The sequence below is a fragment of the Nesterenkonia marinintestina genome, assembly GCF_025420485.1.
GTDB lineage: Bacteria > Actinomycetota > Actinomycetes > Actinomycetales > Micrococcaceae > Nesterenkonia > Nesterenkonia marinintestina.
Map to the genome: position 1 here is coordinate 346029 of NZ_JAOEFD010000001.1, position 165610 is coordinate 511638.

The following is a 165610-nucleotide window of genomic DNA, read 5'->3' on the forward strand; positions in this document are numbered from 1 at the left end:
ACGCTTGAAGAGCGAATTCTGCGGATCGGATTCGACCTGCCGCTCCAGGAGGTCGGTGATGTTCAGCTCATCCGGCACTCGTGTGGCCTTGGGTGCGGCGGTGTCCTTCACGCGGCGACTCCTAGTCGATCGGGCTCGTCAGGCTTGTCTGTGGCTCTCCTCACACTATTACTCGCAGGTACGGTTGTCACGCCGGCGCACCGCCGTGCTCACACCTGCGCGCCGTCACCGCCGCCGGTGCGGTTCTGCGGCATCTGCAGGAACAGCACCACGAGACCGACCAGGGCGAGGCCGACGAGACCCGGCCCGACGAACCCGGGAAGCGTGAGCGGCAGCCAGATCAGCAGCAGGAGCACGACCAGAGAGCCGACGAACATCGTCACTCCCAGGACCACTCCCGGCCTGGCGCCGGCCAAGGGGTTCCGCGGGTTCGGAGGGTGGAAGTCGTCGAGATCGTCCGAGGTGTGGTCGTCGACGCGGTGGTCGCGCGGCCCGCGCGCCGCGGAGTCACCCGACGGGCCTCCCGGGCGCCGACGCGGCCGACCGTCACGACCGAACAGGGCGCTGGGGTCGTCGTCGCGGTGTGGGCTCATGGTCTGCTCCGGGTCGGTCGGGGTCTCGGGCGGGGTCTCGGGCGGGGGTCGTGACCGCGTGCGGCACGATCGAGCGCAGCGCGATCGATGTGTCCGACCGCGCGACGGGCCAGCAGCTCGGCGTCGTGGTCGAGCGTGGCCACGTGGCGCGAACGGGGCAGCAGCAGCTGTTCCATCGGTGCCCGTCGGGCTCGGGTCACCAGGGTATCGGCCGCGGAGGCGGGGAGCACGGAGTCGCTCGCCGACCGGGCCAACAGGATCGGACAGGTGATGAGCGGCAGCTCGCGGCGGACCGTGCGTGCCAGGCGATCCAGCTCGACCACGCCGCGCACCGGGGTCCGGGGGTAGGCGACCTCCTCGACCTCCTCCCGGGCGATGTCCCCGGCGACTCCTGCGACGCTGGCGACCACGGGGTGCAGCAGCCGCGCCGCCGCCGCGGTCCCCGGCTTCAGCCTCAGCCCCGGATTGATCGCCACGACGGCCAGCACGTCGCGGCGTGCGGCCACATGCAGGGCCAGTGCACCGCCCATCGACAGCCCGACCACTGCGACGGCCCGGTGCCTTGCCGCCGTCCGGTCCCAGGAGGCGAGCGCGGCGCGCAGGATGCGTCGGTGCGGGGTGCCCGCCAGGTCTCGCCAGTCTGTGCCGTGGCCCGGCAGGAGCGGGAGGTCCACACCGTATCCGGCGGCGGCGAGCGCGTCGGCGAGAGGGGCGACGGACTGGGTCGTGGAGGTGAAGCCGTGGAGCACGCAGACGCCGATCGCGGAGCGGTCGAGAACTCCGTCCGACTCCTCTCTCGGGGCTTCCCGGGTGCGGTCCATGGATCCCACCCTAGCTGCGGCGGAGCGCGTAGAGTTGACTCCGGATCTGCCCCGCCCTCCCGGAAGGACATCCGCGCAGCCGTGTTCTACTACGTCGCCAAGACCTTCGTCGTCGGACCCGTGGTCAACACAGCCTTCCGCCCCTGGGTCAAAGGGCTCGGCAACGTGCCCCAGGAGGGCGGCGCGATCTTGGCGTCGAACCACCTCTCCTTCTCCGACTCCGTGTTCCTGCCGGTGAAGGTGCCCCGCCCGGTGCGCTTCCTGGCGAAGAAGGACTACTTCGACAAGCAGGGGCCGACGGGATGGGTGCAGAAGGCCTTCTTCGACATCACAGGCCAGATCCCCATGGACCGCTCCGGGGGGAAGGCCAGCCAGGACTCGCTCGACGCCGGCGAGCAGGCGCTGCGCGACGGCGAGGTCCTCGGCATCTACCCCGAAGGCACCCGCTCCCCCGACGGCCGGCTGTATCGGGGCAAGCTCGGAGTCGCCCGGCTGGCGCTGCGGACCCGAGTTCCGGTGATCCCCGTGGCCATGATCGGCACCGACAAGGTGCAGCCCATCGGCAAGAAGGTGCCGAACATCCGCCGCGTCGGCGTGATCTTCGGCGAGCCGATGACCTTCGAGGGCTACTACGACAACTCTGAGGACCGATTCGCCCAGCGCGCGGTGACGGACGAGATCATGTATCAGATCATGCGGCTCTCCGGTCAGGAGTATGTGGACACCTACGCCGCCGACGAGAAGCGCAGACTCGAGCGGGAGACCGCCGAACGACGGATCAGCGACCGGGACGCGGGGAACCGTGGACGCGGTGAACGGAATAGCTGAGCAGGCCCAGGGCCAACAGGCCTGAGAGCATCAGCGTGACGGCGGTGGTCCAACCGCCGGGCAACCACCAGGCGTCGTCCAGCGGCCACCAGGAGGGCACGTCTCGCCACAGCCCCCAGGTGATCCCCCACGCGATGAGTGCCAGTCCTCCGAGCGCGCTGAGCGCGATACGCGGTGGGGTCCGGACTCCGTGGACGGCTCCACGGATGGCCTTCAGCTTGACCGGCTCCATCATCCGGCGTGCCCAGGCGTAGCGGAGGCCGAGGAGCGCCAGTCCTGCGGCCAGCATCAGCAGCCCCGGGCCCGGCAGCACCAGGGCCGCCGCCCCGATCACGAGCAGCAGCCATCCGACGAACTCGAGGAGCCTGGCGCGCACCCATAGGGGGATCAGGCGCCGGTGTTCTCCGGTCTCCGAGTCTGCTCCGACTCCGCGCCCGGCGCCGGAGTGCGTCCCGGAGGGGCCTCCACCGCTGACCTGCGACGACGTCGCCCTCGTCCCTGCTTCCATGGCCCCGAGCGTCTCACCGGAACCTGGGAGTTCGGTGGAGGGCGTCGGTCGATCCCGCACCCCGGTCCGGTCCCCGGTCCGAGGAGGGGGATCCCTACCGAGCGGTGCGCGTGAAGGAGGAGATCCCGGTGATGTCGCGCCCCACGATGAGCGCCTGCATCGAATCGGTCCCTTCGTAGGTCGAGACGACCTCCATGTCGGTGAGATGCCTCGCCACATGGTTCTCCAGCAGCAGGCCGTTGCCGGCCATGATGTCGCGCGCCGTCCGGCACATCGACAGCGCCTTCCGGGAGGTCGTCATCTTCACCAGTGATGCCATGGCGGTGGTGAATTCGCCGCGCTCCTGCAGTTCGGCCATACGGGTGCACAGCAGCTGCATGGAGGTCAGGTCGGAGAGCATGCCGGCGAGGCGCTCCTGGACCAGCTGGTAGGAGGCGATGGGGGCGCCGAACTGCTCCCGCTCCGAGGCGTAGCGGGACGCCAGCTCGAACGCCGCCATGCCATGACCGACCGCCTCCCAGGATGCTCCTCCGCGCGTGGCCGACAGCACCTTGTTGACGCCGGCGAAGCTCTCACACCCGGCGAGTCTGTTCTCCAGGGGAAGCCGCACGTCCTCGATGACGATGTCCGCCTGATGGATGGACCGTTTGGCCATCTTGCCGCGGATGATCTCCGGGCGGAATCCGTCGGGGTACGTGCCGTCGTCCTCCTTCTCGACCACGAAGGCCTTGACCTGGGAGTCGGCCTCGTCGCGTGCGAAGACGACGATGACGTCGGCGGCATGGCCGTTGCCGATCCACCGCTTGCGGCCGCGCAGGATCCACGAGTCGCCCACTCTGCGGGCCGACGTCTCCAAGGAGACCGAGTCTGAGCCGTGATCAGGTTCGGTGAGGCCGAACGCCCCCGTCTTCTCCAGGGCCGCCAATGCGGGCAGCCAGCGACTCCGCTGGTCCTCGTCCCCCAGCATGTAGATGCTCCCCATGCACAGGCTCGAATGGACTCCGACGAATGTGTTGATGGACCCGTCGATCCGCCCCATCTCACGTGCTGCGATGCCCGCCGCCTGACGCGACAGGCCCGGGCAGCCGTAGCCCTCGATGAAGCCCCCGATGATGCCGAGGTTGCCGAGGCCGGGCAGCACGGGATCCGGAAACTCGGCTCGTTCCCAGTAGGAATTGATGATGGGCTCGACCTCGGTCAGGCCGAACTCGCGGACCCGATCGCGGAGGCGTCGGACGTCGTCGTCCAGGTCACTGTCTAGAAGGAAGTAGTCGGGATGTTCGATGACCGATGTCATGAGTGTTCTCCACCTTCTGGTGTGTCAGCGTCGGAGTTCGGGGCAGGAACGGCATGGGCCTCGAGGACCGCTCTCAGGGAGTCCGTCATAGGTGTGGGACGACCGTCATCGGCAGAGAGGTTGACGATGACGGCATCCGAGCGCAGGCAAAGAACTCCTCCTTGGAGCAGTTCGTGCCTGACGGTGAAGGAGGTGCGACCGATGGAGGTGATCCACGCGCGCCCGAGGACGTCCTCGCCGAAGTGCACCTCCCGGTCGAAGGTCACGTCCAGGGCGCGGACCACCCGTGGCCCCGAGGGCCCCGGAGGCTCTGCGCCCCAGGCCACCATGGCTCGCAGGCGGACCTCCTCGATCAGGGTCATCAGACGCGCGTTGTTGACGTGTCCGTTGAGGTCCTGGTCAGACCATCGGACCTGGAGACCACAGGTGAATTCGGGCGATGTCGTCACGAGATCCCCATCTTCTGCTGCCCGATCCAACGGAGGACGTCCTCCCTGTCCTGATCGAGTGCGGGGGGAGCCTTGTCATAGTGGACGGGCGTCCGACTGAACTCCACCGGGTGACGGATGAGGGGGACCTCCTCCTCGCCACGTCCCACCTGGACGACTGGATTGAGTCCGATGCTGTCAGCGAAGTCGACGCCTTCGTCGACTCCGAGGATCGGTGCACAGGGGATGCCCTCCGCCTGGAGGCGGCGGAACCATTCCTGTGCAGTCCCTCGAGTCAGGGCCTCCGTCATCTCTCGCCTCAGGAAGTCCCTGTGGGCATTCCGGTCGGCCATCGTTCGGAACCTCGGGTCCGCTCCGAGCCATGACCGGTCGATCACCTGTGCGAGCCGTCGGAACTGCCCGTCGTTTCCGCAGCAGATCACGATCTCGCGGTCCGATGCGGCGAACGGCCCGTAGGGGAACAGGCTCGGGTGGTCGTTCCCCAGCCGCATCGGCACGTTTCCGCAGGCCGCATAGCCCGTGCTCTGGTTGACCAGACCTGAGAGCGCAGACGTCAGAAGATTGAGCTCAACACCCTGACCGAGTCCCGATGCTCGGCGTTCTATCAGGGCCCCGAGGATTCCGACCGCGGCGTGCAGGCCCGTGATGACGTCGAACATCGCGACACCCGCGCGCTGCGGGGGCCCCTCGGAGGACCCGGTCACCACCATGAGCCCGGACATGGCCTGTGCGAGCAGGTCATACCCCGGCATATCGTGCCCGCCCTGGGTGCCGAACCCGGTGATCGAGACATGGATCAGTTCCGGCCATCGGGTCTCCGTCGACGATCGGTCCAGACCGAAGCGGGCCAGTCCCCCAGGCTTGAAGTTCTCGACCAGCACGTCAGAGCAGTCGATGATGTCGTACGCGGCCGCACGATCGGCATCGTCCTTCAGGTCGAGCACTATCGACTGCTTGTTCCGATTGCAGGAGAGGTAATAGGTGCTCACACCGTCCCTGTGCGGAGGCACCCACTGCCTCGAGTCATCACCGCTCGGGGCTTCCACCTTGATGACGGTCGCTCCCATGTCTGCCAACAGCATGGTGGCGTAGGGCCCAGCGAGCACACGTGTGAAATCCGCGATGACGAGACCCGCGAGCGGTCCGTCACCACCGTTCGTCGTCTGAGGCGGCTCGGCGTCTGACATCTCCAGCCCTCCGGTGCTGACCTGTGGGTTGACACAGATCACATAACCACCTGAATTATGCCCTGTCCAATACCTAATCAGATGTATATTGATGACGAGATCGACACAGTCAGTAGGGAGTTCCATGGAGGTCCGCGAGGCGGAAGCCTTCCTCATGGTGGCCGATGAGCTGCACTTCGGGCGTGCGGCCGCGCGTCTCAATATGGCGCAGCCCCCATTGAGCCGGCTCATCCGCCAGCTGGAGAGGAAGCTGCGCACGAGGCTCTTCGACCGCAGCACGAGGAGCGTAGAGATGACGCCGGCCGGTTCGGCCCTCGTCGATCCTGCTAGGCGCCTGGTCGCCGTGTCACGCGAAGCGCAGGAGGCCGTATCGAGTGCCATGAACGGTGAGACCGGCACCGTGCACATCGGATTCGCCGGCGCTTCGATCAATCGGACGATCGGACAGCTGGCCCGAACGCTGCGTCGGACGCACCCCCGAGTGCTGCTCGAGTTCCACGGATCACAGTTCTCACCTGCAGGACTCGACCGTGTCTTGGACGGCACACTGGACCTCGCGTTCGGTCGGTGGGACTTCATCCCCGCCACGCTCGAGTCACACGTCATCGCGCTCGAAACTACCCTGGTCGTTCTGCCGGCTCGCCATCCCCTGGCCGACCAGCCAGAGGTGCGCGTCTCCGACCTCGCCCACGAGAACTGGATCACGCTTCCCGGGGGATTCGGCTCCGCCCTGTACAACAGGCTGACCACCCTCACCCGGGGTGCCGGATTCGTTCCGAAGATCACCCAGACTGCGCCGGACTCGTGGACCCTGGTCATCCTCGTCGCCGCTGAGATGGGCTGCGCGCTGACATTGGACTCCGTCCGAGACAACGTCACCACTCCCGGAGTCGTCTTCCGGCCGGTCGCGGACCCCCAGGAGCCGCTCGAAGTGCGCATGATCTGGCGACGGGACGATCCGAGCATCGCACTCCGGAACGTCACCGAGGCGGCGAAGGCCCTGCTGCCGGACCCCCGCATTCAGGAATCGTCGTAGGTGTACCACCCTCGCCCGGTCTTCCGGCCGAAATGACCGGCCTCATAGAGTCGTCGGACGGCCGGGTGCGGCAGGGCGCCTTCATCGCCGGTCTGTTCGAACTCGGCGAGACGGATCAAATGTACGACGTCGATGCCGACGAGGTCCATCAGTTCGAACGGGCCCATAGGATGCCGGAGGGCGGTGCGAGCCGCCCTGTCGATGTCCTCCACGTCGGCGACCCCGGCGTCGTGGAGTTCGAGTGCTTCTCGACGGATCGCCCCGAGGATTCGGTTCGCGACGAATCCTGGGATCTCTCGGCGGAGCCGCACCCCCGACTTGCCCAATGACCGCACCAGCTCCATCGACGTATCGACGACGGTCTCCGCAGTGCCGTCATGCGGCACCACTTCGACACACTCCATCACCAGAGCAGGATTGAAGAAGTGCAGGTTCAGCACCCGATCGGGTCGGGTCGTGCTGTCTGCGAGCTGCGACGAGACGATGTTCGACGAATTGGTCGCCAGGATCGTCCTCCGGGGCGTCTCCCGATCGAGGTCCTCGAAGATCCGCCGCTTCACCTCCAACGACTCCGCCGCCGCTTCGATGACGAAGTCGCACTCCGACACCGCGGTCGCGCGGTCCGTCGAGAGTCGCAGCCGCTCCATGGCCCGATCAACATCATCACGAGCTCTCCGGCCTCGGGAGACGTCTCGATCCATCCGTGACTGCAAGGCATCTCGGGCGCCGTCCAGCAGCTCGTCCGACAGGTCGACGAGCGAGGTGCTGTATCCGGCCAGCGCACACACCATGGCGATCTGAGAGCCCATGACTCCGGCTCCCACGACAGCGATCTCTCGCACTTCTCCTGCCGGCCCTGAACGATGTTCTTCAGCGTGTTTCCGACCTGTCGATGTCATGGCAACTCACTCCCCCGAACGGTCATGGTGGACGGACAGGAAGTCTGCTCGTCGCCCCTCCAGGAACGCGCTCGTCCCCTCAGACTTCTCGTCGGTGCTGTAGATCACCGACTGAGCCAACCGCTCCAGCAGCAGGCCCGTCTCCTGGTCGACGTCGAACCCGCGTCTGATGACTTCGGACGCGAGCTTCACGGCCAGGGGCCCCTTCGCCAGGATCCGAGTCGCTGCGGACTCGGCCGCTGTGATCAGGTCGTCGGAGGACACGATTTCGGTGACCAGCCCATAGGTGAGGGCCTCCTCACCGGAGACCCGCCTCCCCGTGAGGATCATGTCGGTCGCACGACCGATTCCGACCATGCGGGCGAGCCGCTGTGTACCCCCTGCAGCGGGAATGATTCCGAGCCCGGTCTCCAGCAGCCCGAAGACCGCGTCCGTCGAAGCGATCCGCACGTCACACGCCAGAGCAAGTTCACATCCGCCCCCGAACGCATAGCCGTTGACGGCCGCGATCGTCGGCTTCGGGAAGGCCTCGATCCTCGAATACAGCCTCTGCATCCTCGCCGTGAGCCCGTCGACGGGTCGACGGCGCTCCAGCTCCCGGATGTCCGCACCGGCGACGAAAGCCTTGCTCCCGGCTCCCGTGAAGATCAGGAGCCGGACTGAGTCATCGTGCTCGAATGCGTCCAACAGCTCTGCCAGACGTGAGAGCACCTCCGCATTCATGGCGTTGTGAACCTGCGGGCGGTTGATCGTCACCACCACGATGCCGTCTCGGTTCGCTGTGAGGACCGGGTCCTCAGACTGCTGCACGTCCGCGTCAGCGATTCCGGTCATGGGTCGCTCCTCTCGATAGTCCGTCGACTGTCACGATGATGTGTCGGCAGCCTGGGCCGCGGTGCGTCCGCGGAAGAGACTGATCGCGGCCGTCGCGAGGACGACGCCCAGACCGATCAGCGTCCACGTGGTGCTGGGGAGGAACATGACGAATCCGCCCACGGCCAACGGAACCCGGAGGACAAGCGTCAGGCGCACCTCGGCCAGGCTCAACCACCCGCTGAACGCACAGGCGAGGGCGAAGACCGCCACGATGCTCGCCAGACCGTTGACGAGGACCTCCCCCGCAGGCGCCTGAGCCACCAGGGCGGGATTGAGCGCGAACCCGAACGGGACGACGTACTTGACCAGCCCAAGACGCATGGCCTCAACACATGTCGCCATCGCCGGCGCCTTGGAGATCCCGGCGGCTGCGAACGCGGCCAGTCCGACGGGAGGCGTGATGTAGGAGACGGAGGCCCAATAGATGACGAACAGGTGCGCGGCGATGGGATCGACCCCGAGCTCGATCACGGCTGGAGCCATCACGATCGCAAGGAAGACGTAGGCCGCCGAGATGGTGAGTCCCATGCCGAGGACGAAGCAGGCGAACGCTCCGGCGATGAGCATCAGCACCACGTTCTCCCCGACCAGGGCGACGAGATCGCGAGACAGGGAGAGCGCGACGCCGGTCGCAGACAAGCCTCCCAGAATCAGGCCGACACCGGCGATGATGCCGATGATCTGAGCCAGGGTCTTTCCCACGTCGAGGGTCATCTCGGTCCATTCCTTCGGTCCGAATCTGACGCTCGGTCGGACCAGAGCGATGACGAGGAGGACCGCGACCACCCAGAACGGCACCTGAGACTCATTCCCCGTGGTGAAGAGCATGAGAGTCAGAAGGACCAAGCAGCTGAGATAGGGCCAACCGGCGAGGAGTGCAGAGCCGACCCGGGGCAGCAGGTCCCGTGGCGACCCCCTGAGCCCTCTCATCGCGGCGTAGCCGTCGATCTGGATGAAGATCCCCAGGAAGTACAGGATGGCAGGAATTGTGGCCGCGATCAGAATCTCGGTGTAGGAGACACCGACGAATGACACCATGAGGAACGCGGCCGTCCCCATGATCGGTGGGGTGATCGAACCCCCGGACGAGGCCGTCGCTTCAACCGCCCCGGCCGTCTTTCGGCTGAAGCCGCTCTTGATCATGGCTGGAATGGTCATCGGACCGGTCGTCAGGACATTGGAGACCGCCGATCCGCTCATCATGCCCATAGTGGCCGAGCTCGCCACGGAGACCTTGGCCGACCCCCCACGAAACCGTCCGAACAGGGCGGTCGAGAGTTCATGGAAGAATTGGGCTCCACCCGTGTGCTGGAGCACGACGCCGAAGAGGAGGAAGCCGACGAGGATGCTTCCTGCGGTCTGCAGGGGCAGACCCAGGATCGACTCGTTGCCCATGGCATGCACCTGGGCCAGCGTGGCGACGTCGTACTGGATACCCTCGAGGAATCCGACGGGCAGCTGTCCGGCGGTCACAGGATAGATCGACACCAGGAAGGCCAGCACTGCGACGATCCAGCCCGCACCGCGGCGCAGCACCTCGATGATGAGGCCCCAGAGGACGAAGCTCACGACTGTGGCGAAGGTCGGAGCGACGAAGGCCCAACCGTACTCGTGGATGTCGACGCCGTGGAAGGCGAAGTACGCGGCACACGACACGAACAGAACGATGAGCACCACGTCGTACCAGGGGAGGCCTCTCCGCACGCCTCCTGTCGCCGCTGTCGCAGATCGTCTGGCCGGCATCACGATGAAGAGGATCGGGATGAAGAGCATGATGAGCAGATAGAGGAACGTGTTCGTCAGCAGTGCGATGCCGAAGAGGTTCCAGAAGAAGACCTGATTCATCGTCAGGAGCAGTCCCAGCAGCGTGAGACCGATCACCGCCCATCGCCAGAACATCGTGAGCCTGGGATTCTCCGACTCCTCCGCCATCAGAGACTGGTCCGGGACGGTGTCGGACGTGTCGGTGCCGTCGGGAGCGTCGGGCCGCAGTCCGTCGGTCAGGGGCGTGGTACTCATCGGTCGCTCTCCCCACCATTCGATCCGTCATCATCGTCGTCTACTTCGGGCAGGTCGGGCAGATTGTCCTGCTTCCACGAATACCACTGTCGGGCGACGTCGTCGTCGGTCGCATGATCATCCCAGAAGTCCGGCCAGGCTGATCTCATCAGCTGCTCACGCTCCAGCAGAGCATCCTGACGCGCCTGGAGGCTCTCCGACCACCGGTCCGCACGTTCGAAGAACCGCACGGCGCCTTCGTGGAATGGCACGACCATAGGTGTCATGAGCACTTCGTCCCGATGGAAGTTGTGCGCATCAGGGGTCGCGTCCTTGAAGCTCCCGTAGTTCTCATCGATGTGCTCGAGAAGCGTGAGCACCTCATCGGCGGAGCGCTCTTCGAGAGTCGTGAGAGGGATCGAGTACTGCATGTTGACCACGGACTCACCCTCGTCCAGACCTGCGCCGTCGGTGAACGAACCGGGTCTGACCATCGGGGCCAGCGTCTCCCAGGTCTCGTAGCGGGACTCGTCGTCGCCGCCGAGGTCGAGCCAGCGGACAGGATACTGACTTGCGAGCTCCTCGATGTTCGCCCCTACGACGTTCTGATAGAGCGCATCGAGCTGCCCCGATCTCAGTGCATCGATCTGTTCGGCGTAGCTGATGTCGACGAGGTCGACGTCGTCAGACGTCAGCCCTCCATAGTTGAGGATCGCTTCGAGCTTGCGGTTCATGGACGTGCTGGCGACGAGTCGGGGATACCGTCGTCCCTCCAGATCCTCGACCGTCTCGATTCCGCTGTCTTCGAGGACGAGCACCCCATAGTTGCCGGGAGGGGCGAAGATCTGACGGATCGGCTGGGGTCCCCACTGTCCAGAGGCGAACTCATCATCACCCTCGAATGCATAGAAGTACTCGTCACCTGCCCTCGCGTACTGGGCCGTCTGACTCATGACGGGAGCCAGTCTTCCTATTCCAGTGTCGCTGGTCATCAGCCGAACCTGCACACCGGACTGTTGGGTCATGGCATTGGCCACAGCCGCCAGGTCGTTGTAGGTGCCGGTCCCCACCCCGTACGTCGACCACACCATCTGCTCCGGGAGCCCATCCGACCGCACAGACGGCTGACCGCACCCAGCCAGCAGACCGGCCGCCGCCACCGAACCGACGCCGGCCAGGAATGATCGCCGGCTGCAGGGCAGGGTCATCGTCGCCTCCATCATCAGAACTCTCCTGTGCTGACTCCGAACGTGAGCCGCATCACAGGTTCGGATGGGAGTCAGTCAACCGGTCATACATTCACAGCACCAGCCCTCCGGGCCTTTGATACCTCCAACGCAATAATCCGACATCACCTGCACAATGGCCGACTGCCGTCGACCACGCCTGTTGCCTCTGGACATCCGCCCCTGCGACGCTGACCATCACTGCGTACCGACGGCGGCCCGTGCGGACCGGTCGGTCCCTTCGACGTGCAGAGGAGCGGCTCGGTGTTCAATCTCGCAATGGTGCTGACCGAATCTGCGGCGAGACACCCCGAGAGACCCGCCGTATTGGACGACGGGCGGGCGTGGACCTTCTCCGAGTTGGACAGGCGCGCAGACGCCTTCGCCGACTCCCTGCAGTCCGACGGGATTCGCCCGGGAGACGCCGTCGGCCTACAGATGGCGAACGGAGCTGCATTCGTCATCGCGTACTACGGGATCCTCAGAGCAGGATCGGTCGTCGTACCGGTGAACCCGTTGGCAGTGTCCCGCGAGATCTCACACATCATGAAGTCGGCCGAACTCCGATCGATGGTCACCGAATCCGAGAACCTCGAGACGGTCCTCCGAGCCGACCCTCAGGGACGCCTCCCCACCATGTTCGTCGCGGGACCGGCAGACCCACCGACCCGACGCATCAGGTCCTTCGACGAGGCTTCCGCGAAACCTGCCTCGTCCGAGCATCGCCTGCCCGTGATGCGGCCTCTGGACAGTACCGCGGCCATCATCTTCACCTCCGGCACGACAGGGGCGCCGAAGGCCGCGGAGCTCACTCACGGAAATCTCCTCAGCAGCTGCACGCATGTCACCAGGGACGCGGATGTGCGCGAGGCGGATGTCACGCTGGCCTGCATCCCCCTCTTCCACGTCTTCGGCATGACCGGACTTATGAACACCTCGGTGGCCCAAGGCCTCCCGCTCGTCACACTGCGTCGATTCTCCCCGGACGACGTGTTCCGACTGATCGAGGAGCATTCCGTCACCCGCACCTCATTCGTGCCGACGATGATCGCCGAGCTCATCTCTGCCGACCCGCCGGACCGCGACCTCTCCTCTCTGCGCCGAATCACATCGGGCGGCGCACCGCTGGACGTGCAGCACGTGGCAGGGACGGAGGAGCTGTTCCCTGCGGCCACCCTGCTGGAAGGCTACGGCGCCTCCGAGACGACCTCGTCGATATGCGTCAACCGGGATCGCGGCACTCGGCGTCTGGGGTCGGTCGGGACGGCGACCTGGGGAACCCAGATCCGCGTCGTCGACGACGACGGTCGTGCGGTCCCGAAGGGAGCCTCCGACATCGGTGAGGTGCAGGTGCGGGGTCTCACCGTCTTCAGCGGATACCGGGGCGACCCCGAAGCGACGGCCGCCGCCTTCGACGGGGACTGGCTCCGGACCGGCGACCTCGGTCACGTGGACTCCGACGGATACCTGTTCCTGTCCGGTCGCCGAAGTGAGCTGATCATCCGTGGCGGGTACAACGTCTATCCGGCAGAGGTGGAGGTCGTCCTGACCAGTCATCCATCCGTCGCCGAAGCGGCTGTGATCGGTGTCCCCGATGTGCGACTCGGTCAGGAGATAGTCGCCTTCATCGTCACCAGCGCTCAGGTGGAGGCTCAGGAGCTGGACGCGTTCGCGCGCGAACGTCTCTCCCGCTACAAGTGTCCGCGCGAGATCCGATTCGTCGACGACCTCCCCAAGACTGCGTCTGGAAAGATCCGACGTGCAGTTCTGTCGCGTGATGGGAACACCTCGTCTGAGGTCTGAACGAGGGGGCTGACACGGCCCCGGACGTCCCGGCAGAGATCGGACGGAGAGAAAGAAGCACCCCGGACCGTGGTCCGGGGTGCTTCTGAGGTCCTCAGGCAGGACAGCTGTGCGCGAGGGGGGACTTGAACCCCCACGCCCGTGAAGGCACTGGCACCTGAAGCCAGCGCGTCTACCTATTCCGCCACTCGCGCGGGCGTTTCCCGTCGGCCTGGCCGACGAACAACGGAGTCCATCTTAGCCACAGAACTCCGACCGCGCATAATCACGGAGGGGTGACCCCCGTCTCAGCCGGGTCAGTCGTCCGCCTCCTCCGGATCCTCCGGTTCGACGTCCTCGCCGACGACGACGTCGGCGGAGTCCATCAGCTCCTGGGGCACCTCCAAGCCCATCTGCTCCGCCGCGTCCGGATTGAGGTACAGCTGGATGTCGTCGAGCGTCTCCACCGGTGTCTGTCCCGGGTCCTCGTCGTCCTGCAGGATGCGCAGCGCCATCTCTCCGGCCTGGCGCCCCAAGGCCTCATAGTCCACAGCGTAGGAGCCGATGGTCCCCCGAGCCACCGAATCTCCGTCGGCGGAGAAGACCGGGATCTGCTGATCGCGCCCGAAGCTGATCACCGACTCGAGGCCGGAGACGACCACATTGTCCGTGGGGATCCAGATCGCGTCGACCCCGGAGAGCGACTCCACTCCCTGCTGGACTTCCGCGGAGTTGGTGATGGTCGAGGTCTCGATCTCCACGTCGAGCTCCTCGGCGGCTTCGCGCGCCATCTCCACCTGGACCTCCGAGTTCACCTCACCCGAGGCGTAGAGGACACCGATCGACTCCACGTCGGGATCCGCCTCGGTGATCAGCCCGAGCTGCTCCTCCACCGGATTCAGATCGGAGAGCCCGGTGACGTTCTCACCCGGCTCCTCCCAGGAGTCGACGAGCCCGGCCTCCTCAGGCTCGGTGACGGCCAAGAACACCACAGGAAGGTCTTCGCCCTGCGTCGCGGTGACGATCTGCTGCGACTGCGAGGTCGCGATCGTGGCCACCAGATCGTGGCCCCCTTCGGCCAGCTGCCCGGCCACCGTGGTCTCGGTGGCGGCGTCGCCCTGAGCGTTGCGCTCGGTCCACTCGACATCGACCTCCGCCTCCTCGAAGGCCTGCCGGAACCCCTCCCGTGCGGCGTCGAGCGACGGGTGCTCCACAGGCTGTGCGATGCCGATCGAATACGGGTCCTCCTCAGTACCCCGGTCATCACCCCCGGCGCCCTCCCCGCAGGACGTCAGCACGAGCGCGGCGAGCGCCGTCGGAACCAAGAATCGCAGGGCGGGCGGAACGAGACGGTCGGACACTGGGGTTCCCTTCCTCAGGCGGATGCGAGCGGCTCCGGGCGAGGCGCCGACGGAGTGTCGACCATTCTTCCACGCGGCCCCCGAGCTCCGAGGCCGCGCGGCGGGCGGCGACGCCGATAGAATCACCTCCGTCATGGATGAGACCTCCCCCGCCGCCTCCCGCCGCAGCTACACCGCCGCCGAGCTGAACTATCCGGCCGAGCTGCCGGTCGTCGCCGAACGGGAACGCCTGCTCGAGGCCCTCCGTGACCACCAGGTGGTCGTCGTCGCCGGCGAGACGGGCTCGGGAAAGACCACTCAGCTGCCCAAGATGCTGCTGGAGCTGGGAGTTCACCGGCACGGGACCGTCGGTCACACCCAGCCGCGGCGGCTGGCCGCGCGCACGGTGGCCGAACGGCTCGCCGAGGAGCTGGGCACCTCACTGGGCGACCAGGTGGGCTACCAGGTCCGCTTCACCTCGGAAGTCTCAGACTCCACCGATGTGAAGCTCATGACCGACGGCATCCTGCTCGCCGAGATCCGCCGGGATCCGCTGCTGAAGCGATACTCCGCCGTCATCATCGACGAGGCCCACGAACGCAGCCTCACCATCGACGTCATCCTGGGGTACCTGAAGTCGATCCTCCCCCGACGACCCGATCTGAAGGTCATCGTCACCTCGGCCACCATCGACCCCGAACGCTTCGCCGCGCACTTCGGGACCTCCTCCGACGACGACCCCCGAGAGACGGCCTCCGAGGTGCCCATCGTCGAGGTCTCGGGGCGCACCTACCCCGTCGAGATCCGCTATCGTCCGCTGCGCCCCGAGGACGCCGGGATCCACGACGAGACCCACGACTTCGACGACCCCGCGACCTCCCCCGCCGGCGAGCGGCCCCCGGCCGACGGCCGGGAGCGCGACATGATCGACGCCGTCGCCGACGCCGTCGTCGAGCTCGCCGAGGAGCCCTCCGGCGACATCCTGATCTTCTTCCCCGGCGAGCGCGAGATCCGCGACGCGGCCGACGCCCTGGCCGAGACGGTCCGTCGCCACCGTCGACTGGCCGACGCGGAGATCCTTCCGCTGTTCGGACGCCTGTCCATGGCCGAGCAGAAGCGGGTCTTCCACCCCGGCGGCCGGCGTCGGATCGTCTTGGCGACCAACGTGGCCGAGACCTCGCTGACCGTCCCCGGCATCCGCTACGTCATCGACACCGGCACCGCCCGCATCTCGCGCTACTCCACCCGGACCAAGGTCCAACGTCTCCCCATCGAGCCCATCTCGCAGGCCAGCGCGAACCAGCGCTCGGGCCGGTCGGGACGCACCTCGCCGGGCATCGCGATCCGCCTGTACTCCGAGGAGGACTTCGAGTCACGGCCGGAGTTCACAGACCCGGAGATCCTCCGCACATCCCTCGCCTCGGTGCTGCTGCAGATGTCCTCGATGGGCATCACGCGCACCCCGGAGGAGCTGCTCGACTTCCCCTTCGTCCAGCCTCCCGACGCCAAGGCGGTCAACGACGCCGTCCGGCTGCTCACCGAGCTCGGAGCCCTCCACGCCGGTCGGGGCAGGGCCCCGAAGGGCGCGATCACCCGGATCGGCCGACAGCTGGCCCAGCTGCCGGTCGACCCGCGCCTGGGACGCATGATGGTCGAAGCCGCACGTCGGGACTGCCTGGAGGAGGTCACCGTGCTGGTGGCCGCGCTGTCCATCCAGGACGTCCGGGAACGTCCCACCGAGCAGCGCCGACAGGCCGACGAGCTCCACGGCCGCTTCCGTGACACCGAGTCCGACTTCTCGGCGCTGCTGAACCTCTGGCGCCACCTGGTGGAGAAGCAGAAGGAGCTCTCCGGGAACCAGTTCCGACGCCTGTGCCGCCGGGAGTTCCTCAACTATCTGCGGGTGCGGGAATGGCAGGACCTGGTCGTCCAGCTCACCGACCTCGCCGCCGAGGCCGACCTGACCGAACATCGCTCAGGACGAGGCTCAGGACGCCGCTCAGGGCGTCGGCGCGGCTCCTCCCGACGCATGCCGGTGGACCCGGCCGGCCGTCACACGGCGGTCCACCAGTCGCTGCTGGCGGGACTGCTCAGCCACATCGGTCTCTTCGCCCCCCGGACCAAGGACTATCAGGGCGCCCGCGGCACCCGGTTCGCCGTGTTCCCCGGCTCGGGCCTCTTCAAGCGTCAGCACGACTGGGTGATGGCGGCCGAGCTCGTGGAGACCAGCCGACTGTGGGCCCGCACGGTCGCGGCGATCCGTCCCGAGTGGGTCGAGGAGCTCGCACCGCACCTGGTGAAGACCCAACACTCCGATCCCCGATGGTCGGCGTCGCGGGGCGCCGCGGTGGTCACCGAGAAGGTCACGCTCTACGGCGTGCCGATCGTCGCCGACCGTGCTGTGCTCTACGGCCGCGTGGACCGCGAGGGCGCGCGGGAGGAGTTCATCCGACGCGCGCTCATCGACGGCGAGTGGACCACCCGCCATCACTTCGACGCGCGCAACAGGAGGCGCTTCGAGGAGCTGGAGGAGCTGCAGAGCCGCACGCGCCGCCGTGACCTCCAGGCCTCCGACGACGACCTCTTCGCGTTCTTCGATGCCCGCGTGCCCGACGACGTCGTCTCGCAGCGCCACTTCGACTCCTGGTGGAAGCATGCGCGCCACGAGACGCCCGAGCTGCTCGACCTGACCGAGGAGCACCTCTACGCGCAGGACGCCGACGCCGTCGACGTGGAGGCCTTCCCCGAGCACCTGGACCTCGACGGGCTGCGGCTTCCCCTGCAGTACGAGTTCAACCCCACCGTGTCCGGGAACCGCTCCGGAGCCGCCTCGGACGGGGTGACCGTCCGGATTCCTGTGGTCTTCCTCAATCAGATCTCCTCGGACCAGCTCGACTGGCTGATCCCGGGGCTGCGCACCGAACTGATCACGGCGCTCATCCGCTCGATGCCCAAACAGCTGCGCCGGAACTTCGTGCCGGCGCCGGACGTCGCCGCCGAGGCGCGCACGGCCCTGGAGGAGGGGTCCGTCCCGTACGCGGACCCCTTCGTCGGCTCCCTCGCACGGGTGCTCAGAGGTCTGCGCGGGGTGCCGGTGGACCCCTCGGGGCTGCGTGTCGATGCCCTGCCGGCGCACCTGAGGTTCACCTTCGCAGTGGTCTCGGAGAAGGGCCGGGTGCTGGACAGCTCCACGGATCTCACCGAGCTGCAGCTGCGCTACGCCGAGCAGAACCGTCGGGCCATCGGTCGGTCGCTGGCCGAGCCGGACTCGGCAGACCGGGACGGGTCGGGACGGACCCGGGCACCGGATGCGGAGAGGGCAGCCGATCCGAGGAGCGGGGCGAGGGCCTCGTCATCCGGCGGGAAGGGCCCTCGGCCCGGGGCCGGCGCCCGACGCTCCGCCGTCCCCGAGCAGCGGCACCAGACCAGCTGGACCTTCGGTGATCTGCCCACAGAGCTGACCGCTCAGATCTCCGGCCGCGGCGTCGCAGGCTTCCCAGCCCTGGTTCCCGACGACGAGGAGGGGGGCCGCGGGGTGCGCTGCCTCATCGTCGACTCCGCAGAGGAGCAGGAGCGCCGGCACCGACGCGGTGTGGTCACCCTCCTCCGCGAGGTGCTGCCCTCTCCCCAGCGCTACGTGGTCGAACACCTCTCCCACCGGGAGCGTCTGGCCTTCAACCAGTCGCCGCACGGCACGGTGGAGTCGCTGGTCGTGGACTGCACCACCGCCGCCCTGGACCATCTCGTGCCGTCCGCACTGCCGTTCACGGCCGAAGCCTTCGAACGGGTCTCCCGCGAGGCCAGGGCCGAACTCATCGAGACGGTGCTGCGGCTGACCGGCACCGTTGCCGAGGTGCTCACCCTCGCCGGCGAGGTCACTGCGCGCCTGCAGTCGACGTCCTCGCCGGCGCTGGCACCGGCGGTCTCCGACATGGAGGCCCAGCTGGGTCAGCTGGTGCGTCCCGGGTTCGTCGCGGAGGCCGGGTTCGCGCAGGTCCGGCACCTCACCCGATACCTGCGCGGCATGCTCCTCCGACTGGACCGGCTGGAGGCCGGCCAGGGGGTCACCAGGGACGCCGCGGACATGGACTCCGTCCAGCGGCTCGAGGACGAGTTCGACGCCGCCGTCGAGGCGGTCCCGTCCCAGCTGCCGGTGCCCCGCGCCCTGGACGAGGTCCGGTGGATGCTGGAGGAGTACCGGATCAACCTGTTCGCCCAGCAGCTCGGGACGGCTCAGACCGTCTCCCCCAAACGCATCCGACGGGCGGTGAAGCAGGGAAGCCGCTGAGCCGTTCGGCGGCCCCCGCTGAGCCTCAGTCCTCCTCGGCGGGGACGTGCTCGGCGTCGCCCATCAGGCGCAGCGCGACCCGAAGCTTCTCTGCGGCGACGTCCATCCGTTCCGGATCGGGATCCGACTCGACCCGGCCGAAGTCAAAGTCCGCCATGGATTCGGAGGGCCACACGTGGATGTGCAGATGGTCGATCTCGTAGCCGGCGATGACGAGACCGGCGCGCGCGGAGCCGAAGGCCTCGACCTCGGCCTTCCCGATGCGATGGGCCACCCGCATCAGATGGGCCATGAGCTCCGGGTCGGCGTCGGTCCAGCGGTCGACCTCATGACGAGGCACCACCAGCGTGTGCCCGTAGGCCAGGGGCGCGATGGAGAGGAAGGCGACGCAGGTCTCGTCCTGCCACACGAACCGACCGGGCAGCTCGCCGTCGATGATCTTTGTGAACACCGTGCTCATGGGTGTGCTCCTTCCGGGTCCCGCGGGACCCTACGGGTGTGCGGTGGGCGGGGGCCCTGATGCGATCGTACGTCCCCAGCTCGGAGCACCGATACGTCGGGGGCGCTGATATTCTGGATCGGCCCGCCGCCGGGAACCACGCCCCGCAGGGAGGAGCGCCATGACCCAGGAGTCGACCTCGCAGCGGCCCGCCGCCCCGGCGACCCGCGCCCGCAGCACTCGCCAGAAGCGCGCCGTCTGGGCCGCGCTGAGCTCGCTCGAGGACTTCGTCAGCGCCCAGGACCTGCACCGCATCCTCACCGAGCGGGGCGAGAAGGTCTCTCTGGCCACCGTCTACCGCATCCTTCAGTCGCATCAGGAGGAGGGGACCGTCGACGTCCTCCGCCCCGACGACGGCGAGGCGGTGTTCCGGCTCTGCGAACGCGAGGAGCATCATCACCATCTGGTCTGCCGCAGCTGCGGACTGACCGTGGAGTTCGCGGCCGAAGACATCGAGGCCTGGGCCGCGCGGTTCGCCGAGGAGCAGGGCTTCACCGAACAGCATCACACCTTGGAGGTGTACGGGCTCTGCGCCGACTGCTCGGCCTGAGACCGACGACGGCGTCGCCGCCCCCGTCCGACCACCAGACAGATGAGATAGATCAGGAACGAGATCGTCGTGATGTAGGGGCTGATGGGTATCGTTCCGGTGATGGCGAGCATGATCCCGCCCACCGCGGAGATCAGCGAGAAGGCCATGGACAGCAGCACCGCGGACATGGGATGCACGGTGACGCGCAGCGAGGCGGCCGCGGGGACGACCAGCAGCGCCAGCACCAGCAGGGCCCCGATGATCTGCACGGACATCGCCACGGCGGCGCCGAGCAGGACCATGAAGCCGATGGACAGCGCGTTGACGCCCACACCCCGGGCGCGCGCAAGCTGCGGATCCACCGAGGCGAACATCAGCGGCCTCCAGATGACCACCAGGACGGCGCTGATCAGCACCGCACCGGTGACCAGGGTCCGGGTCTGGATGTCGTCGACCCCGATGATCTGTCCGGTCAGCAGCCCGAACTTGTTCGCCGAACGCCCTTGGTACAGGGACAGGAAGAGTATGCCGAGACCGAGCCCGAACGGCATCAGGACTCCGGTGACCGCACCGACGTCCTTGTCCCGCAGGCTCAGCACCCCGATCAGGGCGGCGGCGGCCACTGCTCCCACCGCTGAGCCGGCGACCACGTCGAGTCCGGCCAGCAGGGCGAGCGCCGCACCGGCGAAGGAGATCTCGGCGATGCCGTGGACCACCAGCGCGGTGCGCCGCAGCATGATGAACACCCCGATCATGCCGCCCATCAGGCCGAGCACTCCGGCGGCGATCACCGAGTTGGAGACGAGCTGGAAGAGGTCCCAGTAACCCTCCAGGGTGAACGACCCGCTGATCCTCTCGATCATGCCGACCTCCCGTGCTCGCCGTGGGACTGGTGGTCGTCGTCGTGGACGTGGGGGCCGACTCCCACACGGGGGTCTTCGGGCGCGAGAGGCTCCTCGGCCCGATGCCCGGGAGCGCAGTGGTGCCCCTCGAAGTGCTGGGACATGACCACCAGTCGTCCGCGGTGCTCGATGACGTCGATCGGAGCGCCATAGAGCTCGGAGAGCACCTCGGACCGCATGACGGCCTCCGTGGTCCCGATGCGGTGACCGCCGGGGGCCAGGTAGAGCACCCGGTCGACGTGCTCGACGACGGGGTTGATCTCATGGGTGACGAACACGACCGCCGTGCCGGATTCAGCCTGTTCGCGGATCAGCCGGGTGACGCCCTGCTGATGGTGGAGGTCGAGGGAGTGCAGCGGCTCGTCGCACAGCAGCACGGTCGGCTCGGAGGCCAGCGCCTGGGCGGCACGCAGGCGCTGCTGCTCGCCGCCGGAGAGCAGCCCCACCGGTTCGTCGGCGTAGTCCGAGGCGCCGACCTTCTCGAGCAGCTCGTCGACCCGGCGGCGCATCCGGCGTCGGTGCATCCGAATTCCGTAGCGGTGTCCGTCGAGGCCCAGGGCGACGACGTCCCGGGCGCGCAGCGGAGTCTCTGCGGGCATATCGGCCTGCTGGGGGATGTAGCCCACACGGCTGGATCCGCGTCGCGCGGGACGGCCGGCGATCTCCGCCGACCCCGAGTCCAGCCGCTGCAGCCCCAGAAGGACCTTCAGCAGAGTGGACTTCCCGGCACCGTTGGGGCCCAGAACGGCGAGGAACTCTCCGGGTGAGAGGTCCAGGTCCAGGCCGGACCAGAGGCTGCGGCCGTGGAAGCCGACGCCGGCGTTGCGCAGCGACAGGACGGACCGGGCCGCAGCGGGAGACTCAGCCGCCATGGGCGTCCTCCGCGAGCTCTTCGACGGCGTCGATGTTGGCCTCCATCCAGTCGAGGTAGCCCTCGTGCTCCTCCGGAACGGTCTCGCTGAACTCCAGGACCGGTACGCCGGCGTCCTCGGCCGCGGCGCGCACCGCCCGCGCCTGTGCGGTCTCGGTCTGGACGGTGAAGGCCAGCAGATCGATCTCACCGGCCGAGGCGGTGTCCAACGCCTGCCGGTGCAGCCTCGGGGAGACGTCGTCGCCGTGCTCGACGGCGGCCAGGAACTGCGGATCTGTCTCATCGGCGAACCCGGCGAGGTGCAGCAGGTGCTGGGAGGCCGGTTCGGTGGCCAGGTAGCTCAGACCTTCGGCGTCGACGGCCGCGGCACGGTCGCTCAGCGCCGCGATCTCCTCGGCCAGCGATTCGGCCTCCCCGCGGTACTGGTCGGCGTGGTCGCCGTCGAGCTCGGCCATGAGGTCTCCGAACTCCAGGACGAACTCCTCCATCCGGTCGAGGTCGTACCAGACGTGTTCGTCCTCGTACCCGTCGTCATGATCGTGCTCGTCGTGCTCGTCGCCGTCCTCGTGGTCGTGGTCGTGGTCGTGGTCGTGGTCGTGGTCATGGTCGCCCTCCCCCTCGACGAGTCGGACGACACGGTCCTCACGGTCGGCGGATGCCGCCAGATCGGTCAGGAAGGGGTCGTAGCCGCCGCCGTTGGCGATGATCACGTCGGCGCCCTCCACGGCCAGCCGGTCCTGCGGAGTGGCTTCGTAGGAGTGCGGATCGACCGCCGCGTCGTCGATCACGGCCTCCACCTCCGCCCGGTCGCCGACGACACCTGCTGTGAGGTCGGCGTAGACGTCGGTCGAGGCCACCACGACGATGTCCCCGTCGGCGTCCACGTCGTCCACACCGCCCCCGTCGGCCGCTCCCCCGCAGGCGGAGAGCACCAGCGCTGCGACTCCGAGGCCGCCGAGCGTCAGGACGGGGCGGGAGGTCGGCACGGGGGGTGCTGAGGCTGCGGGTGGTGTCACGGGGAACTTTCGGCGAAGGGGCGGCGATGTCGGTCCTCAGGCTACGCCGCACTCTTGTTGAGAACAAATCGCAACACGAGCTCCTCGTCGTCGCTCAGCGTCTGCGCTCCTCGACCGGCTCGTCCGCCTCCTCCTCGACCCGGTGCCGGCGCCGAGAGTCCCGCGACTGCGTCACGTCATGGATCTCGCCGATGAGCACCTCGAGGATGTCCTCGAGGAACAGGATGCCCAGCGTCCGCCCGTCGGCATGCAGGACCCTGGCCAGGTGGGACCCGGTGCGCTGCATCCGGGCCAGGCAGTCCTCGATCTCATCCTCAGGTGCCATGTTCACCAGGGAACGGACCGCGGTGTAGGGCAGCGGGTCCTCGTAGTGGGACTGCGGCAGCGTCATGATGTCCTTGAGGTGGACGTAGCCGTCGAAGTCGCCGTCGTCGTCGACCACCAGGAACCGGGAGAACCCGGTGCGACCCACAGCTTTCTCAACCTGCTTGGGGATGACGTCGTTGGGGAGCGAGACCACATCCTCGACCGGCACCATCACGGACTCGGCCGTGTAGTCGGAGAACTCCAGGGCTCCGGCGATGACGCCGGACTCGTCGGAGACGGTCCCCCCGCGGGTCGACTCGGCGACGATCGACTGCATCTCCTCCAGCGTGAACGTCGAGACCACCTCGTCGCGCGGAGTGATCCGGAACATGCGGAGCACGACGTTCGCGATGACGTTGAGCACCCAGATCAGCGGCATGAGCAGCCGATACAGCAGGACCAGCGGCGGAGCCAGCAGCAGCACCGCCCGGTCCGCCACCGAGACCGCGTAGTTCTTCGGCACCATCTCGCCGAGGGTGACGTGGAGGAAGGAGACGATCAGCAGTGCGACGACGAATGCGGTCACCGAGGCGACGGCCTGCGAGAGCCCGACCGCGGTGAGCGGATCGGTGAGCAGGTGGTGGATCGCCGGCTCCGACACCAGCAGGATCAGCAGCGAGCAGACGGTGATGCCCAGCTGGGCGATCGCGAGCATCTGTGACACGTGCTCCATCGCGTACAGCGCCGTCTTGGCCCGGGAGGAGCCGGCCTCGGCCTTGGGCTCGATCTGGCTGCGGCGCGCGCTCATCACGGCGAACTCGCCGCCGACGAAGAAGGCGTTGCCGACCAGGAGCACCACCAGCCAGACGATCCCCATCAGGTCGCCGCCCATCAGGCCTCACCTCCCTGCTTGGCGACGTGCTCGGCCCGCTCCTCGGCGGCCCTGCGGGCCCGCTCGCGGGCGGCGTCCACGGCCGCGCGCTGCGCCTCGGGGTCGGGGACGAACCGGACCCGGTCGATCCGGCGGCCGTCCACCGTCACGACCTCCAGGGTCCCGCCGGGGACCTCGACGACGTCGCCGACCGCCGCCATCCGTCCCAGGCGGTCCAGCACATAGCCGGCCACGGTCTCGTAGACGGAGTCGTCGGGGATCTCGAGCACCAGGATCTGCGCATTGATCTCATCCGGTCTGATCAGACCGGGGAAGTACCAGTCGCCGGCACGGGACTGCAGCACTCCTGGGGCGATGCGGTCGTGCTCGTCGGAGACCTCGCCGACGATCTCCTCGACCACGTCCTCCAGGGTCAGCACTCCGGCGGTCCCCCCGTACTCGTCCACGACCACGGCCATCTGCAGGGGCGCTTCGCGCAGGTCGGAGAGGAGCCCGTCGATGTGGATGGTCTCAGGGACCCGCACCACCTCGGACATCACCGTGGCCGCCACCAGGCCGTCGCGCTTGTCCCGAGGCACCGCCACCGCCTTCTTCACATGGGTGACGCCTCGGACGTCGTCCACCGACTCGCCCAGGACGGGGAAGCGGGAGTAGCCGGTGCGTCGGGCCAGATCGATCAGGTCGGTCAGCGGCGCGTCGGCCTCGATGCTTGCCATACGGGGGCGCGGTGTCATCACGTCGGCGGCGGTCTGTTCGGAGAAGCGCAGGGTCCGGTCGAGGAAGGTCGCCGTCCCCTCGTCGAGGGTGCCGAGCATCGCCGAGCGACGGACCATCGACGACAGCTCCTCGGGGGTCCTCGCTCCGGAGAGCTCTTCCTTGACCTCGAGCCCGAAGCGGTGCAGGACCTTGTTCGAGAAGCCGTTGAGGACCACGATGGCCGGCCGGAAGACCGCGGTGAAGAGCAGCTGAGGCCGGGCCAGCGCCCGGCCCAGCGGGAACGCGATGGCGATGGCCATGTTCTTGGGCACGAGCTCACCGATGATCATCGTCACCATCGTCGCGATCACCATCGCCGTGATCAGCGAGACGGCCCCGGCGGCGGCGTCGGGCACCCCCAGGGCCTCGATGGGGTCTGCCAGAAGGGCGCCGAGGGCCGGTTCGGCGACATAACCGGTGAGCAGGGTCGTCAGCGTGATGCCGAGCTGGCAGCTGGAGAGCTGGGTCGACAGCGACTTCAGACACTTCATCAGCGGCACGGAACCGGTGTCACCCTCATCGATGGAGCGCTGGACGGTGGGCTGGTCCAGCGCCACCAGGGAGAACTCGACGGCGACGAAGAAGCCGGTTCCCAGGATCAGCAGGAATCCGAGGCCGAGAAGGAGGAACTCCACCTAGGAACCGCACCTCCCGGAGCATGCCGACGGTCGGGCGGGGGCGGCGGGCTGTGCGGAACGGTCGAGGACCGGTTGTCGATACTCCATCAGAGCACCGATCCTAGCGTGCGCCGAGGTCAGCGCACCAGCAGGTCACCACGTGGTGGGCACCGGCTTGCCCTCCTCGTATCCGGCCGCCGACTGCAGCCCGACGACCGCACGCTCCCGGAAGCGCGCGAGGTCCTCGGCACCGGTGTAGGTCATCGCGGACCTCAGCCCGGCGGTGATCATGTCCAGCAGGTCCTCCACGCCGGGGCGGCGCGGGTCCAGGTACATCTTCGACGAGGAGATGCCCTCCTCGAACAGACCCTTGCGCGCCCTGGCGAAGGCGTCCTCCTGGGCGGTGCGGTTCTGCACGGCTCGCGCCGAGGCCATGCCGAAGCTCTCCTTGTACCGGCGTCCGTCGGACTCGAGGATCAGATCGCCGGGCGATTCGAAGGTTCCGGCGAACCACGAGCCGACCATCACCTGGCTCGCACCCGCGGCCAGAGCCAGGGCGACGTCACGGGGATGCCGGACCCCTCCGTCGGCCCAGATCCGCCCGCCCTGCTGACGGGCCGCCGCGGCGCACTCCATCACCGCGGAGAACTGCGGCCGGCCGACCGCCGTCATCATCCGCGTGGTGCACATCGCGCCGGGACCCACACCGACCTTGGCGATGTCCGCCCCGGCGGCCATCAGATCCCGGACGCCGTCGGCGGTGACCACGTTGCCGGCCACCACCGGCACGGTGCGGCCGTGGGCGTCGACCACCCGGCGCACTGCCTCCAGGGCGTCGAACATCTTCCGCTGATGGCCGTGGGCGGTGTCGACCACGAGCACATCGCTGCCGGACTCCAGCAGGGTCTCGGCACGTCCGGCGACGTCGCCGTTGATCCCGACCGCCGTGGCGACCCGCAGACGGCCCGCATCGTCGAGGGCCGGACGGTACATCGTCGAACGCAGCGCGCCTCGGGGCGTGAGCACTCCGGCCAGTCGACCGTCCGAGGCCGTGACCGGCGCGAAGTCGGCGCCGACCGCGTCCATCTGGGTGAAGGCCCGCTCCAGACCCTCGTGCAGCCGCTCCGCGTCGAAGGGCGAATCCTCGGTGAGCCCGAGCTCGTCCTCGGTGAATCGGACCTGCGGCATCCGCATGACCGAACCGGCGGTGGAGAAGCGGTCGAGCCCGACGCAGTCGGCCGCCGCCACGACGCCGGCCAGGCGCATCTCATCGTCGACGACGCACACCGCAGGGTGGCTCCGCCTGTCCAGCAGGTGCAGCACGTCGAGCAGAGTGTCGCGCGGGGCCACCCGCAGCGCGGTGTCGAAGACGGGGTGCGATGCCTTGACCCGGGAGACCACCTGGCGGACCACCTCGGACGGGACGTCCTGCGGGAGCACGCCGAGCCCCCCTCGGCGGGCCATCGTCTCGACCATGCGCCGACCGGTGACCGCCGTCATATTGGCGGAGACCAGCGGAATCCCCGCACCGGTGCCGTCGTCGGGAGCGATGTCCACCTCGGTGCGGGACATGGCCTCGGACCGCGACGGCACGAGGAAGACGTCGGAGTACGTGAGATCTGTGATGGGTTCGTTCAGCAGACGCATGGCGGGAGGGGAACCTCTTCGTCGTCGGGAGCATCAGACACGATACCCGGTGCAGTGGCGACCACGTCACCGAAGTCATTATGCTGGGACCGATGAGCGCTAGGGATCGTCAGGGTCGCCCTCGGCCCGCGACCGAGGAGCGACGAAGCTTCTCAGTCGCACCCCTGCGCCCGAAGGGTCCGCGTGGTCGTCCGGCGGGCCGACGGCCCGTACGTCCGGGATGCGGGTCCTTGGGAATCCGGAGAGAACACACCATGGAAGAGGCGTATCCAACGTGCCAGATCTAACGTCCAGCCGACTCGCGGAGGAGTTCCCCGGAAACGAATGGTTGGTCGCCGACCTGTACGACAGGTTCAAGGACGACCCCGGCTCCGTGGACCGCAAGTGGGCAGACATCTTCCGTCGGCTCGAGGATGAGTCGACGGAGGCCTCTGCGGACCGCGGGTCCGACTCGGACGGGAAGTCGGGGCAGGACGATGCGCGCTCCGGCTCATCGAGGTCGTCGTCCTCGGACTCGGAGTCTTCGCAGGGGGACTCCGGCACGGATCCGGCCGCGTCCGACGAGACCACGCCGAGCACGGCCACTCCGGCCGACCCCGACGCGGCCCAGCGCCCGGACTCCGAGAAGTCTGGGGGGAAGTCCGGGGGGAAGTCCGGGGGGAAGACCTCCGAGGACTCAGGGAAGGACTCGGCCAAGACGTCCTCCAAGAGTTCGTCCAAGAGTTCGTCGAAGAGCACGTCCAAGGGCTCGGACGAGCGCGACGACGAGGGCTCGGACAAGAGCTCTAAGTCGCACAAGGCGCCGAAGAAGCCCTCGACCCGCCGCTCAGGCGGCTCCGGATCGAAGCCCATCCCTTCCGAGCCCACGCCGGCATCCACCGAGCGGACCGAGGAGAAGCAGGACGAGGTCACCCAGCTCAAGGGGATCTCCAAGGCGATCGCCGCGAACATGGACGCCTCGCTCAGCGTCCCCACGGCCACCACCGTCCGTGCGGTGCCGGCCAAGCTGCTCATCGACAACCGCGTGGTGATCAACAATCACCTGCGGCGCACCCGCGGCGGCAAGGTCTCCTTCACCCATCTCATCGGCTACGCCATGCTCAAGGCGCTGCGGGCCCACCCGTCGATGAACGTCACCTATGACGTCCAGGATGATCGCCCCGTGGCCGTCCAGCCCGCCCACGTGAACTTCGGCCTCGCCATCGACATGCCCCGCCCCGACGGCACCCGGGCCCTGGTGGTCCCGAACATCAAGGCCGCCGAGGACATGAGCTTCACCGACTTCTGGGCCGGATACGACGACGTCGTCTCCCGCGCCCGGGACAACAAGCTCACCCCGAACGACTACGCGGGCACCACGGTCTCGCTGACCAATCCCGGCGGCATCGGCACCGTGCACTCGGTGCCGCGGCTGTCCAAGGGGCAGGCCTGCATCGTCGGAGTCGGAGCCCTCGAGTATCCCGCCGAGTTCCAGGGTGCGTCGGAGAAGACCCTGCACAAGCTGGCGGTCTCCAAGATCATCACCCTGACCTCGACCTACGACCACCGGGTCATCCAGGGCGCGGGCTCCGGCGAGTTCCTCAAGACCATCCACGAGCTGCTGCTGGGCAAGGACGGCTTCTACGAGGAGGTCTTCCAGTCCCTGCGCATCCCCCACCAGCCGGTGCGGTGGTCGGCCGACATCCAGGTCAACCCCGAAGAGCAGATCAACAAGGTGGCCCGGATCCAACAGCTCATCCACGCCTACCGCGAGCGGGGCCACCTGATGGCCTCCGCGGACCCGCTGGAGTACCGGATGCGCGACCATCCGGACCTCGAGATCGAGAGCCACGGTCTGACCCTCTGGGACCTCGACCGCGATTGGCCGACCGGCGGCTTCGGCGGAAAGCAGAGCCTGCCCCTGCGCAACATCCTCGGAGTGCTCCGCGACACCTACTGCCGGAACACCGGCATCGAATACATGCACATCCAGTCGCCCGAGGAGCGGCGCTGGTTCCAGGACGAGATCGAGCACCCCTACGAGAAGCCCTCCCGCGACGAGCAGTTCCGCATCCTGGGTCGGCTCAACGCCGCCGAGGCGTTCGAGACGTTCCTGCAGACCAAGTTCGTCGGACAGAAGCGGTTCTCCTTGGAGGGCGGCGAGTCCCTGATCCCGCTGCTCGACGTGATCCTCTCCGAAGCGGCCGACGAGGGACTCGACGAGGTCACCATCGGCATGGCCCACCGCGGTCGGCTCAACGTGCTGGCCAACATCGCCGGCAAGACCTACGCCCAGATCTTCCGCGAGTTCGAAGGCCGTGACTTCGGCACCGGCTCCGGAGACGTGAAGTACCACCTGGGCACCCGCGGAGAGTTCACCTCCGACCGGGGCAACTCCACGTCGGTGTATCTGGCGGCCAACCCCTCGCACCTGGAAGCGGTCAATCCCGTCCTCGAGGGAGTCACCCGGGCGATGCAGGACCGGCTGGACCGCGGGTCGAGCAGCCTGAACTCGTTCTCGGTGCTGCCGCTGCTGGTCCACGGCGACGCCGCCTTCGCCGGCCAGGGCGTGGTCATGGAGACGCTCAACCTCTCCCAGCTGCGCGGCTACCGCACCGGCGGCACCGTCCACGTGGTGGTCAACAACCAGGTCGGATTCACCACCGCGCCGCAGTCGGGCCGTTCGATGACCTACTGCACGGACATGGCCCTGGCCATCCAGGCCCCGGTCTTCCACGTCAACGGCGACGACCCCGAGTCCGTCGCCCGGGTGGCCGACCTGGCGTTCCGCTACCGGCAGCGGTTCAACAAGGACGTCGTCATCGACCTGGTGTGCTACCGCCGGCGCGGTCACAACGAGGGCGACGATCCGTCGATGACGCAGCCGAAGATGTACAACCTCATCGAGGCCAAGCGCTCCACCCGCAAGCTCTACACGGAGAACCTGGTCGGACGAGGTGACATCACCCAGGAGGAGGCCGACCAGGCGCTGCAGGACTTCCGTCAGCGGCTGGAGCGGGTCTTCACCGAGACCAACGCCGCCCAGACCCAGCCTGTACCCACCGTCGGTGAGGACGGCGGAGCCCTGGCGCCGACGGCGAGCGAGGTCGAGGACGAGGCCCCCGGCCGCGCGGAGGACGACACGGCGATCTCAGCCGAGACCCTGGCCCACATCGGTGAGGTCCACACGAACATCCCCGAAGGCTTCACTCCGCACCCGAAGCTGAAGTCGCTGCTCGAGAAGCGGGCCAAGATGGCCCGCGAAGGCGCGATCGATTGGGGCTTCGCCGAGATCGCCGCCTTCGGGTCGCTGCTCATGGAGGGCAACGAAGTGCGCATGTCGGGGCAGGACTCGCGCCGCGGCACGTTCGTCCAGCGTCACGCGGTCTTCCACGATCGGGAGAACGGCGACGAGTGGTACCCGCTGAAGAACCTCACCGAGGATCAGGGTCGGCTGTTCATCTATGACTCGCTGCTCTCCGAGTTCGCCGCACTCGGCTTCGAGTACGGCTACTCGGTGGAGAACCCGAACTCGCTGGTGCTGTGGGAGGCGCAGTTCGGCGACTTCGTCAACGGTGCCCAGACGATCATCGACGAGTTCGTCGCCACCGCCGAGCAGAAGTGGGGGCAGCGGTCCTCGGTGGTCATGCTGCTCCCCCACGGCTACGAGGGGCAGGGACCAGACCACTCGTCAGGCCGGCCCGAGCGGTTCCTCCAGCTCTGTGCCGAGGACAACATGACCGTGGTCATCCCCTCGACCGGGGCGAACTACTTCCACCTGCTGCGTCGTCAGGCGGTCGCCCGCCCGCGGCGTCCGCTGATCGTGTTCTCCCCCAAGCAGCTGCTGCGGCTGAAGGCGGCGGCGAACTCGGTGGAGGACTTCACCGAGGGGACGTTCCAGAAGGTCATCGGCGACACCACGGTGGAGAAGTCGAAGGTCCGGCGTGTGCTGATCGTCTCGGGTCGCCTCTACTACGACCTGGAGACCACCCGCAGCAAGCACGACGACGAGAGCACGGCCATCGTCCGACTGGAGCAGCTCTACCCGATGCCGGTCGAGGAGCTGCAGGCGGAGCTGGACTCCTACCCGGAGGACGCGGAGTTCGTGTACGTCCAGGATGAGCCGTTCAACCAGGGGCCGTGGCCGTTCATGTACGTGAACTTCCTTCCGCTGCTGACCAAGGAGCTCGACCTGATCTCCCGCTCGGAGTCGGCCGCGACGTCGGTGGGACAGGCAAAGCGCCACGCTCGGGAGCTCGACTCCCTGCTGGCCCAGGCCTTCCCGCACCTGGACCTGTGAGGCGCAGAGCCGCCTGACCGGGTAACGTCTAGGGGTGCGACGGCAGCACCGCATCTGCGGCACGCCGTCGCGCCCCTGCATCGCGAAGAGAGGATCGGACGAGGTGGATCGCAGCATCAGAATCGTCGCCGTCGGCAATGAGCTGCTCACCGGTGTGGGCGATCCGCGCGCCCTGGGCTGGTGGGGCCGGGTGCTCGCCAAGACCCCGCGTGAGACCGTCCACGTCGAGGACTACGTGCTGGCGATGCCCGGAGAAGGCGTGGAGGCGCTGTCCCACCGATGGCAGGCCGAGGCGGCGCCCCGGTTCTCGGCCGAGGCCGAGAACCACCTCGTCGTCGCCCTGAACGACACGGATCTCGACGGGCCCTCGAGCTCGGCCCGCTCCCGGCTGAACCTGGCCAATATCCTCGACCGCGCCTCGCAGGAGGGGATCCGGTGCCTGGCCGTCGGCCCCATCCCCACCCTCGACGCCGAGCGGAACCAGCGGATCTTTGAGCTCAACGCCGCCTACCAGGACGTCGCCATGCGCCGTTCCCACGTGTACGTGGACACCTACACACCGCTGGTGGACCACGAGCAGTGGCGTCACGACCTCGCGGCGAACGACGGCCGTCCGGGACAGGCTGGGTACGGGCTCGTCGCCTGGCTGGTGCTGCACCGCGGCTGGTACCAGTGGCTGAAGATGCACGAACCGACCTCCTGACTCGGCACCCAGTCTGCCGGCCCCAGTCTGCCGGCCCTAAGTCCGTCGGCATACGGTCCGAGTCGCCGAGGACCGGTGCCGCTCGGTATGCTGGACTGTGATCGACGAAAGGAGTCCCCATGGGAAAGCGCGGACGTAAGCGCCGGGACCGTCGGAAGAACAACGCGAACCACGGCAAGCGCCCCAACTCCTGAGGACCTGCCGGGCCGGTTCGCTCCGACCCCTGACGACGGTGCCCCTCGAGGCGCACACGAACGCTGAGCCCCCGCCGAGATCTCGGCGGGGGCTCAGCGGCGTCATGGGCCCGGGGACCCGGGACGGCAGACCTCAGTCCGTGCGGTGACCGGCTTCGACGCGGATCGCACTGATCCGCTCCATGATGGTGACCTTCAGTCCGTCCGGAGCCCGCTCCACGCAGGAGCGGCGGACCACGGTGCGGATGATGCACTCGAGGTCGTAGTCCTCCGCACAGTCGGGGCAGGCCTCCAGGTGGGACCGCACCTCGTCGATCTCGCTGCGGCTCAGCGCACCGTCGAGGTAGTGGTAGATCCGCTCCAGCCGCACCCCGGCCTCAGTGGAGTCGGTGTCCTCGGGGGCGCCGCAGCAGCGCTCGTCGGCCGTGCCGGCGCTCATGTCCTGCTCTGTCATGCGTCAGCCTCCTGCTTCCTGAAGCCTCGCTCACGGGCGTAGTCGGTCAGCAGCCCGCGCAGCAGCTTGCGGCCCCGATGCAGCCGGGACATCACCGTGCCGATGGGGATGTCGAGGATCTGGGCGATCTCCTTATAGGCGAAGCCCTCGACGTCGGAGAAGTACACCGCCAGACGGAACTCCTCCGGGATCTGCTGCAGCGCGTCCTTGATGTCGGAGTCCGGAAGGTGGTCCAGCGCCTCGGCCTCGGCGGACCGCAGCCCGGTGGAGGTGTGCTCGGCGGCCTGCGCCATCTGCCAGTCCTCGACCTGCTCCGTGTTGGCCTGCTGCGGCTGGCGCTGCCTCTTCCGGTAGATGTTGATGTAGGTGTTGGTCAGGATCCGGTACAGCCAGGCCTTCAGATTCGTGCCGGGCCTGTACTGGTGGAAGGCCGAGTAGGCCTTGGTGTACGCCTCCTGGACCAGGTCCTCGGCGTCCTGCGGATTGCGCGTCATCCGCAGCGCCGCCGAATACAGCTGGTCGACGTACTGCATCGCGTCACGCTCGAATCGGAGCCGACGCTGGGCGTCGGTCTCCGTCGCCACGTCGACGTGCGCTGAGTCTTCTCGGTCCTCTGCGTCTTCTGCGGTCACTTCGCGATCCTCCATCACAGGAGAGTCTACGCGCGTGCCCGTCGCGGCCTCCGCAGTGATCGTCATATCCTGGGCAACCACGCTCCGGGCGCGCTGATTCCCGTCGGCGGCAGGATTGGGTAGATTGTTCATCGGACGCCTGTCGAGCGGACTCCGCTCGCACGGATCCTGTCCGACGGGGAGACGTCCCACGTCAGCCCGTCGGCAGGTCGCACTTCAGGTCCGCCGGGCGGCATGGCCGTCGCACCGGAACCGCCACAGGAGGATGACATGTCTCTGACCCGCAAGATCGCCCGCCCGCTGCTCGGCGCCGCCTTCGTCGCCGAGGGGATCGGCCGCCTGCGTCACTCCGGAGAGGCCGGCGACAAGCTGGAGTCCTCGTTGCAGGAGCTCGAGTCGATGGTGCCGCAGGCCGAGCAGGTGACCGGCAATCCGCAGCGGACCGCTCAGGTGCTGGGCGGCGTCGAGGTCGCCGCCGGGGCGGCGCTGGCCATCGGCAGGTTCCCGCGCACCGCCGCCTGCGTGCTCTCCGGGGTCCAGCTGGTGAACACCTACGTCGAGTACCGGGGCGCCCAGCTCGACGACGTCGGAGATCTGCAGTCCCAGCGGGCCACGCTGCTGAAGAACCTCGCGATCCTCGGCGGACTGAAGATCGCCTCGGTGGACCTGGCCGGACGCCCGTCCCTGTCCTGGCGCGCTGAGCACCTGGCCAAGGACATGAAGAAGAACGGCACCGCGTTCCGCGACAAGACCATCAAGTGGGCCGAGGACCTCGGCGACGACGCCGTGAAGTCTGCCAAGGCCTTCGAGCGTGACGCGTCCAAGACCTTCAAGCGGGCCGAGCGCGACGCCAAGCGGTCGATCAAGCAGGCGGCCCGGGAGGCGGAGAAGAAGGTGGACTCCTGAGCCGCACCGTGCCGAGCACCTCTGCGACACCGGTGCCCCCGACCCCGTGGCCCTGCCCGCGGTCGGGGGCACCGGTGCGTGGACGGGTCGTCGTCCCGCCCTCGAAGTCCCTGACGAACCGACTCCTGCTGCTCGCGGCCCTGGCCGACGGCCCGTCGACGGTGGTGAACCCCCTCGACTCGCGGGACAGCCGCCTGATGCTCGAGGCCCTGCGCACCCTGGGCGCCGACGTGACGCACATCGACGACTGGGAGGCCACGGGCGAACCGGCCGTACGGATCACTCCCCTGCCCGCCCCGGCACTCGGCGCGGACCTGCCGCCCCTGACGATCGACTGCGGCCTGGCCGGCACAGTGATGCGCTTCCTGCCCGCCGTCGCCGCGCTGACCGGGCGCACGGTCCGCTTCGACGGCGACCCGGAGGCCCGGGTCAGGCCGATGGGCACCGTCCTCCGAGCCCTGGCCGACCTGGGAGCCGAGGTCACCGGGGAACCGATCGGAGACCCGCGGGCGACGGCTCCGTCGACGCTGCCGTTCACGCTCCGCGCCTCCGGCGGGCTGCCCGGCGGCGAGGTCCGCGTCGACGCCTCCGGATCCTCCCAGTTCGTCTCCGGACTGCTCCTGGCCGCACCGCTGATGCCTGAGGGACTGACCGTCCGCCACATAGGAGACGACGTCCCGTCGGCCGAACACGTGGCGATGACCGTCGATGTGCTGCGGGACCTCGGCGCGGCCGTCGACGACTCCGTCCCGCAGTGCTGGCGGGTCTCCCCCGGCCGGCCGCAGGCCTTCACCCGCAGGGTCGAGCCGGACCTCTCCAATGCGGGTCCGTTCCTCGCCGCGGCCGCCCTGACCGGCGGTGAGGTGTCGGTGCCGGGGTGGCCGGTCCGCTCCACACAGATCGGCCGCCGATGGACGGAGATCCTGCCCCGGTTCGGCGCCGAGGTCGACACCGCTCCCGAACCCTCGGCGGGACAGGGTGGGGCGACGGTGACCCTGACCGTCCGCGGAGCCCGCGACGCCGAGGGCGCACCGGTGGTCACCTCACCGGGGACCGTGGACGGCACCGCGGAGCTCACACCGACCGTCGCCGCCCTGGCTGCGCTGGCACAGGGCCCGACCACCTTCACCTCCGTGGCCCATCTGCGAGGCCATGAGACCGACAGGATCGCCGCCCTGGTGACCGAGCTGAGGCGGCTCGGCGCCCGCGCGGAGGAGACCCCCGACGGGCTGTCGGTGCTGTCCCCGGTCGACCGGGGCGGGACGGTCCGCTCCTACGCCGACCACCGCATGGCGACCTTCGGCGCCGTGGTCGGGCTGCGTCTCGACCACGTCTCGGTGGAGGACATCGGCTGCACGGCCAAGACGATGCCCACCTTCGCGCAGCTGTGGACCGATCTGGTGGACCCGACCCGGGGGACCGACGCATGAGTCGGCGCCGCACCCGCCGCGACTTCGACGAGTCCGACGTCCGCATCCGCCCCAACAAGCGCGGGTCTCGGCCCCGCACCAAGGAGTCCCCCTCCCACGACGACGCTGAGCTGGGACGTGTGGTCACCGTCGACCGGGGACGCTACACCGTCGTGCTCGATGTGCCCATCGAACCCACAGGGTCGGACCCGTCCGAGCCGGAGGCCCCTGCCCGGGTGGTCAGTGCGGTGCGCGCCAAGGCGCTGCGCCGCACACCGGTGGTCCCCGGGGACGTGGTGGCGCTGGTCGGCGACACCTCCGGCGAGGAGGGCACCCTGGCCCGTCTGGTCCGGATCGAGGACCGCTCCACCCTGCTGCGGCGCTCCGCCGACGACACCGACGACGCCGAACGCGTGGTGGTCGCCAACGCGGACCGGCTGCTGATCGTCGTCGCGGCGGCCGATCCGACGCCGCGCACCGGCTTCATCGACCGGGCGCTGGTCGCCGCCTACCACGCGGACATCGAACCGATCCTGCTGGTCACCAAGGCCGACCTCGCCCAGGACCCGGCCGATCCGGCGGGCCTGGTGACCCACTACGCCGAGCTGAGCCTGCAGACCGTGATCTCCGGACGGAGTGACGCACCGACGTCTCCGTCCTCCGACGACGACTCGCAGGAGCCGGTCCTGGACGCCGAGGCCGTCACCGAGCTGCGTCAGGTGCTGTCCGGGTCGGTGACCGCGATGATCGGCCACTCGGGCGTCGGCAAGTCCACCATGGTCAACGCACTGACCGGGGCGGATCGGGCCACCGGCGGAGTCAACGCCGTCACCGGTCGGGGACGCCACACCTCATCGTCGGCGGTGGCGCTGACGCTGGAGCCCGCCGCCGGCACGGCGCCCGAGCTCGCCCGCCGCTCCTGGGTCATCGACACCCCCGGAGTGCGGTCCTTCGGTCTGGCGCATGTGGGTCCCGACGACGTGCTCGCGGCCTTCGAGGATCTCGTCGAAGGCTCCGTCGACTGCGAGCCCGGCTGTCGGCACGAATCCCCACAGGGCGGCTGCGCACTCGACGAGTGGGTGGGCGAGGGCCGGGCCGGAGAGCACGGGCCGGCACGGCTGGCCTCTCTGCGAGGTCTGCTGAGCTCGCTGAGCGGCGCTGATGAGGGGCCGCAGACGAAGCGGCTAGGGTTGGGCACATGAGCCAGCACATGACCAGCGCATACACCGAGGATCTCCGGCTTGCGCACACGATCGCCGACGCCGTCGACGCTCAGACCATGGCGGCGTTCACCGCTATGGACTTCGAGGTGGAGACGAAGCCGGACCTGACGCCGGTCACCCAGGCCGACAGGAACGCCGAAGAGACCATACGCGGCCACCTGGCCCGCGCCCGCGGACGGGACGCCGTGCTGGGCGAGGAGTTCGGCTCCACCGGATCGGGCCCGCGTCGCTGGGTGATCGATCCGATCGACGGCACGAAGAACTTCGTCCGTGGGGTGCCCGTGTGGGCGACGCTGATCGCCCTGGTGGAGGACGGCCGGCCCGTCATGGGAGTGGTCAGCGCCCCGGCGCTGAACCGCCGGTGGTGGGCCGCCGAGAACGGCGGCGCCTACACCGGCAGGAACCTGATGAAGGCCAGGCAGCTGGAGGTCTCCCGGGTCTCGGAGCTCTCCGACGCCTCCTTCTCGTACTCGAGTCTGCACGGCTGGCGGGAACGGGGGCGCTCGCGGAACTTCCTCGAGTTCACCGATGCGGTCTGGCGCACCCGCGCCTACGGCGACTTCTGGTCCTACATGATGGTCGCCGAGGGAACCGTCGACGTCGCCGCCGAGCCGGCGCTGGAGCTCTACGACATGGCCGCCCTGGTGCCGATCGTCACCGAAGCGGGGGGCCGCTTCACCTCGCTCGACGGTGAGGAGGGCTGCACCGGTGCCGACGCGGTGGCCACCAACGGCATCCTGCATGAGCCGGTCCTCGCCGCCCTGGCGCCCGACGACCCCACGCCCTGGGCCCGCGAGGATGAGTCACGAAGCCCCGAGACACAGCACGACGACGCCTGAGGGTCGCTCGCACGCTCAGGCATGAGGGAACCATGAGCTCCGCATCCCACGCCGCACGGCACTCGGCCGCACCGCACTCCGTCTCACGGCAGACGCCGTTCGAGACGATCTCGCGGATCAGCTTCCTCGTCCTGGGTCTGGCCGCGAGCGCCGGCATCATCCTGTCGTTCGTCATCGGCTGGGGCAAGGACTCCGACCTTCCCCTGGGCTCGGGCTATCGGCACGTATTCTCCGCCGGCTGGTCCAATCTGCTCAACCAGCCGGCGTTCTTCACCTTCCTGTCCACCGCGCTGGTGGCGGTGACCTCCCTGATGCTCGCCGCGAAGCTGCACCGGACCTCGGAGATCTTCCGCGCACTTCGCCTGTGCGGGGTGATCTGCATGACCATCACCGGCGTCGTGTTCAACGTCCTGCTGCGCGAAGAGGCCCCTCTGCCGCCTCTGGAGCAGGTCAACGACGTCCTGCAGCACATCGTCCTGCCCGTGGCCGCACCGCTGCTCTGGCTGGTCTTCGGGCCCCGCGGACACGCCAAGCCCGCCCTGGTGTTCGTCTCGTCCTTCGTGCCGCTGTGCTGGTTGGCCTTCACCCTGGCCCGCGGGATGCTGATGGACTGGTATCCGTACACGATCCTGGACGTCCCGCGCCTGGGCTACGACGGCATCGGCATCTACATCGTCTCGATCCTGGGCTCCTACTATCTGATCGGACTTCTCATGTCCGGCTTCGACCGCCTCATGCCGGCGCCCCGATCCGAACTGCGCCACACCGGAGGGATGTCCAGCTCAGGTTGAGCTGGGACATGTAGGAATGAATGTCATGAACTCCTGGTCCCGCCCCTCCGCCGCCGTCGTCGCCGTCCTGCTCAGCGCCGGCCTGGTGAGCGCCTGCAGTCCGCAGGACGGCATCATCCCGGCCGACGACTCCGACGAGACCGCCGAGGAGGCCGTGCCGTCGAACGAGCCGACGGTGGAGAACGCGACCTCCGCCGACGACGTCGACACCTCGCTGGACGTGGCGCTGCAGGGGGTCGACACCGCCACCGAGTCCGAAGACGGGATGGCCGTGTCCTTCGACAAGGACGGCGGCGAAGAGGCCGGGATGCACACCGGGATACTGGTCGACGAGACGGAGCTGCGCACCGTGGTGACCAGCCAGGACGGCACCTCCGTGGTCGAGACCATCGACTCCGGCGAGGCCGAGGAGACGGTCCGCGACCTGGCTCCGGAGGTCGAGGTGCCCCTGCTGCGGGCCATGGCAGTCGCCCGAGGGGATTCGGCCGGCATGGTGCTCGAAGCACATCTGGAGGACCGTGAGGGGGAGCTGATCGTCTGGCACGTCACGATGCAGGGCCCGGACTCTGAGAACGTCGTCGTCATCGACGCGCGCAACGGCGCGATCGTCCCCGAGGGCGACAACCCCGTCGAGGAGCAGAACATCGGTGGGGACCCGGACGCCGAGGACTGACCGCGGTGCCGCCCACGACGATGACTTCTCATCGTCCTCTCATCGACGCGTCGGAGACTGGATACGTCACACACCGACGATCCCACTCAGGAGGACCCATGGACACGATCACTCGCCGCAGCGGACTCACCGCCCTCTCGACCGCCGCCGTCGCGGCCCTGATGCTCACCGCCTGCGACTCGGCCGACGAGGCGCTGGACGCGGGCGACGACAACGAGCCCGAGTCCAACGTGACCGTGGGGGCCGACGAGGGTGACGAGCAGGACGATGAGCAGGACGATGAGCAGACCGAAGAGTCCGACGATGAGGCCACCGACGAGGCCACCGGCGAGGAGGACGAGGACGGTGCCGGCGACGGTGCGGAGGACGTCGAGAACCACCCGGTCTACGGCGGGCTCTCGGCCGTCGAGGCGGAGTATCCCGACGGCATCGTCTTCGAGATCGACGACGAGGACTCCAGCTACGAGTGGCACGTCTACTCCGAGGGGACCGTGTACGAGGTGAAGGTCGACAAGCAGTCCCTGGAGATCGTCAGCACTGAGGAGGACGGCGCCCCCGGCGACGAGGAGCAGTCCGAACTCGACGCGATCGAGGTCGGACTGGAGGAGGCCCTGCGTTCGATCGAGGACCGGGCCGGTGATCCGTCGGGCGCCTTCGTCGATGAGGTCGAGCTGGACACCGAGGACGGCCTGGTCGTCTGGGAGATCGAGCTCGCCGACGGCACCGAGCTCGACGTCGACGTCTCCTCCGGCGACGTCGTCGGCGAAGAGTCCGACTGACCGGTCTCGGCCCCGTCACGACCGTCGACGGCCCGCATCGGTATCATGGTGGTCGCTGAGACCAGCACAGACGGACGAGGACGATGAGGTGAGGCGCCGTGACCAGCACGGACGGTATGGTGAGCGGCGCCGGGCCCACGGCTCCGGTCGCGGAGCAGCCGTGGCAGGTGCGCGGTCCGCACGACCGCACCGGCGCCTCGCCTCGGGCCCGCGCCTGGCGGACCTTCCTCGAGACCTCGGCCGTGGTGCGCAACAACCTGGAGAGGCACCTGCAGGAGCAGGTCGGACTCAGGCTCTCCGACTACAACTTCCTCCTGCTGCTCGCCGAGGCCGAGGACGGCTGTCTGCGCATGGGGGACCTCGCCGAACGCATGGTGTTCTCCCCCTCACGGCTGTCCTACCAGGCCAAGACCCTCGAACAGCGTGAGCTCATCAGCCGCTGTCCCGACACGCACGACCGCCGCGGGATGACGGCCCGCCTGACGCCGCAGGGCCATGACCTGTTCCGGCGGGCCTCCCATGTGCACGCCGCCCACATCCGGGAGCTGTTCCACGCAGTGGTCGACGAGGATGAGGCGCTGCAGCTGCAGAGGATCTGCCTGAAGATCCAGCGCAACGCCTCATGAGGTCGGCCCCGGACTGAGGACCGGCACACAGGCGCCCCGCCCCGGCGCCCGTCCTCAGTCCGGGTCGGTCAGGACGATCTCCACCGAGTCCGCCCGCCGTCGCAGCAGCTCCAGCTCCGCGACGCAGGTGCGCACGCTGGCCGCGGCGATCTTCCGATCGGTCTCGTCGAGACCCGGTTCGGGCACCACGGCGATCATCAGCTCCGGCCCGCTGCCCCCTCCGGCCACGGCGACGCCGTCGGAGGTGGTCGTGCCCACTCCCCGACCGGGCCGCACGATCAGACGCCGGACCCCCGGGCTCTGGTCGACGACCTCCTCGAGGGCTGAGGCCACCTCCCGGTCCTCATAGGAGGGAGTCCAGGGCGAGCCCTGCGCCAGCGCCGTCATCGCGGGTCGGCGCAGGACGAAGCTCAGACGGCTCCCCGGGTCCAGGACGGCCAGGTCGGCCCCCTCCCCCAGGGCCGCGAGCATGATCCGTCCGCTCTCGGCCGCCACCGGTCGTGCCTGCCGGTGCCATTCGGTGAGCGCCTCGACGCCGGTGAACACCGGCATCGTCCTGCGGCCCGATGCCGACGTGATCGAGACCAGGGCGATGTCGGCCTGCTTGTCGCCGCCCGAACCCGGCACGGAGTCCGCCCCGTCGGGGCGCTCCCCCTCGTCCGCGAGGGTCGCCATGACCGGGACGAAGAGACGCTGACCCCGCAGCGCGGCGACGAACCGAGCTTCGCTCAGCTCACCGGCGAGCAGCCGCTGTCGCGCACGGTCGACGGCGGGCGCGATCCTGCCGTCGTCGCCGTCGAAGGTGTGCAGGGGGTTGCCGTCCCCGGAGAGGTCGCGTCCGGACCAGGGGACGCCGGCCGAGTCCGCTGGTCGCCCCCGCTCGTCGGTGTTCGACCGCGCGAGCAGGGCGGCGATGTGGCCCGGCAGCTCGCGTGCGCCGGGTTCCTCGGTGTGCGCGGGCTCCTCCGTCATGCCGCTCAGGCGGACTCCGCGGCCACCCGCAGCGCCTGGGTGAGGTCGAACCGACCGGCGTAGAGCGCCTTGCCCATGATCGCGCCCTCGACTCCGGTGGAGACCAGTCGGGCCAGGGCGGCCACATCGTCGAGGGAGGAGATGCCTCCGGAGGCCACGACCGGTTTCTCGGTCCGCCGGCAGACCTCGGCGAGGAGCTCGGTGTTCGGTCCGCGCAGGGTACCGTCCTTGGTCACATCGGTGACCACGTAGCGCGGGCATCCCGCCTCCTCGAGGCGATCCAGGACCTCCCAGAGGTTCCCTCCCTCACGGGTCCACCCGCGGGCGGCGAGGGTCTCCCCGCGCACGTCGAGGCCGACCGCGATCGCCTCGCCGTGCCGCTCGATGGCCCGTGCGGTCCACGCCGGGTCCTCCAGCGCGGCGGTCCCCAGGTTCACACGCGTCGCTCCGAGGGCCAGCGCACGGTCCAGGGACTCGTCGTCGCGGATCCCGCCGGAGAGCTCGATGCGGATGTCCAGACGCTCCACCACGCTGGCCATGACCTCACGGTTGTGCCCCCGACCGAAGGCGGCGTCGAGGTCCACCAGGTGGATCCATTCAGCGCCCTGCTCCTGCCAGGTCAGAGCCGCCTCCACCGGGTCGCCGTAGCCGGTCTCCGAACCGGACTCGCCCTGAACCAGCCGCACAGCCTGGCCGTCGGCGACGTCGACGGCGGGAAGCAGCTCGAGCGCGGGGATGCTCGCCGGCCCCTCGGCGGACGCGGGTGCGGTCTCAGATCCGGTCTCGGTTCCGGTCTCTGGTGGGGTGTCGGTCATCTGTGGTCCGTTCGTCGTCGGTGTGGTCGGTGCGATCGGTGCGATCGGTGTCTCCTCGGTGCGGCGCCTCACAGGGCGGTGATCCAGTTCTGCAGCAGCTGCATGCCGGCGTCGCCGGACTTCTCCGGATGGAACTGGGTCGCCGACAGGGGTCCGTTCTCGACAGCGGCGACGAAGTCGGCTCCGTGATGGGCCCAGGTGACCTGCGGAGCGCGCATGGCCTCGGACAGCTGGTCGAACTCCCAGCTCTGCACCGCGTAGGAATGCACGAAGTAGAAGCGCTCGTCCCGGATCCCGGCGAACAGCTGCGAGTCCTGCGGTGGCCTGACCGTGTTCCAGCCCATGTGGGGGACGACCACATGGTCGGGAAGTGCGGTGACCTCACCGGGCCACTCCCCCATCCCCGTCGACGCCTCACCGTGCTCGACGCCGCGGTCGAAGAGGATCTGGTGGCCCACGCAGATTCCCAGCACGGGACGCCCCCCGGCGATGCGGCGTCCGATCCAGCGCGGTGCGTCGATCTCGCGCAGGGATCGGATCACGGCGCCGAACGCGCCCACTCCGGGGACCACCAGACCGTCGGCGGCGAGGACGGCCTCGGTGTCACGGGTGAGCTCCACGCGGGCCCCGGCGCGCTCGAGGGCCCGCACCGCGGAGTGGACGTTTCCGGAGCCGTAGTCCAGGACCACGACCTCGGGGCGGGCCATCAGAGGGACCCCTTGGTGGAGGGGACGGCGTCGGTGCGGGGATCGGATTCCACCGCCTGGCGCAGGGCGCGGGCGAAGGACTTGAACTGCGCCTCCACGATGTGGTGCGGATCCCGTCCGGAGAGCAGCCGCATGTGCAGGCAGATCCCGGCGTGGTAGGTGATCGATTCGAAGACGTGGCGGGTCATCGATCCCGTGAAGTGGCCGCCGATGAGGTGGTACTGCTGGCCCTCCGGCTCGCCGGAGTGCACCAGGTACGGTCGGCCCGAGACGTCGACGACCGCCTCGGCCAACGCCTCGTCCAGCGGGACGGTCGCCTGTCCGAACCGACGGATCCCGGCCTTGTCGCCCAGGGCCGTGCGCAGGACCTCACCGATCACGATGGCGGTGTCCTCGACCGTGTGGTGGACGTCGATGTGGGTGTCGCCGGCGGCCTCGACCGTGAGGTCGATCAGCGAGTGCTTCGACAGCGCGGTGAGCATGTGGTCGAAGAAGGGCACCGAGGTGGAGATCTCCGAGTGCCCCGTTCCGTCGAGGTCCATACGGACCGACACGGAGGATTCGCTGGTCCTGCGCTCCATCCGGGCGACGCGGTCGGCGATGAGTTCTGCTGCCATGGCTCCTGCTCAGGGGGACGACGGGTGTCCGTCCGAGGCCCGCGGCCTCCGACGGGGTGCGCAGTCGAGTCTACGCGGACTCAGCGACCCCCGGATGCGGCCAGGTGTCGGCCCAGGGACCCGAGGAACGCGCTCGTCTCCTCCTCCGTGCCCGCGGTGACCCGCAGGTGGCCTGCGATGCCGAGCTCGCGGACCAGCACCCCGTCGTCGAGGAGGTGCTGCCAGGCCGCGTGGGCGTCGGCGAGGCCGCCGAAGAGGACGAAGTTGGCGTCGGAGGGAACCGGTTGCAGACCCATCGCGGTCAGTTCGTCCACGATGCGGTCCCGCTGGGCCTTGATCCGCTCCACATTGGCCATCAGCGCCTCAGCGTGGTCCAGCGCCGCCTCGGCGGCGGCCTGGGTGATCGCCGAGAGGTGGTAGGGCAGCCGGACCAGCCGCAGGGCGTCGGTCACCTCCGGAGCGGCCGCCAGGTATCCGAGCCGCCCGCCGGCCAGCGCGAACGCCTTGCTCATGGTCCGAGAGACGATAAGTCGGGGACGGCCGTGCAGCAGCTCCAGCGCCGAGGGCGTCCCCGGCTGACGGAACTCGCCGTAGGCCTCATCGACCACCACCATGGTCTGCGAGTCGCCGGCGGCCTCATAGGCCGCTTCGACCACGTCGAGGCCCAGCGCGGTGCCGGTGGGGTTGTTCGGCGAGCACAGGATGACCACGTGCGGCCGGTGTCGGCGGATCTGGGCGACGACGTCGTCGGGCCTCTGGACGAAGTCCTCACCGCGGGTGCCGGCGACGTAGCGGCTGTTCGTCCCGCGCGCGTAGAGCGGGTACATGGAATAGGTCGGCGGGAAGGCCATCACCGTTCGGCCGGGTCCCGCGAAGGCCTGCAGGATGTGCTGCATGATCTCGTTGGAGCCGTTCGCCGCCCAGATCTGTTCGGCGGCGAGCCCATGGCCCAGGAAGTCCGCCAGCTTCTCCCGCAGCGCGGTGAACTCGCGGTCCGGGTAGCGGTTCAGACCGCGGGCGGCGGCACGGACGCGGTCCGTGATGGCCTCGACGACCTCCTCCGGCATGCCGTAGGTCGTCTCATTGACGTTGAGCATCGCGGCTACCGACAGCTGCGGCGCACCATAGGGCTCCTGGCCCCGCAGCTCGTCACGGATGGGCAGTGCGGCGAGCCTGTCGGCGGTGGATGAGGGAGAGTCGGCGGTCTGCTCGGTGGTCACCGCACCATCGTAGCGAGCGCGCCGGTCCTCCCGGGAATGCGTGCCCCACGGGGCCCGTACTCCAGGCCGTGACCGGGCACGATCAGCGGGAGACGGGGACATGCAGCCGCTGGCCCGGCTGGAGCTCCGAGGACTCGAGCCCGTTGAGCTCGGCGATCTGGGCGATCAGCGTCTGGACGTCCTCGTCCGCATCCACACGGGAGGCGACGCTCCACAGCGTGTCTCCGTGGCCGACGTCGACCATCTCAGCCTCGACTCCGACCGGAGCCTCTTCGGAGGCCTGCACCTGGTTGGCCGCCGCACCGGCCAGCAGCCCGAGCGCGAGGATGCCGAGGACGACGGCGGCCAGGACCGGCACACCGATGAGCAGGAACCGCCCCCGACGGGTCAGGGTGATGCCGGTCGGGGCGGAGGTATATGTGTGACGCATGGGGAAGCACCTCTCTCATGGGTCGGTGGACCGACCCGCTGTTCGAAGCTGTGTTCTAGTTCTAGCACATGTGTTCGAGTCATATCCAGACACACGTTCGAATATGTTGGTCCGGAAGTCGAAACTCCCGTAGCCTGAAGCCATCGTTCGAACCGATATTCGGATGACGTGTTCGACCACACCGTCCGCGGGGAGAGCCTCCTCGGCTCGGTCCCGCGTCCTGGTCAGAGTCCACCAGGCACCTCTGACACGTCCGGCGGCACGGCATCCGGTTCGGCTCACCAGCGTCCGACGAGAGGCACCGGCATGAGGCCCACCGAGCAGCCCGAGAAGTCGTCCAAGCCGCTGACCGATCGTCAGCGCAGCATCGTGGACATCATCCAGAGGTCCCTGGCCGAGCGGAGCTACCCGCCGTCCATGCGTGAGATCGGCGACGCCTGCGGCCTGGCCTCACTGTCCTCGGTGACCCATCAGCTGGCCCGGCTGCAGGAGCTGGGCTACCTCCGCCGCGTCCCGGGCAGGCCGCGCGCCATGGAGGTGCTCCGGGACTCCGACGGGCGTCTGCTCACCGAGGAGCTCACCCAGGAGGCTGGGGACGGCTCGGAGACCTCCGCGGAGCGCCGCGGCGGTGGGGACGACTCGATCGTCGACCTCGACGCCTACCGCGACGAGGCGGACTCCCGCCTCTCGGACATCCCCGTGGTCGGTCGGATCGCGGCCGGCGGACCCATCCTGGCCGAGCAGCACGTCGAGGACGTGATCCCGCTCCCCCGTCAGCTGACCGGCGAGGGGGAGCTATTCATGCTCCAGGTCCGCGGCGACTCGATGATCGAGGCCGGGATCTTCGAGGACGACTGGGTGGTGGTGCGACGCCAGCAGACCGCTGAGAACGGAGACATCGTCGCCGCGCTGCTCGAGGACGAGGCCACCGTGAAGACTCTGCGTCGTCGGGACGGCCATCAGTGGCTGCTGCCGCAGAACCGCGCCTACGAGCCGATCCTCGGGGACGAGGCGCTCATCATGGGGCGCGTCGTCACCGTGCTCCGCAGCCTGTGACCGACCGCGGCTGAACGGCCGCTCAGCGGACGGCCGTCCGCGGGACGCTCACTCAGAGGCGGCCAGGCGGCGCAGGGCACCCCGGACGACGTCGCCGTCGGTGGTCGGCCAGAAGTCCGGCATCGAGCGACGCAGGAACCCGCCGTACCGCGCCGTGGCCAGACGTGAGTCCAGTACGGCCAGCACCCCGCGATCCTCGGAGGTGCGGATCAGACGACCGGCCCCCTGTGCGAGCCGTGTGGCGGCATGGGTCGCCGAGACCTGCATGAATCCGTTGCCCCCGGAGCGGGAGACCTCCTGGGTGCGCGCGCTCATCAGCGGGTCGTCGGGACGGGGGAACGGTATCCGATCGATCGCCACCAGCCGACACGACCGGCCCGGGACGTCCACGCCCTGCCAGAGGCTCAGAGTGCCGAAGAGGCAGGTCTGCTCCTCCTCGGCGAAGCGACGCACCAGCGCCGACATGGTCCCTTCGCCCTGACAGAGGATGGGGACGTCCAGCCGCTCCCGCAGCTGCTCCGCCGCCTCCTCGGCCGCCCGGCGGGAGGAGAACAGGGCCAACGTCGCTCCTCCGGAGGCCTCGATCAGCTCGGCCAGCTCGTCGCGCTGCCGGTCTGCGCTCCTCGGCGACGGCGCCGGCAGATGGGAGGCGACGTAGAGCATGCCCTGGGACGGATAGTCGAAGGGACTGCCGACGTCGACTCCGTCCCACTGGGGCGCACGGTCTCCCACTAGCCCGACGGAGCCGGCCACCGGGTCGAAGCTGTCGCCGACGGTCAGGGTCGCCGAGGTCAGCACCACCGTCCGGTCGCCGAAGAGCCTCTCGCGCAGCCGTCCCGCCACCGTGGTCGGAGCGACGTACAGGGTCGGCGGCTCCTCCGTGTCCGCCTCGCGATATCCCACTCCGGGGGTGAACCCGCCGGGACGGGTCAGCCAGATGACGTCGGCGGTCTCGTCGACGGCGAGCATCCGTTCGGCGGTGTCGTGGACGGCCTGCACGCGGGAGCGGGCGGTGGTCCGCCCGGAGTCGGCCTCCCCGTCGGCGGACTGGCGGGTGTCGGAGAGCAGGGTCCGCGCGGCGTTCCTGGTCAGCTCCAGGGCCTGTCGCTGCTGCGCGTCCGGGCCGCGGACCAGCAGTCCGGAGTCCCGCCCGTGGAAGGCGGCGTCCACGGCGGTCGCACCGGAGACGAGGTCCTCCGGCTGGGCGTCGGTGTGGCGTCGGATCGACGATGCCGCGGCCCGGATGCTCTGGGCCGAGAGCTGCTCGGTCACCGCTGAGGTCACCCGGTCGGCGAGCTCGTGGGCTTCGTCGACGATGACCGCGTCATGCTCCGGCAGCACCTGCAGACCCTCGAAGGCGTCGATGGCCAGCATGGCGTGGTTGGTGACGACGACGTCGGCGTCCTGGGCACGCTCCCTCGCCAGCTCGGAGAAGCACTCGGCGGCCATCGGGCACCGCCGCGGCCCCACGCAGTCCACCGCGCTCACCGACACCTGACGCCACGCCCGGTCCGAGACGCCCTCGACCAGGTCGTCCCGGTCGCCGGTCTCGGTCTCCTCCGCCCACTCGCGCAGACGGGCGACCTCACGCCCCAGCGCGGTCCCCGGCCCTGCGGGCGCCGCCGAGTCCCCGGACTCGGAGGCGAGCGCGAACAGCGTCCGGCCGTCGTCCTCCTCGGGGAACCCTCCGTCGAGCTTGTGGCGGCACAGATAGTTGGCACGCCCCTTGACCAGTGCGACCTCCACGTCTCGGTCGAGCTCCTCATCGATGCTCTCCAGCAGGCGCGGCAGATCACGTCCCATGATCTGGGCCTGCAGGGCCAGCGTCGCCGTCGAGATGAGCACGGGGCGGTCGGCGTCGAGGGCGTGGACGACGGCCGGAACGAGGTAGGCCAGGGACTTCCCGGTGCCCGTGCCGGCCTGGACCAGCAGGTGTCGTCTTCGGCGCAGTGCGGAGGCGACGCGTCCGGCCATCTCCTGCTGACCCTCACGTCGGACTCCGCCCATAGCCCGGACGGCGTGGTCGAGCAGGCGGACGGACTCGAGATGGCCCGTCGAGGCTGTCGTGGTCACCGGGTCGTCACCTCACCGACGGTCCTGGTCGGCCGACGGCTCCACCCGGTGCCGTTCGAGCTCTGCGGCCAGTTCGGGACGCACCCGCACACTCATGCGCGTCCCTTCGGGCAGGTACTCGGAGGTCAGGATCTCCGCGTCCTCCCCGTGCAGGCGGGAGACGACGTCCCCTTCCGCGTAGGGCACCAGCAGCTCCATATCGATGTTCGGCCGGGGGATGGAGCTGCTGATCAGCTGGCGCAGCTCGTCGATCCCCTCCCCGGTTCGGGCCGAGACCAGCACGGTGTGCGGTTCGCGGCGACGGATCCGCTCGATCACATGGTCTTCGGCCGCATCCGCCTTGTTCAGGACGATGATCTCGTCGACCAGGTGGGAGTCCACCTCGGTCAGCACCTCACGGACCGCCCGGATCTGCGCCTCCGGTTCGGGGTGCGAGGCGTCGACCACGTGGAGGATCAGGTCCGACTCGGCGACCTCCTCCAAGGTGGAGCGGAAGGCCTCGACCAGCTGGGTGGGGAGCTGTCGGACGAATCCGACGGTGTCGGAGAGGGTGTACCCGATGCCGTCGGGAGTGGAGGCTCTGCGCACCGTCGGGTCCAGCGTGGCGAACAGGGCGTTCTCCACCAGGACGCCGGCGTCGGTGAGTCGGTTCAGCAGCGAGGACTTGCCGGCGTTGGTGTAGCCGGCGATGGCCACCGACGGTACGGCGCGGCGGCGGCGGTTGGCACGTTTGGCCTCCCGGGCCGGCTTCATCGCGGCGATGTCCCGGCGCAGCTTGGCCATCCGCTTGTGGATGCGACGACGGTCGAGTTCGATCTGCGTCTCACCGGGACCGCGGGAACCGATGCCGCCGCCGGAGGCGCCCACCTGACCGCCGGCCTGGCGGGAGAGCGATCCGCCCCAGCCGCGGAGACGCGGGAGCATGTACTCCATCTGGGCCAGCTCCACCTGGGCCTTGCCCTCGCGCGACTTCGCGTGCTGGGCGAAGATGTCGAGGATCAGACCGGTCCGATCGATCACCTTGACCTTGACGATGTCCTCCAGGGCACGTCGCTGCGAGGGGGCCAGTTCGGAGTCGACGACCACGGTGTCGGCGCCGAGCTCCGCGACCGCCTGTCGCATCTCTTCGGCCTTGCCGGAGCCGAAGTAGGTGCCCGGGTCCGGAAGGCTGCGCTTCTGGATGAATCCGTCGAGCACGGTGGAGCCGGCGGTCTCCGCCAGGGCCGAGAGCTCCCGCAGGGAGTGCTCGGCCTCCTCCGCCGGTCCGGACGTCCAGAGGCCGGCGAGCACGACCCGCTCCAGGCGGATCCTGCGGTACTCGACCTCGGTGACGTCCTCGAGCTCGGTGGACAGCCCCTCGACACGACGCAGCGAACGCCGCTCGAACAGGTCGAGCTGGTCGCCGTCGACCGCCGAATGGGCGCCGTCCTCCTGCAGCTCACGGGCCTGGGCGTCGAGGGGGTTCAGCCGGTCCGGTCCGTCGCTCACGAAGGGCGAGGCCTCATCCGCTGCGAGGATCCGGGCGATCGCCGCGTCGACCGCCTCGTCGCGCCCGGCGCCCGCTCCGCCGCTCGACGGGTCGGGATGGTCTGGGGTGTGCTGGTTCTTCGTCATGATCTCCTCGAGGGGACCTCGGTCGCATCCGCCGGGTCCCCGGTGTCGGGCGGCCCGCCCGACGGCCCCTCACCGGGGCGTCCTCCCATCCTACGACTCGGCACCGACACCCTCACGGCAGGAGGGGGTCGCTGTGGAGAGGTGGTGCTGGGTGCTCTGAGAGGCTGCCGGTGACCTCGCCGACGTCGACGGGCGATGGTCGGGCGCCGCGGGCCACGACCGCATGGACGGGCGCGTGGGGGCGCAGAACGGTTCAGATCCGGTACAGCCGCATGGGCGCCATCATAGCCGATACGATGCTCTGCGTGAGCTCCGAGCACTACTTCACCTCCGCCCCCGGGTCGCCGATGCGCCGCCGCGAGGTCGACGTCGTCCTGGACGACCGTCGCACCTCGGTCGTCACCGCCAACGGGATCTTCTCGCCCGACGGGATCGACCGGGGCACCGAGGTGCTCCTGCGCCGCTCCCCCGACCCTGCGTCGTCCGGCCATCTGCTCGACATCGGCTGCGGGTGGGGACCCGTGGCCCTGACGATGGCGGTGCGATCCCCCGCGGCGACGGTCTGGGCCGTGGACGTCAACGAGCGCGCACGGCTGCTGTGCCGGGAGAACGCCGACCGGCTGGGGCTCGAGAACCTCGAGGTCATGTCCCCGGAGGAGGTGCCCTCCGGCGTCCGGTTCGACACGATCTGGTCCAACCCTCCGATCCGGGTGGGCAAGCAGGTCCTCCATGAGCTCCTGCAGCTGTGGCTGCCTCGGCTCGCCGAGGACTCCGAGGCGTGGCTGGTGGTGGCGAAGAACCTCGGGGCAGATTCGCTGCTGACCTGGATCCGCTCCATGCTCGCCGCCGTCGGCGAGGACTTCACCGTCGACCGTCCCGACACCGAGAAGGGCTTCCGGCTGCTGCGCGTGGCACGGCATCCCTCCTGAGCCGGTCCCTCAGGACAGGGTCATCCGCGCGACGATCTCCGCCGGACCGGAGAGCTCCACGTCCTCCGCCCCGTCGTCGCGGGAGGAGAACCTCACCCGCACCACGCCGCCGAGGACGCTGACGTCCCAGGTGTCGACCCCGTCGCCGGAGGCCCACACGCGCACCGCCGCGGCCGCCGCGCAGGCGCCGGTGCCGCAGGACATCGTCTCGCCGACTCCGCGCTCGTGCACACGCATGCGCACCGCACCGACGCCCCGGTCGACCAGGGGTTCCGCGGGGACGACGAACTCGACGTTCGTCCCCCGGCGCGGAACGGGCTCCACACCCGGTGCTGTGGTCAGGTCGAGCTGTTCGAGGGCGTCGTCGTCGGGCAGGGCCACCACTGTGTGCGGGTTCCCCATGGAGATGGAAAGCGCCGGACGCGGGTCGGCGAGGCCGGCGGACATGACCAGTGCGTCGGACGCTTCGGCCCGAGCCAGCTCGGGATCGATGAACGACCAGATCCCCATGCCGACGGAGTATCCTTCGGGCACCCGCCGCATGGTGCGGACCCCTGCGCGGGTGAGGATGACCAGCTCCTGCCCCTGGTCGAGTTCGACCAGGGAGTCGCTGACCAGCAGGTGGGCGAAGGCGCGGACGCCGTTGCCGCACATCTCGGCCTCCGATCCGTCGCCGTTGCGGTAGTCCATGAACCACACCGTCGGCGCCTCCGTCTGCGGGGTGCCCTCCTGGGCCGCGGAGATCTCCTCCCGGTGCTGCTCGAGGAGCCGGCGCCCGTCGGGATCGTGGGCGGCGGGCACCGCTCGGATCAGACCGTCCCCGCCGATGCCCAGGCGCCGGTCGCACAGCGCGGCCACATGGTCCGGTCGCAGATCGTGGTCGCCGGCCGGGTCGACGAGCATGACGAAGTCGTTGCCGGTCGCGTGGGCCTTGACGACCTCGAGACCGGTGAGCTCGTCCAGTGCGGCCAGGTGGTGGGCCACGGGTCCTCCTCAGTGGTGGGGGTGCGTCGTCATGGGCTCATGCGACGGATCGGCGTCACCGACGGCCGTCGCGGTTCGGCGGATCCGTCCTGATGTGCAACAGCGCGGCCTCGGTGATCTGTTCCGTCGTGGTGTCCTCGTCGACGTCGATCCAGCTGATCCGGGGGTCGGCGCGGAACCAGGTCTCCTGCCGGCGCGCCAGACGCCGGGTGGCGACGATGATGTCCTCGACGGCCTCCTGCCGCGTCACGGCACCGTCGCGCACCGCCAGCATCTGCTGATAGCCGATGGCCGCCGAGGCCGTTCGTCCGCTCCTCAGACCGGCCCGGTCGAGATCGGCGACCTCTGCCTCCAGCCCCTCGTCGACCATCTCTCGGACGCGGGCGGCGATGCGACGATGCAGCAGCTCGCGGGGGACGCGCAGGCCGATCTGCACCACCGGTGTCATGGGCTCGTGGTGGATCCGCCGCGGCATGTAGGAGGCGAAGCTGCGTCCGGTGAGCGTGACGACCTCCAGGGCCCGGACCAGGCGCCGGTCGTCCCGGACGGTCTCCGCCGAGGTGGGATCGGCCGCGGCCAGCTCCTGCCTGAGGACGTGCGCCCCTTCGGAGTCCAGTCGACGGTGCAGCGCCGCCCGGAGGTCGGGGTCGGTGGGAGGAAAGTCGATCTCATCCACCGCGGCCCGCACGTAGAGCCCGGACCCACCCACGATCAGCGGGGTCCGTCCTCGGGAACGGATGTCTGCGCAGGCGCTGCGGGCCATCTGCTGGTAGGAGGCCACGGAGGCCTCCTGCGTGACGTCGAGGACGTCGAGCAGATGGTGCGGCACCGATCGGGACTCCTGCGCGGTGATCTTCGCGGTGCCGATGTCCATCCCCCGATACAGCTGCATGGAGTCGGCGCTGATGATCTCTCCGCCGAGTCGCCGGGCCAGCGCGACGCCGAGCGCGGACTTTCCGGACGCGGTGGGGCCGACGAGCACGACCACGGGGGCCCGTGCCGTCGGCGCCGCTCCTCCGAGGTCCTCTGCGGCGGTGCCTGAGTCGGGGTCCACGGGCTCAGAGCGCTCCCCGCAGCGAGGGCATACCCAGGGAGACGGCGCCCGGCTCGGCTCCGGCGACCTGAGTGGTGCCCACTCCGCAGGACTCCGCCTGCGACCGGTCCCAGGCCTCACCCGCCCGGGACCGGCGCAGTCGGTACTGGTCCGGGGTGGGGTCGGCCAGCAGGTGGAAGCCTCCGGCGCCGGTGATCGGGACGGTGACGAAGTCGCCCGGTCGGGGGCTCGGTGCTCCGTCGGGGACGGAGAAGTGCACGAGCCGGTGGTCCGGGGCCCTGCCGGAGAGCCGCCCGGTCTCTCGGCTCTTCGATCCGGCGTCGGCGGTGACCAGCAGCTCTCGGACGGCGCCGACCTGCGACCGGTTCTCCTCGGCGGTGATCCTGTCCTGCAGGGCGATGAGCCGTTCGAAGCGGCGCTGGACGACGTCCTTGGGGATCTGGTCCTCCATCGCGGCGGCCTCGGTCCCGGGCCGCGGGGAGTACTGGAAGGTGAAGGCTGAGGAGAAGCGGGAGGCCTCGACCACCCGCATGGTGTCCTCGAAGTCCTCGTCGGTCTCACCCGGGAATCCGACGATGATGTCGGTGGTGACGGCCGCTTCGGGCAGCCGCTCCCGGACTCTGTCCAGGATGCCCAGGAATCGCTTGGACCGGTAGGACCGACGCATGGCCTTCAGCACTGCGTCGGAGCCGGACTGCAGCGGCATGTGCAGCTGGGGCATCACGTTCGGCGTCTCCGCCATGGCGTCGATGACGTCGTCGGTGAAGGAGGCGGGGTGGGGGCTGGTGAAGCGCACCCGTTCGAGTCCCTCGATCTCGCCGCAGGCGCGCAGCAGCTTGGCGAAGGCTGCGCGGTCTCCGAACTCCACGCCGTAGGTGTTCACGTTCTGTCCCAGCAGGGTGACCTCGACGGCACCGTCGTCGACGAGGGCTTGCACCTCGGCGAGGATCTCGCCGGGACGACGGTCACGCTCCCTGCCTCGGAGGGCGGGCACGATGCAGAAGGTGCAGGTGTTGTTGCACCCCACGGAGATGGAGACCCACCCTGAGTAGACCGCGTCGCGCTTGGTGGGAAGCGTCGAGGGGAACGTCTCGAGGGCGTCGAGGATCTCGATCTCGGCGGCGTCGTTGTGGCGGGAGCGGTCCAGAAGCGTCGGCAGCGAACCGATGTTGTGGGTGCCGAACACGACGTCGACCCACGGCGCGCGTTCCTGCACGATGCGCTGGTCCTTCTGCGCCAGACACCCTCCGACGGCGATCTGCAGGTCCGGGTGCTCGTCCTTGACGGGTCGGAGCTGTCCGAGGTGTCCGTACAGCCTGTTGTCGGCGTTCTCACGGACCGCGCAGGTGTTGAACACGATGAGGTTCGGCGTCTGGGACTCCTCCTCGTGCCGGCTGTATCCGGCCTCTTCGAGGAGTCCTGCGATCCGTTCGGAGTCGTGGACGTTCATCTGGCAGCCGAAGGTGCGCACCTCGTAGGTGCGTGCGGGCACATCGGTCGCTGCGTCGGTCACAGGATTCTCGGTCACGGAGGCGTCGGTCATTGGATGGCTCGCTGATCTTCCGGCGGGCGGAGGTGGATGGCGCGTCGTCTGCGCAGACGATTCTACGCCTCCGGGCCCTCCTCACGCCGTCGGGCGATCTGCTCAGTCGGTGCGTTCGTCCAACGCCTCACGGACCAGGCGCATCGCCGCCGCCGGGCCGTGGCCGCGTCGACCGAGCATGGCGACGAGGCGGCGCATGTGCTTCTCCCGCTCCCGGCGCTCCTCGGCCCCGTTCCCGGCCGGGATCGTCGTCTCACCCAGCCGTCTGTCCAGCAGCTCACGCGCCGCGGAGTCTTCGTCCTCGGAGGTGAGCTGATCGAGTGCCGCCTCGACGTCGGCCTCCGGCACGCCGCGGTCCTGAAGCTCGCGACGCAGCGCCCGGGCGCCGAGCCCCTTGGTCTCGTGCCTCGTCCGGACCCATGTCTGAGCGAACGAGGCGTCGTCGACGAGCCCCACGTCCTGCATCCTGTCCAGGACCTCGGCGATCACCGGCTCCTCGAACTCCTTCTCACGCAGCGCCTCGGCGAGCTGATGGCGGCTCTTGGCCGAGCCGGTCAGCTTCCTCAGCACCAGCTGTCGGGCCGCGTCGACGTCGGACCGGGCCGTCTCGGCCGGACGGTCCTGTGCCTCCTCGACCGCGGCGGGGGCGGACTCTATGCGTTCCACCGCCCGCCGCAGGTCGGAGAGCGTCTGCTGCTGGGCCTGTTCCGTCATGGAGGGGATCAGGCCGGGCCGTCGACGGCGTGCAGCTCAGGACCATCGTCCTGCACGCCGGCCTGCGGGATGCCCATCTTCTGCTTGATGCGCCGCTCGATCTCGTCGGCCAGATCGGGGTTGTCCTTCAGGAACTGACGGGCCTTCTCCTTGCCCTGACCGAGCTGGTCTCCGTCGTAGGTGAACCAGGCCCCGGACTTCTTGACCAGGCCCTCCTCGACGCCGACGTCGATCAGCCCGCCCTCGCGGGAGATCCCCTCGCCGTAGAGGATGTCGAACTCCGCCTGCTTGAAGGGCGGAGCCATCTTGTTCTTGACGATCTTCGCGCGGGTGCGGTTGCCCACCGCGTTGGTGCCCTCCTTGAGGGTCTCGATGCGACGGACGTCCACCCGGACCGAGGAGTAGAACTTCAGCGCCTTGCCTCCGGAGGTCGTCTCCGGCGATCCGAAGAACACTCCGACCTTCTCACGCAGCTGGTTGATGAAGATCGCGGTGGTCTTCGACTGGGCGAGCCGTCCGGTGATCTTCCGCAGCGCCTGCGACATCAGACGCGCCTGGAGACCGACGTGGCTGTCCCCCATCTCCCCCTCGATCTCGGCGCGCGGCACCAGCGCGGCCACCGAGTCGATGACCACGATGTCCAGCGATCCCGAGGAGACCAGCATGTCCATGATCTCCAGGGCCTGCTCTCCGGTGTCGGGCTGGGAGACGAGCAGGGAGTCGGTGTCCACGCCCAGCTTCTCCGCATAGACCGGGTCCAGCGCGTGCTCGGCGTCGATGAACGCGGCGATCCCCCCGTTCTTCTGCGCGTTGGCCACCGCGTGCAGCGCCACGGTGGTCTTGCCGGAGGACTCCGGCCCGTAGATCTCCACCACGCGGCCGCGGGGGAAGCCGCCGATCCCGAGTGCCCCGTCCATGGCGATGGACGACGTCGAGATGGTCTCGATCGGCGCCCGGGTCTCATCGCCCAGACGCATCACCGATCCCTTGCCGTACTGCTTGTCGATCTGGGCCAGCGCCGCCTCGAGCGCCTTCTGCCGATCCTGGCTGACTGCCATCTTCACACCTCACGTGACGTCGTCGGTTGTCGAAGCGTCCCCGCACCGCACCGCGAACCGGCCCGCGAAGGGCCATGCTGCGGCGTGAGGATCGCTCTGCCTCCTGGCGTGCCCGACACTACGGGGAACCTCTGACATCACCGGAGTGCAGAGCGGCTTCTGTGGAGAACCCGCATCCGACGGGCGGACTGCGGGCGACCTGTGGAAGAGACTACCGCACGCATCGAACATAGCTTCGAAGATGCTCGGCGTGTCCGCACCTCGCTCAGCGGCGGGGCGGGACGTCCTCGCCCAGCCGGCGCTCCGCGGGAATCTCCTGCTGGTCGCACACGGCGTCCCAGACCTCACGGGGTGCCACACCGGACTCCAGCGCCTGCCGGGCCGTGAGCTGGTGGGCGCTCAGGACGAGCGTGTCGGCCAGGACATGGGCGTAGGAGGGGCCGAACTCGCCCTCCATGAGGTTCCAGAACCGGCTCAGCCGCACGCGTTCAGGCTCCGGCCGCGGGGGCCGCGGACACCGACCGGGTCTGCCGGGCGGCCTCCGCCTGGGCTGCGTCGAACTCGGTGTAGGTGCGGTTCAGGCGGGAGATCAGACCGTAGAGCTCGGTGACGTCCGCATCGTCCCAGGATTCGAGCATGGCCAGATACCGCTCGGTGCGGTCGGCCTGGGCCTCCTCGAGGCGGCGCCGCCCCTCGGTCGACAGGTCCAGGCGCTGGGCCCGGCCGTCGTCGGGATCGGCGGTCTTGGACACCCAGCCCCGCGCGGTCAGGGTGCTGAGCTGGCGGGAGAGGGTCGGCTTGCCGATGCCGAGGTGGCGGGACAGCGAGGTCATGCGCATCGGACCCTCCTGCTGGAGGGTCGCCAGAAGGCTGTACGAGGAGGGCTCGATCTCCGGATCGATGAGCCGGGTCAGCTGCAGGGCGTTGAACCGTCGTCGGATGAACAGCCGGTTGAACTCGCGCTCCAGTGCGCTGACCGTGTCTCGTCGTCCGTCGCCCATCCTTCTATCGTAGTGCCCCGGGTCAGCTGCTGCGGGCCAGCTCGCCGTTGGTCAGCTCATCCGGCACCCCGTCGGGCACGACGCCGGGTCCGAACTCACGCTGCAGCTCGGTGGGCACCGTGTCCGGGACCGTGTCCCGCACCCCTTCGGCGAACGCGATCCGCTCGGCGACCTGGCTGAGCATGGCCGACAGCGGGACGTCCAGGGCGGCGCAGATGGAGGCCAGCAGCTCGGAGGACGCCTCCTTCTGGCCGCGTTCGACCTCGGAGAGGTATCCCAGCGAGACGCGCGCGCGGTGCGAGACGTCGCGCAGAGTCCTGCCTTCGGACTGACGGATGCTGCGCAGGACGTCTCCGATCTCCTGCCGCAGCACCACACCCTTGGCCTCCGGGGATTCCACCGCGGCGACGGTCTCCTCGGCGACGTCCTTCCACCGGGTGACACCGTTGACGGTCACCGGCTGTCTCACCATGGCGTCTCCCTTTCGTGGAGTATGGGCACTTCTGTCTTCTCTGGTGTCCACAACGGACTCCCGGCCCGAATTGTTCCCGAGCCTATCCGTGGGGCCTGTGGTCGGGCGGCACAGATTCTGCGAGATCTCTGAGCAGGCCCACCGCGCCCTCGACCGATCCGGCCCGCACCGCGGCGCGGTCGCCCTCGAACAGTCGCAGCTCAGCCCGACAGCGGACCCTCACGGGACCGACCTCAGTGCTCAGGGTGCGCGGCTCCCAGTCCTCGGAGACCCGCAGTCCGGCGCGCCTCAGCGACGCGGTGCGGACGGCGACCGCCGTCCAGACGGTCCCGACCGGCTGACCCTGATGGGGCTCCGGTCCCGCCACGCCGGTGGTGGAGAGGCCGACGTCCGCCCCCGTCGTCAGCAGGGCGCCGCAGGCCATGCGGCGGGCGACCTCGTCGTCGACCGCACCGCGCGCCTCCAGCAGCTCGGCCTCCACGCCGAGGAGGTCGGTCTTGAGCGCATTCGTGTAGGACACGACTCCCCCGCGTAGCACCGAGGAGACCCCGGGCACCTCGGCCAGTCGGGAGCAGACGGCCCCGGCGGTCAGCGACTCGGCCGTCGCCACGGTGAGACCCAGCTCCGTCAGCCGAGCCACGAGCTCGGCGTCCTGGGACGGCCCGGTCATCGGAGATCGTCGTCGTGGGGGTGGCCGGCCGTCCCGTCCGGGGCCCCTCCACCGGCCGCCCGGGCGTCACGCCGCAGCCGGACGGCCTGCACCACGTAGTCGGCCCCGGTGATCAGGGTGACCACGAGGGCGGCCATCATGATCCAGAACGCCACGGCCGCGAGCCAGGTGGCGATCACCACCAGCGGCAGCAGCATCAGCTGGAGCCCGGCGCTCTGCAGGACCGTCTTGAGCTTCCCGCCGCGGGAGGCCGGCATGACCCCGTAGCGGATGACCACCATGCGCAGCACGGTGATCCCCAGTTCGCGGACCAGGATCAGCACCGTGACCCACCAGGGCAGCTCCCCGAGCAGCGAGAGCATGATGAGACCGGCGCCGATCAGCAGCTTGTCCGCGATGGGATCGGCGATCTTGCCGAAGTCGGTGATCAGGTTCCGCGACCGGGCCAGGTCGCCGTCGATCTTGTCGGTGATCATCGCCGCGGCGAAGACCCCGGCCGCCGCCCACCGCCACGGGCCGTTCTCCGCCTCGAGCACCCCGGCGGCGGAGGCGGAGGCGTCCAGCAGCAGGAGTGCGACGAACACCGGCACCAGGACGATCCGCACCATGGTGAGGACGTTGGCGATGTTCAGCAGCGGAACGTGATGCTCCGGAGTGGGCGAGCTCAAGGGTCGGTTCCTCTCAGCGGCCGGTCAGCTGCCAGGCGTCGTCGTCGCCGGTGCCGGCCCCGTCGTGCCCGTCATAGTAGCCGTCGACCTCGGGCAGCGCCTGGGTGCGCTCGGCGACGTCCCGTGCGATCAGGTCCGCACTCGACATCGCCGAGACGGTCGCTCCCCCCTGCGGCGGGGCGCCGCGTGCAGGCTCGGACTGCTCGGGCTCCTCCCAGGACTCGACCTCCACGACGTCCTGCTCGTACGCCTCGGGCGCGTCCTCGGACGGGGCCGCCGACGGCGGGTCCTCCCCCCGGATGGTCGCCAGCACACCGGGGAGCTCCTCGAGGGAGACCAGCACGTCGCGGGCCTTGGATCCTTCGGAGGGGCCGACCACGCCGCGGGACTCCATGAGGTCCATGAGCCGGCCGGCCTTGGCGAAGCCCACCCGGAGCTTGCGCTGGAGCATGGAGGTCGAGCCGAACTGCGTGGTGACGACGAGCTCGGTCGCCTGCAGGAGCAGGTCGAGGTCGTCGCCGATGTCCTCGTCGATCTCCTTCGTGGCCTTCTCCGGGATCACATCGTCGCGGTACTGGGCCTTGAGCTGCGACTTCACATGCTCCACGACCCCGTGGATCTCCGACTCGTTGACCCAGGCGCCCTGCACACGCATCGGCTTGGCCATGCCCATGGGCAGGAACAGCGCGTCACCCTGGCCGAGGAGCTTATCGGCCCCGGCCGAGTCCAGCACGACGCGCGAGTCGGTGACCGAGGAGACGGCGAAGGCCATGCGCGAGGGCACGTTGGCCTTGATCAGACCGGTGACCACGTTGACCGACGGACGCTGGGTCGCCAGCACCAGGTGGATGCCGGCCGCTCGGGCCAGCTGGGTGATGCGGACGATGGAGTCCTCGACGTCTCGGGGCGCGACCATCATCAGGTCGGCGAGCTCGTCGACGATCACCAGCAGGTACGGGTAGGGCCGCAGCTCCCGCTTCGAATCCGGTGGAAGCTGGATCTTCCCGGCGCGCACGGCCCTGTTGAAGTCGTCGACGTGCTTATAGCCGAAGTGGGCGAGGTCGTCGTAGCGGTTGTCCATCTCCTTGACGACCCACTGCAGCGCCTCGGCCGCCTTCTTGGGGTCGGTGATGATGGGGGTCACCAGGTGCGGGACGCCCTCGTAGGCGGTGAGCTCCACACGCTTGGGGTCGACCATCACCATGCGGACCTCGTCAGGGGTGGAACGCATGAGGATGGAGGTGACCATCGAGTTCACGAAGGCGGACTTGCCCGCACCGGTGGCGCCCGCGACGAGCAGGTGCGGCATCTTCGCGAGGTTGGCCACGACGTAGCCGCCCTCGACGTCCTTGCCCACACCCATGACCATGGGGTGCTCGGTCCTGCGGGCCGCGTTCGAGCGCAGCACGTCGCCGAGGGCCACGACCTCCTTGTCCGCGTTGGGGATCTCCACACCGATCGCGGACTTTCCGGGGATCGGCGAGAGGATGCGCACATCGGTGGAGGCCACCGCGTAGGCGATGTTCTTCTCCAGGCTGATGACCTTCTCGACCTTGGTGCCGGGAGCGACCTCGATCTCGTAGCGGGTCACGGTCGGTCCCCGGGAGAAGCCGGTCACCTCGGCATCGACCCCGAACTGCTTCAGGGTGTGGTTCAGGGAGGAGACGACCTCGTCGTTGGCGGAGGTGTGCTCCTTGGGCGGCGGGCCCGCCGGCAGCATGGTCTGGTCGGGCAGGGTGTAGGTGACCTCGCCGGAGAGCTCCAGCTGCTCGGACCTGACCGGCAGCTCAGCAGGCGCGGTCGGCCGCTCGGGCTGCCCGGTCGGCTGCGGGGACGGTCGGGCGGCGGCGTGCGCGGCGGTCGGCGGCGTCGCGCCGACCACCTCGGTGGCCGCGGTCTCGGAGGCACGGGCCCCCTCGGGCTGCGGGGCGGACTGGGCCCCGGCACGCTCGCGGGCACGCCGGACCGCGTCCTCCTGCGCCGTGGGACGTCGGACTCCGGGCGGCACCGCGGGGCCGCCCTCGGCCGCGGAGGCGGCGTCCGAATCCGGCTCCAGGACCTCGTCGAAGGGTCCGGCGGAGGCACGCTGGGCCTCCTCCGGCGAGGAGGTCCCACCCTCGGAGCCGAAGGTCTCCTCGGGAGCCTGTTCGGAGTCTCCGGAGCCGAAGATCCGGGACAGCAGGCCGCGCCGGGGCTTCTCGGTCGGCCGGGTCTCCCCGCGGTCGACGTCAGCGCGGTCGACCTCCGAGCGGTCGACTTCTGTGCGGCCACCCGCAGTGCGGGATGCCCGTCCCGGAGCGGCGCCCGCCCCGGAGCCGGGAGACGCCTCGTGCGCAGGCTCCGGCGTCTCGGGCGGCTCGCCCACCACGTAGTCCTGCGCCACGCGGATGCGGTCCGGGATGCTGCGCAGGGGGGTGTCGGTGAGCACCAGCAGACCTGCCAGCAGCAGCAGTCCGAAGAGCAGCCACAGCGGATATGCAGTGATCAGTGCGGCCGGGGGCACGGTGAGGAGGTAGCCGACGATGCCCCCGGAGTCGAGCATGTCTGCGAAGGCGGCGTGCAGCGTGGGAAGCCCGTGGGCCAGGTGCCCCAGTGCCGCGGCGGACAGCAGGATCAGACCCTGGCCGATGGCGATGCGGCCGTTGGACTCGTGGTCCTGCGGATGCCGGATGTAGCGCACCGCCGTGATCACCAGCATGACGGGGAGGAGCACCGCGGCCCAGCCGAAGGTTCCGGCGGTCGCCGAGTGGACGACGTCGACGACCACGTGGTCGAACTGGCGGGCGCCCCACCACTCGACCGCGGCGATCGCCGCGGCCAGCACGATGAGCATCAGGGCGGCGCCGTCGCGCCGGTCCTCCGGTGCGACCTCCGGTCGACGTCCGATCCCGCGCACGGCGGAGGCCACCGGCGCGGCCATGGCCGTCCACAGGCCGCGGACGGCCGCGACGAAGAGGTTGCCGCGCCGCGGTTCGGGTGCGGCCGAGCCGCGTGTGGACGTCGTCGCGCGGCCGCCGGAACTCTTCGACGAACCCTTCGAGGTTCCGTCGGCGGAGGCGGCGCGCGAGGGGGAAGTACGTGTCGCCATGAGGTACAACCTACCGCGCGTCGGCGCCCGAACCGGTCAGGGGCACACCTGTGCGCCCCAGGTCGGCGGAGGGATCAGGTCTCGACGACCACCGGCACGATCATGGGCTTGCGCCGCAGACGCCGGTTCACCCACGAGCCGATCGTGCGCCGCACGATCTGCTGCAGCTGGTGGGTGGTGTGCTCCTTGTTGTCCTGGATGGCCTCGGTCAGCGCACGGGCGATCTTCGGCCTGATGTCCTTGAAGACCTGATCCTCCTCGGCCACGCCGCGTGCGTGGATGTCCGGGCCGGACACGATCTGACCGGTCTGCCGGTTGACCACGGTGATCACGGAGATGAAGCCCTCCTCGCCGAGGACGCGGCGGTCCTTCAGGTCGGCGTCGGTGACCTCTCCGACCGAGGAGCCGTCGACGTAGACGTATCCGCATTCGATCTGCCCGGTGATCTCGGCGACTCCGTCGCGCAGGTCCACCACAGTGCCGTCCTCGCACTGCAGGACGCGGTCGGGGTCCACGCCGGTCTCCACGGCCAGACGCCCGTTGGCGATCAGGTGTCGGGTCTCGCCGTGTACGGGCATCACGTTCTTCGGGCGGATGATGTTGTAGCAGTACAGCAGCTCACCGGCCGAGGCGTGTCCGGAGACGTGGACCTTGGCGTTGCCCTTGTGGATGACCTCGCAGCCCAGCTTGAGCAGTCCGTTGATGACCCGGAAGACCGAGTTCTCGTTGCCGGGGATCAGGGAGGAGGCGAGGATGACCGTGTCCTCCTCGCCCACCTGGATCGGGTGGTCCCCGTTGGCCATCCGGGACAGCGCCGCCATCGGCTCGCCCTGGGAACCGGTCGACATCAGCACGATCTCGTGGTCGGGGAGGTCGTCGACCTTCTTCATGTCGATCAGGATGCCCTCTGGCACGTCCAGGTAGCCGAGCTTCGCCGCGATCGACATGTTGCGCACCATGGAGCGCCCCACGAAGGCCACGCGACGGCCGTGGGCCTCGGCGGCGTCGAGGACCTGCTGCACGCGGTGGATGTGGGACGAGAACGAGGCGACGATGATCCGTCGCGACGACCGGCCGAAGTACTGGTCGATGACCGGCCCGATCTCCTTCTCCGGAGTGGTGAAGCCGGGGACGTCGGCGTTGGTGGAGTCGGTCATGAACAGGTCGACGCCCTCTTCGCCGAGCTTGGCGAAGTGACGCAGATCGGTGATCCGTCCGTCGAGCGGCAGCTGGTCCATCTTGAAGTCCCCGGTGTGGAGCACGGACCCGGCGTCGGTGCGGATGTGCACCGCCAGCGCGTCGGGGATGGAGTGGTTGACCGCGACGAACTCGCACTCGAAGGGGCCGAACTGCTCCACGTCGCCCTCGGAGACCGACAGGGTGAAGGGCTTGATGCGGTGCTCGGCGAGCTTGGCCTCGATGAGGGCCAGCGTCAGCTGGGAGCCGATCAGGGGGATGTCCGGCTTCCGGCGCAGCAGGTAGGGCACCGCGCCGATGTGGTCCTCGTGGCCGTGGGTGAGCACCAGTCCGACGACGTCGTCGAGGCGGTCCTCGATGTAGCTGAAGTCCGGCAGGATCAGGTCGACGCCCGGCTGCTCCTCCTCCGGGAAGAGGACGCCGCAGTCGACGATCAGCAGCTTGCCGCCGATCTCGAAGACCGCCATGTTCCGGCCGACCTCACCGAGCCCTCCGAGCGGGACGACGCGCAGGGTGTCGTCCTTGAGCTTGGGCGGGGTCATCAGTCGGTGAGCTGCCACAGGGTCTCCTCAGGGGTGGGGTGGTGATCGGAGGCGTCCGATCGTCGGTGGTGCGGTGTCCGCGGTGCGGACCTCAGAGGTTCCAGCCGGCCTCGCGCAGATCGGCGAGCACCAGCTCCTTCTCCGCCTCGTTGGCCTGGACGAGGGGGAGGCGCACGTCGGTGCGGATGGGGAAGTCGAGCCAGTTGAGCACCAGCTTCGAGGAGACGGCCCCCTGGATGCGGGTCATCATCGCACGGATGACGGGGCCGAGCTCCGAGTGGTAGATGCGGGCCTCACGGAGGTCGTAGTTCAGCACCGCATCGATCATGCGGCGGAAGTGGCCCGAGGCGACGTGCGAGGTGACGGAGACCACGCCGGAGGCGCCCATCGCCATCCACGCCAGCACGTTCTGGTCGTCGCCGGAGTAGATCTCCAGGTCGGTCTTGGTCAGGACCTCCGTGGTCGCGGTGATGTCGTTCTTCGCGTCCTTGAGGCACTGGATGCGCGGATGCTCGGCCAGCCGGAGCATCGTCTCCGTGCTGACGGCGATTCCCGAGCGGCCCGGGATGTCATAGACCATCAGCGGCAGGTCGACGGCGTCGGCCACAGCGGTGAAGTGGGCGAGCACCCCGTCCTGACTGGGCTTGTTGTAGTAGGGGGTGACGGCGAGCTGTCCGTCGGCCCCGGCCCGCTCGGCACGTCGGGCCATCTCGAGGTCGTGGGAGGTGTGGTTGGTGGAGGTGCCGGCGATGACCTTCGCCCGGTCCCCCACGGCGGACTTCGCCGCGCGCACGAGCCCCTCCTTCTCGTGGTCCTCCAGTGTGGAGGTCTCACCGGTGGTGCCGGAGACCACGAGCGAGTCGCTGCCCTCCTCGACGAGCTTGTGGGCGAGGGCCTCGAAGGCCTGGTAGTCGACGCGGTCGTCGGCGGTGAACGGCGTGACCATCGCCGTGATCAGGTGCCCGAACTGAGGGTCCGTCTGGTCCGGGTGCTTGACCTCTCCCTCGGCCAGGTAGGGGTCGAAGTCCCGGGTGAGCTCGTTCTCGGTGGTCATAGGTCGTAGCCTACCGGTTGTGGACCGCACCAGCACCGTGGGAGGCGGCCTCGGCGCACGCGTGGTCGGGGTCGACGTCGCCCGCGCGCTGGCGCTGATCGGCATGATGCTCATCCATGTGCTCCCTCGGATCGACGAGTCCTCCGGCGAGGCCACGGTGCTGGGGCTGACCGCCGCCGGACGCTCGGCCGCACTCTTCGCGCTGCTCGCCGGCGTCGGTCTGGCTCTGCTGACGGGCGGGCACCGGCCCCACCGGGAGCGCGGGACCCGGAGCCGCGACCGTCGGCTGGTCGTGGTCCGGGCCCTGCTCATCGTCGTGATCGGGTTCGTGGTCGCCGCGTGGGAGTCGCAGGTGGCGATCATCCTCGTCCACTACGGGCTGCTGTTCCTGCTGGCCGTTCCCCTGCTGGGGCTCGGCGCCCGTGCCCTGGCGGCGATCGCCCTCGGGTGGGTGCTCCTGGCGCCTCCGCTCCTGCGGCTGGTGATCACCGGACTGATGACCGACCCGGACTACCCCGGTGAGATGCGCCTGTGGCACTCCCCCGGCCTGCCCGATCTGCTGACCCGGCCCGGACTGCTGGCTCTGGATCTGTCGGTGACCGGATACTACCCGCTGCTGATCTGGCCCGCCTATCTGATCGCCGGACTCGCCGTGGGCCGCTGCGACCTCAGCCGTCGGTCGGTCGCCTGGACGCTCCTCGGGCTGGGGGCGGGACTGGCGGCCCTCAGCGCGGCGGTGAGCTGGGCGACCCTGCTGGGCACCGACCTCGTCGCACGGCTCGACGTCTACGGCGACGGTCCGGAGGCCGTCCGCGCCGATCTGCTCACCGGGACCCTGCTGCCGGTGGAGGCGGACCCCCGATGGTTCCTGGTGGCCGCTCCGCACTCCGGTTCGACCGCAGACCTGGTCCACACCATCGGCTCCGCCCTGCTCGTCCTGGGGGCCTGCCTGCTGGTCGCCTCCGTCCTCACCGGACGGAGGCGACTGCTCCTCGCTCCGCTGATCGGCGCCGGCGCGATGCCGCTGACCCTGTACGTCGGCCACCTGGCCCTGCTGCATGCCTGGCACGTCGAGGGGTGGCCCCTCCACGGCGCGGACCCCGCGCCGATCGCCCTCGGCCTCGTCGTCGCGGCGCTGGCCGGAGGCGGGATCAAGGCCGCGCTGGGACGCCGGGGGCCGCTGGAGGCGGGGGTCCATGCGGCGGGGATCGCCGCGGCGGGACGGCATCCGTCCTAGGCGGTCTCCGGCAGGTGACCGGTCAGGCGTCCGGGCGGGACTCGGATCCGACCGCGGTGCGTGCCGCCCAGGCGTCGGCGATCATCGCTCGGACCCCGAGCCTCGGCACCCACCCCAGCAGCCGCTCCGCACGGGCGCCGGAGGCCACGAGGACCGGCGGATCGCCGGCGCGTCGGGGCGCCTCCTCCGCAGCGAGGTCGGTCTCGGTGACCTCCCTGACGGCCTCGACCACCTCACGGACCGTGGTGCCCGTCCCGGTGCCGAGGTTGAGGATCTCGTGGGTGCCGGGGCGTGCGTGCTCGAGCGCCAGGACGTGGGCCTCGGCGAGGTCCGAGACGTGGATGTAGTCCCGCACGGCGGTGCCGTCCCGGGTCGGGTAGTCGGTGCCGAAGATCCGCGCAGGCTGATAGTCGTCCCCCGACCGGTGCTGCTGAGCCGCGGTGAGCAGGTTCGGGATCAGGTGGGTCTCCGGGTCGTGCCGCTCTCCCAGGTGTCCGTGGGCTCCGGCGACGTTGAAGTACCTCAGACTCACGGCGGCCAGCCCATGGGCCCGCGCCTCGGCGGTGAGCATGTGGTCGATGGCCAGCTTGCTGGCGCCGTAGGGATTGGTGGGCCGCGTGGGGGTGTCCTCGACGAGGGGCTCGGAGCCGGCGTCGCCGTAGACCGCGGCGGTGGACGAGAAGACCAGTCGCGGCACCCCTGCGGCGCGCATCGCGTCGATCAGCGCGAGCGTCTCGACGATGTTGCCGTGCCAGTACCGCTCAGGGTGCTCCATCGATTCGCCCACCAGCGATCTGGCCGCGAGATGCACGACCGCCCCGAAGGTCGGATCCAGCACCTCCTCGACCCGGCGCAGCGGCAGTCGGTGGTGGGGCACGTCCGCCGCGACGGCGTCCGCATGTCCGGTCGAGAGGTCGTCGAGGACCTCCACGTCGTGACCGTCGGCTGCGAGCACGGCGGCGACGGCCCCTCCGATGTACCCGGCGCCCCCGGTGACCAGGATCCTCATAGTGCGCCATTCAACCACAGCCTCAGACGCCCGATACCCTGGTCCCATGACGCGACGAGACATCCGAGCCGCCGTGGTCGGCGCCTCCGGACGGATGGGTTCCGAGGCGGTCCGCGCCGTCGACGCGGCTGACGACATGGAGCTCGTCGCCGGCGTCCGACGCGGCGACGACCTGGCACAGATCATCGAGGCCGGAGCCACCCATCTGGTGGATCTGTCCGTGCCCGAGGCCACTGAGGACAACGTACGGTTCGCCGTGTCCCACGGCATCCACGCGGTGGTCGGCGCCACCGGGTGGGACGCCGAACGTCTCGAGAGACTCCGCGGCCTGCTCGACGAGAACCCGGGGGTCGGTGTGCTCATCGCCCCGAACTTCGCCCTGGGATCGGTGCTGGCCACCGCCTTCGCCGCGAAGGCCGCACGGTTCTTCGAGTCCGCCGAGATCGTCGAGCTGCACCACCCCGACAAGGTCGATGCGCCCTCCGGCACCGCGGTGCGCACCGCCGAACTCATGGGCAGGGCACGGCGCGAGGCTGACGTCGCCCCCTCCCCCGACGCCACGACCAGCGGCCTCGACGGCGCCCGCGGCGCGGTCGTCGACGACGTCCGCGTCCACTCGGTGCGCCTGCGCGGACTCGTCGCCCACCAGGAGGTCCTGCTGGGGTCGCCGGGCGAGCAGCTGACCCTGCGCCACGACTCCTTCGACCGCGCCAGCTTCATGCCCGGAGTTCTGCTGGGGCTGCGCACCGTCGCCGACCGTCCCGGTCTGACGCACGGACTCGACGGCTTCATGGATCTGGGGCTCTAGCGCGTGGTCTCCAAACTCTGGGCCTGGCTGTTCGCCGGTCTGCTGGTCATCTTCCTGGGCGGGGCCGTGGTCTCGGCCTGGCGCTTCCTGCGCGTCGACGACCTTGTGGCCCGAGTGATCGGGGCGGCCGTGCTGGTGATCGTCGGCGTCGGCGTCTGGTACCTCTGGCGCGAGCTGCAGCTGGCCTTCCGCTCGGAGCACCTGGGACGGATCCTGGAGTCGGAGGGAGGGCTCCCGGAGGACTCGGTGGAGCGCTCCCCCGGCGGGCGGCCGGACCGGGCTCAGGCCGACGAGCAGTTCTCCCGCTACGCCGCGGAGGCCGAATCGCGCCCTGAGGATTGGCGCAGCTGGTTCCGCCTGGCCATCGCCTACGACATCGCTTCGGACCGACGTCGTGCCCGGCATACGATGCGTCGCGCCATCCGGATGGAGAGGGGCGCGGACTCCTGACGGCGGCGGCTCGGCTCGGCTTCGTCTGCGTCCACGGGATCGGGACCGCCGAGGACGGGCGGACCGCGCAGGAGGTCGCCGGCTGCGTCGCCCTCGCCGCCGAGCAGTCGGGCTGGCACGCCGCCCGGGTGACGGCGCCCGCGGCGGACGAGCCGTCGCCTGGGGTCTCCCTCGACCTGCGCGCCCCGGACGGGCGCCGGGTGAGCGCCGAGTTCTTCGACGCCCGATGGCACGAGCTGCTGGACCCGCCGCGCTATGCGACGGTGTTCGGGTGGGCGCTGCGCGCGGTCCCCGTCGTCACCGGCACCGCTCTGGCGGCCTGGACCCTCGATGCCGTCCGGTCGCGTCGTGACCGGCAGTGGTCGATGCTGCTGCACCTGGGCCTCCTGCTGCTGGGGCACTGCCTGTCCGCCGCAGTGATGGCCGCGGCCCTGGTCGTCGTGCTGGTCGCCTCGGTGGCCCCTGGATTCCGGCTCAGGTTCCGGCGCTTCATGACCGAGACCGTCGGCGACGCCTGGCTCTACAGCGCCGACCACCTGACCGCTGAGGTCCTTCCGGTGCTCGACCGCGCCTTGGACGTCTCGCTCCGGCGGACCGACCGCACCGTGCTGGTCGGCCACTCCCTGGGAGCGGAGCTGTGCCGACGTCTTCTGGCCGAGCGGGGAGCCTCGGGGGCCTCCGACGGCGACGGCGACGGCGATGGCGACGGCGAGGGTGACGGCGAGGGTGACGGCGACCGGGCCGCAGACGTGAGCTCGCTGTGGGTGGGCTCCGGTCGGACGATGCTGCGCATGCTGCGCGGCTCGGCCCGTCGCCCCGGCTACGCCGTCGGAGTCCTCGTCCAGCAGGTCGCGGCGCTCATCGGCTCCTCGGCGCTGCTGGTCGGCGTCCTTCAGGCAGATCCGCGCCTCGCGGCGACGGCCGGCGCGGGACTCATCGGTGTGCTGCTCACCTTCTGGTGGACGGTGGTGCGCGGGGCGGACACCGTGGGGCCGGTCCCCGACGACGCCGGCGGCCGCGTGCTCGCAGTGAGCTCACCGTTGGACCCCATCGGCGCGGGCTTCACCGGGCTCTCCGGACTGCACCGCTACATCCCCGTCGGTCGTCCGTTCGAGCTGCTCCGCGAGCACGTGACGTACTGGCGGAAGCCTGAGACCGGGACGGCGGTGCTGCAGATCGCCGGAGTCGAGGGATTCGCCCTGCCGGAGGAGCCGGCCCGGTACCCGTGGTGGACGTTCCTCGCGGGTGGTCTGATCGCGGCGGCCTGGGCCGGAGCGGCTCAGGCGTTCATCACGCTCAGCGGCAGGTAGGCGGAGACCACCCAGTGGGGTTCGTCCACCGCTTCGCTGATCTTCAGGTCCACCACCACCGAGGCCAGGACGTAGGCGTCGAGCGGATCGAGGCGGTAGGTGCTGCTGATGTGGTCCACCATGTACCGCACCGCGTCGCGTGCGGCGAGCCGGACGTCGGGTCCGATGCCCATCGTCGCGTAGAAGCCGGCGTCCTCGATCCCCGGCCGCAGGGGCCCGGGGGTCCGGAACTGCGGGGTCGGAATGCTGCGACCCCGGTGCAGGGTGACGCGCAGCCGCCCGTCCAGGGGCGCTTCGATCGCGGAGACGCAGACCTCGCCGTCGCCCTGCGCGGCGTGCGGGTCGGCGAGGGTGAGCCGGCCACCGGGCGTCTGCACGGGGAGGAACACCCTGGTCCCGGCCACCAGGTCCCGGCAGTCGATGTTGCCGCCGAACGGCCCCGGCGGCATGACGTCTAGCGGTTCGTCGGTGTCGGGGGCGCAGGCCAGCACCCCGAGGAACGGCCGGACGGGGACCCGTGCGACGTCGAGGAAGTCCGCGGTCGCGGTGCCGTCGCCTTCGGCCGGGAACTCCCAGCGGTGCAGATGAGGATCGGGGAAGTCCTCCGGCAGCAGGCCCATACCGGGCAGGACGGCGGTCCAGCCCCATCCTTCGGGGGTGAAGTCCAGCAGCTCCAGCTCCAGGGTGTCCCCCGGTTCGGCGCCGTCCACCATGACGGGTCCGAGCATGGGATACAGCAGCTCCGGCTTCAGGGCGGGGACCGGATCACCGGGTCGGAAGTCGTCGAACTGGCCGCCTGCGGCCTCCGGCGCGGAGAACTCGAGGACGTCGCCGTCGGATATCTCCAGGGTCGGGGTGTGACGTGTGGTCCAGAGCCGATGATGCACATCGGGCACACGGTGGACGGTCATGACCTCATCCTTCCTGAGGGGTCTCCTGATGGTCGGTGCCGTCGCCCCAGTCGTTCTGCGGCCGCAGATCGGCGACCTGGTCGCACAGCCCCGGGAGGATGTCCACCAGCACCTCCATCCCCTCACGGACCGCCTGCGGCGAACCGGGGAGATTGATGATCACGGTGCCCTCGGCCACCCCGGCGACGCCCCGGCTGACCGCGGCCATCGGTCGGGTCCGACCGGCGTGGACGCGCACCGCCTCCATGAGGCCGGGGATGCGCTTGTCCAAGAGCGGCTCGGTGAACTCCGGGGTGAGGTCGTCGGGCGTCAGCCCGGTCCCGCCGGAGGTGATGATCACTTCGGGGGCGACCGCGCTGAGCAGCTCGGAGAGGGCGGCGAGCACCCCCTCCCCGTCGGGGATGATCACCGGGGGCCGACACCCGAATCCGATGCGCTCCGCGTACTCCGCGACGATGGGCGCGCTCATGTCCTCACGCTGTCCGGTGGCCGCACGGGTGGAGACGATGACGGGGGCGACCATCCGATCCGCGGGACGATCGGGGTCCCGCGGCCCCGTCGGCTCCCGGCCGTGCCGCCGGTCCTGCCCGTGAGCGTGCTCCTGATCCTGGGGGTGATCCACATCTCCACCCTACAGGTGGGGATCGGCGAGGGTCCCCCGGTCGGGCCGCGGCGCCCGCAGCTCGGCGGCGAGCGCCTCCGGGGTCGGCGTCGAGACCAGGTACTCGGCGTCGACGGTGGTCAGGCGGACCGCCGGTCCTGCTGTGAGGTAGAGGTGGACGCCCTCGCGGATCCCGTGCCCCAGCGGCGACGACCCGACGGGGTGCGGCTCCGGTCGGGCGTCGCTCACGTGCTCCCATCGGATGCGCGCGTCGGCGAGGAATCCGCCGCTGATCCGCACTCCGTCCCGGGAGAGGAGCACCAGCGGCCGGAGCCGGACGGCGGCGAAGAGCATGAGCACCAGCAGCGCCATGGACGCCAGGCCCGGATACGCCGATCCCGCGGTCAGGGAGAGCAGCAGCCCGGGGAGCAGGATCACGGCGGTGAGGATCCACAGCCCGACCCGTTGGACGGAGCTGAGTTCGGCACGTGAGACCAGCACCTCGGTCACGGTCTATCGACTCCTGCCCAACACGTGGCGCAGACCGGTCTCGAGGTCCCGATGACGGAACCGATAGCCCAGCTGTTCCGCCCGGTCCGCGCTGACCCGCTGGTCCGCCTCGGCCAGCGCCTCGGCGCCCTCCCGGCCCAGCAGCAGCTGCGGCCCGAAGGAGGGCACCGGGATCACGGCCGGGCGGCGCAGCACCCGGCCGAGGGTCTTCGCGTAGTCGGCCGCGCGGCAGGGCTCCGGGGCCGCCCCGTTGACCGGGCCCCGGGCCTCGGGGTCCAGCACCAGGTGGGCGATGAGGCCGGCGATGTCGTCGAGACTGATCCACGGCTGCCATTCGTCGCGTCCCAGCGGACCGCCCAGCCCGGCGGCGAAGATCGGCAGAAGCTGCTGCAGCACCCCTCCCGAGGGGCTCTGCACGATCCCGGTCCGGACCGTGGCCACCCGGAGGCCGGCCTCCTCGGCCGGCTCGGCGGCGGCCTCCCACTCCAGGCAGACCCTGGCGAGGAAGTCCTCCCCCACCGGGGCGTCCTCGGTCAGCGTCTCGGGAGCGTCGTCGATGCGGTGGGACGGGCCGGCGCCGTAGTACCCGACCGCGGAGCCGCTGATCAGCGCGCGGCCGCGGCCGTCTTCCCGCTCCAGCCCCGCCAGGGTCCGGGCGATCAGGTCCGTGCCGCGCACCCTGGAGTCCATGACGCGCCGCTTGTGCTCTTCGGTGAAGCGGGCGGCCAGGGGATGGCCGGCCAGATGGACGACGACGTCGACCTCGCGCAGGTCCTCCGGGTCCAGCTCGCCGCGGTCCGGATCCCACCGGATCTGGTCGGGCCGCTGAGGCTCGGAGCGGGTGAGGCGCCGCACCGCGGCGCCGGCGCCGGTGAGGATCGCGCAGACCTGCTCACCGATCATCCCCGTGGCCCCGGTGACCGCGACCGTGGGGCGGGACTCCCCTGAGGCCCCCGTCTGCTGCGAGGCCAGGGTGCCGTGGTCGCGGTGGAAGGTGAGCTCGTCGAGGGTCTGACGCTCGCGGTGGGAGAAGATGCGTCGCAGTTCGGACTCGAAGCGTCGGGTCACGAGCGCCTCGACGGGGTCGGGCAGTCGGGAGGCGGCCGGGAGCTGATACTCGACGGATTCGCGGATGACGGTGCCGCCGTCGTCGGCGTCCTCGAAGATCCTCTCGTGCCGCCAGCGGGAGGCGGCTCCCGAGACCATCTCATCGGTGAAGCGACGGTCCTGCTCGAACTCGGTGTGGGCGGAGACCCACCGCACCCAGGGACGGAGCCGGACCGGCAGCATGCCGTCGGCGAATCCGGCCGCCGCCGCAAGCGCGGTGCCCATGATCCCGGGAGGATTGATCCCGATCGTCGAGGACGCCCCGGCTTCGATCCCGGCTTCGGGCTCGGCGACGACGGGACCCGCGAAGGGCGGGTGGAGTCGGGTCAGCGCCCCGGGACGGGTGTACCAGGCGAAGACGTCCTGACGGGAGAACGGCAGCCGGGTGTCGTAGCGGAACGTGGCCATGGTCTCTCCCAGCGTCGTCGAGGTGCCTGTGTCGCGAAGCTACCACTGACCTGCGGCGATGACGAGGCCGGACGGGTTCCGCGGAGCGCTGCGGGCCGCACCGCGGCGGGGTCTCACGAGGGTGCGACGACGGTGACCGCCCGCGGGGAGGAGGCCAGCCGTCGGGCGATGCCGCGCACGTCCTCGGCGGTCACCGCGGCGATGGTCTCCAGGATCTCGGAGACGTCGACGAATTCGCCGCGCACGAGCTCCGCCGATCCCAGGCGGGACATGCGGGAGGAGGTGTCCTCCATGCCCAGGACGGTGGCGCCGCGCAGCTGACCCTTGGCCCGGGCGAGCTCCTGGTCGGAGACCGTGGCCTCTGTCAGCTTCTCCAGTTCGGCGGTCATCACGTCGACCACCGCATCGACCTTGTTCGGCAGGCACCCGGCGTAGAGGCCGTAGTAGCCGGCGTCGGTGTAGGCCCCGGAGAACGAGTAGGTGGCGTAGGCCAGGCCCCGGCGCTCGCGGACCTCTTGGAAGAGGCGGGAGGACATGCCTCCGCCGAGGATCGCGTGCAGCACGGAGAGGGCGAAGCGGTCCGGGTCCCCTGCGGCGAGGCCGCGTCCGCCGAGGATGACCTGCGCCTGTTCGATCGGCCGGGCGACGGTCTCACGACCTGATTGGATCGGGATCCCTCGGTCTCCGGCGACCCTCCGTCGGGCGGGCTCCGCGGCCGCGGCGGTGCGCCACGGCGATCCGTCGAGGGCCTCGGCGACCAGCCGGCAGAGCTCGTCGTGGTCCAGCCCGCCGGCGGCGGTGATGACCAGCTCCTCCGGGCGGTACCACCTGGAGTAGTGGGCGTGGACGTCGTCTCGGCGGGCGGCGCGGATGTCGTCGGGGGTGCCTCCGATGGGACGTCCCAAGGGGTGGCCGTCGAGGACCTGTCCGGCGAACCGCTCGTGGACGAGGTCGACCGGGTCGTCGAGGTCCATGGCCAGCTCCTCGAGGATGACGCCGCGCTCGGTCTCCATCTCCTCCGGATCCAGGACGGCTGAGGTGACCATGTCGGTCAGCACATCGACGGCCATGGGCAGATCGGCGTCGAGGACCCGTGCGTAGTAGCAGGTCGACTCCTTGCCGGTCATCGCGTTCGAGTCCCCGCCGACGCCGTCGAATGCCGCGGCGATGTCCAGGGCGCTGCGGCTCGAGGTGCCCTTGAACAGCAGATGTTCGAGGAAGTGGGTGGAGCCGTGCTGGTGGGCGGCCTCGTCGCGCGAGCCCACCGCGATCCAGAAGCCGACGGTGACCGACCTCTGACCGGGCATCTCTTCGCTGAGGATCCGCACCCCGGAGGGCAGGACGGTGCGTCGGACGGAGGATCCCTCATCGGAGTGGAGGGTCCCCTGAGTGTGCGGGTCGATGGTCACGCGCATGGCGGCCGAGGCGCTCCTGGGTCGGTGGTCGGGGCGCGGAACAGCCTACCTCCGAGGACGGACCTGTGGACGACGTCGGCCTCGCGTCACCGGTCTGTGGCAGTGTGAGGGGCCATGACACCCCACCCCAGCTCAGAGCTCGCCGCCTCCGACGTCGACGGGCCCGAGGACCTCCATGCCGAGGCCCTCGGTCTGCTCCGTACGCTGACCGGCAGGGAGGCGCCGTTCCGCCCCGGGCAGGTCGAGGCCGTCTCCGCCCTGGTGACGGAGCGACGTCGGGTGCTGGTCGTGCAGCGGACCGGGTGGGGGAAGTCGGCGGTGTACTTCCTCTCGGCGAGCCTGCTGCGCCGCCGCGGCCGCGGAGTCAGCCTGATCGTCTCCCCGCTGCTGGCGCTGATGCGTGATCAGATCGACGCCGCCCGGCGCGCCGGTGTCAGGGCGCAGGCGGTGCACTCGGCCAACGCGCACGAATGGGACTCGGTGCTCCAGGCGCTGCGCGGTGATGAGCTGGACGTGCTGCTGATCTCTCCGGAGCGGCTGGCGAACCCGCAGTTCCGCGACGAGGTCCTCCCCGGGCTCCTGGGGCACCTCGGGATGCTGGTGATCGATGAGGCCCACTGCATATCCGACTGGGGCCACGACTTCCGTCCGGACTACCGCCGCATCGCCGACGTGGTGCGGTCCCTGCCCCGGGAGGTCCCGGTGCTGGCCACGACCGCCACGGCGAACGCCCGCGTGGTCGACGACGTCGCCGTCCAGCTCGCCCCGGGGTCAGACGGGGGCCCCACATCAGGCGGCACCGCAGGCGGCACCGCTGGCCGCGCCGAGGACGGAGCCGACGGCGGTGATGAGGAGGTCATGGTGCTCCGCGGTGAGCTGGCCCGCGACTCGCTGCGCCTGGGGGTGCTCCGCCTGCCGGACGCGGCCCACCGCATCGCCTGGGTGAGCGAGCACCTGGCCTCGATGGCCGGAAGCGGGATCGTCTACTGCCTGACCGTCTCACAGGCGGAGGACCTCGCTGAGCACCTGACCACCCAGGGCTACGACGTCGCCGCCTACACCGGACGGACGGACCCGCAGGAGCGGGAGCAGCTCGAGGCGGCGCTGAAGGAGGATCGGGTGAAGGCCCTGATCGCGACCAGCGCCCTGGGCATGGGCTTCGACAAGCCGGATCTGGGGTTCGTCCTGCACCTGGGCGCGCCGTCGTCGCCGGTGTCGTACTACCAGCAGATCGGCCGTGCCGGCCGCGCGGTGGAGTCTGCGGAGGTGCTGCTGCTGCCGGGTGCCGAGGACGTCCGGATCTGGGAGCACTTCGCCCAGGCCTCGATGCCCACCCGCGCCCGGGCCGAAGCCGTGCTGGACGCCCTGGACGCCCATGCCGGAGCCTCCGAGGGCGAACCGCTCTCCACGGCGAAGCTCGAGGCCATGGTCGAGGTCCGTCGGAGTCCGTTGGAGCTGCTGCTGAAGGTGTTGGAGGTCGACGGGGCGGTGCGGCGCGTGCGCGGCGGGTGGGTGTCCGCCGGGCGGGGTTGGCACTACGACGCTGAGCGGTACGCCCGGATCCTGGATCTGCGCCGGGCCGAGCAGCGGGCGATGCTCGACTACGAACGGCTCTCCGCGGGCCGCTGCCGCATGCGGTTCCTGGCGGAGTCCCTCGACGATCCCGCGGCGGCGGACTGCCGACGGTGCGACACCTGCTCGGGGCCGTGGTATCCGGAGCAGGTGGGGTCCGAGGCCGTCGCCGAGGCCGAGGTCGGGCTGGACAGGGTCGGCGTGGCGGTTCCGCCCCGGAAGCAGTGGCCGACGGGGCTCGAGGCCGTGGGGCTGGACCTGCGGGGCCGGATCCCCGCCGAGGAGCAGGCCGAGGAGGGACGTGTGCTGACTCGGCTCAGCGACCTCGGATGGGGGCCGATCGTGCGAGAAGCCCTGTCGGGCGAGGATGCGGAGGTCAGCGGGAGGATCCTCGACGGTGCGGTCCGGGTGCTCGCCGCCTGGGACTGGGGTCGGCGCCCCGACGTCGTCGTCGCGGTCCCGTCGAGGAGTCGTCCGCTGCTGGTCGGATCCGCGGCCCAGGGCCTGGCACGGATCGGGCGCCTGCCCCTGGCCGGCACCTTGGACCTGGTCGACGGTGGGCCCACCGGCTCCCCGGAGTCGAACAGCGCCTACCGTCTGGCCGGCGTGCGGGGTGCGTTCGCCGTGTCTGCGGAGCTGGCCGCACAGGTGCGCGGACGCCGCGTACTCCTGGTCGACGACGAGGTCGTCTCCCGCTGGACGTCCACGGTGGCCGCCGGCCTGCTGCGGGACGCGGGAGCCGAATCGGTGCTGCCGTTCGCCCTCGGTCTGCGGGGCTGACCGGACCGGTCGGACGGCGTCTGGCCTGGTCACGGCCGATTTCGTATAGTCGGGAAGCAGAGTCCCGTACGTCGACGCACACCCCCGAGGAGGCCGGCCCCGTGACCGTCGGATCACCGAAGTTCCGCGTCAAGCCCACCCTGCGCGGGGACGGTGTGACGCTTCGGCCCATCAGCGCCGACGATGCACGGATCATCCGGCCCCTGCTCGTGGACCCCGAAGTGCTGCACCTGACGGGCAAGGTCCACTCCTCCACACCCACCGAGGACGACCTCGAGGAGTTCTCGCTGCACCGTCTGGAGGAGATCTACGAGTGGTGGGCCGAGGACGACCTGCGGCAGGTCTGGGTGATCATCGACCTCGAGCAGGACCAGATCATCGGAGAGGCGTTCCTCACCGATCTGGACGAAGGCTCGAACTCGTGCAGCTTCCGGATATGGATCTCACGGCGCAGGGACCAGGGTCTGGGGACCGAGGCCAGCCTGCTGGCCTTGGCCTACGCCTTCGAGGAGCAGCATGTCCACCGGGTGGACCTCGAGGTGTACGACTTCAACCACCGCGCCCGTCACCTCTACACCAAGCTCGGCTTCGTCCACGAAGGAACCCTCCGTGAGGCGATGTGGAGCGACGGACGCTGGTGGGACGCCCACGTGATGGCCATGCTCCGCCATGAGTGGGACGCCCTCTACGGGCGAGAGGGCGCGCGCCGGTCCCGGGACTGAGCACTCGGCTCAGGCCAGCCGCACGGGCTCTGCCGAGGTGTCCGCGGGAAGCTCGTCCGCCACCGCGGTGACGGCGATCTGGTTCAGGATCACCTCGGCACCCGCATTGGACAGGAACGCGGTGTCTGCGGCGTCGCGCCCGGTGGCGATACGCACCATCGACCGCCGCGGGGCCAGGTCGGTGGCGTCGAGCGCGTACCAGGCGCCGTCGACGTAGGCCTCGGCGATCGCGTGGAAGTCCATCGGTGTGAGCCCGGGCGCGTACACCGCGGCGAGTCGGGTCGGGACGTCGCGGGCGCGCAGGAGGGCGATCACCAGGTGCGCATAGTCGCGGCACACGCCCCGGCGGGCGAGCATCGTCTCGGTGGCGCCGTCGGTCGGCAGGGAGGAGCCGGGCACATAGCTCAGGCGGTCACGGACCCACCCGGTCACCGCATCGATCAGCTCGAGGCCCTCGAGCCCGCGGAACTCCGCCGCGGCCGTGGGCCACAGCTCGTCCGACTGGCAGTATCGGCTCGGTCGGACGTAGCGGATGAGGTCGGCCGGGCTGATCGCCTCCGGGGCGCCCTCCCCGGTGACGGTGACGGTATAGTCCAGCACCACATGTCCGGCCGAGGCCCGCACGTGGTGCATCCGGGTGCCGTGGAGGTCGGGGATCTCGCGGGGCGTGAGCTCCGCACCGTCGTGGGTGACGGTCAGCGTCTCCTCCATCGCACCTCGTCCCTCGGACGACGACCACCGGTCGGCGGCGGCGACGATGAAGGCCAGGTCAGCCTGCCCTCTGAGGGTCAGATCCAGGTGCGCCGTCGCCGTCCTCTGCATGCCTCCAACTTGTCACAGGCGGTCGGAGCGGACAACCGGCCCCTGCTGAGGCGCCGGCACCTCACCCTCCAGCCGGAGGTGGCCCAGGTCGGCGGTGGGTGCGGCGCGGCTCCCCCGGTCGCCGGACGGCGGGTCGGCGAGGAACGGGACGAATCGGCTCAGGCGCCGGCGCAGGGGCGGGTCGCAGACGTAGAGGAACGTGCCCCGGATCCCGCGGGTCATCAGCACCGTGTAGATGTTGATGACGTAGGCCCGTATGTCCTCGTCGGAGAACGTGAGCCCCAGCTTCGGGTTGTTCTCCCTGCCCTTGGGGTCTGCGTAGTGACCCCGGTCGAAGGTCGTCCGGCCGGTCGTCTCGTCGTAGCGCAGGTCTGGCCCGATGATGACTCCGGCGTAGTTCAGGTCGTAGCCCTGCAGGGTGTGGATGGATCCGACCTCGTCGAGGGCGTTCGGTGAGTTCGCCCAGTCCTTGTCGGTGGAGTTCCAGCGGAAGCGGCGGCCGTCGAGTGTGAAGTCGTACTCCGTGCGACGCTTCCGCCCCGGCTTCGAGGTCCACTCCCATGCGTAGCCGGCGGCCATGCGTGCCAGACCGTGCTCTGCGTCGAGGGCGCGAATGTGGTCGTGCATGGCGCCGGCGTCGTCGAACATCGCCAGCTGGTATTCCCCGAGGTCCAGTCCGTCGGGGTCCCCTCCGGAGAGCATCGCCCGCACCGCGGGGATGTACCCCTCACCCGCGTTCAGCCGGAGCTGCGAGACCAGGCGGTGATGGCCGCCCGAGTCCTTCGCCCGGTCGATCAGGTCCTCCACAGAACGACGATCGAGGTCCCCGGGGCGGACCGTCTGCTCCTTGTCCAGGAGCAGGATCTGGTGGCAGCTCTGCTTGCGGATCCAGTCCAGCTGGGTGCGCTGCAGGTCGTCCTCGCCGAAGAGCCGACGGGTGATCTCGGCGAACCGGGTGTTCTGCTTCGCCGAGGGCTGGTTCGACCTCCGGTTGAGTCGGTGGGCCTCGTCGACGATGAGGACGTCGTAGGGCTGCGGCGACTCACCGACGTCGAACGGTGTGAGGATCATGCCCTCATCGAGGTCGGGGGTGCGGGCGAAGACCCGCTTCAGCGAGGTGCGCAGCGCCTGCTGCGGAACGACGAAGCCGATGTGTGCGTCCCGGAAGTGCCCCCGGTTCACCGCCGTGAAGTGGTCGGCGAAGCGGGCCTGCCGGTCGATGTCGCGGTGCATCTCGTCGTCGGTGACGGATCCCAGGTCCCTGAGGAGCTTGGCCAGGTAGATCGCGACCACCGTCTTCCCGGTGCCGGGTTCGCCCTCGACCACCAGGGGCCCGCCTGCGGAGCTCTGCGCAGCAGTGATGTCCCGCACCAGCAGCTCCAGGACGGCCTCGACCGCGAGGGCCTGCTCCTCGGTCAGGGTCTTGAACGGTGAGAGCTTGTAGAGGTCGGAGTTGTGGATCTCCTCGACCGGTCGGGTGAGGAAGCCGGCGCGGTGGAGCCGCTCGAAGACCTCCTCGAAGTCGTCGCGGTACCGCCTGCGGTCGAAGTAGTCGGCGTCGAGGATTCCCTGATTGCGGTTGAGCACCTCGAAGCGACCGTCGCCGGCGAGCAGCCGGATGAGCTGGGACTCCAGGTCCAGCGCCGCAGACTTGTTGAACTCGTCGTGGCGGAACACCCGTGCGCAGGTCAGGGCGCTCTTCGTCGGCGACTCGAGGTGCTGGTGGAGCCGCTGGTCGGCGCTGAGCGTCTCGCCGACGTAGACCTGCGAGTCGTCGTGCAGGGCGTACACCACCGGCCAGCTCCGATACCGCGGAGCCGCCTCCACGGCGCGGTCGAGCTCGTCATGGCCGAAGGCGAAGACGTCGACCTCAAAGCCGGTCATACTTGGTGCTCCGTCCGCGGGCCTTCTCCGCCGGGTACTTCTCTCGGGTGGTGGCCAGCTTCCGGCGCACGATCTCCGCAGGGTCGTGTCCGAGCCGGTCGGCGAGCAGGAGGCAGTAGGTGAGCACGTCGGCGAGTTCGGATTCGACGGCGTCGGGCTCGGCGTCCTCCGACCACTGGTAGCACTCGAGCAGCTCACCGGCCTCCACCGCGATGCTCTTGGCCAGGTTCTGCGGCGAGTGGAACTGGGACCACTCACGTTCGTCCACCATCCGGGCGATCTCTCGGGTGAGCGCGCTGCTGTCCATAGCCGTCAGGCTACCAACGGCCGATACCGTGGAGTATGGGCATCCTAGACAGCCGTGCACCGCGATCAGTCGTCTCTTCGCAGACGGTCCGTACGACACCGATCTTCGACGTGGTCGAGGACCGGGTGCGTCTGAGCCCCGAGGCGGACCCGGTCACACGCGCCTATCTGCGGCATCCCGGCGCCGTCGCCGTCCTCGCGGCGGACGACGACCTCCGAGTGCTGCTGATCCGTCAGTACCGACACCCTGTCGGCGAGGAGCTGTGGGAGATCCCGGCCGGTCTGCTCGACGTCGAGGGCGAGCCCCCGGAGGAGACGGCTCGCCGCGAACTCTTCGAGGAGGCGGACCTGCGCGCCGAGCGCTGGACGCCGCTGGTGGAGCACCTGCCCAGCCCGGGGTCCACCGACGAGGCGGTGCGCCTGTTCCTCGCCGAGGGGCTCCATGAGGTCCCCGAGGACCAGCGGCACCGCCGGGAGCATGAGGAGGCCGAGATCGTGACTCGCTGGGTGCCGCTGTCCGACCTCGTCGAGGCGGTCATGAGCGGCTCCGTACGCAACGCCAACACCGTGGTCGGCGCCCTGGCCCTCCAGGCCGTGCATATGCGGGACCGTGCCCGAGCCGGTGCGGGCTGACCGCTAGGATGTGATGCGGAACATGTGGTGGAGCCGCAGTCAGGGAGGTCAGATGGCCGAGCAGTACGATGAGACGTCCACCGGCGCACAGGCGTCCGACGCCCCTCGGACGGGGGCGGAGCCGCTGCGGAGGCGCACCATGGACTACTACGGCTTCGTCGACTCCGGAGACACCTCCGGCCTGTTGGACTGGTTCGCCGCCGACGCCGAGTATCGGCGCCCCGGCTACGAACCGATGATCGGCACCGAGCAGCTGCGGGCGTTCTACGAGGGTGCCCGTGTCATCGACTCGGGCGTGCACCAGGTCGACTCCATGGTCGTCGACGCCGCCGCAGATGACGGGAACGTAGCCGTCCGGGGTCGGTTCACCGGTCGGCTGAAGGACGGCACGGAGGTCGAGGTCGGATTCGCCGACTTCATCGAGTATCGCCGGGACGAGGATGACAGTCTGCGCGCCCGACTCCGCATCACCTACTTCGACTCCCCCGCCGTCTGAACCGATGGACCCCGCCAGTCGGACCGACGGGTACATCCGTCGTGCCTGCGCTCCCCCGCTCGAGGACTATCTGCGCCTGCGACGTGACAGCGGACTCTCCCCGAAGACCGCCGAGCAGGCCGAGCCCGCCCTGTCAGGGTCATGGGCCTGGCGCCACGTGACCGACGCAGAGGGCGTCGTCGTCGCGATGGGACGGGTGATCGGCGACGGCGGCTGGTACTTCCACCTGGCGGACATGGCCACCGACCCGGAGCACCAGGGCAGGGGCCTCGGCCGCGGCGTCCTGGACTCCCTGGTGCGGGAGATCCTCCGGCGCGCCCCCGCAGACCCCTACATCACCCTGATCGGTGATCCGCCGGGGCAGCACCTCTACACGACCTACGGATTCACCGACGTATCACCGTCGCTGGGCATGGTGCTTCCCGGCCACGCCGCCGGACAGGTGTGAGCCGCCTCAGAGCCCGGCGAGCCGCACCGCATGGTCCACTGCCTCGCGTTCGTGGGGCATCAGCTCCTCGCCGCCCTTGCCGGACAGGGTCTCGGCGAAGGCGTCGTCGACTCCGGAGGTGATGCCTGCCAGCTCCTCGACGACCTTCAGACCGCAGAAGGGCAGGTAGAACGGGTTGTAGCCGCCCTCCTGCACGCACACGAGCCGGCCGCCGGAGACTTCGGCGGCGACGTCCATCACCTTCCGAGTCAGGGTTCCGTAGTCGGCGGCGCGGAGCATCATCCGTGCCAGAGGGTCCATGATCGAGGCGTCGAACCCGCTGGCCACGATGATCAGCTCCGGCCGATAGCGACGCAGCGCCGGGGTCACGACCGTGTCGAAGGCGTACTCGTAGGCACCCATGCCGCCCCCGGGCGGCAGCGGCACGTTGATGCTGAACCCCTGTCCCGCGCCGGCCCCGCGCTCTTCGGCGAAGCCCGAGTCCGTCGGGAAGCACCTGTTCTGGTGGACCGAGATGTTCAGCACGTCGTCTCGGTCCCAGAAGATGTCCTGGGTGCCGTTGCCGTGGTGCACGTCCCAGTCGACGATCGCCACCCGTGGGACGCCGAGCCGCTCGCGGGCGTAGGCGGCGGCGACCGACGCGTTGCCGAAGATGCAGTAGCCGCGCCCGATGCTCCGCTCGGCGTGGTGGCCCGGAGGGTTCACCAGGGCGTAGCAGTTCTCGACGGCGCCGGAGACGACGGCGTCGACCGCCGTCAGCGCGCCTCCGGCGGCCAGCAGTGCGATGTCCAGGCCGCCGTGGCCGAAGGAGGTCTCACCGTCGCCGGCGTCGCCGCCCTTGGGGAGGAGGCTCTGCGCGGCGATCCGCTCGTAGTAGTCCTCGTCATGGACCCGAAGGATGTCCTCCCGGGTCGCCGGGCGGGCACGGACCGGAGTCAGCGAGTCGATCAGTCCCGAGGCGGAGATCAGCTCGTGCATGCGCCGCTTGGTGTCCGGGTGGGCGACGTGGTGGGTGATCGGCTGGATGCCCGCGGCCGCATGGGCCGGCATCATCGGGCCGGTCCCCAGGTCCGCCCAGCCGTACGTCGTCTCCCAGACGTAGCCGGTCCTCGTCACAGTGGGGCCACCTGCCTTCGCCGTCGATCATCCGCGGGTCAGGACTCACCAGACACCAGCGGATCCGGAGAGTCAAGCTGAGACACGGCGGAGGCCGGCGACCCGTCCTCAGGGGAGCGGGCCGCCGGCCTCCGATGCTCAGCGGTCGGATCGTCGTCTCAGACCCTCAGGCCGAGACCCTCAGGCTCATTCGCCCTCGACGACCTGGTTCACCGACTGCTTCTCCTCGCCGGAGCCGTCGTCCTCGGTGACCGGAGCCAGGGACAGCTTCCCGCGGTCGTCGATCTTGGTGATCTCGACCTGGAGCTTCTGACCCACACCCACGACGTCCTCGACGTCGTCGACGCGCTTTCCGTCGTTGAGCTTGCGCAGCTCGGAGATGTGGAGCAGTCCGTCCTTGCCCGGAGTCAGGGAGACGAAGGCGCCGAAGCTGGTCAGCTTGACCACGGTGCCCAGGTAGCGCTCCCCCACCTCGGGGACCGAGGGGTTGGCGATGGCGTTGATCGCCGACCGAGCGGCCTCGGCGGCCTCACCGTTGGTGGCGCCGATCAGCACGGTGCCGTCGTCCTCGATGGAGATGTCGGTCCCGGTGTCCTCCTGGATCTGGTTGATCATCTTGCCCTTCGGGCCGATGACCTCACCGATCTTGTCCACCGGCACCATCACCGAGATGATGCGCGGAGCGAACGGGGACATCTCGTCCGGCGCGTCGATCGCCGCGGTGACCACGTCGAGGATGTGGACGCGGGCCTCGCGGGCCTGCTTCAGCGCCGCACCCAGGACCGAGGCCGGGATGCCGTCGAGCTTGGTGTCGAGCTGGATCGCGGTGATGAACTCGCCGGTGCCTGCGACCTTGAAGTCCATGTCGCCGAAGGCGTCCTCGGCACCGAGGATGTCGGTCAGGGCCGCGTACCCGGTCTCGCCGTCGACCTCGTCGGAGACCAGACCCATGGCGATGCCCGCGACCGGAGCCTTCAGCGGCACACCGGCGTTGAGCAGCGACAGGGTCGAGGCGCAGACCGAGCCCATCGAGGTGGAGCCGTTGGAGCCCAGCGCCTCGGACACCTGACGGATCGCGTAGGGGAACTCCTCGCGGGAGGGCAGCACCGGGACGATCGCCCGCTCGGCCAGCGCGCCGTGACCGATCTCGCGACGCTTCGGGCTTCCCACGCGTCCGGTCTCACCGGTGGAGTAGGGCGGGAAGTTGTAGTTGTGCATGTACCGCTTGGTGGTCTCCGGCGACAGGCTGTCGATGGTCTGCTCCATCTTCAGCATGTTCAGCGTGGTGACGCCCATGATCTGGGTCTCGCCGCGCTCGAAGATCGCCGAGCCGTGGACCCGCGGCAGCACCTCGACCTCGGCGGTCAGCTGACGGATGTCCGCCAGACCGCGCCCGTCGATGCGGACCTGGTCGCGCAGGATCCGCTGACGGATGACCTGCTTGGTGACCGATCCCAGGGCCTTGCCGATCTCGGCCTCACGACCCTCGAACTGCTGCCCCTCGCCGGCGAGCTTCTCCACGAGCTCGGACTTCAGGGCGGCGTCGGCGGCCTCGCGCTCCTGCTTGTCGGCGATCTGGTAGATCTCCGTCAGACGCTGCTCGGCCTCGGCCTGCACCGCCTGCAGCGCGTCGTCCTGGTAGTCGGCGAAGATCGGAACCTCGACGGCCGGCTTGGCGGCGCGACGGGCCAGATCCGCCTGTGCGTCGCACAGCGCGGAGATGAAGGGCTTGGCGGCCTCGAGCCCCTCGTGGACGATCTCCTCGGTGGGAGCGGTGCGTCCCTGCTCCTTGACCAGCTTCCAGGAGTGGTCGGTGGCCTCGGCCTCGACCATCATCACCGCGACGTCGCCGTCGACCTTGCGGCCGGCCACGACCATGTCGAAGACGGCGTCCTCGAGCTGGGAGTGCTTCGGGAAGGCCACCCACTGCGGGCCCTCGCCGTCGTCGATGAGCGCCACGCGCACGCCGCCGATCGGGCCCGAGAAGGGCAGGCCGGACAGCTGGGTGGACATGGAGGCGCCGTTGATGGCGACGACGTCGTACAGGTCGTCCGGGTTGATCGAGAGCACGGTCTCGACGACCTGGACCTCGTTGCGGATGCCCTTGGTGAACGCCGGGCGCAGCGGACGATCGATCAGCCGGCAGGCCAGGATCGCGTCGGTGGTGGGGCGTCCCTCGCGGCGGAAGAACGAGCCAGGGATGCGGCCCGCGGCGTACATGCGCTCCTCGACGTCGACCGTCAGCGGGAAGAAGTCGAAGCCCTCGCGGGGGTGCTTGCCGACCGTGGTGGCCGACAGGATGGTGGTCTCCCCGTCGAGGGTGATCAGTGCCGAGCCGGCGGCCTGCTTGGCCAGGCGGCCGGTCTCGAAACGGATGGTGCGGGAGCCGAAGCGACCGTTGTCGATCACTGCTTCGGCGGTGTGAACCTCAGAACCCTGCATTCTCAGGGTCTCCTCTCTGTTCTGCGTTCGGTGGTCTTTCGGGCACACCGGTGCAGAGAGGGGCATCGACGCACATGGCGGTCTTCGATCGAAGCCCACGGACGATGCCGAACGGCGACCCTGAGGGTCGGGGCGTCCGGCGCGGCTTCCGTAGGCCACTACCGAGGACCGGGGCACGTGCGGTGCCACGCCTCTCCCTGCTCTCCGGTGAGAGCCTCTGGGGAACAGTCTCCCATACACGACAGGTGGCCCCAACGGTCTCGGAGACCGTGTACGGAGCCACCTGTGTGAACAGTCGGAGAACGGTGCGTGCACCGCTCCGACGTGCGGATGCGGACCTGGTCAGCGACGCAGCCCGAGGCGCTTGATCAGCGAACGGTACCGCTCGATGTCCTTGCGCTCCAGGTACTTCAGCAGACGACGACGGCGACCCACCAGGATCATCAGGCCACGACGGGTGTGGTGGTCCTGCTTGTGCTCCTTGAGGTGCTCGGTCAGGTCGGTGATGCGACGGGTCAGGACCGCGACCTGGACCTCGGGGGAACCGGTGTCGCCCTCGACGGTCGCGTACTCCTTGATGATCTCCTGCTTGACAGCGGGATCCAAAGCCATGGAAGTGCTCCTTGAGTCGTGTACCGCGAACAGTGCCCGGCCGGTCCGGGCCGGACCCGTGACCGTCAGGTGCCCGCCGCCGCGGACTGCAGCAGGGCATGCGTCATCTCAGAAGACAACTTGCCCAGCCTACCAGAGCACGCGGGTCGGGTCACCGCGCCCGGCGCCTCCGGGCGGAGTGGAGCACGGTGACGTAGGGCAGGGGAACCGTCCCGCCCGGCACCAGTCCCAGGTGCTCGACGAGATACCAGTCCAGGTTCCCCCGCCGTCGCGCCCGCTCACCCTCGTCGGCGGTGAGCCATGAGCTCAGCGTCGTGCTCAGACGTCGGATCTCCTCCGGGGTGATCGCCCGTTCCCAGGGCAGCTCATCGGTGGTGACCTCGCCGAAGCCGGGACCGAAGTCGGGCCGCCACCCGGGCCGACGGACGTCGCCGGCCCGCATGATGCGGGTGAGCCGGTGCACCCAGGGCACCGAGGTGTCGAGGTGGTTGGCGATCACCGCCGCCGCTCCCCCGGGGTCGAGGATCCGCTCCAGCTCGCGGCGGACCTCGTCGCCGTCGAACCAGTGCCACGCCTGGGCGGCGACGGCGAGTCCGGCCCATCCCGTCCCGATGTCCGTGGATTCGGCCTGTGTGCGGCTGATCCGCAGCGTGCCGCCGTCGAGCGCCTCCGCGCTGCGCTCGGCCATGACCTCGGCCATGGGGCCGCTGGGCTCCACCGCCCGAACCTCCGCGCCGCGGGACAGCAGACTCCGGGTCAGGATCCCCGTCCCGGCTCCGAGTTCGGCGATGCGCGGACGTCGCCCCTCCGCCGATGCCGCGAGGTCGACCAGCCGCCGGACGGCCTCCTGCGGGTATCGCGGCCGCATCGCGTCGTACTCCCGGGCCTGGGAGAGGTCCGAGGACTCGGCGAAGGAGCCTCCCAGCCGGCGACGGCGCCCCTGGTCGACGATCAGGTCATGGGCCTCGGAGCGCGTCCGGGGACGGTTCGGCCGTGCGGATCCTGCGGGGACGTCGCCCAACGGTCAGCCCTCGACGGCGCGGCGGTTCTGGGAGTCCAGGGCCGTGACGTCCTCGGCGGCCAGCGCCTGGCGGGCCTGCAGCACGTCGATCTCCATCTGTCGGATCAGCAGCGCGATGCCCTCGAAGGCCACCATCCCTCGGAGCCGCTCCACGAACTCCACACGCACGAGCTGGCCGTAGAGGTCGAAGTCCTCGATGCGCTCCTTGGGGCGGTCCATGACGTGGGCCTCGACGACGCGCCGGGTCAGCCCCTCGAACGTCGGATTGGACCCCACCGAGATCGCCGCCGGCCACCGGCGGAACTGCGCATCGATGAGCCAGCCCGCGTAGACGCCATCGGCGGGCACCATGCCCTCGGAGTCGTCGGAGAGGTTCGCCGTGGGGAAGCCCAGCTCCCGCCCGCGGGCCTCACCGTGGACCACTGTCCCGATCACGGCGTGGGGACGCCCCAGCACCTCACGGGCCGCGGCCACGTCGCCCTCCGCCAGGGCCTCCCGCACCCATGTCGACGAGCACCTGCGGTCCCGGCCGAAGTCGTCGACGCCGAGGACCTCGAAGCCGAACTCCTCCCCCAGGGCGACCATGGTGTCGAACGAGCCGCTGTTGTCCCGACCGAACCGGACGTCATGACCGACCACCACGACGGAGGCCTGCAGCGCCTCGACCAGGTAGGTGCGGACGAACTCCTCGGCGGTGAGTCGGGCGAGGTCCAGCGAGTACGGGATCATGAGCATGGCGTCCACACCCGCGGCGGCCAGCCGACGGATCTTCTCGGTCACGCCGGTGAGCATCTCCGGACAGTCGGCCGGTCGGTGGACCTGCAGCGGATGAGGGTCGAAGGACAGGGCGACGGCGGAGGCCGAGCGGGCCCCGGCGGCCGTCACGAGCTGTTGGAGGACCTCCTGGTGACCACGATGGACACCGTCGAAGTTGCCGATGGTGACCGCCGTGGGGCCGGGGTCCGCAGGCACCTCATCGAGGCCGTTCCAATAGTGCACGTCACTCCTCGCAGACGAATACAGATCGACTGTACCAGCGGCGTCCGACGCGCCCTGGGCGCGGACGGGCCTCCTGTGGGCCCGGTCAGCGGTGGTCGCCGCGCGGACCGCCCGGCCGGTGGCGCCACAGCCAGTACAGCCCGACCACGGGCAGCACCAGGGGCACGTAGCCGTACCCCGAGCCGAAGTGGGACCAGACCGTGTCGTCGGCGAAGAGATCGGGGACAAGCACAGTCCAGAGTCCGACCCCGAGCACTCCGAACAGCTCGATGAGCACCGCCGACATGGCGGTCTTCCACGCGGCCACCGATCGCCGCGAGAGGGCCACGGTCGCGACCACGTAGACCAGCGCGGCGAAGGCCGAGAGGAGGTACGCCACCGGGGCCTCGGCGAAGTGGAACACCGACTGGTACAGCGCCCGCGCGGTGGCAGAGACCGCGAAGATCCCGTAGGCGGTGATGATCAGCATCCCCACCCCGCGGTTCCGAGGCGTCTGCACGGCCCCGCTCCCCTGGTGTCCGGCACTCACAGCGCGCTTCCCCACCAGATCTCCTCCATGCGGTACAGCATCACGAACACCACCGGGCCGACGAAGCTCATCACCAGGTTCGACCACCGGGTGCGGTCCACCATCGCCCAGACGAACACGCCGACGGGCAGCAGCAGCGCGGTCAGGACGTAGCCCCAGAACTCCCAGCCCTCGCCGACGATCGTCGCCGCGGAGACCAGCTGCCGGAATCCGGCATACACCCCGTAGGCGATGAGGTAGAGCTCGACGGCGGCGAGCGAGACGATCGAGGAGTCCGCCGGATGGCCGCGCAGAGCCGTCATGACCCAGCATGTCAGCATCGAAGCCGCGCACACCGCTGTGCCGACGACGAACATGACCGTCATGAGCCGTCTTCCGAGGTGCGGAACACGAGCTCCGGCTTGGCCTGCAGACGCACTGCGCCCCGGCGGGCCGCCTGGGCGGCCTCACCGGAGGCCGAGGCGTCCGACTTCGCCGGAACGTCCTGCAGCAGAGCCACCAGCTCGCCGTCCGGGTCGAAGGCCGCGGTCAGCACCTCGGACTCCGAGGCGGTGATCCGCCGACCGTGACCGACGTCCGCCGCCTCCTCAGCGGTCAGGTCCCTCCGCGGGAAGAGCAGGGCCGCAGCCTCAGCCAGACCGATGTAGCCGAAGTCCTCGGCCAGATCGTTCAGGGTCAGCGCGTTCTCGATCCGGTAGGAACCCACCGCCGTTCGGCGGAGTGCGGTCAGGTGACCGCCGACCTCGAGCATCTCGCCGAGGTCCCGGGCCAGCGCCCTCACATAGGTGCCGGAGGAGACGTCGACCTCGACGTCGACGTCGAGGACGCGTCCGCCGTCGATCCTCCGCACCTCGAGCACGTCGAACCGACGGACCGTCACCGGACGGGCCTCGAGCTCGAGCTCCTCACCGCTGCGGGCCCGATCATAGGCCCGGCGGCCGGCGACCCTGATCGCGGAGACCGTCGCGGGGACCTGCATGATCTCGCCGCGGAGCCGCCCGACTGCCTGCTCCAGGGCGGCGTCGTCGACGGCGTTGGCGAACCGAGTCCGCACCTCCTCGCCGTCGGCGTCGTCGGTGGTGGTCGACACCCCCAGCCTCACGGTGGCCGTGTAGGTCTTGGAGGCGCCGACGATGTGGGTCAGCAGGCGGGTGGCGCGGTTGACGCCTACGACCAGGACTCCGGTGGCCATCGGATCGAGGGTCCCGGCGTGTCCGACCTTGCGCGTCCCCGCGAGCCGACGGGTCCGACCGACGACGTCGTGACTGGTCCAGCCCGCCGGCTTGTCCACCAGCACCAGGCCGGAGCCGACCGCGATCTCCTCCGGACGCTGCTTCTTCCCCATCGTCGCCTCCGGCTCCTCAGCGGTCGCCGTCGGAGACGGCGTCCGCCTCGGACCCGGTCCCCGCGTCAGGGGCCGTCTCAGCCTCGACGTCGGCCTCGCCGTGGGACCGGTACGGGTCTCCCTCGCCGGCTGGGGAGGCTCCCTCCCGCAGGGCCGCGACCTCGGCGTCCTGCTCCCTGGCGCGACGCAGCAGGTCCTCCAGGTGGGCGGCGTTCTCCGGTATCTCGTCGGCGACGAAGTCCAGCGTCGGGGTGAGTCGGATGGTCAGCTGACGACCGACCTCGTGGCGGAGCACGCCTCGGCTGCGCTCCAGCAGAGCGTCAGCCTCGGAACGGGCCGACTCGTCGCCCATCACGGTGTAGTACACGGTGGCGTGCTGCAGGTCGTTGGTCACCCGTGCGTCGGTGACGGTGATCAGTTCGGCGCGGTCGTCCTTGACCCTGCTGCGCAGGGCCTCGGCGACGATCACCTGGATCCGCCGGGCGAGCCGGGCGGCGCGTGCGGGATCTGCCATGGGATCCTCCTTCTCCTCGTGGTCGGCGCGGACGACGCCGGGGACCGGCCCGCCGTCCTCCTCTCGGACGGCGGCGGGCCGGTCCCCGTGTCTCAGCGCAGGGTCATCGTCGCCTCAGACGCGCGGGATCTCTCGCATCTCCCAGGTCTCGATCACGTCACCCTCCTGGATGTCGTTGAACGAGCCCAGGCCGATACCGCACTCGAAGCCGTCGCGCACCTCGGTGGCGTCGTCCTTGTAGCGCCGCAGCGACTCGATCGACAGGCTCTCGGCGACCACCGCTCCGTCGCGCACCAGGCGGGCCTTGGCGTTGCGGCGGATGATGCCCGAGCGGACGATCGAACCGGCGATGTTGCCGAACTTCGACGAACGGAAGACCTCCCGGATCTCGGCGGACCCGAGGGAGACCTCCTCGTACTCCGGCTTCAGCATGCCCTTCAGCGCGTTCTCGATGTCGTCGAGGGCCGCGTAGATGACCGAGTAGAAGCGCATGTCCACGCCCTCCGAGTCGGCCAGCTCCTGGACACGCTCCGCCGGACGGACGTTGAAGCCGATGATGATGGCGTCGTCGACCGTCGCCAGATTGACGTCGTTCTGCGTGATGGCACCGACGCCGCGGTGGATGACGCGCAGCTGGACGTCGTCGCCGACGTCGATCTTCAGCAGCGAGTCCTCCAGGGCCTCCACGGCACCGGAGACGTCGCCCTTGAGGATCAGGTTCAGCGTGTCGATCTTGCCCTCGGCCACCGCCTGGTCGAAGTTCTCCAGACTGATGCGCTTGCGACGCTTGGCCAGGTTCGCGTTGCGCTCGGCGGCCTCACGCTTCTCCGCGATCTGACGGGCCGTGCGGTCCTCCTGGGTGACCAGGAAGGAGTCGCCGGCGCGCGGGACGGTCGACATACCCAGCACCTGCACGGGCCGGGACGGGCCCGCCTCCTCCACCGGGCTGCCGTTCTCGTCGAACATCGCACGCACACGGCCGAAGCCGTTGCCTGCGACCATGTTGTCGCCGACCCGCAGAGTCCCGGACTGCACCAGGACGGTGGCCACGGCGCCGCGGCCCTTGTCCAGGTGCGCCTCGATGGCCACGCCTCGGGCCTCCTTCTCAGGATTGGCCTCGAGCTCCAGCGCGGCGTCGGCGGTCAGCAGGATCGCTTCGAGCAGCTGCTCGATGTTCTGGTGCTGCCGCGCCGAGACGTCGACGAACATGGTGTCGCCGCCGTACTCCTCGGGCACCAGGTCGTACTCGGTGAGCTGGCCGCGGATCTTGTCCGGGGACGCACCCTCCTTGTCGACCTTGTTCACCGCCACCACGATCGGCACGTCCGCCGCCTTGGCGTGGTTCAGCGCCTCGATGGTCTGCGGCATGACGCCGTCGTCCGCGGCGACGACCAGCACAGCGATGTCGGTGACCTTCGCACCGCGGGCACGCATGGCGGTGAACGCCTCGTGACCGGGGGTGTCGATGAAGGTCAGGCCGCGCTCTTCGCCCTCGTGGTCGACGTGGACCTGGTACGCGCCGATGTGCTGGGTGATGCCTCCGGCCTCACCCTCGGTCACGTTCGAGTTGCGCACGGCGTCGAGCAGGCGGGTCTTTCCGTGGTCGACGTGACCCATCACGGTCACCACGGCCGGACGGGCCTGCATGGACTCGGCGTCCTCGTTCTCGGCCTCGGCCTCGAGGTCGATGTCGAAGGACTCGAGGATCTCTCGGTCCTCGTCCTCCGGGGAGACGACCTGGACCTTGTAGCCCAGCTCCTCGCCGAGAAGCTGGAAGGTCTCCTCGTCCAGCGACTGGTTGGCGGTGGCCATCTCACCCAGCTTCATCAGCACGGTGACCAGGGCCGCCGGCTCGGCGCCGATCTTCTCGGCGAAGTCGGCCAGCGCCGCACCGCGACGCAGACGCAGCACCGTGGTGCCGTCGCCCTTGGGGACGCGCACGCCGCCGATCTCGCGGGTGTGCCGCTGCTCCATCTCCTGCCGCTTGGCGCGCTTGGACTTCCGGGCCTTGGACCGGGAGCCGCCGCGGCCGAAGGCGCCGGCCGTGCCGCCGCGTCCGCGGCCGCCGCGACCGCGGGGCGGTCCTCCGGGGCCGCCGGGCCCGCCCGGACCGCCGGGGCCGCCGCCGGGACGACCGCCCGGACGCCCACGGCCCCCGCCGGGTGCGGCGGGCGCCGGCGTCTGACCGGGCATCATGGACGGCTTGGGGCGGTTCCCTCCGCCGGGGCGCGGCGGTGCGCCCTGGCCGGGTGCGGGACGTCCGCGGCCGCCGCCGGGACGAGGTCCGCCCGAGCGCTCCTGACGGTCTCCGCGCATCCCCTGCTGCGGGGCGAACGGGTTGTTGCCCGGACGCGGACCGGGCCGGGGCCCGCCGGAGCCGCCGGGACGGGGTCCGCCCGAGCGCTCCTGCTGGCCCATGCCCTGCTGCGAGGCGAACGGGTTGTTGCCCGGACGCGGTCCCGGCCGGGGCCCGCCCGGCTTGGGCGCGCCCGGACGGGCACCGCCTGAGGGAGCGTCGGACTCGTCGGGCTTCGGCGCCTGCGAGGGCTTGGGTGCCGGCGGCTGCTCGGAGGCGGCGTCCGGGGCCGGGGCCTCGGGCGCCGGCACGTCCTCGGCCTCGGGCGCCGGCGGCTCCTCCGCGGGCTTGGGGCTGGGCTTGGGCGCCCCGGCCGCACTGCGGCCGGCGGACGGCTTGGGGCCGGGCTTGCGGGCCGGCGAGGGCTTGGGCGTCGAGCCGGAGCCGGAGCCGGAGGCACCCTCCTTGCCGGAGGCGTCGGGGAAGGCTGCACGCAGCTTCTTCGCGACGGGGGGCTCCACCGTCGACGACGGGGACTTCACGAACTCGCCCATGTCCTGCAGCTTGGCGAGTGCATCCTTGGATGTGATTCCGAGCTCCTTGGCGAGCTCATGTACGCGGGCCTTGGCCACTTTGCTCCTTGTCTGGCCCGCGCGGCACCCCCGCTGAGATCAGCAGGGGCTGATGTCAGGGGTTCACCTTCACGGACCGGTCAACATCGTCGATTTCCGAGACGGAGTCACTCAGCTGGTTCATCACTGGGCACTCATCCGTCGATGCTCATCGGGTGTCCATCACTTTCGAACCCGCTTTCCATCCGATACGTGCAGTGGACGTCATGGGGCGACCGGACCGATGATCCGCTCGACGCTCAGGTGCTCGACGCTGACCGGACGGCGGAACGCCCTGTGGAAGGCCTTCCGCCGCACCGCCTGCTCGAAGCACTCCTCCTCCGGGTGGAGCCAGGCACCGCGGCCGGGCATCCGGCGCGCGGGGTCGGGCACCACGCGGGGAAGGCTCGCACCGTCGTCGTCGGACGCCGGCGCGAGGACGAACCTCACGACGTCTCCCTGGTCCACCCGTCGACGACAGCCGACACAGGTGCGCACAGGGACCATGACAGTCTACCTCCATGTGGGGTTCTGGGAAGAATCTCCGGCACCGGGTCCCGCCGCGTCGGGCGGTCCCGGACCGTCAGGCCTGGACGGCCTCGGCGTCGGACTCCGCGGCGTCGGAGATGATGTCGATCCGCCACCCGGTCAGCTTCGCCGCCAGCCGCGCGTTCTGCCCCTCCTTGCCGATGGCCAGGGACAGCTGGTAGTCCGGGACCACCACCCGGGCCGACCGCGTGGTCTCGTCCAGGACGTCCACCGACTTCACCTTCGCCGGGGAGAGCGCATGACCGATGAACTCGGCGGCCTGGTCGGAGTGGTCGATGATGTCGATCTTCTCGTCGTTGAGCTCGGTCATCACCGCGCGCACGCGCGCTCCCATCGCACCGATGCAGGCACCCTTGGGGTTGATCCCGGCCTCGTGGCTGCGCACCGCGATCTTGGTGCGGTGCCCGGCCTCCCGGGCGATGGCGGTGATCTCCACCGCTCCCTCGGCGATCTCGGGGACCTCGTGCTCGAAGAGCTTCTTCACCAGACCCGGATGCGAGCGGGACAGCGTGATGGAGGGCCCCTTCATCCCGCGGTGGACGTCGACCACGTAGGCCCGCAGCCTGGAGCCGTGCGGGTACTCCTCACCGGGGACCTGCTCCTGCGGGGGCAGCACGGCCTCGACGGCGCCGAGGTCGACCTGCACCATGTTCGGATTGCGCCCCTGCTGGATGAGCCCGGAGATGAGCTCACCCTCGCGGCCCTTGAACTCGCCCAGGACCTGGTCGTCCTCGGCGTCGCGGATCCGCTGCATGATGACCTGGCGCGCCGTGGAGGCGGCCACCCGGCCGAAGTTCTTGGGGGTGTCGTCGAACTCTCCGAGGACCGTGCCGTGCTCGTCGAACTCCTTGGCCCAGATGGTGACGTGTCCGGTCGACTCGTCGATCTCGGCGCGGGCGTGCTTCAGGGCACCGGGAGACTTGTGGTAGGCGAGGACGAGCGCATGTTCGATGGCCGGCATCAGCTTGTCCAGGGGTATCTCGCGCTCCCGGACCAGCATCCGCAGTGCGCTCATGTCGATATCCACTTGTTCCTCCCGTGCAGGTAGCGGTTCGTGCCGGCTCGGCTACTCCGTGTGTGAGAACTCTACCTGGACTCGGGCGCGGTCGACGGATGCCAGGGGGATGTCGACGGGGTCGCCGTGACGTACGGGCATCCCCTTCTTCGGCGGCTGCTTCTGCTCCACCACGCGGATGTCGCTCTCGGAGACCTCCTGCAGGCGTGCCACCAGGGGCGGCAGACCCTCCCGCTCGATCTCCAGGAGGCGTCCGACGTTGCGTGCGTAGTGCCGGGGCTCGGTCAGGGGGCGGGTCGCACCCGGGGTGGAGACTTCGAGCTCGTAGTCGTCGAGGTCGCTGAGCGCATCGGCGTCGTCGAGAGCCTCCGAGAGGGACTCCGAGACGGCGGCGACGGTGTCGAGGTCGACCTGCTCGACACCGGTCTCGTAGTCGAGGACGATCCGCAGCGACGCCCCCGCGGCCGCGCTGCGGACCTCAGCCTCCTCCAGGATCAGCCCGTGCTCGACCACCACGGGCTCGATGACGGGGAGCAGCTGCTCGGCCCGCGGGTCGCGGGCCTTCTCGTGCTGACTGGCACGGCGCGATACGGCCATCTCGGCACCTTCCGGAGTCGTCGGTTCGGGCCGTCCCAGTCTACTCCCGCGCTGCTCCCGCGCTTGGGACGCCCTCCGCAGGGGTCCGCCGGGAACGGCCGCGCGTCTCACGGCAGCCAGTCGGAGACGACGTCCCATCCGAGATTGATCACCAGGGCGAAGACCACCACGAGGAACACGATCCGGACGAACCGGGAGCCCTTGGCGATGGCCATCCGGGCACCGGTGTAGCCTCCGGCCATATTCGCCAGGCCGAGGACGAGCCCGGTCAGGACCATGACATGGCCCGCCGGGGCGAAGAAGGCCAGGGCCCCGAGGTTCGTCGCGGCGTTGACGATCTTCGCGTGGGCCGACGCATTGAGGAAGGAGTAGCCCAGGATCGTCACCAGGCCGATGATCAGGAAGGTGCCCGTCCCCGGCCCGAGCATGCCGTCGTAGAAGCCGACCGCCGCTCCGATGAGCACGGCTCGACTCAGGTGGCCCAGACCGGCGTGGCGCAGCCGCTCCAGCTTCCCGATGTCAGGCTTCGATGCGGTGAAGATCCCCACGGCCAGCAGGGCGAGCACGATGATCGGCATGATCACCTGCTCGGGCAGCGAGGCGGCGACGATCGCTCCGCCGAAGCTGGCGCAGAATGCGGCGAACGCCGTCGGCAGCGCCGTGCGCAGGCTCGGTCGGACCCGTCGGATGTAGGTCAGTGCGGAGGTGGTGGTGCCGAAGATCGACCCCAGCTTGTTGGTCGCCAGCGCCTGGACCGGACTCATCCCCGGGAGCAGCAGAAGCGCGGGCAGCTGCAGCAGCCCCCCGCCGCCGACCACGGCGTCCACCCAGCCGGCGGCGAATCCCACGGCGAGCAGCAGCAGGATCATCGTCCACGAGACGCCCTCGAACTCTCCGAGCAGAACCTCCATGGGTGGTGCGGATCAGGACAGGGAACGGACGCGGCCGACGACGGCCTCGACCGCAGCGTCCACCGGCACCTGCTCCGCCTCACCGCTGCGGCGGTCCTTGAGCTCGACGACGCCGTCCTTCAGGCCGCGGCCCACCACGACGATGGTCGGCACGCCGACCAGCTCGGCGTCGCCGAACTTGACCCCCGGCGACACCTTGGGACGGTCGTCGAGCATGACCGTCAGGCCCTGCTCCTCCAGGTCGGAGGTCAGCGTCTCCGCAGCGTCGAAGATCTCGGCGTCCCTGCCCGTGGCCACGATGTGCACGTCGGCGGGAGCGACCGACGACGGCCAGATCAGCCCGCGGTCGTCGTGGCTCGCCTCGGCGACGGCGGCCAGCACACGCGTGACGCCCAGTCCGTAGGAACCCATGGTCACCGTGGTGAGCTTGCCGCTGACGTCGAGGACCTGCAGGCCCAGGGCGCGCGCATAGCGCTCCCCCAGGTGGAAGATATGGCCCAGCTCGATGCCGCGGCGCGTGCTCAGCGGCCCGGAGCCGTCGGGCGCCGGATCCCCGTCTTCGACGACGACGGACTCGATCACGCCGTCCCAGGTGAAGTCACGTCCGGCGACGAGTCCGAACACGTGGTGGTCAGCTCTGTTCGCACCGGTGATCCATGAGGTGCCCGTCACGACCCGGGGGTCGACGTAGTACGGGATCCCCGTGGAGCCGGACTCCCCCAGCACGGGTTCGGCAGCCGTCAGACCGGGGCCGATGTAGCCGCGCACCAGGCCGGGATGACGACGCAGGTCCTCGTCTCCGGCGGCCTCGACGGTGGCCTCACCGGCGAGGCCCAGCTTCTCTCCGATGGTGGACTCGACACGCTTGAGGTCGACGTCGCGGTCGCCCGGGACTCCGATGACCACCACACGGCGCTCTCCCTCGGCGGTCGTCACGGCGATGACGACGTTCTTGAGCGTGTCCGCCGCCGTCCAGGGACGGTCGGCACGCGGGTGGTCCGCCTGGGCCGCGGCCACCAGGGTCTCGATGGTGTCGGTCCCCGGAGTCAGGTGCACGGCGGCCTCGGGCAGCCCTTCGACGTCACCGGACTCGGGGGCGACGGTGGTGACCGCTTCGACGTTGGCCCGGTACCCGGCCGGAGACTCGACGAAGGTGTCCTCACCGATCTCGCAGGGGAACAGGAACTCCTCCGAGGCGGAGCCGCCCATCGCACCGGAGACGGCGTCGACCGGGACCACGGGGAGTCCGAGGCGTTCGAAGATCCGAAGGTAGGCGGCCCGGTGCGCGTCGTAGGCCGCGCGCTGGTCCTCGTCGGTGACGGAGAACGAGTAGGAGTCCTTCATGATGAACTCCCGTCCGCGCAGCAGGCCCGCCCGCGGACGGGCCTCGTCGCGGTACTTGGTCTGGATCTGATAGACCGACAGCGGCAGGTCCTTGTACGAGGTGTAGAGGTCCTTCACCATCAGGGTGAAGACCTCCTCGTGCGTGGGGGCGAGCAGGTAGTCGGCACCCTTGCGGTCCTGGAGCCGGAAGATGTTGTCTCCGTAGTCCTCCCACCGGTCGGTGGCCTCGTACGGCTCCTTCGGCAGAAGCGCCGGGAAGTGCACCTCCTGCGCTCCGATGGCGTCCATCTCCTCACGCACGATCTCCTCGACCCGACGGAGGACCTTCACCCCCAGCGGCAGCCAGGAGTAGATGCCCGGAGCGGATCGACGGATGTAGCCCGCACGGACCAGCAGCTGATGGCTGGCGACCTCGGCGTCGGCCGGGTTGTCACGCAGTGTGCGCAGGAACAGTCGGGACAGTCTCAGGGGCACAGAAGCACTCGATTCCTGGTCAGGGGATGGGGTCTGCTGGCGACGAGTCTACAATCCGCCGAGGGCGCGGATCAGCCGTCGTCCTCGTCCTCGGGCTCCTCGAGGTCTTCGTCGACCAGTGCGCCCAGCAGTTCGGCGGCGCGGTCCTGCAGCTGCTGGGCCCGGTCCTCAGCCTCATCGTCGTCCAGGGGCGCCTCCAACGGTTCGACCAGGGTGACGATCTGCGCCTCGTGACGGACCATCACGGCCAACGAGTGGCGCTCACCGTCGGCATCCTCAGCACTGAGCATGCGGCCCAGGGCGTCATCGGCTCCCGTCTCGACCTCGATCAGCTCGGAGACCACCTCGGTCTCGAGCTCCTCCTCGTCGACGGTGCGGGTGACGGTGTACTCGTCGCAGGACTCGAGACCCGAGAGTTCGGTCTGCATGTACCCCTCCGCGGCCGGGGCCTGCTGGTACGAGTAGAAGGTCGCCGTGAGCTCGGACTCCGCCCCCGGTTCGGCCGCCGCCTCGCCCGCTTCGGCGCCGTCCTCCGAGTCTCCCTCGGACTCGTCGTCAGACTCATCGTCGGGCTCTCCGTCGGAGTCATCCTCTCCTCCCCGACCCTCGACGCCGCTGGCCACCAGGGCACCGTCGGGCACCGGTGTGCCGGAGGAGAGCACCTGCGCCTGACACTCCATGGGGTCGACCACCAGGCGCCTCAGCTCGGTCTCGATGTCCCGCAGGGATTCGAGCAGCTCATCGGTGGTGCGCACGGTCGGGTCGTCGAGCTCCTCCCGCAGGACCTCGGCCATCTCGTCCTGAGACTTCTGGTCGCCGGCAGGTTCGGGGGCCGAGCGCTCGATCCCCTCGCCGGGGTCGCCGATGGCGACGTCGCCGTCGGGCTCCCCGTCGACGTCCTCCGGATCGGGGGTGCAGGCCGTCAGCGTCACCGCGCCGACGGCTCCCAGGGCGAGGAGACGCCGCCAGACCGGAGAGACGGACCCGAGCGTACGACGCGGCTCGACGGCACGACGAGGGGACATCGGGGACTGCTCCTGAACGGGGTCGGTGCGGCCCCACTCGACGGCGAGGCGGGCTCTCCCCTCAGTATGGGCCCGCCGCTCCGTCCCCGCACGCATCGACACCCGCCTTACGCGGCTCAGAAGAGGACGGTGGCGAAGGTGCCGACCTGCTCGAAGCCGACGCGCCGGTAGGCGCGGACCGCGGACTCGTTGAAGCTGTTGACGTAGAGGCTCACCGTCGGCGCCAGGGAGAGCCCGTGACGGACCACCGCGGCCATCCCCGGAGCGGCCAGTCCCCGTCCCCTGTCCCTAGGCCGGACCCACACTCCCTGGACCTGGACGACGTCCGGGGTGACCGCGCCGAACTCTGCCTTGAAGACGACCTCCCCGGTGCTCGGGTCGGTGCGGATCAGCGAATGGCCGCCGGCGATCAGCGTACGGATGCGGTCGTGATACTGCGAGACGCCCTGGGTGTAGGGGGAGAATCCGAGCTCTTCGGTGAACATCGCCGCGCAGGCCGGCTCCAGCACGCCGAACTCCTCCGGCACGGAGAGCCGCACCCCGGGGAGCGGATCGATCTCGGGCCGCCGATCCATGACCATCAGGGGCTGAGACTCCCGCACCTCACGGGCGGTGACCCACTCCGTCGCCTCGAAGAGGCTCAGCACGGCGTCGGCCGGCCCATAGATCGACGAGACCCGCCGCCGCAGCCGCGCCGCACACTGCCCGAAGAGGGCGGCCTGCCGGGCGTCGGCCTCGACGGGGTTGATGTTCGACCCCACCCAGCAGGCGGCGTCGAGCTCGCCGTCGCCGGCGTCGATGCCCAGGAACATCGCGGGGCTCCGGCCGCGACCCGGCCCTGCTGTGCCGCGTGAGGCCAGCAGTGCGGCGACGGAGACGCCGGAGACCGGATCACGGGCCAGCAGCCGGCGCAGGGCGGGGGTGTCCGACGGTTCGAGGACACGGACCTCACCGTCCCCGGCGTCGTCGATCCGTCCGGTGAGTCCGTCAGCCGACGGAGACCACCGGGGAACCCTGAGTCTCGGCATCGCCCTCGGCCTCCAGGCCCATCTCCTCCGCGAGTCGGTTGGCCTCGTCGATCAGCGTCTCGACTATCTGGTCCTCGGGCACCGTCCTGATGACCTCGCCCTTGACGAAGATCTGACCCTTGCCGTTGCCCGAGGCCACGCCCAGATCGGCGTCGCGCGCCTCGCCGGGTCCGTTCACCACGCAGCCCATGACCGCCACCCGCAGCGGGACCTCCATACCCTCCAGACCCGCGGTGACCTCGTCGGCCAGGGTGTAGACGTCGACCTGAGCTCGTCCGCAGGAGGGGCAGGAGACGATCTCCAGCTTGCGCGGCCGCAGGTTGAGCGACTCCAACAGCTGATTGCCGACCTTGACCTCCTCGGCCGGCGGGGCCGACAGGGAGACCCGGATCGTGTCGCCGATCCCCTGGGCCAGCAGGGCGCCGAAGGCGGTGGCGGACTTGATGGTCCCCTGGAAGGCGGGGCCGGCCTCCGTCACGCCCAGGTGCAGGGGCCAGTCTCCGCGGGCGGCTAGCTGCTGGTAGGCCTGGACCATGATCACCGGGTCGTGGTGCTTCACCGAGATCTTGAAGTCGTGGAAGTCGTGCTCCTCGAAGAGCGAGGCCTCCCAGACCGCCGACTCGACCAGCGCCTCCGGCGTGGCCTTGCCGTACTTCTCCATCAGCCGCTTGTCCAGGGAGCCGGCGTTGACTCCGATGCGCAGCGAGACTCCGTGGTCCTTCGCCGCCTGAGCGATGTCGCCGACCTTGTCGTCGAACTTGATGATGTTGCCGGGGTTCACCCGCACTGCTCCGCAGCCGGCCTCGATGGCCGCGAAGACGTACTTGGGCTGGAAGTGGATGTCCGCGATCACCGGGATCTGGGACTTCTTCGCGATGATCGGCAGCGCGGCGGCGTCCTTGTCGGTGGGGCAGGCCACGCGCACGATGTCGCAGCCCGACGCCGTCAGTTCGGCGATCTGCTGCAGCGTGGCGTTGATGTCATGGGTCTTGGTGGTCGTCATCGACTGCACAGAGACGGGGTGGTCGCTTCCCACGCCCACCGCACCGACCTGGAACTGCCTCGTGGGCCGACGGGGCGCGAGCACCGGCGGCGGAGCGGAGGGCATACCGAGGTTGACGGAGGTCACTGACTTGTCCTGCCTTCTCTCTGCGGGGTCATGGTGCTGGCGGGCGATCTGTTCGCGGCCGCAGCGGCTCGCCGTCCACCGGGACGGCGACGCACTCCCATCGTATCGCCCACCCGCCGACGTCCGAACATGTCCGATCGACGATCAGGCCGTCGTCCCGTCGGACCCGCCCGGGCGGCCGGGCTCCCGGTCGGACTGCCGCAGGCCGCTCCGAGACGCCGTGACGAGCCGCTCGACGAGGTCGTCGGGTATGGGACGGTCGGGCGGGAACGTGACGCCGGTCCTGGTGGCCCGCAGTCCGGCCGCGGCGATCTCCTCCGCATGCTGGGAGATCGAGTCCGGTAGGACGTAGAGCCCGCATTGCCGGGAGAACGCCGCGTATCCCGCGACGATCACACCGTCGATCCGGAATCCCGGCATGCCGTAGGCCACGACCTCCTCCGCATCCGGCAGTGCGCGGCGCAGCTGGTCGCGCAGCCGCACCAGCGATGGTCGCAGGTGCTCGGCCGCTTCGGCGACATAGTCGTCGGGCCCCTCCGGCGTCGTCATCCGACCACCTCATCTCCGCCGCCGACCTCCCGTGCGGAGTGCCGCGGACCCATCATGCCCCGGATCGCGGGCGGACGACACCCCCATCCGGTCCCGGCTACTCGAAGAGACGGATCGGGTTGACGACGTCGGCCACGATCAGGATGACCCCCATGCCGATGAGCAGCGCGGCCACGACATAGGTGACCGGGAGCATCGTGGAGATGTCGAAGGGTCCCGGGTCCGGTCGTCCCAGCAGCTTGGCCAGACGACGGCGCAGGCTCTCGTACAGGGCTCCGGCGACGTGTCCGCCGTCCAACGGCAGCAGCGGGATCAGGTTGAACACCATCAGCGCCACGTTCACCGAGGCCACCATGGACACCAGCGTGGCGAACCGCGACTCGAGCGGGATCTGGTCCTGGACCGACAGTTCGCCGGCGATGCGTCCCACTCCGACCACGGACATCGGGCCGTCGGGGTCCCGCTCCTGCCCGGTCAGCGTGGTGACGGCGACGTCGTACATCCGCACCGGCAGCTGCAGCACGATCTCTCCGACGGCCTTCGACTGCTCCCACACCAGGGGGACCGCCTCCCAGGGCGGCTGACGGACCAGGTCCTGGGCCGCGCCCATGCCGATGAACCCCACCGGCTCCGTGACCATCGAACCGTCCGAGGTCGTCTCGGCGCGCCCCAGCGCATCGGTGACCGGTCGCTCGGTGAGCAGGGGGGTCAGCTCGGCGGTGCGCCGTTCGCCGTCGCGGGCGTAGACGATCTCCCGACTCTCCCCCGCGGACTCACGGATCAGCGCGGTGAGCTCCTCCCAGTCGTCGATCTCCCGACCGCCGAAGGCCAGGATCTCGTCTCCGGGCCGCAGCCCGGCCTCATAGGCCGGACCGGCGGGGTCGTCCTCGGTGCACTCCTGCTGCCCGGCCTGCTGGGCCTCCGCCGTCACCACGCACTCGAAGACCTCCTCCACCGTGGTGGTGGGCTGAGAGGTCCCGTGGAGGGTGATGGTCCCGGCCGTCAGGCCGAGAGCGATGAGCAGGTTCATGAACGGCCCGCCCATCATCACGATGGTCTTCTTCCACGTGGCCAGACGGTGGAACATGCGGTCCTCGTCGCCGGGGCGCAGCTCCTCCGCGGCGACCTCCCGGGCCTCGGCCGACATCTGTTGGAACAGGCCGGTGGACTGGGAACGGACCAGCGGACGCTGCGGCGCCCCGCCGTCAGACGGTTCCTGCGGAACGGACGGGGCGGCGTACTGGGCTCCGACGCGCCGCAGATAGGGGTCCTGCGGCTGGACCTCCTCAGCGTCGTCGTCCCGGGGATCGCCGGGTTCGGCGTGCTGGTCCTGATCCGGGGGCGGATACATCCCGATCATCGCCACATAGCCGCCGAGCGGTATCGCCTTGATCCCGTACTCGGTCTCCCCGCGCCGCCTCGACCACAGGGTGGGCCCGAAGCCCACCATGTACTGGGTGACGCGGACCCCGAAGAGTTTGGCCGGCACCAGATGCCCCACCTCGTGCAGGGCGATGGAGAGGATGATGCCGACGGCGACGATCAGCACTCCGGCGGTGACCAGCAGCGCGTCCATCAGCGGCCCCCGGCGCGCGCCGACGGCGTCGTCCTCGCCGCGGCGATGAGCGCATCGGCTTCCTGACGGGCCCAGTGCTCCGCCTCGAGCACCGTGTCCAGCTCGAGGGTCGCGACGGATGCGTCACAGGTGTCGTCGTGGCGGGCCAGCACCTCCTGGACCACCCCCAGGATCCCGTCGAAGCGGAGCCGCCGCTCGTGGAACGCGTCGACGGCCTGCTCGTTGGCGGCGTTGTAGACCGCCATATGTGTGGCGGACGCGGCACAGGCCTGCTTGGCCAGACGGACCGCGGGGAATGCCGCATGGTCCAGCGGCTCGAAGTCCCAGCTCATGGGGCGGGTCCAGTCCAGCGGCTCGTCCACCGCCGGAAGCCTGTCGGGCCAGGTGAGCCCCAGGGCGATGGGCACCATCATCCTCGGGGGTCCGGCCTGGGCCAGCGTGGAGCCGTCGTGGAACTCGACCATTGAGTGGATGATCTGTTGGGGGTGGACGACGGCCTCGACGTCGTCGAGCGGCACGTCGAACAGCAGGTGCGCCTCCACGACCTCCAGAGCCTTGTTCACCAGGGTGGCGGAGTTCGTCGTGACCACCCTCCCCATCGAGTAGTTGGGGTGCTTCAGGGCCTGCTCCGGGGTGACCGCGGCGAGCTGATCGGGGGACCGTCCCCGGAAGGGGCCGCCGGAGGCGGTGACCACCAGGCGGGACACCTCCGTACGTCCGGTCACGGTGGGCGCACACATCCCCCGCTCATGTCGGCCGGACGCCAGAGCCTGGGCGAGTGCCGAATGCTCGGAGTCGACCGGGACCACCTGGCCGGGCCTGCGCTGCGCCGCGGCCACCAGCGCCCCGCCGACGACCAGCGACTCCTTGTTGGCCAGGGCCAGGGTCACCCCGGCGCTCAGTGCGGCCAGGGTCGGCCGCAGACCGACCGAGCCGGTCATCCCGTTGAGCACGACGTCGACGTCGTGGGCCTCGGCCACCTCTCCGGCGATCTGCTCGGCCGCATCGGCCCCGGTGAGGACCTCCGGACCCTCCTCGGGCAGGCCTTCGGTGCGGCGGGCCCCCCGCAGCGCCTCGTGGAGCGCCGGGCGCCTCGGATTCTGCGACGTGCCGCCGTCGACGGCGATCGCGACGCAGCGCGCCCCGGTGCGGGCGGCCTGCCGGGCGAGGAGTTCGGTGTCCGATCCTGCGGCCAGAGCCACGACCTCGAAGCGGTCGGGGTGTGCATCGATCACGGCGAGCGCCTGGGTGCCGATGGAGCCGGTCGACCCGAGGATCGCCACGCGGCGGCGTCGTGGAACGGCTCGGGCCTCAGCGTCCCGCCGCTGGGCGCCGCACGGCCCGGAGGCCGCTGCTGATGAGCCGGGGGCTGAAGCGGGTGTCGACATGGGACCATTATCGACCCAGATCGTCGTGGAGGCTGAATCGGCGCCGAGCACACCCGCGGGGCCGGGCCCGTGAGGGCGGTCGGCACGTTCGGTGACGAATCGGTAGGGTGGTCAGCAGCGACCCGTGACGCATCCGTCACGGGTGATGAGACCGTTCGACGCCGACGTCGAGGACGAGGAGCACAGATGATCACGCTGCGGGACGTCAGACCCAGTGATCTGGACCGGTTCTTCCTGTTCCAGCAGGACGCCGACGCCGCCCACATGGCAGGCTTCGCCCCCTCCAACCCCCGGGACCGCGGAGTCTTCGACCATCACTGGGCCCAGCTCACGCAGTCGGACGACGTCATCGTGCGCACCATCGACCTCGACGGCGAGCCGGTCGGATCCGTCGCCGCCTACGACGTCGACGGCGTCCGGGAGATCATGTTCTGGACCGACAAGCAGTATTGGGGCCGCGGGGTCACCACCGAGGCGGCCGAGCTGTTCCTCAGCGAGTTCCCCCGGCGTCCGGTCCAGGCACGCGTGGTCGTGGACAACGGCGGAATGCTGAAGATCCTGCAGGAGCTGGGCTTCCGGTCGGTCGGCGAGGAGCGCAGCTTCTCGAACGCCCGGGCCGAGGTGGTCACCGAGCAGATCCTGCAGCTCGACTGAGGAACCGGTCCACAGACCTGCGATGACCGATGCCGCGACCGCCGGAGGGCCGACGCTGACCAGCACGTCCCGCCCGGGGTGGGGTCCGTTCGTCCTCGTGGGGGTCCTGATGCTCGTCTCCCTGGGAGTGGGCGCCGCGGCCTCCCTCGCCGTGGAGGGAGTCCGGGAGAGTCGGACCGCACTGCTGGTGCTCGCCGGCGTCGCCGTCGCCGAAGTCGTGCTGATGTGGTGGCTGCATCGGCACAGCACCGTCACCCTCACCGCAGATGCCCGCGGCATCACCCTGCACACGATGCGGTTCGTGCGCAGCACGATCCCGTGGCAGGAGGTCGACTCGATCGCCGTCGGTCTGCGGGGACCGAGTCTGGAGATCGGCTGGCGGATGTACGGCGGGGGCCGGGTGGCCTACGCCGCCGGGCCGGAGACCATCACGCTGACCACCACGCGCACCCGCGGTCATCGGCCTGCGGCGCTGCAGGGGCACCGGCTCGCCCGCGAATACCTGGTCTCGGTGTCCGAGGCGGAGGCCGTGGTCGCGAGGCTTCAGCAGATGCGCCCCCGCTGAGCGGGTCCTCAGCCCACCGCTGCCATGATCTCGGTCACGCGGGCCAGGAACGCGTCGACCTGGGCCTCGTCGTAGCCGTCGGAGCCGTGTGCCCCGGAGAACCGGATCCGGCGCACCTCGTCGACGCTCATCGGATTCGCACCGTCCAGGTACTCCTCGAGCTCTTGGCAGAGCTCGTCCACCGCCGACTTGCGATACCCCAGGGCTGAGGAGTTGGTCGGCTCCCGGAACCGGCGGTGGTCTGCGCGCTCGAGCCGGCGCCGCAGCGGCTCGGCACGGGCCGCGAGCTCGGCGTACCAGGCGTCCTCACCGTGGTCGGCGATGAACCTGTCCCGCTCGGCGAGGGCGAACGCGTCGACGAGGCGCTCCATGGCGGCGTCGACCTCGCTGCGGGAGTATCCCCCGGCGACCGTGGGGAACCGGGTGGCTCGGATCTGGTGCAGGGGCATGTCCCCGCCGTCGTCGTAGGTCCTGCGTGCCCGGTCCATGAAGACATCGACCTCGTCGCGGTCGTATCCGCGTCGGTCCTCGGCGACCGTCGTGAAGAGTCCAGAGTTCGTCTCCGCCATAGCTGACAGCCTAGACCAGGCCGACCTCGCCGGGGCGCTCCGACGTGGCCGATGGGACTCAGTCCAGCAGCGAGGCGCCTCCGACGTCGGTCAGCGCGACGATGACGAAGTAGGCGGTGGGCATCGCGAAGACCAGCGAGTCCAGGCGGTCCATCACTCCCCCGTGGCCCGGGAGCACATAGGACATGTCCTTCAGCCCCAGCTCCCGCTTGACCATGGATTCGGAGAAGTCTCCGGCGGTGGCCGCGACGACCACCGAGGCGGCCAGGGCCGCACCGATCAGCCAGTGCTCGTCGAAGATGAGCGTGGAGGCCAGCACGCCGACGAGCACGGACCCGGCGATGGACCCGGCGAATCCCTCCCAGGACTTCTTCGGGCTGACCTTCGGTGCGATGGGGTGACGGCCGAAGAGCACACCGACCATGTATCCGAAGGTGTCGTTGGCGACCACCAGCAGCACGACCACCGCCAGACGCCACTGGCCCTCGGGCTGGTTGAGCAGCAGCACGGCGAAGGAGATCAGGAACGGGACCCAGCAGGCCACGAAGATCGAAGCCATGACCGAGGGGCCGGGCTCGGGGATCCTGCGCGCCGCCGCCGCGACGACCACTGCCGTGCAGGTGACCATCAGTGCGAGGGTCAGCGCTTCGGCCCCACCGTAGTGTGCGGCGAGGGGCATGGCTGCGGCGCCGAAGTACAGCGGCGCCTTGGGCAGGCGCAGGCGCCCTGCGGTCTCCACCGCGCGGGCCACCTCCCAGACCCCCATGCACAGCAGCACGACGGCCACCAGGATGAGCAGCAGGGGGAAGAAGATGATCCCCAGCACGGCAGGGATCAGCAGGGCGGCCCCGGTGGCGATCGCCGCCGGGAGGTCACGCCCTGCCTTGGGTGTGCGCTGAGGCTTCTGCGTCGGCGTCGCCGCCTCGTGCGCGGTGCGGGGATCGACCACCGATCAGACCTCGAGCAGCTCGGCTTCCTTGCGCCTGGCCATCTCATCGATCCGCTCGGTGTGGGTCTTGGTCAGCGACTCGAGCTCCTTGGTCGCCCGGTCGCCGTCGTCCTCGCCGACCTCGCCGTCCTTGACCGCCTTCTCGATGGCCTCCTTGGCCTTGCGGCGGGCGTTGCGGACCGAGACCTTGTGATCCTCGCCCTTGGAGCGCACCAGCTTGACGTACTCCTTGCGGCGCTCCTCGGTGAGATCGGGCATGGTGATGCGGATCTGCTTGCCGTCGTTGGACGGGTTGGCGCCGATCTCCGAGTCCGAGAGGGCCTTCTCGATCTCACGCATGGCCGAGACGTCATAGGGGGTGATGAGGATGGTGCGCGCATCCGGGGTGTTGAAGGAGGCCAGCTGCTGCAGCGGGGTCGGGGCGCCGTAGTAGTCCACGAGCACCTTGGCGTAGAGGGCCGGGTTCGCGCGACCTGTGCGCACGGTGCCGAAGTCCTCGCTGGTGGCCTCGATGGCCCGTCCCATGAGCTCCTCGGCCTCGATCAGGGTCTCGTCAATCACGTGGTCTCCTCAGGTGGGTGGTCATCGATCAGTCTATCGGGGGGACGGTCCCCCGGGTTCGACGCCCCGGATTCGACGCCACGGGGGCGCGGGCCGGAGGCGTCGTCAGGGGGTGACCAGCGTGCCCAGCTCCTCGCCGAGCAGGGCACGGGTCACATCGCCCTCACCCTCCATGCCGAACACGCGCATGGAGAGGTCGTTGTCGTTGCACATGGTCATGGCGGTCTGATCCATGACACGGATGTCGCGCATCAGGGCGTCCGAGTAGGTCAGGCTGTCCAGACGCTCGGCGTCGGGGTGGACCTTCGGGTCGGCGGTGTAGACCCCGTCGACCCCGGACTTGCCCATGAGGATCATGTCGGCACCGACCTCGAGGGCGCGCTGGGCGCAGACCGTATCGGTCGAGAAGTAGGGCATCCCGGCGCCGGCGCCGAAGACGACGACTCGCCCCTTCTCCATGTGGCGCACCGCGCGCAGCGGGATGTAGGACTCGGCGACCTGCCCCATGGTGATGGCGGTCTGCACGCGGGTCGGCTGACCGGACTGCTCGAGGAAGTCCTGCAGCGCCAGACAGTTCATCACGGTGCCGAGCATGCCCATGTAGTCCGCCCGCGCACGGTCCATCCCCGCCTTGGAGAGCTCCGCCCCGCGGAAGAAGTTGCCGCCGCCGACGACGACGCAGACCTCCACCTCTCCCCGCACGGCGGCGATCTGCTCGGCGATGCCGCGCACCGTCGCCGGATCGACCCCGACGGAGCCTCCGCCGAACACCTCGCCCGAGAGCTTCAGCAGCACCCGGCGCCTGCTGCGGCGTGGGTCGAGCTGCGGATCGTCGGCCTGGGCGGCCACCGGGACTTCGGGCTGGGTCGTCATCGGCGCATGGTCCTTTCGGCTGCGGGCATGAGAAGGGGGTGGCCACTCTGGAGAGAAGTGGCCACCCCCTGAAGGTCTCAGATCACCTGGTCGTGCCCAGTGTACTGGTCACGGAGGCGATCAGGCTCCGACGCGGAAGCGTGCGAAGCCCTTCGCACCGGCACCGGCGGCCTCGAGGACCTGGGTGACGGTCTGCTTCGGGTCCTTCGCGAACGGCTGGTCGACCAGCACGTTGTCCTTGAAGAACGCATTGGTGCGACCTTCGACGATCTTCGGCATCGCCTGCTCCGGCTTGTTCTCGGCGCGGGCGGTCTCCTCGGCGATGCGGCGCTCGTTCTCCACCGTCTCGGTCGGAACCTCGTCCCGGGTCAGGAACTGCGGGCTCATCGCCGCTGCGTGGACGGCGACGTCGTGGGCCGCGGTCTCGGCCTCGGTCGAGTCGGCGTCGACGGCGAAGAGCACGCCGACCTGGGCCGGCAGGTCCTTGGCGGTCTTGTGCAGGTAGGCGTCGACGAAGGCGCCCTCGACCTTGGCCAGACGGCGCACCACGACCTTCTCACCGAGCAGGGCGGCCTCCTCGGTGACGTAGTCGCCCAGCGGCTTGCCGTCGACGTCGGCCTGCAGCAGGGTCTCGACGTCGGCGATGTCGTTGCGCACCGCGACGTCGAGGAGGTTCTCGGCCAGGGCGACGAACTTGTCGGACTTGGCGACGAAGTCGGTCTCGGCGTTGACCTCGAGCAGGTAGCCGCGGGTGCCCTCGACGACCTTGGCGGTCACCAGGCCCTCGGCCGCGGAGCGGCCCTCACGCTTGGCCGCACCCTTGATGCCCTTGATGCGGATGGCCTCGATGGCCTTGTCGAAGTCGCCGTCGGCCTCGTCCAGCGCCTTCTTGACGTCCATCATGCCGGCACCGGTGCGCTCGCGCAGGGCCTTGATGTCAGCGGCGGTGTAGTTCGCCATATGTCTGCTCCTCCGGGGGTGGAAGGTGGGTGGTGGCTGTCGTCGTTGAGAGGCTCAGTCGGCCTGCGGGGCCTCGGACTGCTCGCCCGACTCGGCGGCCTCGACCTGTCCGACGGAGGTCTGGCCCTCCTGCGGCACGCCGGCGCCGGGGTTCTCGGCCGGAGCGGCCTGCTCCTGGTTGTGCTGCTCGAGCAGCTCACGCTCCCACTCGGCCATCGGCTCGGCCGCGGCACCGCCGCCGGAGCGCTTCTCGTCGCGGGCGATGAGACCGTCGGCCACGGCGTCGGCGACGACGCGGGTCAGCAGCTCGACGGAGCGGATGGCGTCGTCGTTGCCCGGGATGGGGTACTCGACCTCGTCCGGGTCGCAGTTGGTGTCCAGGACGGCGATGACCGGGATGCCCAGCTTCTGGGCCTCGTCCACGGCCAGGTGCTCCTTCTTGGTGTCCACGACCCAGACCGCCGACGGGGTCTTGGTGAGGTTGCGGATGCCGCCGAGGTTGGACTGCAGCTTGTCGAGCTCGCGGCGCAGCAGCAGCAGCTCCTTCTTGGTGTGCCCGGAGCCGGCGACGTCGTCGAAGTCGATCTCCTCGAGCTCCTTCATCCGCTGCACACGCTTGGAGACGGTGGCGAAGTTGGTCAGCATGCCGCCGAGCCAGCGGTGGTTGACGTAGGGCTGTCCGACGCGGGTGGCCTGCTCCTCGATGGCGGCCTGGGCCTGCTTCTTGGTGCCGACGAACAGGATGGTGCCGCCGTGGGCGACGGTCTGCTTGACGAAGTCGTAGGCACGGTCGATGTAGGACAGCGACTGCTGCAGGTCGATGATGTAGATGCCGTTGCGCTCGGTGAAGATGAAGCGCTTCATCTTCGGGTTCCAGCGGCGGGTCTGGTGTCCGAAGTGGACTCCGCTGTCCAGCAGCTGGCGCATGGTGACGACGGGCATGGTGTTCCTTTCGGTGCCGGGCTTGGAGGACGCGGCGGCGGAGTCCGTGGACCCCGCTCGGGCCGCGCAGCGCCGGCGGTCTCTTTCGGTTGGTCTCGTGCTGCCCCGTTCTCCGGGGCTCCTGGCCGAGCGGGGAGCCGATGCTCACGCACCCGTACCGTCCGGGCATCCGTGGAGGATGCGCCCGACGGACCGAACGGATCCGTCCGCGCCGGTCCGAGGACCGGCGCGGCCTGCTCTGCGCGTAGTCAGCAGCCGACCCGACGCACACCTGGACCCCTGATGAGGGCATGAGGAGACGACCAGCGACTGCTGCTGCGATCCAGTGTACTACAGGAGGCGCGGCGTGCGACCCCGGCGCCGAGACGCCGGAACCCGGCGCGGGGTCCTCCACAGGCCGCAGTCCCCTGAGACCCGCAGGACCCGGTCTCCACAGCCGGCACGAGCCCTCGTGCTCCGATCGGGGTGCTCGGCGGAGACTGCCGGACATGACCACCTCACCACCGGCACCGCCGCCGGAGACTCGCCCCCGTCTGGTGTATACGGACCTGCATTCGCCGCTGGCCGGAACGCCGGGCGGCATCCGTGCGGCCCTGCGGAACCTGGGACGGTCCGCGGCGGGGTTCGCGGCGGCCGTGTCGGTGGTCTTCGCGGCCACGGCGTCTGAGCCTCCGGCCGCGGTCGCCGGAGCGGCCGCCTCCTCGGACCTTCGGAATCTGGAGGGGTCGTGGAGCTCCCCCACCTCCTCCGGCGCACCCGAGGTCGCCCGGCCTTTCGTCGAGCCGCCGTCGCCGTGGGGCGCGGGACACCGGGGCGTCGACCTGGCCGCCGCCCCGGGCTCTGAGATCACCGCACCGACGGAGGGGGCGGTCAGCTACGTCGGCACGGTGGTGGATCGGCCGGTGCTGTCGGTGGACCACGGCTCCGGCTTCGTCAGCTCCTTCGAGCCGGTGGAGTCGGAGCTCGAGGTCGGTGACCGGGTGTCCGCGGGAGACGTCCTGGGCGAGCTCGTCGCCGGAGGACACTGCGCCGACCGCGGGACCGAGTGCGTGCATTGGGGCGTGCGGCTCCACGGCGAGTACATCAATCCGCTGCTGATGCTGGGCGAACTGGAGCCCTCCGTACTCCTGCCGGTCCGGGGATGACCTGTGCGCGGACCGCACCGTTCAGTTCGGGCGACCGCGTCGCCGGTCAGCTCCACGGGCGACTGCGACGGCGGTGCGCCGCCGCCAGGCGCTCCCCCGTACGTACGAGCCGGCGGGCCGAGTCCTGCCACGAGATGCCCTGCGTACGGCGGCGCGCCGCCCGGGAGGCTGCGGGGAAGACTCCGGGGGACCCGAGGGCACCCACGGCGGCGGCGAAGGCGGCCGGGTCGTCACAGGGGACCTGCTGGGCCCCGCGGTCGGTCTGGGCGGATCCGGTCACCTCGGCGAAGATCGGCAGGTCGGAGGTGATGACCGGTGTCCCCTGGGCCATAGCCTCGACCACCGGCAGTCCGTAGCCCTCCGCGCGGGAGAGGGTGACCAGGGCCTGGGCGCGGCGCAGCAGAGCGACGTAGGCCTCCTCGTCGATGCCGTCGTGGAAGATCAGCTGGTCGGGTCGGTCGGCGAGCGCCACCAGCTCGGTCCTCCGTCGATCGCTGATGGGACTGCACAGGTGGAGCCGATGCTCGGGCAGGCGGTTCACCCCGCGGATGAGGCCCTCGACGTTCTTGTACTCCATGAACGAGCCCATATAGACCAGGTCTCGGCCTGGAGCGGTCTGCGGGTCGCGGGGTTCGGCCACCGGGTGCGGCGCATTGGGGATCAGCTCGACCGGGCGTCGTGTGAGGCGGTGCGCGCGGATGAGGGAGCGCGTGGTCTCCGAGACGGTGGCCACCGCATCGGCGCGGTCCAGCGTCCAGCGCTGGGGCGCGTAGGACAGGTGGTAGAGCCGCCAGCCGAACCGCACCGCTCTCGGAAGGTCTCGCGGCGGTGTTCGGTGCTGGTAGTAGATGAGGTCATGCAGGGTGAGGATCAGCGGATACCGACGTCCGGAGCCGCCCATGGTCTGCATGGGCGAGAACACGACGTCGGGCCGATGCGGATTGATCTGACGCGGGACCCAGGGCTCCCACGTCGAGGTCGGCGGACTCAGCAGGATGCTCGGGAGGTCCGGGAGCATGGGCAGCTGCTCCTCATCGCTGATGAGCATGGTGACCTCCGCCTGCTCGGCGGCCGCCCCGATGAGGCCGGCGGTGAATCGGGAGATGCCGTCGTGCACACGGGGCCGCGTATAGCGGGCGTCGAAGAATAGTCGCAGCACGCTCACCATTCTGCCCGGCGACCGCGCTCGGACTCGCCACGCAGGTCCGCCGGGGACTGCTCGAGTCGGAGCACGTCGACGGCGAAGGAGACGAGCAGCAGCGTCAGTGCGATCCCGGTGAGCACGATGTCCGCCCCCGACGACAGGCCGCTCGCCTGACCCTGTGCGGTCGACGGCGACAGGACCACGATCAGCACAGCGGTCGGGGCCGCGCCGCACACGCGCCGTCGCAGGGAACGGGGAAGCGGCGTCCGCCATCTGGTGCGGAGGCGGCGTCCGAGGCGGAAGAGCGGGTCGAGCAGCCCGATGAGGAGCACCCACCAGCCGAGGTGTGCGGCGACGGCACCGGCGAGGACGAGCACGACGACGGCGTCGGTGTCGGCGTCGTACCCGGCTCCGGCGGGGCTGCCGCCCCATCGTCTGGCGATCGCGCCGTCGACGCCGTCGAGCCCCAGCATGACCACTGCCGCGGCCACTCCGACCCAGCCCAGCACCGGCTCCGGCATGCCGTCGACGAGCTCACCTGACAGCACCGCCAGGATCATGCTGCGCACCAGGGTCGCCGCGTCGGCGGGCAGCAGACCGTGGCGGCGTCGTACGGCGTGGTGCTGACAGCTCAGGAAGACCACGGAGCCGACCACCGCGCCCATGGTCGAGGTGCCGATCAGCAGGCTGACGGCGACGACTGTGGACAGCCCGATCCCGACGCCGAGGAGTCGGCCCACGAGCACCCGACTCTGACCTGGCATGATACGACTATGGCAGACGCTGCGGAGACCTCGCGCCAGTACTGGACCCTCGGCCCGGGCCGCGGAGCGCTGCGCACGGAGCCGGTGCCCCGGCCCGCCGAGGGGCAGGCCCTCATCCGCACCCGATTCTCAGCGGTGTCCCCCGGCACGGAGAGCCTCGTCCATCGGGGGGACGTGCCGGAGTCGGTGCACCAGCTCATGCGTGCTCCCTTCCAGCTCGGCGATCTGCCTCATCCGGTCAGCCACGGGTACCTCCAGGTCGGAGACGTCGTCGAGGGACCGGCCGCGCTCATCGGACGGACGGTGTTCACCCTGGCCGGCCACCGCGACCACGTGGTCGTCCCCGCAGAGGACTGCCACCAGGTCCCCGACGGCATGCCGGCCCGACGTGCCCTGCTCGCCGGCCCTGCGGAAACGGCCCTGAACGCCCTCTGGGAGGGCGGGGTGATGCTCGGCGACCGGGTGGTGGTCGTGGGCGGCGGGCTGATCGGACTGACTGCGGCGCTGCTGGCCGTGCGGAGCGGTCCCTCCCGCCTGACGCTTGTGGAGCCGGACTCCGCGCGGCGCGATCTGGCCTCGTCGCTGGGCCTCGAGGTCACGGCCCCCGGTGAGGCTGAGGGCGATGCCGACGTCGTGCTGCACAGCTCGGCCACCGAGGAGGGCCTCTCCGAGGCGCTGCGTCTGGTCGGCGACGACGGCACGCTCGTCGAGCAGTCCTGGTACGGCCGGCGGACCCCTGAGGTCCCGCTCGGAGCGGACTTCCACGCTCGGCGGCTGCGGATCGTGGCGAGCCAGGTGGGCGCCGTGGCGCAGAGCCGCCGGCTGCGCAGGACCCCGCGGCAGCGCCTGGCCGGAGCCCTGGCCCTGCTCGACGAGCGGTTCGACCGGCTCCTCTCCCCCGCTGTGCCGCTGACCGATCTGCCGACGCTGCTGGACCGCATCGCCGAGGGCTCCGCCCCCTCGACCATGATCTGCCCGGTGATCGACCACAGCCTGTGAACGGCTGCGCGTCGGCTGAGAGACTGAGACTCCGGAGACGGTCCCCGCACCGCCGCCCCTACCAGACCGAGGAGACGGACCGATGACCGCCACCCCCACCTACTGCCTGACCGTGGACGACCACATCATGATCGCCCACAGCCTCGACCATGAGTTCTTCGGTCCCGCTCAGCAGCTGCACGGTGCCACGCTGCACATCCGGGCGGGCTTCCACCGCGTGGGACTCGACCCGCACGGTGTGGTGATGGACATCGGCGCGGCCGCAGGAATGCTCTCCCAGGTCCTCGACCCGCTGCGGCATCGGAATCTGGACGAGCATCCGGACTTCTCCGCCAAGCTGAGCACCACCGAAGTGATCGTGACCTACATCGCGCAGCGGCTGGTCGCCGATCTCCCCCCGGAGCACGGTCTCAGCGCCGTCGAGGTGCAGGCCGATGAGAATCCCCAGGCACGCGCCTCGGTGCGCATCGATCTCACCGAGGCATGATCCCCGGGCAGGATCGGTCCCCGCCGACGCCGACGGAGCTCATCTGGGTCACCCCGCAGACCGATCTCACCGGCGGGGGCACCCTGTACAACCTGCGGACCCTACGCGCCCTGGAGGACCTGGGTGTCGGAACGATGCGTCTCGACGCACCGGGGAGGTGGCCGGTGCCCGCGGCCGACGACGTCGAGTCGCTGGGGTCCCGCCTGCGGACCGCACGCGCGGACCGACCGGAGGCCGTCGTCGTGGTCGACGGGCTCATCGCCGCCGGAGCGCCGCAGCTGTTCTCCGGCGACCCGCCTGCCGCCGACGTGCTGCTGCTGCACCTTCCGGTCGCGCGCGACGGCGCCGAAGGCGCCGCAGTCGAGCGCGAACGACGTGCTCTCGGACGGGCGAGCCGTGTGGTGGTCACCGGCCGCTGGGCCGCCGACCAGGTGCGCGCCATCTGCGGCAGGGACGACGCGGAGATCATCGTGCCCGGGACCGAGCCGCCGGGCCCGACCTTCGACCCGGGTCGGAATCGGGGGGATGCCGAGCCGACGTTCGCCGTCGTCGCGTCGCTGACCCCTCGGAAGAACCATCGCCTGGTGGGCGAGGCGCTGTCCGGCCTCCTCGGTCTCAGGTGGCGTCTGCTGCTGGCAGGGCCCGGGGCCGAGACGCCTTTCGGCCGCGCGCGCCTGGCCGACCTGGATCGTCTGATGCCCGGTCGCGTGAGCCTGCGCGGGCAGGTCGCACCCGAGGACATGGACCGCCTCTGGGCGGAGACCGACCTGCTCCTGCTGCCCTCGACGGCCGAGACCTACGGGATGGTCGTCACCGAGGCCGCGGCGCGCGGGATACCGGCCTTCGTCTCCGCCGGGACCGGTGCCGCCGAGTCCGTCGCCGACGCCGGCCGGGCGCTGCCGGTCGACTCTCCGACCGAATGGTCACAGGCGCTGCGCCGGTGGCTGAACGATCCGCGGGAACGGGAGGAGCTGGCCGCTGCGGCGGACCGGCGGCGCGATATGCTCCCGACATGGCGGCAGAGCGCACTCCGATGGACGCACCTCGTCCGATCCCTGAGGACTGGCTGAGCCTGCGGGAGGGCGCCGACGCCCGGGCCCGCGCCGGCACGCGCGAGTCGGTCCGCGCGCTGGTGGCGCGGCATCGCCCCGACGTCGTCGTGGACGTCGGCACGGGGACCGGCGCCGGGTCGCGGTGGTCGGCTCCCCTGCTCGACGGCGACGAACAGTGGGTGCTCATCGACCACGACCCCGCCCTGCTGCGCACCGCGGCCTCCGGTCTGCGTGCCGCCGGTGCGCGCGGTGGGATCACCGAGGAGCTGGCCGATCTCTCCTGCCTCTCCCGGGTCCTGGACGAGCACCGGCGGGGCGATGCCTCGGTCCTGGTCATCACCTCGGCGCTGCTGGACCTGCTGACCGAACCGCAGCTGACCGGTCTGCTCGACGACGTCGCCTCCTACGGAGTTCCTCTGGTGGCGGCGCTGACGGTGACCGGCGGGTGGCGGATCGATCCCGACGACCCCGAGGACGACCTCGTCCGACGCGCCTTCGACGGACATCAGCGCCGCGGGGACCGGCTGGGTCCGCAGGCGGCGGACCGTGCACGGGCTCTCGCGGAGGCGCGCGGTCTGCCGGTGCGCGCCCTGCCCACACCCTGGCTGTTGGATTCGACGGCCGGCGCCCGAGACTCGTCCCTGATCCGTCGGCTGCTGACGGATCGCGTCGAAGCTGCGGCGGAGGAGCTGGACCACGTCGGCGATCGGGACGGCGCGGAGCAGGCGCAGCGTTGGCTCGCACGGCGGCTGGACCGGCTCGCCGGCGACGGGCTGTCGCTGCGGATCGACCACGTGGACCTGCTGATCGGTGGGGCGTGCGGGACTTGAACCCGCGACCAAAAGATTATGAGTCTTCTGCTCTGACCTGCTGAGCTAACGCCCCGAGCACCGGCTCAGTCTACCGGCTCGTCGTCGGTGTACTGGTGCAGGCTGACCTCGTCGGCGCCGCGATAGATCGCCTCGAAGGCGTCCATCGTGGTGGCGATGGAGTGACGTCTGGCCATGGTCCGGCTGTGCTCGCCCATGCGTCGGCGCTCCTGCGGGCTCAGCCGGATCACCGACTCGAGCTTCGCCGCGAGGTCCGTCGGGTCTCCGGGCACGAACAGGTGGCCGTTGCGTCCCTCCTCGACCAGGTGCGGCAGCGCCAGGGCGTCGGCGAGCACCACGGGCCGCCCCGCCGACATGGCCTCCAGCGAGACCAGGGACTGCAGTTCGGCGGTGCCCGGCTGGCAGAACACGTCGGCCCTCAGGTAGGCACGGCGCAGGGCCGCATCGTCGACGTGGCCGAGCATGCGCACCCGATCCGACAGCCCGAGCCGGACGATCCTGTCGCTGAGCAGGTCACGCTGCTCACCGTCGCCGACGACGTCGAGGCCGATGTCGAGCTGCGGGTCGGTCGCCGCGACCGCGTCGATCAGCACGTCGACGTTCTTCTCCACGGCGAGGCGGCCGACGAACAGCACCGTCGGACGCGGTGCCGGCTCGATCGTCTCCCCCGGACGCAGTCGATATTCGTTGAGGTCGATGCCGTTCGACAGGGGCAGCACCCGATCGAAGCCGCCCTTCCTCCGCATGGTCTCAGCCGCCAGGGGCGTCGGAGTCGTGACCACTGAAGCCTGACCCATGAGCCGGTTCATGTCCCGCCACGAGTTCTTCGCCACGATCCGACAGAACCAGGCGGGGAACGGAAGGAAGGGATCCAGGTTCTCCGGCATGAAGTGATTGGTGGCGACCAGTCGGATCCGTCGCCGCACGGCGGCGTCGATGGCGGCCTTGCCCACCATGTAGTGACACTGCACGTGGACCACATCGGGACGGATCTCCTCCAGGAGTCGGTCCATGGCCGGGCCCACCTTCCACGGAGGGCACAGTCGATAGTACTCGTGGGTCGGCGCCGGGTAGGAGCGGAAACGATGGACGACCGCCTCCTCGTGGTGCCGGACGGTGTCCGGACCGGATTCGTTGCGCGCGGCGGCCACATGGACCTCATGACCCTTGGCGGTCATGCTCCGTGCGAGACGCTGACAGAAGACGGCGGCACCGTTGACGTCGGGCGGATAGGTGTCCGCGGCGATCAGGATGCGCAGCTTCTTCTCATCCGAAGGCATCGGCCTCTGAGAACCTCCCCGGGGCCATTCGCCCCAACTCGTCGTCCGGCGGCCCGAGCCGAGTGCCCCCTCAGCTCGACGGCGGCGCCGGTGCGGCCGGCGTCGTCGACCACCGGGCCCTGTCGCGGGGCTCGATACCGTCCCGCCGCAGCCGCACCGCCTTGGCACGTGCTTTCAGCAGGTAGTCGAGTGCCGCCCCCATATGCATTATGCCGCCCAGCGCCAGCAGCACCACTCCGGCGTCGGTCACCGCCGTCTCCCGCAGCTCCGGGGTCCGTCCCAGCAGGACCAGGGGTGCGGCGACCAGCAGCGCCGCGGTGCGCAGCTTGCCCAGCACGGAGACGGGGAGCTCCGGAGAGCCGCCGAAGAGCAGGGACGCGTTGAGGAACAGCACCATGTCGGCACCGACGATCACCAGCAGGACCCACAGGGGAGCGTCCGAGAAGATCACCAGCGTCAGAGTGACGATGATCAGCGAGAGACGGTCGGCCAGAGGGTCCAGCCACTGCCCCACGACGCTGGCCTGGTCGAATCGTCGGGCCAGATACCCGTCGATCCAGTCGGTGCTGCCCAGCACGACGAGGACCCAGAACGCCGCCCAGTCGTGGCCGACGGCCACGAGCCAGACGAACACCGGGACCAGGGCGAACCGTGCCGCGGTGATGAGGTTCGGGACGGTCCAGAACGTCTCGTGGAGGGTCGGAACCTCACCCTCACGGGTCCCTGCTCCGATGATCCTCACACCCGTCCTCTCAGACCGGCCGACGTCGTCGACCGCTCACCGCGCGACCGGCGCGTGCGCAGATCGGGTGCGCACGCGCCGTCGTCGGTCACTTCCTGACGAGTTCGCGCAGAAAGACCGCTCCCGCGGCGGTCGAGGCACCCAGGACCGCCAACGGACGCCACCGGGCCGAGACGAACTCGCCGACGTCGTCCATGGCGGAGTCCTCCCGACGGGCTCCCTGTCCTCCCCCGGCCTCGTCCTTCTGCGCGTCCCGGTGGGAGTCGATCTCCTCGTCCGACTGGGCGTAGATGTCGTCGACGACGGATCCCAGGTGGTCGCGCCGCAGCGCGGTGCGGCGCAGCAGCTCCCGGTACGGCACGGGCTCGGGCTCGCCCTCCCCCGGGCGGTTCTCCTTCTTCTGGCGCTCGGCCTCCGCCTCGGCCTCCTCCTTGCGGCGGCGCTTCTCCTCGTCGGCCCGGTCCAGGCTGGCGGGGTCGAATGCGCTGCCCTCCCTCAGGACGCCCAGGTCCATGCGCAGTCCGCGCACGGCGTCCTGGGGCATCAGGGGCAGGGCACGCTTGAGGACGATGAAGCCGATCAGCGCCAGGATCAGCGCAATGACCAGGAAGATGCCGGCCACGATCAGCGCGGCCAGCCAGATGTCGAAGAGGAGGGCGAAGGCGCCGACGGCGGCGACGACCAGCGCGATCACCAGCAGGGTCAGCAGCAGCAGCCCTCCGACGAAGAGCCCGGCGGCGATCCCGGCCGTGACGCCCTTGGACTTCATCTGCCCCAGGGCCAGTTGGAGCTCGTCGGCCACCTGCTTCGGTCCCAGCCGGAGCAGGACTTTGACCTGGTCCAGCGTCGAGGGCTGTCCGGCGTCGGTGCGGTTCTGCCCTGCGCTTTGCTGTGCCACCACAGCGCCTCCTGCGAAACACTCGTCGTACGTGGTCAGCCCCCCGGTCAGGGGCACGTGCCTAAACTACCACCCCGTACGGGAGGTCACCCCCGACCTGGGAGCCGGAGGTCCGGCCTACCATGGAGGCATGCCCGAGAACTACGACCTCGACGAGCTCTACGCGAACACCTACACCGAGGAGGACCAGCGGGAGTTCGAGAGTCAGCCCGTCTCGGAGAAGCGTTTCCTCACCGCCTGGCTGCTCGGCCTGCTGCTGGGACTGGTCGGCGCCGACCGCTTCTACCTCGGCAGGACGGGTTCCGCCGTGGCGAAGCTGCTGACCGTCGGAGGCCTGGGCGCCTGGATGCTCATCGACCTGTTCCTGCTGCTCTCAGGGTCGCTGCGCGACCGGCAGGATCGGCGGCTCGACGGCTACACCCGCTGGGCCGGGCGCTGCGCCGCGGTGACGATCCTGGCGGTCGCCATGACGCTGGTGCTGGGGCTGATCATCGGCACGTCGACGGCGGTCACCTCCGGCTGACGGTCGCGGCACGCGCCGCCCGGGGCCGAGTCGGCCGGGGCCGGAGGACCCGCGGCCTCAGTCCTCGTCGATCCGGCCGATCGGCGTGCGCTTCTCGGCCTGGAACTCGTCCTCGATGCGTCCGGCCGCCCAGTAGGCGGACAGCGACATCGCCTTCCGATCCAGCCCGCGCTCGGACACCAGCAGCCGACGGGCCTTCTTCATCTCCCCGCGCTCCCCGTGCACGAAGACCTGGACGTCGCCGTCGGGCAGCTCGAGCTCCGCGAGCGCCCGGACCAGTCGGGCACGCTCAGGGGCGAAGTCTCCCCCACGGTGCAGCCAGCGCACCTCGATCCCGTCGGGCGCGTCGAGCGGGATCTCTTCGGCGGCGTCTGACACCTCGAGCAGCGCGACCCCGACGGCCTTCGGAGCGTGCCGCTCCAACCACTCCAGGGCGGCGGCCACCGCGGGGATGGCCGACTCGTCACCGGCGAGCAGGTGGAAGTCCGCCTCGGGCCTCGGCGCATAGGCGCCTCCCGGTCCGAAGAAGCTGATCGCGTCTCCGGGGCGGGCCTGCTGGGCCCACCGGCCGGCGGGACCGTCGTCGCCGTGGGTCACCATGTCCACCCAGATCTGTCGGGCGGTTCGGTCGATCCTGCGGACGGTGTAGGTCCGGGTGACCGGCATCTCCTGCGGGGGCAGTCGCTCGCGCAGAGCCTCCAGGCCGAAGGGTCGGGAGAGTCCGAGCGACGGGTCGGCGAAGAGCAGCTTGATGTACTGGTCCGTGGCGTCTTTGAAGTCCAAGGCGTCGAACCCGGCACCGCCGAGGACCAGCCGTCGCAGGTGCGGGGTGAGTCGGACGGTCTCGTGGACCTCCAGCAGGTGCTCGACCCGGACCTTGCGCGGACGCTGCGGCTCAGCCATGGCTGCGACCTCTCTTTCGGGGTGTGGGACGCGGACCCTCGGTGCTCAGAACACGATGGTGGTGCCGCCGTGGCGGATGACCCGGTCCTCGCAGTGCCACTTCACGGCCCGGGAGAGCACTGCGCGTTCGACGTCCGCGCCGAACTGGGTCAGCTGGGCGACGCTGTGCTGATGGGAGACCCGGATGACGTCCTGTTCGATGATGGGGCCCTCGTCCAGGTCCTCGGTGACGTAGTGGGCGGTGGCCCCGATGAGCTTCACGCCACGATCCTTGGCCTTCTGATAGGGGCCGGCTCCGATGAACGCCGGCAGGAAGCTGTGGTGGATGTTGATCACCGGTGCTCCCACCCGGTCCAGGAACTCCGGGGTGAGGATCTGCATATATCGGGCCAGGACGATGAGGTCGACGTTGCCCCGCAGCAGGTCGAGGTGCTGCGCCTCGGCCGCCGACCGGTCGGTCCGGTCGACCGGCACGTGGAAGAACGGGATGCCGAAGGATCGGACGTCGGCGGCCAGATCGGGGTGGTTGGAGACGACCATGGTGATGTCCATGGGGATCTCCCCGCGACGGTGGCGCCACAGCAGGTCCAGCAGACAGTGGTCGGTCTTGGAGGCGAAGATGGCCACGCGTCGTGGTGCTGACACCTCGGTCAGCCGCCAGTCCATGTCGAAGCGGGACTCGAGGCGCGTCCGGACCGCCTCTTCGACGTCCGGCCGCTTCGCGGCGAGGTTCGGCAGGTGGAACACGGTGCGCTGGAAGAACGTCCCCTCCTCGACCCCCGTCGAGTACTGGTCCAGGGAGATGATGTTCGCCCCCAGGTCGGTGATCACGTCGGAGACCGCCGCGACGATGCCGTGCTGGTCGGGGCAGCTGATCACGAGGCGGGCGAGGTCGGCGGTCGAGGCGTCGGCGGACGGCATGCGCACTCCTGAGGAGAGGGGACTGTCGGACGGGGCCGGGCCCCTCCCGTCCGGCGAGGATAGCAGGGCGGTTCAGGTCAGCAGGCAGTCGATCGCCCGGTCCGGCCCGGTCGTGATCTGCAGCTCGTCGCGGGTCCGAGGACTGAGGAATCCCGATTCGACCATGTGGTCGATCATCGTCAGCAGGGGCCTCCAGAAGCCGTCGACGTCGTAGAGGGTGACCGGTTTGGCGTGCAGCCCCAGCTGGCGCCACGTCCAGATCTCGAAGAGCTCCTCGAGGGTCCCGATGCCGCCGGGCAGGGCGACGAACCCGTCCGCGAGCGCGGCCATGCGCTCCTTGCGGGCGTGCATATCCTCGACCACCTCCAGACGGGTGATGCCGTGGTGGGCGTCCTCGGCGACGCCCATGTGTGCGGGGATCACGCCGACGACCTCTCCCCCGGCGTCAGCCGCCGCGTCGGCGACGACGCCCATCAGCCCGACGCGGCCCCCGCCGTAGACCAGGCCGACACCTCGTTCGGCGGCACGCCGTCCCAGGTCGGCGGCGGCCTCGGCGAAGGCCGGATCCCGACCCGGCCGTGAGCCGGTGAACACTGCGATCCGTTTCATCGGTGAGCCTCGTCGTCGTGGACGGCGGCACCGTCGAGGGCCGGGATGAAGTGGTCGAGGAACAGGGCTGCGTACTCGTCCCGGGAAAGCCCGTATCGAGGGTCGACCCATCGCACGTCGGCGATCTCGGACTGGGGCTCCCCCGGGTCCGTCACCGTGACGATGCCGAGCAGAACCTCAGCCTCGACCATGTATCCCTCCTCGTTCGCCGCGGGGGCGCAGAAGGAGCCGAGGTGGCGCAGGTCGTGGGGCCGCAGCTCCAGTCCGAGCTCCTCCCGGCATTCTCGGATCCCGGCGTCGACGATCGATTCACCCGGGTCAGGCTTGCCGCCGGGCTGCATGAATCGGCGGGTGCCGTGCTTGCGGACGGTGAGGATGCGGTCGTCGACGTCTCGGAGCACGACGGCGACGACTCGGATCACCCGTCCGGCCGTATGGACCTGGTGGATGTCATCGTCGCGCACGCGACCATCCTACGGCGACCGTGCCCCCGAATCGCCGCCGACGGCGACGGCGGATACCGTGCACTGATTTCACAGGCCGTGAGCCTGCCTGCTAAACTCTTCCAGTCGCAATCCTCCATAGCTCAACGGCAGAGCACTCGACTGTTAATCGAGCGGTTGCTGGTTCGAATCCAGCTGGGGGAGCTTCTCCGAGGCCCTCGTCCGCACCGCGGACGGGGGCCTCTCTTGCGTCAGCTGCTGTCCCAGCAGATCTGCGAGAGAAACCTCTAGATAGGCCGCCACAGCAAATAGCTCGTCAATGCGAAACGCCATGACCCCCCGTAGTCGCTTCGACATCTGAGGCTGGCTATACCCAAGTGAGTCAGCCAGACCCGCCTGCGTAACTCCGCGGCGCACCATCCACGTCTTAACCTCACGTCCCACGCGAACGTTGGCGTCCACATCTTCCAGAGCAATCGTCATGGCTACAGCCTAGAACATGGGACGCCCCTCGTATAGCGTCAGAGAAATTTCGTGCACAAAAAGCAGCGCGTCGGTGTTGCCTGCGTATTCTCTAAACGCATACGGTGTAGCTATGCGATATCGAAAGCAGCTCTCAGCGAATATTCGGGCGCAGATCGCCTACCACGACATGACTCAAGTCCAAGTCGCCGCGCTCTTGGGTTTACCACCGGGACAAGTCTCCAAACGTATCCACGGTCATATCGACTGGAGGGTTGGAGAGCTCCTCTTCCTGGCTCACGAATGGAATCAACCGTTGGACGTTCTGCTGCGCGGCGTGGAAGATCGACCGTTCGACGAGAACGGCGCTGTCGAGGCGGTGACGTCCGCATGAGCACCGATCTCACTTCGACGTTCTCGGTGGCTTCCGCGCGGGAGTTCACCGATGAGATGAAGTCTGACTATGCGTCTCTCCAGGAGCGTGTAGCCGCAGCATGGCAGGGGCGGATCTGGATCGCTCTCGGGTACGAGGACTGGCAGAGCTACCTGGACACAGAGTTCTCAGGGATCGGTCTTCGTCCGCCAAAGGAGCTGGAAGAGCAAGTCCTCAGTGAGCTGCGAGCCGCGGGCATGAGTACTCGAGGCATTGCGGCCGCCACTGAGATGAGCCAGAAGACAGTTTCGCGTCGGCTGGGATCAACTGAGTCAGATGACTCAGTTGACCGGATCGTCGGCCTAGATGGGAAGGACCGTCCTGCACGTCGCGCGCCGGGGCTCAGCGACCACGAGGAGATCGTGGATGCGGAGATCGTTGAGGACGGGCCGCAGTCCCCTGGTCAGGTGTCGATCGCTGATGAGCTGGGCGATTCTGGGTGGTCAGGTGGGGATCGCTCTGCTGAGGACATGGGGCTCAGGCCGGTGGATCTCTCGGCTGCCTCAGCTGATCACAGCTCTCGGGAGTACGTGCGGCGTCAGTACGGTCAGCTGCTCGGTGAGGCCGGCGGAGGCATCCCGGCGGTGAACGCGGCCGTGAATGGGCTGTCGATGACTCTGGCGGTAAACCCCCTGGATCACAAGCTCCGAGAGGACGAGCTGACCGCGATCGCGGCGGCCAGTGCTGACAGTACGGCGCAGTTGGCTGAGCTGCTGGCCCAGATCGCCCGCACCGCGGGGTCTGAATCGTCACGTTCAGCACTGAACGCGACCGCGCTCGACCGGGTCGATGAGGCGATCGAGAAGCTGCAATCGGTCCGCGCCGCCGTGCACTCGACACAGTGACGGCACCTGAACAGGAGGCTTCCCCTATGACTTTGCAGACCACGACCACCCGAGCAGATCAAGCCCCGGGCGAGGTGAAGGAGACGGCGCTGCCGGCGGAGCAGGCGATCGGTGTCCGGCCCGCGGCCAGCGCGTCGGCGGCCTCGACGGAGACCGGAGCGCAGACGAGTGCGCCCGGGGCCGGTGAGTGGCCGGCCCCGGGCGCGAGGGAGATTGAGTCAGAGACGTCTGACAACAACAGCAGAAGTGAACAGACGGACCCAATCGCGGTTAATGATACGCCCGCGGTGTCGGCCTCGACCACCAACGCCACGACCACCGTGGACGGTCCCGCGGGGATTCCGGCACATCGTCAGGTCTCGGGTGGGCGGATCAACCCGGATGCCCGGGCGTTCGTGCGGGTGATCATCATCGGCACCGTGATCGCCGGCACGGTCGCGTTCGCGATCTCGTTCGTCGCGCTGATGGAAATTGCGCATTGGCTGGGCATCCCGTCGTGGATGTCGTGGTCGATCCCTGTGTTCATCGACTTAGCGATCCTCATCTATGCCGGGTCGATCCTGGTACACAAAGCTCGAGGGGATCGGACCTGGCGGTCCTGGGTGATGCTGGGGGTCTTTACCGGACTGTCGATGGTCGCCAACGTCTCCCACGCGCTGTCGTCGGGGACCTCCACCGAAGCCTGGCAGGCGTGGGTCGGAGCAGTGATCGCGGGCATGGTGCCCATCGCGATCTTCGCCGCGACCGAACAGCTGGCCTCTATCGCAGTCCAGGACCCCGAGACCCGACGTGCCGAGCTGGAGGCCGAAGCCACGTGGGCTGCCGAGCAGGCCGACCGGGAGCGGGAGCAGATCGGGTTGGAGCACGAGCGGGAGATGGCACGTCAGCGAGCCGAACTCGACCGTGAGCAGCACGTCACCGAGATCGAGATCGCACGGGCCCGTCGGTCGCACCTGGTGGAGAAGGCAGCACAGGGCATCGACCTCGACCACTCCCCCACGGACTCCTCACCCACCGAGCCGCGACCCACACCAAATCGGACCAAGAGCCCATCCCCAGCGAGAGCGACCGCGGATCTGGATGCGATCGCTTCTTTCGTGGAAGAGGCCCAGTACCGGGGGGAACGGGTCTCCGGTGCGGCGCTAGCCGAGGCGGGCCTGGTGTCGTCGGGCAAGACCGGACAGCGCCGTCTGGCCTCCCTGAAGAAACAGCGCCCGGACCTTTTCGAGGCCGAGGACCCCACCCCCGGACCCGAGGATGACACCGCCGCAGCAGACGAAGGGACAACATGATGAGTGACCTCCTAAGCAACCCGACCATAGGAATCACCGCGGCGGTGACCATCGTCGCGCTGGCAATCGTCGCCTACTGGGTCGCCGACCGGTGGAAAACCACCCAGCGATTGAAGAACCAGATCCCGATGAGCGGAACGTCGCTTTTCATCCACACCGGCCAAGCCTCTGAGAGGTCCACCGTGCTCTTCCGCCGGGGCGGGGATCCCCACGGGCCGGTCGTCGGAGTGGTCGAACCGTCAATCGAGGCTCCTGGCACGGTTCGCGCGTACTGGGCACCCACTGTGACCATCGCCCGATCACGGCCGACCTGGGGCACGGAGAGAGTAAAGGCGGAAGCGAGTAAGCACGCCGACCTGACCGACCTCCAGGAAGCGATCGCCACAGTCGCCCAGTGGGAGGCCCAGGTCGAAGACAGCACCGAGAGCATCCGCCGGGCAGTCTCCACCGCACGGACGCCCTCGTCGAAGAAGGCAGAGGGGCGAGATCGATGAGCAGCCAGGGATACGTCAAAGACATCTATCCCGAGGCCGCAGGCGATGCGGTCGTGATCACCGTCGACGGCGAGGTCCGTCGAGAGCCGCTGGGAGGGGCAGCCGCTGAGGGCCGGTGGGACTGGCTGGACGAGAAGGACTACCAGCTAGGCAGCCTGGGGCCTGATGCGGTGATTCTGACCCCACGCCACGACCCCGTCATCACGGACTCATCTTCGGGGCACCGGTGGGCCACGGCGCTGGTTCAGGGGCTGGGGCTCTACTCCCGCCCGGTATGGGGTGAAGCGGTGGTCATCCTGGGCTCGGTCAACGGGCACATCACCGGGCTCTCCACCAGGCAGGCGGACGCGCTGGACACCGCCATGGAGCAGCTGCAGGAGTTGGACCGCCTAGGACTGCCCCTGCGGCTCAGCGAGACCCAGGAAGACCGACTGCGGGAAGCCTTCGGGGTCACTGTCCCGGTGCCCACCTCGGAGCCGCATGACGAGGACTCAACCCTGAGGAACCAGCAGGAGCCGCGCAAGCTGTGGCCCTGGCTGGTGGTTGCGCTGCTGCTGATTCCCCTGGCCGCGGCGGTGGGATACCTCGCTGGCGGGTCCCTCGCTCAGGCCCCCGATGAGGAGACCCAGGCGCGTGTGGCAGAGATCGATGACCGGGAATCCGAGCTTGATGACCGGGAAGAAGACCTCGAAGCCCGGGAACAGGCAGTCAGTGCCCGCGAATCCGAGGTGGAAGACGAGCAGGCGAACCTCACCGAGACCGAGGAAGACCTCGATGACCGGGAAGAAGATCTCGACACGAGAGAGACCGAGCTGGATGAGCGGTCTGAGGCGCTGGACGAACGGGAGGACCAAGCCCCCGACGTGGAGGACTTGGAGGAACGCGAGCAGGCGATCGAGGACCGCGAAAGTGACCTCGATGATCGCGCCGCAGAGCTGGACGACCGGGAAGAGCAGCTCGATCAACGGGAAGACGATCAGGATGCCGACGATCAGAACCAGTGACCGCACCTTGACCTTTGGTGATGGAACGCTCTCTGGAGAGGGGCTCAAATGGCTGTGGAGATGATGACCTGGGCCAGACGCCAGGTATTCCAGCACTTTGACCTCTCGTCCTCAGAGCGATTCGTGCTGATGCTGCTGGCCGATAACGCTTCATGGAACGAAGAGCTGGGGCACTGGTACTGCTTCCCTTCACAGAAGACCATCGCCCGTGATGCCGGCATGTCAGAACGCACCGTGCGCCGAGCGGTGGAACGCCTCGAAGCGCTGGGACTGGTGAGCACAGGCCGTCGCAAGACTGCTGGCGGAGCACTGAGCCGGATGTCCTATCTGTTCCATCCTGAGGCGATCGAGCGTCCCATTGCATTGGCCGTCGAGGACAAGGTCAGCAGCGACGAGACCGAAGAGCACAACCCCAAGAAATCAAGACCGGACACAGTGTCCGGTCTGAGAAATTCAACACCGGACACCATGACCGGTCTGGAGAACTCAACACCGGACACCATGTCCGGTACCCCCGCGGTTCCGCATGAAATCAAGACCGGACACAGTGTCCGCCCTGTGGAAAACGATGCGTCCGAGGACCCCTACCGGACACTGTGTCCACCCCTACCGGACACAGTGTCCGGTCCCGCGCGCACAGAGAGTAACCCGCGCGCGTCGCGTCTTAACCGTCATAGTGAACCGTCATCGTCGTCGTCTTCTTCTGGTGAGTCCAGAGCCGGAGCTCCGGCGGAGCAGTCGGCTCACGAGACGACGACCAATGAGGCGACGACGGACCGGACGACGATGGAGACTGCGGGGGTCGGGTCGGGTGGATCGTCTGTGGCCGCTGGCGCGGCCGACGATCACCCCGACCCGTCAGCGACCCCGGCGGTGGACACAGTGGTGGACAGGGATCGTCCGGTGTCCGATGACCAGTCCAGCCGGGTGTCCGAGTCGCAGGTGTCCGAGTCGCAGGTGTCAAGGTCGATGGCTGGTCGTGTTGGACACGGGGTGACCGGTGAGGACCTGACCGCACTGGCGTTGGCCGTGCGAGAGCACCTGGGTCCGGTCACTGCGTCCGAAGTCGCTGAGGTGGCCAAGGTCGTGCTGGGTCGAGCCTCCCGGCGGGTTGGCCGTCCGGTGGCCTACGTGGCCCGGGCGGTGGCCATGGACATCGAGGCGTGGACACAGTGGCTGGCCGGACACCGGGTCACCAGCGGTGGACACCACACCACCGGTGGCCGTGCCGGTGGCCCGGAGGGTGTCCGGACACCGTCGTTGGCCGCGGTGCCGGCCAGTGGCCGGACAGGTGGCCGACGCCCGTGTCCAGTGCCTCGGCACGCAGAGTCACAGTACCTGGCCACCAACTGCCCGTCCTGCCGGTTCGGAGACTTCCCGAAGCGGTTGGACACCAAGGTCTTCGACGCCCTGGACACCAGTGTCCGGGCCCGAGTCCTGGAGGCGGGGGTCACCGTGCCCGGACGGTCGGCATCTGGCGGCTCGGCCGGCTCAGAGGCTGCAGGCGACCGGGGGGAGGCAGGAGTCTCATGAACCTGATGATTCCGGCTCCGATGAGCACCGCTGTCAGCACCGCCCCCGGGGAGACGCTGGCCGGGTCCTTCTCTGCGGTGGTCACCGCGGCGGCAGGGTTGCTGGTACTTCTTGGCCTGGTGGTCGGGTGGGGAGCCGGGACACTGGGCGTCCTGATCGCCGCCGGGACGGGTCGCTACCCGGGCACAGAGCCTCAGGCCCTTGGGGTGTCTGGGGTGTCTGGGGTGTCTCGGTGCCGGCGGGTCGCGGTCGCGGGCCTGGTGGCCGCCGGGTCGGGTGCGACGGGGTTCCTCATTTTGTCCCTGCCGGTGGTGGTCAGCGCAGACCAGTGGGGCCGCGCTGGCGTGGCGGTGCTGGTGGCAGCGGGACTCACGGTGGGGCTGAGAGCGGGGCTGGGCCGCTTGCTGCGCCGGCACGGAGGGTCCCGGCCGGAGTCCTGGAGGTGGAGTCAGAGGGCCTGCCCGGGCCACCAGGCGCAGAGGTGCGGCAGTGGAGTCCGTGAGGACGTCGACGCCGGGAGGAGGACCTAGCAGCGGGTCGGGTGTGAGTGGCACCGGGGGCCGAGCAGAGACGACGAGTCCGACGAGGACGAGGGAGATAAGCAGATGGCTTCACAACAGCAGCAGAACCAGCAGGGACCAGACCATAGCGGTGGGGGGAATCTGCCGGATGGTGGGGCGGTGTTCACTCCTGAGGAGCTCCAGCAGGCGGTGGCCACGGCCACCGTCCAGGTGATCGCTCCCCGGTTGGCGCAGCCACGATTGCGGGCGTGGCGTGAGGACGTGGCCCAGGAGGTGGCGATCGCGGTGTGGGAGGCCCGTGACCGGTTCGACCCGGAGCGGGGGACCCTGCAGCGGTGGGTAAACGCTGTAGCGGCGAATAAGGCGGTGGACATGGTGCGGTCCCTGGGCCGAGAGGCGCTGCTCAGCGACGACGGCGCGGAGGGCCGGTCCCCGGCAGAGAAGCTGGAAGCCGCGACCGCGGAGAGCCCTCACCAGCGGGTCGAGGTTGATCGTGCGGTGGTGCTCGCTGAGCAGCTGGCGATCAAGGAGTGGCTGGATCCGGTGATGGCGGTGTGCGAGCAGGTTATGGAGAAGAGCGCCTACCTGCACGCGTATCTGACCCACTACCGGTGGGACGGCTGCGTGGCGGAGGCCGCCAGGCACATGCCCACCTCGGATAACCAGCTACGGGAGTACAAACGCCAGCTCGAGCTGCACGTCCAGGTGGTTGATCGGGCTATGCGGGCCGCCCGGGCGGGCAAACCGGCGTCGTTCGCGGTGCTGCGTGACTGTCTGCCCGGTGAGGACACTTCGGGCCGGTGGACCCGACAGGTGGCCGACGCGTTGGCCGCATGGCCCGGACGAGCCGAGGATATGACGGTGGAGTATCTGGCCGAGGCCACCGGGTGGGAGATCAATACCGCACGGCAGCGGCGACCCAAGGTGCTTCAGCTGCTGCGGGTCGCAGCGACCGTGATCACCCGGTATGACGAGCTGACCGGTGGTAAGGACTAACGGGAAGGACCCTCATGCGTTCGATGGATACGAACAAGTTGGCGACGGTGACCGTGTGGTTAGGAGTACTCGGAGCTATTGCCTGGTTCCTGGTGCCCGACCTGGGGTATATGGCGGTGCGGTGGGGCGGGCAGGCCGAGCAGGCCTCGATCATCGCCGGCTTCGGCCAACTCTCCCGACTGATCGGGATGGTGCTCATCGGAGCCACCATCTACGGGATGGTGCAACTGGCCCGTCGGCGCGGTGGCACCGCGTGATCCGGGGACGCGATTGGCTCGGGTGCGGCCGAGGGCAGGGACGGAGGAACACTGATGCGTGAGCACGAGAACGACAGTCCAGGCGAGGTGCCGGGACAGGATCGAGACGGCGAATGGGTCTACCGCCGGAAGGGGGTGCTGCGCCGGGCCGGTGGGCGGGTGGCCCGATTCCGAGACCAGTGGGTGGAGGACTCGGCCCCGACGGATGAATCGGTGGAGGCCCAGTTCGCGGACAGACCGACCACGGGCCTGTCGGGGTGGCAGCGTGAGCAGTTCTGGCCGTGGGCGAAGACCCCGGCGGGACGGGTCGTGCTGGCTGTGGTCGCAGTGGTCGCAGTAGTGGTGTGGATGGTGATGCTGGGGAGCATCATCTCCTGAGCCCACAACAGCGCCTGAACTGACAAGGGGGGCGGGTCGATTCCGCCTCGGTGGAGCCCGGGTGCCTGCGAGTCCAGCTGGACTGGTGGTCAGGGCCCGGGCTTCGTCGTGCCCGCGCCTGTGGGGTGAGCACTGACATACAGAACCCCACGGGAGGGCGAAAGCCACCAAGGATGCGAGGGCATTGGGGACGAGGCGGCGATGACCGGGAAGGAGACGGCGATGCTGGACGACATCAACAACTCGATCTTCGGCAATGCGTCAGGACTGGGGCTCATCGCTGGATGGGCCTTGGCGCTGGGGGCAGTGTTTCTCACCATCTGGGCGGCGATCTCTGTCTGCCGGTGGGTCTACGGGAAGCTCTCCCGAACCTCTGACGAGCAGACCAAAGGGCTGCGGGGAGCGGTGCTCTCGTTCATCGGTGCGGCCGTACTGGGCACCATCGCCGGCGGAATCGCTTGGTCCTCATCCGGGGGAAACCAGACCGATGGCCTGGCGGCGCTGATGCCGGAGAGCGCTCGACCAGGGGAGGTCACCATCGAACGGGATTCTCCCACGGTGGCCTGCGATGCAGCGGTCACCTGGGAGGCCGACACCCGGACGATGAGCGCACAGCCCACCAGTGAGGCCAATACCGAGGGCTGGCAGATCCTCGACAGCCTCGGCATTGAGCCGGCGGTGCGCGAGACCACCGACAACATCCCCTACGAGTACACCGATATCAAGGAGATCACCTGGATCCCGGACTCCGAGAGCGGTGACGAACGGGACTGCTCGCCAGAGAACACCACCGCGGTGGAGGAGACCACTATCGAGGTCGACATCTACGAAGCGACCGGCCGATTCACCATGGGCACGAGCTTCACCTACGAGTACACCGCCAACGGAGAACTCGTCGACGACGAGACAGAGGAGGAATCCGATGATGAGTCCGACGAGGACTCGGATGAGGACTGAGGCGGCACGGCAGGTGACTGCGCCGTAAGAGTTCCCGCTCTGCGGGGTTGCAGACCCAACCTGTGGGACGGGGAGAGGAAGAGGTGCCACCGGGAGCCGGTGGAACACAGAGCGAAGGAGAAAGAGCATGTTCTCGCACATCACGACACCGGCGACCGTGGTCGCGGACGGTATTCAGGAATCTGACCTGCCCTCAGCGGACTTCGACGCCCCGTGGATGGAAGCATTCACCGGCGTTGGTGGATGGCTGATCGCCACGGCCATCGTCCTGCTGGTCATCGCGATCGGCCTGGGCGTCGTCTGGTGGGTCTTCGGGAAGTTCTCGAAGACCGGAGGGGCGCAGGAGGCCGGCCTGTCGATTGTGGCGATCTCCTTCGTGGCCGCGTTCATCATCGGTATCGCTGCCACCGCGATCATCTACATGACCGAGATCGGCCCCGAGTGGATGACCTTCGACTCCGAGAGCGTGGGCGAGGCTTCCGTGCAGATCGAGGACCAGCCCGCTGAGCAGCCCGAGGGTGTGGATCGGCTGAGCTGACCCATACCGAGGACACGCCGCGCAACGTGCGCGGCGACCGGTGGCGGGTTGCGGGCGTGTCGCAGGAAGACCACGCAAGGACACGAGCTACACGAGAGGCTGCTGAGGAGGGTGAGGAATGCCGTTTGATGACTGGTTGGAGAAGCTCGCTGAGCTGGTGAACTCCAGCATCGAGGCATTCGCTTTCGCCGCCTGGAGCTTCATCGAGGACGCGTTCAGCGCGGGGTCGCTGACCGGCGGCGAGGGGTCGTGGTGGATCGCGGTGGTCGGTGGAGAGATCACGACGGTCTCCGATGGTGAGGTCGTGGGCACGGTGACCCACCCAGGGATGATCAACGTCGTGGTCATGGCCATGATCCCAGTGCTGATGATCTTCGTGGTGCTGCAGGTCGTGCTCTCTGCGATCCGCGGATCGACGGCCGGGATGATCCGGGCGTTCGGGATGGGCGTGTTCTCTCCGCTGCTGGTCTACGTGGTGGCCGGGCTGATCTTCACACTCATCCACGCGATGGACCTGCTCACCACAGGGATCCTCAACGCCGGCTCTGATACCAACGATGGGGTCATCGCCGTGTTGCACCTGTTCGGTCTCTCTTGGGACGAGACCGGGGAAAACACCCGCGATGGTGAGGCCGGGGTGGTGTTGGACGAGAACTACGTCCAGTGGGAGATGGCCACGATCACCGATGATCCGGGCCGGGCGCTGTTCCCTTGGCTGGTGGCTCTGGGGATGCTGATCTGCGGGTTCCTGCTGATGCTGATGATGGTGCTGCGCCTGGTCATCATTCTGGTGCTGGCAGTCTTCACTCCGGTCCCGATCTTCGCCCTGACCTGGGAGGGATCGAAGTCCATCCTGGCCCGGTGGGGCTCAGTGCTGGCCGCACTACTCATCGCCAAACCGGCGGCGGCGGTGATCGTGCGCATGGCCGCAGTGATGACCACCGCCGCTTCTGAGTGGTTCCAGATGGTGGTGGGGTTCGTTCTGCTGATCTTCGCCGCCGCGGCCCCCCTGTTCATGCTCGGACTCATCTCGTTCATGACGGGTGGTGCCAGCGACGCCGTGGAGCGCACGGCGATGGCCTCGGCCGCCGGCGGACAGCGGTCGGTGACCCGGCAGGGCAAGGCCCTTGCCGGACGGGCCGGTCGAGCAGGGGGCAAGGCCCTGCGAGGGGCCGGCCGCGCTGCGGGTCTCGGCGGCAGGCCTGGCCGCGGGGGTTCCGGGTCCGGTGGCGGGTCCGCTGAGGGGGGTCCGGTCGGCCCGCAGCCCGTGCGGTCGATGGGCAACACCGGTGGAGGGCTGCGTCAGCACGGCGTCGGCGGTCCCGAAAAGGCCACCACTGCCGGTCAGGGAACCCGCCCGGCGGTGACGCGGACCGGAACCGGCGGCGCGGGGAATTCCGGCGGCGGCGCAGGAGCGTCACAGCCCCGTGGTGGATCTGGTGGCAGCGGGTCCGGCCGATCCAGTCACGGCTCGCGGCCTGGGTCCTCGGTGCCCTCAGGGCACGCCTCAGGGCACGCCTCTGGGCAGTCGACGGGCCAGAGTGCCGGTCAGGCGTCTGGGCGCGGCGCGGGGCAGGGGCCGAAACCGACCAGCCCACCGGCCAGTCGCGGCGGTGGGTCCCGTGGAGCAGCCCAGGCAGGGAGATCGCCGGCTGGGAAGTCACAGGCACAGTCGCAGCGGCCCACCCGATCGGGCGGCTCAGGTGCCCGTCCGGCCTCGGGATCGCAGCCCGGCACGGACTCTGGTGGAGAGTCTCAGGCCGCGGACCGCAAGGCTAAAGCGCGGGCGAAGAGTCAGCGGCAGGGTCGGGGCCAGGGTCGGCGGAGAGGCCCGGGAAGAGCGGATGGAAAGGGTAACCAGGTATGAGTCAGAGTGTGATGGCCTCGGAGTTCGACGCCACCCGGTATCCCAGGGAGAAGACCCCCGGTGCTCTGATGGGTCTGTGGTGGTGTCAGGTGTTCTTCAACCTAGGGGTGCTGGGGGCCGTGGTGGTCGTGTTCCTGGTGGTGCCCTTCCCGCTGAGTCCAATCCTCGGGATCGGTCTGCTCGTACTCGGGTGGGCCTACGGATCGATCAAGATCTTCAGCCGCCCATTGTTGGTATGGACGGCCCAGCTGATCCGGTTCCGCATCCGGGGCAGGAAAGGCCAACTACAGTACCGGCGGAAACTGCCCACCGTGGAGATGCTGTTGGAGGACGAGTCCGAGCAAACGCTCACCGCTGAGCCCGGAGGGGCCCCTGAGGCCACAGTGGGAGAGGAAGACCTCGACGTCGACGTCGAGGATGAGATCAACCCGTGGCGGGATAAGTACGGCCGGATCAAGCCGGGCCCTGGGCACCGGTTCGGACTGCCTGGAGAAGCAAACGAGCTGATCGGGTATGAGCTTCCCGAAGGGATCGCGTTCATCTTCGACCCGATCCGCAAGGAGGGCATCGTCTGCGCCCAGCTGCAGACCTCCAAAGCATTTGACTTGGAGTCCTTCGAGAACATGGAGGCCCGCACCAAGGGGTTCCGGGCCGCGCAACGAGCGATCGCGGAGATGCCCGGGGTGGTGCGGTGGCAGCTCTCGGATCAGACGACCCTGGTGTCGGGGGCGAAGGTCGAGAACTACTTCGACGAACACCGGATGGAGGCCCCGCTGGTCGAAGACGAGGCCACCGGGGAGATGGTGCCCTACTCGGGGCCGCAGATCAACGCGTTCTTGGACGCCTCATTCCGAAACCTGATGAGTCAGGCCCAGGGGATGCCGATCCATGAGCTGTGGATGACGGTGGTGTTCTCCGCCACCGAGCTCCAAGACCGGATCGAGTCCTCCTACGGGGGGCTGCGCGGGTTCATGGAAGTGTGCCTGGGCACGATGGTGAACCTGGACTCGGTGATGCCCTCGGCGGGTGTCACCGTTTCGGGGTGGCACACTCTGCGCACCCTGGCGGCGTTGTCTCGGTCTGCGTTCGACCCGGAAGCCACTCTGATGATCAGTGAGCGCACCGGGGATCGCACCGGTGTCCGTCCGGAGGAGGCTGGGCCGATGGCGTTGGATGCCGGTCCCTCCTATGTGGAGTCCGATGGGGTGCTGCACCGGACCTACGCGGTCTCGGAGTGGCCCCAGGAGCAGGCGCAGTTGGGGTTCTTGGAGTCGATGATCTTCGCCGGGGAGTTCCGGCACACCGTCACCGTGGTGTGTAAGCCCCGGGAGAAGCGGGCCGCGCTGCGGGGTACCCAGGGGGAGAAAGCCGACTGGGAGGCTTCGGAGTCGACCCGGCAGAAACTCAAACGCCCGGATTCGCTGGAGCACCGCCGCCAGATCGAGGACATCAACCAGAACGAGACGGAGCTGGTGCGAGGCAATGCGGCGTTGAAGCAGGGGGCCTTGATCACGGTTTCGGGCAAAGACGTCCAGGAGTTGGAGGCCAACTCCAGTGACCTGCTGTCCAAGGCGGCCGAGGCCAACTGTGAGCTGCGGCTGCTGTGGTTCGAACAAGACAACGGATTCGTGGCGGCGGCGCTGCCGTTCGCTCAGGTGGTGATCGACTGATGGACAGTTCGCACTGGGTAGTCAAGGACCTGCAGCGGTTGCTGCACAAGTCACTGACCAAGGGGCCTCGCCGAGAGCAGCGCAGCTTCGAGGTCCATTCCCGGGACCGGAGGTCACGGCGGGTGGCGGCGAAGCAGCGCAAGGCCCTCTTCGATGCGCTCGAGCAGAAGACCAAGGATGTCGAAGCGGCCTCTGAGAAGCTGCCCGCCCGGAAGTGGGGGTCCGGTGGTGAGGTCCGGGCGCGGTCGGGGCACGGGATGAGCTGCCTGCACCTTCGGGGCACCTCGACCACCACCCACACTGCGGCCACGTCGTTCCCGTTCGTCTCCGGCCCGTCGCTGGGATGGGAAGGGGTGCTGATCGGTCGGGACATGAACGGCGGCGGGCCGCTGGTGTTCGACCCGTGGGTGCTGTATCAGAAGGGCGTCATCAGTGCGATGTCGATGATGCTCTTTGGACAGGTCGGGATGGGCAAGTCCTCGTTGGCCAAGTCGTTGGCCATCCGTCTGGTGCTGCGTGGCCGGAAACTGGCCGTGGCCTCGGACATCAAGGGCGAATGGACACCGATCGTCCAGGGTCTCGGTGGCGCGGTCATCCTCATCGGTCCCGGGGTGGAGAACGCCATGAATCCCCTGGATCCCGGGGTTCGTCCTTCTCGGACACGCAATGGGGCTCCGATGACTGATTATAAGTGGGACATGGTTGTCCGGTCCCGCCGGTTGGACATACTGGCCAACCTGGTCAAAGTCATCGATGGACAGGACCCCACATCTGCCCAGCATTTTGTCCTGGCCAAAGCGTTGGACACCGCTGTCCAGCGAGCGAAAGACGAGGGTGACCGGCCACCGCTGATCCCCGATGTCCAGGACGCGCTGTCCGATCTGCACGACCAGGAGTCCGACCCGCTGCGCAACGAGGCGGCGAACACTCTGACCATGACCATGGCCCGGATGACCGAGGGTGACCTGGTCGGGATGTTCGATCGGGAGACCACGGTGGACTTCGCCGGGGACGCCCCGGCGGTGTCGATCGACACCTCAGCGGCCCAGGAGTCCAGCCCCCTGGCGCTGCGGATCATCAAGACCTGCACCCACGCGTGGATGGAGGCGATGATCACCCACGCCGATGGGGGCAAGCGGCTGGTCGTCTACGAAGAGGGCTGGTCGGACATGTCCCATGAGGCGGAGATGTCGCGGCTGGTGGAGCGGTTCAAGCTCGCCCGGGCCTACGGGATCTTCAACCTGGTCATCATGCACAAGGTCTCGGACCTGGACATGTCCGGACAGCAGGGGTCTCGGATGGTGGCCATGGCCAGGTCGTTGCTGGCCGACTCTGACGTGAAAGTCATCTATAAGCAGGACCAGTCCACCCTGAAAGTCACCGCCGATGATATGGCGCTCTCGGAGCGTGAACGGGACCTGCTGACCAGCCTGGAGGCCGGGCAGGGGCTCTGGCGGATCGGGTCGGGGACCTACGAGGTCTACAACGAGCTCTCGGCCGCGGAGATCCCGCTGCTGAACACCGACTCCCGCATCGAGGACCGGGGAGCTGCGGGCGAACGCCTCGACGAGGAGACCTTGTTGCGGGACTACGTGGCCACCGAGTCACAGCCGGGGTCGCAGTCGGGAATGGAAGGTGCGGCATGAAGTCGGATTCAGGGACTGAGAAGCTGGCCCTCGCAGGGTTGGCCCTGGTGGGGCTCTACGTGGTGTTCATCGGGTTCGGGATGCTGTTGAACCGGATCTGGTGCTCCGGGTGGGCTCTGCCTGATCACCCGTTCTCGCCTGTCACCGGGCTCTCGCAGGGCTCGATGTCGGGGTTCGGAGCCCCCGGCGGGTGTGCGGCACCGGTGGCCGCGTTGGGTGTCGGGGCGGTGCTGCTGGTCGTAGCCGCCGGTGCTCTGGTGGTCGGTGGGTTGATCTCTTGGCGCAAGTACACCCAGTCGGATCGGTACCTGCTCAACGACGTCTCCGCCCGGGATGGTATCGCCAAGCGCCCGGAGATCAAGGCGTGGGTGGGTGCGGCCACGGCCAAACGCAACGTGCGGACGCTGCGCCCGCAGCTGGTCGCGGAGAAGGGCAAGCGGAAGGTCAAGCCCGAAGACGCGTCGTTCCCGTTGGGCCGGTCCAAGGGGGTCCAGTGTTTCGAGTCGATGGAGGAATCCTCGCTGCTGCTGGGGCCGCCCCGGTCGGGGAAAGGCCGCAATGTGATTGTGGGGAAGATCATCGATGCCCCCGGTGCGGTGATTACCACCTCCTCGCGGGCGGATAACTACGCGATGACTCGTGACCTGCGCGCCGCCGGTGGACGCCCGGTGGCCCTATTCGACCCTCAGGGGCTCACCGGGGTGGCCTCGACCCTGAAATGGTCTCCGATCACTGGATGTGAGAACCCCTCGAACGCCAACGCGCGTGCCTCTTCGCTGGTCGGAGCGGCCGGGTTGGATGAGAACTCGTCCAACGCCGAATGGGCGGGCCCGGCGGTCACGGTGATGGAGTGCCTGCTCCACGCCGCGGCCCTGGGGGGTCACAGTGTCGATGAGTTGATGCTGTGGGGGTCCTCCCCGGCGGCGGCGAAGACAGCGGTGAAAGTCCTGGAGGAACACCCGGAATCTGCCCCCGGCTGGGCTGAGGCGTTGGCCGGGATCATCCGCGAGGACCCGAAGATGCGGGCCAATAAATGGTTCGGTGCCGCGAACTCGGTCAAGGGACTGGCCGTGCCCAACGTGCGGGCATCGATGAAACCCACCAGTGTGGAAGAGACCTTCGACATCGACCGGTTCATCAAAGAGTCCGGGACCCTCTACATCATCGGCACCCGCACCGGCGGGTCCTCGGCCGGGCCGTTTCTGATCGCGATGATGGACGCGATCACCCAACGGGCCCGAGAGATCGCGGTCCAATCGGAGGGGAACAGGCTCGACCCGCCCCTGGCCCTGATCCTGGATGAGATCGCCAACATCGCCTCGGCGTGGCCGGCGCTGGAGCAGCTGATGTCCGACGGTGGCGGGGTCGGGATCGCCCCGACGGCGGTGTTCCAGTCGATCGGGCAGATCCAGTCCCGCTGGTCCCACGAGGCCGCCCGGGTGCTGTGGGAAGCGGCCACGGTGAAGCTGCAGCTCGGCGGTGCCTCCGACATCGAGCACCTGCGCACCATGGAAGACCTCATGGACACTCGAGAAGTGACCCGCACCTCGACATCACGGCAGTCGGAGGGGTCCTCAGTCTCCGAGCAGACCATCGACAAGCCGGTGCTCTCGAAAGCGGAGATTCGCCGATTCCCGTTCGGCTGGGGGCTGCTGTTCTTCCGGAAACAGCGGCCCATCGTCATCGAGCTGCGCGACTACAAATCCCGCAAGGACGCCGATGAGATCTCGGAGTCGAAGAAGAACTACGCCACCGAGATCGGGGTCAGAGCCGAGGCGTTTACCAAAGAGGCCGACTTCGACGGCGCCTTCGACTCGGCGGTCCAGCAGGTCGCAGACCGGGCAGCCCGGGAGTCCGCAGGCTACGCCCGCTCCGCCCAAGCTACCGTGGATCAGCTCGCCGCGGCCGGCCCCTCAGACCCCGCGGCAGAGTCCACGGTCAGCGACCCGACCGCCGAGCCGACCTCCGAGCGGGCTGAGAACCGGGCTAGTGACCGGGCCGGCGAGCCGGCTCCGATCGAGTACGGATGAATCGGAGGGTGAGCAGCCATGTCACGTGCCTCACTGACCCGGACCGGGTCACCGGCGTATCAGGGATATCTGCGGTCCCAGCAGTGGGGCTTCCGCCGGGTCCGGTGGTTCCGTGACCGGCGAGCCGAAGGCTTCGAGCCGGCCTGCCAGGTCTGTGACCGCACTCTGACTGACCTGGGGTCGCTGGATCTGCACCACACCAGCTACGAGGGTGTGGGCTGGGACGAAGACACCCAGAAATGGTGGGCCGAGGAAGCAGACGAGGAGCTGATGCCCATGTGCCGAGACCACCACGGCAGGCTCCACGACCGACTCGACCGGCGGGGCGACTTCTACGGGTGGTCCAGACACCGGGCCTCGATCGTGATCGCCGCCCAGATGCGCCGCGAGTACTTCACTCACCACCCCGTGACCCCCAGAGACGACGAAGACAACGCCAGAAATGATGAGCAGAGAGGCGGAGCGGCCGATGAGTGATGACCATGCAACACGAACGGAAACCACCGAGGCAACCACCCGGGAGAGCGCGACGGAGGCCGCGGGCCCGACTGTGCCTGCTGAACCGACGGACCAGCTTCGCCGGCCATTGGCCGCCCTGTTCTGTCAGTCGTGTCAGCGGATGACTGAGGTGCAGTTCCACTGCACCGACCACGACGTCGACGCAGTCGATCAGTGCCGAATGTCTCAGGGGGCTGGCACGTGGCTGTGCGCGGCCTGCCATCACGGGGTCCACGAGTACATGGCAGCGAACCCTGAGCCGGGCCGGGCGGCTACCTCCCTGTTGCACATGACCGAGAGGGTGGCCCGGATCGTGACTTCGACACCGCGGCCCTACCGACGTGCCAGCAAGTCTGCGGCAGAACAATAGACCGCCCGGGCCACCCTGGCCACACGGGCCGCAGAGGCGATACGGGCAGAGACCAGCCACTACCGAATGGAGGGCGGAGGCGATGAAAGAGCCGATCGAGTTCACCCCCTGGGGGGCCGATTCCTCCCAGCAGATCGACCCCGACACCGGAGAAATGCGAGACACCGACCTAGACGGCGCTAGCGGTGAGCAGGCGGGGATGAGCCTGCCGAGTCTGACCAGTAGTCCGGAGGCCGGGTCGCCCGAGGCAGAGGAGAACAGTGGCGAGGAGGGTGAGGATGGAGGCCAGTGGGGGGCTGATCTGCCCGGGTTGGCCGATCTTCCGGACTTGGCCGATGTGTCCGGCCGAGACGGGGAGGGCGAGTCGGTGCAGAGTCCCCGACCGGATGCGTCGTTGACCACGCTGCGCCGATATCGGCACGAGGACTTAGAGGCCGAGATGGAGGCTGAGGCCGACCCCGAGTGGCTGGGGCGGCGGTGGCGAGAGCTGGAGAGCACCGAGACTCAGCACGCCCTGGTCGGGCTGCGGCGGTGGGTTGACTGGCTGGTGTGTGAGCACAGTCTGAACTCTGCGATCGTCCCGGCCTGCTGGTTCCGGCATCCGGCGATCGTCGCGGAGCTGTACGCGGCGATGAATATGGAGCACAAGGCGTGGGCCGAAGGGGAACCGACCGTGCAGCCGATGATGATGTGGCTGCCCCACCTGGAACAGATGAAAGTGCGCCTGCGGGAGCTGGTCGCAGAGCTGGCCGGCTGCGCTGACGGCACACACGTCGAAGAAGAGCGACAGGTGCGGGTCTACAACGAAGACCTGTGGCGGGCCACGGTCTATACCTACCGGGAGAGCCAGCACTTCACCCGCCCGGCCGGGGAGGATGAGCTGCGCTTCGTCAAGGCGACAGCATTCAGCGCCGCTCGCGAAGAGATCGGGGCGACCGGTATCAAGGCTCTGCGTCCCCGGGTCGGAGCGCACCAGCCCAGCACAGAGCTGAGGATGGAGAAGACGACCGGGGTCGCTGACTCAGAGCTGATCTTGACCATCTCGGGGACCGAGGACGTCGACCACGTCGTGTGGGAAGAGGCCGAGAGCCCCGAGGGGCCGTGGCGACATGTCACCACCGACTAAGACCCCCACCAGGCAGATCACGGTGGTCATGGACCGGGTGGGGCCGGATTTCAGCCGGGGGCAGATCGGCGCTGGTAGGAGCGCGCACCTGCACCCTTATCTCCGGTCCCACCCCCTTTCGTGGCCAGAGCTTGAGTGGCCAGGAGCGCGGGCGGTGGTGTGTCGAGCTGCCGAAGTCGGCCCTGCGGCTGTGCGCGGCGGGCACACGAGCACCCTGCTTTGACGGTGTTTCGAATATTGGGGCCCAAATGTATGTCACCGGGTCGGGGTAGCGGGGGTGGCGAACACCTGGCAGGTGTACGGCACCGGATCGTGCACCGGCTTCGCCGGCTCCGGAGACGGGGTCGTGGCAGAGACAGCAGAGGTGAGCAGTCATGAAGCAAAACCTGGGGCAGAACACCATCACCGGCAATCTGGTGGCCGATCCTCAGTGGTCACGTCATGGGAAGGTCGTGGAGTTCACGTTGGCGGAGAACTCGCGATACCAGGACCGGGACACACAGGAGTGGAAGGACGGACCGACCACGTATCACGACGTGAAGGTCCGCAACGAGCAGCTGGCCGCCCACTGTGTGGAGTCGTTGCGCAAGGGCCAGCGGGCCACGGCCACCGGTGGTCACCAGGTCGAGGCATACATCAATCCCAAAGATGGGTCCCCGCGGCTGGGGAACACCCTGTGGGCCACCGACGTCGCCGGCTCCCTGCGATTCGATGCTCGGCCGGCGGTGGCCGCGACAGCGCAGACCGTGGGCGCGGATGTGCACCACGGCCCTGAGGCGAGTCATCAGCAGGCCGGACCCTCAGCCTCGGATGTCCCGGCCCACGACCAATCTCCAGCACCGTCCCGAGCGTCGTCGGCGGAACCGAGCGCCGGAGAGTATCCGCCGGCACCGCGCTCCCAGACCGCGGGCGATCCGGCCCAGTGGCAGCAGCTGGCCAATGACACGGCCAACCGGCTCCGAGGCCCCGAGCAGGGATCGGCGTCCGGGCCCGGCTTCTGAGTACCCTCCCGCGCCAGTTCAGCGGCGCAGGGAGCCTCCGCGGGATAGGGACAACACGAGAGGACAGCGATGTTCGACGACGAGGCCTACCAGGACCCCGAGTACGACGTGACGGACCGGGAGATCATGGCCGTCAGTGAAATCCGTCAGATGGGTCCCAGGATCGAAGAAATGATCGAGCGGGTCGAGGAGCTCAAGCGCCGGTATCTCTCCGGCGGCATCGAACCCCACAGAGTGCAAGCCGCAGACGAGGGACTCTCACAGATGAAGACCGCGGCCGAGCGGGTCGCGGACATCACCGGGTTCGATGCCGAGTCCCGGGACGGTCAGGGGCCGGTGACCATCAAGCGTCGGTGGTGGCGGGACCCTGCCGCGGCGCTGTCTGTCGAGGCCGATGAGCACAGCACGCGTGATGCCGAGACGTTGATCGAGCAGTGTGACCAGGTCGCGGACCTGGAGGCCAAGCAGTGGTCGACGGGAGGCCCGTCGACGGTGCTGCGGGAATCAATCCACGCGTGGGACTACCAAGGTGGAGATGTCATCGATCTGAAGGATCAGCTGGACGGCGGCGACCGACGCATCCCCGCCGATGTGATGGCGGCGTATCGACGAGTCGAGGCCGCCCGCCCGGACCTTGATGTGTACCTAGAGCCCGAGCCGGTGCTCATCCCCGATGAGGAGAGCAGCCAGAAGCAACTGGCGGAGCAGGCCTCTTGGTCGGTGGTCGCTGACCACCCCGAGAGCAGAGAGACCGCACGGTTGGACTTCCTCACCATGAACCAAGACCGCGAGATCCACGGGGTGCACATGGTCTCCGGGACTGTGAAACCTGATGCGCCCTGGCGCAGCTGGTCACCGGAGCACGACATCGAGGCTGACCGTGAGCTGCAGGTCAGCGGGGTGGTCTACCGGTCGTCTCCCGACGGGCACCAAGCGATCGAAGACACGTTTCTCGATCGGGCCCGGGCAATGCGCCCGGTTTCTGAGGACGCGGAGGTGACACAGGCCGGTTTCGACACTCACTTCCAGGCGCATGAGACACGGGTCTCCGGTGTCGAGGAACAGTTGGAGCTGGATCGGATGCAGCCGAACACACCGGGCCGGGGCACCTCCGGTCCGGAGTTGACGTGAGCCCGGACAGGAAGATGAGGACAGATGTTCCACGGTGAGAACAGGCCTCCTGATGCCGAGCAGCTCGGGCTCAGAACGCTTCAGATCAGGATGCAGACACGCCGGGATGCGCTGGTGTACGACCTGACTGAACACGGTCCGGGTCGACCCTTAGATGAGGGAAAGGTCCGCCAGGTGGTCGCAGACCAAGCTGTCGATGCCGAGCGCGCGTCGGGGTTGCTCTTTGAGACCCGGGAAGCGATCGAATCCACGGCCATGGATCACTACGCACGCACACTGCGACGGGCCGTGGCCCATGGGCGAGAAGCGGTGCATTGGCAGGGCCACGTCACGCAGCTGCAGGAGACCCTGGACACCGAGCAGCTGCTGAAGCTCCAAGACCACGAGTCAGTGGACCTGGCCCAGAGAAGTTCTCTCGAAGCGATCGTGCAGGCATGGGACCCGGAGGCTCCGCCCCAAGAGACGATCGCCGCGTGCGGTACATGGAGGCGGCTGAAGACCGAGTTCGACTATGCGGCCACCCCGATCGAGATCGCCGGGGACAGTGTGGATGGCTATGACCGGGCCGCTCCGATCAGAGACGCGGTGATGGAAGTGATGACCGATCAGCAGCGCAATGAACACATGATCAACGAACTGCGGTGGAAGGACCGGATCCGGCAGGGCGACGCCACCGCCCTGGATGACCGGGCGATGCTGGCCTGGCGGGACGGGGCGGCACCGATGGTCGACGCCGCCGCTTTCGCACCGCCACGAGAAAGGGAGACCACGATGGACCCGGACCGGATGGCCCACCAACTGAGGATCACCTTCCCCGGAGAAGAGCCCCGGGAATTCGCCCACGCCACTGAGGCCATGGACTACGTCGCCCAGCGCAGCTGGAACAAATCGTCGTCCAGGTTCGGTCCGCAGCCGACAGAGATCGCGTGGGCAACCCCTGCTGAGGTGAGACACCCCGAGCTGGCAGGAGCCAATGGGGACCGGTCCCAGCTACCTAAGGTCGTCGACGGCGACGAGCAGATCAGCCACAACCCGGTTCAGGGGTTGGCCCTGCAGCTGCAGGACTACCGCCGACGCCACGAGATTCAGGGAGCGATCATCGTGGAGTCCCCGGTAAATGCCGACGCGCGGTGGAGTGATCGGATGGAGATCACCGGCGGGGCCGGCAGACTCGTCGGTGAGGACGATGGAGTCGAGCTCATCGAGGCCGACCTGTTCGACAGCTCCGACGGGCCCGCACGATGGATCGCGATCGCGGAGGCCTTCGGCTCCCCCGAGGACCTGCGGGCTCTGCATGCCAACCGGGTCGAAGCCGCGGAGGAGAGCCTGGTTCGGGCACGGACCGCCTACGCGGCACACGCCGCCTCAACGTCACCACAGGCGGCCGGGACCTCATCGAGTGATGTGGAGCAGATCGCGGCCCAGCAGTCACTGGACCAGTCGATTTATGGGCACGGCCCGCAGGCCGGGGGGCAAGGCCCAGAGATGGATTGACCCTGCACCGCAGACCGATGCCCTGCCCATCCCCCGCCGGTCCGATCACCACTTGACGGATCGCCGGGGGGTGTGGAGTTATGTAAAGGAGAAGTTCGTGGCCAGAGCACAGTCGAATGATTCCAGCGAGCAGATGAGCCTGTTCACCCTGGGAGATGATGGAATCGTCGTCAGCCCCGAGGTTCTCCGAGATGAGGGAGAGAGTCATGAGCCGAACAACAGTGGAAGAGAGCAGACAGGGCCTGTTCCGGCTGATCAATTCGCGGACGGGTCTGACCGTGGGAGGCAGTTCGCGAGACCTGGACGTTCCGCTGACGACGTTCAAGCCGCGGACAGAGGCGGTGCTGTCGGATCAGAGCCTGACGGTGGAGAATCTGCTGGCGATCGTGGAGTGGGAGAACGACCCGAACAGCTGGCAGTACCCGGAGCAGGTGCCGGGCGGGATGCTGGTGTGGGAGTACGAGCTACCGATGGACGAGCAGTACGACGAACTGTTCGGTCGGACACCGGGGGCGGAGGACTCTCCGAATCCGGCGGAGCGGCCGGTGGAGACGATCGTGGAGTGGACCCTGGGGCTGCTGTCCCTGGCCCAGAGGCCGGCGACCGGGCTGTTCCCGAAGCTGGCCAAGTCCCGGGTGGTGACGTTCCTGAACCTGGAGGCCCCGGAGATGGACGAGCGGCAGGTGTCGATCGACTGGATCCGGGCCCAGCCGCGGCCGGTCCAGGAGGAGGCCCTGCAGCGGGGCTTTTCGATGATGTACGAGGTCCAGGACTGGATGATCGGCCAGGGGCTGACTCCGCTGTCCGGGGAGGACCCGAGGATGCCGGACCTGCTGAGGCTGACGATGCAGCGGGATCGGCTGATCGCGGAGCAGAGGGCGACGGCAGCCAGCGGCTAAGTGGCACCGCGGTCACCTATGACCGCGTCGCCTACCCCGCCCCAGCGCCTGGTGGGCCGGAACACCGGGTCGAGCTAAACCTCGATGCCCTGGAGGTGCTGCGCACCCTCGAAGAGCAAGGACGATATGCCACTGCCGACGAGCAGCAGCGCCTGGCGGGGTGGACTTCGTGGGGCGCAGTGCCCCACATCTTCGATGAGGCCGACGCCCGGCTAACCGAGCAGCGGATCCGGCTGCGGGAGGTTCTGTCGGATTCCGAGTGGGAGTCCGCGAAACGGACCACCCTGAATGCCCACTACACGGCCCCGGGCATCACCTCCGCGGTGTGGGATGCCCTCGGTGAGGCCGGGTTCAGCCAGGGGCGTGTGCTGGAGCCCGGCTCCGGTGCGGGCACGTTCATCGGCTCGGCCCCCGAGGGCGCGCAGATGGTCGGCGTCGAGCTGGACGAGACCACGGCCCGCATCTCGGCCGCACTGTACCCGCAGGCCCAGATCCACGCCCAAGGGTTCGAGGACACCCGTTTCCCCGAGGATTCGTTCGAGGCGGTGGTCGGTAACGTCCCCTTCGGGTCGTTCTCGGTGCATGACCGCCGGCACAACCCCAATGGGCACTCGATCCATAACCACTTCATCATCAAGTCCCTGCGCCACACCGCCCCGGGCGGGTACGTCGCGGTGATCTCCTCGGCCTACACGCTGGGGTCCCGGGGGTCGAAGGCCCGTGATGAGATGTCACGCTACGGCGATCTGGTAGGCGCGGTCCGGTTGCCCCAAGGCACGCACTCGGCCACCGCGGGCACCGACGTGTCCACCGACGTGCTGGTCTTCCGTCGACGGGACCCGGATCGGCCCATGGATCTGGAGCGGGTGCGCCGGTGGGTCGAGGCCGGCACTACGACTGTCGGGGTCGATGGCGAGTCGGTCGAGGTGGACTGGCCCGGCTACTTCGAGGACCACCCGGACCATGTCATCGGGTCGGTGGTCGGACGCACCGACCCGTATGGCAACCTCCAGGCCACGGTGGTCCGGGAGGGGCTCAGCGTCGATGACATCACCGCACAGCTGCAGGAGAGGCTGAGCAGCATCATCTCCGAGACGGAGCTGGCGTATGAGCCCAAGGCCCCGGCGGGGACTGCGGCGGACCACTCCCCCGGGCTGCACACCGCCCAAACCGCGGAGGCCCGGGTCGGGCATGTGCGCATGGTCACCGAGTCAGGAAAGAAGCGCCTGGAACGCTACGGGCCGGACTACACCTGGCAGCCAGTTAAACCCCAAGGGGTGAGAATGGCCGAGGCGTCGGCCCTGCTGGAGCTGCGCGACCTGGCCCGGGCGACTGTCGCCGCCCAGGCCGAGGGCAGATCGGAGGACGCGGTCGCGCTGCGTCAGAGGCTCACCACCGCTTACCAGCGGTACTACCAGACTCACTACACCGAGCAGAAGCGGGAAGAACGGCTCTACGGGGTCAACCGGCGGGTGGATAAGTACCGACAGCCCTCCCAATCTCAGCAGGCCGAGCAGGTCCGCGAAGCGATCGCCCAGTGGCGGCAGGACAACAACGTCGATGACACCCTGGAGCCCCCCACCGAGGTGCGGGAACAGGTCGCCGAGGAAGCTGCCGCAGAGATCTACGTCGGAACCGAACAGCGGCACCTCAAATTCCTCCAGGGTGACCCGGACTTGGGGTTGCTCCTCTCGATCGAGCACTACGACCCTGATACCGGGACGGCGGTGCCGGCGGCGATCCAGCAGCGCGACATCGTGGGGCGGTCGGCGCGGACCGCGACGGCGGCCACGGTCCAGGACGCGGTGGCGGTGTCGATGGAAGAGTCCCGGCGGGTGGACCCTGCCCGGGTGTCGCAGCTGCTCGACGTCGATGAGGCCACCGCCCTCGAGCAGCTGCGAGGACACGCGTTCACCGACCCGGCCACCGGGGTGATGACTTCGGCCCCGCAGTATCTGGCGGGCAACGTGCGCCGGAAGCTGGAGGCCGCTCGTGCCGCGGCCGCGGAGGACCGCGAAACCTACGGGGACAACGTGGCGGCGTTGGAGGAGGTCGTGCCGGCGGAGATCGACTTAGCCGATGTGCGGGTGGCCCCCGGGGCCCGGTGGGTGCCCGAGCGGTTGCACGTCCAGTTCGCCCGGGAGTTGTTCGAGGTCCAGGACTTGGAGGTCTACCGGAACCGGTCGGCTTCGGGAGAGTCGATCGCGGGGCAGGACAAGTGGCATGTCCGGTCCCCGGCGGGCGGCTACCCGGACCATGTGCGGTTCGACTACGGGCTGCCCAAGTATCGGCGGACTCCGCACCAGATCTTGGAGCTGGCGATGAACAACTCACCGGTGCGGTTCACGAGGGAGAACGAGGACCGCAAGCGTGTGGTCGATGAGGCCGCCACCCAGGCCGGACGAGAGCGGGTGGAGAAGATCCGTACCCGGTTCGCCCAGTGGGTGGTGTCCGACCCGGGGCGCAAGGCCGAGCTGCAGGACCGGTACAACGAGCTGTTCAACTCCGTGGTCCCTGCTGACTACACCGCGGCGGGTCATTCGTTGACGTTGCCCGGGCTGGCCGCGGATCGGGAGCCGTACTCCTATCAGCGCTCGGCGGTGGCCCGGGCGATCTCTGAGCCTTCGACCCTGCTGGACCACGTGGTCGGGGCGGGGAAGACCGGGACGATGGTGATGACGGCGATGGAGATGCGCCGCACGGGCCAGGCGAATAAGCCGGCCCTGGTCGTACCGAATCACCTGGTAGATCAGATCGCCACCGAGTTCCGCCAGTGGTACCCGACCGCGAATGTGATGGCCATCCCTACGGGGTTGACCAAACCGCAGAAAGCCACGTGGATCGCGCAGGCCGCCGGCGGGGATTGGGACTGTGTGGTGGTCGGGCAGACCACCTTCGAGGCGATCCCCATCGACCCGGCGCGGCGTCAGCAGTGGCTGGAACAAGAGATCCGCGAGGCGGAGGACTACGCCCGCGGTGTCGCAGAAGATAAAGGTGGGGGTTCCGCGCATGTCAAGCAGGCCCAGCAGGCTGCCCAACGGTTGCGCAAGCAGTTCCGTGAGGACGAGGGGCGGACCTTCGATGGGCTGAGCTTCGAGCAGACCGGGATCGACTTCCTGCTGGTCGATGAGGCCCATCACTATAAGAACCTGGCTCGGCAGGCCGAACTGGCCGAGCTGTCGCACTCGGGGTCCAAGAGGGCCCGGGACCTGGACCAGAAGCTGCGCACCCTGCGGGAGTTCAAGCTCAGCGACGCTGAACAGGCAGGGATCGACACCGAGGACTACGTGCCCTCCGTGGCGGTGTTCGCGACCGGCACCCCGGTGGCGAACTCGATGTCTGAGCTGTGGGTGATGCAGCGATACCTGCGGCCAGATCTGCTAGAGGACACCGGGCTGAGCACCGTGGATGCGTGGGCGACCCAGTTCACCGAGCTGGAGACCAAGATGCAGCTCTCAGTGACCGGGCAAGGATACGAGCCCCGGACCAAGGTAGGCCGATACATCAACACCCCCGAGTTGGCGGAGATGAACCGGGTGTTCACCGACCGGGTCACCCCCGGAGACCTGGAGGTGCCCATTCCCGTCGTCGCCGGGGGCGAACGACGTCTGCTGGTGCGCGAGCCCACCGAGCAGGTCGCCCGGTACACCGATGACATGCTCGATCGGGTCGAAGCGATCCGCAGAGGGATTGACCCGCGGGTGGACAACATGCTCAAACTCTCCTCCGATGCCCGGAAAGTGGCTCTGGACCCACGCATGGTGGGCCTCGACGCCGACGTCGACGGGGGCAAACTCTTCGACGTGGCCGATCAGATCGAGCGGATCTACACCGCCACCGCGCAGTCGCAGTACCGCAGCAGCACCGGGGAGCCCAGCAGCGTCCCCGGTGGGCTGCAGATCGTGTTCTGCGACCAAGGCACCCCCGGCTCCACCGACCTCGATGTCTACCAGGCGTTGAAAGACGAGCTGGCCGGCCGGGGAATTCCGACCGAGAAGGTCGCTTTCATCCATGACGCCGAGACGGACGCGGCCCGCGGCGATCTGTTCCGGGCCTGCCGTGAAGGCCAAGTCTCGGTGCTGATCGGTTCCACCCAGAAGATGGGCACCGGGGCGAACATCCAGACCCGGGCGGTGGCCCTGCATCACCTCGATGTGCCCTGGCGTCCGGCGGACCTGGAACAGCGGGAGGGCAGGATCCTGCGTCAGGGCAACCAGAACAGCGAGGTCGAGCTGTTGGCCTACGGGACCGAGAAGACTTTCGACGTCCGCTCCTGGGACATCGTGGCGCATAAGGCGAAGTTCATCTCCCAGTGGAAGTCGGGGATGGTCACCGACCGGGAGATGGCCGACCCGATCCCCGGTCTGGAGTTCTCCGCCTCGGAGGCGGCCGCCGTCCTCACCGGGGACCCGCGGATCCAGCAGCGCGAAGACCTGCAGCTGAAGATCCGTGAGCTGAAGACCCTGGAAGAGGCGCACCAGCAGAACCGGGCGCAGATGCGCCGCGAGCAGGCGATGCTGGAGCACCAGATCGACTACCAGGCCACGACCCTGCCCCAGCTGCAAGCCCTGGCCGCCCAGGTCAGACCGACCGAGGGTGAGGGATTCTCCATGACCACCGCGCAAGGCACCCGGCTCACCGAGCGGGCCGATGCCGGCGAGCACCTGGTGGGACTGATCAAGGCCGAAGCGTTCCGCCGGGACGCCGGGGACTTCCTCGACGGCACCGACCCTCAGCCGGCGGGGCGACTGGGAGGAGTGGACCTGGTCGTGCGCCGGCAGGCCTCGAAGGTCCAAATCGGTACCGGGGTCACCGGGGTCTACACCCAGGTGGGGGTCTCCGAGGTCCACGCCGGGAAGGTCACGGCCCGGGGGATCATCAGCCGGGCGGAGAATCTGGTGGCCGGGCTCGAAGAACGCGCCCACCGGATGGAGACCGAGCTGGGTGACGCCCGTGACCGGGTGGGCGCCTTCTCAGGGGCAGGTGACACTCAGTTCGAGCGCGGGGCCGAGCTCGCCTCCGCTGAAGCCGAGTTCATCCGCCTGGACGCGGAGATCAACGGGATCGACCTCGAAGAGGGAAACACCGCCGATACCAGCCCAGTCACCGGAGATGCGCTGCGACGGATCCACGATGTGGAGGGCAAGTTGCGCATCCGTGAGGTCGGCGGACTCCGTGAGGGCGACCTGGTGAAGGACGGGCCCGAGTTCTCGAAGGTCGCAGTCGTGGCCGACGACGAAGAACCTACCGGGGTCAGGAGGTATCTCTACGACCCAGACGAGCACGAGTCCCGGCCCAGCGACGAGGAACTCTCCGACGTGGACAACGGATTCCGCCCGGTGTTTGGGTGGGATGACACCGAGCTGGTGTCCCGCGAATACGAGCAGCTCACCGACTGGGAGCGTGCGATGGAAGCGTTCGACCCCTCCGAGGAAGTCATCGAACGGCACCCGTTCCGGGTCAACCGTTGGCCGGCCGGGACGAGGCTGACTCTCCGCGGGGTCGACGACTCGGCCCCGGTCACCGGGTACATCAGCGACACCGCCAGCACCCGGGGAGGCTGGGAGGGGCTGGCCGTCGATGCCGAGGGTGAACCCCTGACCGTGCGGGAGGACTATCTTCCCGGGCCGATCATCGTCCACGATGTGGGCGAGCAGATCGGGGAACGAGAGCGCGCCGCCGCCGCGCGGGCAGCCGAGGTGGAGAAGCTGCGCACGGTCGATGACTTCCTGCCCGGGGAGGTCCTGGAGGACGAGGTCCCCGAGTTCGGCCAGGCCGGCGACGTGGTGGCCCTGACCGGTCCGCGTCAGGCCCGTGTGGCCATCGACCCCGCGACCGGGGAGCAACGCCAGGGCAGACCGTGGATGGCCAAGGCCGCTGAGTACAAGTCCTCTGAGGCGAAGATGCTCAGTGCAGCGCAGCGGCAGAAGCTCTACGGCACCACTGAGGCGATCGCCACGCAGGTGGGCGACCTGCGCCCCGGGGATGTGGTCGAGGCCCACCAGGTCCACACCAAGGGCCCCCGTGGCCAACGCGTCCAGGTCACCCGGGTCATGAGCAACGGTGCGAGCGATTCTGCCCAGTCGAGCATCCGATACCGGGGACTCGACGGCTCCCACGGGGACACGGGCACCAAGCGCAACGGATCGGCCGTGGAGGTTCATGAGCGACTGGAAGGTGCATTGAACCCCCTCGAGCGGGCGGCCCTGGTGTGGGCAGACCACGAGCAGAGACCGCTCCGTGAGCTGAACGACGCCGATTGCGGCACCTACGTGGTGGCCCTCTCCCCCACCAGCGGCCCCGTGTTGGGCAAGCTCACCGAGGTCGAGCAGATCAACGAGACCACGACACGGATCGAGGTCGCCGTCGGAGAGGGTCAACGCGAACACCTCACCTCACAAGAGGCCACTGTGCTCACCGTCAACCCGGAACAGCCTCTCGACGTGGCAGAGCTGTATCGACCCTCCCCTGCGCTCAAGGCCGCCGCCGCTCCGCAGGGTGAGACCGCGGACGCGGTCGATGAGCCTCGACTCACAGACCCGGCTCCGGACGTGGTGGAGCAGTACCAGCAGATGCAACCGACCATGGGAGCCCCCCGCGCCGGCGGACCGGACCTGGGGTGACGAACCCCTGGGAGTGGTGAGTCGACCGAAGCTGTCTCTGTCCAGGTGGTGGTGCAGCTAGTGCAGGTCCGGGCCGGAGTCCTGGGGTGTCGGTGAGGCCGGCTCCGGCTGGGAGAACGGGTCGAGCGGGTCCAGCGGGTCGGGGATCTCCGGAGCAGGTGTCCGCGCTGCGGCGGAGGCTGATGAGGTGCTGGGGCGTTCCGGATCGACCCGGTTCAGGGCGGCGTGTGCGGCGGCGAGGGTGTCGGTGTGCTCGACGTGTCGGCGCAGGTGATCTGTCATCGGGCCCTGATCGAGGGCGACGTCGTCGGGATCGGGGATCGGCCCGGCGGCCGCGGCCGCGGTGTCAGGGCCGGTCTCTGAGGCCGTTTCTGTGTGGTGGTCTGCCCCGGCGGTGTGCAGGGTGGTCTGCAGCCGTTGCCAGAAGGGCCGCAGATAGTCCCTCTCGGAGGGCTCGTCGCCCAGGGCGGTGTCCGCGTCACCCTGTTCGGAGACTGCCCGCCAGGTGACCACGGCGTCGACGACGTCGCGTCGTGAGGCGGGGTCGGGGTAGGCGGTTTCGAGGTCGGTGAACCAGTCCGGTGGGTCTTGGCGCAGGGCGTGGATTCGGGTGGCCAGTTGGGCGTCGATGTCGGTGTGGATGGACTCCAGGAGCTGCGCCTGTCCGTCGGTGGCCGCGGCCCCTGCGGGCAGCATCCCCCCGGGCCCGGTGGTGTGGTGTGCCCGGGATTGGCAGCGGGCGAGGATATCGGCGGCGGAGTCATCGGGGTGGGTCTGCCCCGTGTGGGTGGCGGCCGGATCTGCGCCGGCCAGGGCGTTCCACTGCTCGTCGGTGTATATGTCGCTGGCCGTGGCCTCGGGGTAGGTGTTTTGGACCCATTGGCGGGTGCGATGAGTGCGTGCGGCCCAGTGCAGGTACGCGGCTTCGTGGCAGAGCCGGCCGAGATCGTTGGCCCACCCGTGCTCGGCGTTGCGGGCTTCGTGGGCGGTGCGCTCGGCGGTGGAGCGAGAGACCACAGGGCCCAGGGCTTCGCGGGCGGTGTCCGCGGTCGAGGTCTCGGTGAGCAGGTCCCATTGGTCGGGGCCGTGGTCCTGCTCATCGGCCAGTGCCACGTAGGCGTGGTTTCCCTGCCGACCTCGGGTCATCGACACGTAGAACAGTTCCCGGCTCAGATCGTCGCGCACCACCGCATGCCCGGTGTCGACGGTGACTCCCTGGGAGCGGTGAGCGGTGGTTGCGTAGCCCAGCTCCACGCTGGTGGCCAGGTAGTCGCCGTCGAGATCGACGGTGGCACCGGACTCGGCCAGGCGTGCCCGGGCAGAGCCGTCGGGGTGGATCTGTTCGACGGTCATCAGCGTCCCGTTGCCCACGAAGGCCCCGGCGGAATCGCGCAGAGCCCGGTTGTTCTTCCGCGCCAGGATGGAGTCCCCGACCCCTGCAGTGGTGTCCTGCCGCAGGGGGACGGTGGTCTCGATGTCCACCTCCCCGGAAACGGCTCGTGCGACCTGTGCCCGCTGGTTCAGCTCGGCTACGGTGGTGTTGTCTGAGGCGATGAGGATCGAGGACAGACCGGCCGCGGTGTCGGCCTCCCACGCCGCGTAGGCCGCATCGGCGGGGTCGGTGTCCTTATCCCCGTGGAGGCGTCCCTGCCGCTCATAGGTCTCCAGGGCGTCTTTGTCACCGCGGCGCAGCTGCAGCGACGCCTGACGTTCCCACTGCTGGTGGAATCGGAAGACGCTTGTGAGCTTCGCGTGATCGAGGTTCCGCTCGACGTGGCCGAGAAACCCGCCGGCGTCGACGGCCTCTAGCTGTGCGGGGTCTCCGACCATGAGGACCTTGGCTCCGGCGGTCTCGGCCTGGTGGGCCAGCTCGGCGAGCTGGGCGGTGGAGATCATGGAGGATTCATCGAGGATGAGCAGCTGATCGCGGCGCAGCTGGTAATGAGCCTGGGTGGCGTAGTGCCCAGCGAGCCGGGCCTGCAGGGTCTCGATCCTGCGGTGGTGAGTCTCCGAGTCGTGGGGTGCAGAGATGAGCGCGGCGAGGCGCGCCTCGTCGGCTGCGACCTTCTCAGCCCGGCGGGCCGCTCCCTCCCCGACGGACTCGTAGAGCCATTTCGAGACGTTCTCGGCTTCGGTGCCGATGGTCTCTGCCAATCCGCCGGCGGCCACCGCGGAGGGTGCCAGCCCCAACACGCTGCGATCGCCGTGGGTCGCCTGCCAGGTCGCGGTGATCGCGGCCATGGTGGTGGTCTTCCCCGTCCCTGCGGGGCCGATGATCGCGCTGATCCCTGTGGTCTGGGACAGGGCGTGGTGGGCGGCCGCGTGCTGGTCGGAAGACAGGGCCAGCCCCTTGTCCGATCGCCACCGACTCAACTGCTCATCCAGATCCGTGGGGTCCTCGAGGGTAGGGGCATCGCCGCTGGTGGTCCGGTCGAGCAGGTACGCCTCCTCATCGAGGACCTGGTCGGTGGTGTAGACCCCGGCGTGACGGTGGTGATCGAACACCGACTCACCACGCAGGGTGGTGGTCGCATCCCCCGGGGACGGGGTAGTGAGAGTGAGACGGTGCGGGGTCAGGGCGACAGCTTGGTCCAGAGCTTCCTGGACCACGGTGTCGACCAGGTTCAGCCTCTGGTCGACGTCGGCGCAGCGGACCAGGCGCATGACCCGCTCGGCCGAGGCGATGATGTTCGCCCGAGTGAAGGTCGATCGGCGCTGGGAGGCTTCCTGCAGGACGAAGGACCCCAGCTGCCTGGTGACACCCGCGGTGAGCATCTCGGCGGTGATGGTCGGGGCCTGGTGGCCCACCGCGGTGCGGACGACCTGCTCCGGGGTGTGCCCAGCACCCAGTGCCCGACGACGCCAGGAAGTCATCCTCTCGGACAGGGTGAGGTCCCCGTCTTCGGTCTTGGGGGTCCGGGTCTCCAAGGTGGCCTGTTGGCGCAGCTGGAGCACGGTGGCCTGGGGGATGACCTTATCGGGGTGGCGATCACCCCAGGCGGCGATGAGCTCGTCGGCTCGTTCTTCGATGAGCAGGCTGCGAGTGGAGAACTCGTGGATCAGGGAATCAGGCACCCCGGAGACCTCCACCCGGTGGCGGGAGCCCGCGGCGTGATTGGTGTCCAGCTCCGAGGCCGCGGCCTCGGCCAGCGCGGATTCCAGCCCCGGGTCGTGAGCGGCGTCGCGGGACTCAGCCACTGCGCCGACGTGGTCATGGAGTCTGTCGAAGAGCAGTGAGTTGTACCGTTCGCTGATGGCCACCACATGTCGGTGCAGGGTGTAGGAGTCGATGGTCACCCATTGGTCGTCAGCGACCCGCTGGACACGGTTGGAGATCACCGCGTGAGTGTGCAGCTGGGGGTCCCCGGCCCGGGAGTCCCAGTGGTCGAACAGGCTGGCCACGACCCCGTGGACCGGGACATGCGCGACACCACCGTGACCGGCCCGCGATTGGATGACGTTCTGCTCAGCCCAGGACAGGGTCTCGGCCAGCGCCTGGTGGTGAGCGTCTTGGATCCTGCCCTGCAGTTCGGGTCCGGCCAGGGCCCACAGAGCTGAGACCGACTTGGGCACCGAGAAGGTCAGGTCGAACCCGGCCACACCCTCGCGGGCGGACTTCACCTGCTGTCCAGCAGGTGTCCGGGCACCGGCCGGTGTCTGCTGTCGACCCATGATCGGCCGCCCCAGCTTCTGACCGGTGACAGGATCGACCTGATCCTGGAACAGGGCGCGGGCGTGGTGCTCGGACACCGTCTCCCCCGCGGTGAGGTTCAACCCGACCAGACCCGAGCCGGCCCACCGTCCCGGTGGGGCCTTGGCCCCGGTGTAGTAGCTGGTCATGTCCGGGACCGGGTCGGCCCCATCCCCGACGGCGGCGGAGTTCAAGTAGTAGTCGATGGACATCTTCGAGATGGACACCGTCATCGGCCAGCCTCCTGTCCAGTCACTCCGACCCCGGACACCGTCGCCTCCGACGTCCCGCGGCCGTGGCCATGGCCATCCGGTTCAGTCCCAGGTGGCTGGTCATCCTGTCCAGCCGCGGCGTCCCGGTAGGCCCGCCACGTGTCCAGGATGATCTTGTCCGGTGTGGCCAGCCGCCTGCCCCGGGTGGTGGCCAGACGGGCACACAGCTGATCCCACTGCTCAACGATGGTGGCCACCTGCGCCCGGGCATCGGTGACCTCGCCCAGCGCGGCCGCCGCCCGGTTGTATTGGCCGGCCAAGGACTCATACCGCTCGAACAGGGCCCGGTACTGTCCGACGACCTGGTCATAACGAGAGGTCACCGTGGCCAATCGCTGGTGCAGGGTGGCCACCTGCTCACGCACCGCGGTGTCCACCGCGGCGTCCAACACCGCAGTCCGGTGGCCAGGGGCAATGGTCCCGTCCGGGCCGGTGACCGATTCATCAGCCCGACTCGAGACGACAGTGTCCGATGGTGCAGTGTCCGATGCAGCCGCGGCGTCCACCGGGTTGGGCACTGGGTTGGCCACTGGATTGGCTACGCGGGTGTCCAGGTGTGTCTGGTCGCCCGAGGTGGCCAGTTGGCCACGGAGGGTGGCCAGCTTATTGGACATCTCCGCGATCGCCCGCCGGCTGCGCCGCTCATGGAGGTTCAACCGTGTCCGCAAGGAGTCGGCCGTCTCCTCGGCGTGCAGCTGTTTGGTCTGCGCCGCAGCCAACGCCTCGGAGGCTCGGTTTGCTCGGTGACGCTCAGTGTGGAGCAGCTGCCTCATCTCGCTGAGCGTGGGCTCCGCCGTCGACGCCTCACGCGAGGCCGCGGCGCGGGCCTGACGATAACGCCGTTGTCCGGCCCGGTTCTGACACCGCCGGCCGCAGTAGCGGCGACGGGAACTCGCCCCGGTCGGCAGCGGGTCGCCGCATTCGAGGCACGCACGAGAGTAAGCGCTCATGGTCACTGCTTCGCCGCAGCGAGGCATTACGTATGTCAGCGCAGTGCACCTTGGTGCCAGAGGTGTGATGGTTAATTGCGGGGGAGGCGTGTGAGAGTGAGCGGAGCGATTCGAGGGCGACTTCTGGGAGGACTGAGGGGCTTCCTGGCGGCAGTGGCGGCCTGTTGCCGTGGCGGAGGGAATACGGGGCGTATGGGCAGCCGGGGGTGTGCAGTGCGGCATTTGCTCTCTGCGGCTGGTCTCTGCGGCTGGGGGCGCTGGAGGGGTGTTCGGACGCTGCGTTGTGGGAGCGCTTGGGCGAGGCATGGGCGCGGTGCGGTGTCTGATTGGGCCTGGTGGACAGGTTGGGACCTGGGGGTGGGTGTCCGGCGGACACCAGACGTCGCCCGCCGGACTCGCAGTGGACACGAGCAGGCCAGTCACCCGTCCACCCGATGACCGACGATCGGTGGCCCGGCCCAGTGGGAGTGGACAGGTGGCCAGCGACGCGGGTGTCCGGAGGCCTCCTAATCCTCGATCCACCGATGAGGGGTGTGTCTGAAGCGGCGCGTTAACAAGGAAATGCCCTCCTGACCTGGGAAAATGGTGATGTCTAACGTCACAAGTTCCCAACCAGAAGGGCACACCTCTCAGGTGCTATTCAACCATGCCCCAGCTGGGGTCTCCTATACCTTCGATGAGCCCAACCTCGTGTCGGCTGCTGGGCTGGCGCCGATGATGGCTCTGGCCCAGAATGCTGGGCTGGCTGAGTTGGCTCAAGACAGGGTCACGGTGCACCGCACTGGGGCCGATAAAGGCGCCAACGCTGGTGCGAAGGTCAGCTCGATCGTGGCCGGGATGGTCGCCGGTGCCGACAGCATCGATGACATGGACGTGCTGCGCCACGGCGGGATGAAGAGTCTGTTCGACTCGGTGTATGCGCCCTCCACGTTGGGGTCTCATCTACGGGCCTACACCTTCGGCCATGTCCGCCAGCTCGACGCGGTCGGCACCCGATTCCTGGCCTCGTTGGGCTCGTATGCGCCGCTGCTGCCGGTAGCGCCTTCAGCCACCGGGGCCGCGGCCATGACGTTTGTGGATATCGATGACACCGTCATCGAAGTCCACTCTGCCAAGAAGCAAGGAGCCGGGTTCGGCTATCAGGGTTCCCGGGGACTTAATGCCCTGCTGGCCACCGCTTCCACCGCTGAGGCCTCTCCTGTGGTGGTGGCCCAAAGGTTGCGCGAAGGCTCGGCCTATTCAGCCCGCGGTGCTTCCCGGATGGTCGGTGACGCCCTGGCCGCCACAGCCAAAATCCCGGGCACCTGCGGGCCTGTGGTGGTCCGGGCCGATTCGGCCTACTACAACGCCAAGGTCGCCAAAGCCGCCGCCGATGGCGGGGCCAAACTCTCGGTGACGGTGCGGATGAACAAGAGGGTCAAGACCGTCATCGCAGGCATCCAGGAGGACGCGTGGACCAAGATCCAGTACAAGAACTCCATCTATGACGAGACCACCAAAACCTGGATTTCTGAGGCTGAGGTCGCTGAAGTGCCCTTCACCGCGTTCACCTCAAAGAAGAAGTCCCTGCAGGTCACTGGCCGGCTCATCGTGCGCCGGGTGCTTGAGAAGAACGCCAAGAAACTGGCCGCCGGCCAAAACACGATCTTCGATGTCTACCGGCACCACGGGTTCTTCACCACCATCGATGCTTCAGCGCTGGACACCGCCGCTGCAGACCGGATGCACAGGGCCCATGCAGTGATCGAGCAGGTCAACGCAGAACTCAAAGCAGGCCCGCTGGCGCATATGCCCTCCGGGATATTCCAGGCCAACGCCGCCTGGCTGGCGATCACCACCATGGCCCATAACCTGATGCGTACTACTGCTGCTGTCATCGGCGGCGCCATGGCCCGAGCAAGGGCCCTGACCCTACGCGCCCGGATCATCGGCATCCCCGCACGGATTGCTCACAGGGCCAGGAAACTCATCCTGCATCTGCCCACCGACTGGAAATGGGTTCAGGCCTTCGAGGAACTCTGGGCCAAAGCTCTGGGCCCACCACCAGCGGCCAAGAGTACTTGATCACCCAGCCCTGCAGGGCACCAGACCCAGGACCCAGGAAATCCTCGGAAACCAGAAGTGGAACAGACCGGAGCGTGGCCGGGACACTACCGGCTGCCCACGTCCCCCGCAACCAAAATTCACCCACTCAATAACTCGACAAAGAGCTCATCGGTGGATCGAGGCTAAACACCCACAACGACGCCGACCTCTCCCCCACCAGCTCGTTCAGCAGCGCACCGGCGGCCCCGGACCCGTAGTGCTCGGCCAGCAGGTAGATCAGGTAGAGCTCGAGCTCGGCGTCGGCCTCATCGGCCTTCCCCGTCATCGCGATTCCGGCGATCTCGTCGTCGATCTCTGCGACTCGAGCATTGGATCGCAGCCCCTGGTCAGCCAGCACATTCGACCACATCCGGATCCGGCCGGCCAGGGCATCATCGTTCCAGAACCGGTCCGGCAGCAGCCGGTGATAGGCCTGCTTCCACGCGGTGATGTGCACCTGCGCCAGCTGCGCGGCCTCACCTTCGCGGGGGTGGCGCACCACCAAGGAACTAGTCATACATCCAGCCTAGCCGGGCCCGGTTCAGCACCTCTGCGGAAACTTTTTCAGATTGCCACCCATCCGGGCCGCAGTCTGCTCCGAACATTCAGTGACCGCAAAAACGAGCAACAAAGGAGAAGACGATGAACCGCTCACGAGTGACTACCGGAGCCGCAACCGGATTGACCCTGATGCTTGCGCTCGCCGCATGCGGGGACACCGGGACCGAGACCGAAGAGCCCATGGAGCCCGAGGCCAACCAGGAGGAGGCCGACACCAACGGTGATGCCGAGCAGGAGGATGCCGGCGCTGATGAGGACATGGAGGACTCTGAGAACATGGAGCGCTCCGACGACGCCGATGACATAGACGACATGGATGACATGGACAACGGCGACGACGAGGAGACTGAGGGCGCAGAAGAGGACATGGAGGATTCCGACGCCGAGGGTGAGCTCAGCGCGGTGATGCCGGAGAGCACCGGTGACCCCTTCGCTGACGCTCGTACCGCCGCCCAGCACATGCCGGGCTCAGCAGAGGACCTCTCCGTCGGGTTCACCGATGCCCTGGACATCTCCGGGGAGCCGCAGTCTGAATCTGCAGAGCTGCGCGGTGACCTGACTGCCATGTTCCAGGAGCACGTCTACCTGGCAGGCATCGCAGTGGCCACCGCCTACCACGCCGGCGCGGACTCCGATGAGTTCGACCTGGCCACCGAAACAGTGGATGCCAACTCTGTGGCGATGGCAGATGCCGTCGGTGAGCTCGCCGGCGACGACGCCCGCGAATCGTTCCTGCGCAACTGGCGGGAGCACATCGACTACTTCGTTGACTACGCCGTCGCCGCTGAAGCCGGTGACGAAGAAGGCATGAACCAGGCGGTCGAGGACCTGCGCGAGTACACCGACGGTGTGGGTGACTTCTTCGAGCGCATCACCGACGGCGAGCTCGATTCTGACACGGTGACCGATTCCTTCAACGGACACGTGGACACCCTGGCTGCGGCAGTGGACTCCCTTGCCGCCGGTGACCCCGAGGCGTTCACCAACCTGAAGATGGCCGCTGATCACGTGGTGGAGGGATCTGCGGTGATGTCCGAAGGTCTGGGCAGCACAGCCGGCCTGGAAGGTGATCCCAATGATGAAGCCTCCGAACTGCGCGCCGGGCTGACGGCCAACCTCAACGAGCACGTCTACCTGGCCGGCATCGCCGTCTTTGTGGCCTACACCGATGAGGAGGGCACCGACTCCGATGCCTTCGCTGCAGCAGCCGAAGTTGTCGATGACAACGCGGTGGAGCTCGCTGATTCCGTCGGTGAGCTCGCCGGCGAGGAGAACCGCGAGCCGTTCCTGGAGCTGTGGCGTGACCACATCGGCTACTTCGTTGACTATGCGGAGGCTGTCGCCGAAGAGGACGACGCCGCAGCCGAGACCGCGCTCATGGAGCTCGATGAGTACCGCGGTGAGGCCGGAGAGTTCTTCGAGGAGGTCTCCGATGGTGAGCTGGAAGCAGATGAGATCGCCGATGGCCTGGGAATGCACGTCCAGACCCTGGGCGGTGCCATCGATTCGATGAACGAGGCTCTGGTTCAGAACGACTGATAGGCGAATCAGCAGCCGGGTAAGGGGTCGGTGGAGAACCGCAGAATATGGGGTTCCCACCGGCCCCGCTCACTGCGCGCAGGCCTGTGGTGACGGTAGGATCGCACGGTGAGCGAACCGCGAGGGTCCAGTGTGACCGAGGAGCGCGGTGCCCGCTTGGCCCACTTGGCGCAGCTGATGGAACGAGTCGGGGCCGGCGATTCGGCAGCCTTCGAAGCACTCTACGAAGAAATCTCCCCGCTGGTCTACGGCACGGCCGCCAAGGTGCTGCGGAACCCGGACCTCGCTGCTGAGGTGACTCAGGAGGTGCTGGTGGAGGTGTGGCGCAGCGCGGCGACCTTCAGCCCCATGGGCGGATCGGTTCCAGCCTGGATCGCCACCATGGCCCACCGCAGGGCGGTTGACCGGGTCCGGGCGGTGCAGTCCCAGCGTGAACGGGATGAACGCATCGGTGTCCGCGACTACCAGCCGCCCCAGGAATCGGTGGCCGATGAAGTCGAACGAAACCTGGAGCAGCAGCAGCTGCAGGGGTGCCTGGAAACCCTCACTGATCTGCAACGCTCGGCGGTGTACAGCGCCTACTACGACGGCTTCACCTACCGGGAGGTCGCTGAGCGGGCCGATACTGGACTTCCCACCATCAAGTCCCGAATCCGGGATGGCCTGAAACGACTGCGAGAGTGTCTGGAGGTGCTGGCATGAACGGGAACGAAGATTCACCCCGTGACCTGCTGGGCGCTTGGGCGCTCGACGCCGTCGATGACCTGGAGCGGGCGCACGTTGAACGGGCCATCGCCAGCGATGAGGAGCTCGCCGCCGAGGCCCGGCAGCTGCGAGAAACCATCGGCAGGTTCGCCGAGGCCGATGCCCAGCAGCCACCAGACCATATCCGCGACGCCGTTCTGGCTGAGATCCAGCAGTCGGCCGCCGCTGAAGACACCACTGACACTGCTGCTGTGCGCGAAGACCGCGATGAGCTCGCCAGGATGCGTCGTCGTCGGCGGTGGCAGGGCTTGGCTGCGGCGGCCGCGGTGGTCGTCGCCGTCGCGATTCCCACAGCAGTCGCCGTTGATCAGGCAGATCGTGCCGACCAGGCTGAGCTGCAAGCCGGATTCGCCCAGCAGCAGGTTGAGGAGATCACCGAGGCGCTGTTGGATCCGTCGGCTGAAATGGTCAGTGATGACTTAGCAGATGGTTCCCGCGGCATCGCTGTCTTGGGTGATGATTCTGCGCTGTTTGCTGCCCGGGATATGGAGCAGCTGGATGATCAGGACTACCAGTTGTGGGTGCTAGAGGGTGAGGAGGCGACCTCCGCCGGGGTGCTGGACTGGGATGAGGGTGAGCTGACGGCAAGTGTTGACCAGTTCCCGGACGATGCAGCCCTGGCGGTGACCGCCGAACCGACCGGCGGCTCCGAGCAGCCGACCTCCGATCCGCTGATGGTGCTCGGTTCGCCCTAGTCCCGGACCATGCGGACCTTGGGCAGGTTGTCGATGAGCTTGAGGTGCTCGACTGCGCCGTCGGCCCGGTATCCGTGCCTGCGGTAGAACCCGATGGCACGGTGGTTGGCCTCCATGACCCACAGGTACGACGGCGACCGGGCTGGGTCTAGCGTGTCGAGCATCCGATTGGCCAGGCCGGTTCCGTAGACCGGGGAGAGCACGTAGAGCCGCCAGAGCTCGTTGGCAACTGGGGCATCGGCGTCGCGGGCCGGGCCGAAGGCCCCGAACCCGATGATCTGTTCTCCATGCTCGGCCACGACCACCCGGGGCTTCGGCTCGGCGGCGCTGAGCGTTTCGGCCCACATGTGGGTTCGCCGCTCCACGGTGTTGCGCTTCATGAATTCGGCCGGAAAGTAGTGCCCGTAGGCTTCCTCGGCGGCGACCATGTGGGCCGCGCCGAGGCGTTCGGCGTCGTCGAGCCCTGCATCACGAATCACCAGCTGCTCCAGCACAGCACCAAGATAGGTCATTGAGAATCTAA

153 protein-coding genes, 3 tRNA genes and 1 pseudogene (1 of these 157 running past the window's edge) are annotated in these 165610 nt (G+C 69.0%); 63 read left to right on the forward strand and 94 right to left on the reverse strand.

Features of this window, described 5'->3' with window-relative positions:
* The 3 genes from N7E59_RS01480 to N7E59_RS01490 form a co-directional block, all read right to left on the reverse strand.
* Positions 1–111 carry the 5' end (the start) of an AMP-dependent synthetase/ligase gene (locus N7E59_RS01480; RefSeq protein ID WP_261623126.1) on the reverse strand. Its footprint begins 1698 nt before the window's first position, so the window shows 111 of its 1809 coding nt (coding positions 1–111); its start codon is at positions 109–111; the stop codon falls past the left edge of the window.
* Between the two features lie 98 nt (positions 112–209).
* Complete coding sequence (locus N7E59_RS01485; RefSeq protein WP_261623127.1) at positions 210–593, reverse strand: hypothetical protein; 384 nt, start codon at positions 591–593, stop codon at positions 210–212.
* Positions 590–1414 (reverse strand): alpha/beta hydrolase, encoded by an 825-nt coding sequence (locus N7E59_RS01490; protein WP_261623128.1) that lies wholly within the window; start codon positions 1412–1414, stop codon positions 590–592. Before N7E59_RS01490 ends, N7E59_RS01485 begins: the two co-directional genes overlap by 4 nt.
* 81 nt (positions 1415–1495) lie before the next feature.
* Here N7E59_RS01490 and N7E59_RS01495 point away from each other — a divergent pair, with 81 nt between their 5' ends.
* The gene (locus tag N7E59_RS01495) at positions 1496–2242 is read left to right on the forward strand and encodes a lysophospholipid acyltransferase family protein (protein ID WP_261623129.1); all 747 of its coding nucleotides are present in this window, start codon (positions 1496–1498) and stop codon (positions 2240–2242) included.
* Here N7E59_RS01495 and N7E59_RS01500 read toward each other — a convergent pair.
* The 4 genes from N7E59_RS01500 to N7E59_RS01515 form a co-directional block, all read right to left on the reverse strand.
* Entirely contained in the window at positions 2193–2750 is a 558-nt protein-coding gene (locus N7E59_RS01500) for a PGPGW domain-containing protein (RefSeq protein ID WP_261623130.1), read from the reverse strand. The two genes, N7E59_RS01495 and N7E59_RS01500, sit on opposite strands and share 50 nt — an antisense overlap.
* A gap of 94 nt (positions 2751–2844) precedes the next feature.
* Positions 2845–4047, reverse strand: coding sequence for an acyl-CoA dehydrogenase family protein (locus tag N7E59_RS01505; RefSeq protein ID WP_261623131.1), 1203 nt, complete (start codon positions 4045–4047; stop codon positions 2845–2847).
* Complete coding sequence (locus tag N7E59_RS01510; protein ID WP_261623132.1) at positions 4044–4496, reverse strand: acyl-CoA thioesterase; 453 nt, start codon at positions 4494–4496, stop codon at positions 4044–4046. The genes N7E59_RS01505 and N7E59_RS01510 overlap by 4 nt, the downstream gene beginning before the upstream one ends.
* Positions 4493–5683, reverse strand: coding sequence for a CaiB/BaiF CoA transferase family protein (locus N7E59_RS01515; RefSeq protein WP_261623133.1), 1191 nt, complete (start codon positions 5681–5683; stop codon positions 4493–4495). Before N7E59_RS01515 ends, N7E59_RS01510 begins: the two co-directional genes overlap by 4 nt.
* Before the next feature lie 124 nt (positions 5684–5807).
* On the opposite strand from N7E59_RS01515, the gene N7E59_RS01520 reads away from it, so the two are divergent.
* A complete protein-coding gene (locus N7E59_RS01520) occupies positions 5808–6719 on the forward strand; it encodes a LysR family transcriptional regulator (protein WP_261623134.1) in 912 nt (303 codons plus the stop codon).
* On the opposite strand, the gene N7E59_RS01525 is transcribed toward N7E59_RS01520, so the two are convergent.
* Genes N7E59_RS01525 through N7E59_RS01540 form a run of 4 tightly spaced genes read right to left on the reverse strand, consistent with a single transcriptional unit; the run spans position 6704 to position 11715 of the window.
* Complete coding sequence (locus tag N7E59_RS01525) at positions 6704–7618, reverse strand: 3-hydroxyacyl-CoA dehydrogenase family protein (protein WP_261623135.1); 915 nt, start codon at positions 7616–7618, stop codon at positions 6704–6706. The genes N7E59_RS01520 and N7E59_RS01525 overlap by 16 nt on opposite strands.
* Before the next feature lie 6 nt (positions 7619–7624).
* Positions 7625–8452 carry an enoyl-CoA hydratase/isomerase family protein gene (locus N7E59_RS01530; RefSeq protein ID WP_261623136.1) on the reverse strand — a complete coding sequence of 276 codons (828 nt, stop codon included), beginning with the start codon at positions 8450–8452 and terminating at the stop codon, positions 7625–7627.
* 30 nt (positions 8453–8482) lie between these two features.
* Positions 8483–10513, reverse strand: coding sequence for a TRAP transporter permease (locus N7E59_RS01535; protein WP_261623137.1), 2031 nt, complete (start codon positions 10511–10513; stop codon positions 8483–8485).
* Complete coding sequence (locus N7E59_RS01540; RefSeq protein WP_315942970.1) at positions 10510–11715, reverse strand: TAXI family TRAP transporter solute-binding subunit; 1206 nt, start codon at positions 11713–11715, stop codon at positions 10510–10512. Before N7E59_RS01540 ends, N7E59_RS01535 begins: the two co-directional genes overlap by 4 nt.
* Positions 11716–11982: 267 nt before the next feature.
* Between N7E59_RS01540 and N7E59_RS01545 the strand changes: the two genes are divergently transcribed.
* Positions 11983–13521 (forward strand): class I adenylate-forming enzyme family protein, encoded by a 1539-nt coding sequence (locus N7E59_RS01545; protein WP_261623138.1) that lies wholly within the window; start codon positions 11983–11985, stop codon positions 13519–13521.
* Between the two features lie 110 nt (positions 13522–13631).
* Here the strand turns inward: N7E59_RS01545 and N7E59_RS01550 are convergent.
* Positions 13632–13715, reverse strand: a tRNA-Leu gene (locus tag N7E59_RS01550).
* Positions 13716–13817: 102 nt separating this feature from the next.
* Positions 13818–14861 (reverse strand): ABC transporter substrate-binding protein, encoded by a 1044-nt coding sequence (locus N7E59_RS01555; RefSeq protein WP_261623139.1) that lies wholly within the window; start codon positions 14859–14861, stop codon positions 13818–13820.
* A 133-nt stretch (positions 14862–14994) separates the two neighbouring features.
* Between N7E59_RS01555 and hrpA the strand changes: the two genes are divergently transcribed.
* Entirely contained in the window at positions 14995–19128 is a 4134-nt protein-coding gene (hrpA, locus tag N7E59_RS01560) for an ATP-dependent RNA helicase HrpA (RefSeq protein ID WP_261623140.1), read from the forward strand.
* Between the two features lie 25 nt (positions 19129–19153).
* Here the strand turns inward: hrpA and N7E59_RS01565 are convergent, their stop codons facing one another.
* Positions 19154–19588, reverse strand: coding sequence for an HIT family protein (locus N7E59_RS01565; RefSeq protein ID WP_261623141.1), 435 nt, complete (start codon positions 19586–19588; stop codon positions 19154–19156).
* Positions 19589–19748: 160 nt separating this feature from the next.
* Here N7E59_RS01565 and N7E59_RS01570 point away from each other — a divergent pair, with 160 nt between their 5' ends.
* Positions 19749–20177, forward strand: a complete 429-nt coding sequence (locus N7E59_RS01570) for a Fur family transcriptional regulator (protein ID WP_261623142.1) — start codon at positions 19749–19751, stop codon at positions 20175–20177.
* Here N7E59_RS01570 and N7E59_RS01575 read toward each other — a convergent pair.
* The 6 genes from N7E59_RS01575 to guaB1 all read right to left on the reverse strand — a co-directional run bounded on the left by N7E59_RS01575 (position 20132) and on the right by guaB1 (position 27166).
* Positions 20132–21022, reverse strand: a complete 891-nt coding sequence (locus N7E59_RS01575) for a metal ABC transporter permease (RefSeq protein ID WP_261623143.1) — start codon at positions 21020–21022, stop codon at positions 20132–20134. The two genes, N7E59_RS01570 and N7E59_RS01575, sit on opposite strands and share 46 nt — an antisense overlap.
* Positions 21019–21933 (reverse strand): metal ABC transporter ATP-binding protein, encoded by a 915-nt coding sequence (locus N7E59_RS01580; RefSeq protein WP_261623144.1) that lies wholly within the window; start codon positions 21931–21933, stop codon positions 21019–21021. Before N7E59_RS01580 ends, N7E59_RS01575 begins: the two co-directional genes overlap by 4 nt.
* On the reverse strand, positions 21923–22918 hold the full coding sequence (locus N7E59_RS01585; protein ID WP_261623145.1) for a metal ABC transporter solute-binding protein, Zn/Mn family: 996 nt from the start codon (positions 22916–22918) through the stop codon (positions 21923–21925). Before N7E59_RS01585 ends, N7E59_RS01580 begins: the two co-directional genes overlap by 11 nt.
* A 124-nt stretch (positions 22919–23042) precedes the next feature.
* Positions 23043–24146, reverse strand: coding sequence for a hemolysin family protein (locus N7E59_RS01590; RefSeq protein WP_261623146.1), 1104 nt, complete (start codon positions 24144–24146; stop codon positions 23043–23045).
* Positions 24146–25537: a hemolysin family protein gene (locus tag N7E59_RS01595; protein WP_261623147.1), complete on the reverse strand. Its 1392-nt coding sequence runs from the start codon at positions 25535–25537 to the stop codon at positions 24146–24148. The genes N7E59_RS01590 and N7E59_RS01595 overlap by 1 nt, the downstream gene beginning before the upstream one ends.
* A gap of 135 nt (positions 25538–25672) precedes the next feature.
* Positions 25673–27166: a GMP reductase gene (gene guaB1 / locus N7E59_RS01600; protein ID WP_261623148.1), complete on the reverse strand. Its 1494-nt coding sequence runs from the start codon at positions 27164–27166 to the stop codon at positions 25673–25675.
* Between the two features lie 274 nt (positions 27167–27440).
* Here guaB1 and N7E59_RS01605 point away from each other — a divergent pair, with 274 nt between their 5' ends.
* From N7E59_RS01605 to N7E59_RS11870, 3 genes are all read left to right on the forward strand, one after another.
* Complete coding sequence (locus tag N7E59_RS01605) at positions 27441–31445, forward strand: multifunctional oxoglutarate decarboxylase/oxoglutarate dehydrogenase thiamine pyrophosphate-binding subunit/dihydrolipoyllysine-residue succinyltransferase subunit (protein WP_261623149.1); 4005 nt, start codon at positions 27441–27443, stop codon at positions 31443–31445.
* 103 nt (positions 31446–31548) lie between these two features.
* A complete protein-coding gene (locus N7E59_RS01610; protein WP_261623150.1) occupies positions 31549–32148 on the forward strand; it encodes a GDSL-type esterase/lipase family protein in 600 nt (199 codons plus the stop codon).
* A gap of 119 nt (positions 32149–32267) precedes the next feature.
* Positions 32268–32342, forward strand: a complete 75-nt coding sequence (locus N7E59_RS11870) for a 50S ribosomal protein bL37 (protein WP_370446351.1) — start codon at positions 32268–32270, stop codon at positions 32340–32342.
* A 133-nt stretch (positions 32343–32475) separates the two neighbouring features.
* Here the strand turns inward: N7E59_RS11870 and rsrA are convergent, their stop codons facing one another.
* Both rsrA and N7E59_RS01620 read right to left on the reverse strand, forming a co-directional pair.
* On the reverse strand, positions 32476–32796 hold the full coding sequence (gene rsrA, locus N7E59_RS01615; protein WP_261623151.1) for a mycothiol system anti-sigma-R factor: 321 nt from the start codon (positions 32794–32796) through the stop codon (positions 32476–32478).
* Positions 32793–33443 (reverse strand): sigma-70 family RNA polymerase sigma factor, encoded by a 651-nt coding sequence (locus tag N7E59_RS01620; RefSeq protein ID WP_261623152.1) that lies wholly within the window; start codon positions 33441–33443, stop codon positions 32793–32795. The genes rsrA and N7E59_RS01620 overlap by 4 nt, the downstream gene beginning before the upstream one ends.
* Positions 33444–33698: 255 nt before the next feature.
* Between N7E59_RS01620 and N7E59_RS01625 the strand changes: the two genes are divergently transcribed.
* The 8 genes from N7E59_RS01625 to N7E59_RS01660 all read left to right on the forward strand — a co-directional run bounded on the left by N7E59_RS01625 (position 33699) and on the right by N7E59_RS01660 (position 40674).
* Positions 33699–34334 carry a DoxX family protein gene (locus N7E59_RS01625; protein WP_261623153.1) on the forward strand — a complete coding sequence of 212 codons (636 nt, stop codon included), beginning with the start codon at positions 33699–33701 and terminating at the stop codon, positions 34332–34334.
* 74 nt (positions 34335–34408) lie between these two features.
* Positions 34409–35764: a 3-phosphoshikimate 1-carboxyvinyltransferase gene (gene aroA, locus N7E59_RS01630; RefSeq protein WP_261623154.1), complete on the forward strand. Its 1356-nt coding sequence runs from the start codon at positions 34409–34411 to the stop codon at positions 35762–35764.
* Positions 35761–36945 carry a ribosome small subunit-dependent GTPase A gene (gene rsgA / locus N7E59_RS01635; RefSeq protein ID WP_261623155.1) on the forward strand — a complete coding sequence of 395 codons (1185 nt, stop codon included), beginning with the start codon at positions 35761–35763 and terminating at the stop codon, positions 36943–36945. The genes aroA and rsgA overlap by 4 nt, the downstream gene beginning before the upstream one ends.
* Positions 36942–37805, forward strand: a complete 864-nt coding sequence (gene hisN / locus N7E59_RS01640) for a histidinol-phosphatase (protein WP_261623156.1) — start codon at positions 36942–36944, stop codon at positions 37803–37805. Before rsgA ends, hisN begins: the two co-directional genes overlap by 4 nt.
* A 32-nt stretch (positions 37806–37837) precedes the next feature.
* A complete protein-coding gene (locus N7E59_RS01645) occupies positions 37838–38596 on the forward strand; it encodes a Pr6Pr family membrane protein (protein WP_261623157.1) in 759 nt (252 codons plus the stop codon).
* A gap of 25 nt (positions 38597–38621) precedes the next feature.
* On the forward strand, positions 38622–39269 hold the full coding sequence (locus N7E59_RS01650) for a PepSY domain-containing protein (RefSeq protein ID WP_261623158.1): 648 nt from the start codon (positions 38622–38624) through the stop codon (positions 39267–39269).
* 98 nt (positions 39270–39367) lie between these two features.
* Positions 39368–40048 (forward strand): PepSY domain-containing protein, encoded by a 681-nt coding sequence (locus tag N7E59_RS01655; RefSeq protein ID WP_261623159.1) that lies wholly within the window; start codon positions 39368–39370, stop codon positions 40046–40048.
* 98 nt (positions 40049–40146) lie between these two features.
* Positions 40147–40674: a MarR family winged helix-turn-helix transcriptional regulator gene (locus N7E59_RS01660; protein WP_261623160.1), complete on the forward strand. Its 528-nt coding sequence runs from the start codon at positions 40147–40149 to the stop codon at positions 40672–40674.
* 54 nt (positions 40675–40728) lie between these two features.
* Here the strand turns inward: N7E59_RS01660 and N7E59_RS01665 are convergent, their stop codons facing one another.
* The 6 genes from N7E59_RS01665 to N7E59_RS01690 form a co-directional block, all read right to left on the reverse strand.
* The gene (locus tag N7E59_RS01665; protein WP_261623161.1) at positions 40729–41646 is read right to left on the reverse strand and encodes an SseB family protein; all 918 of its coding nucleotides are present in this window, start codon (positions 41644–41646) and stop codon (positions 40729–40731) included.
* A gap of 5 nt (positions 41647–41651) precedes the next feature.
* A complete protein-coding gene (priA, locus tag N7E59_RS01670) occupies positions 41652–42461 on the reverse strand; it encodes a bifunctional 1-(5-phosphoribosyl)-5-((5-phosphoribosylamino)methylideneamino)imidazole-4-carboxamide isomerase/phosphoribosylanthranilate isomerase PriA (RefSeq protein ID WP_261623162.1) in 810 nt (269 codons plus the stop codon).
* 68 nt (positions 42462–42529) lie between these two features.
* Positions 42530–43168, reverse strand: coding sequence for an imidazole glycerol phosphate synthase subunit HisH (hisH, locus tag N7E59_RS01675; protein ID WP_261623163.1), 639 nt, complete (start codon positions 43166–43168; stop codon positions 42530–42532).
* Positions 43168–43785 carry an imidazoleglycerol-phosphate dehydratase HisB gene (gene hisB / locus N7E59_RS01680; protein WP_261623164.1) on the reverse strand — a complete coding sequence of 206 codons (618 nt, stop codon included), beginning with the start codon at positions 43783–43785 and terminating at the stop codon, positions 43168–43170. Before hisB ends, hisH begins: the two co-directional genes overlap by 1 nt.
* 80 nt (positions 43786–43865) lie before the next feature.
* Positions 43866–45005: a histidinol-phosphate transaminase gene (locus N7E59_RS01685; protein WP_261623165.1), complete on the reverse strand. Its 1140-nt coding sequence runs from the start codon at positions 45003–45005 to the stop codon at positions 43866–43868.
* A gap of 82 nt (positions 45006–45087) precedes the next feature.
* Entirely contained in the window at positions 45088–45435 is a 348-nt protein-coding gene (locus N7E59_RS01690) for a LysM peptidoglycan-binding domain-containing protein (protein ID WP_261623166.1), read from the reverse strand.
* Positions 45436–45741: 306 nt separating this feature from the next.
* Between N7E59_RS01690 and lexA the strand changes: the two genes are divergently transcribed.
* On the forward strand, positions 45742–46491 hold the full coding sequence (lexA, locus tag N7E59_RS01695) for a transcriptional repressor LexA (protein ID WP_261623167.1): 750 nt from the start codon (positions 45742–45744) through the stop codon (positions 46489–46491).
* 48 nt (positions 46492–46539) lie between these two features.
* On the opposite strand, the gene N7E59_RS01700 is transcribed toward lexA, so the two are convergent.
* Both N7E59_RS01700 and hflX read right to left on the reverse strand, forming a co-directional pair.
* Positions 46540–48564, reverse strand: coding sequence for an ATP-dependent DNA helicase (locus N7E59_RS01700; RefSeq protein WP_315942971.1), 2025 nt, complete (start codon positions 48562–48564; stop codon positions 46540–46542).
* A gap of 12 nt (positions 48565–48576) precedes the next feature.
* Complete coding sequence (gene hflX / locus N7E59_RS01705) at positions 48577–50178, reverse strand: GTPase HflX (RefSeq protein WP_261623168.1); 1602 nt, start codon at positions 50176–50178, stop codon at positions 48577–48579.
* Between the two features lie 305 nt (positions 50179–50483).
* On the opposite strand from hflX, the gene N7E59_RS01710 reads away from it, so the two are divergent.
* Positions 50484–51107: a class I SAM-dependent methyltransferase gene (locus tag N7E59_RS01710; protein ID WP_261623169.1), complete on the forward strand. Its 624-nt coding sequence runs from the start codon at positions 50484–50486 to the stop codon at positions 51105–51107.
* 9 nt (positions 51108–51116) lie between these two features.
* On the opposite strand, the gene dapF is transcribed toward N7E59_RS01710, so the two are convergent.
* The 13 genes from dapF to dapA form a co-directional block, all read right to left on the reverse strand.
* On the reverse strand, positions 51117–52091 hold the full coding sequence (dapF, locus tag N7E59_RS01715) for a diaminopimelate epimerase (RefSeq protein ID WP_261623170.1): 975 nt from the start codon (positions 52089–52091) through the stop codon (positions 51117–51119).
* A gap of 55 nt (positions 52092–52146) precedes the next feature.
* Entirely contained in the window at positions 52147–53145 is a 999-nt protein-coding gene (gene miaA, locus N7E59_RS01720) for a tRNA (adenosine(37)-N6)-dimethylallyltransferase MiaA (RefSeq protein WP_261623171.1), read from the reverse strand.
* 4 nt (positions 53146–53149) lie between these two features.
* The gene (miaB, locus tag N7E59_RS01725) at positions 53150–54688 is read right to left on the reverse strand and encodes a tRNA (N6-isopentenyl adenosine(37)-C2)-methylthiotransferase MiaB (protein ID WP_261623172.1); all 1539 of its coding nucleotides are present in this window, start codon (positions 54686–54688) and stop codon (positions 53150–53152) included.
* 102 nt (positions 54689–54790) lie between these two features.
* Complete coding sequence (locus N7E59_RS01730) at positions 54791–55402, reverse strand: regulatory protein RecX (RefSeq protein WP_261623173.1); 612 nt, start codon at positions 55400–55402, stop codon at positions 54791–54793.
* Positions 55403–55410: 8 nt separating this feature from the next.
* On the reverse strand, positions 55411–56460 hold the full coding sequence (recA, locus tag N7E59_RS01735; protein ID WP_261623174.1) for a recombinase RecA: 1050 nt from the start codon (positions 56458–56460) through the stop codon (positions 55411–55413).
* Positions 56461–56725: 265 nt separating this feature from the next.
* Positions 56726–56944 carry a DUF3046 domain-containing protein gene (locus N7E59_RS01740; protein ID WP_261623175.1) on the reverse strand — a complete coding sequence of 73 codons (219 nt, stop codon included), beginning with the start codon at positions 56942–56944 and terminating at the stop codon, positions 56726–56728.
* Positions 56945–56948: 4 nt separating this feature from the next.
* On the reverse strand, positions 56949–57461 hold the full coding sequence (locus N7E59_RS01745; protein WP_261623176.1) for a MarR family winged helix-turn-helix transcriptional regulator: 513 nt from the start codon (positions 57459–57461) through the stop codon (positions 56949–56951).
* A 22-nt stretch (positions 57462–57483) separates the two neighbouring features.
* A complete protein-coding gene (locus N7E59_RS01750) occupies positions 57484–57933 on the reverse strand; it encodes a helix-turn-helix domain-containing protein (protein WP_261623177.1) in 450 nt (149 codons plus the stop codon).
* A gap of 82 nt (positions 57934–58015) precedes the next feature.
* Positions 58016–58603, reverse strand: coding sequence for a CinA family protein (locus N7E59_RS01755; RefSeq protein WP_261623178.1), 588 nt, complete (start codon positions 58601–58603; stop codon positions 58016–58018).
* Complete coding sequence (gene pgsA / locus N7E59_RS01760) at positions 58600–59271, reverse strand: CDP-diacylglycerol--glycerol-3-phosphate 3-phosphatidyltransferase (RefSeq protein WP_261623179.1); 672 nt, start codon at positions 59269–59271, stop codon at positions 58600–58602. Before pgsA ends, N7E59_RS01755 begins: the two co-directional genes overlap by 4 nt.
* A 13-nt stretch (positions 59272–59284) precedes the next feature.
* On the reverse strand, positions 59285–62359 hold the full coding sequence (locus N7E59_RS01765) for a DNA translocase FtsK (protein ID WP_261623180.1): 3075 nt from the start codon (positions 62357–62359) through the stop codon (positions 59285–59287).
* Between the two features lie 74 nt (positions 62360–62433).
* A complete protein-coding gene (locus tag N7E59_RS01770) occupies positions 62434–64098 on the reverse strand; it encodes a ribonuclease J (protein ID WP_261623288.1) in 1665 nt (554 codons plus the stop codon).
* 91 nt (positions 64099–64189) lie between these two features.
* A complete protein-coding gene (dapA, locus tag N7E59_RS01775; RefSeq protein WP_261623181.1) occupies positions 64190–65152 on the reverse strand; it encodes a 4-hydroxy-tetrahydrodipicolinate synthase in 963 nt (320 codons plus the stop codon).
* A gap of 19 nt (positions 65153–65171) precedes the next feature.
* Here dapA and N7E59_RS01780 point away from each other — a divergent pair, with 19 nt between their 5' ends.
* Positions 65172–66389: a heparan-alpha-glucosaminide N-acetyltransferase domain-containing protein gene (locus N7E59_RS01780; protein ID WP_261623182.1), complete on the forward strand. Its 1218-nt coding sequence runs from the start codon at positions 65172–65174 to the stop codon at positions 66387–66389.
* 22 nt (positions 66390–66411) lie between these two features.
* On the opposite strand, the gene galE is transcribed toward N7E59_RS01780, so the two are convergent.
* On the reverse strand, positions 66412–67398 hold the full coding sequence (gene galE, locus N7E59_RS01785; protein WP_261623183.1) for a UDP-glucose 4-epimerase GalE: 987 nt from the start codon (positions 67396–67398) through the stop codon (positions 66412–66414).
* A 46-nt stretch (positions 67399–67444) separates the two neighbouring features.
* Here galE and dapB point away from each other — a divergent pair, with 46 nt between their 5' ends.
* The 3 genes from dapB to N7E59_RS01800 all read left to right on the forward strand — a co-directional run bounded on the left by dapB (position 67445) and on the right by N7E59_RS01800 (position 69966).
* Positions 67445–68206, forward strand: a complete 762-nt coding sequence (dapB, locus tag N7E59_RS01790) for a 4-hydroxy-tetrahydrodipicolinate reductase (RefSeq protein ID WP_261623184.1) — start codon at positions 67445–67447, stop codon at positions 68204–68206.
* Between the two features lie 3 nt (positions 68207–68209).
* Positions 68210–68656: a hypothetical protein gene (locus tag N7E59_RS01795; protein WP_261623185.1), complete on the forward strand. Its 447-nt coding sequence runs from the start codon at positions 68210–68212 to the stop codon at positions 68654–68656.
* 128 nt (positions 68657–68784) lie between these two features.
* On the forward strand, positions 68785–69966 hold the full coding sequence (locus N7E59_RS01800; protein WP_261623186.1) for a hypothetical protein: 1182 nt from the start codon (positions 68785–68787) through the stop codon (positions 69964–69966).
* On the opposite strand, the gene N7E59_RS01805 is transcribed toward N7E59_RS01800, so the two are convergent.
* From N7E59_RS01805 to N7E59_RS01825, 5 genes are all read right to left on the reverse strand, one after another.
* The gene (locus tag N7E59_RS01805; RefSeq protein WP_261623187.1) at positions 69936–70877 is read right to left on the reverse strand and encodes an acetamidase/formamidase family protein; all 942 of its coding nucleotides are present in this window, start codon (positions 70875–70877) and stop codon (positions 69936–69938) included. The genes N7E59_RS01800 and N7E59_RS01805 overlap by 31 nt on opposite strands.
* Positions 70878–70881: 4 nt before the next feature.
* A complete protein-coding gene (locus N7E59_RS01810) occupies positions 70882–71499 on the reverse strand; it encodes a MogA/MoaB family molybdenum cofactor biosynthesis protein (protein WP_261623188.1) in 618 nt (205 codons plus the stop codon).
* Between the two features lie 9 nt (positions 71500–71508).
* Entirely contained in the window at positions 71509–71988 is a 480-nt protein-coding gene (locus tag N7E59_RS01815; protein ID WP_261623189.1) for a hypothetical protein, read from the reverse strand.
* Positions 71989–71991: 3 nt separating this feature from the next.
* Positions 71992–73503, reverse strand: coding sequence for a TIGR01777 family oxidoreductase (locus N7E59_RS01820; protein WP_261623190.1), 1512 nt, complete (start codon positions 73501–73503; stop codon positions 71992–71994).
* A 113-nt stretch (positions 73504–73616) separates the two neighbouring features.
* Entirely contained in the window at positions 73617–74918 is a 1302-nt protein-coding gene (locus N7E59_RS01825; protein ID WP_261623191.1) for a M16 family metallopeptidase, read from the reverse strand.
* Positions 74919–75032: 114 nt separating this feature from the next.
* Between N7E59_RS01825 and N7E59_RS01830 the strand changes: the two genes are divergently transcribed.
* Both N7E59_RS01830 and N7E59_RS01835 read left to right on the forward strand, forming a co-directional pair.
* A complete protein-coding gene (locus tag N7E59_RS01830) occupies positions 75033–77270 on the forward strand; it encodes a RecQ family ATP-dependent DNA helicase (protein WP_261623192.1) in 2238 nt (745 codons plus the stop codon).
* Positions 77271–77371: 101 nt separating this feature from the next.
* Positions 77372–77992, forward strand: a complete 621-nt coding sequence (locus tag N7E59_RS01835; RefSeq protein WP_261623193.1) for a GNAT family N-acetyltransferase — start codon at positions 77372–77374, stop codon at positions 77990–77992.
* Between the two features lie 9 nt (positions 77993–78001).
* Here N7E59_RS01835 and N7E59_RS01840 read toward each other — a convergent pair whose 3' ends face one another.
* Genes N7E59_RS01840 through N7E59_RS01850 form a run of 3 tightly spaced genes read right to left on the reverse strand, consistent with a single transcriptional unit; the run spans position 78002 to position 81005 of the window.
* Positions 78002–78814: a transglutaminase-like domain-containing protein gene (locus tag N7E59_RS01840; protein WP_261623194.1), complete on the reverse strand. Its 813-nt coding sequence runs from the start codon at positions 78812–78814 to the stop codon at positions 78002–78004.
* A gap of 12 nt (positions 78815–78826) precedes the next feature.
* Positions 78827–80698 carry a DUF2075 domain-containing protein gene (locus N7E59_RS01845; protein ID WP_261623195.1) on the reverse strand — a complete coding sequence of 624 codons (1872 nt, stop codon included), beginning with the start codon at positions 80696–80698 and terminating at the stop codon, positions 78827–78829.
* On the reverse strand, positions 80685–81005 hold the full coding sequence (locus N7E59_RS01850) for a nucleotide pyrophosphohydrolase (protein ID WP_261623196.1): 321 nt from the start codon (positions 81003–81005) through the stop codon (positions 80685–80687). The genes N7E59_RS01845 and N7E59_RS01850 overlap by 14 nt, the downstream gene beginning before the upstream one ends.
* A gap of 35 nt (positions 81006–81040) precedes the next feature.
* On the opposite strand from N7E59_RS01850, the gene N7E59_RS01855 reads away from it, so the two are divergent.
* From N7E59_RS01855 to N7E59_RS01865, 3 genes are read left to right on the forward strand one after another with little or no spacing between them, the layout of a single operon-like run.
* Positions 81041–81637: an NUDIX domain-containing protein gene (locus N7E59_RS01855; RefSeq protein WP_261623197.1), complete on the forward strand. Its 597-nt coding sequence runs from the start codon at positions 81041–81043 to the stop codon at positions 81635–81637.
* A 52-nt stretch (positions 81638–81689) separates the two neighbouring features.
* Entirely contained in the window at positions 81690–82133 is a 444-nt protein-coding gene (locus tag N7E59_RS01860; protein ID WP_261623198.1) for a nuclear transport factor 2 family protein, read from the forward strand.
* A gap of 4 nt (positions 82134–82137) precedes the next feature.
* Positions 82138–82581 (forward strand): GNAT family N-acetyltransferase, encoded by a 444-nt coding sequence (locus tag N7E59_RS01865; RefSeq protein WP_261623199.1) that lies wholly within the window; start codon positions 82138–82140, stop codon positions 82579–82581.
* Positions 82582–82587: 6 nt separating this feature from the next.
* Here N7E59_RS01865 and N7E59_RS01870 read toward each other — a convergent pair whose 3' ends face one another.
* The 21 genes from N7E59_RS01870 to dxr form a co-directional block, all read right to left on the reverse strand.
* Positions 82588–83697, reverse strand: a complete 1110-nt coding sequence (locus N7E59_RS01870) for a class II histone deacetylase (RefSeq protein ID WP_261623200.1) — start codon at positions 83695–83697, stop codon at positions 82588–82590.
* A gap of 186 nt (positions 83698–83883) precedes the next feature.
* Positions 83884–86139, reverse strand: a complete 2256-nt coding sequence (locus N7E59_RS01875; RefSeq protein WP_261623201.1) for a polyribonucleotide nucleotidyltransferase — start codon at positions 86137–86139, stop codon at positions 83884–83886.
* A 342-nt stretch (positions 86140–86481) separates the two neighbouring features.
* Positions 86482–86751 carry a 30S ribosomal protein S15 gene (rpsO, locus tag N7E59_RS01880; RefSeq protein WP_261623202.1) on the reverse strand — a complete coding sequence of 90 codons (270 nt, stop codon included), beginning with the start codon at positions 86749–86751 and terminating at the stop codon, positions 86482–86484.
* A 151-nt stretch (positions 86752–86902) separates the two neighbouring features.
* A complete protein-coding gene (locus N7E59_RS01885) occupies positions 86903–87772 on the reverse strand; it encodes a class I SAM-dependent methyltransferase (RefSeq protein ID WP_261623203.1) in 870 nt (289 codons plus the stop codon).
* Between the two features lie 3 nt (positions 87773–87775).
* Positions 87776–88771, reverse strand: a complete 996-nt coding sequence (locus tag N7E59_RS01890) for a bifunctional riboflavin kinase/FAD synthetase (RefSeq protein WP_261623204.1) — start codon at positions 88769–88771, stop codon at positions 87776–87778.
* An 85-nt stretch (positions 88772–88856) separates the two neighbouring features.
* Positions 88857–89270, reverse strand: a complete 414-nt coding sequence (locus tag N7E59_RS01895; protein WP_390904985.1) for a hypothetical protein — start codon at positions 89268–89270, stop codon at positions 88857–88859.
* Positions 89271–89296: 26 nt separating this feature from the next.
* Positions 89297–89665, reverse strand: a complete 369-nt coding sequence (locus tag N7E59_RS01900) for a hypothetical protein (RefSeq protein ID WP_261623205.1) — start codon at positions 89663–89665, stop codon at positions 89297–89299.
* Entirely contained in the window at positions 89662–90645 is a 984-nt protein-coding gene (truB, locus tag N7E59_RS01905; RefSeq protein ID WP_261623206.1) for a tRNA pseudouridine(55) synthase TruB, read from the reverse strand. Before truB ends, N7E59_RS01900 begins: the two co-directional genes overlap by 4 nt.
* 16 nt (positions 90646–90661) lie before the next feature.
* On the reverse strand, positions 90662–91159 hold the full coding sequence (gene rbfA / locus N7E59_RS01910) for a 30S ribosome-binding factor RbfA (RefSeq protein ID WP_261623207.1): 498 nt from the start codon (positions 91157–91159) through the stop codon (positions 90662–90664).
* A 114-nt stretch (positions 91160–91273) separates the two neighbouring features.
* Complete coding sequence (gene infB, locus N7E59_RS01915) at positions 91274–94087, reverse strand: translation initiation factor IF-2 (RefSeq protein ID WP_261623208.1); 2814 nt, start codon at positions 94085–94087, stop codon at positions 91274–91276.
* Positions 94088–94291: 204 nt separating this feature from the next.
* Positions 94292–94573 carry a YlxR family protein gene (locus N7E59_RS01920; protein WP_261623209.1) on the reverse strand — a complete coding sequence of 94 codons (282 nt, stop codon included), beginning with the start codon at positions 94571–94573 and terminating at the stop codon, positions 94292–94294.
* A 76-nt stretch (positions 94574–94649) separates the two neighbouring features.
* On the reverse strand, positions 94650–95642 hold the full coding sequence (gene nusA, locus N7E59_RS01925; protein ID WP_261623210.1) for a transcription termination factor NusA: 993 nt from the start codon (positions 95640–95642) through the stop codon (positions 94650–94652).
* Between the two features lie 39 nt (positions 95643–95681).
* The gene (locus tag N7E59_RS01930; protein ID WP_261623211.1) at positions 95682–96227 is read right to left on the reverse strand and encodes a ribosome maturation factor RimP; all 546 of its coding nucleotides are present in this window, start codon (positions 96225–96227) and stop codon (positions 95682–95684) included.
* 107 nt (positions 96228–96334) lie between these two features.
* Positions 96335–97138: a TSUP family transporter gene (locus tag N7E59_RS01935; protein WP_261623212.1), complete on the reverse strand. Its 804-nt coding sequence runs from the start codon at positions 97136–97138 to the stop codon at positions 96335–96337.
* Between the two features lie 12 nt (positions 97139–97150).
* Positions 97151–98956 carry a proline--tRNA ligase gene (locus tag N7E59_RS01940; RefSeq protein ID WP_261623213.1) on the reverse strand — a complete coding sequence of 602 codons (1806 nt, stop codon included), beginning with the start codon at positions 98954–98956 and terminating at the stop codon, positions 97151–97153.
* A 71-nt stretch (positions 98957–99027) separates the two neighbouring features.
* The gene (locus tag N7E59_RS01945) at positions 99028–99981 is read right to left on the reverse strand and encodes a hypothetical protein (RefSeq protein WP_261623214.1); all 954 of its coding nucleotides are present in this window, start codon (positions 99979–99981) and stop codon (positions 99028–99030) included.
* 116 nt (positions 99982–100097) lie between these two features.
* Positions 100098–101009 carry a GNAT family N-acetyltransferase gene (locus N7E59_RS01950; protein ID WP_261623215.1) on the reverse strand — a complete coding sequence of 304 codons (912 nt, stop codon included), beginning with the start codon at positions 101007–101009 and terminating at the stop codon, positions 100098–100100.
* On the reverse strand, positions 100969–102138 hold the full coding sequence (ispG, locus tag N7E59_RS01955; RefSeq protein ID WP_261623216.1) for a flavodoxin-dependent (E)-4-hydroxy-3-methylbut-2-enyl-diphosphate synthase: 1170 nt from the start codon (positions 102136–102138) through the stop codon (positions 100969–100971). Before ispG ends, N7E59_RS01950 begins: the two co-directional genes overlap by 41 nt.
* Positions 102139–102282: 144 nt before the next feature.
* The gene (locus N7E59_RS01960; protein ID WP_261623217.1) at positions 102283–102687 is read right to left on the reverse strand and encodes an iron chaperone; all 405 of its coding nucleotides are present in this window, start codon (positions 102685–102687) and stop codon (positions 102283–102285) included.
* Positions 102688–102784: 97 nt separating this feature from the next.
* A complete protein-coding gene (locus N7E59_RS01965; RefSeq protein WP_261623218.1) occupies positions 102785–104263 on the reverse strand; it encodes a M50 family metallopeptidase in 1479 nt (492 codons plus the stop codon).
* Positions 104263–105651, reverse strand: a complete 1389-nt coding sequence (gene dxr / locus N7E59_RS01970) for a 1-deoxy-D-xylulose-5-phosphate reductoisomerase (RefSeq protein WP_261623219.1) — start codon at positions 105649–105651, stop codon at positions 104263–104265. Before dxr ends, N7E59_RS01965 begins: the two co-directional genes overlap by 1 nt.
* Positions 105652–105837: 186 nt before the next feature.
* Here dxr and N7E59_RS01975 point away from each other — a divergent pair, with 186 nt between their 5' ends.
* Positions 105838–106305: a GNAT family N-acetyltransferase gene (locus N7E59_RS01975; protein WP_261623220.1), complete on the forward strand. Its 468-nt coding sequence runs from the start codon at positions 105838–105840 to the stop codon at positions 106303–106305.
* Positions 106306–106327: 22 nt separating this feature from the next.
* Positions 106328–106870, forward strand: a complete 543-nt coding sequence (locus N7E59_RS01980) for a hypothetical protein (RefSeq protein WP_261623221.1) — start codon at positions 106328–106330, stop codon at positions 106868–106870.
* A gap of 8 nt (positions 106871–106878) precedes the next feature.
* Here the strand turns inward: N7E59_RS01980 and N7E59_RS01985 are convergent, their stop codons facing one another.
* From N7E59_RS01985 to rpsB, 6 genes are all read right to left on the reverse strand, one after another.
* Positions 106879–107439, reverse strand: a complete 561-nt coding sequence (locus N7E59_RS01985; RefSeq protein ID WP_261623222.1) for a DivIVA domain-containing protein — start codon at positions 107437–107439, stop codon at positions 106879–106881.
* 58 nt (positions 107440–107497) lie between these two features.
* Complete coding sequence (locus N7E59_RS01990; RefSeq protein WP_261623223.1) at positions 107498–108388, reverse strand: phosphatidate cytidylyltransferase; 891 nt, start codon at positions 108386–108388, stop codon at positions 107498–107500.
* A 3-nt stretch (positions 108389–108391) separates the two neighbouring features.
* The gene (frr, locus tag N7E59_RS01995; RefSeq protein WP_261623224.1) at positions 108392–108949 is read right to left on the reverse strand and encodes a ribosome recycling factor; all 558 of its coding nucleotides are present in this window, start codon (positions 108947–108949) and stop codon (positions 108392–108394) included.
* Positions 108950–109054: 105 nt separating this feature from the next.
* Positions 109055–109822 carry a UMP kinase gene (pyrH, locus tag N7E59_RS02000; protein ID WP_261623225.1) on the reverse strand — a complete coding sequence of 256 codons (768 nt, stop codon included), beginning with the start codon at positions 109820–109822 and terminating at the stop codon, positions 109055–109057.
* A 120-nt stretch (positions 109823–109942) separates the two neighbouring features.
* The gene (gene tsf / locus N7E59_RS02005) at positions 109943–110782 is read right to left on the reverse strand and encodes a translation elongation factor Ts (protein ID WP_261623226.1); all 840 of its coding nucleotides are present in this window, start codon (positions 110780–110782) and stop codon (positions 109943–109945) included.
* Positions 110783–110836: 54 nt separating this feature from the next.
* On the reverse strand, positions 110837–111724 hold the full coding sequence (gene rpsB, locus N7E59_RS02010) for a 30S ribosomal protein S2 (protein WP_261623227.1): 888 nt from the start codon (positions 111722–111724) through the stop codon (positions 110837–110839).
* A gap of 488 nt (positions 111725–112212) precedes the next feature.
* Here rpsB and N7E59_RS02015 point away from each other — a divergent pair, with 488 nt between their 5' ends.
* Positions 112213–112869 carry a M23 family metallopeptidase gene (locus N7E59_RS02015; RefSeq protein WP_261623228.1) on the forward strand — a complete coding sequence of 219 codons (657 nt, stop codon included), beginning with the start codon at positions 112213–112215 and terminating at the stop codon, positions 112867–112869.
* Positions 112870–112915: 46 nt separating this feature from the next.
* Here N7E59_RS02015 and N7E59_RS02020 read toward each other — a convergent pair whose 3' ends face one another.
* The gene (locus N7E59_RS02020; RefSeq protein ID WP_449289658.1) at positions 112916–114037 is read right to left on the reverse strand and encodes a glycosyltransferase; all 1122 of its coding nucleotides are present in this window, start codon (positions 114035–114037) and stop codon (positions 112916–112918) included.
* A complete protein-coding gene (locus N7E59_RS02025) occupies positions 114031–114777 on the reverse strand; it encodes a CDP-alcohol phosphatidyltransferase family protein (RefSeq protein ID WP_261623229.1) in 747 nt (248 codons plus the stop codon). The genes N7E59_RS02020 and N7E59_RS02025 overlap by 7 nt, the downstream gene beginning before the upstream one ends.
* Positions 114778–114786: 9 nt before the next feature.
* On the opposite strand from N7E59_RS02025, the gene N7E59_RS02030 reads away from it, so the two are divergent.
* From N7E59_RS02030 to N7E59_RS02045, 4 genes are all read left to right on the forward strand, one after another.
* Complete coding sequence (locus N7E59_RS02030; RefSeq protein WP_261623230.1) at positions 114787–115776, forward strand: zinc-binding alcohol dehydrogenase; 990 nt, start codon at positions 114787–114789, stop codon at positions 115774–115776.
* Positions 115777–115858: 82 nt separating this feature from the next.
* Positions 115859–116263 (forward strand): 6-pyruvoyl trahydropterin synthase family protein, encoded by a 405-nt coding sequence (locus tag N7E59_RS02035; RefSeq protein ID WP_261623231.1) that lies wholly within the window; start codon positions 115859–115861, stop codon positions 116261–116263.
* Complete coding sequence (locus tag N7E59_RS02040) at positions 116260–117333, forward strand: glycosyltransferase family 4 protein (RefSeq protein WP_261623232.1); 1074 nt, start codon at positions 116260–116262, stop codon at positions 117331–117333. The genes N7E59_RS02035 and N7E59_RS02040 overlap by 4 nt, the downstream gene beginning before the upstream one ends.
* Complete coding sequence (locus tag N7E59_RS02045; RefSeq protein ID WP_261623233.1) at positions 117276–118145, forward strand: hypothetical protein; 870 nt, start codon at positions 117276–117278, stop codon at positions 118143–118145. The genes N7E59_RS02040 and N7E59_RS02045 overlap by 58 nt, the downstream gene beginning before the upstream one ends.
* Here the strand turns inward: N7E59_RS02045 and N7E59_RS02050 are convergent.
* The 4 genes from N7E59_RS02050 to N7E59_RS02065 all read right to left on the reverse strand — a co-directional run bounded on the left by N7E59_RS02050 (position 118127) and on the right by N7E59_RS02065 (position 121065).
* Positions 118127–118200: transfer RNA gene (locus tag N7E59_RS02050), tRNA-Ile, on the reverse strand. The genes N7E59_RS02045 and N7E59_RS02050 overlap by 19 nt on opposite strands.
* 10 nt (positions 118201–118210) lie before the next feature.
* Positions 118211–119425 carry a glycosyltransferase gene (locus tag N7E59_RS02055; RefSeq protein WP_261623234.1) on the reverse strand — a complete coding sequence of 405 codons (1215 nt, stop codon included), beginning with the start codon at positions 119423–119425 and terminating at the stop codon, positions 118211–118213.
* 70 nt (positions 119426–119495) lie between these two features.
* A complete protein-coding gene (locus tag N7E59_RS02060) occupies positions 119496–120167 on the reverse strand; it encodes a CDP-alcohol phosphatidyltransferase family protein (protein ID WP_261623235.1) in 672 nt (223 codons plus the stop codon).
* 88 nt (positions 120168–120255) lie between these two features.
* Entirely contained in the window at positions 120256–121065 is an 810-nt protein-coding gene (locus N7E59_RS02065) for a phage holin family protein (RefSeq protein ID WP_261623236.1), read from the reverse strand.
* Positions 121066–121195: 130 nt separating this feature from the next.
* Here N7E59_RS02065 and N7E59_RS02070 point away from each other — a divergent pair, with 130 nt between their 5' ends.
* Complete coding sequence (locus N7E59_RS02070) at positions 121196–121588, forward strand: TM2 domain-containing protein (protein WP_261623237.1); 393 nt, start codon at positions 121196–121198, stop codon at positions 121586–121588.
* 57 nt (positions 121589–121645) lie between these two features.
* Here N7E59_RS02070 and N7E59_RS02075 read toward each other — a convergent pair whose 3' ends face one another.
* From N7E59_RS02075 to N7E59_RS02090, 4 genes are all read right to left on the reverse strand, one after another.
* Complete coding sequence (locus tag N7E59_RS02075) at positions 121646–122491, reverse strand: siderophore-interacting protein (protein ID WP_261623238.1); 846 nt, start codon at positions 122489–122491, stop codon at positions 121646–121648.
* Positions 122492–122536: 45 nt separating this feature from the next.
* Positions 122537–123412, reverse strand: a complete 876-nt coding sequence (gene purU / locus N7E59_RS02080) for a formyltetrahydrofolate deformylase (protein WP_261623239.1) — start codon at positions 123410–123412, stop codon at positions 122537–122539.
* Between the two features lie 72 nt (positions 123413–123484).
* The gene (locus N7E59_RS02085; RefSeq protein WP_261623240.1) at positions 123485–124021 is read right to left on the reverse strand and encodes an LOG family protein; all 537 of its coding nucleotides are present in this window, start codon (positions 124019–124021) and stop codon (positions 123485–123487) included.
* Positions 124018–124485 carry an NUDIX hydrolase gene (locus N7E59_RS02090; protein WP_261623241.1) on the reverse strand — a complete coding sequence of 156 codons (468 nt, stop codon included), beginning with the start codon at positions 124483–124485 and terminating at the stop codon, positions 124018–124020. Before N7E59_RS02090 ends, N7E59_RS02085 begins: the two co-directional genes overlap by 4 nt.
* 111 nt (positions 124486–124596) lie before the next feature.
* Between N7E59_RS02090 and N7E59_RS02095 the strand changes: the two genes are divergently transcribed.
* Positions 124597–124668 (forward strand) — tRNA-Asn (locus N7E59_RS02095).
* On the opposite strand, the gene N7E59_RS11875 is transcribed toward N7E59_RS02095, so the two are convergent.
* Positions 124630–124947: a helix-turn-helix domain-containing protein gene (locus N7E59_RS11875; RefSeq protein WP_390904990.1), complete on the reverse strand. Its 318-nt coding sequence runs from the start codon at positions 124945–124947 to the stop codon at positions 124630–124632. The genes N7E59_RS02095 and N7E59_RS11875 overlap by 39 nt on opposite strands.
* Positions 124948–125059: 112 nt before the next feature.
* On the opposite strand from N7E59_RS11875, the gene N7E59_RS02100 reads away from it, so the two are divergent.
* From N7E59_RS02100 to N7E59_RS02205, 23 genes and pseudogenes are all read left to right on the forward strand, one after another.
* Positions 125060–125320: a hypothetical protein gene (locus N7E59_RS02100; protein ID WP_261623242.1), complete on the forward strand. Its 261-nt coding sequence runs from the start codon at positions 125060–125062 to the stop codon at positions 125318–125320.
* Positions 125317–126204, forward strand: a complete 888-nt coding sequence (locus tag N7E59_RS02105) for a hypothetical protein (protein ID WP_261623243.1) — start codon at positions 125317–125319, stop codon at positions 126202–126204. The genes N7E59_RS02100 and N7E59_RS02105 overlap by 4 nt, the downstream gene beginning before the upstream one ends.
* A gap of 287 nt (positions 126205–126491) precedes the next feature.
* Positions 126492–127496, forward strand: a complete 1005-nt coding sequence (locus N7E59_RS02110; protein ID WP_261623244.1) for a DUF2637 domain-containing protein — start codon at positions 126492–126494, stop codon at positions 127494–127496.
* Positions 127493–127990 (forward strand): hypothetical protein, encoded by a 498-nt coding sequence (locus N7E59_RS02115; RefSeq protein ID WP_261623245.1) that lies wholly within the window; start codon positions 127493–127495, stop codon positions 127988–127990. Before N7E59_RS02110 ends, N7E59_RS02115 begins: the two co-directional genes overlap by 4 nt.
* Complete coding sequence (locus N7E59_RS02120) at positions 127987–128994, forward strand: hypothetical protein (RefSeq protein ID WP_261623246.1); 1008 nt, start codon at positions 127987–127989, stop codon at positions 128992–128994. The genes N7E59_RS02115 and N7E59_RS02120 overlap by 4 nt, the downstream gene beginning before the upstream one ends.
* A 63-nt stretch (positions 128995–129057) precedes the next feature.
* Positions 129058–129258 (forward strand): annotated as a pseudogene (locus N7E59_RS11880) (helix-turn-helix domain-containing protein); the annotation flags it as partial.
* A gap of 729 nt (positions 129259–129987) precedes the next feature.
* Entirely contained in the window at positions 129988–130527 is a 540-nt protein-coding gene (locus N7E59_RS02125) for a hypothetical protein (protein WP_261623247.1), read from the forward strand.
* Positions 130528–131207: 680 nt separating this feature from the next.
* Positions 131208–132044 (forward strand): sigma factor, encoded by an 837-nt coding sequence (locus N7E59_RS02130; RefSeq protein ID WP_261623248.1) that lies wholly within the window; start codon positions 131208–131210, stop codon positions 132042–132044.
* Between the two features lie 23 nt (positions 132045–132067).
* Positions 132068–132301, forward strand: coding sequence for a hypothetical protein (locus N7E59_RS02135; RefSeq protein ID WP_261623249.1), 234 nt, complete (start codon positions 132068–132070; stop codon positions 132299–132301).
* A 54-nt stretch (positions 132302–132355) separates the two neighbouring features.
* Positions 132356–132679 carry a hypothetical protein gene (locus N7E59_RS02140; protein WP_261623250.1) on the forward strand — a complete coding sequence of 108 codons (324 nt, stop codon included), beginning with the start codon at positions 132356–132358 and terminating at the stop codon, positions 132677–132679.
* 201 nt (positions 132680–132880) lie between these two features.
* Positions 132881–133636 (forward strand): hypothetical protein, encoded by a 756-nt coding sequence (locus tag N7E59_RS02145; protein WP_261623251.1) that lies wholly within the window; start codon positions 132881–132883, stop codon positions 133634–133636.
* A 127-nt stretch (positions 133637–133763) separates the two neighbouring features.
* Positions 133764–134174 carry a hypothetical protein gene (locus N7E59_RS02150; protein WP_261623252.1) on the forward strand — a complete coding sequence of 137 codons (411 nt, stop codon included), beginning with the start codon at positions 133764–133766 and terminating at the stop codon, positions 134172–134174.
* 118 nt (positions 134175–134292) lie between these two features.
* Positions 134293–136041 (forward strand): hypothetical protein, encoded by a 1749-nt coding sequence (locus N7E59_RS02155; RefSeq protein ID WP_261623253.1) that lies wholly within the window; start codon positions 134293–134295, stop codon positions 136039–136041.
* Positions 136038–137711: an SCO6880 family protein gene (locus tag N7E59_RS02160; RefSeq protein ID WP_261623254.1), complete on the forward strand. Its 1674-nt coding sequence runs from the start codon at positions 136038–136040 to the stop codon at positions 137709–137711. Before N7E59_RS02155 ends, N7E59_RS02160 begins: the two co-directional genes overlap by 4 nt.
* On the forward strand, positions 137711–139357 hold the full coding sequence (locus N7E59_RS02165) for a helicase HerA domain-containing protein (protein WP_261623255.1): 1647 nt from the start codon (positions 137711–137713) through the stop codon (positions 139355–139357). The genes N7E59_RS02160 and N7E59_RS02165 overlap by 1 nt, the downstream gene beginning before the upstream one ends.
* Entirely contained in the window at positions 139354–141387 is a 2034-nt protein-coding gene (locus tag N7E59_RS02170) for a type IV secretory system conjugative DNA transfer family protein (protein ID WP_261623256.1), read from the forward strand. Before N7E59_RS02165 ends, N7E59_RS02170 begins: the two co-directional genes overlap by 4 nt.
* An 18-nt stretch (positions 141388–141405) precedes the next feature.
* Positions 141406–141864: a hypothetical protein gene (locus N7E59_RS02175; protein WP_261623257.1), complete on the forward strand. Its 459-nt coding sequence runs from the start codon at positions 141406–141408 to the stop codon at positions 141862–141864.
* Positions 141865–142337: 473 nt separating this feature from the next.
* Positions 142338–143381 (forward strand): hypothetical protein, encoded by a 1044-nt coding sequence (locus N7E59_RS02180; RefSeq protein ID WP_261623258.1) that lies wholly within the window; start codon positions 142338–142340, stop codon positions 143379–143381.
* A 374-nt stretch (positions 143382–143755) separates the two neighbouring features.
* Entirely contained in the window at positions 143756–144382 is a 627-nt protein-coding gene (locus N7E59_RS02185) for a single-stranded DNA-binding protein (protein WP_261623259.1), read from the forward strand.
* Between the two features lie 69 nt (positions 144383–144451).
* Complete coding sequence (locus N7E59_RS02190) at positions 144452–145513, forward strand: hypothetical protein (protein WP_261623260.1); 1062 nt, start codon at positions 144452–144454, stop codon at positions 145511–145513.
* 255 nt (positions 145514–145768) lie between these two features.
* On the forward strand, positions 145769–147007 hold the full coding sequence (locus N7E59_RS02195) for a hypothetical protein (protein ID WP_261623261.1): 1239 nt from the start codon (positions 145769–145771) through the stop codon (positions 147005–147007).
* A 221-nt stretch (positions 147008–147228) separates the two neighbouring features.
* Positions 147229–147906 (forward strand): hypothetical protein, encoded by a 678-nt coding sequence (locus N7E59_RS02200; protein ID WP_261623262.1) that lies wholly within the window; start codon positions 147229–147231, stop codon positions 147904–147906.
* 179 nt (positions 147907–148085) lie between these two features.
* Positions 148086–154529 carry a DEAD/DEAH box helicase family protein gene (locus N7E59_RS02205; protein WP_261623263.1) on the forward strand — a complete coding sequence of 2148 codons (6444 nt, stop codon included), beginning with the start codon at positions 148086–148088 and terminating at the stop codon, positions 154527–154529.
* 57 nt (positions 154530–154586) lie between these two features.
* On the opposite strand, the gene mobF is transcribed toward N7E59_RS02205, so the two are convergent.
* A complete protein-coding gene (gene mobF / locus N7E59_RS02210) occupies positions 154587–158453 on the reverse strand; it encodes a MobF family relaxase (protein WP_261623264.1) in 3867 nt (1288 codons plus the stop codon).
* Positions 158450–159265: a hypothetical protein gene (locus N7E59_RS02215; protein WP_261623265.1), complete on the reverse strand. Its 816-nt coding sequence runs from the start codon at positions 159263–159265 to the stop codon at positions 158450–158452. Before N7E59_RS02215 ends, mobF begins: the two co-directional genes overlap by 4 nt.
* An 810-nt stretch (positions 159266–160075) precedes the next feature.
* Here N7E59_RS02215 and N7E59_RS02220 point away from each other — a divergent pair.
* On the forward strand, positions 160076–161506 hold the full coding sequence (locus N7E59_RS02220; RefSeq protein ID WP_261623266.1) for an IS1380 family transposase: 1431 nt from the start codon (positions 160076–160078) through the stop codon (positions 161504–161506).
* Between the two features lie 127 nt (positions 161507–161633).
* Here N7E59_RS02220 and N7E59_RS02225 read toward each other — a convergent pair whose 3' ends face one another.
* Positions 161634–162044 (reverse strand): GNAT family N-acetyltransferase, encoded by a 411-nt coding sequence (locus N7E59_RS02225; protein ID WP_261623267.1) that lies wholly within the window; start codon positions 162042–162044, stop codon positions 161634–161636.
* Between the two features lie 125 nt (positions 162045–162169).
* Here N7E59_RS02225 and N7E59_RS02230 point away from each other — a divergent pair, with 125 nt between their 5' ends.
* The 3 genes from N7E59_RS02230 to N7E59_RS02240 all read left to right on the forward strand — a co-directional run bounded on the left by N7E59_RS02230 (position 162170) and on the right by N7E59_RS02240 (position 165087).
* Complete coding sequence (locus N7E59_RS02230; RefSeq protein ID WP_261623268.1) at positions 162170–163627, forward strand: hypothetical protein; 1458 nt, start codon at positions 162170–162172, stop codon at positions 163625–163627.
* Positions 163628–163759: 132 nt separating this feature from the next.
* On the forward strand, positions 163760–164329 hold the full coding sequence (gene sigK / locus N7E59_RS02235; RefSeq protein ID WP_261623269.1) for an ECF RNA polymerase sigma factor SigK: 570 nt from the start codon (positions 163760–163762) through the stop codon (positions 164327–164329).
* On the forward strand, positions 164326–165087 hold the full coding sequence (locus N7E59_RS02240) for an anti-sigma factor (RefSeq protein WP_261623270.1): 762 nt from the start codon (positions 164326–164328) through the stop codon (positions 165085–165087). The genes sigK and N7E59_RS02240 overlap by 4 nt, the downstream gene beginning before the upstream one ends.
* Here N7E59_RS02240 and N7E59_RS02245 read toward each other — a convergent pair.
* A partial coding sequence (locus tag N7E59_RS02245; protein ID WP_261623271.1) for a GNAT family N-acetyltransferase occupies positions 165084–165610 on the reverse strand: 527 nt, incomplete at its 5' end. The genes N7E59_RS02240 and N7E59_RS02245 overlap by 4 nt on opposite strands.

Bases quoted from the DNA above. Each gene is read 5' to 3' on its own strand.
- N7E59_RS01485 (WP_261623127.1), bottom strand. From the start codon at position 593: ATGAGCCCACACCGCGACGACGACCCCAGCGCCCTGTTCGGTCGTGAC.
- N7E59_RS01490 (WP_261623128.1), bottom strand. From the start codon at position 1,414: ATGGACCGCACCCGGGAAGCCCCGAGAGAGGAGTCGGACGGAGTTCTC.
- N7E59_RS01500 (WP_261623130.1), bottom strand. From the start codon at position 2,750: ATGGAAGCAGGGACGAGGGCGACGTCGTCGCAGGTCAGCGGTGGAGGC.
- N7E59_RS01505 (WP_261623131.1), bottom strand. From the start codon at position 4,047: ATGACATCGGTCATCGAACATCCCGACTACTTCCTTCTAGACAGTGAC.
- N7E59_RS01515 (WP_261623133.1), bottom strand. From the start codon at position 5,683: ATGTCAGACGCCGAGCCGCCTCAGACGACGAACGGTGGTGACGGACCG.
- N7E59_RS01520 (WP_261623134.1), top strand. From the start codon at position 5,808: ATGGAGGTCCGCGAGGCGGAAGCCTTCCTCATGGTGGCCGATGAGCTG.
- N7E59_RS01525 (WP_261623135.1), bottom strand. From the start codon at position 7,618: ATGACATCGACAGGTCGGAAACACGCTGAAGAACATCGTTCAGGGCCG.
- N7E59_RS01530 (WP_261623136.1), bottom strand. From the start codon at position 8,452: ATGACCGGAATCGCTGACGCGGACGTGCAGCAGTCTGAGGACCCGGTC.
- N7E59_RS01535 (WP_261623137.1), bottom strand. From the start codon at position 10,513: ATGAGTACCACGCCCCTGACCGACGGACTGCGGCCCGACGCTCCCGAC.
- N7E59_RS01540 (WP_315942970.1), bottom strand. From the start codon at position 11,715: ATGATGGAGGCGACGATGACCCTGCCCTGCAGCCGGCGATCATTCCTG.
- hrpA (WP_261623140.1), top strand. From the start codon at position 14,995: ATGGATGAGACCTCCCCCGCCGCCTCCCGCCGCAGCTACACCGCCGCC.
- N7E59_RS01565 (WP_261623141.1), bottom strand. From the start codon at position 19,588: ATGAGCACGGTGTTCACAAAGATCATCGACGGCGAGCTGCCCGGTCGG.
- N7E59_RS01570 (WP_261623142.1), top strand. From the start codon at position 19,749: ATGACCCAGGAGTCGACCTCGCAGCGGCCCGCCGCCCCGGCGACCCGC.
- N7E59_RS01575 (WP_261623143.1), bottom strand. From the start codon at position 21,022: ATGATCGAGAGGATCAGCGGGTCGTTCACCCTGGAGGGTTACTGGGAC.
- N7E59_RS01580 (WP_261623144.1), bottom strand. From the start codon at position 21,933: ATGGCGGCTGAGTCTCCCGCTGCGGCCCGGTCCGTCCTGTCGCTGCGC.
- N7E59_RS01590 (WP_261623146.1), bottom strand. From the start codon at position 24,146: ATGGGCGGCGACCTGATGGGGATCGTCTGGCTGGTGGTGCTCCTGGTC.
- guaB1 (WP_261623148.1), bottom strand. From the start codon at position 27,166: ATGCGTCTGCTGAACGAACCCATCACAGATCTCACGTACTCCGACGTC.
- rsrA (WP_261623151.1), bottom strand. From the start codon at position 32,796: ATGACAGAGCAGGACATGAGCGCCGGCACGGCCGACGAGCGCTGCTGC.
- N7E59_RS01620 (WP_261623152.1), bottom strand. From the start codon at position 33,443: ATGGAGGATCGCGAAGTGACCGCAGAAGACGCAGAGGACCGAGAAGAC.
- N7E59_RS01625 (WP_261623153.1), top strand. From the start codon at position 33,699: ATGTCTCTGACCCGCAAGATCGCCCGCCCGCTGCTCGGCGCCGCCTTC.
- rsgA (WP_261623155.1), top strand. From the start codon at position 35,761: ATGAGTCGGCGCCGCACCCGCCGCGACTTCGACGAGTCCGACGTCCGC.
- hisN (WP_261623156.1), top strand. From the start codon at position 36,942: ATGAGCCAGCACATGACCAGCGCATACACCGAGGATCTCCGGCTTGCG.
- N7E59_RS01645 (WP_261623157.1), top strand. From the start codon at position 37,838: ATGAGCTCCGCATCCCACGCCGCACGGCACTCGGCCGCACCGCACTCC.
- N7E59_RS01650 (WP_261623158.1), top strand. From the start codon at position 38,622: ATGAACTCCTGGTCCCGCCCCTCCGCCGCCGTCGTCGCCGTCCTGCTC.
- N7E59_RS01655 (WP_261623159.1), top strand. From the start codon at position 39,368: ATGGACACGATCACTCGCCGCAGCGGACTCACCGCCCTCTCGACCGCC.
- N7E59_RS01665 (WP_261623161.1), bottom strand. From the start codon at position 41,646: ATGACGGAGGAGCCCGCGCACACCGAGGAACCCGGCGCACGCGAGCTG.
- priA (WP_261623162.1), bottom strand. From the start codon at position 42,461: ATGACCGACACCCCACCAGAGACCGGAACCGAGACCGGATCTGAGACC.
- hisH (WP_261623163.1), bottom strand. From the start codon at position 43,168: ATGGCCCGCCCCGAGGTCGTGGTCCTGGACTACGGCTCCGGAAACGTC.
- hisB (WP_261623164.1), bottom strand. From the start codon at position 43,785: ATGGCAGCAGAACTCATCGCCGACCGCGTCGCCCGGATGGAGCGCAGG.
- N7E59_RS01690 (WP_261623166.1), bottom strand. From the start codon at position 45,435: ATGCGTCACACATATACCTCCGCCCCGACCGGCATCACCCTGACCCGT.
- lexA (WP_261623167.1), top strand. From the start codon at position 45,742: ATGAGGCCCACCGAGCAGCCCGAGAAGTCGTCCAAGCCGCTGACCGAT.
- hflX (WP_261623168.1), bottom strand. From the start codon at position 50,178: ATGACGAAGAACCAGCACACCCCAGACCATCCCGACCCGTCGAGCGGC.
- miaB (WP_261623172.1), bottom strand. From the start codon at position 54,688: ATGACCGACGCCTCCGTGACCGAGAATCCTGTGACCGACGCAGCGACC.
- N7E59_RS01730 (WP_261623173.1), bottom strand. From the start codon at position 55,402: ATGACGGAACAGGCCCAGCAGCAGACGCTCTCCGACCTGCGGCGGGCG.
- recA (WP_261623174.1), bottom strand. From the start codon at position 56,460: ATGGCAGTCAGCCAGGATCGGCAGAAGGCGCTCGAGGCGGCGCTGGCC.
- N7E59_RS01745 (WP_261623176.1), bottom strand. From the start codon at position 57,461: ATGGGCGACGGACGACGAGACACGGTCAGCGCACTGGAGCGCGAGTTC.
- N7E59_RS01750 (WP_261623177.1), bottom strand. From the start codon at position 57,933: ATGGTGAGACAGCCGGTGACCGTCAACGGTGTCACCCGGTGGAAGGAC.
- N7E59_RS01755 (WP_261623178.1), bottom strand. From the start codon at position 58,603: ATGACCGGGCCGTCCCAGGACGCCGAGCTCGTGGCTCGGCTGACGGAG.
- N7E59_RS01765 (WP_261623180.1), bottom strand. From the start codon at position 62,359: ATGGCGACACGTACTTCCCCCTCGCGCGCCGCCTCCGCCGACGGAACC.
- N7E59_RS01770 (WP_261623288.1), bottom strand. From the start codon at position 64,098: ATGACCCCGCCCAAGCTCAAGGACGACACCCTGCGCGTCGTCCCGCTC.
- dapA (WP_261623181.1), bottom strand. From the start codon at position 65,152: ATGACCACCGAGAACGAGCTCACCCGGGACTTCGACCCCTACCTGGCC.
- galE (WP_261623183.1), bottom strand. From the start codon at position 67,398: ATGAGGATCCTGGTCACCGGGGGCGCCGGGTACATCGGAGGGGCCGTC.
- dapB (WP_261623184.1), top strand. From the start codon at position 67,445: ATGACGCGACGAGACATCCGAGCCGCCGTGGTCGGCGCCTCCGGACGG.
- N7E59_RS01805 (WP_261623187.1), bottom strand. From the start codon at position 70,877: ATGACCGTCCACCGTGTGCCCGATGTGCATCATCGGCTCTGGACCACA.
- N7E59_RS01820 (WP_261623190.1), bottom strand. From the start codon at position 73,503: ATGGCCACGTTCCGCTACGACACCCGGCTGCCGTTCTCCCGTCAGGAC.
- N7E59_RS01825 (WP_261623191.1), bottom strand. From the start codon at position 74,918: ATGCGCGTGACCATCGACCCGCACACTCAGGGGACCCTCCACTCCGAT.
- N7E59_RS01830 (WP_261623192.1), top strand. From the start codon at position 75,033: ATGACACCCCACCCCAGCTCAGAGCTCGCCGCCTCCGACGTCGACGGG.
- N7E59_RS01840 (WP_261623194.1), bottom strand. From the start codon at position 78,814: ATGCAGAGGACGGCGACGGCGCACCTGGATCTGACCCTCAGAGGGCAG.
- N7E59_RS01845 (WP_261623195.1), bottom strand. From the start codon at position 80,698: ATGACCGGCTTTGAGGTCGACGTCTTCGCCTTCGGCCATGACGAGCTC.
- N7E59_RS01850 (WP_261623196.1), bottom strand. From the start codon at position 81,005: ATGGACAGCAGCGCGCTCACCCGAGAGATCGCCCGGATGGTGGACGAA.
- N7E59_RS01855 (WP_261623197.1), top strand. From the start codon at position 81,041: ATGGGCATCCTAGACAGCCGTGCACCGCGATCAGTCGTCTCTTCGCAG.
- N7E59_RS01860 (WP_261623198.1), top strand. From the start codon at position 81,690: ATGGCCGAGCAGTACGATGAGACGTCCACCGGCGCACAGGCGTCCGAC.
- N7E59_RS01865 (WP_261623199.1), top strand. From the start codon at position 82,138: ATGGACCCCGCCAGTCGGACCGACGGGTACATCCGTCGTGCCTGCGCT.
- N7E59_RS01875 (WP_261623201.1), bottom strand. From the start codon at position 86,139: ATGCAGGGTTCTGAGGTTCACACCGCCGAAGCAGTGATCGACAACGGT.
- rpsO (WP_261623202.1), bottom strand. From the start codon at position 86,751: ATGGCTTTGGATCCCGCTGTCAAGCAGGAGATCATCAAGGAGTACGCG.
- N7E59_RS01900 (WP_261623205.1), bottom strand. From the start codon at position 89,665: ATGACGGTCATGTTCGTCGTCGGCACAGCGGTGTGCGCGGCTTCGATG.
- truB (WP_261623206.1), bottom strand. From the start codon at position 90,645: ATGGGGAAGAAGCAGCGTCCGGAGGAGATCGCGGTCGGCTCCGGCCTG.
- rbfA (WP_261623207.1), bottom strand. From the start codon at position 91,159: ATGGCAGATCCCGCACGCGCCGCCCGGCTCGCCCGGCGGATCCAGGTG.
- N7E59_RS01920 (WP_261623209.1), bottom strand. From the start codon at position 94,573: ATGGTCCCTGTGCGCACCTGTGTCGGCTGTCGTCGACGGGTGGACCAG.
- N7E59_RS01930 (WP_261623211.1), bottom strand. From the start codon at position 96,227: ATGGCCGTATCGCGCCGTGCCAGTCAGCACGAGAAGGCCCGCGACCCG.
- N7E59_RS01935 (WP_261623212.1), bottom strand. From the start codon at position 97,138: ATGGAGGTTCTGCTCGGAGAGTTCGAGGGCGTCTCGTGGACGATGATC.
- N7E59_RS01945 (WP_261623214.1), bottom strand. From the start codon at position 99,981: ATGTCCCCTCGTCGTGCCGTCGAGCCGCGTCGTACGCTCGGGTCCGTC.
- N7E59_RS01950 (WP_261623215.1), bottom strand. From the start codon at position 101,009: ATGCCGAGACTCAGGGTTCCCCGGTGGTCTCCGTCGGCTGACGGACTC.
- N7E59_RS01960 (WP_261623217.1), bottom strand. From the start codon at position 102,687: ATGACGACGCCGGAGGGGCCCGACGACTATGTCGCCGAAGCGGCCGAG.
- N7E59_RS01965 (WP_261623218.1), bottom strand. From the start codon at position 104,263: ATGGACGCGCTGCTGGTCACCGCCGGAGTGCTGATCGTCGCCGTCGGC.
- dxr (WP_261623219.1), bottom strand. From the start codon at position 105,651: ATGTCGACACCCGCTTCAGCCCCCGGCTCATCAGCAGCGGCCTCCGGG.
- N7E59_RS01975 (WP_261623220.1), top strand. From the start codon at position 105,838: ATGATCACGCTGCGGGACGTCAGACCCAGTGATCTGGACCGGTTCTTC.
- N7E59_RS01980 (WP_261623221.1), top strand. From the start codon at position 106,328: ATGACCGATGCCGCGACCGCCGGAGGGCCGACGCTGACCAGCACGTCC.
- N7E59_RS01985 (WP_261623222.1), bottom strand. From the start codon at position 107,439: ATGGCGGAGACGAACTCTGGACTCTTCACGACGGTCGCCGAGGACCGA.
- pyrH (WP_261623225.1), bottom strand. From the start codon at position 109,822: ATGACGACCCAGCCCGAAGTCCCGGTGGCCGCCCAGGCCGACGATCCG.
- tsf (WP_261623226.1), bottom strand. From the start codon at position 110,782: ATGGCGAACTACACCGCCGCTGACATCAAGGCCCTGCGCGAGCGCACC.
- rpsB (WP_261623227.1), bottom strand. From the start codon at position 111,724: ATGCCCGTCGTCACCATGCGCCAGCTGCTGGACAGCGGAGTCCACTTC.
- N7E59_RS02015 (WP_261623228.1), top strand. From the start codon at position 112,213: ATGACCACCTCACCACCGGCACCGCCGCCGGAGACTCGCCCCCGTCTG.
- N7E59_RS02020 (WP_449289658.1), bottom strand. From the start codon at position 114,037: ATGGTGAGCGTGCTGCGACTATTCTTCGACGCCCGCTATACGCGGCCC.
- N7E59_RS02025 (WP_261623229.1), bottom strand. From the start codon at position 114,777: ATGCCAGGTCAGAGTCGGGTGCTCGTGGGCCGACTCCTCGGCGTCGGG.
- N7E59_RS02030 (WP_261623230.1), top strand. From the start codon at position 114,787: ATGGCAGACGCTGCGGAGACCTCGCGCCAGTACTGGACCCTCGGCCCG.
- N7E59_RS02035 (WP_261623231.1), top strand. From the start codon at position 115,859: ATGACCGCCACCCCCACCTACTGCCTGACCGTGGACGACCACATCATG.
- N7E59_RS02040 (WP_261623232.1), top strand. From the start codon at position 116,260: ATGATCCCCGGGCAGGATCGGTCCCCGCCGACGCCGACGGAGCTCATC.
- N7E59_RS02045 (WP_261623233.1), top strand. From the start codon at position 117,276: ATGGCGGCAGAGCGCACTCCGATGGACGCACCTCGTCCGATCCCTGAG.
- N7E59_RS02055 (WP_261623234.1), bottom strand. From the start codon at position 119,425: ATGCCTTCGGATGAGAAGAAGCTGCGCATCCTGATCGCCGCGGACACC.
- N7E59_RS02070 (WP_261623237.1), top strand. From the start codon at position 121,196: ATGCCCGAGAACTACGACCTCGACGAGCTCTACGCGAACACCTACACC.
- N7E59_RS02075 (WP_261623238.1), bottom strand. From the start codon at position 122,491: ATGGCTGAGCCGCAGCGTCCGCGCAAGGTCCGGGTCGAGCACCTGCTG.
- purU (WP_261623239.1), bottom strand. From the start codon at position 123,412: ATGCCGTCCGCCGACGCCTCGACCGCCGACCTCGCCCGCCTCGTGATC.
- N7E59_RS02085 (WP_261623240.1), bottom strand. From the start codon at position 124,021: ATGAAACGGATCGCAGTGTTCACCGGCTCACGGCCGGGTCGGGATCCG.
- N7E59_RS11875 (WP_390904990.1), bottom strand. From the start codon at position 124,947: ATGACGATTGCTCTGGAAGATGTGGACGCCAACGTTCGCGTGGGACGT.
- N7E59_RS02100 (WP_261623242.1), top strand. From the start codon at position 125,060: ATGCGATATCGAAAGCAGCTCTCAGCGAATATTCGGGCGCAGATCGCC.
- N7E59_RS02105 (WP_261623243.1), top strand. From the start codon at position 125,317: ATGAGCACCGATCTCACTTCGACGTTCTCGGTGGCTTCCGCGCGGGAG.
- N7E59_RS02115 (WP_261623245.1), top strand. From the start codon at position 127,493: ATGATGAGTGACCTCCTAAGCAACCCGACCATAGGAATCACCGCGGCG.
- N7E59_RS02120 (WP_261623246.1), top strand. From the start codon at position 127,987: ATGAGCAGCCAGGGATACGTCAAAGACATCTATCCCGAGGCCGCAGGC.
- N7E59_RS02135 (WP_261623249.1), top strand. From the start codon at position 132,068: ATGGATACGAACAAGTTGGCGACGGTGACCGTGTGGTTAGGAGTACTC.
- N7E59_RS02140 (WP_261623250.1), top strand. From the start codon at position 132,356: ATGCGTGAGCACGAGAACGACAGTCCAGGCGAGGTGCCGGGACAGGAT.
- N7E59_RS02145 (WP_261623251.1), top strand. From the start codon at position 132,881: ATGACCGGGAAGGAGACGGCGATGCTGGACGACATCAACAACTCGATC.
- N7E59_RS02150 (WP_261623252.1), top strand. From the start codon at position 133,764: ATGTTCTCGCACATCACGACACCGGCGACCGTGGTCGCGGACGGTATT.
- N7E59_RS02155 (WP_261623253.1), top strand. From the start codon at position 134,293: ATGCCGTTTGATGACTGGTTGGAGAAGCTCGCTGAGCTGGTGAACTCC.
- N7E59_RS02160 (WP_261623254.1), top strand. From the start codon at position 136,038: ATGAGTCAGAGTGTGATGGCCTCGGAGTTCGACGCCACCCGGTATCCC.
- N7E59_RS02165 (WP_261623255.1), top strand. From the start codon at position 137,711: ATGGACAGTTCGCACTGGGTAGTCAAGGACCTGCAGCGGTTGCTGCAC.
- N7E59_RS02170 (WP_261623256.1), top strand. From the start codon at position 139,354: ATGAAGTCGGATTCAGGGACTGAGAAGCTGGCCCTCGCAGGGTTGGCC.
- N7E59_RS02175 (WP_261623257.1), top strand. From the start codon at position 141,406: ATGTCACGTGCCTCACTGACCCGGACCGGGTCACCGGCGTATCAGGGA.
- N7E59_RS02180 (WP_261623258.1), top strand. From the start codon at position 142,338: ATGAAAGAGCCGATCGAGTTCACCCCCTGGGGGGCCGATTCCTCCCAG.
- N7E59_RS02185 (WP_261623259.1), top strand. From the start codon at position 143,756: ATGAAGCAAAACCTGGGGCAGAACACCATCACCGGCAATCTGGTGGCC.
- N7E59_RS02190 (WP_261623260.1), top strand. From the start codon at position 144,452: ATGTTCGACGACGAGGCCTACCAGGACCCCGAGTACGACGTGACGGAC.
- N7E59_RS02195 (WP_261623261.1), top strand. From the start codon at position 145,769: ATGGATCACTACGCACGCACACTGCGACGGGCCGTGGCCCATGGGCGA.
- mobF (WP_261623264.1), bottom strand. From the start codon at position 158,453: ATGACGGTGTCCATCTCGAAGATGTCCATCGACTACTACTTGAACTCC.
- N7E59_RS02215 (WP_261623265.1), bottom strand. From the start codon at position 159,265: ATGAGGCAGCTGCTCCACACTGAGCGTCACCGAGCAAACCGAGCCTCC.
- N7E59_RS02225 (WP_261623267.1), bottom strand. From the start codon at position 162,044: ATGACTAGTTCCTTGGTGGTGCGCCACCCCCGCGAAGGTGAGGCCGCG.
- N7E59_RS02230 (WP_261623268.1), top strand. From the start codon at position 162,170: ATGAACCGCTCACGAGTGACTACCGGAGCCGCAACCGGATTGACCCTG.
- N7E59_RS02240 (WP_261623270.1), top strand. From the start codon at position 164,326: ATGAACGGGAACGAAGATTCACCCCGTGACCTGCTGGGCGCTTGGGCG.